Genomic DNA, 204,937 nt, shown 5'->3' on the forward strand with positions numbered 1-204,937 from the left:
TCAACGGGATCACTTCCAACGAGCGCGCGCACATCGGCGCTCTGGTCATGCTCGCCGATCCGGAGAGCGTCGGCGGAGCCTCGTACACGATCTCCGTCACCACCGACGGCCAGCCCGGGCACCAGAGCGGCGGCGGCCTGCTGGGCCGTAGCTGGCTGGCGGCGGACATCTCCAGCCGGTCGACGGAGCTGTGCCTGCAGGGCGACCCGGTCTGTGACTCCCCGGGACTGGACGACCTGTTCGACACCGCGGCGACGCTGGCCTTCAAGACCTACATCCACACCTACTACGGCCAGTGCTGCGGCTCGGGCTCGGGCTACTACAACTTCCCGCAGCTGATCGGCGAGGGCTTCGGGTACCGGCTGATGCAGAACACGATCGGCGGCCCGGGCGGCGGCACGGGCCCCGGCCCCGGCGGCGGCGGACCTCCCGGCGGTGGTGGCGGGGGCGGTGGCGGGCCGCAGCCGGTGACCTCGGTCTACGGGCTCGCCGACGGCACCGTGTTGCAGACCTCTGACACCGGCCGGATCTACAAGATGGTCGGCGGCGCGCCGATCTGGCTGACCACCTGTGCCGGCGGTCTGTGCCCGAACCCGCTGCCCACGACCCAGGCCGTGATCAACGCCGGACCGGCCGTCCCGGCCAACGGCGCGACGGCCAGGGACGAGGCCGGGAACGTCTTCAAGTTCGCCGGCGGCGCCCCGATCCACTTGGCCAGCTGTGCGGTCGGCTGCGGAGGCATGACCCCGATCTCCGCCGGCAGCATCGTCATCAGCGACCACATGCGGCCCGCACCGGCGGACGGGACGACGATCGTCGACGAGCCGGGGGACGTCTTCAAGTTCGTCGGGGGCGCGCCGATCCACCTGACCAGCTGCTCAGTGGGCTGCGGTAGTCCGGTGGGGATCAGCGGCGCGTCCATCGCGGGGCTCGATCACATGCGCGGCCAGCCGGCCGACGGCGCCACGGCCAAGGACGAGGCCGGGAACGTCTTCAAGTTCGCCGGCGGTGCCCCGATCCACCTGGCCAGCTGCGCCGTGGGCTGCGGCAGCCCGGTGCCGATCACCGCCGGCAGCATCGTGATCGTCGACCACATGCGGCCCGCGCCCGCCGACGGGACGACGATCGTCGACGAGCCGGGGGATGTCTTCAAGTTCGTCGGGGGTGCCCCGATCCACCTGGCCAGCTGCGCGGTCGGCTGCGGCAGTCCGGTGGGGATCAGCGGCGCGTCCATCGCAGGGCTCGATCACATGCTGCCGGTGCCGGCGGACGGAGCGACCGTCATCGACGAGCCGGGGGACGTCTTCCGCTTCGCCGGCGGCGCGCCGATCCACCTGAGCGACTGCGGAATCGGCTGCGGCGCCCCGGTGTCGATCAGCGGCGCGGCGATCATCAACAACGACCACATGCGTCCGGTCCCCGCCGACAACACGGTGGTCCGGACCGAGAGCGGCCGGCTCTACAAGTTCGCCGGCGGCGCGCCGTTCTACCTGACCTCCTGCCAGCCCGGCGGCTGCGAGCACTGGGTTCAGGTCAACCAGTGGAGCGTGGACACCCGCGACCACATGAACGCGGCCCCGGCCGACGGCACGAACGTGGTCACGGTCGAGGACGGAACGCACTACCAGGCGGCGGCCGGCGAGGTGGACCTGGCTGACCGGTGCAGTGCCGGCGGCTGCGGCTCGGCGGTCATCGTGAATCAGGGCTCGATCACCCCGTACGCGCAGTCGACGGCGAACCGCGGTCCGGGCTTCGGCGAGCTGGCCCGGTACTGGAACGGATCCGACCACTTCACCGCGGTCGGCGACGTCCCGGCCGGATACCGGTTCGAGGGACCGCTCGGAATGCTGGAGCGTGCCCAGGTCCCCGGCACCGTGCCGCTCCAGGCCTGCATGTTCCACGGGACGGACGAGTTCAGCTCGCTCGACCCGACCTGCGAGGGCCAGACGGTGATCGGCACGCTCGGCTTCATCTACAGCTCGCCGCCGACCGACCAGCCGTCGCTGCCGTTCTACCGGTGCCTGGTCGCCGCGAACGGCGAGCACTTCGACGCCAACGACCCGAACTGCGAGGGCCAGACCACCGAACACCTGCTCGGCTACACCATCGCCTACGCCAACTACACCCGCTACAGCAACAGCACCACCCACTGGTCCAGCACTCGGGGCATCCCCGCGGGCTTCCAGCCGGAGTGGACGTTCGGCATGCTGCCGATGACCCAGCAGCCGGGCACGGTTCCGCTGTTCAGCTGCATGCAGAACGGGACGCTGGAGTTCACCTCGACCGACGCCAACTGCGAGGGGCAGGCTACGGTCGCGCGGATCGGCTTCATCTGGACCACACAACCCTCCGGCCTGCCGACCGTGCCGATCTACCGCTGCCTGCTCACCGCCACCGGGGACCACTTCGACTCGTTCGACTCCGGATGCGAGGGTCAGCACACTGAGTTCCAGCTCGGGTATCTGCTGGCCCGGACCCAGCTGTCGCGTACGGTGAGCGACGACGGACACCACCGCTCGACCAACGGCGGCGCGCTGCCGTCCGGGTTCCGACTGGAAGGTGCCTTCGGCTACCTGTCCTGGACCGACGAGCCGGGTACGCAGCTGCTGTACAGCTGCCAGTACGCCGGCGGCGAGTTCGACTCGCTCGACCCCACGTGCGCCGGCTACACGGTCAACGGGCCGCTCGGGTACATCTGGCAGCAGCCTCCGGCCTCCGTGTCGAGCGCGGAGATCTTCCGGTGCCTCACGACCACCGGGGACCACTTCGACTCGGCCGACCCGAACTGCGAAGGCCAGCACAACGAGGGCCCGTTGGGCTACGTCGAGCAACGAATCTGACCGCGAAGACATCTAGAGCAATGAGACATCTACAGCGATGAGACATCCACGACCATGAGACAAGCTCTCACCCGCAAGGTCCGGCTGCTCGTGGCTGCTGCGGCAGCCACGGCGGCCGTCCTCGTGGCGACCACACCTGCTGCCCAGTCGTCCACCGGACAGAGCGACAACACCGGTAACACCGGCAACACCGGCAATATCGGCTACACCAGCCACGCCGGCCACACCTCCGCGACAGCCCTTCCCTACCCGACCCGCTCCGACTACCGCATCAAGGCCATCCAGCCCGACGCCTGGCCGAACATGGACGAGATCGCCGGCAACAACACCGGCGGCGTGGCGATGAACCTGGTCTGGGCGAGCTGGGAGAACCAGGTCGTCTCGCCGCCCTGCGCCGCCGGCCAGCAGGAGTACGACAACCACTGCTTCACCATCCCCGCCGACGTCGACTCGCAGATCAACGCGTGGACCGCGAAGGGGGTCGTCGTCACCGGCGTCGTCTACGGAACTCCGGCGTGGGCGCGCGCCGGCAAGACGTGCGACACCGCTCCCGGAATGGACGTCTTCTGCACGCCGAACAACGCCGCGGACTACGGCCGCTTCGTCGGCATGCTCGCGCAGCGCTACGACGGTCAGCACGGCAACGGACGCGTCGCGGACTTCGTCGTCGACAACGAGGTCAACAGCAACTCCTGGTTCGACATCGGCTGCGGCTCCGGCACGCCGTGCGACGAGACGTCGTGGCTGGACCAGATCGGGGCGAACTACGACGCCGCCTACGACGCGGTGGCGCGGGAACAGCCGACGGCGAAGGTCCTGATTTCGCTGGACCATTCCTTCGCCGCACCGACCTTCGACCAGCCGGCCTCGGCCAGCCCCACCCTGTCCGGCATGACGGTGCTCCGCGGCCTGGCGGCCAGGGCCGGGAGTCGGCAGTGGCGCGTGGCGTTCCATCCGTACCCGATCGACTTGCGCAGCAACGCTTTCTCGCCGGACGACTACCCGTACGTCACGTACGGCGACATCGGCGTGCTGGCCGGCTGGCTGCGTGCCACGTTCCCGAACACCCCGAGCAGTTGGGACATCGAGCTCACCGAGAGCGGTGTCAACTCGCTGAGTCCGTCCTCGCCGCAGGCCCAATCCCAGGCGGTCTGCGACTCCTTCCACAACGTGCTCGGCACGCCGGGGATCAGCAACTACGTCTACCACCGGATGCTGGACAACCCGACCGAGGTCTCCGCCGGGCTCGGTCTGGGGCTGCACAACGCCGACGGCAGCGCGAAGCCGGCCTGGGCGACGTGGGCCCTGGCCAACCGGAACGACCTCAACCCGCCGCAGCTTTCCTGTGGCTTCGAGGCGCTGCCGTACACGACGCTGGTCCGCGGCTACGACCCGAGCCGGGGGCACTGGGCCTCGAGTCGGCTGCTTCCGCCGGGATTCCGGACCGAGGGGTCGTGGCACCTGTACCGAGAGGAGCAGCCTGGAACGTCAATGCTCTACGAATGCAGCGTCGGCGGGGCGGTCGGGCACAACCTGCTGACGCACGACGCCGGCTGTGAAGGGCTGCAACCGCTCGGACCGGTCGGCTACATCCACACGTCCGCGACGCCGGGCACCATCGCGCTGTACCGCTGCGTTGTCCCGTCGAACGGCGATCACTTCATCTCGCCGCGGTCCGACTGCGAGGGGCAGCGGACCGAACAACTGCTCGGCTACGCAGGGCCCTGACAGGGGAGGGTGCCGTGGAGCTTCTGAGGGCGGTCGCATGGCCTTCTCGCGCCTAGACCTCGGGGACATGACGCGCCTTCGGGTGAGCGTCAAACGCGATCCGGTCCCGATGCTGATCTCCCTGCTGGCCGACATCTACGGCGACCGGCCGCAGGGAGTGCCCGAGCCCTGGCGCCGCCTGGTGCGCGGGGCGATGTCGACCGACGCCGCGGCGGTGCTGCGGCCGATGTTCGCGCCGGGGACGCCGGTGCTGCCGGACTGCATCAGCCCGCTGATCCGCCCGGACGCCGACCGCCCGGATCCCGGCGAGCACCTGGAGCGGATCCGCGAGGCCGATCCCCACGTGCTGCTCGCCGAGCTGCACGCGATCTTCGGCGAGGACGTCCCGACGACGTGGCGGCCGGTCGTGGCCGCGCCGGAGCGCTGGCTGCGCGGCGTCGCCGACGTCATGGCCGACACCTGGGGCGCCTTCACCCCGGTGTGGAACCGCGCGTCGGAGCTGTTCGACCGCGAGGTCGAGCGCGTCGGCGCGGCCGTGGTGCGCGGCGCGCCGGAGGCGGTGCTGCTCGGCCTCGGCTCCCGCCACCACTACCGGGACGGCATCCTGCACATCGAGGACCGCTACCCGGAGGACTTCGCGCTGGCCGAGCGCACGCTCGCCTTCGTGCCGATCATCTCCAGCTCGGCGCCGACGCTGTGCGAACTCGACCGTCCCGACCTGGTCTGGCTCGGCTACGCCATGCCCGGCCAGGGCCGCCTGCACAGCGCCGCCGCGACCCCGGCCCGCACCGACGCCCTCGGCGTGGCGATCGGCTCGGCCCGCGCCCTGATCCTCAGGACCCTGACGGCGCCGGCGACGATGTCCGACATCGCCGGCTGGATCGGTGCCACCGCCCCGGCCGCCACGTACCACTGCCGGCAGTTGGAGGCCGCCGGACTGCTCACCCGACGGCGGCAGGGATCGTGGACGGAGGTGCGGCGGACGGCGCGGGGGGAGGCGTTGGTGGATCTGTTCTCGTGAGGCCGGCCTGGCTCAGCCTTGCTGCATCCACAACTGAATGCAACAATGAATTCGATACACGAGGCACGACAAACGGGGAACCATGAACGATCTGTTCGACCTCACCGGCACCGCCGCCGTCGTCACCGGCTCCAGCCGCGGCATCGGCCTGGCCATCGCCGAAGTACTGCTCGCGCAGGGCGCGCGGGTCTGCGTCAACGGCCACGACGCCGCCGAGACCACCCTGGCGGGCAAGGAGCTCAGCGAGCAGTACCCGCCGACCGCCGACGGCGTGCCGCGGGTCGCGCAGCTGGCCGGGGACGTCACCGACGCCTCCGTCGCGCAGGGGCTCGTGGGCACCGCCCTGGAGGCGTTCGGCGCCGTCCACCACGTCGTCTGCAACGCCGGCATCGACATCATCAAACCGGCCGTCGACTACACCGTCGAGGAGTGGGACCGGATCCTGACCGTCAACCTGCGCGGCGCCTTCCAGCCCGCGCAGGCCGCCGCGCGGCACTGGATCGAGAACGCCGGCGGCGGATCGATCACCATGACCTCCTCCATCGCCGGCTCGGTGGGCATCCCCACCCTTGCGCCCTACGCGGCCAGCAAAGGCGGCATCAACCAACTCGTCCGCACGCTCGCCGCCGAATGGGCCCCACACCGCATCCGCGTCAACGCCGTCGCCCCCGGGTACGCCGCCACCATCATGGACCGCGTCACAGCCCACGACGACCCGGCGTCCGACCGGCGCATCGCGACCTTCACGCCGCTGGGCCGGCGCGCGACGGTCGCCGAGATCGCCGCGCCCTACGCCTTCCTCGCCTCCCCGGCCGCGAGCTACGTCACCGGCTCGATCCTGGCCGTCGACGGGGGATACACAGCCATGTGACCCGCGAAGGGGCGTACTTCCCGGCCGGTGGCCTGGTCTCCTCGGCGCTCGCCGACGCCCTGGCTCAGGTCTACAACCGCTTCACCGCGGTGGCGACGCTGGCGCCGGCCCTCGTCGCGATGGAGCACGGGGTTTTGCGCTGGCTGGCCAAGGAGTTCGGGCTTCCCGAGGGTGCCAGCGGCCTGATCACCACGGGAGGCTCGCTCGCGACGCTGACGGCGCTGGTCGCGGCGCGTGACGACCGGCTCGGTGAGAACTTCGCCGGCGGGACGTTGTACGTCACCGAACACACGCACTTCTGCGTGGCGAAGGCGGCGCGGATCGCTGGGTTTCCGGCCTCTGCGGTGCGGGTCGTGCCGACGCGGCAGCTTCGCATGGATTCGTCGGCGGCGGCTAGCATGATCCGTGAGGATCGCGCGCGCGGCTTCGAGCCCTTCCTGCTGGTCGGGACGGCGGGCACGACGAGCACCGGCAGCGTGGACCCGCTGGCGGAGCTCGCCGAGATCGCGGCGGAGGAGTCGCTGTGGTTCCACGTCGACGGCGCCTACGGCGGCGGCCTGCAACTGACGGACCGGGGACGCAAGCGGCTCGCCGGTATCGAGCGCGCTGATTCCCTCGTGGTCGATCCGCACAAGAGCCTGTTCTTGCCGTACGGGACCGGGGTCCTGCTGGTGCGGGACACCTCGAAGCTGCTGGCCGCGCACGCCGGCGACGGGCACTACCTGCAGGACGTGCACGAGGTCGACGACATGCCCGACTACGGACACCTCGGGCCGGAACTGACGCGGGAGTTCCGCGGCCTGCGGCTGTGGCTGCCGCTGCACCTGCACGGCGTGGCCGCGTTCCGTGCGGCGCTGGACGAAAAGCTCGACCTGGCAGAGCTCATATATCGTGAGTTGTCTGCCGATCCGCATTTCGAAGTGCCCTGGGAACCCGACCTTTCGGTGGTGGTGTTCCGGCTGCGTGGCGATGATGAGGATAGCCAGAGGCTGCTTGACCGAGTCAATGCGACCGAGCGGATATTCTTGTCCAGTACGCGCGTCGAAGGCCGTTTCTTCTTGCGGATGAATCCGACCAGTCATCGCACGCATGTCGATGACGTCCGCGATGCGTTGGCCATTCTCCGGACCTTTGCGAGAGAGCAGTGACAGACAGGATGCTGACGGGAGTGGTCATCGACGCGCTCGACGTCGCGGCGTTGGAGCGTTTCTGGACCGAGGCGATGCTCGGGCGCACCGACGGGCTTCGGCTCCGGTTCGTCGCGACCGACCGGCCGAAGTCCGGCAAGAACCGGCTTCACCTTGATCTCGCAGGCGGCCCGGACTGGCCGGCCGAGGTCGAGCGGCTTCTGGCGCTCGGTGCCACGCGCGCCGACATCGGGCAGGGCGACGTGCCCTGGGACGTGTTGGCCGATCCCGAGGGCAACGAGTTCTGTGTCTTGCGTCCCGGGCATCCTGGCGTGCTCGCCGACGCGGGGCTCGTCGCGATCTGCCTGGATATCGCGGAGGAGGAGCGCGCGGAGCAGTCGGCGTTCTGGATGTCCCGCAGCGGCTGGACGCACATCGAGTCCGGCGTGTGGGGTTTCCGGTTGCGACGTGCGGAGGACAGCCCGGTGTCCCTGGTGATGGGCCCGCCGGCGGCGAAGAAGACGGGCCGCAACCGGCTGCGGCTCGACGTTCTCGCCCTGGACTTGGACAGCGGCGAACTGGTCGATGAACTGCTTGATGAACTGCTCGATCCCGCCGGGAACGAGTTCCATGCGTGGAGCGACGTTACCGCGCGGGGCTAGGTGCGCCGCCGTCCGGCCCCAGCTGCTCGACCTGGTAGCCGTTCGGGTAGCTCGGCGCCGTGCCGAGCGTGAGGTAGGGCTCCGTACGCGGTGCCTTCCACGCCTCAGCCGTGGCGCGCAGCCGAATCAGGCTGTTGACGAGCACGCGGACCGGCAGCGCCGGCGTCGGGGCACCGACGGCCACCCGGAGCGACGGCGTCAGCAGCGTGTCGGCGACCGGTCCGGCCAGGCTCTTGGCCCGGTCGGGAAGGCGGCCGGCGAACAGCCCGCGCGTGGCGGCCATCAGGGCTTCGGCGGCGGCGGTGGGTCCGAAGTGCTTGGCCTCGTAGGTGTCGAGCAGTTGCTCGAACCCGGCGTAGTCGGCGGGGATGTCGCTGACGTTCATCAGCGTGCCGAGCCGCCGGTAGAACTCGACGGTCGCCGTGCGCTCGTGGCAGCACAGCGGGCGCCAGCCGGTGCGGTCGATCCAGCGCGTCGGTACGACGACGAAGGTGGCCAGCACGTAGCGGTAGTCGTCGGCGGAAATCTCGAAGCGGTGGTGGATCTGGTTCAGGCGCTTCACGCCGGCGCGGCCGCGCTCGGACTCCAGGCCGTGCGTGATCATCTCGTACATCAGCAGGCCGGTGTCGTCCGCGCGCTTGCGCGTGCGCTCGGTCATCTCCCCGGTCGAGTAGAGGAGTTCGGCGATGGCCGGGATCCCGAACGTCCGGTAGAACGCCAGGTTCAGGCCGAGCATGGTCTCCCAGCCGAACTCGTACTGCGCGACGGTGCGGTAGATCTCCTCGTGGTCCTTGACCGGATCCAGGGTGCGGAGGTGCTTGAGTCGGGCCCGGTCGCGGTTGCGCATGGGTTCGGATCCTACCGGCCGGCCGGCCGTGCGCCGGGCGCTGGGCGCTGGGCGATCCGGGCGTGCTCGGTATCACAGTGGTCTGATTCGCGCCCTCGCCGCCCCTGCGAGGGAGGCGGTGAGGGCGCGAGTCGTCGGCCGCTGCTCAGTGCCCTCCGGTCCCGGTGCTCCACAGCGTCGCGCCGCTGGAGCTGAAGATGACGGTGTTGCCGTCGTTCTGCACCGTCAGATAGGCGCCGTTGTTGCCGGCCGTGTTGCTGGCCCACAGCGGGGAGCCGTTGCCGTCGTAGATCACGAAGTTGCCGTCGCCCTGCAGGATCGCCCTCGCGCTGGCCTTGCCGACCGTGTTCGAGGCCCACAGCGCCGTGCTGCCTTGGTAGAGCACGAGGTTGCCGTCGCCTTGCAGGATCAGGGAGAAGCGGCCGTCGCACGAGAGCGTGGACTGGTTCACCGTGAGCTGCTGGTTGGCGGTCAGAGTGCCGCAGCCGCCACCGCCCCCGCCGGAGACCTCCGGCGGGGTGGGCCGCGTCGAGGTGAGGGCGAGCTGGCCCTTGAGCATCCTGCCGCCGTCTCCGGTCAGGCGCAGGTAGTAGTCCGCGCTGCACGCCGTGCCGTCCTCGTCCAGGGAGAGCAGGCCGGAGTTGGTGGGGACGGACGCCTGGGTCGCGGCGGTGTTGAGGATCTGGTTGCCCTCGCCGTACTCGTCGAACATGGAGATGTAGATGCCCTGCGCGCCGACGCGCACCATGTTGTAGAACTGCGCCCACATGAAGTCGCCGTGGGCGCGCTGGCGGGCCGAGAGGTCGCCGGGCAGGACGCAGGGCTGGTAGTCGATGCCGTTGGAGTTGCAGTAGGACTGGTCGCCGACGTTGACGTTGGTGTAGAAGTTGTTCGAGTCGTTGGCCGAGCCGATGCGGCCGACCATCCACGGCGAGATCATGTTGAAGGCCGAGTAGACGCTCTGGTAGCCCGCGCGCGAGTCGTTGACGCCGGTGCGCCAGTAGGTCGGCACGCCGCCCATCACGTAGCAGCCCTGGTCCTTGAACCACTGCACGACCGACAGACAGTCGGCGGCGGACCAGGGGTGGTTCGCGTCGTTGAAGCCGAAGCCCCAGATGCCGACCACGGGCTTGCCGTTCTGGTGCGCGTAGGCCGAGGACGAGGCGTACTGCGACATCACGTTCGTCCAGTCGGCGGGCATCTCGGTCTTCATGTTCGTCCAGCCCGAGGCGTCGTACATGATGTAGAACTTGCGGCCGTACTGCTGCGCGGCGGTGTTGACCTTGGCGGTGACGGCGTTGCGGGTCGGGCCCTCGCTGCCGTTCGGGTCGAAGCGCTGGAGGGCGGCGGTGTCGCAGCCGTGCTGCTGCATCAGCGAGAAGTGCGCGTTGACCGTGGACTGGTCGTAGGAGGAGAAGAGGTTCGGCGCGGCGCCGTTGCCGAGATTCGCGTAGCCGGTGCGGTAGCCGTTGCTGTATATGGACATGTCCGGCCACGCTTTGAGGTTCTGGTTGCTCGGCGTCGGAGCCTGCGACTCGTTCTGGCTCCAGTGCCACCAGGCGTTGATCGGCGCCCCGTCGCCGATGCAGGCGAACCAGCCCTGGTAGCCGACCGTGATCTTGCCGACCACGTCCCCGGCCGCCGAGGCAGCGGGGCGCGCGGCTCCGGCGGCGGTTGCGGGGGCGGGTCCGGCGAAGGCCGAGGTCAGCTCGCTGCCGGCGACGGCGGCGAGGGCCGTGCCGGTCAGGGCTGAGGAAAGCAGGGTGCGTCGGGAGAGCGTCATCGACAGCCTCACTCGAATCAGGGGGTTGAGTGGGAGGGGCACGGTCAAAATACCGCTGATTCTGCGGAAGAGAGTCAAGACTTCGCCAAGAAAAGGGCTGGGAAATCTGATTTCCGAGTGCGGGGAATCGGTCTATTAAGTTCTCGAAGCCGCATGTTGTCAATAAAGACGGTTGACGTGTCCGGGAAGTGAATTCCGGGTCGGTGCCGGCCTCACGCGTCACGGGTCGCGCGCCAGGCGCCGGCGCCCACGAACACGACCAGGTAGAGGCCGAGATCGAACAGCGAGAAGGCGAGCGAGGGGATGCGCGCGGCGTGCGCCCCGGTCGGCGGGGTGAGCGTGGCGAGCCGGGTGGCGGCGTTGATCGGGGTGAGGTGGTCGAGCAGGTAGGTGCTGCCCTCGAAGGTGCGCGCCACCGGATAGGTGAGGAAGATCAGCGCGAACATCGCCGACAGCGCCGCGGCGGTGTGGCGCAGCAGCGCGCCGAGGCCGAACCCGGCCATCGCCACGACGGCCATGTAGAGCCCGGCGCACGCGACGGCGCGCAGCACGTGGGGCTCGGTGAGCGAGATGTTCAGGTGCTGCCGGCGCAGCACGAGCTGGCCGAGCAGGAACGTGGCGAAGGCGAGCAGCTGCGAGAGGACCAGTGCGAACGCGCCGAGCGTCAGCGCCTTGGCAAGATAGCCGCGTGACCTGCGCGGCACGGCGGTGAGCGTGGTGCGGATCATGCCGGTGGCGTACTCGTTGGTGACGGCCAGCACCCCGAGGGCACCGAGCGCGAGCTCACCGAACTGAAAGCCGCTGAGCGGATCGCCGACTGGATCGAACGCCGCGCGGTCGGCGGCGGACATGGTGGCCCAGTGGCCGGTGACGGAGAGGACGTCCATCAGGCCGACGCCGAGGCTCAGCACGACGGCGATCGCGACGGTGATGGTGGTGGAGCGGATGGTGCGGAGTTTGATCCACTCGGCGTGGAGGAGGGCTGGGAAGGGTGCTCGGGTGGGGGCAGGGGTTGGGGTGGTGGTGAGGCTGGTCATCGGCGGTCTCCTGGAAGGTGGCTGGAAGTTGGCGGAAGCGCGAGCGGCGAACTGAACGGCGGCGCGCGGTAGAACCGCGGTAAAACAGTGAGCCGGCCGGCGTGGGGACGGCGCTGGCGAGTACCGAGCGGCAGGCGGCGCGAACGAATGGCGTGCGGTGCTGCGTAATAGCTCCTGCCGTGCCTGCCGCGGCCTAAGAAATCGCCCGGTACTCCACCTCCGAGGCGGTCAGCCGCATGTACGCGTCCTCCAGCGAGGCGCCCGGTCCGGCGTCGGCGAGGAAGCGTGCGGCCTCGGTGTCGGCGAGGAGGCGGCCTCGGCCGATGATGACCAGGTGGTCGGCGGTCAGGGCCATCTCGCTGATCAGGTGGCTGGAGACCAGTACTGCGCGGCCTTCGGCGGCCAGGGACTTCATCAGGGTGCGGATCCAGCGGATGCCTTCCGGGTCCAGGCCGTTGACCGGTTCGTCCAGCAGCAGGACCGGGGGGTCGCCGAGGAGTGCGGCGGCGATGCCGAGGCGCTGGCGCATGCCCAGCGAGAACGAGCCGACCCGCTTGCCCGCCACGCCCGACAGGCCCGTCAGCTCCAGTACGTGCTCCACGCGGCCGGCGGGCAGGCGGTTGCTCGTCGCCAGCCACGCCAGGTGGTCGCGGGCTCGGCGGCCGGGGTGGACGGCGCCGGCGTCCAGGAGTGCGCCGACTTCGCGCAGCGGCTGGGGGAGCGTGCGGAAGGGGCGGCCGTGGATCAGGGCGCGGCCGGCGTGCGGGGTGTCCAGGCCCAGGATCATGCGCAGCGTCGTGGACTTGCCGGCGCCGTTCGGGCCGAGGAAGCCGGTGACCTTGCCCGGCGCGATCTGGAAGCTGAGGTCGTCGACCGCCGTCTCATGGCCGAATCGCCTGGTCAGGCCCTGGACTTCGATCGGCGGCGGGGAGCTGGGGAGGTTCATGGGCCAACCGTGCCCGGCCGCCGGATCCGGCACATCTACCGGCGGCCGGGTGGCGTCTATGCCCGCGGGCATACGCCGGGAGAACGATGCCGCGCCCGCCGCGCGTGCCTACGCTGACCGGTATGGATCTTCCCGCGGTCCCGCCGCTGTTGGCGTGGGTGCGTCCCGCGTGGTGGCGGGCTGCGGACGCCGCGGCGGCAGTGCTCTTCGGCGCGGTGTCCGCCCTGATGCTGGCCAAGCACGCCGACGGCACGCTGCCGATCCTCGGCGCGCTGGTCGGCGCCGTGGCGTTGGCCTGGCCGATCGCCGCCCGCTCCCGGCGCCCGGCGACAGCGTTCCTGCTCTCGCTCGTCGCGCTGGGAGCCATCGCCGCCTGGCAGCCGCGCTCGGCCCCGGCCGCGCTGGTCACGGTCGGCGTCACGCTCTACGCGGTGGCCGCACGCGCCAAGTCTCCCGCCGCGATCGCCGCACTCTGCGCCGGGATCGCCGCCGCCACGGCCACAGCACTCCCGGACTTCAAGCACTCCGGCGGCGCGGTCCTGTTCGGCTCGATCTACCTCGTCGTCTGGACGATCGGCTTCGCAACAGCGATGCACCGCCGCTACACCACCCTCACCCTCCGCACCCGACTCGATCGCCAACGCATGGACATCGCCCGCGAACTCCACGACGTCGTCGCGCACCACATGAGCGTGATCACCGTCCAAGCCGGATACGGTGGCCTGCTCCTCGACGGCGGCGGCGGTGATGACGACTGCGACGACGACGCCGCCACGCCCGACGTGGCACGCGCCCGCGAAGCACTGGCCGTCATCGAAACCACCGGCCGCCAAGCCCTGGAAGAGATGCGCCGCCTGGTCGAAGTACTGCAAGCCGAGCAGGGCGCCCCACCAGAAGCGGGCCTTGCCCCAGCCCCGGGCCTGGCCGACCTGCCACGCCTGATCGACCACGCCGCGAACGCCGGCGTCCGCGTGACGCTGACGACCAGCGGCCCCGAGCGCGCCCTCCCACCCGGCGAGGACCTGGCCGCCTACCGCATCGTGCAGGAAGCCCTGACCAACGTGATCAAGCACGCCGGCACCGACGCGGCCACCCTGAACCTCTCCTTCAGCGACGAACACGTCGAGATCCAAGTGAGTAACGGTCCTGCGAAGCCCAAGCGCGGCGGTCCCCACGACGCGCCGCCGTCCCCAGCCCGCGGCACAGCCGGAATGCGCGAGCGCGCGCAGCTCTACGGCGGCGAACTTCACGCCGGTCCCACCACCGGCGGCGGCTACCGTGTCCGGGCACGTCTACCGCTGCCGTCTCCCACGGAAGCGCCGAAGGCCCCATGACCCTCCGCGTCCTGGTCGCCGACGACCAACACCTCCTGCGCGCCGGCATCAGCGGAATCCTCCGCGCCGCCCCGGACATCGAGGTCGTCGGCGAGGCGCGCGACGGCGAGGAGGCCGTCGAGCTCGCGCAGACCCACCACCCCGACGTGACCCTCATGGACATCCGCATGCCCGCCGTCGACGGCATCGAGGCCACCCGCCGCATCGTCGCCGCCGCACCCGATGCCAGGGTCCTGATCCTGACCACCTTCGATCTCGACGCCTACGTCTACGATGCGCTACGCGCCGGCGCCAGCGGCTTCCTCCTCAAGGACACGCCGCCCCGCAAGCTGATCGAAGCCGTCCGCACCGTCGCCGCCGGCGAAACACTCCTCGCCCCGGCGATCACCAAGCGCCTCATCGCCCGCTTCACCGCCCACCCCATCACTCCCGCGCCGACCCCGGAAGACCTCAGGGTCCTGACCGACCGCGAACGCGAAGTCCTCGCGCTCGTCGCCGAAGGCCTGACCAACGACGAGATCGCCCGCCGCCTCTACATCGGCCAGGGCACCGCCAAGACGCACGTCCGCAACCTGCTCGCGAAGCTGGGCGCGCGCGACCGCGTCCACCTGGTGATCCTTGCCTACCAGACCGGGCTCGTCGAGATCGACAGGCGCTGACCGTTACTCCGGCGGCGTGACGAACTCGACGTCGTCGGCGCGCGCGAGCAGCAGCGTCGCGTCGAACATATCGGGCGCTGCTGACCTATGTGTGGGTGCTGGTGGCGGCTGCGATTTGTTTGTGGGTTGATAGTCAAGGGCTTTTTTGACGGCTTCGCAGGGTTTTAAGAAGGATCCGCTGGGTGGCGCAGTTCGGTGGTGTGCCGCTGGTTGTGCTGGCGGCTGGCGGCCGGTCTGGGCACGACCGCGCGCGGGTCTGCGTCACTGCGCATGCGTCGGGTGGGCGGGTGGCGGCCGCGTGTGGTGGGCACCTGAAAGTCAAGAGCAGGCGCCTCCGGCGGGGGCACTCGAGACTCTGAGGGATCCCCAACCCCCCGCGTCGGCGGCGGTTTGTGTGTTGGTCGCCGAGTCCCGGATCCCTCGTCGCTGTCGTCGCCCGGAGGGAACCAGCCCGGCCTGGCGGGGTAAAGCCGCATCACACGCTGCTGTGGTCGGGCTGCGTTCGGCCGGACACCGCCAGTCCGGGATGGTTGTGCAAGCACCGCCGACAGCGACGAGGGATCCGGGACAACCCCACCTGTGGGAAGGATTCCCGCGTCTTGGGCACGGCACGTCACCTCCTGCAGGTGTGCGCGCCCGGGTGGACCGTGTCCACACCACAGGCCGGGGTTGTCCGGGGAACCCGGGACATAGGCGACCACAAGCAGTGTCCGGCAGCAGACAGCGCGGCCCCCCTCCCCGGAGCGAGTGCCGCTCGCGGCGCAGGCGTCGCCGGAGGCCCTGTCTTTGACCTTCGGGGCCCACCACGCTCGACGATTGCCGCCTACGCAACGCATGCGCAGTGACTTGGACCCGCGCGCGGTCGTGCACACGAACAACCGCCAGCCGCCAACGCAACCAGCGGGGCACCACCGAACTGCGCCACCCAGCGGATCCTTCTTAAAACCCTGCGAAGCCGTAAAAAGCCCTTAAAACCACCAACAAACCGCACCCGTCGCACCCACCACACCCCAGCCACCCACACCCACACCCACACATCAAGCAGGGGCGCCACATATCGTCACCGTCCCGGCGTACCCGCTCCAACCCGCACGCCGAGACGGTGACGCCCCATCAGCAGGTCGAACTCGACCCCGTACTGCTGACCTTCACCGCGCCGCCGGCCGTCGTCTTACTGTTCGCGACGCAGTACCCGGACACGTTCTGGAACCCGAAGTCGTAAGGACTCTTACTCCCGCGCTGCACCGTGAACCCGTTGAACCCCACCGTCCCGGCCGCGTTCGCGATGACCGCCGGGCGGGCGTCGTCCGCGGCGAGGCGGACGGAGCTGTCGGTGAACTGGATGCCGTCCACGTTGTGCAGGTACCAGCCGTACGCCGGCCGCGTCCCGATGCTGTTCGGGTTGTAGTCGCCGTTGTCGCTCGGCACGCCGGTGCCGACCGCGCCGCTGCCGCCGGGCAGCGTCAGGTTCACGCCGTCGAACGTGACGCCGGTGATCCGGTGCGCGGCGTCCAGGCCCCACAGCGTCGGGCTGTACTGCGGCGACGCGACGCCGGAGCCGGTGACGTTCGTGAAGGTGACGTTCGAGATGTGCCCCGCGGTCGGTGTGCCGCCGCAGCGCAGTCGGTTCCCGATCTTCTCCATGATCGGGGAGCTGACCCCGGATAGTGTGACGTTCGAGTAGTGCACGTCGGAGATGTCCGCGCCGTCCATGCTCACCATCCCGAGCCCGGACTTGCCGGCGCCGGTGATCGTGATGTGGTTGAACGTGTAGTCCGTGAAGGGGCCGCAGGTCTCCGAGCCGAACATCAGGGCGTTGCAACACTGCGAGGACAGCACCGCGCCGTCCACCGAGACGTGGCCGCTGGGCAGCGTCTTGCCCAGGGCCCAGTCGCTCTTGAAGACCAGCGCGTCGTCGTTGGACGCGATCTTGATGTTCGTGATGGTGACGTTCGTGGTGGAGATGATGTTCCAGCCGTCGCGGTTGCCGGTGGTGGCGATGGTCAGGTGGTCGGAGACCACGTTGGTGCAGCCGTTGACCAGTGCCCCGAAGTGGCCCCCGCGGCGCAGCGTGATGCCGCTGAGCGTGAGCCCGGTGCAGCGGGTCAGGGAGATGATCTTGTCGGCCTGGCCGCTCGCCGGGGTGCCGGGGACCAGGTGGCCGCCGCCGTCGATGGTGCCGGAGCCGGTGAAGCCGATGTTCGAGAGCTTGTCGCCCCAGATCATGGCGTCGTGGAAGTGGCTGTGTCCGTAGTCCTGGTACTTGTCGTACGGGTTGGGCTCGGGCGCGTCGTAGGTCTTGGCGCCCGACCCGACGATCGTCGAGCCCGCGTCCAGCTGGATGGTGACGTTGCTCAGCATGTGGATCGAGTTCGCCGACAGGTACGTGCCCGACGGGACCTCGACGACGCCGCCGCCGCTCGCGGCGTTCGCGGCCACGATGGCCTTGTTGATCGCGGACGTGTCGTTGTGCGTGCCGTTGCCGGCCGCGCCGTAGTTCTTCACGTTGAAGACCGGGAGCGCGGCCTGCGTCGCCGGGTGTGAGGCGGCGGGTGCGGCGAGAGCGGTGGACGAGGCGAACGCGCCTGCCGCGGGAACCGCGACCACCAGCGCCACCAGCGGAAACAGGGACTGTCGCAGAACTCGGACGATGGATCTTCGCATATCAGGACCCTTCCGGAGCATCGACGGAATCGCCATACGATATACGATGTATTATCGAATCCGAGATTTCTTGTCAAGGTTCCTAACAAGTTCGTCTCAGGGGACGGAGGTCTCAGGGGGTGGAGATCAGCGGCCCACCGGAATCGTGACCCGCACCGCCAGCCCACCCTCGGGAAGGGCGCTCGCCGTCACGATCCCACCGTGCGCCTTCGTGATGGACCGCACGATCGCCAGCCCCAGCCCGTGCCCGGACCGATCACTGCCGACCCGCGGCTGGGCCCGCTGGAACGGCTCGAAAAGCCGCTCCACCGCGTCGGCCTCGATCCGCGGACCGGTGTTCCGGACCGTCAGCACCGCGTCGTCGGCGCGCAGATCGACCATCACGCCGACCCGACCGCCCTCGACGTTGTACGCCAGCGCGTTCCCCACCAGGTTGGCGATCAGCTGCCGCAGCAGCGCGGCGTTCCCCGGGACCAGGCACTCCGGTTCGGTGTCGACATCGACCGTGATCCGCCGCGTGGCAACGGTGTCCCGCTGCTCGGCCACGGTCTCTGCCACCGTCTCGGCGACCAGTGCGCTCACGTCGACCGGCTCCTCGTCCGGCAGCATCCGGTCGGCGGCGGCGAGCTGGAGCAGCGCGGTGACCACCGCGATGCTCCGCTCGTTGGTGGCACGTAGCATCGGCGCGAGCTCGGCCAACTCCTCACCGCTGCACTCGCTCTCCGTGACCTGCAGGATCGCGCGCGTCGTCGTCAGCGGCGTCAGCAGCTCGTGCGACGCGGTCGCCGCGAAGCGCTGATGCGCCGCGAACGACTCCTCCAGCCGGGCCAGCATCGTGTCGAACGTGTCGGCCAGCCGCTTCAGCTCGTCCGGCGGACCGGTGGCGTTGATCCGGTCGTGCAGATGCCCGTCGGCCGCCCGGCCCGCGGCCTCGCCGATGGCGTGGATCGGGGCCAGCAGGCGGCGGGAGAGGATCCAGCCGGCCACCAGGCCCGCGGCGGTCACCACCAGGAGCGCGGCGACCGAGACGAACAGCACCGCCGACCACACGTCCTGTTTGCTGCTGATCACGGTCGTGTGCGCCAGCGGCAGCGTCGTGGAGTGCTCCAGCTTCATCGTGGCGATGTCCGCCTGGCTGATGGGGGTGCCGGGCCGCAGGTCGTAGCTCGGCACGAACCGGATGCCCAGGTAGATGATCGCGACCATCAGCGCCGCCGCGACGCCGAGCGTCGCGCCGAAACCGGCGAACAGGCGCGCGTGGATGCTCAGCACCCGAGGGCGCGGCCGCCTCACGCCAGGCCCAGCCGATAGCCGGAGTTGACGACCGTCTGCACGAGCTGCGGCTCGCCGAGCTTCCTCCGCAACGTGTGCACGACCAGCCGCACCGCGTTCGGACCCGGATCGGCGAGGTCGTCCCAGGCCTTGTCCAGCAACTCCTCGGTCGTGACGACGCCCCGGTCGGCGCGCAGCAGCAGCTCCAGCACTACCAACTCCTTCGGCGCCAGCCGGACCTCCGAGCCGGCGCGCGTGACGTGCCGCCGATGCGTGTCGAAGGCGAGGTCCTGGAACGTCAGGACCGGAGCGTGCAGCACCGGCCCGCGCCGATACAGCGCACGCAGCCGGGCGACCAGCTCCGGGAAGTCGAAGGGCTTGGTCAGGTAGTCGTCGGCGCCCAGGCCCAGCCCCTCGACCTTGTCGCCGAGCCGCCCGGCCGCGGTCAGCATCAGGATCCGGCATCCGGGGTCCATGCCGACCAGCCGCCGGCAGACCTCGTCGCCGTGCAGGCCCGGCAGGTCGCGGTCGAGCACGACGGCGTCGTAGTCCTGGACCGCGAGCCGCGCCAGGGCCTGCGCGCCGTCGTGCTCCACGTCGACCGTCATCGCCTCCCGGCGCAGTCCTATCTCCAGGACCCGCGCCAGGTACTCCTCGTCCTCGACCACCAGAATTCGCACGCGATTACCTTTACACCATTGCGTATGTGAGCCGTATGTGAAGCGCGGACAATGCAGGTTCCGGCGGCAAATACGGCTCACATCCCGGCGTCCCTAGCGTAGTTCACCGCGTAGGCAACAGATCCCGAACGAAGGGCCAGAAGCTGTGAACTTCCTAAAACGTGCCTGGTGGCGACTCCGCGGCCATCTGGTCAAGACTATGATGCTGACCGGACTGTTCTTCGTCGTCTGTACTCTCGTGCTGTCCGGATTCCTCATCCAATCCGCCGCCGCGCGCGCCGCAGACGGTGCGAAGAAGTCCGTGGGCGCGGTGGTCACGATGCAGCTGGATCTGAATGCGCTCATGAACTCCGGAAAAGGCGGTTCGGCCTCGAACGGCCAGACCCCCGGCGTCATCGGTCCCAATGGCGACCTGCACATCGACCTCGTGGACAGGATCTGCAAGTCCCAGGTCGTGGTGCAGTGCAACTACACCACCGAGAGCGGTGCCGCTCCGGGCTCGGACAGCAAGCTCTACCGGCCGGTTCCGGCGTCCGCCGGCACCGGTGGCACCGGCACCGGCGGCCTCAACAGCGGCGGTGTGGACTTCTTCAAGGCCGACGGGGTGCGCGATCTCAGCGTCGTGGACGACTTCCGCAACGGCGACTCCAAGCTCGTCGCCGGCACCGGCATCGGTCCGAACTCGCCCGCCGACAGCGTCGTCATCGAGAAGCGGCTGGCCGACGCGGACCACCTGAAGGTCGGCGACAAGGTCCACTTCAAGATCGGCGAGATCGACCCGGCCCTGGACCACAGCAAGGAGTTCGCGTTCACCGTCGCCGGCATCTACACCAGCGACAAGGTCTCCGCCACCGGCCAGAACGCGCCGGCCATGCTGGACCCCGGCAATCAGCTCTACGTCACCGCCGCCGGGGCCTCGACCCTGCTGGGCAAGGGCACTGACAGCGGCGGCGGCGTGGTGAGTCAGGCCACGTTCACGCTGTCCGACCCGGCCGACCTCGGGCGGCTCAAGGCCGACGCCACCGCGGCCGGGGCGGATCTGACGATCTTCCCGCTGTCGGTCAACGACAAGCAGTACCAGACTCTGGTCGGGCCGATCACCAAGACCGCGGGCTTCGCCACGGTCACCGTGTGGCTGGTGTCGGTCGGCGGCACCGTCATCCTCGGCCTGATCGTCGCCTTCTCGCTGCGGGAGCGGCGCAAGGAGATGGGCGTCCTGCTGTCGCTGGGCGAGAACAAGCCGCGGCTGCTGGGCCAGCACCTGGTCGAGGTCTTCGCCTGCGCGCTGCTGGCGATCGGCGGCGCGACCGCGGTCAGCGGCGTGCTGTCCCGTGCGGTCGGCAACCACATGCTGGCCGGCGAGGTGTCCTCGGCGGTGAACGCGCCGAAGGATCAGACCCCTGACTACAGCGGCGTCAACGGCATCCCCTCGCACGACACCCCGGCCGTGGCCCCGATCAGCAAGCTCGACGTCCGGATCGGCTCGGCCGACATCGCGCGGATCGGCGCGGCCGGCCTGGGCATCGCCGCCGCCGCCACGCTCATCCCCGGCATCGCCGTGCTGCGCCTCAACCCCCGCGAAATCCTCACGAAGGGCGACTGACATGACCTCGACGGCTCCGTCGACCACCGACGGCACGGCTTCGACGACTCCGGTGCTGCAACTGGCCGGCGTCTCCCACTCCTACACCTCCGGCGGCCGCAAGCGCCCGATCCTGCGGAACGTGAGCAAGTCCTTCGAGTCCGGGCGGATGTACGCGGTCGTCGGACCCTCGGGCAGCGGCAAGACGACGCTGCTGTCGCTGGCCAGCGGCCTGGACTCGCCGACGTCCGGGACGGTTCGGTTCCGGGGCGGCGACGTGGCCGAGCTGGGTCTGGGACGTTACCGCAACCGGCATGTCGCGACCGTGTTCCAGAGTTTCAACCTGCTGAATTACATGACGGCCGTGCAGAACGTGGTCTCCGCCATGGAGATCACCGGCGCGCGCGGCGGACGCAAGAAACAACGCGCGGCGCAGCTCCTGACCCGGCTCGGGGTCGAGGAGGCCGACCAGCATCGCAGGACGCTGCAACTGTCGGGAGGGCAGCAGCAGCGCGTGGCGATCGCGCGGGCTCTGGCGTGCGAGGTCGACGTGCTGTTCGCCGACGAGCCGACCGGGAGCCTGGACCAGGAGACCGCGGCCGAGATCGTCGCCGTGTTCCAGCGGTTGGCGCACGAGGAGGGCAAGTGCGTCATCGTCGTGACGCACTCGCGCGAAGTGGCCGCGGCGGCCGACGAGGTGCTGCGGCTTCGGTCCGGGGCTCTGGTCAGGGGGTGAGGCGCGCGCAGCGCAGGACGTGCAGGGCGGTGGCGAAGGCCGTGTCCTTCCCGGCGGCGAGCTCGGCCGGCGGGAACACCGGGATCCGGATCTGCGGCGGGATGCCGGTGATGTCGAAGGTGCCGCCGTTGGGCGCGGTCGGGTACTCCTCGTTGGGGAGCTCGAACTCCCAGCCGTTCGGCAACACGCGGTTCAGCGTGTCGGAGAACGAGCCCTGAGTGTTCTCGCCGATGCGGACCGGCGCGGGGGAGCGGTGCATCAGCGCCTGCGCGAACGTCTCCCCCGCGCTGACCGTGGAACCGCCGGCCAGGAGCGCGATGGGGCCGCGGTAGATCGGCTTGGACGAGGGCGTGACGCGGATCGGCTCGGGGGTGCTGAAGGCGGCGGGGTCGGCCGGGTCGTCGCGGTGCTTCTTCCAGTAGGCGGTGTAGGGCTTGGCGGTCAGGCGCGCGACGACGTCCAGGGCCAGGACGTCGGAGCCGCCGCCGTTGACGCGGTCGTCGATGATGAGGCCGCGCAGGGCGTTCGGGCCCTGGGTGCGCTGCGGGGTGAAGATCGCGTCCAGGGCTTTGGTGAGCTCGGCCTCGTCGGAGGCGAAGCCGGCGCTGTCGTCGGGGCTGGTGTAGCCGGCGAAGGAGGACAGGCGGAGGTAGCCGATGCCGTTCGGCAGGTCGGCGTAGGCGATGTGGCCTCGGCCCCACTCTTGGAGCGGGGTGGCGGGGCCGAGGTCGTGGGTCTGGATGAAGGCCTTGATGGTGGTGTCGTAGGCGCGGCTCGGGCCGATCGTGCCGGGGCGTGTGGGGGAGACGGTGGTGGTGCCGTCGCTGAGCGCGGTGTGGGCGTCGTTGAGCGGGGCGAAGGCCTCGGTGAGCAGACGGAAGAGATCGGCGTCGGTGGTGGTCGGCGTGATCTGGGCGCGGAGCCGGTTTCCGGTGGCTTCCCAGTCGATGCCGCGGGCGGCGAAGAAGGGGTAGTTCTCCTCAAAGGTCTGCCAGAAGATGTCGAACACGGTGCGCGGGTCGGTGGGGGTCGGCTGGGTGCAGCGGGTGGGGAGGGCCGCCAGGCGGGTGAGGTGGCGGGTGCCGGCTGATTGCTGGATCGTCATCGATATGGCGCGGGCACGCTGCCCGGGGTGGAGCGTGAACAGCGTCGTGTCGACGGCGAAGGTGGTGTCGCCGTGGGGCCCGGGCGCGCCGGTGGCGGTGGCGGTGAATTCGGGGAGGCAGCTGATGGCGGTGGTTTCGTAGGACGTCAGGGTGCTGCCTTTGACGTCGAGGACGAGGCCGTAGCCGGCCATCTGCCAGACGCCGTCGAGGGATGTGGCGCCGCTCTTTGCTTCGGCGCCGGCTGCGGTTCCGGCCGCGATCAGGGCTGCGGCGGCGGTGATGGCAGCGATGCGTGCGCTGGTTCGGTTCATGGCGTCAGCCTGCTGCGACGGGGCGGGGCGGGGCATCGGCCATCGGTTCTCGGTATGGCTCATCCCTCGGGATGAACAACAGCGACGAAGGTAGGCTTGCGGCCCTCGCGCGCCACCCCTGAGCAAAAACCTTGCGGCGCCTCTCAACTTCCGTGCGGTCCGGAGGCTCTACCCAGTGTGCGCGCCGAGACCACCGGCGCGCGGGCGAGGAAAGGAGAGCGGGGTGCCGCCGAATGGCGCTCACCGAGCATGAGGAGCAGGCGTTCTGGCAGTTCGTGGCCAGCCGCAGGCAGCAGCTGGTGCGGACCGCGTATCTGCTCGCCGGCGACCACGGGCATGCCGAGGACTTCGTTCAGGACGCGTTGATCCGGGTCCATCGCAACTGGCGCCGCATCGAGCGGGTCGACCAGCCCGAGGCCTACGTCCGCAGGATCATCGTCAATCTGGCGAACTCCTGGTGGCGGCGGGCGCTGCGGCACCGGACGCACGTCGAGTGGCAGCCGCCGGACCGCCCCGACGAGTACGACGGCCACGCCGCCGTGGACCGGGAGGACGAGCTGTGGCGCGCGCTGGCCACGCTGCCGCCGGGCATGCGCGCCGTGATCGTCCTGCGCTACTACGAGGAACTCACCGAGGCCGAGACCGCCGCGCTGCTGGGCCGGTCGATCGGCACCGTCAAGAGCCAGGCCTCCCGCGGGCTGGTCCGGATGCGCGAAGCGCTGTCCGAGGCCCGCGCCGAGGTCGCGACCCGATGAGACAGGAGTCATCCATGACGGACCAGGAGCCCGGAGGGCTCGGCGGGTTCGGGGAAGAGGTCTCCCGCATGCTTCACGCGCGGGCGCTGCGGTACCCGGACCACACCGACCCGGTGGGCCTCACCAGGAAGCACCTGAAGGCGGCCGGGCACCGCCGGCGCGCCATGGTCGGCGCCACCACCACGCTGGCGGTGACCGGCGGGGCGGTGTTCGGCATCGTCGCGGCGTACCCGTCCGGCGGCGGCACCGGCGCCGGCAGCGTGGCGCCGGCCCCCGACTACGCGGCGGTGTCCGCGTGTCCGGAGAACACGAAGGTGCCGGTGGACGTCCCGCGCGGCGCGACCGGCACGCAGATCGCCAAGGCGCTGGTCCAGGCCGGCGTGGTCAAGAGCACGCAGGCGTACCTCGAGGCGGCGAACCAGAACCGGGCCTCCAGCGGCATCACCCCAGGGACTTACGCGCTCTGCCGGGAGATCTCCGGCACCAGTGCGGTGTCGGAGCTGTTGAAGAAGTCGAACGTGTCGGACGCCTCGCAGATCATCGTGACGCCGCACGAGTGGGGCAAGGACGTCATCGCGAGCCTGATCGACAAGCGCAAGTGGAAGCAGGCCGATTTCGACACGGCGATCGCCGACAACACGATCGGCCTGCCGGCGTGGTCGGTGAACTCGACGAACCACCAGTTCACGATAGAGGGGATGCTGGAACCGGGGACATACTGGATCACCGCGTCCGACTCGCCGCGGAGCATCCTGACGCAGATGGTGGCGAACCGGATGGCGTTCCTGAAGACCGTCGACTTCGAGGCCAAGGCCGCGACGCTGACCTGCGGCAGTGACAACGGCGGCGGCAGCACCACGTGCACGCCGGAGCAGGTGCTGACGGTCGCCTCGATCGCCGGGAGCCAGGTCACCGACCCGACCGACGGCGCCCGGGTCGCCGAGGGCGTCTACGCGCACCTGAAGTCCAACGACTACCTGGGCATCGACTCCACCGCGCTGTTCGAGATCGGACACCTTCCCGCCGGCAAGCCCCCGACCGCGGCCCAGGTCCGGGATCCGAGCAACCCGTACTCGACCTACGCGCCGCACCACGGCCTGCCGCCGACGCCGATCGACGTCACGTCGGACGACATGATCAAGGCCGTGTTGGCGCCGACGCACGAAGGCGACTACTACTGGTGCGTCACCAGCACCGAAACGAGCTTCTTCACCAGGGGCGAGCAGAAGTCTTTCAACAACTGGTGCAGCACTCACCACTGACCGGAACAGCAAGCGCGGCGGCGTGCCAGGGACTGTCTGGCACGCCGCCGCGGTCTTGGGGGTGACGCCGCCGCGTCAGCGCACGTTCAGCGCGGTGTCGTCGAGCACGAACGAGGTCTGGAGCTCGTAGTCCTCGCTGCCGGTGAACTTCAGCGTGACACTCTGGCCGATGTAGGTGGCCAGGCTGAAGGAGTGCTGGGTGTAGCCGTTGCCGGCGTTGAGGTTGCTGTACGTCGCCAGGGTGCCCAGGACCGTGCCGGAGGCGTTGAGCACCTGGACCTTCAACGTGTCGTACGCCTTGGTGGTGCTGGTCTCGGCGGTGTCGACGTGCAGCCAGAACGAGAAGTTCGCGCTGGTGCACGACGCCGGGATCGTCACCGTCTGGGCCAGGGTGTCGGTGTGGGTGGTGCCGTAGCCGTCGAGCCAGGCGTCGTAGCTGCCGGAGTGGGCCGGCTCGGACGTGGTGTCGCTGTTGATGACGCTGGCGGGGGTGACCCACGGCGAGGCGCTGCCGGTCTCGAAGCCGGGGTTGCCCAGGAGCTGCGCCGCGGCGCAGCCGCCACCGCCGGAGGAGCTGACGGTCCAGGTGAAGGACGTCGAACCCGACGCGGTGCCCGAGGAAGCGGTGACCGTCACAGTGGAGGTGCCGACCGCGCTTGGGGTGCCGGTGATCGCGCCGGAGGAGCTGATCGCCAGGCCCGCCGGGAGTCCGGTGGCCGAGTACGTCAGCGACTTGCCCGCCGAGTCCGAACCCGAGATCTGCAGGGTGCTGATAGCGGTCCCGGCCGTCGAGGTCTGGGTGCCGGGGTCGGTGACCGAGACGGTTTCGGTGCCGCTGCTGCCGGTCTGCAGGCCGGCGATGCCGTTCGGCGTACCGATGCCCGTCGGGCCGTCGTAGCCGGCTCCCGCGGTGCACAGGTAGGACGGCGTGCAGCTGCCGTCGTCGCCCGAGGTGACGTCGTAGAAGTTGGCCGTGTGCTGGTAGATGTCCTGCGCCGGGGTGGCGCCGGCGTTGCCGGCGAGCGCGAACATCGCGGCCACCATCGGCGAGGACGCGGAGGTACCACCGACTTCCTGCCAGCCGCTGTTGCCGTTACTGGTGTCGTAGACGGCGACACCGGTGGCCGGGTCCGCATCCGCCGCGACGTCGTTGTCGATGCGGTTGGAGCAGCCGGACGGCAGGCTCAGCGCGGCCTGCCACGAGGGCTTCGCCTCATAGGCTGAGCAGCCCGATCCGGTGCCTTCAGAGCCCGGGGTGGTGTTCCACACCGACTCGGTCCAGCCCCGCGAGTTCGAAGCGGTGGTCAGGTTCGTGCCACCGACCGACACCACGTTCGGCGAGGTCGCCGGGTACGAAGCCCCGTAGTCCGAGTCACCCGCGGACACCGTCGTCACGATGCCCGAAGCGTGCGTGAAGTACGTGCTGTCTTCCGAGGTCTCCGAGGAGGACTCGGTGCCGCCCCACGAGTTCGATATGTAGCCGGCCACGTTCGCCGCCGCGGCCTGCGCGACGTAGAGACCGTCGCTGGAGTCGTCGTTCGCCTCGACGAGCACGATCTTGCACAGCGGGCAGATCGCGGACGCCATGTCCAGGTCCAGCGACTCCTCGACGGTCCAGTCGTCGCCCGACGGCGGCGCCGCGGGCAGCGGCGAGGTCTGGCCGTTCTGGTTCACCTTGGTGAAGTTCGCGGCGGGCAGGCCGGCGGCCGAGCGGTACGCGGCCAGGTCGGACGCCGCGTTCGCGTCGTCGTACGCGTCGACGATCGCGATGGTCCGGCCCGCGCCGTTCGAGGCCGAGGCGGAGGTGAGGTTGTACGCCGACTGGAGCTGCGAGGGACCGTAGCCGACACCGGACGGGATCGCGTTCGGGGAGGCCGAGGCCGTGGTGGGGTGGATCCCGTTGCGCTTCAAGGCGAAACACGACTGGTGGCCGACCACGATGACGGCCGGGCAGGCGTGCGTGGAGCCCTGGTTCTCCGCCGATGCGGCGGGCTGCGCGGCGTGCGCGGAACCGGCGGCCTCCGCGGCGATCAGGTTCGGGTGTGCGGACGCGGCGGTGGGGGTCGCGGCCGTGGTGGGACTCGTGGTCCCGGACGCCGCGCCGACCGACAGCGCGCCGCTGATGGCGACCGCTGTCGCCAGGCACGCGATCGCGCGCAGGCGTGAACTGATTCTCACTGAGGTGGCTTCCCTCTCGATGTGGGGAGGTGGCAGGAGTGCTGCCGTCAGGGAAGTTAGCCGTGCGAACTAAGTCGGTCAACGGACGCTGATGTAAACACACGGAGAAGAATGATCGTCAGTCACTCAGGGAGCTGACGGAACTCCAGCGCCGTGCGCAGCGCCTCTGCCTCTTCCTGCGAGAGCTGCTCCAGGAAGTGCACGAACGACACCGTCTGGTTGTCGCTGGTGGCCAGCGCGTCGCACATCAGGCGCGCGGTATAGGACTCGCGGGAGGCCGCGGCCTCGTAGGCGTACGCCCGGCCCCGGCGCTGGCGGCTGAGCCAGCCCTTGCGGCGCAGTTTCTCCATGACGGTCAGGACCGTCGTGTAGGCGAGATCCCGGTCCGTGTTCAGGTCGGCGAGGACGTCGCGGACCAGGACCGGACGGTTGTGCCGCCACACGCGATCCATCACTTGGGCTTCCAGTTCCCCGAACTGCCGCAGAGCCACGAGCAAAGCCTAATCGAATCCGCCCTTCAACATCTACTAATTGGAGTAGTAGCGTTACTTCATGGCTGTGCTGGGCGAAGCAGGTGTCGTAGGAGCGCTCTACTGTTGCGTTCCCAGACGTGGCGACGAGGATCAGACGCCGGTCGACGTGCAGGAACGGCAGGGGCGCACCCATGCCGCGGCGATCGGGGTCACGGTGCCGGCGCACCTGGTGTTCGCCGATCAGCGCCGTTCTGTGTGGAATTCGGGCAGTGCGCGGCCCGCGTGGACCAGGCTGCTTACGGCCGTGCGTAGTGGACGCGTGCCGGCGGTCGTGGTGGTCAAACCGGCGATGCTGGTCCGCCATCGCGCGGCCGACGCGGTCGAGTTGTTGATCGCCGCGCAGGAGCACGGGGTGGACCTGTACTCGATGGGCGACTCGCTGGATCTCGCGGATCCGCGCGGCCGGGAGGACGCTCTGTCCCAGGCCCGGCAGCACGCCGGCAAGGCCGCCTCGCTGTCGAAGACCGTGCAGAAGCTGCGTCGTCAGACCGCTGATGACGGCCTGCCGCACGGCGGCGGCCGCCGGGCCTACGGCTACGCCCCCGGCATGCGGTCGCTGATCCCGGAGGAAGCGGAGACGGTCCGGGAGATGTACGCGCGCTACCTGGCCGGGGACAGCCTGCGCGCCATCGCCGGGGATCTGAACGCGCGCGGCATCCCGACGGTGACCGGCGCCAAGTGGACCACCGGCGGCGTCAGTCGGATCCTGGTCGCCCCGCGCTATGCCGGGCTCCGGGTGTTCCAAGGCGGCGTGGAGTCCATCGACGGCCTGCGACAGGCCGTGTGGGAGCCCTGTATCGGGGTCGAGGACTGGCAGCGGGCCCAGACCGAGCGGGCGGCCCGCGCCGCCGTGGCCGATCGCCGGCCGCGCGCGGACTACCTGCTGACCGGTCTGGTGGTGTGCGAGCGGTGCCGGGACCACATGGTGGGCTCCATCGTCGGCGACTACCGGATGTACGCGTGTCCTTCGAAGAACAAGCCGCAGCCCGACCGGTGCAACCGGCACATCGGCGCCAAGTCGCTGGAGGACTACGTCCAGCAGGCCGCCGTCGAGGCGTTGCAGAACAGCAGCAGCACCCTGGCGCCGTCGGACCTGCCGGTCACGGTGCGCCGCGGCCCGGTCGGCGCGCCCGGCCGCACGAACCAGTTCCGGGTCGGGCACGGCCGGGTGGAGACGCAGAGTGCGAACGTCCTGGACGGCGTCGTCACCGGCCCCGAGGCGCCCGGCGCCTGGTCCCGGCTGCCCGAGCAGCGGCGCCGCGCCGTTCTGCGGTTCCTGTTCGCGTCCGTCGAGATAGGGGACAAGACCACGAGCCGCAGTGTCTTCGACACCAGCCGGATCAAGATCCTGCCGGGGCTGTCGCTCGATGAACACGCCGTGGGTGGCGGGCCGGTGTCCGGTCCGCCACCCACGGCTCAGGAGAGCGTCACGAGGGTCAGTTGACGTTCAGGGCGTTGTCGTCGACCACGAAGGACGTCTGCAGGGAGGAGTCCTCGGTGCCGGTGAACTTCAGGGTGATGGTCTGGCCGATGTAGCTGGCCAGGCTGAAGGAGTGCTGGGTGTAGCCGCTGTTGTGGTTGAGGTTGCTGTAGGTGGCCAGGGTGCCGAGCACGGTGCCGGAGGCGTTGAGCACCTGGACCTTGAGGGTGTCGTAGGCCGTGGTGGTGGTCGTCTCGCTGGTGTCGATGTGCAGCCAGAAGGAGAAGTTCGCCGTCTTGCAGGTGGAGGCGATGCTGACCTTCTGCGACAGGGTGTCGGTGTGGGTGGTGCCGTAGCCGTCCAGCCAGGCGTCCCAGTTGCCGGAGTGGGCCGGCTCGTCGATCGTGTCGCTGTTGATGACGCCGGCGGTGGCGGACCACGGGGCCGCGCTGCCGGTCTCGAAGCCGGGGTTGCCGAGCAGCTGGGCCGCGGTGCAGCCGCCGCCGGAGGAGTTGACGGTCCAGGAGAACGTCGTCGAGCCCGAGGCGGTGCCCGAAGACGCTGTCACGGTCACATTGGAGGTGCCGGTGCCGGTCGGGGTGCCGGTGATGGCGCCGGAGCTGCTGATCGACAGGCCGGCCGGGAGTCCGGTGGCGGAGTAGGTCAGCGACTTGCCGGCGGAGTCGGTGGCCTTGATCTGCAGGGTGCTGATGGCAGTGCCCTGCGTCGAGGTCTGGCTGCCGGGGTTGGTGACGCTGACCGTCTCGGTGGACTGCGAGTTGACCGTCCACGTGAACGAGGCGCTGCCGGAGGCGGTGCCCGAGGACGCCGTCACCGTCACGGTCGAGCTGCCGGTGCCGGTCGGGGTGCCGGTGATGGCGCCGGAGCTGCTGATCGACAGGCCGGCCGGGAGTCCGGTGGCCGAGTAGGTCAGCGACTTGCCGGCGGAGTCGGTCGCGGAGATCTGCAGGGTGCTGATCGCAGTGCCCTGTGTCGAGGTCTGGGTGCCGGGGTTGGTGACCGAGACGGTCTCGGTGCCGCCGCCACCGGTTTGCAGGCCGGCGATGCCGTTGGGGGTGCCGATGCCGGTGGGGCCGTCGTAGCCGGTTTCGGCGGTGCACAGGTAGGCCGGGGTGCAGCTGCCGTCGTTGCCGGAGGTGACGTCGTAGAAGTTGCTGGTGTGCTGGTAGATGTCCTGCGCCGGGGTGGCGCCGGCGTTGCCGGCGAGCGCGAACATCGCGGCGACCATGGGGGAGGAGGCCGAGGTGCCGCCGACTTCGTTCCAGCCGGTGTTGCCGTTGGAGGTGTCGTAGACGGCGACGCCGGTGGCCGGGTCGGCGTCGGCGGCGACGTCGTTGTCGATGCGGTTGGAGCAGCCGGACGGCAGGCTCAGTGCGGCCTGCCAGGAGGGCTTCGCCTCATAGGCTGAGCAGCCCGATCCGGTGCCTTCCGAGCCGGTGGAGGTGTTCCAGACCGACTCGGTCCAGCCGCGGCTGTTGGACGACGTGGTCAGGTTCGTGCCACCCACCGACACCACGTTCGGCGAGGTCGCCGGGTAGCTGACGCCGTAGTCGGAGTCACCGGCGGAGACCGTGGTTACGATGCCGGAGGCGTGGGTGAAGTAGCTCGAGTCCTGCGAGGACTCGGTGGAGGACTCGGAGCCGCCCCAGGAGTTGGAGATGTAGCCGGCCAGGCTCGCGGCGGTGTTCTGCGCGACGTACAGGCCGTCGCTGGAGTCGTCGTTGGCTTCGACCAGCACGATCTTGCACAGCGGGCAGATCGCCGAGGCCATGTCCAGGTCCAGGGACTCCTCAAGGGTCCAGTCGTCGCCGGCCGGCGGGGCCGAGGGCAGCGGCGAGGTCTGGCCGTTCTGGTTCACCTTGGAGAAGGTGCCCGCGGGCAGACCCGCGGCCGAACGGTACGCGGCCAGGTCGGACGCGGCGTTGGCGTCGTCATAGGCGTCGACCAACGCGATCGTGCGGCCCGAACCGTTCGAGGCCGAAGTCGACGTCAGGTTGTACGCCGACTGCAACTGCGACGGCCCATATCCGACGCCGGACGGGATGGCGTTCGGCGAGACCGCGTTCGACGAGACGCCGACCCCGTTCCGCTTCAGAGCGAAGCAGGACTGGTGGCCGACCACGATCACCGCCGGGCAGGCGTGGGCCGAACCCTGGTTCGCGGCCGTGACGGCCGGCTGCGAGGCGTGCGCGGACCCGGCCGCCTCGGCCGCGATCATCGCGGCGTTCGCGGAGGCGACGGTCGCCGAGGACTGCGCCGTCGACGCGGTGGCGCCGGTCGCGGAGCCGACGGCGAGAGCGCCGCCCATGGCGACGGCGGTGGCGAGGCACGCGAAAGCGCGCAGGCGTGAGCTGATTCTCACTGGGGTGGTTCCCCTCTCGATGCGTGGGGGAGTGCGTGAACCTGGGCGGCCGCAAAGCTCTGATCTACGCGGTACTACCGTGGGTAGTGATGACCGAACGGTCGGTCGTGAGGCCTCGACTAGGGAAGCTAGCGCCGTGGAGTGGGGAGGTCAACGGCGATTCGGACATACGGTCGAGAAGTCCTGTGCGGGATTTCACCGCTGCATCGGTTTTGTACGGAGCGACCCGTATATCAGACTCCATACAGGCCGCTCCGACGGCTTCACGAAACCACGTTGATGTAGCTCATCATCCCGTTGTCCTCGTGCGCGGCGATGTGGCAGTGGAACATCCAGCGGCCGGGGAAGTCGTTGAACGGCACGCGGATGACCACCTTGCCGGGCACGCCGTTCACCGCGTGCGGCACCGGGACCGTGTCCTGCATGTGCGTGTACGGCTGCGCGACGCCGTTGATCGACATCACCTGGAACGGCGAGACGTGCAGATGGAAGGGGTGGTCCTCGCCGGCCTCGTTGAGGATGGTCCACTCCTCGACGGTGCCCAGCTTGGCCGGGGTGGCGAACACCGACTGGTTCATGTCGAACTGCTTGCCGTTGATGTAGAACGACAGGCCGTCGGCGCTCTCCGACAGGTCGACCGTGCGCTGCTGGGCGATCGGGGCCGCGGCCAGGTCGGCCGGCGCGGTGCGGACCGCGCCGCTGAACTCCGGGAGCCGGGTGAGGCCGGCGCCCTGCACGGACACCTTGACCAGCTCGGTGTCCGGGTACTGATCGCCCTGCGGGCCGTTGCTGTAGGCGGTGGTGCGCAGCCAGGTCTGACCGGCGTTGGCGTTCGCCGTCACCAGCACGTCGTAGCGTTTGCCCGGCGGCAGCAGCAGGGTGTCGGCGGTGCGGGTCCGCGCGACCGGGACGCCGTCCTCGCCGACCACGGTGAAGTGGTAGCCGTCCAGCTGGAGCTGGTAGAAGATGTCCGCCCCGGCGTTGGCCAGGCGCCACAGCTGGGTCTGGTTCGGGCGCAGCGTCAGCGTGGGCCGCAGCTGGCCGTTGACCAGGCGGACGGTCGGGGCGTTGGAGTCGATCGAGGTGGTGGCGGTGTTCTGCACGATGTGGCCGCCGGAGTCGATCTGCGCGTCCTTGAAGACGAACGTGTGCGCCTCCACGCCGTGGTAGGCCGCGGGCAGCAGGGTGCGGTCGTCGCCGACGACCATCGCCCCGGACAGGCCGGCGAAGATCTGGTTCTCGACGTCGCCGGGCATGAAGGGCGCCGGTGTCGGGGTTCCGGTCGTGGTCGGCGTGCTGGTCGTGCCGGACGTGCCGGACGTGCTGCTCGTGCTGCTGGTCTCCGTCATGCCGGGCATGTTCGCCATGCCGGCCATCGAGGTGTCGACGTCGTCCATCGCGGCCGGGCTGCCGGGCGCGGGGCAGGTCGTCCCCATCGCGTGGCTGTGGTACCAGTACGTGCCCTGAGGATGGTCGGCGGGGATCGCCAGCTGGTAGGTGAGCGTGGTGCCCGGGGCGGCGCACAGGAACGCGTCGTCGGAGTGGTCCTCGGGGGAGACGTGCATCCCGTGGAAGTGCAGGTTGGTGGCCACCTTCAGGTCGTTCACCAGGTGGATCGTGAGCTGTGCGCCGGGGTTGAACCGCAGCGTCGGCGCCACGAACCCGCCGTCGTAGGACTCGCCCCACACCTTCTTGCCGGCGAGGCTGAAGTGGGTGTCGGCGGCGTCCAGCGTGATGGTCAGGTCGTGGTTCGCGCCGGCGTCGATGTCGGCGTTCGCCGGATCCTTGAACGGCGCGCCGACCGTCATCCCCTGCTCCTGCTGGGCGGTCGACGGCGGGCCGGAGGAGGACCCCGGGGCCGCGGTCAGCGCGACCGCGCCGCCGGTGGCGGTGAGCAGCGCGGCGACGGTCATGAGAACAGAGGCGCGGCTTGCTAAGAAAGTGCGCAGCACGGATATCACCCATCAACCGGTGTATCGACAGGGGCAAGGCAGAATGCCTCGCCGGCACGGCGGATCGCCGTACTACTAGGCGACACAGTAGCTAGGGTAACCAGTGGTGGGAAGGGGGATTCCCCTGCCGGAGACCCCTATCAGACCCCTACTCGTTTCAGGGTCCGCAACACCGGCGCGCTCTGGATCTCGCGGATGCCGGGCAACGCGCCGACGCGGTCGGTCAGGAACTGGTAGAAGGCGGTGCCGGTGGTCGTCACGACGGACGCCAGCACGTCGGTGGGACCCGTCGTGGCGCCGGCGAAAGCCACCTCGGGGAATTGGGCCAGTGCGTTACCGACCGTTGAGATCCGGGCCGGTTCTACGGACAGCCATAGTAGAGCACTGAATCCGAAGCCGAGTGCCCAGTTGTCGACGTCGAGGTCGAGATACAGCGTCCCGTCGGCCAGCAGCGCGGCCAGACGGCGGCGGACGCTGGACTCGTCCAGGCCGGTCGCGGCGGCCAGGCCGGTGAAGGGCGCGCGGCCGTCGCGGGCCAGCTCGGCGACGAGGACACGGTCGGCGGGGTCGAGGACGGTCGGTTCGAGGACGGTCGCTTTGAAGACGGTCGGCTCGGCGGGGCCGGGTTCGGGCCTTGATTCAGGCCCGTGCTCTGATTCAGGTACGGACCCTGATTCAGGTCCGGATCTGTGTAGCGCGGCGGAAGTCAGCGCGGCGATCTGCTCGTCGCTCAGCGCGGTCGCCACCGGCTGCCAGCCGTCCTCGTTGCCGGTGAAGGTGTGCACCACGCAGTAGGCGCTGATCGCGATGATCGGCTTGGTGGCCGGAAGCCGTTCGAGCAGCAGGGCGTCCCGGTCGTCGTCGGGAGTCAGGATGCTGCACAGCACCTCGGTCCCGCCGGAGGCGATGCGAACCCAGGAGGTGTCGGCGCGTTTGGCGAGGGCTTTGGCGATCGCGGTCGACGAACCCGGCGCGCACTGGAGCCGGAGCACCCAGGTGGTCAGGCCGAGGCGGTCGGCGGACAGGCCGGCGACGACCCTGACCGTGCCGTCTCGGCGGAGCGCCCGATAACGGCGGGCGATCGTCTGGTCGGAGACCCCGAGGACCGCGGCGATGCGGCTGAAGGACGCCCGGCCGTCGAGGCAGAGGGCGTGCACGAGCTGGCGGTCGAGGAGATCCACAAGATCCATTCTATGTCGAGAACCGGCACAGAGGATGGATCGGTATCGGTTTCCGGTGGGATCGCTCGCCTGAATGGTGCATCGCGATTCGGCCGGTTCAAGGTGGATCCGCAAATCCGTACCGCTTCAGGGAGATTCACATGGGCGTTCTGCCCGCCACCAGTCACGAAGTCCGCCTCGTCGCGCGTCCGCACGGGCTGCCGACCGCCGAGAACTTCGCCGTCGTCGAGGTTCCGGTGCCGGTTCCGGCCGAGAACGAGGTTCTGGTCCGGAACCACGCGTTCCGCGTCTCCGCCTCGGTCCGCATGATGATCAGCGAAGGCGCCGAGGCCGTCGAGGGTGTTCCGTTCCCGGCGTTGGGGCCGGGCGACACGGTGGCCGAGCAGGCTGTGGGGGAGGTCGTCGCCGCACCTGGCGACAGCGGCCTGGAACCGGGCGATCTCGTCTCGCATCACCTGGGATACCGGGAGTATGCGGCGGTGCCGCTGGCCGGACTTACCCGCCTGCCGGAGCGTCCGGACGATCCGATCGTGCATCTCGGGCACGGCTGGACCGCGTACGCCGCGCTGACTCGTGGCGTCCCGATCCAGCCGGGCGACACGGTGTTCGTCTCCGGCGCCTCCGGAGCCATCGGCTCGATGGCCGGGCAGATCGCCCGGCTGCTCGGCGCGGGGCGCGTCGTCGGCAGCGCCGGGTCGCAGGCCAAGGCCGATCTGCTGACCGGCGGCCTGGGCTACGACGCCGTCGTGCTTCGCGGCGCCGGGCCGATCGCCGAGCAGCTGCGGCGGGCCGCGCCCGACGGCGTCGACGTGGTCCTGGACAGCGTCGGCGGCGAGCAGCTCGCGGCCTCGATCGCGGTGGCGAATCAGGGTGCTCGGGTGCTCGTGATCGGCGCGCTGTCCGGCCAGCTGGCGACGACCGGCGCGGGTCGGACCGCGCCGGTTGAGCTGGACTCCTTCCAGCTGCTGCTGAAGAAGATCTCGTTGCGTGGCTACAGCGCCGACGACGACCCCGAGGCGCTGCCGGAGTGGAACCGGGCGTTCGCCGACTGGCTCGGGGCCGGGGCGATCGCGTTCCCGCACGAGCGGATCAAGGGCCTGGCGAACGCGCCGCAGGCGATCCTCGACACCATCGGCGGACGGTATCTCGGGACGGTTGTCGTCGAGGTCTGATCCGGCGGCCTGAACGCGGCAGGCCAGTGAGCCGACTTTGAGGTTCGCCAGCGCAATTACGGCAGTGTGCTCTCGCCCGACCTGCGCGTTGGCGCAGAACTCGACTCACGGGGTGTCGGCGAATCTCGAAGTCGGCTCACTAGACGATCAGCGCGAGCCCGAGTCCGAGCGCCGCCGCAGCCGTCCCGGCGAGCAGGCTGACGGCGACGTTCGTGCCGGCCTCGGCGATGGAGCCGTCCTCGACCAGGCGCATGGTCTCGTAGGAGAACGTCGAGAAGGTCGTGTAGGCGCCGCAGAATCCCGTGCCGAGCATCGCGAGCATGCCTTTCGGCATGCCGTGGTGCACGGCGAGGCCGGTCAGCAGGCCGAGCAGGAACGCACCGGTGAGGTTGATGGCCATGGTGCCGAGCGGGAGTCGGGAGGTGCGGCGGCCGGCGATGGTCCGGTCCAGCAGGAAGCGGGCCGGGGCACCGATCGCGGAGGCCGCCGAGACGGCGAGCAGGGTGAGCATCAGGACTGCTCCGTCGACAGGGCCAGCACCGACGCGGGCGCGGGGTGTTCGAGGTGTCTGCGGCGCTTGCCCCGCCAGGCGGCGATGCCGCGGCCCAGGCTCAGCCCCAGGCTGGTCGCCGCGATCCCGGCGGCCAGGCTCAGGAACACGTTCGCGGCGGCGGTGCCGTAGGCCCCGGCGGCCAGCAGGCGGTCGGTGTCGACCATCCACGTGGAGAACGTGGTGTAGGCACCGAGGAAGCCGACGCAGAAGAAGGGGCGTACGTAGGCGTTCGGCGGCCAGACGTCGAGGATGAACACCATCAGCAGCGCCAGCACGAACGATCCGGTGATGTTGATCGCGAAGGTGGTCGCCGGGAAGGTGTGCGGCGCGGTCGGGAAGGCCAGGCCGAGGCCGTAGCGTGCGGGACCGCCGAGGGCTCCGCCGGCGGCGATGGCGGCCACGACGCGGCGCGGGGTGCGGGGTCGGGGCGCTTGCGGCTGGGGGTTCGATTCCGCCGGGTCGGATTCGACCAGGTCCGGATCGGTGGGAAGGTCGTCGGCCGGTGTGAGGTCGGCGTCGCGGGTCACGTCACAAGCTCCTACTCGTCCCAAGATGACGGCAGCACGCGTCATCGCGTTGGAGTAGGGACCGTTGGCCAGGCACTGGCGGTTGTACGGCGGGCCCCACCGCCGGTGATACCGCGCCATGGTAGCGGGACTGTCCGCGATCCGCTAAACGCCGGCCGGGTTACCGATATACTTGCTCGCGCAAGCAGTGTGGCGCAACCTCACGGAGGCCGGGTCTGATGGCAGCGAGCGACAAGGTGCAGCGAGCGCGGAGTGCTCAGAGCGACCCGGTGCAGCCCCCCGCCGCCGAACTCGGCCCGATGGTCTCCGGACTGCTGGAGGAGACCGCGCTGTGGCAGGCATTCCTCGGCACGCACCGCCGCCTGGTCGACCGCCTCGCCGACCAGATGCAGACGGACCACGGCCTGCCGCTGGAGTGGTTCGACGTGCTCATCCACCTCGCCGACGAGCCCGGCGCGCGCCTGCGCCAGCGCGAGCTGCGCGACCGGATGCTGCTCAGCGAGAGCGGCGTGAGCCGGATGCTGGCGCGGATGGCGTCAGCGGGCCTGGTGGAGCGCCGGCCCGCCGACGACGACCGCCGCGGCGTCGAGATCGCCCTCACCGACGCCGGCGCCCAGGCGCTCGCCGCGGCCCTGGAGTCGCACCGCGCGCTGGTCGCGACGTCGTTCACCGACCGGCTGACCGCCACCGATCGCCTCGCGCTGGAACACATTCTGGGCAGGCTCACCGAGCCGGCCGAGGGCTGATGACGAGGCCCGCGGTGGTGAACGCCAGGCCGCCGGCCCAGGCGAGCGGGCCCTGGAGCCCCGGCCACAGCGGCATGTAGTGCGGCACGAGCACGAAGAGGATGAAGCTGACGTCGGTGACGAACGCGATGCCGAGCACCAGCCAGAACGCCGGCTGCCACGCGCGGACGACGGCCAGCACCGCGAACGCCGCGATCAGGCCGGCGGCGAAGTAGAGCGTCCACGCGTCCTGATACAGCCGGGCCTGGACCATCGAGTGGTGTTGGGCCCGGCCGAGGCGTGCGACGGCGTTGCCGGCCTGGACATGGAGAATCGCCCAGAGTAGGTAGAAGGCGTACCCGGCAGTGCTGAGAATTCGGGCGGGCGTTCGTTCGGATATCCGAGCAGGCATGAGCTGCCGCCTCCCTGGTGAAGAGTCAGCGGATGCCGAACGGGCCCAGGACGTCGCCGTCGATGCGCAGCGATTCGAGCATCGTGTAGGCGTTGTCGACCGTGTAGACGTCGGCCGCGCCGAGCACGCCGGTGTACTTGGCGGCCACCGGTGCGGCGGCTGCCTCGGCGACTGCGGACAGGTAGGTCTTGAAGATCGCCCAGGCGTTGCCGGTCGGGCCGTACTTGGCGAAGAACTCGGTCGGGTCGAGTGATGCGATCGCCGCTTGCGTGCTGCTTTTCAGGTCGCTGACATAGGCCAGCTGCGTCTCGGCGTCCGCACGGCTGCCGAGCCGTCCCAGGTGTCCGCCGACCAGGGTCTGCCAGGGGTAGTCCAGGGCTGTCTGGTGCGCGGTGATCCAGCCGGGGACGTCCTGGGAGAAGCCGAGGTTGCCGAAGGGGACCCAGCCCGGGAACAGGACGTCGACGACCATCAGCGTGTCGTGCGCGGGGACGTGGATGAAGATGTTGCCCGGCGCGTGGTTCGGCCCGTGGTACTCCAGCAGCAAGTGTTCCCCGCCGACTTCGACCTCGTGGCGGCGGGTGAACGTCACCGTCGGCGCTGGCCGCCGCGGATCGGCGTCGCGGGCCAGCGCGTGAGCGGTGTCGACGTGCGCGATGCGGACTGTGTCGGGGCCGCCGAGCAGCGCGGCGGCACCTATGTGGTCGGCGTGTGAGTGCGAGTAGATGACGTGCGTGACCTTGGCGGACCGGCCGTTGGCGCGAGTGACGTCGTCGATCGCCCGCAGCAGGTTGTGCCCGATCGTCGGCGGCGCGTCCACGACCACCACGCCGCGCGCCGTCGACAGGAACATCGCTTGGTAGTAGCCATCCGTGACCCAGTACAGGTCCCCGGATATCCGGCCGACGTAGTAGCCGTTGGCATTCAGCGCAGGCCCGAATGCCTCAGCGGGCACCGGCGCGAAGTCCGGCAGGCCGGGAGCGGGAGGCGCGGCGTCTGCGTCTGCGTGCGCTGTGCCGGGGGTGACGGCACCGAGCAGCCCGGATGCGGTCGGCACGGTCAGGGCGGCGGCGGTGGTCATCAGGAACCTGCGACGGTCGGTTGCTTGCGTCGGCAATGAGTTCATGGCGGTTTGGTCGCTTCCATCGAGGGCTGTCAGTGGCTGGCCGCATCAATGTAGCTCTAGGTGCTTGCGCAAGCAAGCTTCTGCCGCGACTACCGTCCCGCCGCCTCCGGCCGGGTGACCTCGAGAAGGTCCAGCCCGAGCCGCTCCATCTGCGCCAGCACCCCGTACAGCGCCGAGAGGTCGAGCAGTCCGGTGAGCACCGTCTGCGCGCCCGGGTCCCGGCACTCGGCGACCAGCGTGGGGAACGCGGACAGGACGGTCTCGCCGAGGTGGCCGCCGACGCGGATCGAGTACAGGGCCGGTTCTGCGTTCATGCCTGCACGGTCCCGCCGGGTCCGGTGACTTGCCATCACCTGGACCCGGTGATCCGTACCCGACACGGCTACCGTGTCGGCCCGGTTCCCAGCAGGTGCAGCTCCCGGGCGCGCTGCACGGCCGAGGAGCGGTCCGTGGCCTGGAGCTTCGCGTAGATCCGGCGCACGTGCGTCGAGACGGTGTTCACCGACACCGACAGCTCGCCGGCGATCTCCGGACGCGACAGGTTCGTCGGCAGGTACCGCAGCACCCGCAGCTCGGTCGCGCTCAGCTCCGGGGCCGGCCCCGCCCACGGGTTCACCGTCGCCGAGGCCGGAACCGCGCCGTGGATCACGTCCAGCACCTCGGTGAGCCACGGGCCGTACGCCGAACGTAGCCGTGGCACGGACTCCAGCAAGGCGCCGGCGTCGGCCATCACGAACGGCAGGATCAAACGCTCGGGCTCCGACGCCGCCAGCGCACGGTCGACAGACTCCCACGCCCGATCCCGCGCCCCGACCGCATCGTGCGCGAGCCCCGCCAGCACATGCGCCTCGACCACCGTCGAGGCATGCGTCGTGTGGATCGTCCCGTCGACGACCGCCGACGTCGCCGCCAGCGCCGCGCCCGGATCGCCGGAGACGAGCGCGATCACGGCCCGCGCGTTCGACACCTGAGCGGAGCCCGCCAGCGCGTCGTCCAGCGTGGCCAGCAGCGCCCGGGCCTCGGCGACCGCGCCGAGACGGGCCCGCGTCGCGGCCAGCCAGCCGACGACGAAGCCGCCCAGCACATGCGGATGCGACATCCCCGCCCGCATCTCGTACCCGGCCGTGAACTCCGCCTCGGCCTCGGCCATCCGGCCGCGCGCCAGATGCAGCAAGCCCCAGCTGAAGCGATGCAACACCCCGATGTCGGGCCCGGCGTCGGTGCGCAGCGCCTCGTCGGCCTGGGTCAGCGTCGCCTCGCAGCGGTCGAACTCGCCGTTGAAGACCTGCGTGCACGCCTGCGCGACCAACGCCGGCGCCAGGATCGGCGCGGTGTCCCAGCCGTGCTGCGCGGCCAGCGCCAGCGCCTGCTCGCTGATCCGGCGCGCGTCGGTGAAACTGTGCAATTTGGTGGCGAACCCCAGCTGCGCCAGCGCGGCCACCTCCAGGTACGGACGCCCGATGAACCGCGCCAGCTCCACGGCCTCGGCCAGGTGCTTGGCCCCGTCGGAGAGCCCGAGGGACCAGGCCTCGACCATGCCCAGGTTCATCAACGCCACCACCCGCAGATCCGCGCCGAGCGCGATGTCCTCGGCGGAGGTGGAGAATGAGCCAGGACCGGAACCCGTGGGCGGCGCGGTGAGCAGTGCGGCGTGCCGCATCACCTCGGCCACGTCGCCACGCCGCCGCGCCAGCTCCAGACTCAGCGCACTGACCGTCGCGTCGGCGCGCGCCGGCCGCTCCGGCGGCGAGTCGGTGATGCACGTCGTGGTGGCCGCCAGGTGTGCGGCGGCCTCGTCGAGCCGGCCGCGCCACAGGTCGAGCATCGCCCGCACGGCGCTCAGCTCCGGCAGGTCGGCCGTCGAGGGGGACGGGAAGGCGTCCAGCAGCGACTGCATGGTCTCCTGCTGGCCGTCCAGCATCAGGCCGAAGGAGTGGTTGCCGAACAGCTTTGCCGCCGCGTCCCAGTCGCCGGCCGCCTGTGTGTGCCGGACGGCCTCGACGACCATCCCGGCCTCCGTGAACCAGGCGGCGGCCCGCCGGTGCAGCCCGCGCACCTCGTCGGGATGGACGCGGCGCAGCTCCAGCTGCAGCAGGTCGGCGAACAGGTGGTGGTACCGGAACCAGGTGCGCTCGGCGTCCAGCGACACCACGAACGCGTTCGCGTCCTCCAGCCCCAGCAGGATCCGCTCCGAGCCCGGCCGGCCGGTGAGCACGTCGGCCAGGTCGCCGCTGATCCGGGTCAGGATCGAGGTGCGCAGCAGCATGTCCTGGACGTCCTGCGGCTGCCGGTCCAGCATCTCGGCGACCAGGTACTCGGCCACGGTGCGGTCGCTGCCGCCGAACTCGGTGACGAAGCGTTCCGGATCCGGGTGCCCCTGCAGCGACAGCACGGCCAGCCGGAGCCCGGCGGCCCAGCCCTCGGTGCGCTCGTGCAGCCGGGCCGTCGCGCCGTCGGACAGCACGATGCCGGAGGCCTTGAGCAGCGCGCGCGTCTCGTCCTCGGTGAAGCGCAGGTCGGCGGCGCGCAGCTCGGCCAGCCGGCCGTCCAGCCGCAGCCGGTGCAGCCGCAGCGGCAGGTCCCGGCGGGCGGCCAGGATCACGTGCGCGTTGTCCGGCAGCTGCGTGAGCATCCGGGTCAGCTGGGTCTGGGCCTCGGGGGATGTCAGCTCATGGACATCGTCGATCAGCAGGCTGACACGGTCCGGGCACGCGGCCAGCTCGTCCAGGATGCGGTCGACGATCGCCTCGCTGCTGAAGTCCGGTGCGGCTACCGCCGGCAATTCCTCTGTGTGGTCGCGGTCCTGCGCCAGGCCCCGGACGGCGTCCCACACCGCGAGCCAGAACAGCTGGCCGTCGAGCTCGTGCTGGACCTGGACGATCGCCGGCCGGTGGCTCTGCTCCTGGCGGTCGGACCAGGAGCGCAGCAGGGAGGACTTTCCGCTGCCGGCCGGTGCGGTAATGATCGTCACTGTGCGGCTCGCGGCCTGTTCCAGCGCCGCCAGCAGCCGCTGCCGGGCGATCAGGTGCGGATGCCCCGGCCCGGTCGGCATGTCACGGTAGGAGGAGTGCAGGGGAGCTGCTGGGATGACCGACACTCTCCACTCGACCATTACGCGCAACACCTGTCAACGCGCCACCTCGATCACCTGATCCGGATGACGCGCGATCACCTGACCGGTGGTCATCCTGAACGTCAGGACGAGGAATCGGCAGACGCCGCACGCGGCGTCGTGAGAGACAAGGTGATGGAGATGACCGAGCGTGTCGCGTTGGTCGTCGGCGCCGGCGGGCCCCTGGGCCGGTCGGTCGTGGACAAGCTGGTAGCGGCCGGGTACCGCGTGGCCGGGGCGGACCGGAACAAGGACGGCCTGGAGGCGCTGCCGCCGCAGGTGCTGCGCGTCCCGGGCGACGCCACCGACCCGGAGGACGCACGGCGTGTCGTGGAGACCGTGGTCTCCGAGCTGGGGACCCCGGCGGTGCTGGTGAACACGATCGGCGCCTACGGCCTGGGCGAGGCGCTGGCCGCGACGCCGGACCAGCTGCGGCTGATGATGGACGTGAACCTGGGGCCGGCGCTGTGGCTGACGCAGGCGGTGGTACCCCACATGCGGGACGCCGGCGGCGGGTCGATCGCGTTCGTGTCCTCGCGCTGGGGCGCCGAGGCGGAGGCGGGGGTGGCGGCGTACAGCCTGAGCAAGGCGGCGCTGAACCACCTGGTGGTGGTGCTGAACCACGAGCTGCGGGAGTCGGGGATCCGGGTGAACGCGGTGGCGCCGCAGCTGATCGACACGCCGCTGAACCGGTCGTTCCTGCCGGCGGACGTGATGGCGCACGCGACGGCGCCGGAGGCGATCGCCGATCAGCTGGTGCATCTGGTGACGGACGCCGGTGGGCCGGTGTCGGGGGCGGTTCTGCCTGCGTACGGGTTCTGATGTAGCTGGTGCTGGTGCTGGTGCTGGTGCTGTGCGGCCGGTCCGGGATCTCGATGAGGTCCCGGACCGGCCGCCTGGTTTCGCTATCAGGCTACGGATGCACCTGCGACCCGACCCCGAGGTCCAGCCGGATCGACTCCAGCAGCACGAAGGCGTGGCTCTGCGTGTAGACGTCCGCCGCGGCCAGCACGCCGGTGTACTTCTTGATGACCGGGTCGGAGGCGTACTTGGTCTGCGCCTCCTGGTAGGTCTTCACCGCGGCCCACGAGTTGTCGCCGTACTTGGCGAAGAACGGAGTGGGGTCGACCGCCGTCAGCGCGGCCTTCACTCCGGCTATGAGGTCGTTGACGTACTGCTGGTAGAGCATCATGTCGTCGCGGGTGCCCAGGCGTCCCATGTGGCCGCCGACGTAGTGCTGCCACGGAAACGCCAGTGCCTTGCCCGGCACTGCCAGCGAGCCGGGCACGTCCTCGTTCAGGTTGAAGCTGTCGAACGGCACCCAGCCGGGCAGGTTGATGTCGACCAGCATCAGGGTGTCGTGGTCGGGGAAGTGGATGTAGATGTTGTCGGGGGTGTGGTTGGTGCCCAGGTGCGCCAGCTCGATGCGCTCTCCGCCGATGTGCAGGGTGCGGCGCTCGGTGAACGTCTCGTCGGGGGCCGGCCGCGCCGGGTCGTTGTCGCGGAGCAGCAGGGTGCGGGTCTCGGCGTGTCCGATGCGGGTCACGTCCCGTCCGAACAACGACGAGGCACCGAGGTGGTCGGCGTGGTGGTGCGAGTAGACGATGTGCGTGACCTTGTTCGAGGTGCCGTTGGCGGCGGCCACCTCGTCGACGGCACGCTGGAGGTTGTGGCCGATCGTCGGCGGCGCGTCGAACAGGACCACGCCGTCCTTCGTGGTCAGGAACGCGGACATGTAGGTGCTGTCGGTGACCCAGTAGAGGTTCCGCTGGATGCGGCCGACGTGGTAGCCCTGCGCGTTGACGGCCGGGCCGAGTGCGGACGGCGGGATCGGGGCGTAATCGGGGAGGTCGGAGCCGGTATCCGCAGATGCGGGTCCGGCGAGGACGCCGCCTGCCACGCCGGCCAGGGCCGGGACCGCGGCGACGGTCGCCGAGCGGGTCAGGAACGAACGGCGGTTGGTGCGGGAGTCGAGCACTGACATGGTGCGCACTGCCTTTCGGCCGAAGGGGTTGATCAGAGCACGGAATCAGAGGTCTGACACAGACGTGGAAAGTGCCGGGAAGCGCGCCAGCATCGCCTCCAGCTCGGTCGCGGCGACGTTCGCGCCGAAGGCCTCGCTGCCGGGCTGGAGGCGTACGCCTTCGGCCAGCGGCCCGGCGATGACCGGGTCGAATCCGAAGGCGTCGACGAGGTGCGCGACGGCGTCCCGGTCGCGCGGGTCGTCGGCGGCTATGGCGATGGCTTTGCGGCCGGGGGTGCCGGTGCGGCGGCCGCCCTCGTCCAGGTCGTGGTAGCCCATGTGATTGAAGGCTTTGACGACGTGCGCGTCGTGGAAGTAGGCCTGCACGAGCTGGCTGGAGGTGGTGCGGGGGTCGGTGAGGTCGGGGCGGATGCCGTCGATCTCCCACCAGTAGTTCATGGCGTCGATGACCAGCTTGTTCTGGAGGAGGTCGGCGGGGATGTCCCGGAACTTCCCCAGCGGCAGGGCCAGGATGACGATGTCGGCCTCGGCTGCGGCGGTCGCCGTGGTGACCGCTGAGGCGCCGGGCGTGAGGATTTCGACGGTCAGCGCGATCTTGGCGGGGTCTCCGGAGCCGGCGACGAGGACGCGGTAACCCGCTGCCAGTGCCAGCCGTGCGAGCACGGTTCCGACCTTGCCGGCGCCGAGGATGCCGATGGTCTGAGCCACGGATCAGCCCGCCAGCAGGTCGCGGACCATCGGCACGACCCGCGTGCCGAACAGTTCCACGGTGCGCAGCCGTGCGCTGATGGGCTGTGCGCCGTTGGTGTAGATGAGGTCGAACCGGCCCACGCCGAGGGCCTTGATGGCGTCGGCCATCTTCCGTGCGACGGTCTCCGGGGAGCCGACGTAGAGCGAGCCGTGCTCGACTTCGGCCTCGTACTCGTGCTTGCGGATCGGCGGCCAGCCGCGCAGCGCGCCGATGCGGTCGCGGATCACCTTGTAGTGCGGCCAGTGCAGCTCCCGGGCCTGCTCGTCGGTGTCGGCGATGAAGCCCGGGGAGTGCATGCCGACCGGGTGCGCGGTGGTCTCGAACTGCTCGGCGGCGCGCTGGTAGAGGTCGACGTAGGGGGCGAAGCGTGCCGGCGAGCCGCCGATGATCGCGATCATCAGGGGGAGGCCGTACTGCGCGGTGCGGACCACCGACTGCGGTGTGCCGCCGACGCCGACCCAGGTGGTGAGGCGGCCGGATTCGGTCTTGGGGTAGACGTCGGCGCCGTCCAGCGCGGGGCGCTTGGTGCCGGTCCAGGTGACCGGCTTCTCCTCCAGGAGCTTGGCGAACAGGTCGAGCTTCTCCTCGAACAGGACGTCGTAGTCGCGCAGGTCGTAGCCGAAGAGCGGGAACGACTCGGTGAAGGATCCGCGTCCGAGGATGATCTCCGCGCGGCCGTTGGAGAGGGCGTCGAGGGTCGAGAAGCGCTGGAAGACGCGGACCGGGTCGTCGGAGCTGAGGACGGTCACGCCGGAGGACAGGTGGATGCGCTCGGTGCGCGTGGCGATGCCGGCCAGGACGGTTTCCGGGCTGGAGATGGCGAACTCGGGGCGGTGGTGCTCGCCGAGGGCGATGACGTCGACGCCGATCTGGTCGGCCAGGACCGCCTCGTCGAGGACCTGGCGGATGGCGCGGGCGTCGGAGACGGGGGCGCCGGTGTCGTCTTCGGGGACGTCGCCGAAGGTGTCGAGGCCGAAGACAAGGTCAGACATGGGGACTCCTGGTCGAGATGTGGTTCTGGTGCGGTTCTTGAAGCGGCGCTGTGCGGCCTGCCTGCACACAGCTTCGGTGTGGACCAGGTGAGTCCCCATCACCCGAAGGCGGTGATATCTGCCCGCATTGGGCGCTGACAACGAACGGAGCCCGCCATGAACGCAGCCGCTGCTACAGGTATCGCCGCCACACCCGCCGAGGCCTTCAGGCGCAGCCTGGACGCCTTCCTCGCCAAGGACATGAGGGCCTGGGCGGACCTGTGTGCCGAGGATGTGCTGGTCGAGTTCCCCTTCTCGCCGGAGGGGCTGCCGTCGCGGCGGCGACGGCATCGCGGCGATGACCGTGGCCCCGGGTCTGACCAGGACACCGGCGACAGCAGTGGTGCCGCCCGAGGAATTCGCCGACGTCGCCGCACACCAGGCGCTCGACCGCCCGCTGACGCCAGAGGACACGGCCGCGGTCGTCGCGATGCTGGCGCGGGACGATGCGGCGGCGCTGACGGGGCAGACGCTGGTCGCGGATGGGGGATTGGTGCTGATGTGAGGTTGTCGGGGGCCGCGATTTCGCGGGCTGAGTCGAGGTGATGCCCCGTCATCGCACCATCGACCTCCACGTGCCCCACAGCGTCGCGTACCGGCCGTCGCGTGCGAGCAGTTCGTCGTGGGTGCCGTTTTCGACGATGGCTCCGTCCTCCATCACCAGGATGCGGTCGCAGGCCCGCGCCTGCGACAGCCGGTGTGCGACGACGAGCGCGGTGCGGCCGCGGGCCAGGGCGGTGGCGGCTTGTTCCAGGTCGCGGGCGTGGGCGCTGCCGGCTTCGGCGCTGGCTTCGTCGAGGACGACGATCGGGGGGTCGGCCAGGACTATGCGCGCCAGGGCGAGTTGCTGCGCTTGGGCGGCGTCGAGGTGGAGGCCGTCGGAGCCGATGGGGGTGTCCAGGCCGGCGGGGAGGGTGGCGGCCCAGCGTGCGCCGACGGTCGCCAGGGCGGCGCGCAGCCGGTCGTCGGTGGCGGCGGGGGCGGCCAGGGTCAGGTCGTCGCGCAGGGTGCCGGTGAAGACGTGCGCGTCCTGGGCGACCATGCCGATCCAGCGGGCCCGGCCGGTTTCGTCGAGGGCCGCGGTGTCGACGGCGTCCCGCGCGTCGCGCAGCGCGGTCGTGCCGGACGTCGGCGGCAGGAGCCCGGCGATGATCGCGGCGAGCGTCGACTTGCCCGCGCCGCTGGCGCCGACGATGGCGATGGACGTGCCCGCCGGGACGGTGAAGTCGGCGGCGTGTACGACCTCTGTCTCGCCGTCGTAGCTGTGGCGCACGCCGCGCACATCGATCGTCACCGGCCCCTCCGGCGCACGCACGGGTTCGTGCTCTGCGAAGGGCATCCGGGCGACGCCCACGATGCGAGTCAGGGCGGCACCGGCACGCTGGACGTCGTCGAACGAGTTCAACAGCGTCCCGAGCGGGTCGAACAGCCGGTGGAACAGCAGCGCGGCGGCAGCCACCGCGCCGACGGCGATGGCGTGGTCGTGCACCAGGAGTGAGCCGGTGAGCAGGATCGCTGACAGGCCGAGCGCTTCGGCGGCGTTCATCGACTTGGTCAGCCAGAGCGACAGACTCAGGGCACTGATGCCCGCCTCGGTGGCGCGCGCGGAGGCTGCGGCGACGCGGGCGGACTGCAACGGCGCCATGTCGTACGCCTCGACCGTCGCGGCTCCATGCAGGGACTCGAGAATCGCCTGCGTACGTTCTGCGGCGGCACGGCGTTCGGCGGCGTACCGTGCGCCGGCCTTCGGAAGGTAGGCACGCAGGCTGACGGCGTAGACCGGCACGACAATGACGAACGCGGCAGCGAGCCGCCAGTCGAGCGAGCCGAAGCCGACAAGCGAAACGGCGACGGTCACCGCAGCGGCGAAGACCTCGGCGAGTAGCGGCGCCGCCTCCGAGAAGATCTCCATGTCCTCCGTCACGCGCGAGGACACATCGCCGCTGCCGGCTTCGTGCACGATCGTCGCGTCCAGCGCCATGATCCGGGCAAGGATGCGTTCGCGCAGTCCGGCGGTGATGCGGGACGCCAGGACAACGATCGCACGCTGAGCCAGCGCGCTCAGGACCGCGCCACCGATCCCGGCCACGGCGAGCAACGCTATGAGCGGCAGGGCCTGGTCACGATGCCTGCTGCCGACCACGTCGACGAGCACGCCGAACAGCAGCGGGCCGCAGACCGTGGCTACGGCGGAGGTGACGGTCCAGACGGCGGTCGCGGCGCAGTCGCGGGGGTGGCGGCGGGCCATGCGGGCGATCGTGGAGAGGGCTTGGCGGCCGGTGGCTATGGGGAGCGTGGCCGTCATCGCAGGACCGCCGCAGCGTATCCGGGCTCGGACATCAGGTCGGCGTGAGTGGCGGTGATGGCGGTTCCTCGCGTGTCGATGTAGAGAACGTGGTCGCAGCGCGAGAGCAGCGGCGGCGATGTCGTGATGAGAAGCGTCGCGCCGCCTTGCGCGCGGCGGATTGTGGTGAGGCGTTCGGCGACCTGGTCTTCGGTGACGGCGTCGAGCGCGGTGAGGGGATCGGTCAGCACCAGGACGGCCGGTTCGGCAGCCAGCGCGCGGGCCAGGGCGACGCGTTGACGTTGGCCGCCGGAGAGGTTGGAACCGGCTTCGGTGAGGTGTTCGGGGAGTCCGTCGGCACTCGCCGCATGTAGCGCTGCCTGGACACGCGCCGCGTCAGTGGCCTTGCCGGTGTCGAGCGCCTCGGTCAGCGTGCGTCCGAAAAGGTGGATCTCGTGCGGGGCCAGCAGCAGCCGGCCGCGCAGGTTATAGCGCTCGCCACTCAGGATGGCCATGAGCGTTGCGGCCACTGCAGGATCCAGGGCTACCAGGCCGACCACGGATCCGGGATCGAGCCATAGCGTCAGGCCACGGAGCGGCCCTGCGAACACCCCCTCCAGGACCACAGTTCCGGTGTCCACCATCTCCCGGTGGTCGACACCATCGCGCGCCACTTCCCCGAGCAGAGGCGCTATCCGCGCCGCACTCGCCCGGGCAGCCGTCAGCTGCTGGATCCCGGACGCGATCCGGCTGACCGGGTCCCCGACGAACGAGGCCATCGCCACGACCGTGACGAACTGGCCGACGTCGATCCGTCCGTCGAACGCCATCCAGCCGGCCGCCGTCGCGAGCGCCACGGTCACCGTCGCCGTCGCGACCAGCCCGACGGCCGCGACGACTGCGTTCGCCGAGGCCGCGGCGATGTCGGCGTCCAGGCAGCGTGCGGTGGCCGCGCGGTAGCGGCGCAGTGCCTCACCGGCCCCGCCGAACGCCCGCAGCGGCGCCAGCGCCCGGACCAGCTCCGCGGCGAGCGCGGCGGCCAGCCCCGCGGCTTGCGCACGCTCGCGCAGCCGCGCCTCCAGGCGGGGGCTGATCGCGTCGATGCCGAGGATGAGCGGCGGCACGGTCAGGAGCGTGCCGAGGCCGAGCCACACATCGATGTTCAGCAGCACCGCGGCCGTGACGGCCAACCCCACGGCCCCGGACAGGACGTTCGAGCCGGCGCGCGCGGCCTGCGCGGTGGCCGTGGCATCGGAGGTGAGGATCGACGACCACTCCCCGGCACTCCGTCCGCCCCCGATGCCGCGATCGCCGAGGATGCGCGCCACCCCCTGGCTGCGCAGAACATGCGCCTCCCGCAACGCACCCCCGGCGTTGAGGTAGAACGCCAGCCCGCCGCCGGCGGACAGCACCACGAACAACGCGAAGACGCAGCCGACGGCCACCAGCGCATCGCCGAGGCGGCCACTGGCCACCGCGTCCTGCACCACCAACCCGATCGCCAGCGGCACCAACGCCTCGCACGCCTGATGCACGCACGACCCGGCGGCCGCGACCGCCAGCGACCACGACCGCCTCCGGACCACCCCGCGCAGGACCTCGCGCGCCGACGGAACACCCGCAGGGACAGCTGGCATACCGGCACCTTTCTTCAGCAGAACGGCGCCACGGTAGGGGTGGGGATTTCGGGGGCTCAAACGATTCGGAGGTGCCGAATCCTGGATCGGCGGGGAGGGGACCGTTGGCCAGAACCGCGGCGAGCGGCATGGATCAGCAGGAGATTGCGGCGCGCCGCCGCCAGCGTGAACAGGTCAATTGGCGACCAGCGCGAGAGATTTGGCGGCCGGGGCACATGGTCCGGCGACGTGAACGGTTTGGCGACTAGCGAGCAGGCGCCTCGGTGACCGCCACGCGCGCTTCATCGCCGTGCGCACCGGTCTCCGTCCCCGCCTGAAACAGCGCCAGCAGCACCTCACCCGCCGGCTCGAGCTCGTAAAACACCCGCCGCCCCGACCGGGTGCGCCGCGCGACCCCCGCCGCGACCAGCGACGTCAGCTGTTCCGACACCGTGCTCGGAGCCGAGGGCCGCCAGCAGTGACTCGGGGCCGAGCGAGGCCAGCGACCGCGCTCGTAGCAGCACCTCCTCGTCCAGTGCGGCGCGCATCTTCGGCCACAGCGGCTCCACCGCCTGATGCCAGAAGTGCTCCAGCGCGTCGGCGAGGGCGTCGATGGCCGTTGCGAAGTCGTCGCGGAACGGCACCAGAAGCTTCGGCAGCTCGTGCGGGAAGTGCCGCGCGAGCTGCGACGCGACCACCTCCGGCGGGGTGCCGCGCAGCGATGCGAGTTCCGTGGCCATCTCGGCGTGCGGCGCCTCGGGGACCGGCTCGAAGAAGTCGGGGGTCGGCCCGTGCTGCTGCCACTCCTGCAGGTGCCCGTAGATCCGCAGCGGCGCCAGCCGCCGCTCGTCCGCACGCAGCACCTTCCACGCACGCTCCGACCACGCCGTGTACGGCCACGGAGCGCGCGGCCCGAACCGCTGCACCAGCTCCAGGGCGCAGACCGACTCGGCCAGCGGGCTGGTGGTGATCCGGGTGCGGGCCAGGGTCGCCGGATCCAGGTGGATGCGGATCATGGAGCCCCTACGTTACGCCTACGGCAGATACCAGATCTGCTGCAGATTCCCCGTCACGCACGGCGAGACCGTCAGCTGCGACCCGAGCCCGGTGTCCGTCAGGCAGTCGCTCGTCATCACGTTGTGGATGTAGTACGCCCCCGACACGGTCGACGAGGCCAGCCACCACAGCTGGTTCGTCCCGGTCAGGCTGTGCCACAGCGCCACGGTCCCGGCCGACACGTTGAGGTCCATCACCGAGCTGGTGGTGAGGTTGCTCTCGAACAGCAACCCGCTGTGCCCGTTGTACGACGTGTTCACCACCGTCCAGTGCTGGTCGGTGATCCCCGGCAGGGTGTGCCACGCGACCATCGTCGCCCCGTCCGCCGTGTTCCCCTGCACCACCCCGGCCGAGCGCTGAGCGAGGTCGGTCAGCATCCCCGCCTGGTGCGAGTACGTGGGGCTCGGGGACGCGCTCGGGTGGCTCGGGGAGGGCGCGCTGGGTGCGGGCGGGTGCGCGGACGACGGCGCCGAGCTGGGCCGGGAGGACGGGGCGCGGGCCGACTGCACTGGGGAGGGGGTCGAGGACGAGGTCGGCGGCTGGGTCGGGCCGGGGCCGGAGCTCGAGCTGCTGCTCGACGACGTGGCGCTGCTCGGCGACGACGAATGCGACGAAGACGACGAAGCAGCCTTCGAAGGCGACGAACTCGACGAAGCGCTCGACGAGCTGTCGCTGAACGCCAGCGACGTCGTAGGTGTCGGCGTCGGGGTCTCCGACGACGCCGCGCCGGCCAGCGTCTGGTGCGCGGGGGTGGTGCCCGGCACCAGGATCAGGCCGATCCCGACGGCCATCAGGCTGACGCCGCTGACGGTCGCGTGGCGCTGGGTCAGGAACTTCACGTCTCCCCCTCGTCTGTCGCACCCGCGCTGCGTCCGGACACCCGGACGCCAGTGCGACACTACGTTCGCCGTTCGGCCGATCTCCGGTCAAGCCGGTGCCTCAGCATCCTTCGTCGCCGACGGAGCGGAGGCCAACGCCGGGTTTCGGTAAGGAAATTTCGCGTGAAATCTGGCTGCCGATCGTCGTCGTGAGCAGAATGTGGGCGCAAGATGATCTGTGGGTTCCTGCACGAGTCCAACGTTGTAAAGCTCAACGCCCGTTGTCGTGAATCGGTTGGATAGTCCTGAATTCGGTTAACGTATGCGGCAATAACAGGCTTCACATGTTGTCAGGGGAGTGGCTGTGCCTGACTCGGGCGTCGAGCTCAATGATCCGGAGGTGCGGGCTCTTGCCGAGGCGACCATCCGCGCTCTGCACCACCAGCACCGGACGCCGTTGCTGCAGTACGTACGACAGCTGATCCCCTATGATCCGCATCGTGCTGAGGACGTCGTGCAGGAGACCTTCCTGCGGGCCTGGTTCCTGGTCCGGACCGGCGCCGACCGGCCCGGTTCGCTGCGGCCGTGGCTGTTCACCGTGGCCCGGAACCTGGTCATCGACATGAGCCGGCGCGACCGGGCCCGGCCGGTGGAGGTCAGCGACGAGGCGAGCGTGGCGAACGTGCCGGACCTGCGCGACCTGGCCGACTCGGTGTCCCAGACCCGGCTGGTCGTCGACGCGCTGGCCGAACTGCACCCGTCCCAGCGCGAAGTACTCGTCCACGTGCACTGCCTCGGACGGACCCGGACGGAGACGGCGCGGGTGCTCGGCATACCGGCGGGCACCGTGAAGTCCCGGAACCACCACGCCGTGCGGGCGCTGCGGCGAGTGCTCACGGACTGCGGCGCGGCACAGTGCGCATGATCGGTATCCCACAGACGGATCGGCAGATGGATCTCTACACGCATCAGTACATTGCCACCGGGTCGCACACCGAGCCCTGGAACATCGCAGGGTACGTGCTCGTCGCGGCCGGCGCGGGCCTGCTCGTGTACGTGGGCTGCTCCCACGTCGCGCGCCGCTACCGGACCTGGCGGGAGAACCTGCCGGAGAAGGGGCTGACGCCGGCGGAGTTCGCCGCCGCGCTCGCCGATCCGGACGGCGCGCGCCTGCTGCGTGTCGCGGCGCCGCTGGAGCCCTACGTGGTCGAGCTCGGCGCCGAGAACGTCGTCGTCCGCCTGGCCGGCATCGACGCCCCGGCGCCGGTCGCGCCCTGGACGGCCGAGGACGACGACCGGGTCCGCTCGGCGGTACGGTCGCGCCTGCGCGACGCGGTCCAGGCCGAGGGCCATCCGTTCATCGCGGTCGGCACGCTCGGCACGGCGCTGGTGTTCATCGATCCCGCGCAGTGTCCGGGCGCGATCTCCATCCACGGGGATCAGAACGCTGCGACGGCGCTCGTGGAGCTGCTGCAGCGGCAGAGCGACCAGGCGGGGCACGACATCCGCTTCGTCTTCGGACCGGCCGACGGGGCCCAGTGGCGGTGGACGCTGGCCGCCGACGGGGAACTGGACACCGATGTGCTCGGGGTCCGCGTGCAGACGGCGCACTTGGCGACGGCCCTGAAGGCGCTGGACACGATGAACACCGCACCCGAGACGGACGCGGCGGACGGGGCCGAAAACGCCAACCAGGCCAATGTCGACAAGGCCGCCAAGCCTCACAAGCCCAACAAGGCCGCCACCAGCACCAGCACCAATCCCGCCGAACCGGTCGAAACAGAGCCCGAACAAACCGAACAAACCCCCGCCCCGAAATCACCCGCCGACCTCCTGGACCGCCTCGGCACCCTGGGCACCCCGCCCCGCCGCGGCGCCGCCCCGGAACAGACGACATCCGCGAAGGCTCTGCTCGTGGCCCGTGCCGACCCGCACGCCGACCTCGACGCGGTCAGCGCCGCCGATTCCGTCCGCGCGCAGTCAGCAGACCTGGAGTAGACCCCTCGATGCGCATAGCCCTCACCGTCCACGGCTCCCGTGACGGTTCCGACACGACGACCGACGTCGTCCTGGAGACCTCCCCGGCTTCCGAGCTGGCGGAGGCGGCGGCCCGGCTCGCGGCGCTGTCCGACGCGGCGGCCGCCGCCGACCACGTCGCCGAGTACGTCCCCACCCTCATCGAGATCGACGGTGTCAAGGCCGACCGGCGGGGCCTGCTCGGCCAGACCGGTCTGCGCGACGGGTCCCGCGTCGTCCTCGACGGCGCGGTCGCCGGGGTGGCGCTGGAGGACTACGGCCTGACCCCGCGTCAGGCGCTGCTGGAGATCCGCGCCGTCGGCGGTGCCGGCGTCGGCCGCACCTGGCGCCTGGGCCTGGGCAGCCACTTCGCCGGTTCGGGCACGGACTGCACCGTGCGCTGGGAGGGGTTCCCCGCCGAACACACCGCCCGGCTCACGGTCCGCCCCGACGGCTCGGTGCTGGTCGCAGAGTTCGACGACGTCGAGACCGGCGCCGGTTCCGGGGCCGACGCCGGCCCCCTGGAACCCGCCGCGCGTCCGATCCGGGTGGTCACGCCGCCCGCCACCGAACCGGACACCGCGAAGCTCACCGACCGGAAGGCACAGCGGCGAGCGGCGAAGGAAGCGGCGAAGATCGCGGCCAAGGAAGCGCGCCTCGAACCGCCGAAGCCGAAGCGGGAGGACTCGCAGCCCGGGCAGTTCACCGTCCGCGTCAACGAGGACTTCGAACTCGCCGGCACCGTCCTGCGCGTGTCGCCCCCGGCCCTGGCCGACGCCGACGTCCGCCGCTCCGAGCGCGGTCTGGGCCTGGACTACAACCGCCCGCCGCGCATCATGCCGCCGCTGGCCGTCAGCCGGTTCCGGATGCCGTCCCTGCCGAACCCCCAGAGCAGGCGCCCCTTCACCGTGATCACCATGCTGGCCCCGATGGTCATGGGCTTCTCCATGGTGTTCCTCTTCCACTCCTACTACTACCTCGCCTTCACTCTGTTCAGCCCGATCTTCGCGATCACGAACCTGATGAGCGACCGCCGCACCGGCCGCAAGTCGCACCGGATCGCCATGATCGAGTTCCGCCGGACCAAGGCCCTGCGCGAAACCGAGATCACCGCGGCCGTCGAGGCCGAACGCGTCCTGCGCAACCAGGCCGCGCCCGATCCGGCGACGCTCGGGCTGATCGCGGTCGGGCCCGGAACCCGGCTGTGGGAGCGGCGCCGGGCCGACGGCGACCACCTGACCGTGCGGGTCGGCACCGCCGACGTGCCGGCCCTGGTCGTGGTCGACGAGCCAGGTACCAGCCACCTCCAGCCGGGCCCGGACTGGCGGGTGCCGGCCGCGCCGGTGTCCTTGGACCTGGCCGGGGTCGGGGTCACCGGCGTGGCCGGACCGCTGACCGCCGTCCGGGACCTGGCCCGCTGGATGGTGATCCAGGCCGGGGTGCTGCAAAGCCCGCGCGACGTCCAGATCCATCTGCTCACCGACGTCGAGACCGAACCGGACTGGGACTGGCTGCGCTGGCTGCCGCACGCGCGCTTCCCGGAGCACCACGGGTCCCTGGTCCGGGTCGGCAACGACCCGGAGACCGTGGCCAACCGGGTCGCCGAGCTCGGCTCCGTGGTCAACGCCCGGATCCAGGCCCGCGGCTCGGCCATCACCTCGGTCATGTTCGCCGAGCCGGACGTGCTGGTGATCGTGGACGGCGCGCGCCGGCTGCGCGAGGTCCCCGGCATGGTGCAGATCCTCAAGGACGGCCCCGCCGTCCGGGTCTTCTTCGTCTGCCTGGACCAGCGCGAGGGGCTGCTGCCCGAGGAGTGCGCCGCCGTCGTGGCGCTGGAGGACGGCGCGCGGCCCGGCGGGTACTACGCGACCGTGCGCCAGCGCGGTTCGGTGCCGGTGCCGGACGTGCGGGTCGACGGGGTCGGCGCCGTGTGGTGCGACACCGTCGCCCGCGCCGTCGCGCCGATCCGGGATGTCACCTCCGAGGACCGCGGCATGCTGCCGGACTCGGTGGCGCTGCTGGACCTGCTCGGGCTGGAGCCGCCGGACGCGGACCGGATCGTCGCCGGCTGGGAGCGCCGGCCGGCCTCGACCGCGTTCATCCTCGGCGCCGGCTACGACGGCCCGGCGGTGTTCGACCTGGTCACCGACGGTCCGCACGCGCTGATCGGCGGTACCACCGGCTCCGGCAAGTCCGAGCTGCTGCAGGCCATGGTGGCCGCGCTGGCCACCGCGAACCGCCCGGACGAGCTGGTCTTCGTGCTCGTCGACTACAAGGGCGGCAGCGCCTTCCGGGACTGCGTCCGGCTGCCGCACACCCTGGGCATGGTCACCGACCTCGACGACCACCTCGTCGACCGGGCCCTGACCTCGCTCGGCGCGGAGCTGCGGCGCCGCGAGCAGGTCCTGGCCGCCGCCGGGGCCAAGGACCACCCGGAGTACCAGGCGATGCGCGCCCGGGACCCGGAGCTGGCGCCGCTGCCGCGCCTGGTCATCGTGGTCGACGAGTTCGCCACCCTGGCCCGCGAGGTCCCGGACTTCGTCCACGGCGTGGTCAGCATCTCCCAGCGCGGCCGGTCGCTCGGCCTGCACCTGGTGCTCGCCACGCAGCGGCCGGCCGGCGCGGTCACCGCGGACATCCGGGCCAACACGAACCTGCGCGTCTCGCTGCGCATGACCGACGCCACCGAGAGCCGCGACGTCATCGACACCACCGACGCGGCCGGCATCTCGGCCGCCACGCCGGGGCGCGCGCTGGCCCGGCTCGGGCACCAGATGGTCGTGCCGTTCCAGACCGGGTACGCCGGCGCGGCGCGGCCGGTCGACTTCGGCGCGGACGCCGCGGACGACGCGCCGCCGCCGCTCTCGGCCGCGGCCGCGATGCCCTGGCAGCGGCTGGGCCGGCGGCTGCCGCCGACCGCGCTGGCCGCCGGCGCCGGTCCGGTCGGGACGGTCGCCGAGGTCGGTCCGACCGACTTGTCAGAGCTCGTCGACGCCATCGGCGAGGCAGCCCGGCTGGCCGGCTGCGAGCCGGGCCCGAGTCCGTGGCTGGCGCCGCTGCCGGCCAAGCTGCTGCTGGAGGACCTGCCGCAGATCCGTCCGCTCGGCGCCGCGCGCCACGGCACCCGCCTGATCCCGGTCTCCTACGCGCTGGACGACCTGCCGGCCCGGCAGGCCCAGGCGCCGCTGGTGTTCAACCCGGACCGCGACGGACACCTCTACTTCGTCGGCTCGGCGCGCTCCGGCCGGACCCAGGCGCTGCGGACGCTGGCCGGCGCGCTGGCCCGGACGGTGTCCACGGCCGACGTGCACATGTACGGGATCGACGCCGGCGGCGGCGCGCTGACCGTCCTGGAATCGCTCCCGCACTGCGGCGCCGTGGTGCAGCGCGCCGACCGGGAGCGGATCGAGCGGCTGCTGGCCCGGCTGGTCGCGGAGCTGACCCGCCGCCAGGACCTGCTGACCGTGCACAACGCGGCGAACCTGGCCGAGCTGCGCGAGACGCTGCCGCCCGGCGAGGTCCGCCCGGCGCACATCGTGGTGTTCGTGGACAGCTGGGAGGCGCTGAACACGGCGATCGGCGAGTTCGACAACGGCCGCCTGGTCGAGATGGTCTCCCAGCTCATCCGGGAGGGTGCGGCGGCCGGCCTGCACATGATCATCTCCGGGGACCGCGCGCTGCTCAACGGCAAGCTCGCCGCGCTGAACGAGGACAAGTTCCTGCTGCGGATGAACGACCGCTCGGACTACATGCTGATCGGCATGAGCCACGCCGACCTGCCCACGGTGGTGCCGCCGGGCCGGGGCTGGCGCTCCGACGAGTGCACCGAGTCGCAGATCGCGCTGCTGGCGCCCGACCCGTCCGGAGCGGCGCAGGCCGAGGCGCTGCGCCGGATCGGCGAGACGGCCCGCGAGCGGGACAAGGACGTGTCCAAGGCGGCGCGCCCGTACCCGATCGCCTCGCTGCCGACGTCACTGACCTTCGCACAGGCCTGGGAGCGGATGCCGGTCGAGCCGCCGCGGCCGCTGTGGGCGCTGCTCGGGCTCAGCGGCGACGACATCGCCCCGCGCGGCGTGGACCTGGCGGCGCGCGGCGCCGTCGTGCTCGGCCCGGCCGGCACCGGGCGCAGCACCGTGCTGGCCACGATGGCGGTCTCGCTGCTGGCCGGCGGCACCGGACTGGTGGTGATCACGCCCCGGGACTCGCCGCTGCGCCGGCTGGCGGGCCAGCCCCGGGTCAAGGTGATCAGCACCCCGCAGCTCAGCGGCCCGGAGATCACCGAGGCGCTGGCCGAGGTCGGCACGCCGGCGGCGATCCTGATCGACGACACCGACCTGCTCCTGCACACCCCGGCCGACAACACCCTGCGCGACCTCATCGCCACCGGCCGGGACCAGGGCATCGGGATGGTCGCGGCCGGATCGCCGGAGACGTTCGTGCAGGCGGTCATCGGCTGGGTGGCGGAGCTGCGCCGTTCGCGCACCGGAGTGCTGCTGGCGCCGCAGAGCCTGGCCGAGGGCGACTGCATCGGGGTGCGGCTGCCGCAGGACCTGGTGCGCCGGCCCGCACGGTTCGGCCGCGGGCTGACCGGAGACGCGGCGACGGGGAACGTGCTGTCGCTGCTGATCCCGCATACCGAGTTGAAATGACGAAGGTGAAGGAGGGGACGGATATGAACGGTCTTGCTCTGACCCGCAAGCAGGCGGGGATCGCCGGCGCCGCCGCGATCGTGGTGGGGGTCGGACTGATCCTGGTTCCCGGCGGGGGACCGTCGTCGCAGCACGTGTCGGCGGCGGACGCGGCGGCGCGGGTGGCGTCGAGCTCGGCGGGCTCGGGGGGTTCGCCGAGTCCTTCGGGGTCGGCGGGGTCGGCGGGGTCCTCGGGTCCTTCGGCATCGGGCTCGTCGGCGGCGGCCGCGCCGTCGTCCAGCGCCGCGGCGCCCTCCTCGGCGGCACATCCCGCGCCGCCCCCGGCCGCGACCACGACCGTGACGCAGGCCGGACCGAACTCCGGCGGCGGGCAGCCGCCGCAGGCGTCGTCGGACCCGGCGTCGGCGCCGCGGACCTCGGCGAAGCCGTCCTCGGCACCGTCTCCGCACGCACCCGCGCCAACGACGCCGAAGCCGGCACCCCCGACGTCCAACCCGCCCGCCCCGCCCGCGGGCTGCGCGGCCGGCTCAGGATCGAGCGGCAACGCCTTCGCCCCCATCGCAGGAGTCGAACACACCTCGTGCTGGGGCCTCACCACCGAGTCGACCGCCGACGACCCCTCCCGCGGCGGCGGCCAGGACCTCGGCAACCTGGCCAACGGCGCCTGGGCCGAGTACCCGAAGGTCAACTTCGGCACCGGAGGCAGCCAGTTCTTCGGCCGCGTCGCCTCCGGCGCGGTGGCCGGCATCAGCGGCCTGGTGAAGGTGCACCTGGACAGCCTGAGCAACGCGCCGGTGTCGGTCTTCGAGATCGCGAACACCGGCGGCTGGCAGAGCTGGCGCACGATCCAGATGAACATGAACCCCACGAGCGGCGTGCACGACGTCTACCTGACCTTCGACAGCGGGCAGCCGCAGCCGTTCGTCAGTCTGCACTGGTTCGACTTCGGGAACTGATCGGGGGGTGGTTGGTGGGTGGTTGGTGGGTGATTGGCGGGTCGGGCGATCGGTGCGCGTGCTGTTGAGCTATGTGTGGGTGGCTGGGGTGTGGTGGGTGCGGTGGGTGCGGTTTGTTGGTGGGTTTTTAAGAGCCTTTTACGGCTTCGCCTAAGGTTTGGTGACCTCGCTGGGTGGCGCAGTTCGGTGGTGTGCCGCTGGTTGCGCTGGCGGCCGGCGGTGTTGCTGGACACGACCGCGCACGGGTCCGAGTCACTGCGCATGCGTTGCGTAGGCGGCGATCGTTGGGCGTGGTGGGTGCGTGAAAGTCAAGAGCAGGCGCCTCCGGCGGGGGCACTCGAGGCTCTGAGGGATCCCCAACCCCCCGCGTCGGCGGCGGTTCGTGTGTTGGTCGCCTCGTCCCGGATCCCTCGTCGCTGTCGTCGCCCTAAAGGGAACCATCCCGGCCTGGCGGGGTAAAGCCGGATCGCACGCTGCTGTGGTCGGGCCGCGTCCGGCTTGACCCCGCCAGTCCGGGCTGGTTGTGCAAGCACCGCCGACAGCGACGAGGGATCCGGGACAACCCCCACTGTGGTGTGGACGGGGTCCACTCGGGTGCGTGCACGTGCGGGTGGTGACGTGGCGTGCCCGAGGCGAGGGAATCCTTCCCACAGGCGGGGTTGTCCCGGGTTCCCCGTCGCGTCGGCGGGCGTAGCCAAGCTGGCCGGGCCGGTGGTGTCAAGTCGCACGGAACCCGACCCAAGCAGCGTGTGATCCGACTTGATACCACCGGACCGGTCTGCTTCCGTCAGGCGACGATGCGACGGGGAACCCGGGACATAGGCGACCACAAGCAACGACCGGCGCCCAACAGCGCGGCCCCCCCCTCCCCGGAGCGAGTGCCGCTCGCCGCGCAGGCGCCGCCGGAGGCCCTGTCTTTGACTGTTGGTGCCCACCACACGCGGCCGCCAGCCGCCCACACGACGTGTGCGCAGTGACTCGAACCCGCGCGCGGTCGTGCACACGAACAACCGCCAGCCGCCAGCGCGTCCCCAGGCACACCACCGAACTGCGCCACCCAGCGGATCCTTCTTAAAGCCCTGCGAAGCCGTAAAAAGCTCCTAAAACCCACCAACAAACCGCACCCGACGCACCCACCACACCCCAGCCACCCACACACCAAGCAGTAGCGCCTCACTTTCAAACTCTCGAACCACCGGTCAGCGCAGCAGCGCTTCGATCAGATCAGTGCCCAGCCGGGCGCTGCGAACGATGTCGATTTCGTAGAGCACATACCGCCCACGCCGCGTGGAAGTGATGAGGCCCGAGTTCTTCAATACCGCCAGGTGCCGCGAGACCTCTGGCGCGCTCACCATCCACGCGTCGGCGAGCTGCGCCGTGGTCTGCGGGGCGCGCAGGATGCTGCGGACGAGTCGGAGCCGGAGTGGGTGGTCCAGAGCGTGCAGCCGGTCCTGAATGTCGGCCACGGACACCGTCGGCTCTTCGAGGCCGGCCAGGATCGGGTAGTTGAGTACCGGGCGGCGGCCGGCTGCGTGGACGACCAGCAGGTGCGGGTGGGAGAACGTGCTGGGCAGGAACGTCAGGCCGCGGCCGCTGGCCGAGGCGGTGCGGTCCTGCAGCTTGTCGACGACGATGCGGTCGCCCGAAGGTGTCAGCGTCAGCGCCGGGGACACGGCGGCGAGCATCGCCTCCAGTCCGTGCCGCTCCAGCAGGTCGTGCTTGTGGCGGGCGTCCGCCGCGAGCCGGCCGACGACCCGGGTCCAGGCGTCGGCGAAGAACCCGCTGTCGCAGTCCTCCAGCAGACGGCGGATCCAGCTGCGGGTGGCGCCCGGGCGGGCGAGGATCTGGTCCACGAAGTCCAGCGCGCGCGGCCCCCGCGCGCCGGCCCGGTCGCGGGCGATCTTGCGCGCGACGTCGTCGACCAGCGGCGAGTCCAGGTCGTCGCGCAGCGGCACGACACCACAGCTGCTGGTCATCAGGGCGTCGCGGACCCACGCCTCGTCGTCGAGGGTGTCGAGGACGTCGAGCTCGGCGGCCAGCGTCGGCTGCGGCACGGCGGGCAGAAGCATGTCCGAGCGGGAGGTGCGCCACAGGTAGTCCGCGACCAGGATGCGGTCCATCAAGTCCGGGGCGATGCCGGCCGTGGCCGCGGTGACCCAGCCGTTCTGCGTCTGGTGGTGCGCGGGCTCCACCAGGAGGTGCAGGGCGGAGCCGAGTTCGGCCAGCGGGGAGGGCGCGAAGAGGTACTGGTCCGCGGACACGCTGGTCACATCGATGCTGACGCTCATAAGGGAATCGTCGCAGTTGGCGGCGGGTTCGCCGCCAGAGTTGACGATTACCGTTAACCGGATGCTGTCGGAGGCGGTACGACTCCCATGGTGGCTCCATGCTCACCGCCGCGAACACCCCGCCTCAGGGAAGACCAGGAACACCTGGCCCGTCGGGCCTGTCTACACCACCGGCCCCGGCCCCGGCCGAGGCCGCCCCAGCCCCGCCGTCGAAGCTCTCCACCGTCCGTCTGCTGCGCGGACTCGGCGGCGGACGCTACGCCTTCGCCGCCGCCGTGTCCGCGCTCGGCGCCGGGCTCATCCGGCCGTTCCTGCTCCTGTACGCGGTCACCATCAGCCACCTCAGCCCGAGCCAAGCCGGCCTGGCCTTGTCGGGCGGGTTCGTGGCCGGACTCCTGCTGGTGCCGGTGGCCGGACGCTGGGTCGACGCCGGCGCGCGCCGCACCGTGGTGGTCACCACCATCGGGCTGCGCGTCGCCGGGTTGATCCTGCTGCTGGTGGTTCCCGGCCCGGCCGGATTCATCGGTGCCTGCCTGTTGCAGGGCATCGGCAACCAGACCGGGCCGATCGCGCAGGGCGCCGTCGTGTCGAGTCTGGCCGTGGGCTACGAGCGGGACGCGGTCCTGGCCGCGCTGCGCTCGCTGGGCAACGCGGGGCTCGGCGCCGGTGCGCTGCTGGCGACCGTCGCGTTGGGGTCGGGGGCGGTGGGGATGCGGTGGCTGGCGCTGGCGACCGCCACGGGCTACCTGATCTCGGGCGTCCTGATCTCGACCGTCCGGCTCCCGGACGAGCAGCCTGGCCAGGCCGGACGCCCGCAGGCACGCCGGGCGGGGAAGCTCCGCCAACCCATCGCGCCGGCCGACCGGCCCGTCATGCGCCGCCTGACCATCATGAACCTCGCGAACCTGCCCTTCGCGTTGTGCTTCGACATCCTGGAGGTCGCCCTCCCGGTCGTCATCGTCACCCAGCTCGCGGCCTCGCCCGCGTGGTCCTCAGGGATCTTCGTGGCGAACACGGTGATGGTGATCCTGATCCAGCTGCCTGTCGTGGTCTGGATGTCGCGGCGCCCGCGCCGTCACGTGTTCGGCATCGCCGGCGGCGTCCTCGCCGCGTCCTACCTCGGATTCCTCGCCGCCGGTGCCGCTCACGGAGCCGCCGGCGCCACGGCCATCGCTGCCGTCTCGGTCCTCTACACGCTCGGCGAGGTCCTCTACACAGGCGTCGGCACCCCTCTGGTGATCGACGCGGCACCATCCCATCTGCGCGGCACCGCGTTGGCACGGTGGCAGCTTTCACTCGGTCTCGGCCGAGCGATCGCCCCGCTGGCGATTACCTTCGCCCTCAGCGTCTCCTCCACCGCACTCTGGCTGCCACTGGCGATCACGACGCTCATCGGCGCCGCCGTGATCGTGCGCCATGCTCCGACCGACTCCAGCCGCCAGGACCGGGGTGGCGGCACTCCGGCTGGCACCCGCGAGCGGTACGGCCAATGGTCCGCCCGGCGTCGGGCGCGAGAGCTGGAACAGGCGGAACTCAAGCGCCGGTTGTACGCCGACGGCTATCGCCCGGACCGGATCAGGAATGGCCCTCCGAGGTGATGAGACGAGCCGCCCCAGACCGGCGCGCACTCCGAGTTCGTGCCCTGCCGTCTGCACGAGCCCGGGGAGCCCCCGGCCCCCGCATCAAGCCGCGCCACAGAAGGCCGCGGCCGGCTCGAGTACCCCGCCCGAACCCCTACTGGACGGAGCGTGGTCGGCGCGCTGTCTCAACGACGAGCGGTCAGAGGGTACGCGGCAGAGCGCCCCCTGCCGGAATGACCGGCGGTGGCAGGGGTGCCGGACCGAGGGTCGTCGTGCCGGGCCGCGCCAGGCGGGTCAGGCCGTGCCGGTAGGCCTCGACGGCTTCGCGGGTGCGGCCTTGGCGGTCCAGGAGGTCGCCGAGGAGCCGGGAGGTGTCGGCCAGGTCGCCGATGACGTCGGCTTCCTGTTGGAGGTGGATGGCGGTGCGGTAGTGCTGCTCGGCTCCGGCCGGGTCGCCGGCGTGCTCGCGGATCTGGCCCAGCAGATGGTGTGCCGCGGCGGCGTGGATCGTTCCGTGTCCGGTCCCGAGGCCGTCGAGCAGGCGGCCGAGCAGGCCTTCGGCTTCGGCCGGGTGGCCGAGGCGCCAGCGGACGTCGGCGAGTTCGACCTCGACCTGTACCGCGTAGAAGGTGGCGCCGGTGGCGCGCAGCATCTCCGCGGCGGCGCGCAGCTCGGCCTCCGCGTCGTCCAGGCGGTTGTGCTGGGCGTGCAGGTACCCGCGCATCCAGTGGCACTGCGCCAGCTCGACGCGGATCTCCCACTGCTGGTACACCTCGGAGGCCTTGACCAGAGCGGCTTCGGCGTCCTCGAACCGGCCGCCGGATGCCAACGTGCGGGCCACGGAACGGTGCAGCGTGGCGATCGCGACCGGGTCGGTGACCTGGGGTGCGAGATCGAGCGCGAGCGAAGCCGCCTTCGTCGCGCGCTCCATCGCGCCGAGTTCGAGATAGGGGCCGATCACCGCGGCGTACAGCAGCATCAGCGATCCCGGATCCGGCAGCCCGCCGCTGTTCAGTTCGTTGATCGTGGACTCGAGCAGGTAGCAGGAGTAGCGGACGTCGCCTTCGAGGTAGTGCGCCGTCGCGCGACCGCGGATGGCGCGCACCCGCGCCGGCAGCGGCTGGTCGGCCAGCAGTGCCTCAGCCTGCTCGAACTGTTCGCGGCCCGCGACCAGCTCGCCCCGCCGCAGCAGGAATGATCCCAGCGTACTGCGCAGCTCGGCGACCAGGTCCGACAAGTCGTTGTCGGTCGCTTGACCGATCAGGTCCGCCATCAGGGTCTCGGCGGGCTCCGTCTGCCCATCGTCCATCAGCCGGCGCGCCTCGGCCTGCCCGTCGTGGATCCGGACTCGAAGCCCGCCGGGTACGCCGGTCGCGAGTTCCTCGTAGCCGACCTCGAGGCGCTCGGCGAAGTACCGCAGCGCCGCCTCGGACGGCTGCGCCTTGCCCGCTTCCACCGTGGAGACGTACGCGGCGGTATATCCGGGTTCTGCCAAGGCCCGCTGGGACATGCGGCGGTCGGTGCGCAGCCGGTGCAAACGAGCGCCGAGCCGCTGCGGACTGTCGTCACCGGCGGCGGAACCGGGCATCGGGGGCGTCCTCCTCGTTCTGTTTCGGGCTGCTCACCGCACTCCTATCACGAATCCCCCGGGGTCTTGTGTCCCACGGCCTCCTGCCCTATGTTAACCCGCACAGTAACTGAAGTTACTACTTCATTTAACGCAGAGGGGTGAGACCGCGTGCGACCCGGAATCCGGCTGACCGACCACGTGTTCACGGTTCCGCTGCGACACGCGAGCCCGGGCGGCGAACTGATCGAGGTCTACGCCCGGGAAGTCACCGCCGACGACGGCCCGGCCGAAACCCGGCCGTGGCTGCTGTACCTGCAAGGCGGACCCGGCCACCGCTCCCCGCGCCCGCTGGACGCCGACCTGTCCGGCGGCTGGCTCGGCCGCGCCGTCCAGGACTACCGCGTGCTGCTGCTCGACCAGCGCGGCACCGGACGCTCCACCCCCGCGACCCGGCAGACCCTGCCGGCCCGGGGAGACACCCGGCGGCAGGCCGAGTACCTCACCCACTTCCGCGCGGACTCGATCGTCCGGGACGCGGAACTCATGCGGCGCCTGACCGGCGGCGCCCCGTGGAGCGTTCTGGGCCAGAGCTTCGGCGGCTTCTGCGCCGTCAGCTATCTGTCGTTCGCGCCGGACGGCCTCGCCGAGGTCTTCATCACCGGCGGGCTGCCCTGCCTGGACGGCGACGCCGACCACATCTACCGCGCCGCGTACCCGCGGATGGAAGACAAGAACGCGCTGTTCTACCACCACTATCCGCAGGACGTCGCGACGGTGCGCAGGATCGCCGCGCATCTGTCCGATCACGAGACAGTGCTGCCGGACGGCACCCTGCTCACCGTCGAGGCGTTCCAGTCCCTGGGCATCATGCTCGGCACCACCGACGGCGCGGACCGGCTGCACTACCTGCTCGAAGACGCCCTGTGCCGGACCCCGCACCGCCAAGAGCTGTCGGACCACTTCCAGCACCAGGTCCAGGTAGCGCTGTCCTTCGGCTCACGTCCGCTGTACGCGCTGATGCACGAAGCCTGCTACGCGCAGGACCTGTCCCCGACGGCGTGGGCCGCCACCCGGGTCAGGAAGCAGTTCCCCCGGTTCGACGCCGAACGGGTCCTGGCCGAGACGGCCGCGCCGATCCTGTTCACCGGGGAGACGATCCACCCCTGGCACTTCCGCACCGATCCGGCCCTGCGCCCGCTGCGCGACCTCGCGGCAGCACTGGCCGGATACGAGGGCTGGGGGCCGCTGTACGACCCGGCGGCCCTGGCCCGGAACGAGGTACCGGTCGTCGCCGCCGTCTACACCGACGACCTGTACGTCGACACCCGGCACTCCCTCGCCACCGCGAACGCCGTCAAAGGACTGACCGTCCACCTCACCGACGAGTACGAACACGACGGTCTGACCGCGAGCGGGGCGACAGTGCTCGATCACCTCGTCCACCTGGCGCGAAACCCGCGCCCACTGCCATCGAAGGCACACCCATGTCCTCAAGACAGTCCCGCGGCGGCCGGAGAAGCCGAATAGCCGCAGCCGTCCTTTCCGCGACGGCGGCGGCCGGCACCGTGATGCTGCCCACCGGCAGCGCACACGCCGCCACCTGCTGGTTCGGCTCCTGCTTCAGCTACGTCAGCGGTCGGCAGTTCGCCACCGCCACCGGCGCCAGCATCACCATGGACCAGGCCGCGCCCGGCGGAGTCACCTCCGACGGCCACTCCCTGCAGGAACTCGCGCTGCAGAGCACGAACTCCACCACCACCGCCAACACCATCGAGATCGGCTGGAACGTCGACCCGGGAACCAACGGCGACTACCAGCCCCACCTGTTCGTCTACCACTGGGTCAACGGCCAGGGCACCTGCTACAACGGCTGCGGCTTCGTCTCGACGTCACCGACGGTCCAGCCCGGAATGGCACTCACCCCCGGCACCACAGGCACGTTCGCCCTGTACAACTACGACGGCGACTGGTGGGCGTACTACAACAACGTCGCCTTCGGATACTTCCCCGGCTCGCTGTGGGGCGGGGACTTCACGACCACGTACTCCATATCCGCCTTCGGCGAAGTCGCCGCGGACAGCCCAACAAGCTGCACCCAGATGGGCGACGGCACCTACGGCAGCGCGGGCGGGTCGTCGTGGATCTCCGGCTACCAGCTGTACGGCAGCCGCAGCCAGCCCCGTCTCACCGTCACCGCGACCGATCCGAGCTACTACGACGCCGGCTCGGTGACGCCGACCTCGTTCCACCTCGGAGGCCCCGGTGCCTGCTAAGTTCCGGGCGGCCATCACCGCCATCACGGCCACAAGCGCCATCGCCGCCATCGCCGCTGCGGCGCTCACCGCCGGCCTGCTGGGCGCGACGCCGGCCGGCGCGCACACCATCGCTCCGGCTCCCCCGCCGCCCGGCCCGCCACCGGCAACCGCACCCGCCGCAACCGGGCCGATCTGCTGGTTCGGAGCCTGCTACGACTACGTCAACGGCCGCCAGTTCACCAACACCACCGGCGTCAGCGCCCTGATGAAGATCGAGGCGCCGGTCGTGAACCCGGCCCAGACCGGCGAACACAGCCTGCAGGAGATCGCGCTGCAGAACACCGCACGGACCTCGACCGTCGAGATCGGCTGGACCGTGGACCCCGAACTCAACGGCGACCGCCGGCCGCACCTGTTCGTCTACCACTGGGTCGACGGCCAGGAGTCCTGCTACAACGGCTGCGGCTTCGTCCAGGTATCCCCGATCATCCGCCCCGGCATGGCACTTCCGCCCCACAGCGCGGCCGAGTTCGCCATCCGCAACATCAACGGCGACTGGTGGCTGTCCCTCGACGACCTGCCAGTGGGCTACTTCCCCGGGACCCTGTGGCAGGGCACGTACACCACCGCACAAGTGGTGTCGGTGTTCGGAGAGGTCGCGGAGAACGCCGCCGACTCCCCCAGCTGCACCCAGATGGGCGACGGCCGCTTCGGCAGCTCCGGCGGCTCCTCCTGGATCCGCGACTACCGCCTCGCCGGCAGCACCGACAAACCCAACCTGACCGTCACCGCCACCAGCCCGGCGCGCTACGACTTCGGAGCGGTGACCCCGACCTCGTTCCGTCTGGGCGGACCCGGAACCGGGCCCTGCGCCACGTCCCCCGGCACCACCGGCACCCCCGGCTGAGGCGGGCCACGGTTCTCCCCTCGGCCCCGTACTGCCGACCGCCGCCGAACCCTCCCGGTACGGCTGCGGTCGGCAGCGAAAAACAACACCTCCGGCGGCGGGTCAAGCATCTAGCCGCACTACGCGACGGCCGTCAGAACAGCGTCGGCGCGTCCTCGATGACGGAGTACTCCTCGTCGACGATCAGAATGCTCCGCCACTTGTCGAAGGTCGTGCAGGGGTGCGACACCGACAAACCGACCCCGTCGCCGACGGCCAGTGGGTGATCGGCGGGGAGCCGGAGGTGGAGGTGCTGGTCGTTGAGGGCCGTCACCGCGAGGGTCCCGAGATCCGGTGTGGCAGCGCCGTGGCCGGGCACGCCCTGATTCTGGAGACCGCGCCGCCGGATCCGGCGTACCGACGGCAGCCCGGCGTCGTAGGACACGTCCCGCCGGCCGATTCCGATGACGGCCAGCTCCGGTTCGGGTCGGGAGAGTACCGTTCCCCAGACCTCCAACGCCTCCCGTAGCCGGTAGGGACCGGTCGCCTGGCTGCCGAACGGGGACAGCCGGTCATAGTAGCCTCCGTCGTGGGTGACGTAGCAGCCGCTGCGCAGCACCAGGCGGGGAGCAAGGCCGGACAGCGCTCGTACCGCCCGGTCGAAGTGGACGCTGCCGCCGAGGGTCACGATGCCGTCGATCCGCTGCGCGAGGGCTGACAGGCGCTCCAGTAGCGCGTCGAGGCTGGCTCCGGGGTCCAGGATGCCCTCGAACGCCGCGATGCCGCCGAGGGTGAGGGGTCCGGCGTCGATCCGGCGGGCGAGGTCCAGGGCGGCCGTGTCGTCCCGGAGTCCGGTGCGGCCGGCGGGGACGCCGATCTCCACCAGGACCCTGAGTCCGGGGAAGGCCACTGATTCCAGGGCTTCCAGCGAGGCTGTCGAGTCCGCGTAGCAGTAGACCTCGCGGTCGCGCAGTTCGTGCAGCTGCCGCAGCGATCCAGGGTCCACGACCTGGTTGGCGATGAGGATCCGGGGCGCGTCCAGGGCCAGGGCCTGGCCCGGGGTGGCCACGGTGACGGCCCACGCGCCGGCCCGGAGCTGGCGGGCGACGATCGCCGGACACATCGTGGTCTTGGCGTGCGGGGCGAGGCGGACGCCGTGGGCGCGGCAGTAGGCCGCCATGGTCGCGATGTTGTGCTCGAGCGCGTCCCGCAGGACGACCGCCCGCGGTAACGCGATCGTGCCGTCGAACAGACCGTCAGCCACGTCGCAGCACCTTCCCCGGACGCTCCGCGCCCACGTTCCCGTCCCGCATCACGACCCGGCCCGCGACGATCGTCAGCGCCACCCCGGCGGGTGCCCGGCGGGGGTCGGTGAAGGTGGCCCGGTCGGCGACGGCCGTCGGATCGAAGGCGACCAGGTCGGCGACCGCGCCGGCGCGGATCCGGCCGCGGTCGGCCAGACCCAGCCGGTCCGCCGGGGCGCTGGTCATCCGGCGGACCGCGTCGGCGAGCGCCAGTTCCCCGCGCTCGCGCACGTACCGTCCCAGCACCCTGGGAAAGGTGCCGAACGACCGCGGGTGCGGCTTGCCCCGGCCGGCGACCGGGACCGCGTTGCCGTCCGAGCCGACCATGGCGAGCGGGTGGGTCAGGAAGGCCCGGACGTCCTCCTCCCGCCGGTAGTGCAGCACCGCCTGGACGGATTCGCCGTCCGGCGCCGCGCACAGGTCCAGCACCACTTCCTCCGGGGGCCGCGCCCACAGGTCGGCGATCTGGCCGAGCGTCAGCCCGACGAGCTCGGGATCGGCGGCATCGGAGATGGCGACGCGGTCCCAGTGCCAGGGGATCCCGCCGTACCAGCCCTCGGCGATGGCGGCCAGGGCCCGGCGCCGGTCGGCGCCGGCCGGGTCCTTCTGGACCCATTCGGGCAGGTACTGGATCAGCGCGGAGGACGAGGCGTCGTAGGGGTAGACGTCGAAGCCGGCGTCCAGCCCTGAGGCCGCGGCGTCCTCGAACCGGCGCAGCGCGTCGGCGTGCCGGCCCCAGTTCCCGGGCTCGTTCAGGGCCAGGTGCGAGTACTGAAGCCGCACGCCGGTCCGTCCGGCCGCGCCGAGCGCTTCGTCGACGGCCGCGAACTCGCCTCCGGCGACGGCCCTGGCGTGGGTGGCGTACAGCGCGCCGTGTCGGGCGCAGACGGCGGTCAGTGCCTCGATCTCGGCCGCCGGGGCGTAGGAGGAGGGGGTGTGGGTCAGGCCGGTGGACATGCCGTGGGCGCCGGCGGTAAGCGCGTCGTCCAGCAGCCGGGCCATGGCGGTGACGTCCCGCGGGGTCGCCGGGCCGTACGGGTCGTCCATCGCGGCGATCCGCAGCGCGCCGTGGCCGACCAGGGTGGCGACGTTGAGGGCGAGCGGGCCCAGGGCCGCGGCGTAGTCGTCGAGCCCGGTCCAGCCGATCCGGGCGGGTGCGTCGCCGAGCCGGCCGAGGTGGGCCGTCAGACCCGCGGTGTGCGCGGGACCGGGGCCGACCGGGAAGGCCGAGAAGCCGCAGTTGCCGACGACTTCGGTGGTCACGCCCTGCAGGACCTTGCTCTCCCCGGCCGAGTCGTGCAGCAGGCTGACGTCGGAGTGGGTGTGGATGTCGATGAAGCCCGGGGCGAGCACCAGACCGCGCAGGTCGATGGTGTGCGCCGCCGCCGACACCGCTCCTGCGGCGATCCGGTCCCCGACGATCGCGACGTCCCGCCGGACCGCGGCATCCCCCGTGCCGTCCAGGACCAGCGCTCCGTGCAGCAGCAGATCGGCGTGCACCGCGAACCCCTCGCCTCAGCCCTTGTGGATTTCGATCAGCGTAACTAGGTTTGCCGATCAGGGCAATGAAAATGGAACGCGAGGTTCATTAATGCGCATCGGCATCGGCGGCATCTGGCACGAGACGAACTCCTTCGTCCCGGAGCCGACCGGGCTGGCGCAGTTCCGCGCCTACCAGTACTTCGCGGGTGCCGACCTGCTCGACGCGCTGCGCGGCACCGGTACCGAGCTCGGCGGCGCGCTGGAGGCGATCCCCCGCGCGATCCCGCTGTTCTTCGGCGCCGCGCTGCCCTCGGGCCCGGTCCGCCGGGACGCGTTCGAGTCGATGCTGCGCGATCTGGCGGTCCGCACCCGCGCCGCGCTGCCGCTGGACGGCCTGGTACTCAGCCTGCACGGGGCGATGATGGCCGACGGACACCCCGATCCCGAAGCGGAGATCGTCGGCACCCTGCGGGAGATCGTCGGCCCGGTGCCGATCGCCGTCACCCTGGACTACCACGCCAACCCGGGGCCGGCCCTGGCCGCGGCCGCGGACTTCCTGGTCGGCTACCGCACCTATCCGCACTCCGACATGGCCGCGCGCGGGGCCGAGGCCGCCGAGCTGGTGCTCGGCAACCCGGCGGTCGAGCACAGTCTGCTGCGGCTGCCGCTGCTCACCCCGCCGGCCACCCAGGAGCACCGGGCCGAGCCGATGCGCTCGATCCTGGCCGCCGCCGACCGGCTCCGCGCCGAGCCGGGGGTCCGGGCGGTCAGCACGCTTCCGGGGTTCGCCTACGCCGACTGCGACCGGCTCGGCTTCGCGGTCTACGTGGCCGCGCGGGCGCGGGCGGCCGAACGGGCCCGCGCCCTGGCCGCAGAGGTCTGGTCCCACCGTGCCGCGTTCACCGCGGAGCTGAGCGATCCCGACGAGGCCGTGCGCGAGGCGCTGCGCGAGCGCTCGACCGACCCGGGCCCGGTGGTCCTGGTGGACGTGGCCGACAACGTCGGCGGCGGAGCGCCCGGCGACGGCACGGCGATCCTGCACGCGCTGGCTCGGCAGGGCGCGACCGGCGCGGTCGCGGTGCTCTGGGATCCCGCCGCCGTCGCCGCCGCCCACGCCGCCTCCGGAGAGCGGCAGGAGCTTCGGATCGGCGGCCACAGCGCCGATCTCATGGGTCCGCCGATGACGGTCCGCGGCCGGGTCGACCCGCGCGGGCCGGTGACCTACGCCAGGACCGGTTCCTACATGCGCGGCCAGCGGGTCGACATGGGACGGGTGGCCGTGGTCGAGACCGGCTTCGGGAAGGCGGTGCTCACCGAGAACCGGGTCGCGCCCTTCGACGACGACCACCTGCGGGCCGTCGGGGTCGTTCCCGAGGAGGCCGCCTTCCTCGTGGCCAAGGGCGCGATCGCCTGGAAATCCGGCTTCGGCGGCTACGCCCGCAAAGCCGTCTACGTCGGCACCCCCGGCTACTGCCCCGCCGATCTCGCTCGACTCCCCTACCGCTTCCGGCCCACGCCGATGCATCCGCTGGAGCACATCGGCCAGGACGGCCTGCCCTTCCACCCGCACGACGAGGACGGACACTGACATGCGGATCCTGATCACCGGCGCGCGCCGCGGAATCGGTGCGGCCCTCGCGCTGGGGCTCGCCGAGGAGGAGCTGGTCCTGCACCACCTGGGGGCGGCGCGGGAGTGCGAAGCCATCGCCGCCGGCTGCCGGAACGCCGAGGTGGTCGAGGCCGATCTCGCCGATCCGGCCCAGGTCCGGGCGCTGGCCGCGGCCGCGGGTCCGGTCGACGTCATCGTGAACAACGCCGCGTTCGCCTCCTACACCACATGGGACGCGGTCCCGTTGGAGGAGTGGAACACAGCGCTCGCGGTCAACGTGACCGCTCCCATGCTCCTGGCCCAGGCGCTCGCGCCGGGCATGCGGGACCGGGGCTGGGGACGCATCGTCAACATCACCTCGGCGACCGTGCGGATGGGCGGTCCGTCGGGTCCGGCCTACGTCGCGGCCAAAGCCGCGCTCACCGGTCTGACCGGCTCGCTGGCCCGGAGCCTGGGCCCGCACGGCATCACGGTGAACGCGGTCTCCCCCGGCGCCGTCCGCACCGAGAGCGAGACCGAGGGCCTGGCCGGACGGACCCAGGAGCAGCTGGACGCGGACGTCCTGGCCCGCCAGGCGGTCCAGCGCCGCCTGGGCCCGGACGACCTCGTCGGGTGCGTCAGGTTCCTGATCTCCGACGGGGCGGCGGCGGTGACCGGTCAGGTCATCGAGGTCGGCGGCGGTCTCATCGCGCTGTAGCCGTTCAGGCGTCCCGGCGGGTGACGCCGCTGATGAGGTAGTGCGTGAACCCGAGGTAGGCCAGCAGGTCGCCGCCGGCCTCGACACTCGGCCGGTCGGCGGAGCGCCACCCGGGCTCGTCCTCGACCCACGGCCGACAGCGCTCGTAGTACTCCGTGAGAGGTTCCCGATAGGCCCGGTGCGCCAGGGCTCGGCTAGTGCCGGAGAGTTCGCGCGCCTCGGCGAGCCGTCCGTCAGGCAGCTCCACCGAGACGTCGAAAGTCGGGTCGAAGAAGGCCCAGCGACCGTCGAGGCCGAGTTCGACCGCGGTGTGTCCGCACCGTAGATTCGCGTGGTAGACGAAGCACAGCCGGCCGGCGGTCCCGCCGACCTCGCACAAGGAGATCAGCACCCTGGCCTGCTCGTTGCACCAGCCGGCCCCGGAGGCGATGATCTCCTCCTCGGACAGCGCCCGGTCCGGCGGCACGCGTTCGTCGAGGTGGTGTGGGTGGACGACGTGCTCGTGGACCCACCGCATCGCGGCTTCGGCCCGGGCCCGCGCCGTGCCGCCGCCGAGCGTGGCCACGATCCGTTCCAAGACCGGACGCGAACCGGGCTCATATCGCAGAGACGGCGGGCCGGCATACAGCGCACTGTCCGTCTCGGGGCAGTACCGCAGCTGGCACTGTGCCTGAACCCGGTCGACGCCGCCGACCCCGACCGCGGCGATCGCCGCGTCCAGATCGCCGGGGAAGCCCCGCGCGATGTAGTCGCTCAGCAGCACGGTCCACCACTCTCCCACCGCGGTGCGCGCGCGGCCATCGCCGAGGGCTGCTCGCCCCTGGTCGGATCGGCCTCAAGCAGCTCACCGATCACCTCGACCACGACAGCCTCCGACTCCGGCGCGACCCGCGACGGCGGTCCGGTCTCGTAGCCGCCCTGGCTGTAGGAGTGCGCCGTGCCGATGTAGCCGGGACCGTAGTCGCCATATGCCGCGAGCGCCACGAACAGGTCGGGACGCAGCGCCTTGGCGAACAGCTGGTACTCGACGAACAACTCCCCCGGCAGGTGCAGCACCCGCGCCGACCCGAGCCGCAGGCAGCTCACCTCGATCGTGCCCCCGGCCGCGCAGCGCCGGCTCCACGCCAGGTCGCGCGCGGCGGTGAAGTCGCGCCGCTCCTCGAAGGCGGCCAGCGCACCGCCGTCGGCCAGGTGCGGGGCCGGCGGCAGCGCGATCGACCGCGTCAGCCAGCCGAGTTCGGTGTCGGAGGCCGGCACGCGGTGCACCGCCGACGCCTCCAGCGCCGCGGCCAAACCGTCTGCCAACCGCCCCGCCAGCACCGGGCGGTTGGCCGGGCTGCCGTCGTTGTACTTGCCGGCGGTGATGTTCCCCGCGGCGCCACAGAAGTGGACGACCACCGCCTGCGGACACGCTGCCTGCACGCGGTCGCGGGCCATCCCGACGAAGTCGTGGGTGACAAGGCGCTCGCTGTAGTGGCTCTGCGGATGGGTCGCGTAGTAGGTCAGCGCCGCGAGCAACGTCTCGCCGTCCCACAGGCTGATCACCTGGGCGTCCGGGTCGATGACGCCTTCGGGGGCGGCCCGGACGTGCGCTTCGGCGGTGCTGCTGTAGCGGACGTGCGCGACCGTGCCGTCGGCGCCGAGCACCCGCCGCGTCGAGGCCACCCGGTGGACGCGCGCCGAGCCGGTCCCGACATGCGTGACCGGAAGCGGGCGGCCGAGTGCGGCCCGCACCGCGGCGCGCACCCGCAGCAGGGCGCTGTCCACGAAATCAGTGTCGTGACCTCGGCCTGGAAGACCGTGCGCGGCCATGATCGCCTCGGCGCCGGGATCCGAGCCGGGAGCGTCGTGCTGGTGCAGCGCGTGGACCGCCACCCGGTCCGGCGTGGTACCGGCCGCCTCGGCGACCACGGTCCGCCAGGCGTCGTGGCCCTCGCCGGCCACCCCGGCCCAGTCCAGCGCGCACAGGACCAGCGGTGGACCGGAGCCGAGCAGGATCACGCCCCGGCAGGTCAGGGCATCCGTGACGGCCACCGCCGGAGGCACCAGCCCCAGACAGAGCGGGCTCCCGGGCGGTGGCGTCACGTCGGCCACGAACGTTGCAACCTGCATAACCGTGATGCGCTCCTTCTCAGGTGATCGAAGTCGTCGCGGCGGCGGGCGAGCCCACGGTGTAGGACGAGTCCGGCTGGATCGTGACGCTCACGGTCCGGGTGTCGGTACCGGCATCGGGACGGCGCGTGCCGAACGACACCGTGACCGAGGACTGCCCGGCCGGGATCACCGCGGCCCCCGGAAGCCCGTCGAAGTCGTACCGCTGCACGGCCGTCCCGCCGACCGCGTAGCTCACCGGCAGCGGCGAGCTGACGTCGGCGCTCGCCCTGGTGAACGTGAGCTGGATCGGCGCCCCGGCCGCGACCGTGGCCGGGGACGCGGCCACCGAGACGGTCGCGGCGGGCAGTGCGGGCATGTGCGTGATGGCGAAGGTGATGTTGCGCGGGCTCGATCCCAGGTCGGTGGAGACGCCGCTCGGGTCGACCACCGTCAGCGTGCCGCTCAGGTTCGCGACGGTCGAGTGCGCCGTGGTGTCGTCGACGGCCTGCATGAACGGCGGCGCCTGGTCGGTGACCATCAGGAAGTTCGAGAACACCACGCCGCCGTACTCGCTGACCGGAGCGGCACCGCTGAATCCGTCCGCCTGCAAGGTGAACGGCTTGAGCGTGCCGGCCGCGTTGCCGAGGTCCAGGCTCGCGGTGTTAGTCAGCTTGAGCTTGGTGCCGGTCGGCGGCTGCACCCCGCCGGCCGGGTCGATACCGCCGGACCAGCTGTGGGCGACCAGGATGCTCCCGGAGTTCGGCACGGTGCGGATCAGGGAGTTGCTGAGCGTCACGGCCCCGCCGGGGTCCTTGCCCTCGTCGCCGGGACCGGCGTAGATGAAGCTCGGCTCGGGCGCCGCCTGCCCGGCGGCCGCCTGCTGCGGGCCGATCAGGATGCGGTCCAGCGTGATGCCGATCGGGCTGGTGGTCGGTGCGCCGGTGAGCCAGGCCGCCTGGACCAGCACCCCGGAGTTGACGTTGCCGACCATGGAGCAGTCGGTCACCGTGATGTTCGCCAGCCGGTTGTAGACCGGCTGGGTGTAGGGCGAGGGCGACTGCAGGGCGGGGAGCGGCTGGTCCGGCTCGAAGTCGATGCCCGCCGACGGTCCGGTGCCGTTGGAGTTGGTGAACGCGCTGCCCGAGACGGTCATGCCGTCGCACGAGTTGACGCTCATGCCGTTGCGCCGGTTGTTGTCGCAGTGCACGTTGACGACCGTGACGTTGCCGCAGTAGCCGTTCACGGCGTAGTTGCCCTTGGTCGCGGTGACGGCGATCCCGTCGCCGCCGGAGTCCCGCAGCGTGAGCCCCTCGATCCAGATGTCGCCGGCACTCACGAGCTTGATGACGTGCCGCTGCTCCCCGGTCGTGTACTCGCTCTTGTTCATCGCGAGGGTCGCCCCGTAGCCGCTGAGGGTGACGCCGACGATCCCGAAGCCGCGGTTCGCCGTCGTCGGCCGCGCGGCGTTCCCGCCGTCGATGGTGAGCAGGCACTGCGCGTCGGGGTACGACCCCGGCCGGGCCTGCACCGTCACGCCGGGCTGGAACAGGACCGTGAGGTGGAGCAGGCCCTTGCTGATCGGCGTGTGGTTGATGAGCAGCGGGTCGGTGACCCAGTTCTGGCCGACGTCGGGGACGACCACGGTGGCCGCGGTCCCGCCGGAGGCCGCCGCGGCGTCCAGGGCGGCCTGGATCCCGCTGGTCGGGTCGGAGGGGGTGAAGACCGCCGTGAACGTCGGGCCGCCGTCGGCGTACGCCCGGCTGCCGGCCATGCCGGTCGCGACGGGCAGTCCCGTGGCGACGACGGCCGCCGCGGAGAGTTGGAGAATGCTTCGTCGCTTGGGGCCGAGACTACGGTCCTGGGAGTGTGCCGACATCGGATCGTCCTCCGGTTCGGTCAGGCGGCTTGGATGATGATCGGGTTCGAGGTCACGTGCCCGCCCGCGGCGAGGAACGCGCGGGCCAGCAGGGTGTGCGGGCCGGGGTCGGCGTAGATGGCGGCGATGTTCGGCGGCGTCGTGGAGTAGTCGATCCGTTCACCGTTGTGGTAGAACTCCACCCGCTCGACCGAAGCCGGGTCCGAGGCGACGGCGGTGACGACGACCGCGCTGCCCGCCGCGACCTGCGCCCCGTTGGCCGGTCCGCTCAACACCAGCGAAGGCGACGTCGTAAAGGTTGCCGCGGTACTGCGGTGGTCGGGGTAGCTCAGGTACTTCGACATGTCGTAGCCCAGCGCCTCGCCCTGCTGGAGCTTGGCCTGTACGGCACGGACCCCGTCCGCGGCGCCGGCGAAGGCGGTGCCGGACCACCAGCTCATCTTCTCGCTGTAGAGCCACACGTACTCGCTGCTCTTGAGCGCGGCGTGGTAGAGGTTGTGCTCGTACCACTGCTGGAAGTCGCTCTGTGCGTAGGTCTTGTAGCAGCCGTAGACGGCGGCGATGTTCGACGACGCGTGGCCGAGCGTGAGGTCGAGGTAGACCGTGGAGGCCAGCACGTTCTCCGACCACTTGCACCGGTTCTCCGGCGACACCGCGAACCAGCCGCCGCGCTGGTACTGCGCGTCGTAGATCCACAGCGTGCTCTCGTCGAACCAGTAGTCGGTCTCGCTGCCGTCGTGGATCGTCGCCTGGGGGCCGCGCGCGTCGAGCATCCCGTCGACGAAGGACAGGAACAGGGCGTACGGGTTGCTCGCCAGCTGGCCGCCGAGGAACGCCTGGTACTCCGGCGTCAGGTACCGGAGCAGGACCGACATGTGCAGGATCAGCACCTTGATGTCCGGCCGGGCGGCCTGGAGGGCGGACATGAACTGCGCGCCCCGCATGCGGACCTGGGCCTGCGCCTGCTCGAAAGTGTTGTTGGGAAAGAGCGTGGCGTTGTACTGCCAGGCGACGTTGCCGGCCGAGTTCTCCGGATCCAGGAAGACCCCGACCGCGCCGGAGGCCTGCAGGGCCTGGCCCAGCAGTCCCAGGTTGGCCTGGATCGTCGTCCACTGGGTGTCGTCGAACCAGTTCATCGGGGTCGCCGGCGGTCGGCCGGCGGTGAGGACCAGGAAGTTGTCGGTGAAGGTCTGCCAGCCGATCGCCGACAGCACGTCGAGGTGGACGTCGGCGGCGGTCAGCGGAGTGGGATCGAGCGGGTTGACCAGCTTGGTCGCCCCGGTGCCGCCGGACAGCGACGGGTTCTCGTTGAGGTTGAAGGCGACGCCGTCCAGCGGCTGCTGCTCCATCGCCTGGATGTGGTCGCGCAGGTAGACCGGGCCGGGCACGTCCCAGCCGTACTCCACGAACTTGCGGCGTGCGGTGCCGGCGGTTCCGGCGGCGCCGGCCGCGGACTTCGGGGCCGGCCTCGGTTTCGCCGAGGCCGGGCCGAGCAGCATCGCGCCGGGCGCCGCAGCCCCGCCGATCTTGATGAACGACCGCCTGTCCAGACCGCTCACGATGGCCTCCGGCTGGGAGTGATGGGAGTTTTGCTGAATGAAACACAGTTTTCACGAGTGGCTTGAAGCGAAGGTAAGAGCTGGCGACCGGGGTGTCAACAGTCGGCGCTTCACCCGTTCCTCGTGAAATTGAAATGGATGTTGCATTGAGTGAATCGATTCGGTCATACTCCCGGACATGGCCCTCCCTGGCGGCACCCCCGTCCGCACCGCGCCCCTGCCCACCTCCCTGGACTCCTCCGGACGCATCCTCGGCCGGGCCGAGCAGGAGGCGGTCGAACGCGTCATCGCCTCCGGCGTCCTGTGGCGGGTGACCGGAACCGAGGTCGCGGCGCTGGAAACCGAGTTCGCCGCCCTCATCGGCACCGCGCACGCCGTGGCCAGCACCTCCGGCACCTCCGCGCTGCACCTGGCGGTGGCGGCCGTGAACCCGGAGCCGGGTGACGAGGTCATCGTCCCGCCGGTCACCGACTTCGGGACCGTCATCGCCGTGCTGGCCTGCAACGCGGTTCCGGTCTTCGCCGACGTCGACCCGGTCACCGGCTGCCTGACACCGCAGAGCGTCGCGGCGAAGATCACCAGCCGGACCCGGGCGGTGATCGCCGTGCACCTGTTCGGCGGCCCCGCGCCGGTCGGAGAGCTGGTCGAACTGTGCCGGCCACAGGGGATCACCGTCATCGAGGACTGCGCACAGGCCTACCTGACGGTCCCGCACGGCGGTACCGACTACGCCGGCACCCGCGGCGACATCGGTTGTTTCAGCCTTCAGCAGACCAAGCACATCACCGCAGGCGACGGCGGGCTCACCGTCACTGACGATCCGGAGCTGGCGCGCCGGATGCGGCTGTTCGCGGACAAGGGCTGGCCGCGCGACACCGGCGAGCGCACGCACCTGTTCCTCGGGCTCAACTACCGGATGACCGAGCTGGTCGGCGCCGTGGCCCGGGTCCAGCTCACCCGGCTGGAGGGGATCGTCGCGGCGCGCCGCGCGGTGGCCGCGCGGCTGACGAAGGAACTCGACGGCCTGGCCGGGCTCCGGCTGCCATCGCCGGAGGAGATCGGCCGACACTCGTTCTGGCTGTACCCGATCCTGCTCGACCCGGCGCTCGTCGGCACGACGAACGCGGACTTCGGCGCCGCACTTCTCGCCGAGGGCATCCCGGCCTCTGCGGGCTACCTCGACCGCCCCGTCTACCTCACCCCGGCGATGGCCGAGCAGCACACGTACGGCACCTCGGGGTTCCCGATCCGCGGACGCCGCTACGCCAAGGGAGACTGCCCGGTGGCGGAGGACATGATCGACCGCACGCTCGTCGTCCTCCAGTGCAACGAGCGCTACTCCGACCAGGACGTGGACGACATCGTCACCGCGGTCCGCCGGGTCCATGCGCACTTCGCGGGCTGAGGCCCGGTGAAGCCGACCGACGTCCGGATCGTCGCGGCGGTCCCGAGCTTCCGGCCCGTGCCGTTCGCCGTGCCGCTGACCCTCAGCTCGGGCCCCATCACCGGACTCACCGAAGCAACGGTCACCGTGTCGGTGGAAGCGCGGAACGGCCGCACCGCCAACGGAGTCGGCAGCGTCCTGCTGTCCCACCCCTGGGCCGGCGGCACCGACGACGCCATGCGCGCCACCGTGCGCGGGCTGGCCGCCGCGCTGCCCGCGTTCGGCACCGCCGACCCGCTCCAGCACGGCGCGGGGCTGCTCGACCTGGTCGCGCGGTCCGCCGGACCGCGCCTGGCCGCCGAGGTCGCGGCGGCCCCGGTCGACCAGGCCGTGCACGACGCCTGGGCCAGAGCCGCCGGGCTCAGCGCCTACCGCATGTACGACGAGCGGTTCCTGAACGCCGATCTCGGGTCGTATCTCGGCCCGGACTTCGCCGGCTGCTGGCCGGGCGATCAGCTCTCTGCGACCCCCGCGACCACGCTTCCGGTCCAGCACGTCTTGGGCGTGGACGCACCGGCCGCCGACGCGGCCGGCCGGCGCTGGGTCAAGCTGAAGCTGAGCGGCCAGGTCGACGTCGACATCGAGCGGGTACGCGCGATCGGCGCCCACGGGGCGCGCGTCTCGCTCGACCCGAACGAGGCCTACACCGATGCCGCGGATCTGGCCCGGCTGCTCGGCTCGGTGCACGCCGACTACGTCGAGCAGCCGGTACCGCGCGGCGCAGCCGGCCCCGGCGCAACCGGTCCCCTGCCGGTCCTGGCCGACGAAGGGCTGCCGGACCCGCGCGAGCTGGACACCCTGACCGGCTGGGACGGCATCGTCGTGAAGACCTGCCGCGGCCAGACCTCGGCTTTGCTCGCGTACTGCTGGGCCCGGAAGCGCCGGCGGTTCGTGGTGCAGCAGGACCTCACCCACGTGGGCCCGGCACTCGCCCACGCGGCAGTGTTCGCCGCGCACTGCTCCTACGCGGTGCCCGCGTTCGAGTGCAACAGCCTGCAATACGCCCCGGCGGGGAACGCCGAGCTCGCCGTCGAGCGGCCCGGGCTGGTCACCGAACGGGACGGTTGCGTCGAGGTGTCGGCGTCAGGCGTCGGCATCCGGTAGCGGAAGTCGGCCGTCCCACCACCGATCGTGCAGCGCGGGAACGAACTGCAGCGCGGCCGCGACGACGTGATCGGCCACGCCGCTGGCCGAGACCGGATTGCCGGCACCGGCTTTCCAGAACAGGTCGTGGCTTTCGCGCCACGCCCGCAGATAAGCCGGATCCCCGGTGCTCGCCGAGCAGTAGGCCAGCAGTCGCGCCAGCGTGTCGTGGTGCCAGTACGGCGGCGGGGTCGGCAGTGGCAGAACCTTGCCGGTCCGCAGATCCTCGTGGGACCGGCGACCGTCGTAGTCGTGCTGGTAGGACCAGCCTCCCTCGCCGCGTTCGGCCAGCAGCCAGGCGCCGAACCGGAGCACGGCGTCATGGCACGGCCCGAGGCCCGCCTCGTCCGGCCGCACGCCGTCCGGCAGGAGTTCGAGTCGGTCCAACACGCCTCCGAGGGCCAGCAACCCCATCCACGGCTTGGTGATGTACCCCATCCAGGCGTGCATGCCCGCGCCGCCGCCCTGGTCGCCGAAGGTGCCGTTGGCGCGCTGGCTCGCCACCACGGTCTGCGCGCCCTCGTCGGCCAGCGCGAGGAAGTGCTCGTCGCCGAAGTAGCGGTGGAGCAGGATCGCGGAGCGCAGGTAGCACGCGTCACGGCCGACGGCGAGCCGCGGCCAGGAGTTCAGGTGCGTCGCGTGCGCACTGTCCACGACGGCTCGTGCCGTCCGCAGCAGGAACGGGTCACCGGTCTCCAGATAGGCGGCGATCGTGCCCTGCATCCGGCTCATCGGCAGCGACAGCGCGTTCGGCGGGTGGCCGTGCATCCGCATGAGTTTCGCGGCGTGGTCGACCGCGATGTCGGTGATCGCGTACGCGGCGCGCAGCGCGTCCTGGTACCCGTCGCCGGTCCGCCACGCGTCGAGCAGCAGCGCGTACGGAAGCTCGCCCTCCCAGCCGGGTTCGTAGCGCGGGCCGTCGGGCAGGTCCCATCGCTGGAGGTCGTTGCGCGGGACGGTTCCGTCCTCGAACCCGCCGCGCACCATGTGATCGCGGACCCAGCGCCGTGCGGCCCGCAGGCTCCGGTCGTCGTCCGCGCTCGTGACCGGTAGTACGGGTCGGGGGGTGAGCTCTTCGCAGAGGCCGTACCACCAGTCCGGCGCGAGATAGCGGACCACGACCGGTGAGCGGTCCAACAGGCTCAGTGAGAAACGCAGCGCCCGCGCCATTCCGCGCGGGAAGACCCGGTCTTCGGCCCGGAAGAGGAACGGGTCACCGGTCTGCTCGTCGGGGCAGGATCCGCCGAACACCTCGACGCCCGCGTACGGCTGGAGGACCACCCAGCCGTCTTCCCTCCTGATGTCGCCGGGCCGCGCAGGCGTCGCCAGCCGGGCGACCTCGGCGAAATCGAAGCGCGCGGAGCCGACCGTGAGCAGGCGGGACGAGCCGTCCCAGCGCTCGGGCAGGTCAGGCGGATCAGCCGGCCCCTCCATCCGGATGCCCAGCACCGGGACGACGTCTTCGAGCGCCAGCCCGTCGTCCACGAACCGCGCGTTGACGTGCCGGGCAAAGACCTCGCACACGCCGTTGCGGTGCAGCCGCACGTGGATGCTCGCGTTGAGCCAGTTGTGGCGATGGACGAAGGTGTTGGTGTAGCCGGGCTGCTCCCGGTGGTCCGCGCCGGTGAGGTGCCGGTGCGCGATCACGCCGGCCATCTCGACGGTGCGGCGTTCCTCGGTCTCCTCGATCACGACCAGGCGGCAGGCCTCCCACCAATGCACCGTCCCGCCGGTCCGCAATCCCATCGCGAGGCCGACCGACCGGTCGCCGAACCCCAGTCGCAGCAGACTGCGTTCCCAGACGTAGCCGGGCTCGGTGCTCCGGGCGAAGACCTCCATCGCCGCCCACGGAGTGGAGCCGTCGCCGCCGGCGGCCTCCCCTCGAACAACCGGGAGCATCGCCGGCACAGCCCCGGCCTCCCCGGCATCCGCCGCGAGAATCAGCCGGCGCGGGAACCCGGTGCCGGGCCACCGCCCGAGCCGCAGCGCGTCGGTGGGCTGCCCGCCGAGCGAGACCGGGACCGGTTCGGCCCGCGGCCACGGCAGCGAGGTGAGCAGCAGCCCTGCTTCCTGCTCGTCGCCCACGCGGGTCAGGGGCAGCTGGTCGACCAGCCCCAGCAGATCGCTCATCAGAGCTTGACGGTGTCGCCGGTACGCGCGGACTCGTACAGCCCCAGCACCGTGGCCAGCACCCGCCGTCCGTCGGCCGTGCCGATCGCCGGCGGCCGGCCGTCGCGGACGGCCGCCACGAAGTCCCGGTACTGGGCCTTCGCCGCGCCGTAGATGTCGATGGCGTCGCCGCCGGACAGCGCGGAGTGCTCGGGGTAGGCGGCCGACGCGGCGACCCGCTCGGCACCCGGCCGGTCGGCGGTCGTGCGCATATACCCGAGCTCCCGCTCGCCGACCTGGGCGCTGCCGAGGTCGCCGTACACCGCGACCCGCGAGTCGCGTCCCGGGTAGGCCGCGGTGGTCGCGCTGACCCCGGCGACGGCGCCGGAGGCGAACCGGACGGTCCCGACCAGCGTGTCCTCGACCTCGATCCGCTCGTGGGCGAGCTGTCCGGCCTGCGCCTGCACCGCGACCGGCTCCCCCAGGAACCACAGCAGCAGGTCCAGGGAGTGCACGCCCAGCGTCATCAGGGCTCCGCCACCCTCGACAGCCGCCGTGCCGCGCCAGGCCGTCGAGTCGTAGTAGGACTGCGGCCGCCAGCTCGTCGTCTCGGCGCAGCCGGACGTGAGCCGTCCCAGATCGCCCGCGTCGATCGCCGCCTTGACCCGGACCGCCGCGGGCTCGAAGCGGCGCTGGCTCATCACGCCGACGGTGAGCCCGGTCCGGCGCTCGGCCTCGATCACCCGGTCGGCGGCGGCCAGGCTGATGTCCAGCGGCTTCTCGACCAGCACGTGCTTGCCCGCTTCGAGGGCGGCCACGACCGCGTCGGCGTGCAGGCCGTGCGGGATGCTGACCGTGACGGCGTCGATGTCCGTGCGCCGGCACAGGTCTTCCAGTCCCTCGACCGCTTCGCAGCCGAGCTCCCCGGCGACCGCGCCGGCCCGGCCGGGGGCGGCGTCGGCCACCGCGACCAGCCGGGCCCGGTCGGGCATCGAGGAAATCACCTTGGCGTGGACGACGCCGTACGAGCCACAGCCGAGCACTCCGAATCGCATGTCCTCATCAGACTATCCGGGACAGCGTTTCGTCAAGCAAAATACGAGTTTCATTCTTCGCCGGCAGTGCCGATGCCAGCGGGGAGAACCGGAGCCTCCGGGGCCGCGGTCAGCGTCGAGGCCGCGAGCTTCAGCGCGGCGGCGACCTCCTCGACCTGCCGCAGCGGGAACCGCGCCGAGGGCGCGCTCAGGCTCAGCGCCGCCGGGAACGGCATCCCCTCGATCGGCACGGCCAGGCAGCGGCCGTCGATCTCGTTCTCGCCGTCGTCGAAGGCGTACCCCAGCCGGCGCACCCGGCCCAGCTCGTTGAGGTAGTCGTCGGGCGTGGTGATGGTGTTGGCGGTGCGCGCCGGCATCCCGGAGCCCGCCAGTATCGCCCGCACCTGGGCCTCGGGCAGGCGGGCCGCGATGGCCTTGCCGAGCGCCGTGGAGTGGATCGGATCGCGGTCGCCGCGCTTGGCGGCCAGCCGGACCCCTCGGCGGCTCTCCACGATGTCGAGGTAGATCGTGGCGTCGCCGTCCAGGACGCCGAGGTTCAGCGTCTCGCCGAGGTCGTCGCGCAGCCGCTCCAGCACCGGGCGCGCGCGCTGCCGCAGCACCTCCAGGTGCCGGGACTGCATCCCGACGAATCCCAGGCCGAGCCGGAACAGGCCGGAGGCGGCGTCGCGCTCCACGTAGCGCCGCGACTCCAGCGTCCACAGATAGCGGAACGCCGAGGACTTGGGCAGTCCGGTGGCCTCCGCGACCTCGATGAGCGACACCCCGTCGACCGACTCCTGCAGCAGGTTCAGGATCGCGCAGACCCGCGCGACGGCCCGCACCGAGTAGTCGCGCTCCTCCGGGCCGTCCGTGCCGTCCGGACTGTCCGGACTGTCCGAACCGCCCGGCTCCGGAACCGCCGGCTCCTCGACCTCGTCCGCCTGTCGTTTGGCCGACCTGGTTCCTGCCACCGCATGCCTCGCGTCTCGATCAGTGAATGATGCGTTTCATCTTATCGGCCGAACGTCGGCAGCTCCAACCATGACAGCGCGTCAGGAGCGTGGACGACGGTCAGCGTATAGCGGTCCGGCAGGGCCGCGAGGCGAGGCCACGAAGCCGGCGCGACCGTCAGCCGGATCCGGTGGCCGGGCCGGACCCGCCACGCCGTCGAGCCGACGTCGAGGACGAGGTCCTGATCGCGGCCGGGCGGCCCGAACAGCCGGTGGCCGTGTTCGGCGACCGGATAGGACCGGCCGTCCGGATACACGTCACACAGCCGGAGCACCACGTCGGCGACGGCGCTCGAGGCCCGCAGGCGAAGGCCCGCCCGGATCGCGCCGACCACGTGCAGGTCGGCCGCCATCGGCTCGGAGGTGTACGTGAGGACGTCGGGCCGGCGCTCGACCTCGGCCTGCTCCGCGGGTCCCGGACGCGGCCACACCCCGAACAGCCGTCCGCCCAGGGACGGCGCCGGATCGTACGGATCATGCTCGACGGTCCGCGGACCCGACGTCGCTGTCCCCTGCGACGCCTCGCTCAGGATGCCGTCCGCGCCCAGCCGCACCGTGCGTCGCCCGGCCTCCGTCTCCGTCTCCGGCGGCGGCCAGTCCGGCAGCTCCAGCCACCGGTCGGCACCCATCTCGAAGACCGACACCGTCACTCCCAGGTCGGCCGCCTCCGGCCGGAGCGCCGCGCCCAGCCAGCGCAGGCGCTCGTCCGGGAGCCCCGCGCGCGCGGCGTTCACCCCCTGGTCCACCTCCCCCGCGACGCGTCCGCCGACATCGCCGTGCGTCCACGGCCCGACGACGAGCCGTTGCGGCTTCCCGCTCTGGCGGGCGGCGCGGAAGGCGGCCAGCGCGCCTTCGCAGAACACGTCGTGCCAGCCGGCGACGTGGAATCCGGCCACCGGCGGCGCGGGCCCGCCGCCGGCGACGGCCGTCCAGTACTTCTGTTTTGGCGAAGTCCCCCAGTTCCCGGCGGGCGGGAAGATCTCGTCCCACGGCTCCCGCGCGGTGGGCTCCGGCGCGAGGTCCCGCAGCTCCGCCGCGCGCCGGGCCGCCTTCTCGTCCGGCGCGGACCCGCTCGCGGCCAGCCCCAGCGCCCACGCGCGGGTGAACCCGAGAACCGGCACGCCGCCCTCGAACGTCCAGCCCTCGGCGAACCCGGCGGAGCTGACGTACGGCGCGATCGCGACGAGGCCGGGCGGCCCGGCCCGGGCCGCGAGCCACTGCGTGGCGGCCCGGTACGAGGCGCCGAACATCGCGACCCTCCCGTCGGACCACGGCTGTCGGGCGCACCATCGGACCGTGTCCGCGCCGTCCGCGATCTCCTGGTGGAAGGGCTCGAAGACCCCGCCGCTCGCGCCCCGGCCGCGCACGTCCTGGACCACGACGGCCCATCCGGCCCGGGCCATCCCGACGACGTCCTCGACCTGCCGGGAATGGGCCCGGCCGTACGGCGTGCGCGAGAGCAGCACCGGCAGCGGCCCGCCGCGGTCCGGACGCAGGACGTCGGCGGTGAGGACCGTGCCGTCCCGCATCGGGACCCGGGCCGTCTCGACGATCAGGCCCATGCGGTCGGGGACGTCCGGGACTCCGCCGCGAGGACGGCGTCGACCCGGTGCAGCGTGTCGGAGAGTTCTGCTTCTCCGTGCACGGCCGAGACGTACCAGATGCCGCGGCCCGCCACCCACACCCCGTGCTCGGCCAGCACCCGGGCGAACTCGGCGTACCGGACCAGGTCCAGCTCCCGCAGCCCGCCCAGATCGCGGACCGGCTCGGTCCCGGCGGCGGGTCCGGACCCTGACCCTGACCCGGGTCCGGACCCGGGTCGGGCGAAGGAGACATGGAACGCCGCAGGCAGACCCTGGATCCGCAACGGCACCTGGTGCTCGTCTCCGAGCGCCGCCAGTCCGGCGCGCAGCCTGGTGCCGTGATCTGCCACGCGCTCGTAGGGCGGATCCTCGGTGAGCACCTCCAGCGTCGCCACGACCGCGGCGGCGGCCATGACCGAGGCGTTGAAGGTCCCCGAGTGGTTGACCTCGCCGGTGCCGAACCGGCCCATCAGCTCCGCGCGCCCGGCCAGCGCGCTGACCGGCCAGCCGCCGGCCAGCGCCTTGCCATACACGGCGAGGTCCGGCACGACGCCGTAGTGCTCGGCCGCGCCGCCGAGCGCGAGCCGGAACCCGGTGATCACCTCGTCGAAGATCAGCACCGTCCCGTGGGCCCGGGTCAGCGAGCGGAGCGTTGCCAGAAAGTCCGGGTCGGCGACGATCGCGCCCTGGTTGCACATCATCGGCTCGACGATGACGGCCGCGAGCTCCGCACCGTGCGCCGCGAACACCTCGGCGAGCGCGTCGGCGTCGTTGAACGGCGCCACCAGCCAGTCGGCCAGCGCGTCGGCGGGCTGGCCGAGAGTGGCCGGACCCCCGCCGCCGGGCCCGAAATCCATCAGCACGTTGTCCACCCAGCCGTGGTAGTGCCCGGCGAACCGCAGGAGGCGGCGCCGTCCGGTGGCCGCCCGGGCCAGGCGCAGGGCGCCCTGCACCGACTCGGTCCCGGAGACCCCGAACCGGACCAGGTCCGGCCATCGGACGGCCTCGAGGAACCGCTCGGCCGCCTCCACTTCCAGGACGTGCTGGGCGCCGTAAACCATGCCGGAGCGCACCGCGCGGGCGACCGCCTCGGTGACCCGCGGGTGGGCGTGGCCGAGGAACGCCGGTCCCTGGCCGAGCAGGTAATCGACGTAGTCGTTGCCCTCGACGTCCCACAGCCTGGGCCCGGCACCGCGGTCGAAGAACACCCGCGGCGCCAGGAGCCTGACGTTCGAGCTGACGCCGCCGGGGATCACGCGCTCGGCGCGGTCGCGCAACGCCGTGGTCCGGGTGGCCGCCCGCGACGCGGTCACGCGCGGTCCTCCGGCTTCGGGATCCAGAACACGGCGTCGGCCTCGATGTCGAAGCCCGGCAGCGCGACCGGCACCGTCGTCCGCGCCGGAAAGGGCGCGCTGAGCCGCGCCGCGCAGACCTGGTTCCACTCGCCGAAATGCGCGTGGTCGCTGAGGTACGCGCCAACCCGGACCGCCCGGTCCAGACCGGTGCCGGCCGCGGCCGCGAGCGCCGCGAGGTTGTCGAAGACCGCGTGCGCCTGGTCGGCGAAGGTCTGCCCGCACCGCTGTCCGGCCGCGTCGAAGGGTCCTTGGCCGGACACGAACAGCAGGTCGCCGACCCGGACAGCCGGGGAGTAGGGACCGGCCGGGGGTGCTCCGGACGGGCTCGCGACAGCTTCGATCACGACGACGCTCCTCTTCAGAAATGAAATACACGTTCTTCTCACTGAACTAGAGCTCAGATTGAAGGAAGCGTCAACCCTCGTCCGCCGCCGCCCCCGCGCCCGGCTCCAGCCACCGCTGAGCGGCCACACAAGGCATGGCAGCCCTTGACAACACGAGGCGGGAGGGTCGAACCTCTGCACAGCAGAGTTTCAGCAACCGATACGGCGAGTTCACTAATGGAAGCGAGTGCGCCATGCGGCGACGACAACCTCCCCTCCTGGCGGGTGCGGCTCTGGTGGCGGTCGCGCTGTGCGCGAGCGCGTGTGGCGGCAGCGGCGCCGGGGCCGGCCCGGCGGGTTCGGCCGGCGGCGAGGACCACCTGACGATCTGGAGCCAGTGGCTCAAGGGCCAGCCGGGACAACAGTTCCTCCAGGCCGCCGTCGACGACTTCCAGAAGCAGACCGGCATCAAGGTGACGGTGCAGTGGAAGGGCAACGCCGTCGTCAAGTCCCTGCTGCCGGCGCTGAACTCCCCGGATGTGCCGACCGACGCCGTGGAGACCAGCGCCAGCCAGATCCAGAACGTGCTCTACCCGGCGGGCGGCATGGCGGATCTGACCGCCGCCTACCAGCAGCAGGTGCCCGGCACCTCCTCGACGGTGGCCCAGGTCGTCGGTCCGGCCGCGACCTCGCTGGCCACGCCGGTGGACGCCTCCGGACAGCCCGCGGGCGGACCGGTCGTGGTCCCGTACTGGGCCTCGGCGACCGGCGTCGTGTTCTACAACGGCCAGAACTTCCCCGCGCTGGCGAACGCCGCGCCCAAGGACTGGGACGCGTTCTTCGCGATCCTGGACGCCCAGAAGGCCAAGAACCGCCGGCCGCTGGCCCAGGACGGCAGCGTCACCTCCTACAACGCCGTGTTCTACAACGACTTCCTCGCCTCGGTCCTCGGTCCGGACGCCCTGAACAAGGCCGAGACCGACAAGACCGGCCAGACCTGGAAGCAGCCCGGCTATCTGCAAGCCGCGCAACTCGTGGAGCGGCTCGCCAAAGGCGGGTACTTCACCGAGGGCTACGACGCCTCGAAGTTCCCCGAGATGGAGGACAAGTGGGCGAACAACGAGGCGGACTTCAACGTCAACGGCAGCTGGCTGCCCAGTGAGGTCGGCCCGGTCGCGGCTCCGGGGTTCGACTACCGGTCCTTCGTCTTCCCGGCGGTCGCCGGGCACCCGGCTCCCCCGCTGAACGTGACCGTCAGCGGGATCGGCGTCCTGAAGTCGTCCAAGCACCAGGCCGCCGCTGAGAAGTTCGCCGCCTTCCTGCTCCAACGCGGCTACCAGACCCAGGTCGCGACCAAGATGCAGAACATCCCGATCGCCGCCGGCACCCCGGCCCCGGCGGCTGTCGAGGCGGTGAAGCAGGCCATCGACGCCGGGCAGATCAACACCGTCCGCTCCCCCGCCGCGCTGGCCGACTACAACGCGAAGATCTACTTCGGCCTCGACGACAAGCTCGTCTTCGGCAAGCTGACCGCCGCGCAGTTCATCGACGCCATGAGCTCGGACAGCGCCGACTACTGGAAGACGAAGGGCTGAGGATGGCCTCGGCAATCGCGGTCAGTCCCACAGCGGAAGCCGGCGGCGCGCGGCCGGCCGGGCCGGGCCCCGGCCGGCGGCACTCGCCGTTCCACCGGGCGCGCCGGCGGATGTTCGTGCCCTTCGTCTACCCGGCCCTGGCCGTCTATGTGCTGATCATGGTCGCGCCGACGCTTTTCACGCTCTGGCTCAGCCTGAACCGGTGGGCCGGCGCCGGCCCCATGCAGTGGGCCGGGCTCCACAACTACACGGCGATGTTCCGGGATCCGGTGTTCCGGACCTCCTTCGTGAACACCTTCTGGATCGTGGTCGGCGTGGGGGCCGCCGTCTTCACCATCGCCTTCGGCATGACCATCCTGCTGCAGGACATGGCCGGCCGGAAGTGGGCGCGCGCCGTGGTGTTCTTCCCCTCGCTGGTGCCGGGGATCGCGATCTCGATCATGTGGGGCTACCTGTTCGACCCGGACGGCCTGGTAAACACGCTGCTCGCGGACGTCGGGGTGCACAGCCACCCGGCGTGGCTGGCGCAGGACAACATGTTCAAGGTCATCCTGGTCGGCATGACGTGGCTGTCCTCCGGCGTCTACACGGTGATCTTCATGGCGGCCGTGGACCGGATCCCGCCGGAGCTCTACCAGGCCGCCGAGATCGAGGGGGCGAGTGCGTTCCAGCGGTTCCGCTACGTCACCTTCCCGCTGATGAAGGACGTCGTCAGCGTGTGCTCGGTGCTGTGGTGTGTCGGCGCGCTGAAGACGTTCGAATTCCTCCTGGTGTTCTCGGCCGAGTCCGGAGCGCTGCCGCCGACGAACATCTGGAACTTCGCCATGTACTCCTACGCCGAGGCGTTCAACCCCGACGGCACCGCGGACTACGGGATCGCCGCGGCGTGCGGCGTCATCGTCCTGCTCCTGACCGGCCTGCTGATCGTCCTCGCGCGCCGCGTGCTGCGCCGGGACGCCGACACCTACTGACCGCCGGGGAGCACTGATGACGAAGATCAAACGGCACCGCGGCTGGGCACACGTGGTGACGGTGCCCGCGGCGTGGGCGATCGTGGCGGTCAATGTCCTGATGATCGTGTGGATCGTGCTGTCCTCGCTCAAGTCCACCCGGGAGATGGCGCTGCACCCCTGGTCGCTGCCGAAGCACTTGCTGTGGAGCAACTACCGGACCGCGTGGGTCTCGGCGCAGTTCGGCGCGGGCGTGGGCAACTCGCTGCTGCTGATCGTCGGCTCGGGACTGGCGTGCATCCTGCTCGCCGCCCCGGCCGCCTACGCACTGTCCCGGTTCCGCGTGCGCAGCAGCGGTCTGCACACGGCGTTGTTCGTGCTGGGCCTCGGAATTCCGGCGCAGACCATGTTCATCCCCCTGTACGTGGCGTTCGACCGCATCGGCCTCGTCGACTCCGTCTGGGGTCTGATGCTGATCTACACCGGGGCCGGGATCCCCTATGCCTTGTTCCTGCTGACAGCGTTCTTCCGCTCGCTTCCCGCGGAGCTCGAGGAGGCCGCGGCGCTGGACGGAGCGGGGCCGGGCTACACGTTCTGGCGAATCATGCTTCCGCTCGCGCGCTCCGGCCTGATCACGATCTTCGTGCTCCAGGCGATCGGGCACTGGGGCGAGACGTTCTTCGCGCTCGTCATGCTGCACACCAAGACCACGCTGTCGCTGTCGCTCTACAACTTCACGCAGACGATGCAGTACACCGGATCGCGCTACTCGGTGCTGTTCGCCGGTCTGGTCATCCTGATCGCGCCGCTGCTCGTGCTCTACATCGTCCTCGGGCGCCGGATCATCGAGGGCATCTCCGCCGGGTACGGCAAATGACCGGAACCGGAGGTTCCCCGACCATGAGAATCGGCCTCGTCGGCACCGAGAGCACGCACGTCGACCACATGATCCGCTACTGCAACGTCGAAGGGCGCGGCGGGGACGCCCGGATCGTGGCGGTCGCCTCGCAGGCCGGCTCGGCCGGCGAGCGCGACGTCGGGCTGCCCGTGGTGCCCGCCGCCGAAGACCTGATCGGGCTGGTGGACGCGGTCGTCGTCACCGACCGGCACGGCGCGCGGCACGCGGCGCACGCGCTGCCGCTGCTGGCGGCCGGACTGCCGGTCCTGGTCGACAAACCGCTGGCGGTCAGCGTGAGCGACGCCGAGGCGATGATCCGCACGGCCGAACGCCACGGCGCGCCGCTCACCTCGTACTCGGCGCTGCGGTGGCTGCCGGAGGTCCGGGCGCTGATCCGGGACGCGGTGCCGACCGCGGTCGCGGCCACCGGCCCGGTCGATCCGGACAGTCCGGACGGAGGCATCCACTTCTACGGAGTCCATCCCGTCGAAATGGCGCTGACGCTGTGTCGTGGAGAGCTCGGCGCGGTCCAGGTCACTCGGACCCGGGACGCGATCGTCGCCTGTGCGGCGGTCGGCAGGACCGCGGTCACCGTCACCATGGTCCGCCCGGCTCCCGAACGGGTGCCGTTCCATCTCGCTGTGGTCGCCGAGGACTGCTCTCTGGCCACCGCCGAGCCCGTGCTGGACGACCACTACCTCTACCCCGGACTCGACGCGTTCTTCGCGATGGTGCGCACCGGCGTGCCGCCTGTTCCGTACGACGAACTACTCCGCTCTGTCCGTTTCCTCGCTGCCGCAGCCGAACCAGGAGCCCACCTTTCATGACCGTGACCTTGGCGGAAATCGCCCGGCGGGTCCACGAGCCCGACGACCGACTGATCCTGGAACTGGCCAAAACCGAGGGCGACCTGGTGGTGCTCGGCGCGGCCGGGAAGATGGGCGTCAGCCTGGCCCGCATGGCCGCCGAGGCCTTCGCCCGGCTGCCCGGCGGCCGCACCGTCCACGCGGTGTCCCGGTTCTCCGACGCCTCGGCCCGCGCCGAACTGGAGGAGGCGGGGGTGCGGACGGTCAGCGCCGACCTCGGCGACGAGGCGGTGATCGCGGGCCTGCCGGACGCGCCGAACGTCGTCTACATGGTCGGCCGCAAGTTCGGCACCGCCGGGGACGCCGGGCCCACATGGGCGACCAACGTCTTCCTGCCGGGCCGCGTGGCCCAGCGCTACGCGGGCGCCAGGATCAGCGCCTTCTCCAGCGGGAACGTCTACCCGCTGCTGCCGCCGACCTCCGGCGGCGCCGACGAGGACGTCCCGCCGAACCCGGTCGGCGAATACGCCCAGTCCTGCCTGGGCCGGGAACGGATCCTGACCTACCAGGCGGCGGCGACCGGCAGCCCGCTGGCCGTCATCCGCCTGAACTACGCGATCGACTGCCGATACGGAGTGCTCACCGACATCGCCCGCGCGGTGCTCGCGGGCACCCCGGTGGACCTCGGCAACGGCGCGGTCAACGTGATCTGGCAGGGAGACGCGAACCGCTACGCGCTCAGCGCCCTGGCGCACGCGCGCGCCGCCGGCGAGGACCCGCTGGTCCTCAACGTGACCGGCCCGGAGACCGCCTCCGTCCGCTGGCTGGCCACCGAGCTCGGCCGCCGCCTGAACCGCGAACCGGTCTTCACCGGCACCGAGGCGCCGACCGCCCTGCTGTCCAACGCGGCCCGCTGCTTCGGCATGTTCGGCTATCCGACCGTGTCGCTGCACCAGATGCTCGACTGGACCGTCGTCTGGCTCCGGGAAGGCGGGGCGCTGCTCGACAAGCCCACCCACTTCACCGAGCGCGCGGGACGGTTCTGATGCTCACCGACGCCAAGCGGCGGCGCCTGCGCGAGGGAATGGTCATCCCCGCCCACCCGCTCGCCCTGCACGAAGACCGCACCCTGGACCCGGAGCGCCAGCGCGCGCTGACCCGGCACTACCTCGACTGCGGCGCCGGCGGTGTGGCCGTCGGCGTCCACACGACCCAGTTCGAGATCCGCGACCACGGCCTGTACGAGCCGGTCCTGCGCCTGGCCGCCGAAGCGGCCGGCCCGGACCCGGTCCTGGTCGCCGGAGTCCTGGGACCCACCCCGCGCGCCCTCGCCGAAGCCCGCGCCGCCGCCGACCTCGGCTACGACCTGGCGTTGGTCGCCACCCCGGGCTGGGGCGACGCGCCGGACGCAGAGATCCTCGAAGGCGTGGCCCGGATCGCCGAGATCCTGCCCGTCTTCGGCTTCTACATCCAGCCGGCCCTGGGCAAGCGCCGCTTCGGCTACGCCTTCTGGCGCGAGTACGCACAGATCCCCGGCGTCGAGGCCATCAAGATCGCCCCCTTCGACCGCTACGCGACCCTCGACGTCGTCCGGGCCGTGGCGGACACCGGCCACGCCGACGACATCGCGCTCTACACGGGCAACGACGACAACATCGTCGTCGACCTCCTGACGCCCTACCGCGTCAACGGAACGACCCTGCACATCGTCGGCGGCCTCCTGGGCCAATGGGCCGTCTGGACCCGCGCAGCCGTCGCGCTCCACAGCGAAGCCCGCACCATCTCCCGCACCGGCGCCCCGATCCCCGCCGATCTCCTCACCCGAGCCGCCGAACTCACGGACGCCAACGCCGCAGCCTTCGACGCCGCCAACACCTTCGCCGGCAGCATCGCGGGCGTCAACGAGATCCTGGCCCGCCAAGCTCTCCTGGCCGGCAACTGGTGCCTGTCCGACCACGAACGCCTCTCCCCCGGACAGGCCGCCGAGATCGACCGGGTGACCGCGGCGTATCCCGCGATCACCGGATCGGCCGGCGCTGCCTGACCGCCGACCACGTCGACCACGGCATTCGCCGTCGCAGGCGAAGAGCGGAGCGGGGCCGGTGACGCAGGCACGATGGGAACTCACGACGCCGGCCGAGAAGATCGACACCCTGTTCCAGGTACCCGCAACCGAACCGCACAGGCCGTTTCAGCGAACGCGAGAAGGACCGTCGCCGCCCTGCGCCAGCTCGCGCAGCACCGGCCCGTATTCGGGGTCCGCGAGCGCGGAGGCGAACTGGGCTACGAGGTAGTCCGTGGGATTGCCGGTGTCGTACCAGTGGCCGTCGATGACCTGGCCGTAGACGGCTTTGGTGGCGGCGTAGGCGTTGATCGCGTCGGTGAGGTAGACCTCGCCTGTCTGGTGCTGCTCCCAGCGGTCGGTGATCGCCTGGAGCTCCTTGATGATCCCCGGCGTGACGATGTATCCGCCGATCGCCGCGAACCCGGAGGGCGCGACTTCGGGCTCGGGCTTCTCCAGCAGTGTGCTGATCCGCAGCAGGCCGTCGCCGAGGTCTTCCTTCACCTCGGGTACTCCGTAGCGCCGAGCGTCCTCGCGGTCCATCGGCATCAGTGCCAGTACGGGACAGCCGGTCTTCTCGTACGCGGAGATCAGCTGCTGGGCCCTGGGGACCTGGGCCACGAAAACGTCGTCGGGCCACAGGACGAGCATCGGCTCGTCGCCGGAGCCGCGGGCGGCGTTCAGGACGGGAGTGCCGTTGCCGTATGGACCGTACTGTTCCAGGTAGGTGATGTGCCCTTCGTGCGCCAACTCCGCGACCTCTTCCACGGCCTTGGCGTACGCGTGCTTGTTCTGTGCGTGGAGTTGGTCGACCAGAGCGGGGTTCGGCCGGAAGTGCTGCTGGATGAGGTCCTTGCCCGCGGAGACCACGATCGTGATGTCGGTGATGCCGGAGGCGACCAGCTCCCGCACCGTGTGCTCGATCACCGGCCGGTCGCCGACCGGCAGCATCTCCTTGGGGATCGCCTTGGTGAGCGGCAGCAGGCGTGAACCGATGCCGGCGGCGGGAATGACAGCTCTTCGGATCGCGGTTGTCACGGACTACCTCCGGAAGCATGGCGGGTACGGACCGGTCCGCCGCATGTCCGGGCATGATGCGGTTCAAACAGGCCGCTACACGATCCGGACGCGGCGCTACGGCAAGCGGTGACCCCTTCGGGCCGCCGGCCGACGGTTGAGGGCCAAGAGACGCCGGATCAGGGCGCTCATGAGCTCCTCCCGACGTCGGCGCTCGTACTCGGCCCGGACGGCGACCCAGAAACAGAAGACGCCCAAGGGCACCTCAACGCACAGCGCCAACACGAGGGCCACGACGAATTCCCTCGTAGTGGGCGCGGACAACACGTCGAACCAGGCGTCCATGAACAACATCACCGCCGTCATCGCCGCCGTGACCTCCACGTAGGCCCGTCGGCGCAGCAAGGACCAGCCGGTGCGTATCAGCAGTGCGCACAGCAGGAGGTCGAACCCGACCCATGAAGCGTTGTAGTGCGCGGCCTCGGATTTGTCCGGCAGGTAGACGGCCAGGTTCGCGGTCCAGGGCAGCGTGAAGACGCCCAGGGCGAGAAGAAGCCACCCGGTCCAATGCGGGACGTTCCGCGGCGGAGAGACGTCACTCTTCCCGTCGGTCACAGGACGGTTCCCGCCCTGCTCCTCGGACACCGGATCAGCACTCACGACCCCCTCCGAATCCTGCTGTCGACCGCGAACGTCACCACCGGGTGCCCCCGCGCCGTGAAGACAAACGACATCGGGCACACGGATGTGCGAAGCCACGTTTGAAGCGCCTCGGTCCGGAAACCCGGAGCCGGACAAAGGTCGAGGAGGCGAGGCCATGAGAAAACTGGCGTACGTGGCAGGGCTGATCACGGGATACGTTCTGGGCTCCCGGGCCGGCCGGGACAGATACGAGCAGCTCGCCAAGAGTGCCCGCGGCGTCATCGGCCATCCGGCCGCCGTCCGGGCGCGGACCAAAGTCAAGGGCACGATCCGCTCAGGCATCGACGCCGCCGCCGCGAAGGTCGGCTTCGGGCCCGGCACCGCGGACGACGCCGGCATCGAGGACAGCGCGGTCGTCGACGGCACGGCTTGACAGCCGGCAGGGATGTCGGCGTCAGCGAATCAGTATCAGTCGCCCTGAGCCCTGGACCACGAGCTCAGGGCGAAAATTGCGCAACTCCACCAACGTCACGACCCGACCCGACCCCAGGAGCCACACCATGACCACGATCGCCGATCAACTCGTCACCACCCTGGCCGACCTGGGCGTGCGGACCCTGTGGGGTGTGGTCGGCGACGCGCTGAACCCGGTCACCGACGCTGTGCGCCGCGAGGACCGCCTGGAGTGGATCGGCACCCGCCACGAGGAGGCCGCGGCGTTCGCCGCCGGCGCCCAGGCGCAGCTGACCGGAACGCTCGGGGTGTGCCTGGGCACCGTCGGGCCCGGGTCGATCCACCTGCTCAACGGCCTGTACGACGCCAAGAAGTCCGGCGTGCCGGTCCTGGCGATCTGCGGCCAGGTGCCGCTGGCCGAGATCGGCAGCGACTACTTCCAGGAGGTCGACAACGACGCCCTGTTCCGCGATGTCGCAGAGTTCTGCCAGACCGTCACCTCCCCCGCCCAGTGGCCGCGGCTGCTGCAGCAGGCCGTGCAGGCCGCCTACGCCGGACCGGGCGTGGCCGTGCTGACGCTGCCCGGCGACGTCGGCGGGCAGGACGTCCCGGACGGCGCGCGGCCGCACATCACCGTCCAGCAGTCGGTCCTGATGCCCGCCGACGCCGACCTGGCTCGCGCCGCCACCCTGATCAACGGGGCCGACTCGGTGACCATGCTGGTGGGCGTCGGCGCCCGCGACGCCCGCGAGGAGGTGCTGGCACTCGCCAAGCACCTGGCCGCACCGATGGTGCTGACGTTGAAGGCCAAGGAGGGCCTTGAACGCGACAACCCCTATCAGATCGGCCAGAGCGGGCTGATCGGCAACCCCGCCACGCGCAAGGCCTTCGACGACGCCGGCGTGCTGCTGATGGTCGGCACCGACTTCCCGTACCCGCAATGGCTGCCGGCGGGCACCCCGACCGTGCAGATCGACCGCCGGCCGGGGAACATCGGACGGCGCACTCCCGTCCAGGCCGGCGTCGTCGGCGACGCGGGCCCGAGCCTGGCCGCGCTGCTGCCCCGCCTGGACGCCAAGAAGGACCGCGACCACCTCGACGGGGCGCGTTCGGCTTACGGCGGCTGGCAGGAGCGGCAACAGCGGCTCGTCGACCCGACGCACGACAAGACCCTGATCGGCAAGATCCGCTCCCGTCTGGACAACACCGACAACCGGATCCGGCCCGAAGCCCTCGCCGCGGTCGTCGACCGACTCGCCGCCGACGACGCCGTCTTCCTCTCCGACACCGGCATGTCGACCGTCTGGTTGTCCCGCTTCGTCCAGATGCGGGGAACCAGACGGCTCATCGGCTCCTACAACCTGGGGTCGATGGCGAACGCCATGCCGCAGGCGCTGGGTGTCTCGGCGTTCGACCGGGGCCGACAGACCATCGCGTTCTGCGGCGACGGCGGGCTCACGATGCTGCTGGGCGACCTGCTGACCGCCGTCGCCCACAAACTGCCGGTCAAACTGATCGTGTTCGACAACGGCCGACTCGGCATGGTCAAACTGGAGCAGGAACAAGGCGGTCTCCCGGAGTTCGGCACGCTGCTCGCCAACCCCGACCTCGCCGCGGTCGCGCGCGCGATGGGCCTGACCGGACTGCGCGTCACCGAACCCGAACAGCTCTCCGCGGCGGTCGCCGAGGCGCTGGCCGCTCCCGGACCGGTTCTGCTGGACGTGCTGACCAACCCCGAGGAGATCTCGCTGCCGCCCAAGGTCGGCGTCCACGACGCCTGGGGCTTCGCCATCGCCAAGGTGAAGGAGACCCTCACAAGCACCGACGACAAAGGCTGAGCGCACTGGCGTGTCCAACCCCTGTTTGTATCGCGCATCCGGGGTACCCGGCGGGGGACTCCGGACTACCGGAGACAAGCGAAGGGATGGGACATGGACGCCTCACAATTGGCCGACCGGGTTTTCCAGGTCGTGGGACCCGCGATCGGCGCCTACGGGACGGCGGCCCTGACCCGGGACGAGGAAGCCGGCGCGGCCAAGAAGGTCGAACTCGGCCGCGCGATTCTGCAGGAGATCTACTGGCGGGACAAGAACGTGCCGCCGCTGGAGACCGCCGTGAACGACTTCGCCGCCGGTCCGAAGGACGAGGACGCCGCCGCCGGGCTGCGGTTGCAGATGAAGAAGGTGCTCGAGTCCGACCAGACCCTGGCCGACGAGGTGGAGAAGATGCTGCGCGGGCAGTCGCCCGGGAACAACGCGGAAGCCGACGCGGAGACGGCCGCTCGCGACAAGTCCTGACCCGGACGCCGCGGCGGCACGATGGGAAGCCATCGTGCCGCCGCAGTTGCGCGTCCGCGGCATCACTCGCTGGCGGGTACGTGCCGTCAGCGGTTCAGCCCGGCCTTCAGCCTTTCGAAGACTTCAGCCTTTCCAAGAAAAGGTGTCCGGGTCCGCGGCGGCCCAGTCCGCAGCCCAGTCCTGCGGCACGTCGGCCAGCAGCTCGCCCGGTTCGAGCCAGTCGAACAGCTCGGCGTAGGTCAGCACAGTGTTCTGGTCGATGCGGCGAAGCAGATGCCCCGGACGCAGCTCACGCGGCTCCCGCAGCCCCATGGCGGCGATGATCTGCTGCGCCTGGGCCACGGTGTTCTGCTGGTAGCGGCGGACCCGCTCGGTCTTGTCGGCGACGTCGAGCGCCCGCGCGCGCCTGGGGTCCTGGGTGGCCACGCCGACGGGGCAGCGGTTGGTGTGGCACAGGCGCGACTGGATGCAGCCGGCGGCCATCATCATCGCCCGGGCCGAGTTGGTGTAGTCCGCGCCCTGGGCGACGCGCTTGACGATGTCCATGCCGGTGGCGACCTTGCCGCTGGCGCCGATCCGGATCCGGTCCCGCAGCCCGGTGCCGACCAGGGCGTTGTGGACGGTCATGAGTCCTTCGGTGAGGGGCTTGCCGACGCTGTCCTGGAACTCCAGCGGCGCCGCGCCGGTTCCGCCTTCGGAGCCGTCGACGGTGATGAAGTCCGGGGTGACGCCCTCGGCGAGCATGGCCTTGCAGATCGCCAGGAACTCGCTGCGGCGGCCGAGGCACAGCTTGAAGCCGATCGGTTTGCCGTCGGCCAGCTCGCGCATCGTGGCCAGGAACAACACCAGCTCGCGCGGGGTGCGGAACACCTTGTGCGCCGGCGGACTGATGCACTTCTCGCCCTGCGGCACCTCGCGGAAGCGAGCGATCTCCGCGCTCACCTTGCCGGCCGGCAGCACGCCGCCGAGCCCGGGCTTGGCGCCCTGACTCAGTTTCAGCTCGGCGCACTTGACGTGCGGATGCGCGACCTTGTCCCGGAACTGCTCCGGATCGAAGTCGCCGTCGGGTGTACGGACACTGAAATAGCCGCTGCCGATCTCCCAGATCAGATCGCCGCCGCCTTCCAGGTGGTACGGCGTCAGGCCGCCCTCGCCGGTGTCCTGCGCGAAACCGCCGCCTTTCGCGCCGGCGTTCATGGCCCGGATGGCGTTCGCGCTCAACGAGCCGAAGCTCATCGCCGACACGTTCAGCAGCGCCATCTCATACGGCTGAGTGCAGTCCGGGCCGCCTATGCGGACCCGCGGCGGGTCGTCATCGGGGGTGAGAGGGGCGGTGGCGTGTTCGACGAACTCGTACCCGGGCTGCGTCACGTCCAGCTCGGTGCCGAACGACGTCTCCTCATGGATGCCCTTGGCCTGCTCGTACACGACGGTTCGGGTGTCGCGGTCGAAAGGCCGGCCGTCGTAGTCCCGCTCGACGAAGTACTGCTGCATCTCAGGCCGGATCGCCTCCAGCAGATACCGCAGATGCCCCAGCACCGGATAGTTCCGCAGCACCGCGTGGCGCCGCTGGAAGACGTCGTACACAGCCACCGAGGCGAACGTGCCGAACAGCACCACCGCGAACAGCCACCACAGCGAAACCGCGGCGGCGGCCCAGACGCTCGCAGCCGTCGCGAGCAAGAAGAAAACGAGGACGCTGCCGACTAAGGGCAAGGCCGGTTTGCGGATCGGACGGTGTTGGCTGCTCATGGTTGTCCCCTCTGATAAGGGGGTCCGTGTGCCCGCAGACCGCGGGACCAAACGAGGGTCGGCTACGGCCCGGCCTCGACTTGCTCTCGCAATTGTCCGAGGATCTGCGCCAGCAGCCGGGAGACTTGCATCTGCGAGACCCCGAGCTCCTCGGCGATCTGGGTCTGGGACATGTTGCGGAAGAAGCGCATCAGCAGAATCCGCTTGTCGCGCGGGCTTAACTTGGCGAGCAGCGGCTTGAGTGCTTCCCGCTTGACGACCAGCTCGAAGCCGGGGTCCTCGCCGCCGAGCAGGTCGCCCAGGCTCGCGCCGTCGCCGTCGGACATGGACGTCTGCACGTCCAGCGACGCGGCGTTGTGCGCGGCGCCGGCTTCGTAGGCCTCCGCGACCTCGTCGGCCGACAGCTCCAGCCGATGCGCGATCTCGGCGGCGCTCGGCGGGTGGCCGAGCTCCTGGGTCAGCTCACGCTCCGCAGCCCGGACCGCCAGGGCGTTCTCCTGCACCCTGCGGGGCACGTGCACGTCCCAGGTGGTGTCCCGGAAATGCCGCTTCACCTCGCCGGCGATCATCGGCGTGGCGTAGGTGAGGAACGCCGCGCCGTAGTCGGGGTCGAAGTTGTCGACGGCCTTGACCAGGCCGAGATAGGCCACCTGCTCCAAGTCCGACTGCGCTTCGCCGCGCTGGCGGAACTTGCCCGCTATATAGCGCGCGTAGGACATGTACTCGCCGATGACGTACTCCCGCAGCCCCATGTACTCCGGATCATCCGACGGCATCTTCCTCAGACGGACCAGCGCAGCCCTGGCCGCGGCCCGTTCCCGAGCCCGGTCCTCCGTCACGGCCGGCGCGTTCATCGCCTCACCGCTCGGCCGCACGGCGCTTCAGAATCTCCACCTGCACCGTCGAGCCCTCGGTACGCCAGACGATGTCGTCCACCAGCGCGGACAGGATCGCCCATCCGAACTCGTCATTCTGCGGTGGCGCCGAGTCCCGGGCCCGGCGGCCGAGTACGACCCGCAGCGTCGAGGGGGCGAGGACGAAGCGGCACTCCAGATCCCCGATCCCCGCGTCGTCGGCGGCGTGCCCGTCCCGGACCGTGTGGCGCAGCAGCAGGCCGGAAGCCTCGTCGACCGCCAGCCGCAGGTCGGCGACCTCCGGGAGCGTGCAGCCGAACCGGGTCGCGACGTGCGCGGCGGCCGACCGGATGACGGCCAGGTAGTCGGGGTCGGCGGGCACCTGGATCAAAACGGTCTCCACCGCAGCCTCGACAGCGGAGGATGTTCTCTCGGAATGTGCTTCAGGATGCATATGCATGTGTCTGCTCTCCGGCGGTGTCGCGTTCGCAGGCGGTCGTCGATCACCAGTCCGGCGGCCACCTGCCGCTGTGTCCGATTACCGGCCGGGTAAACCGTGCCGCGGGGACGGCGCGGCTCACTGCCCGTCGGGCTGTGACCGCGACCGGTCCCGGTGGCTGGCGTCGCACCAGGGATAGATGCGGCTGCGACGGCATGTGCACAACGCGACGACCACGCGCCCCGAGGACACCGTCCGCCCATCGGGCAGCTCGACGTCCACGGGGCCGTCGATCAGGACCGGGCCCTCCGTGCTCACTGTGACCCGGGTAGCCGGCTCGGGCGATGCATCCGCCATCGCGATCACCTCCCCAGCCCGGATGACCGTGATCCAGAACCGCAAACACACCGGCTGAACGAAGTCGGCGCTCCGCCAGTGTGGCGGCCCGGCCCGATCGGTGCTCGATGCCGCAGCGCCAGCCGCAGCAACTCGCTGCGTGGAACGCCGCAGCGTGCCGGTGCCGCCTGGATCCATGTGGCGCGACGTGCCGCGAATCGGTGGCACGATGGTCGGGTGATGGACATCCGCTCGCGCAACAACGTCACGGTCATCGGGCGCGTGGACGCCCCGGTGGTCGTCCTGTCGCACGGGTTCGGATGCGACCAGAACATGTGGCGGCTGGTGGCGCCGGCGCTGGCCGAACGCTTCCGGGTGGTGCTGTTCGACCACGTCGGGGCCGGCGGCTCGGACCTGTCCGCGTGGAGTCCGGAGCGGCACGCGACGCTCGCGGGGTACGCCGACGACGTCCTGGACGTGCTGCGCGACCTGGGGCTGGGGCCGGTGACCTTCGTCGGGCACTCGGTCAGCTCGATGATCGGGGTGCTGGCCGCGGCGCGCGCGCCGGAGCTGTTCGCGCAGCTGGTGCTGCTGACGCCGTCCCCGTGCTACATCGACGACGACTCCTACCGCGGCGGCTTCAGCGCGACGGACATCGAGGAGCTGCTGGCGTCGCTGGACAGCAACTACCTGGGCTGGTCGCAGGCCATGGCACCGGTGATCATGGGCAATCCGGAGCGTCCCGAGCTGGGGGCGGAGCTGACCAACAGCTTCTGCCGCACCGATCCGGTGATCGCCGGCTCCTTCGCCCGCGCCACGTTCCTGTCCGATCACCGCGCCGACCTGGCCGGGGTGACCGTACCGACGCTGGTGCTGCAGTGCTCCCGGGACGCGATCGCACCACTGGAGGTCGGCGCCTTCGTCCACGCGGAGGTCCCCGGCAGCACCCTGGTCACGCTGGACGCGACCGGGCACTGCCCACAGCTCAGCGCGCCGGAGGCCACCGCCGAGGTGATCATCGAGTTCACCGAGAGCGGTCGCTGATGGCTTCGCCGGGACCGGCATCGGGGTCCGGCGCAGCGGATCGCGGCCGCGACGACGATGAGCGGGCCGAGTTCTCCGCTCTGCTGGAGGACAGCACCGACGACCTGTACGAGCACGCCCCGTGCGGCTACCTGTCCACCATGCTGGACGGCTCCATCGCCAAGATCAACGCCACGCTGCTGGACTGGCTGGGCTACCGCCGGGAGGACGTCGTCGGCCGCAAACGCTTCGCCGACCTGCTGACCGTCGGCGGCCGGCTCTACCACGAGACCCACTTCGCCCCGCTGCTCCAGCTGCAGGGCCAGGTCAACGGGATCGCCCTGGAGCTCAGGACGGCTGCCGGCGAGCGCATGCCGGTCCTGGTCAGCTCGGTCGTCAAGAGCGGGGCCGGCGGCGACCCGCTGCTGATCCGCACCACGGTCTTCGACGCCCGGGACCGCCGCGCCTACGAGACCGAGCTGCTCCGGGCCCGTCAGGAGGCCGAGACGGCCCAGGCCGGGGCGGAGACGGCCCACGCCGAGGCGGACAAGGCCCGGCTGCTGGCCGAGGACCGGAGCGAGCGCTACCAGCGCCTGGCCGCCACGCTGCAACGCACCCTGCTCCCGCCGGTGCTGGCCGCCCCGGCCGGGACCCAGGTCGCCGCGCACTACCACATCGCCTCCATCGAAGAGGTCGGCGGCGACTTCTACGACCTGTTCCCGCTGCCCGCGGGCAGGTGGGGGCTCTTCCTGGGCGACGTGTGCGGCAAGGGCGCGGCCGCAGCAGCGGTGACTTCGCTGGCGCGGTACGCACTGCGTTCGGCGGCGGTGTTCGACTCCGAACCCGCCGAAGTGCTTGCCAACGTGAACTCCGTGTTCAACCAGGAGTTCCGCGGACCGAACGTGAGGTACTGCACTGTCGTGTTCGGGCTGCTCACCCCGCACGGCGACGGCTACACCGCGGCCCTGGCCAGCGGCGGCCACCCGCCGGCCCTGCTGCTGGCCGCCGACGGCACCGCCACCTACCTGCCCACCCCCGGCGGCCAGCTCATCGGGGTCCTGGAGCATGTCGACATCGCCACCACCACGGTGCACCTGGGCCCCGGGGACACACTGCTGCTGTACACCGACGGACTCACCGAGGCGCACAACACGCAGGCCCCGACCGACCCCGCCGCGCACGACGACCGGTACGGCGAGACAGCGCTGCTGGCCCTCGCGGCCCGGCTGGCACCCACGACCGCACCAGACCTCATCCACGCACTGACCGACCTGCTGGACTCCTTCGGCCACGGCCTGGACGACGACACCGCGCTGCTGGCGCTGAGCGTGTCGGCGGCAACGTCGCGGCCGGCAGATGGAGCATCGCAGTGAGGGAACTGACCATCGCCACACGCACCGACGGCGCCCGGCACGTCCTCGCGCTGGCGGGAGACCTGGACTTCCGCACCGCACCGCAGCTGCACGCCGCGGTACAGGCGCTGGCACTCGGCCCGGACCACGGCCTGGTCATCGACCTGAGCGGCCTGACGTTCTGCGACTCCAGCGGCATCACCGCCATGCTGGTCGCCCAAAGACTCGCCGCCGCCGCCGAAGCCCCGATGGCTCTGGCCGCGGTGCCCGGCCGCGTCACCCGGACCTTCAAGCTCGCCGGACTGGACCAGGTCTTCACGGTCCATGCGACCGCGGCCGAGGCCACCGCGGCGGACCTGACCTGAACCGCCACCGCGCCGAATCGGTCTGCGTCACCGCAGAGTCACCAGCGGCCGTACCACCGGCGCCGGCCGCCGGACCCGGCCGCGGCACCGCCGCGGATACCGAAGCCGATCAGCCAGAGGACGAACACGATCAGGGCCAGAATCACACCCATCGCCTGGCCTCCTTCTCCACAGGGCTCCGACAACGAACCGGAATTCTGGCGGCCCTGGAACCCGCGGAACCGTCCGATGGGCCTTGTGAGCAGTCGCGGCGGTTCGAAACAGGTGAAATGAGACCGGCGTTTGTTTGGCCTGTCGGTAGTCGGACACGCGGCACGGGCAGAGCGGCGTCACGCCGTGCACCAGCCGGTGCACCCGTCTGGCCCCCGACCCCGGCCGGGAGCGGGTTCACGAAGCCAAGAACCGCGATGGAGGCTCCATGAGTGACGTGACCCAATCGGTCGACGTGAACGTGCCTGTCAGCACCGCCTACAACCAAGGAACTGCGCGCCGTGCAGAACACCCCGATCCCGAACTAGCACCGATATTCCTTCACTCAGGTTCCGTTTGGCCGCAACGAATTGGGTACCCGGCGCGGGCAAGACCAATTCCCGAGAATCCGTCCGGAAAAGCGTCTCGCCATACCGGCTTGCAAAAGACCGATACCGCGCACGTGTTGAATTCCGGCCTTTGGGCATGCGGAGCAAATGACTGAGAAATCCGACCGTCCGACCGGCGCTGCGATACAGCTGGCGCCGGTGCCGGGCGCGCCGGGTAGGGCACGAGAATTCCTGACGCGATTCGTCGGCGCCGAAGGTGCCGAACAATACGGTGAGGACGGCCGGCTCGTCATCAGCGAGCTGGTCACCAACGCGGTGCAGCACGGCGCCGGCACGGAGATGTCCGTCGATCTGGAGCTGACCGGAGCGGGGCTGGAAGTCGGGGTGTACGACGACGGGCCCGGCGAACCCCGCATCACCCCCGCCGCGCGGCGGGAGACCGGCGGTCGCGGCCTGGTGGTGGTCGCGCGGATCGCCCAGGAATGGGGAGTCCAGTTCGCCGAGCGTGGCGGCAAACGTGTCTGGTGCCTGTTGGCGGTACCGCTCAGCCAGGTCTGCGCCACGGCGCCATCGATGTGATCCCGCGAGAGACGTTCTGGAGGCTCTGATGGCTGTGCCGCTTCGCATCGAGCAGGTACTGACGTTCGGCGTGGAGGAGGAGTTCGTCCTCGCGGACGCCTCCTCGCGCATCACGGTCCCCCGGGCGCCGGAAGTGCTGGAGAAGATGACGCGCCAGCTCGGGCCGCGAGCGCAGCAGGAGTTCTACGCCACGCAGGTGGAGATCAACAGCAAACCGCATCTGTCGGCGGCGAAGTTGCGAACAGACCTCGCCGAGGCGCGCCGGATCGCGGCCGACGCCGCCGCCGACGCCAGCTGCCTGCTGGTGGCCTCGGGCACCGCGGTTCTCACACCCGGTTCACTGGCCGTCATGGACGAGCCGCGCTACCACCGGATGGCGACACGGTTCGCCTCGCTGGTGGCGAGTTCGGACAGCGAGCTCAGCGGCTGTCACGTCCATGTGGGAACGGTAGATCCGGGCGAGGCGCTGGCGGTGTCGGCGGGGCTGCGTCCGTGGCTGCCGGTGGTCCAGGCGCTGGCAGCGAACTCGCCGTTCTCCGCGGGGCGCGACCGGGGCTGCGCCAGCTGGCGCGGGATGGACTACCGGCGGTGGCCGACCGTGGGGCCGGCACCGGCGCTGGACGAGGCCGGATACGAGGCGGCCGTGGCCGGGTTGGTCGCCTCCGGGACGATCCTGGATCGCAAGATGCTGCTGTGGTACGCGCGGCCGTCGGATCGGTGGCCGACACTGGAGGTGCGGGTCACCGACGTCAACGCCGACCTGGACGTCACGATGCTGGTCGCGGTCCTGGTGCGGGCCCTGGCCACCACGGTGCTGGCCGAAGTCCGCGCCGGCGTGAAGCCGGAGCAGATCGCCGACGCGCAGCTCGTCGACGCCCACGACCAGGCGGCACGGCACGGGATGGACGCGTTCGCCGCGAACCCGGCCGGCGAACGCGTCCCGATGACCACCCGACTGGCCGAGCTGACCGATCGCGCCCTGCCGGGCCTTCGGGCCGCCGGAGACGTCGACCTCGCCTACCGGCTCATGGATGCCGTGTACGCGCACCGAACGGGTGCGGAACGGCAGCGGGCCTGGTTCGCCGCGCGGTCGTCGCTGGCGGACGTCGTGGACAACCTGGCCCGCACCGCGGTGACGCCCTGATCGACGGTGCGGATGACGGTGCGGATGACGGTGCGGACGACGGGTCGGAGTCCGGCCGGCCCGACCGACCCAGCCGGTCCGACCGACCCAGCCGGCCCGACCCGGCTCCATCACGGTTTGAGCGATCACACGGCGCGATTCCGGTTTGGAACCCGGTGGCGCGGTCACCCGGTGATCAACAATCGATCCTCGGGGCGTGTTCACCGGGAGACGGACGAGACTGGTGATCAACATGCTTCTGACTTCGACGAGACCCCGGCTTCCCGCGCATCGCGGTGACCTGTCGGCCGGTGTGGTGCGGGCTTACCAGGGAGGCGGGAAGCTCCCGGACCCGGCGGCGGCCGACCGGGCCGATCCCTATGGCGAGGACCTCCAGCTCGCTCTCCACCTGTGCTACGAGCTGCACTACCGCGGCTTCGAAGACGTCGATGACGGATGGGAGTGGGACCCGGCCCTGCTTCGGCTGCGAGCGGCGTTGGAGCAGCGGTTCCTGGCCGCCTTGCGCGCCGACGCACCGCGGGCCGACGATCTCGAGACGGCGCTGGCCGGGATGCTGGTCGACCCCGTCGACGGCTACGGAGTCTCCTACTTCCTCAAGGACCACGGAGAGCTGTGGCATCTGCGCGAATACGCGGCGCAGCGTTCCCTCTACCACCTCAAGGAGGCCGACCCGCACCTGTGGGTGATCCCCCGGCTGACCGGCCGCGCCAAGGCCTCGATGATGGCGGTGGAGTTCGACGAGTTCGGTGGCGGACGCCCCGAGCGGATGCACGCGACCCTGTTCGCCAACCTCATGACCGACCTGGGGCTGGATCCGCACTACGGCCGCTACCTGAACGCCGGCTCGGCCGAGGTCCTGGCGACCGCGAACGTCATGTCGCTGTTCGCCCTGCACCGCAGCCTGCGCGGCGCCCTCGTAGGCCACTTCGCGGCGCTGGAGGTCACCTCTTCACCGGCGTCCAGACGCATCGTCCAAGCGATGGAGCGCCTCGGCGCCGGACCGGCCGCGGTGCTGTTCTACGCCGAGCACATCGAGGCCGACGCCGTACACGAGCAGATCGCCCGCCACGACATCGCCGGCGGCCTGCTCGCCGACGAGCCCGAACTCGCGGCCGACCTGGCATTCGGGGCCGCAGCCACCGGGTTCCTGGAGGAACGCCTCGCCGACCAGCTGATCGGTGCGTGGCGAGCCGGCCGGAGCTCACTGCGCGACGCGCTCTGACCGAAGGAGTTCGGCGGCCCCGGCTCAGAATCCTTCGCACCGTGCGTTCCACAGCGCCCGGCGCGAGTGGCGCCACGTCCGCGACGAACAACGCGTGCTCGCCGCGGGATCCCGGCGCCGCCACCACCTCGGGCAGCGAGCAGAGCGTGGTGACAGCCGGTCGTTTGTGCTCAAGGACGCTGGGCACTGTGAGTCCCGCGAACCACCGCGTTCGCAAGATGCCCCGACCGAACGACACCTGGAGCGACGATGACAACCCGACAACCGATGCAGCTCGGCATGGTGGGGCTCGGCAGGATGGGGGCGAACATCGCCCGCCGCCTGATGCGCGACGGCCACTCCTGCGTGGTGTTCGACCGCGACCCGGACGCGGTCGCGGCGCTGGAGAAGGAGGGCGCGACCGCGGCCTCGTCGCTGGCCGACCTGGCCGGCAAGCTGTCCCCGCCGCGGGCGGTCTGGGTGATGCTGCCCGCCGGCGAGATCACCGGCACCGCCGTCGACGAGTTGGCCTCGCACCTGACCGCGCAGGACACGGTCATCGACGGCGGCAACTCCTACTACCGCGACGACATCGCGCGCGCCGCCGAGCTGGCGAAGCGCGGCGTCCACCTCATCGACTGCGGCACCAGCGGCGGCGTGTGGGGACTGGAGCGCGGCTACAGCCTCATGATCGGAGGCGCCGCGGACGCTGTGGACCGGCTGCGCCCGATCTTCCTGTCAATCTCCCCCGGCATCGACAGCAAGCCCCGTACCCAGGGACGCACCGGACAGCCCGAACCCGCCGAACACGGGTTCCTGCACTGCGGCCCTTCCGGCGCGGGGCACTTCGTGAAGATGGTCCACAACGGCATCGAGTACGGGATGATGGCCTCCCTGGCCGAGGGACTCAACATCCTGCGTCACGCCGACGCGGGCAAAGACACGGCCGGCGGCGACGCCGAGACCGCGCCGATGGAGCAGCCGGAGTTCTACCGGTACGACCTGGACATCGCCGCCATCGCCGAGGTGTGGCGCCGGGGCAGCGTCGTCGAGTCCTGGCTCCTGGACCTCACCGCGGCGGCCCTGGCCCAGTCCCCGAATCTGGAGGAGTTCGCCGGACACGTGTCCGATTCCGGCGAGGGCCGGTGGACATCGATCGCAGCCATCGACGAAGGCGTCCCCGCACCGGTGCTCACCACCGCGCTGTACTCGCGATTCGCCTCACGCGGCCTGGACGACTTCGCCGACAAGGCCCTGTCCGCGATGCGCAAGGGCTTCGGCGGCCACGACGAGAAGAAGCAGTGACGGCGTCGACGCCGGTATCCGCCGCCCGGCCGGCACCCTGATCCCCGCCAGATCCGGAAGTGGTTCGCCGATCCCGGGTTGCCGAACCGGCGCATCAGAACCCCTGCCCGGGTTGTTTTTCGGCCAGTTCTCTTTCAGACGTTCCCGCCACCGGGCTCCACCTCGGTTGGCCTGCTAACTGTCAGGCGCCACTGGAGTCCAGAGCGGCGTGAGCCCCGTCGGAGAGCGACGAGGAGCGACCGGAGTCGGATTCGTGACCCGCGAGGACGCTCAGGTGGTGCCGGGCCGAGCGGAGTGTTCGATCGCCCGCACGCGGTCCGGCACCACCGATCTCACGTCGTCGCAGAGCCTCGTTCGGCCGGCACCATCGGCGTTCGCCCGCCCGACCTCACTTCGCCGCCGGCTTCGCCTTCTTCTTCGTACCGGCGGCGGCGCGCTTGGCAACATCCTGCGTCGCCGCGCCGGCCTTGCCGGCGGTCTTCTTGACCTTGCCGATGACCTGGCCTGCCGTGCCCTCCGCCGGCGTGCGCGTATCGCCCGCGGCCGCGCCGTCGCTCGTCTTGAACCGGCCCTTGGCGTCCCGGCCGGCACCCCCGGCCTTGGCCTTGACCTTCTTGGCGGCGTCCTTGACCTTGCTGGCTGCACTCATGGCGGCCGTCCTTCCATCGAGTCCCGGATAGCGGGACGCCCTCATCGCTGCCCACAACCGCCAGGAACATGCGCCCGCCGAGCGCCTTGTCCTCGCGGCCTGTTTCCCCAGCACGGCGACGGACTTGTTTGTGGTTGTGCGGCACGGGCAGCAGGAGGCTTCGCACGAACGAGGCAAGGGGCTCGCCAAATGAGTGACGTGACCGAATCGGTCGACGTGAACGTGCCGATCAACACCGCCTACCACCAGTGGACGCAGTTCGAGTCGTTCCCGGAGTTCATGAACGGCGTCGAGTCCATCAGCCGGATCGACGACCGGCACAGCCACTGGGTGACGAACGTCGGCGGGGCACGGCGCGAGTTCGACGCCGAGATCACCGAACAGCACCCGGACGAGCGCATCGCCTGGAAGAGCACCGACGGGGACACTAGCCATGCCGGAGTCGTGACGTTCCACCGGCTCGGCGACACCGAGACCAGGGTCACCGTGCACCTCGCCTGGGAGCCTCAGGGCCTGGTGGAGAAGGTCGGCAGCGCCCTCGGGATGGACGGCCACCAGATCAAGGCTGACACGGCACGGTTCAAGAAGTTCATCGAGCAGCGCGGCGCCGAGACCGGCGCCAAGACCGACACTCAGACCGGCACCCAGACCGGCCGGCCGGGTGGTGCCGACATCGTCGAGGTCCTCCTCGCCCAGCATGAGCACATCAAGGAGACGTTCGCCCGGGTGCAGGCGGCCTCCGGCGATACCAAGGAACAGCTGTTCGGCGAGCTCGCCGCCCTACTTCACGCCCACGAAAGCGGCGAGCAGCAGGTGGTGCACCCCGTGACGCGCGCCGCCAAGCACGACGGCGGCGACCTGGTCGCCATGGCCTGCATCGCGGAGGAACGGCAAGCCGATCAGCGGATCGCCGAACTCAAGAAGCTCGGCACCGGCCACTCGCAGTTCGACGCCAAGCTCGAGGCGTTCCACCAAGCCGTCCTCGCGCACGCCGCCCACGAGGAGCGGGACGAGTTCCCGCGCCTCAGCCAGCTCCCCGCCGAACGCCGACAGGCGATGGCCAACGAGCTCCGGAGCGTGGACGCCATCTAGCACCTGAGGCGGGCCCGCGCACCTCGGCGAGCCCGGCCCCAAGGACGGGACGCGCCCAGGGCGGCGCTTCCGCCATGGTGGTGATCATGGTTACCGCTCTGGACGTCCCACGCTTGGTCGCGGGCGACGACTTCCTGCTCCGCGCCTGGGAGCTCGGCGATCTCCCGCTGGTCCAGGAGGCGTCGGACGACGATCTCATCCCGCTGATCACGACTGTTCCCTCGGCGTACACGCAGGAGGCAGGCGAGGCCTTCGTCCGGCGGCAGTGGAAGAAGGCGTCTTCCGGCGGCGGGTACCCGTTCGTCATCGAGCGGGTCGAAGACGGCAGGCCGGTCGGGAACGTCGGCCTGTGGCTGAAGGACGTGAACGAGGGCCGCGCCTCGTTGGGCTACTGGGTGGTCGCTTCGGCACGCGGGCAGCGAGCCGGCGCGGCAGCCCTCCGGGCGGTCGCCGCCTGGGCCCTCGGCGACCTGCAGATTCCCCGTCTCCAGCTCTACGTCGAGCCGTGGAACGTGGCCTCGCAGCGGACGGCGGAGCGTGTGGGGTTCCAGCGCGAAGGCCTGCTCCGCAGCTGGCAGCGGGTGGGTACGGAGCGTCGGGACATGATCATGTACTCGATGCTCAGCGGCGATCCGACCTGACCCTGTTCAGGCACATTCGGCGCGCCCGATAATCACCGCTCGCTCAGAGCTTCCCGCCGGCGAAGGCCCGGGCCTCGTCGATCAGCTCGGCCCAGCGGGTCTCGTCGCGGTCGTCGATCAGAACCCATTCACGGAAGGTCCTGCCCGCAGGAGCGAACGGCTTCCCCGCACCGGCGGCAATGAGCTCCTCGACGCGGTCGCGGGGAAGCTTGACGATGAGATCGCCCGTGCGGTGGTCGCAGGAGGCGAAGAACGCGCCCGCGCGGCGGAGGCAGGGGAAGCCCATCATCGTGCCGGTCGTCACGTCCGCGTTGGCGAGCGCGGCGGCACTGGCCTCCCGGAAGAAGTGGGTGGGCTGCTCAGTCATGTCTGCCTTCTTCCATCACGAGGCCGTCGCCGGGGTCCGGCTCGACCCGTAGGAGGTAGCCGGTGGCGGCCAGCCAACGCGGCCACGCCGCAGCGGGGCCTTCGACGCTCACTTCGCCGGAGGCGCGGCCCTCGTCCCAGCCCGCCTCGCCCGCAGCCCAGCGGTCCAGGAATTCCGCATCCGTCCGCACGATCAGCTCCGCCCCGGGCGCGGCTCCGGGTTCCTGGCGCAGCCGCCCCGCGGTGAAGTACAGGGTCGCCGGCCGGTCGTCGACGACAAGCTGGAACTGGCCGTCGGCCAGCGTCTCGATGCCCTGGACGTAGGTGACGTCGAAGTTCTGGCGGTCCGAGCCGTCGGCTGTCGGATCGGCCAGGAATCCCACGCCCCATCGGCGCAGAGCGCCGAGGGCCTGCTCCAGCTCCCGGCCGCGGGCGGTGAGCGTGTACATCACGCCGGCGCCGACAACACCGGATTCCCGTGCCACCACGCCGGCTCGCTCCAGGCGGCGCAGCCGGTCGGCCAGGACGCTGGTGCTGATCCCGGGCAGCCGGTCCAGCAGGGCGCCGTAGCGGTACGGCTGTTTGAGCAGCTCCTGGACGATCACGAGCGTCCAGCGCTCGCCGATCACGTCCAGCCCGCGGGCCAGCGGACAGAACCGCCCGTAGCCGGTCCAGGGCTTGCTTGGCATCGCGGCGTCCCTGTCTAGGCGGTCGGCATCAGTGCGGCCATGGCCGCGGTGTCGAAGATGAGGCGCGCGGAGGCGAGTTTGCCGTCGCGGACGGTGTTCCATTCGGCCATCGGGATCGACCCGGCCCCGGCCGGAGTCTCGATCTTGAAGTCGTAGAAGGAGCAGACCTGGTCGCCGTCCTGCCACTGCTGGTGGATCTGGACGCCGCGCATGATCGGGCCCAGCTGTGCCGAGCCGGCCAGGAAGGCTGCTTTGCCCTCGGATCGCAGGATCGGCCCGTGGAATCGGAAGTCGTCGGTGAGCAGCTCGGCGGCGCCGGCCGTGTCGCCGGAGGTGAAGCGGTCGAGGTAGGTGCGGAAGAGCTCGCTGGCGTCCATGGCGACGGTTCCTTTCTTAACGGGATAGTACTTCTATAATGAGAGTATCGCGTGGCGATCGAAACCCGCCAGTCCACTGCGAGCGGTTCTCCCCGCAGAGTGTCAATCTGGGCAGGGCCCGTTCGTAGCAGAGGTGAGAGGCGGGAAGAGCCCGCTCAGCGCGAGGAGGTCCACCATGGCGAAGTACCTGTTGTCGGTCCGACGGCCCGTTCGCCGAATCCCCGGAACACCTCGGCGGCTTCTACATCATCGAGGCCCAGGACCTGGACGCCGCGCTGGGCTGGGCGACCAGGACCAGCGACCTCATCGGCCGGCCGATCGAGGTCCGCCCGTTCTGGGACGAGCCCGGAGCCTGACGGCATGGGCGAACGCGACGCCGCACCCGCACCCGGGCCCGACCAGACCGACGTCGGCCGGATCTTCCGCCAGGAGTCCGGCCGCTCGGTGGCCGCGTTGATCCGCCTGTTCGGCGACATCGACATCGCCGAGGACGCAGTCCAGGAGGCGTTCACGGTCGCCCTGGCCAAATGGCCCGGCGACGGACTGCCGCCCAACCCCGGCGGCTGGATCACCACGACCGCCCGCAACCGCGCCATCGACCGCCTGCGCCGCGAGACCCGCGGACGGGAACTACTCAGGGAGGCCGCGGTGCTCTCACCCTGCGACGAAGACCCCGGCGGCCCCGAGGTGACAGGGTCCGTGCCCGATGACCGGCTGCGGCTCATCTTCACCTGCTGCCACCCGGCGCTTTCCGTCGAGGCGCAGGTCGCCCTCACCCTCCGACTGCTATGCGGTCTATCGACCAAGGAGATCGCCAGGTCCTTCCTGGTCGCCGAGCAGACGATGGCGGTACGCCTGGTACGCGCCAAACGCAAGATCAAGGCCGCACGGATCCCCTACCGCGTACCGGCCGACCACGAACTGCCCGACCGCCTGCGCCCGGTACTGGCCGTGGTCTACCTCGTCTACACCACCGGGCTGGACGCACCGGCCGAACCTGGTCTGTGCCCCGAGGCGATCCGCCTCGCACGAATCCTGGCCACCCTCATGCCCGACGAACCCGAAGTGGCCAGCCTGCTCACGCTACTACTGCTGACCGAATCCCGTCGCGCTTCGCGAACGCGGCCCGACGGCACCCTGGTTCTCCTGGCCGACCAAGACCGCGCCCGATGGGATCGAGCCCTGATCACCGAAGGCCAGGGAATCATCCGCAGCTGCATCAACCGCAACGAACCCGGCCCGTACCAGCTGCAGGCAGCCATCAACGCCGTGCACGCCGACGCCCCCACCGCCGAACAGACCGACTGGCCGCAGATCCTCACGCTGTACAACCAGCTGCTGGCAATGGCTCCCACACCTGTCGTAGCCCTCAACCGCGCCATCGCCGTCGCAGAGGTACACGGTCCCGCCGCCGGACTTGCCCTGGTGGAGGAGTTGGACATCGACAACTACCACCGGTTCCACGCCACCCGCGCCGATCTGCTGCGCCGGCTGGGCCGGAGCACCGAGGCCGCCGCCGCATATCAGCAAGCCGCCGAACTGGCGCCGACCGACGCCGAGCGCGACTTCCTCAAGCACGGAGGCCGGGGCGCCCGCGGATCGTTTGATGCACCCTGACACTTCGAGCACTGCTCAGGCCCGCCACGGGACACACCTACGGGGACGCGCTCCCGCGACGAATGACGTCCGCCGACTGATCGAATATTGAAGTATCAAACAAATACCGGGGGAAGGGTAGGGTTAGTTCGGCCCGGATTTGTTCGATGGTCACGGAATCGCAACAACGTTGACGGCACTTTTCTCCGTCTATTACGTTTCCAGGCAGTAACTCAATGCCCTGGCACGCTGTGGGGCAGGTAGCACGGCCGCAGGGGTCCGTGGTTAACGGAACGTGAACTTTCACGCATGCCTGTGGCGATAGGAAAACCCTGATCGCACGTTCCGAAGGCCCGCTGTCATGCTAAACAGCTGACATCGGAGCCCGCCGCAAACGAATCACCATCACTCGGAAGTATCGCGCGTTCGCTTTGGGAGGTTAGCGTGGTGACCCGGTTCCCACGATCCGGCAGGATCTCAACGGCCTCCGGCTGGCCGTCGAAGTCAATCGACACCTCCGCGGCCCGTCCGGCTCGCCGCAAGCACCTGCGCCGTCTGCGGCAGCGCTGCGAACAGCACATCGTGGATCTCGCGCTGCCCAAGCCGTCCGACCTGACCACCTTGCGCAGAACGCTCGAGGAGCACCGGAGCCGCTCGATCGTGCTGGTCCCGATGCCCATGCCCGCCTGGTATCCGTGCGGGATATGGGTCGCCGCCGAAACAGAAGAGCTCATCTTCTACGACACCAACACCACCAGCGCCCAGCAGGAACACATCATCCTGCACGAACTCGGCCACATCGTCTGCGGCCACCACGGCGCCGGGCTGCTGGACGACACGAGCGCCAAGTCGCTCTTCCCCAACCTCGATCCGGAGATCGTGCGCGACATGCTCATGCGCACCACCTACGACGACGTCCAGGAGCAGGAGGCCGAAATCGCCGCGCACCTGCTCGCCGAACGCCTCGTCCGCTCCTCGTGCCACGTCGACCAGAAGTCCGCCATCGAGGAAAGCACGATCGAACGCGTCGAACGCGCACTGCTGTAGACCGGTCGGCCGCTGTCGCACTGAGGAGTGCCGCCGCCGTCGTCGTCGCTGAGTTCCCCTGGGCCGCCGATGTGTCGGTGCCGGCCGCCGAAACCTTCGCCTCATGGGAGATCGCCGAAGTCAGAACGAAGGTCGCCGCCAGACCCACTTGCACGGTCCGCCAGGTCGGCGTCGAGAACCGATGCAGCTGCGAGTCACGGAGTGCTTCACGGTCGCCGGACGAGTTCATGGCCGCCAGTACCGCCGCCGGAATGCTAAGGCCCGGCTAAGGGCCGTTCAAGAGTCCTTCCAGATCCGCCGAGGCCGCCGGTGATATAGCGTCCTGGCGATATCGGATCCCGCGATCGGCTGGTAGAGGCAGGGAACAGACTTGAGCGGCGGAGCAGAAGCGACACCGCGTCGCCCGAGCGACCCCGGCCTGGCCACCATCGCTCGCGAGTGGGGCCGGATCGGCTGCGTCGGCTTCGGCGGGCCGCCCGCGCACATCGCCCTGCTGCGCGAGCTGTGCGTCAAGCGGCGCGGGTGGCTGAGCGAGACCGACTTCGAGGACGGGGTCGCCGCGACCAACCTGCTGCCGGGGCCCGCCTCCACGCAGCTGGCGATCTACACCGCGTGGCGGCTGCGGGGTGTCGCCGGGGCGGTCGTCGGCGGCGTGTGTTTCATCGTGCCGGGCCTGGTGCTGATCCTCGTGCTGGCGGCGCTGTTCCTGGCCGGGCATCCGCCGTTGGCGGTGCGCGGCGCCGCGGCCGGAGCCGGGGCGGCGGTCGCCGCGGTGGCAGTGCACGCGGCCTGGGGCTTGGTCCCAGGCAGCTGGAAGCGTGCCGGGACGAGTCGATCCGCGCGGGCCCGCTGGATCTGTTACTCCGTCCTCGGCGCCACAGCGGCGGTGTTGGTCGGCCCGTGGCTGGTGGTGGTGATGATCGGCACCGGCCTGGTGGAGGTCGCGGTGCGCACCGGAGATCGGCGTCCCCGCAGCGGCCGGGGCGTCGCGCCTTTGCCGCTGGCGGCCGTCGCCCCCGCGACCGGCGGGCTGCTCGCGCTGGCGTGGGTGGCGTTCAAGGTCGGCGCGTTGTCCTACGGCGGCGGGTTCGTCATCATCCCGCTGATGCAGCACGACGCCGTCCACACCTACCACTGGATGAGCGACGCCCAGTTCCTGAACGCGGTGGCGCTGGGCCAGGTCACCCCGGGGCCCGTGGTGCAGACCGTCGCCGTCGTGGGCTACGCCGCCGCCGGTGTCGGCGGCGGGCTGCTGGCCGCGCTGGTCGCGTTCGGGCCGTCGTTCCTGTTCGTCGTCGGCGGCGCCTCGCACTTCGACCGGCTGCGCGCCGATGCCAGGGTTCAGGCGTTCCTCACCGGGGCCGGCCCGACCGTCGTCGGCGCCATCGCCGGGTCGGCAATCCCGCTGGCGGCGGCGCTCCAGCACCTGTGGCAGTTCGGGATCCTGGCCGCGGCAGCCGGGTGGCTGCTGGTGGCGCGGCGCGGCGTCGTCAGCGCCCTGATCGCCGCTGGTGTGCTGGGCGCCGGGGCGGCGGTGATCGGGTGGCCGGTCGGGTGACCAGCCACGTGACCAGCACCGTTACGACACCGGCACCACCGCGATCGGGCACGCGGCGTGGTGCAACAGCGTCTGCGTGACCGGCCCGATCTGCATCCCGTGCCGGCCCTCGCCGTGGCGCCTGGCACCAGTCACGATCAGATCCGCGCGCTCTGCGGCCTCGACCAGCAGGCGGCCGGCCGAGCCGGTGGCGACCTGGTGGAACGGCTGCATTCCCGGGTAGCGGTGCTGGACGGACTGGATCAGCGCCGCCAAGCGGTCTTCGCGTTCGCGCTCGATGAGGGCGATGTCGTCGGCGATTCCAGGGTCCTGCTGACCGTAGGACACGATCCAGGGCTCGTCCCAGACGTGGATCACCGTGATCCGGACGCCACGCCGGGAGGCCTCGGCGAAAGCGAAGTCGAGAACGGGCTCGCAGTACTCGTCGATGTCCACCGCCGCCACGATGCGCTCGTGGGTGACGTCGGGCTCACCGCGCACCACCAGGACCGGGCAGCAAGCGTCGGCCAGCGCGCGCATCGAGGTGGAGCCCACCTGCAGGCCGGTGAAGCCGCCCTGGCCCCGGCTGCCGAGCACCAGCAGGTCCGCGCTGTGGGCGGCCTGCGCGATGATCTTGCCGGCGGGGCCGACGAGCGCGTACGGCGTCGCCTGTACCTGCGGGCGGCGTTCGTGGACCCGGTCGACGCCGTGCTGCGCGACGGCCTCGGCCGTCTTGCGCGCGGTGTCCTGCGGATCCGCGTCCTGGGCCGACTGCGCCGAGCCGGAGGAGTCCGGCCGGCGGAAGGCGGTGACGACGTTCAGCGTCGCGCCGCGCATCGCCGCCTCGCGGGCGGCTTGTTCGAGGGCGACCTCGCTGTGCGGGGTCTGGTCGTAGCCGACCACGACGGTGGACTTCATCATTCCTCCAGAGCGTTCAAGCGTGCGCGTTGTTCGCGCTGCTTCCACACTCGCCGCCCCGGCAGACCCGTCCCAGGGCCCGAAGTCCCGGTTCAGGCGGGCCGGTCGGCACCTGGCTCGGGCTCCGGCTCTGGCTCGGGCTCGGGCTCGGGCTCTGGCTCTGGCTCCGGCTCCGGCTCCGGCTCCGGCTCCGGGCCACCGTGTACGGCACCCGACCCCGTATCCCCACGCTTCGCACCACGCTCGGCGATCGCCGCGGCCCCGGCCGTCACCGCGAGGCCCACCAGGGCGGCCGTCAGGATCGCGCCGCCTTCCCCGGTCCGCAGCAGACCGGCCCGCTCCCCGATGGTGACCGCCGCGACCGGCACCCCGAGCTGCGCGCCGGCCAGCACGGCGAGCGGCAGCGGCTGGCCCAGCAGGCGAGCGGCTGCGTGCACCGCGACAGTCGCCACCACCAGAGCCCCTGCCAAGCCGATCAGCCGGGGATGCTTGATCAGGTCGTCGAGCTGGAGTGAAGCGCCCAACCAGACGAAGAACACCGGCCCCAGGAAACCGTCGGCCACGGCGAACAGCTGACGGGCCAGCCGACGCGGCTCGCCCTGAGCCGCCAGTATCAACCCGGCCGCGAACCCCGCGAGCATCACCGACACCCCGACCGCCTCGGCCAGGCCGGCCAACCCGAACACGATGATCAGCTGCTCGCGCAACTCCAGCCCGAGATTCCGGCGCCGGCTGAGCTGGTGCAGCCGACGCTGCCAGCCCCGCCTCCGGAGTTCGCGCAGGATCAGGAACACCGCCAGGCCGGCGCCCGCCACCGCCAGCGCCCCGAGCAGCGCGTGCCCGGCCCGCGACGGCTGCTCGGCCAGCGGCAGCAGCACGATCGCGGCGGTATCCGCCATCGCGACATGAGCCGTCATCACCAGCACCGGCGGCGAGGACAGCCCGGCGTCCTGGACCACCGGCAGCACCAGCGCGGCCGAGCTCGACGCCAGCAGCACCGCGTAAAGCCAACCGTGCCCGGTCCCGAACACGGCCGCCACGCCGAGCCCAGCCGGCACCGCCAACACCCCGGTGAACACCGCCAGGACCGCGCCGCGCCCCAACGCCGGCCGCAGCCGCGGCGCACCGACCGGAACATGGCTGCCCGCGACCAGCATGATCAGGGCGAACCCGGCCTGGGCCAGGAAGGCCAGCACCGGCCCGTTCGGGTCCACCCACCCGAACCCGGTCCGGCCGACGACCACCCCGGCCACGATCTCGCCGACCGCCACCGGGACGGCACCTCGGGGCGAGGCGGCCAGCAGCGGGCCGACCAGGCCGACGGCCAGCACCAACGCGAGGACCGCCAGGCTCACGCGTTCCTCCTTCGATCAGGCATCTCGTTCTTCATTGAACACCCCTGATCGCCCGCCATAGCGACAGAGGGCTGAGGCGGGCGCGCGATTCGCGCTAACCCCGACCGGCGGCGTCTCCCCGCTCCAAGCACGGGTCGTTCGGCCCGGACCTCTGGGGATCAAAGCCTCTGAGGGGTCCGGGCCGGCGGCACGATTCTTGAGGGAAAGAAGGAACCCACAGAGAGATCACGGCCATGACCATCACCAGCAACGACCAAGCACCCCCGGCCCCGGAGGCCGCCCTGCAAAGTCACGATGCCTACCGTGACGTCCTACTCGCCGTCCAACGCGCCCTGGCTGCGAACTGGGACGACGACCAGCCGCGCATCGCCGTGATCGAGCGCGACGGGATCGCGACCGCCTACGTGAGCACCGCCACGGCCCTGCAGCCCACGGTCCGGGCCGACATCCGTGGCGCGGTCCGGTCCGCGCTCGCGCCGCACATACCGCTCGCGCCGTACACCAAGGTCGTCTTCCTCCGGCGCGGGGCTCCCTGAGCGGGACGAGAACAAGGGACTTTCGGCCCGTCCCGTCGAACCCGCGGCACCCTATTGTTCGAAACAGGACGAGCGACCGGTTCACAGGAGGCGGCACCATGGACGGCGACAGCGGCGGCAAGATCGGCGTGTTCCTGCTGGACGACCACCAGGTCGTCCGGCGCGGGCTGAAGGACATGCTGGAGGACGAGCCGGACTTCACCGTCGTCGGCGAGGGCTCCACGGCCGCCGAAGCCCTGGCCCGGGTGCCGGCGCTGCGGCCGCGGGTGGCGGTGCTGGACGTGCGGCTGCCCGACGGGAACGGCGTGATGGTCTGCCGTGAACTGCGCTCGAAGCTGCCGGAGCTGTCCTGCCTGATGCTGACCTCGTTCCCCGACGAGGAGGCGCTATTCGACGCCATCATGGCCGGCGCCTCCGGCTACCTGCTCAAGCAGACCCTCGGAGCCGACCTGGTCGCCGCCGTCCGGACCGTCGCCGGCGGCGAATCGCTGCTCGATCCGAGGCTCGCGGCCAAGGTGATGGCCAAACTTCGCGCCGCCGACGAGAAAAAGGACCCCCTCTCGCAGCTGACCGCCCAGGAGCACAAGGTGCTGGACCTGATCGGCGAGGGGCTGACCAACCGGCAGATCGCCGAGCGGATGTTCCTGGCCGAGAAGACCGTGAAAAACTACGTCTCCGCGCTGCTGGCCAAGCTCGGCCTCACGCGCCGGGTGCAGGCCGCGGTGCTGGTCTCCGAGATCAAGTCCGAGCAGGCGCGACACCACTGAGACACCACTGAGACACCGCTGAGACACCGCTGAGGGCCTGCGGGACGCGGTTCGACACCGGCGTCAGTCGTCCAGCGGTACCCGCCACACCAGGACGGTGCCGCCTTCCTCGCCGGGACCGGTCGTGAACTCCCCACCCAGCGCGGCGGCCCGCTCCGCGAGGTTGCCCAACCCGCTGCGCCGCCCGCCCTCCGGCAACCCGACGCCGTCGTCGGCGACCCGCAGCGCCAGGAAGCCGTCGGCGGTCGCCACGTCCACCTCGACCTTCGTGGCCTTCGCGTGCCGCGCCACGTTGGACAGCGCTTCGCGGGTGACCGCCAAGGCATGCTCGGCCACCGCGTCGGAGACCTCGTAGTCGACGGGTCCGGTGAACCGGACCGCGGGGCTGAAGCCGAGAAGGTCCGCAACGTCCTGACACAACCGCAGCACCTGCGACCGCAGCCCCGGCACCTCGTCGGTCGTGGCGTGCTCGGACAGCGCGAAGATGGTCGAGCGGATCACCTTGATGGTGTCGTCGAGCTCGGACACGGCCTTGTTGACCCGGTCCCGCACCGCCTGCTTCTCAGTGATCTTCAGCACCGACTGCAACGTCATGCCGGTGGCGAACAGCCGCTGAATGGCCAGGTCGTGCAGGTCGCGGCCGATACGGTCGCGGTCGGAGTACAGGTTCAGCAGGTCAACGTCGGCACGGCGGTCGGCCAGTTCCAGCGCCACCGCGGCCTGCCCGCCGACCTCGGTCAGCATGTGGGTGTCGACGGCGTCGAACGGCAGGGCCCCGAACCGTTTGCCGGCGACCAGGACACCCCGGACCTTGCCGGCCGCGCCCAACGGTGCGATGTAGGCCGGCCCCAGGCCGAGATTCTTCCACACCGGCTGGGGCTCCCGCTCGCCGTCGACCACGGCGTGCCCCGCGCCCGCGACGAACACCGAGCCCACCTCGGAGTCCGCGATCGGCAGGGACGTGCCTCGGACCCGGTCCGCGCCGAGGCCCGCGGCGACGTGGACCGTCAGGTTCTCCGACGCGGCGTCCGGAAGCATCACCAGCACCAGCTCGGCGCCGGCCATGTCCCGCACCCGCTCGACCAGCACGGCCAGCACGTCGCGGCTGTCGGCACCGGAGAGCAGACCACGGGTCAGCTCCGCGGTGACCTCCATCCGCCGCTGGCGCCGCTGCGCCTCGTCGTACAGGCGGGCGTTGTCGATCGCCACGCCGGCCGCGGCGGCCAGCGTGGTCAGCAGGGTCTCGTCGTCGGCGTCGAACTGCGCGCCGCCGTGTTTCTCGGTCAGGTACAGGTTGCCGTAGACCTTGTCCCGGACCCGGATCGGGACACCGAGGAAAGTCCGCATCGGCGGATGGTTGTCGGGGAACCCGAACGACGCCTCGTGCCCGGCGATGTCCGGCAGCCGCAGCGGCGCCGGATGCCGGATGAGCTGGCCGAGCAGCCCCATGCCGGTGGGATACGGCCCGATCGCGTCGATCTCCTGCTGGGACAGGCCCACGGTGACGAACCGCTCCAGGCGGTCGCCGCGGCCGTCGATCACGCCGAGCGCCCCGTACCGGGCGTCCACCAGCTCGGTGGCGGTGGCGATGATGGTGGACAGCACCTGGTCCAGCTCCAGGCCGCCGGAAACCGCCAGCACGCCCTGCAGCAGCTGCTGGACCCGGTCCCGGGTCGCCCGGATCTGGGTCACGCGGGAGATGAGCTCGTCCAACAGCTCGTCGAAGCGCAACTGCGGCAGCAGTGCGTTCCTCGGCTCGTCCGGCTCTCGATCGGCCATCCCCGAGCCGCCTTTCCAGGACGGTGCGCGAGCCGACGGCCCGCATCGGCATCCCTGTCACGGCCAGACTAGTCGGCGGGCAGTCGCCGGGAAACAGGCCGTATGGCTGGCGAACAGGGTCCAAAGACCCTTACCGCGGACTCCCGGCCATGGCGACCATCGAACCATGACCGTGGAACAGAGCATGGAGCACTTCAGCGAGGCCGAGGCGCTGGCCCTCGCTGAGACGGTGCCGGTCGGGCGGATCGTCTACAGCCGCTACGCCCTGCCGGCCGTCTTCATCGTCAACTTCAAGCTCGACGGCCGCGACATCATCTTCCGCACCCGCAAGGGCGCGATGTTCGGCGCCGGGGTCGCCGGCTCCGTGGTCGCCTTCGAAGTCGACCGGATCGACGAGCAGGCGCACGACGGATGGATGGTGACCTTCCTCGGCCGCGCCAAGCTCATCACCGACCCGGCCGAGCAGACCCGGCTGGGCCGGCTCGGCGTCGAGCCATGGGCCCCCGGCGAACGGAACTACTTCATCAAGGTCATCACAGAACGCATCGTCGGTCGCCGCATCCCGCACGGCGACGACGACGAGGCCGAATGACGGAAGGGCCGGGTGGCCCGGGTTCCCGTCACGCCGACTGGTGAGCGGGCGCAGCCCCGGCAAGGGGCAGGTACCCGTCCCGCACCAGCCGCTGGGCGCCGGCGGCATAGCCTGCCGGGTCGTCGGGCGTGAAGGTGGCCATGCCGTCGACGTACCGGTTGAACATGCAGAAGGCCGCCGCGATCAACACCGTGTCGTGAATCTCCGGATCCGTCGCCCCGGCCGCGCGCGCACGCTCGACCAGCTCGGTAGTGACGCTCCGACCACCCCGCTGCACCGCCGACGCGATCTCAAGCAACGCCTTGAGCTTGTCGCTGATCGGGGCGGATCCGAGATCGGCGCGGATGACGTTCAGATCGAGGCCCTCCGGCAGCTGGGCCGTGGTGAACGCGGCGTGGCTGGCGGTGCAGAACCGGCACTCGTTCAGCCCGGAGACGTGGGTGCCGATCAGCTCACGCTCCCATCGCTCCAACGTGCTCGGCCCCCGGAGCAGGATCTCCGCCAACTCACTCATCGGCCTCGCGGTCTCGGGCCGGTAGGAGAACAGGGATCGGATTCCGGGCAGCTCGTTGCCCAAGTCGATGTGCGGCACAGCAGTCCTCCAAGGTCAGGGCGCTGATGTCCGAAGGTCTGGCCAGGCCCAGCACGGTTTCGCACCCGGATTCCAGGAAGCACAGTAGGAACGGCTCCCGGCGCGTGCTTCTTCGAACGTGCCGAAGTTCGTCAGCTTCGGGCCCTGCCGTGCGCGAAGGACTCCTAGTCCCGATGACACCGGCGTGCCAGGCCCTTCGGCCCTGACCGAACAGCCCGATCCGCACGAGCCTGGAAGGAGCCTGATTCCCTGACCCGAAGGAGCACGATCATGACCGGACCCGTGGTCGTCGGCATCGACGACTTCGAACACTGCGACCACCTGGTCGCCGCGGCCGTCCGCGAGGCGCAGCTGCGCGAGACCGCACTGTGGCTGGCGCACGCCTACTACGGCTACGCCCCGATAGCGCAGGGCCTCCCGCCGGGCTACACGCCGAATCAGGTCCTGCGCGACGCCGCCGAGGAACAGCTGCGGCGCCTGGCCACCAAGCTCCAGACCGACCAGCCCGAACTGCACCTCCAGATCGCGGCCGTAGCCGGGCCCGCCGCCCCGGCGCTGGCCGAGGTGGCGAACCTCGCCTCGCTGCTCGTCGTCGGCGGCCGGGGCCGCGGCGGCCTGGCCGGACAGCTGCTCGGCTCGGTGTCGCTGCGGGTGCTGGCGCACGCCGACTGCCCCGTACTGGTCGTCCGCGGCGACCGCGACCCGGCCACGAACCGCGTGCTGCTCGCCCTCGACGCGGACGGCGACCCGGCCACCGGCCCGGAGGTCCTGGAGTTCGCCTTCGTCGAGGCGGCGCGCCGCAACGCCGACCTCTACGCCTTCACCGTGTGGGAGGACCCGCTGCTGCTGTACGCCTACGGCACCGGACTGTTCGCCCACGACCAGCGCAACACGGCACTGCGCGACGGCCGCGAACGCCTCGCCGCGACGCTGGCGCCGTGGAAGGAGATGCACCCGCAGCTGAAGGTGTCCAGCGACGTGCTCGCCGGACTGCCGGCCAAGCTCCTGGTGGAGGCCACCGAGCTGGCCGACCTCGTGGTCATCGGCGGCAGGGCCCACCGCGACGGCGAAGGCGGGATGCGGGTCGGCGCGATCGCGCACACGGTGCTGCACCACGCGCAGTGTCCGGTCGCGATCGTGCCCGAGCACTGACTTTCACAGCGTCTCGTGGCGGGAAACCATCACGAGACGCCGCCTACCGGGCATACGCTGTCGCTCCGACATGGACACGGGGCAGGTCACAACTCCCCGGCAGGAGCGCGACGCGCTCGTCCAGGCCGGACAGGCCATCCAAGCAGCTCACGCCCCGAACCCGTGGAGCTTCAGCCGGCACGGGCTCAAACTCGGAGACACCGCGGCCGCTCTGCATGACATCGTCGTCCGCCCAGACACCAAGGGCGCTTTCCAGGCGGTTGCCACGACCACCGGATCGGCGGTCATCGAAAGCGACGTCAGCATCGGAGCACTCTGGGCCTCACTGCCGGACTTGGGAAGCACTGCGGTCCCCCTTGCGACCATCGTGGTCGGCGGACGTACCGTCCCCCGCACTCCGCCGGATCCGCCTCCCGCACCGCGGGGCAGCGCGTACCTCGACACTGAGCTTCCCGACGATGCGGCACGTCACCGAGCTGTCCGAAACGGAGCTGGCGGAGTTCTTCCGTCAGCGTGCGATCCGGTGCTGTTTCAGAAGCCCATGCGGTACTGGTCCTGAAAAGGACCCGGCCGCCACGACAGTTCTCTGTCGTGGCGGCCGGGCCGCTTAGGGGCCACTCACCCCAGCACCGCTCACATAAGCGGCGTCCTGGTGCTGGGGTTCTCGGCGAGCTCGGCGATCGTGTTCGGGACGTGGATCTTGCGCCGGGAGAGCTCGGTCAGGCCGGTGACGGCCAGGGTGGCCGCGCCGATGCCGAGGAAGGCCAGGCCCAGGCCGGTGACCAGGTAGGTGACCTCCCACGCCTGGTAGGCGCCCATCAGGGAGCCGCGCAGCGACTCGCCCATGAAGGCGGTCTGCTTCTCGCCGGCGAGCTTGGTGTCGGTGGGGGCGGCCATGGCCGCGGTGGAGACCTGGGAGTAGGTCCTGCCGCCGGTGGCCTCCTTGATGTGCGTCTCGATCATGTCGGCGTAGGCCTTGGCCTGCGGGCCGGTGGTGACCTGCCGGCCGGCGTAGGCGGCCTGGGCGGCCGGCAGGCCCGAGGAGCCCTTGGCCGGGAAGCTGATCAGCTGCTCCGAGAGCTGGCTGGTGACCTCGTGTTGGCCGTGCACGCCCTCGTAGATCATGACCGGGCCGGCGACGATCAGTGCGACACCGGTGAGGGAGGCGACGCCGGTGGCCAGGGTGCGCGGGGTGATGTTCATGGTGTCCTCCGTGGACTTCGTCAGGTGTCTGATGCGGTGACACCGAAAGCCTCCTACCTGCGCGACCGCGCCGAACCGGCCATGCGGCGCCTTTCCACCGGGCCGAAAGTCCCCTCTGGACCGGGCCTTGCGCCGCTGCCGGGTCAGGCGCGGTCGATCGACGATGGCCGTGTGGCCACCGACGGCCCGTCCGGAAAGAAAGGTCCTGTTGCCATGACCATCCACGACCACGCCGTCCACCTCGACTCCGTGCGCCTCGACACGGTCGACCGCTACTGGCGCGCGGCCAACTACCTGGCCGCCGGCCAGATCTACCTGCGCGACAACGCCCTGCTGCACCGCGGCCTGGAGCCGGCGGACATCAAGCCGAGGCTGCTCGGGCACTGGGGCACCAGCCCCGGCCTGAACTTCGTCCACGCGCATCTCAACCGCCTGATCAAGGAGCACGACCTGGACCTGATCACCGTCCTGGGCCCGGGCCACGGCGGCCCGGCCGCGCTGGCCTGCTCCTGGCTGGACGGCACCTACCCCGACCACTACCCGGACGTCACCCGCGACGAAGCCGGCATGACCAAGCTGTTCGCCGCGTTCTCCGCGCCCGGCGGCGTGCCCAGCCACATCGCCGCGAACGTGCCCGGCTCCATCCACGAGGGCGGCGAGCTCGGCTACAGCCTGGCGCACGCCTTCGGCGCCGCCTTCGACAACCCGGACCTGATCGTGGCCTGTGTCGTCGGCGACGGCGAGGCCGAGACCGGGCCGCTGGCCACCTCCTGGCAGAGCATCAGGTTCCTGAATCCGGCCTCTGACGGCGCGGTCCTGCCGATCCTGCACCTGAACGGCTACAAGATCGCCAACCCGACCGTGTTGGACCGCATCCCGCGCGAACAGCTCGACGGCCTGCTGGCCGCCCAAGGCTGGGATCCACGCTGGGTGTTCGGCGACGACCCGCACCTGATGCACAACAAGATGGCCGAGGCCCTGGACGGCGCCCTGGCCACGATCCGGCTCATCCAGGACGTCAAGCGGAACCCGAAGGCCGCCCAGAACGGCGTCCCGCCGTGGCCGGTGATCATCCTGCGCACGCCGAAGGGCTGGACCGGCCCGCAGACCGTGGACGGCGTGCAGATCGAGGGCACGTTCCGGTCGCATCAGGTCCCGCTGGCCGGCGTCCGCGAAAACCCCCAACACCGGCACATGCTGGTCGACTGGATGAAGTCCTACCGCCCCGACGACCTCTTCGACCACTTCGGCCGGCCCAAGCCCGAGATCCTGACCTGCGTCCCCGACGGCGACGCGCGCATCGGCGCCAACCGCCACGCCAACGGCGGTGTCCTCACCCGCTCCCTGGAACTGCCTCCGACCGCCGACTACGCCGTCCCGGTCGCCAAGCACGGCGAGACGCTCCACGAGCCGACGCGGGTCCTGGGCACCTGGCTTCGCGACATCATCGCCGCCGACGCCCCGCACAACACCTTCCGGCTGTTCGGCCCCGACGAGACCGCCTCCAACCACCTGGACGACGTCTTCGAGGTCACCAACCGGGTCTGGACCCTGCCCACCAAGCCGACCGACGACCACCTGGCCCCCGACGGCCGGGTCATGGAAGTGCTCTCCGAGCACCTGTGCCAGGGCTGGCTGGAGGGCTACCTGCTCACCGGCCGACACGGGATGTTCTCCTGCTACGAGGCCTTCATCCACATCATCGACTCGATGCTGAACCAGCACGTAAAGTGGCTCAAAACCGCGCGGGCGCTGCCCTGGCGGGCCCCGGTGCCGTCGTTGAACTACCTGCTCACCTCACATGTGTGGCGCCAGGACCACAACGGCTTCTCGCACCAGGACCCCGGGTTCCTGGACCACGTCGCCAACAAGACCGCCGACGTGGTGCGGCTGTACCTGCCGCCGGACGCCAACACCCTGCTGTCCGTCGCAGAGCACTGCCTGAACAGCCGCGACCTGGTCAACGTGATCGTCGCCGGCAAGAACCCCAGCCAGGACTGGCTCTCCCCCGAGGACGCGCTGCTGCACTGCGAGCGCGGCCTGGGCATCTGGGACTGGGCCGGCACCGAGGACGACTTCGCCACCGAACCGGACGTGGTGCTGGCCTGCGCCGGCGACGTCCCCACCCTGGAGGTCCTGGCAGCCTCCCAGCTGCTGCGCCAGCACCTGCCCGGACTGCGCGTGCGCGTGGTCAACGTCGTGGACCTGATGCGCCTGCAACCCGAATCCGAACATCCGCACGGCCTGCCCGACGCCCAGTTCGACGCGATCTTCACCGTCGACAAGCCGGTCATCTTCGCCTTCCACGGCTACGCCTCCCTCATCCACCGCCTGGCCTACCGCCGGCACGGCCACGCCAACCTGCACGTGCGCGGCTACAAGGAGCAGGGCACCACGACCACGCCGTTCGACATGCTGGTCCGCAACGACATGGACCGCTTCCAGCTGGTCTGCGACGTCATCGACCGGGTCCCGCGCCTGGCGCCGAAGGCCGCCACGGTGCGGCAGGTGATGACCGACGCCCGCGCCCGGCACCGCGACTGGATCGTCGAACACGGCGAGGACCTGCCGGAAATCCGCGAATGGACGTGGACGGCATGACCGGAACCGCACCCGTCACCAGGCCTGCGGCCCCGGCCGGCGAAATCGTCCACGCGCTGCTCACCGACGGCGCCACCGTGTCGATCCGGCCGACCACGCCGCAGGACCTCGACGGCCTGAACGCGATGTTCGCCGGGCTGTCCCCGGAGAGCCTGCGCATGCGGTTCTTCGCCTCCGGCAGCGCCGCCGGCCGCAGCGCCGCCCAGCGGTTGTGCGAGCCACACCCGGACCGCATCGCCATGGTGGCGTCGGTCCGCCGCGGTGAGGGCGAGGAGATCGTCGGCGAAGGCGAGGCCTGGCGTCTGCGCGCTCACGCCGACGCCGCCGAGGTCGGCTTCACCGTCGCCGACGGCTGGCGCGGCCGCGGCATCGGTACCCTGCTGCTGGAACACCTCGCCGACGCCGCCCGCGCCATCGGGATCCGGACCTTCGTCGCCGAGACGCTGTCGGAGAACCTGGCCATGAAGCAGGTCATCGCCTCGGCCGGACTGCACCACAGCGCCACCTTCGAACACGGCGGCACCGTCTTCCACGAGATCGACCTCGCCGAGGACGACGCCTACCTGGACGTGGTCGCCGACCGCGAGTTCGCCGCCAGCGCGGCCTCCCTGCAGCCGCTGTTCCGGCCACGCGGCGTCGCCGTGGTCGGCGTCGGGCGCCGGCCCGGCGGCGTGGGCCGGGCGATCCTGGACCACCTGGTCACCGGCGAGTTCGACCGGCCGCTGTTCGCGGTGAACCCGCACGCGGACGAGATCGCCGGCGTGCCATGCGCACACTCGATCGAGCTGCTGCCGGATCAGGTGGACCTGGCAGTCCTGGCGGTGCCGCCGGACGCGTTGGTCGAGGCGGCGATCGCGTGCGGGCGGCACGGAATAAGAGCCCTGACCGTGGTCACCTCCTCGGTGCTGAAGTCGGTGGGCACGACGCTGAGAACGGTGTGCCGCCGGTACGGCATGCGCCTGGTCGGCCCCAACGGCCTGGGCGTCGCCTCCTTCGGAACCGATATCTCGATGGACGCCACGTTCGGGCCGCACACGCCACTCGGCGGCACGGCCGGCGTGGGCGTGCAATCCGGCGGCGTGGGCATCGCCATCCTGGACCACCTGTCCCGGCTGGGCATCGGCGCCGGCTCCTTCGCCTCGCTCGGCGACAAGGCCGACGTCTCCGGCAACGACCTGCTCGCCTGGTGGTCCGCCGATCCGGCCATAAAGCTGGTGCTGCTGCACCTGGAATCCTTCGGCAATCCGCGCAAGTTCGCCCGCTACGCGCGCCGCGTGGCCCGCACCAAGCCGGTGCTGGCCGTCATGGCCGGACGCTCGGCGGCCGGATCCCGAGCCGCCGCCTCGCACACCGCCGCGGCCGTCACCCCCGGCATCACGCGGGAGGCCCTGTATCGGCAGGCCGGCGTCATCGCCACACGCTCGGTCGCCGAGCTCGTCGAGGCCGCCGCGTTAGTCCGGACCGGGCTGCTGCCGGCTGGACGCCGCATCGCGGTGGTGTCCAACGCCGGCGGCACCGGGGTCCTGGCCGCAGACGCCTGCGCCGAGGCCGGCCTCGCCGTCCCCGAGTTCAGCGACGCGCTGCGGGAGCGTCTCAGTGCCCTGCTGGGCCCGGCCGCCGCCTGTGCCAATCCGGTCGATGCCGGGGCGGGGGCGAGCGGGACGGCGCTGCGTGACGCGGTGGAGACGGTCGCCTTGTCCGGCGAGGTAGACGCCGTGCTCCTGCTGCTGGTCCCGACGGCGCTGGCCGACTTGTCGCCGACGCTCGCGGTGGACGCCCGGACCGGGGCGATGCCGGTGGTCGCGGTGCTGGTGGACCAGGCCGCCGGAGTCGAGACCGTAATGGGCGCCGACGGGCGGTTCCTGCCGTGTTACGGCGACGCCGAGACTGCGGTCAGAGCCCTGAGTCACGCCTGCGACTACGCGGAATGGCTGCGCCGCCCCGGCGGCGAGGTCCCGCAGCTGCCAGGCGTCCGCTCGCAGGATGCGGCACGCCTGGTCTCGCTGTTCCTGGCCGCACACCCCGAAGGCGGATGGCTGCCCCCGGACCGCGCCGCCGATCTGCTGGCCTGCTACGGCATCCACTGCGCGCGCCTGGTGCTGGCCACCGACGAACAGACCGCCGTCACCGCCGCGGCGGTCTGGGACGGCCCGATCGCGATGAAGGCGTACTGGCCGGAGCTGGTGCACAAGAGCGACGTCGGCGGCGTGCTGCTCGGCCTGTCCGGGCCCGACGAGGTCCGCGACGGCTGGCGGCGGCTGCACGAGCGCTTCGGCGAGCAACTAGCCGGCGTGGTGGTGCAGGAAATGGCGCCGGACGGGGTCGAACTGCTGGCCGGCGTCGACAGCGACGCGGTCTTCGGACCGCTGGTCGCCTTCGGTATCGGCGGTACGGTCACCGACCTGGTCGCCGACCGCGCCTACCGGCTGGCCCCGCTGACCGGCGCGGACGCCGACGAGCTCGTCCGTTCCACGCGTGCGGCCCGGATGCTGGCCGGCTTCCGGGGCCGCCCCGGCGGGGACGTGGCGGCGGTGCGCGATGTGCTGTCGCGACTGGCGCTGCTGGCCGCCGAGCAGACCTGCGTGGCCGAAGCCGAGATCAACCCCCTGATCGCCACCCCGGACGGGGCCATGGCCGCCGACTTCCGGATCCGGGTGGAACCCCGCACACCGACCGATCCCTACCTGCGCCGCCTCCGCTGAGTCGGCACAGATTCCGGTTACGAGCTAAGGAGTCATCATGAATCGCACCGTCATCGTCGGCTACGACCAGAGCCCGTCCGGCGACCGCGCGCTGGCTCAGGCTGGACGCGAAGCCGCCTGGCGCGACACAGCCGTCACCGTGGTCACCGGTTACCACACGGTCGCCGTCGCCTCGCCGATGGGCTACCTGCCGACGGACTTCCAGACCGCGGTGAAGGACGCCGCCGACAAGATCGCCGGCGACGGCGTGCAGTGGCTGCGGAACCGCTACCCGGGGATGCCGGTCGACGCGAAAATCATCGCCGGGCCCACCGCCGACGCCATCGCCGAGGCCGCGCGCGACGCCGACCTGCTGGTACTCGGCAACCGCGGCCGGGGCGGCTTCGCCGGCCTGCTGCTCGGCTCGGTGTCGATGCGCACCCTGACGCTGGCCTCGTGCCCGACTTTGGTGGTGCGCGGCACGCCCCGAGAGCCCGCCGACACGGTCGTCCTCGCACTCGACATCGAGGACGTCGGCGACCCGGTCGTCGAGTTCGCCTTCGCCGAGGCGGCACTGCGCGAGGCCAGGCTGAGGGTGGTCAACGTCTGGGACCTGGGCTGGGCAGGCTCCGCCGACCCAGACTCCCCCGACGACCTGGACACGGCCAAAGCCCAGGCGGTCGCAGACATCCGCAAGGCGATGGAGACCCAGCTGAACCACTGGCAGGCGAAGTACCCCGACGTCCGCCTGGCCGTCGAGGTCGCGGACGGCACGCCGAGCGCGGTGCTGACCCGCGCCACCGTGGACGCCGACCTGATCGTCGCCGGCGCGCACCGGCGCGACGACGGCCGTCTCGGGATGCGGCCCGGCCCGATCGTGCACACGCTGCTGCACCACGCGGACTGCCCGGTCGTCGTGGTCCCGCGCGGGTGAAGGAGGAGAGATCTGCCGACGTCGAGATCCACAGGTCTCTGCTGTAATGGCCCCGGCGCAACGGATCCGCAGCGCACTGACACCACCAGCGATCGGGGCCCCGATGACGGTGAACAGCAGCCAGACACACCCGGTGCACAGCGCCGCCGCCCTCAGCGGCCTGCTGCTGCGCGCCCTCGACCTGGCGCAGGACGTCGTCGCCGCCCGATACGCACGCGTAGAGGGCCGCGACGACGTCGTTCTCGCCCGGGAACTGGCGGTCCGCCTCGCGCAGACCGAGGAGGCCGCCGCGCGCCTTGGCAAGGACGTCACCGCCGCCTGCGACCGCGAGCACCTGCCAGACCTGGCCGCCGCACTCGGCGGTACGAGGACCGGCGTGCTGGCCGACGTCCACCGGCGGTTGACCAACGCCGCTCACAATGCCGACAGGCTGGCGGACTGGCCGGGCATGGACTACCTGCGCGGCTTCCAGGCCGCCCGGTGCAATGCCTACGCCGCCCTGCTCCGTCTGGCCGCGCCACTCGAACTCGCGCTGACCCACGCCGTGCAGCTCGCGGCCGACTCCCCGCCGCCGAACGCCGGCCCGGACTACACCCGGGACTTCGCCGTGGCTGCCGGATGCTCGGCGGAGTTGTCCATGCGGCTGCGGCAAACCTCCGACCACGCAGGGCTGGAGCAGGCACGGCCCAAGCTGGTCGTGGTCGACCTCCGCGCGGAACGCGAGCTGGCCGCCACGTGCGCCGAAGCGCTTACCCGCGCGCTCGCGGCAACCGCGGCGACCGCGTTGTGATCCTCACGTTGTGATTGTTCGAGCCGACGTCCCTCACGGCTCCGGGAACAGCCCGTGCCAGGGGAACACCGCACGCCGCGTCAGCATGACCGCCCCATCCACCGCGTCGGCCGGGTCGTAACCGGACTCCCAGGCGCGCGGATCCGGGTCGTGGCCGTCGGTCATGACGCCGATCACCTCCGCGCGGCCGGTGGTCTGCCGGGCGAGTGCCAGCCACTCCTGCGGAATCACAGCGACCGGCGAGATCGGATGTCCGGCTGCCTCGGCGAGCAGATGGGTCCAGGTGCGCGGAACGACGTCCGTCGTCTCGTAGCCGCCTCCGCCGACCGCGACCCAGCGGCCGGGGAGACCGCGATACTCCCGATCTTTCGGAACGCCACGCCCGCAGAGCGTTCCGCGAACTGGCTCCAGACCGCACATCGCCAGGCCCGCGCCAGCCCCCACCAGCGCCGCGACACGTGCCGAAAGTCCCGGGTGCCCATGGCTAAGGACCCTGAAAAAGCAGGTGCCTCCGAAGGTTGACTGGACTTCGGGTTCGGAAACCACCACTTCTCGGTCGGAGGCAAGCCGATGACGATCCAGACACATCCCCGTCCCACCGCGGCAGACGCGACAGACGCGGCGCACGCCCAGCACAGCCGCGGGCGCCTGCGCATCTACCTCGGTGCCGCGCCGGGTGTCGGGAAGACCTACGCGATGCTGGCCGAAGGGCAGCGGCGTCGGGCGCGGGGCGCCGACGTGGTGATCGGGCTGGTCGAGCCGCACGGCCGCAGGCTGGCCGCGGCGATGGCCGAGGGCCTGGAGACGGTGCCCCGGCGCACGGCGGTCCACGCCGGCGCCACGTTCACCGAACTGGACGTGGAAGCCGTGCTGGCCCGCGCACCGCAGGTGGCGCTGGTCGACGAACTCGCGCACAGCAACGTGCCCGGCAGCCGGAACGCCAAGCGCCGGCAGGACGTCGAGGAACTGCTCGCAGCCGGGATCGACGTGGTGGCCACCGTGAACATCCAGCACCTGGAGTCGCTGGCCGACGTCGTGGAGCAGATCACCGGCGTGGTGCAGTACGAGCGGCTGCCCGACGCCGTCGCGCGCGCCGCCGAACAGGTCGAGCTGGTCGACATGGCCCCCGAGGCGCTGCGGCGGCGCATGGTCCACGGCGACGTCTACCCGCCGGATCGCGTCGAGGCGGAGCTCACCCACTTCTTCCGGCCGGGGAACCTGACGGCGCTGCGCGAGCTGGCGCTGCTGTGGGTCTCCGACCGCGTCGAGGAGGGCCTGGAGCGGTACCGGGCGGACCACGCCATCGCCAAGCCCTGGGAGACCCGCGAGCGGATCGCCGTGGCGCTGGCCGGCGGGCCGGAGGGCGTTGCGCTCATTCGGCGGGCCGCACGGATCGTGACCCGTACCCCGGGTGCGGAGCTGCTGGCCGTGCACGTCGTCGTCGACGACGGCCCGGCGTCCCGGGAATCCGCGGACCTGGCGGAGCAGCGGCAGCTGGTCGAGGCCGCCGGCGGCATGTGGCACGAGGTCGTCGGGGAGGACGTGGCCGCCAGGTTGGCCGCGTTCACCCGGGCCTATCAGGTGACGCAGCTGGTCGTCGGTGGCAGCGGCGCCGGCAGGCTGTCACGGGTGATCGCCGGGCCGGGAGTGGGCTCTCAGGTGCTCCGGCTGGCAGACCACGTCGATGTGCACTTGGTCGCACGCGATCAGGCCTCCGGTCAGCCGCCCCGGCAGCGGACACCGAACGGCCGGCGCGCAACGCGGGCCGAGGCCGACGCGGTGAAGGAGCTGGCACTCACCGCGGTGCGCGGAGGCGGGGTGACCGAGCTGTTGGAGGTCGTCCGCGACCTGCTCGCGCTCGACGCGATCAGCCTGCTGGAACCAGGCCGGTCGATATGGGCCGGCGAGGGCCTGGAGTCTTCAGCCGACAACACGCCGGCGTGGTACGTCATGGCCGGCGCCGGAGACAACCCCCCGGAGCAGCCGACGGCTTTCACGGTGTCGCTGGGCTCGGAGGGCCTGCTGCTCGCCGCCCAGTGCGCGAACCTGAACCCGGCCGGCCTTCGGGTACTGACCTCGTGTTCGGATCTGATCGCCGCGGCGCTCAACGGCATCCTGCGCCCGGGCCCGCTCGCGGAGCAGCCCGGCTCGCCGATCGGACTCGAGTCGGAGGTGTACCTCCGGCCCGTCGACCTGGACGAAGTCGTCGCCGCGGTCCTGGGCGACCTGGAACCGGGCCACGGGCTCGGCGTAACCCTCGTCGGCGACGTGCCGGACGCGGTCGCCGATGCCGCGCTGCTCACCCGCGCCCTCACCGGGCTCGCCGCCCTGGCGCTCCGCCGCAGCCCGAAAGACCAGGCTGCTCGGATCAGCATCCACGCATTGGATGAAACGGTCGAGATCACGATCTGCGACGACGGCGAGCGGATGAGCCAGCCGGACGCCGAACCGTCGGTGCGGCTGGCGCGCTCCCTGCTCGACTCCATGCACTGCACCCTCCGGGTACTCTGCGACGATGCCGGACTCACCGCCACCGCGATCCTGCCGGCGGCGGCACGGACGGCGCTGAAGGTCGGCAGCGGAATCAGCCGCTGACTGAGCGTCCCGCTCCCGCTCGCTCGCGGACGGCGCCGCGGCACCGCGGCGCCATCCGGCCCGGCAGATCCAGGACGTTCGGCCCTGGGACGCGCGCACCGACTCCGACATCGGCCTGGTGGTCGACGCACGTTCGTCGGACACTCGGCCGGACCGACCGCGCGGGAGCTCGGCACCTACTGGGCGCTGCGCTCGACCGGGCGCCGCCGTACGCCGTGCCGCCCGCACCCCGATTCGGCGCCGCAGCCGTCCCCGCCAGGTCCGCCGTCGAAGCGATCCTGGAGCACGAAACCGTCGGCGCGTACCCGACGCACAGCGCGGCCGAGCATGCCGTCGACCGGAGCCGGTCAGCGCGCCCGAGTGCCCGACATCAGTCCCGGTGCGAAGATGACAACCATGGACACCGCCCAATTCGCCGTGATCCGCTCAACTCCGGGCTTCTTCGCGGCACTCGACCAAAGCGGCGGCAGCACGCCGAAAGCCCTGGCCGAGTACGGCGTGGCCCCCGACAGGTACACGAACGACGCGGAGATGTACGACCTGGTCCACGCGATGCGGACACGTATCGTAACCAACCCCGCCTTCGACGGGACGCGCGTCCTGGCCGCCATCCTCTTCGAGCAGACCATGACCCGTGCGGTCGACGGTCTCCCCACCGGGCAGTACCTGTGGGAGAAGAAGCACGTCGTGCCGTTCCTGAAGGTCGACAAGGGGCTGTCGGACTCCGAGCACGGTGTGCGGCTGATGAAGCCGATCGACGGCGTCGACGACACGCTCGCCGAGGCGAACCGGCATGGGATGTTCGGCACCAAGATGCGTTCCGTGATCGACGACGCGAACCCCGCCGGGATCCAGTCGATCGTCGACCAGCAGTTCGACCTCGCCGCACGAATCGCCGCCGCCGGGCTCGTCCCGATCATCGAGCCTGAGGTGAGCATCGCCAGCCCGCGCAAGGCGGAGGCTGAGGAGCTGCTGCGCGAGGCGCTGGAGCGGGGCGTCGCCGCGTGGCGGGCCGACACGCCGGTCATGCTGAAGCTGACCATCCCGACCAGGGTGGCTCTGTACGCGGACCTGGCCGCCGATCCCCGCGTGCTCCGGGTGTTGGCGCTGTCCGGCGGCTACTCGCGCACCGAGGCGTGCGAACTGCTCGCCCGGGACCCGAGCATGATCGCGAGCTTTTCGCGCGCGCTTCTGGAAGGACTCCGCGAGGATCAGAGCGAGCGGGACTTCACGGCTCGGCTGGACGCCTCGATCGCCGAGATCTACCGGGCCTCCACGGTGAAGCAGCCGGCCACCTAGGACGGCCGTGCACTCGTCCGGCCGGCGCAGCACGGCGTGCGCGACGCCGCCCTGAGGGCTTGGGTGGTCGCATGGACTACACCAGCGGCAACTACGAGGCGTTCGCCCGGCCCCGCAAGCCGGCCGGCGTCGACGACAAGACCGCCTGGTTCGTCGGGGCCGGTCTGGCCTCCATGGCCGGCGCGGCGTTCCTGATCCGGGACGGGCAGATGCCCGGCGGCCGGATCACGATCCTGGAGCGGCTCAAGCTGCCCGGCGGGGCCCTGGACGGCATCAAGGAGCCGAAGAAGGGCTTCGTGATCCGCGGCGGCCGGGAGATGGAGAACCACTTCGAGTGCCTGTGGGACCTGTACCGGTCCATCCCCTCGCTCGAGATCGACGGCGCCAGCGTGCTGGACGAGTTCTACTGGCTCAACAAGGACGACCCGAACTCCTCCCTGCAACGCGCGACCGTCGAGCAGGGCCAGGACGCGCACACCGACGGCCTGTTCACCTTGAGCGATCGCGCGCAGAAGGAGATCGTCAAGGTCTTCCTGGCGTCCCGGGAGCAGATGGAGGGCAAGCGCATCGACGAGGTCTTCGGCGAGGACTTCCTGCGCAGCAACTTCTGGCTGTACTGGCGCACCATGTTCGCGTTCGAGGAATGGCACTCGGCGCTGGAGATGAAGCTCTATCTGCACCGCTTCATCCACCACATCGGCGGCCTGCCCGACTTCTCCGCGCTGAAATTCACCAAGTACAACCAGTACGAGTCACTTGTCCTGCCGCTCTACCGATGGCTGCTGGACCAGGGTGTGTCGTTCAAGTTCGACACCGAGGTCACCGACGTCGACTTCGCGTTCGACGCCACGACCGCGCGCAAGCAGGCCTCGCGCATCCGCTGGATCGCCGCCGGCGCCGAGGGCGGAGCCGACCTGGGCGAGAACGACCTGCTGTTCACCACCATCGGCTCGCTCACCGAGAACTCCGACGAAGGCGACCAGCACACCCCGGCCCGCCTGAACACCGGCCCCGCCCCGGCATGGGATCTGTGGCGCAGGATCGCGGCCAAGGACCCGGCGTTCGGCCGCCCGGACGTGTTCGGCGCGCACATCCCCGAGACGAAGTGGGAGTCGGCCACCGTCACCACGCTCGACGCCCGGATCCCGGAGTACATCCAGAAGATCTGCAAGCGCGATCCGTTCAGCGGCAAGGTCGTCACCGGCGGCATCGTCACCGTGAAGGACTCCGCGTGGCTGCTGAGCTGGACGGTGAACCGGCAGCCGCACTTCAAGCAGCAGCCGAAGGACCAGATCGTCGTGTGGGTGTACTCGCTGTTCGTGGACACGCCCGGCGACTACGTGAAGAAGCCGATGCAGGACTGCACCGGCGCGGAGATCACGCAGGAATGGCTGTACCACCTGGGAGTCCCGACGGCGGACATCCCCGAACTCGCCGCGAACGCCGCGACCTGCGTCCCGGTGATGATGCCGTACGTGACCGCGTTCTTCATGCCACGCCAGGCCGGCGACCGGCCCGACGTCGTCCCGGAAGGCGCGGTGAACTTCGCTTTCATCGGGCAGTTCGCTGAGACGACCCGGGACTGCATCTTCACCACCGAGTACTCCGTCCGCACCGGCATGGAAGCCGTCTACCGACTGCTCGGCATCGAACGCGGGGTACCGGAGGTGTTCAACTCGACCTACGACATCCGCACGCTGCTGGCGGCCACCAGCCTGCTGCGCGATCGGGCGGTGGTGAACCTTCCGGGGCCCGCGCCGCTGCGCAACCGGTTGCTGAAGAAGCTGGACAGCACGGAGATCGGGGAGCTGCTCAGAGAGTCCGGACTGATCAGCGAGGATTGAATGTATATGCCATTCGTCGGGGCCGCGTTTGGACTTCGTCTCGACCCTTCTGCGGCGGCATGCGGCTCGACCAGACTCGTCGATGATCTGTTGTTCCGACGAAGAGGTGTCCATGCCGCCCACCGATGCCCTGGATGACGCTTACGAGCGCCTGCGCCGCGTCGAGCAGGAAGCGCTCAGAGCGCGGGAGGCGTTGGCCTCCGTCCACGGCACGGCACGCTCGCGCGACCGCACGCTCGTCGTCGAGGTCGGTCCGACCGGCGAGATCGAGACGCTGGACTTCCGGAGCACGGGGTACCGGGACATGGCACCGAAGGAGCTGGCCGCGTTGGTGCTCGGCACGGTGCGGGCGGCGTGGGCGGATGCGCAGGCTCAGGTCGAGGAGCAGACCAGGGTCCTGCGCGAGGAACAGGCCAGGCTGCTGGGCTCGCTCGATCGGGGCTGAGCGCGATGGCCGAGAACACCGCGGACACCACCAAGGCCCCGGATCCGACCGGTGGCTACCGCAACGCGCCGACCAGCGCGCCCGGCGGACCGGACACCATCGCGCCGGTCCCCACGCACATCGACACCGTCGGCCTGGTCGCCGTGGACCTGGACGCGCTCCGGGCCGCGGTCCAGGACTTCGAAGACCTCAAAGCGCAGGCCGACGCGCCCTACAAAGCCTCCAGCTCCTACAGCGCCGGCGCGCATCCGTGGGGCGAGGACCCGATGGGCGCCTCGTTCGAACAGAACTACCTGCCCAGCGCGCAAGCCGCGCAGCAGGCGCTGGAGTCGCTGGTCGACCTGTTCTCCGGGCTCGCCGACGCCCTGAGGGACACGCACCAGGGCTACCAGAACACTGATGACCACTCAAAGGCCGTGGTCACCAACCTCGCCAAGACCTCGGGGCTGTGACCGTGGCCGAACACGTGGTCCCGCCCGGCGTCCAGGTGCTGCTGGAGATCGTCGTCGGCAACCAGTGGCCGGAGGGCAACGAAGGCGACCTGCGCGTCCTGGGGGCGAACTGGCGGAACGCCGGAACCCTGGTCAACGGCCTGGTCGACGGCACCCGCGCGGGCACCGCGCAGGTCGACGCCGCCATCCAGGCCGGCACGGCGCGCGGCGCGATCGACGCCGTCCTGCACGGCCTGACCGAAGGCGACCAGGCGTACCTGCCGAAACTGGCCACGGTCTGCACCTCGCTCGGCGACGCGCTGGAGAACATGGCGCTGGAGATCGAGACCCTGCGGATCGAGATCATCACCCAGCTGGTGATCCTGGCCGCGGAGATCGCGATCGACCTGGCGCTGGCCCCGTTCACGTTCGGGGCGAGCGAGGGCGCGGCGGTCGCCGAGACCGCGGCCACCCGGGTGGCGGTCACCGTCCTGATCCGCAAGACCATCATCAAACTGATCGCGCACCTGGCGGAGTCCGAGTTCAACCAGGTCGGCCTGGACTTCTTCGCGCAGTTCATCGAGATCTGCCAGCACCGCCGCTCCGGCTTCGACACCAACGAGCTCAAGACCGCGGCGATCAACGGGGCGGTCGGCGGCGCCGTCGGCTTCGGGATGGGAGGCCTGGGGTCGCTGTTCAAGAACAGCCTGGGCAAGGGCCTCGGCGATCACCTGCCCGGCTTCGGGGAAGACCGGCCGACCAGCTGGAAGGAGGCCGGCGGCTTCGGCGCCGGCGTGCTGTTCGACGGCGGCTGGGGCGCGGCCTCCGGCGCGGCCGAGGCCTCCGCTCAGGACGCGGCCCTCGGCGGCTCCGGCGACACCACCGCCGGCGCGATGAACGGCGCCTTCTCCGGCTTCAAGGGCGCCGGGCACACCGCGCTCAACCCCGACGACAAGCTCTCCCTTTCAGCGGGACACTACCTCGACACCGGTCTGAACCACGCATGGGACAAGGCGTTCCCAACACCGCAGGACGACCACAGCAGCACCCACACGCCGGATGAGAACTTCACCTCCCCGCCACCGGATCAGGCCCACAGCTTCGGCATGCCGGACGGCTCCACGGTGACGGCATTCCCCGACGGCTCCCACACCATCACCTACGCCGACGGCTCAAGCGTCCACACCCAGCCCGACGGCCCGAACGTCTCCTCACACCCCGACGGCTCCCACGTGGTCCACAACCCCGACGGCTCCACCGTCACCACACTGCCCGACGGCAACAGCGTGGTGACCCTGCCCGACGGCTCGACCAGGATCTTCGGGCCCGACGAGCCCAACCCGCTCACCGCGCCGGGGGCATGGGCCGCGTCGATCCTGGACGGGACGGGCTGACAGACCGCGGTGTCCGGCCCTGGCGGACCGGATCACCGGTCCGATGCCGCCGCGCCGGCGGCGAAGCGGCGCGCCCGAGCGACGACAAGCCCGCCGCCCGCCGGCCCCGCCGACCTCGCCGACCTCGCCCACCTCCTCGTCTCAGGCGGCCAACCCCACCAGCCGCGCGCTGAGCTTCCACAGCCGATCGACCGAGCTCTTGTCGTTCATCAGCAGGTTCGGCGACGACGCCGCGATCCCCTCGTAGTAGCCGCCGTCCTCGACCGGCGCGCTGGCCAGGTGCAGCACGGCGGTCGCGCCCTCGGCCACCGGACGTCCCACCTCGCGCGTGTAGTTGCGCACCATGTCGGTGGCCAGGATGCCGGGGTGCACGCTGGCCGCGACCAGATCGGTACCGCCGCGCACGGCCACGGCCTTGGTGAACAGGTTCAGCGCCAGCTTGGACTGCGCGTACGCGGCGACCGCCGAGTAGCGCTTGGCCGAGTCCACGTCGCCCCAGTGCAGCCGCCCGCCGCGGTGCAGCGCGGAGGAGACGTTGACCACGCGGCTGCCGGGGCTGAACGTCAGCAGCGGCCACAGCAGACGGGTCAGCAGGTACGGCGCGAGGTAGTTCACCTGGAAGGTGAGCTCGTGGTCGTCGGCGGTGAGGGTGCGGGTCTGCGATCCGAAGACCGCCGCGTTGTTGACCAGCAGGTCGAGGTTCCGGTGTTCGGCGGCGACCTGCCGGGCCAGGGCGCCAACCTGGCCGAGGTCGGCGAAGTCGGCCGTCACGACGGACAGCCGGCGGGCCTGCGCACCACCGCCGACGAGGGCGCGCACCGCCTGCTCGCCGAGCTCGGCGGTGCGTGCGTGCAGGATGACGTGCGCGTGCTGGACGGTGAGCTGCCGCGCGATCTCCAGACCCAGGCCGCCGTCGGCGCCGGTGACCAGGGCGGTGCGGGACGAAACAGGCTTGTGCGACATGATGATGAGTACTTTCCGGTGTTCGAGAGAAATCCGGCGCGAGGAATGGCGCCGGAGGAGAAGCCCGACACGAGAGCGTCCGCTGACGGCCGATCCGGCCCGAAACACCGGGCCGTCAGATCCAGATCGTCAGTGCTCTGTCAGTGCTCTGTCAGCGCTGCGGCCGACTCGGCGGCCGGTCGTCATGCCGGGCGCCAGGACCACCGGCTGCGCGGACTGCGGCGCAGGCCGCCCCGCCGTTCGCAGGGCGCTGCTCCACGCCTCCGGTGATCACGGGACAAGCCAAGCAGGCCGCGGACAACCCGGACAAGGACTCCCGCACCGATCAAACACGGCGCACACGAGCCCCGCACGACCGCCATCCGAACGGCGGCACAGGTGCGAGGAGCCCGTATGGGGCCTGCTTGACCGGTATGGGAACCGCAGTCGGCCAGCACGGCGCTGAAGCACGCCCCTGAGACACAAAGGGGACCGGCACCCGCGGCGGGTACCGGTCCTCTTTGCTTTCCCAGGCCTCAGCGCGGCGCGGGGACGCGCTCCAAGCCGTCAGCTCACCAGACCCACCCGGTCGGCCGGCCCGGCTGCGGCGGCCACCGCCTGGATGAGGGCGTCCGGCGAAGTCCAGCCGTCGCGGTGCCACACCAGCAGCAGCCGATCCTCCACGCGCAGGTTCGGACGCTCCGGGAGGCGCAGCAGCGCGTTGAGGCCGTCCACGCTGAATACGCCGTCGGTCTTCCCGCCCCGGTCCGGCAGGTACAGTTCGAACGCTGCGTCGATGTCCGGCGCGCCGGTGCGCGCCCGCCCCTCCGGCGGGGTGTCCAGGGCCCACGCGCTCTGGAAGACCGGCTCGGACCGGATCTCCAGTCGCTCCGACACCCCGGGGCCCGGCAGCGTGACGGCCACGACACCGTACAGATGCGGCGACCCGTTGTACCGGCAGGTGTACGTCGCCGACGTCGCCGGCAGACCGCCGATCTCGCCGGTGACGACGTCCTCGAACCGATGGTCGGAGCCGTAGTGGAAAGGCGGTGCGGTGGTGCCCCGCAGAACATGGTCCACGTCCGGCGCCGACACGAAGCCGTGCGCGTCGCAGAGCCCTTCCGCGACCGCCGTCGCGTGCCGGCTCGTTCGACGGGGACCGACCCGCGGGCTCACCACGATCAGCGTGGCCAGACACAGCCAGGCGAATACTGGGAGAACGACTTCCATGGCGCCTCCTTAGAGTTTCTCAGAGATCGAAACTAACTCCTTCTTTACATCGGGGCAATATTCGTATGCACCGTGTATGCGGACAATGAGGAGACTGTATTGCTCGCGCCTGGAAGGTGCATGCAAGCCGCCGTGTGGCGAGAGGCGATGAACTCTCGCCGCACGACGGTCCTTGCGTCAGTGCATTCCGTGGCTCAGTGCAGTCCGTCGGCCAGCGGCCCCAGGGAGAGCGCGGGCAGGAAATTGAGCAGCGCCAACAGCATCGCCGCGCCCGTAGCCAGCGCGACGAAGTTGAGCCCGGAGGCCCGAAGCGTCCCGGTGGTCACCGCGACCGGCTTCTGCTCGGCCAACCGCCCGGCCAGCGCCAGCACGAACGCCATCGGCAGGTAGCGGCCGACGAACATCGTCACGCACATCCCCAGGTTGTAGAACGGCGTGTCGCCGGACAGGCCGCCGAACGAACTGCCGTTGCTCTGCGTCGTGCTGGTGGCCGCGTACACGATCTCCGACAGACCGTGCGCGCCGGGGTTGCCCATCGGGGCCCGGCCGGCCGGCAGCGCGATCGCCACGGCCGAGGCCGCGAGGATCAGCGTCGGGGCGACCAGCGCGTAGCACACGACGTACCGCATCTCGCTGATGCCGATCCGCTTGCCCAGGTACTCCGGCGTGCGGCCGATCATCAGGCCGCCGACGAACACCGCTATCAGCACGATCATGATCAGGCCGTACAGCCCCGATCCGGTGCCGCCGGGTGCGATCTCGCCGAGCATCATCGCCGCCATCAGCGTCCCGCCGCCGAGGGAGGAGAAGCTGTCGTAGGAGGCGTTCGCCGCGCCGTCGGCCGATCCGGTGGCCGCGACGCCGAACAGCGTCGAGCCCGGTGTGCCGAAGCGGACCTCGGTTCCCTCGACGTTGCCGCCGACGGCCTGGGCCACGGTGCCGCTGTGGGCGCTCTGTGCCAGGTTGGCGCCGAGCACCAGCAGGCCGAACAGGATCCCGACCACGGTCAGCAGGGTCCAGCTGTGCTTCACCGAGCCGATCAGGCGGCCGAAGGTGCGGATGAACGCGACCGGGATCAGCAGCATCAGCAGGATCTCGATCGTGTTGCTCCACGCGTTCGGGTTCTCGAAGGGGTGCGCGGAGTTGGCGTTGAAGAACCCGCCGCCGTCCCCGGACATCAGCTTGATCGGCTCCCAGGAACCGATCGGGCCGCCGATGAGCTTCTGCGAGCCCGCGCCGCCGGTCAGGGTGTTCGACAGCTGCGTCCCGTTGAGGTTCTGCTCGACGCCGAGCGCGATCAGGACCAGGCCCGCGACGATCGACAGCGGAAGCAGGATCCTGACGATCGAGCGGACCAGGTCCACCCAGAAGTTGCCGAGGTCCCGGGTGCTGTGCCTGGTCAGGCCCCGGATCAGCGCCAGCCCGACACACAGTCCGACCGCCGCCGAGGCGAACGCCTGCACGCCCAGGCCGGCCATCACCGACAGGTGGCCCATCGTGGACTCGCCGGCGTAGTTCTGCCAGCTGGTGTTGGTGGTGAAGCTGACCGAGGTGTTCAGCGCGAGCTGCCAGGGCAGTCCGGGGTGCCCGTGGTCCCAGGGCAACCGGTTCTGCAGCATGAACAACGCGAACAGCGCCGCGATCCCGATGAGGGTGAAGGCCATCAGGGCACTGAGGTACCGGCGTCCGTCCTGCTCGCCGTCGGGGTTGACGCCGCAGGTCCGGTAGATCGCCTTCTCAATGCGCCAGTGCTTGCCGCTGGTGTAGGCGCGGGCCATGTAGTCGCCGAGCGGGACGTGGACCGCCACCAACACCGCGATCAGGAAGACGATCTGGAGCCAGCCGTAGACGCTCATGTCAGCTCGCCTTCACCGGGTGGAGACGGTCCAGGTCGATGTTCAGCTCGAGGACGTTGACCGCCGGGTCGCCCAAGAAGCCCAGCGCCCGGCCCGTTGTGTGCTTGGCCACCAGGCCGAGGACCGTGGACAGCGGGACGTGCCGCGCGTTCGCGACCCGAGGCGCCTGCAACCGCGCGTAGGCGGGGCTGATGTCGGGGTCCAGTCCGCTGCCGCTGCCGGTCACGGCGTCGGCGGGGACGACAGGGTCGGCCGGCGCGGTGCCGCGGATCGGTGTCACCACCGCCGCGCTGTAGTCCTCGCCGGGCTTGGCGCACTCGACCTTGACGCCTTCGTACGTCGCCAGGAACGGCGTGGTCGGGCACGCCTGGTTCAGGCTGACGACCCTGGTCGCGGTGCCGGTGTTGCCGCCGGTGAAGAAGACGCCGAGCACGGCGCCGACGCCGTCCGGCGTACAGTAGGCCCGGGCCCCGGAGACGCCTTCCAGCTTCCCGACGTTGAGGCTGCGGGTGCACACCGTTGTCAGCAGACTCGCCTTGCCGGAGGTCGGCTGGCCGGGCGTCGGCAGGGTGTCGACGATGTTCTCCGGGCCCAGGTTGCCGGCACCGGAGGCCGTCGGATCCTCGGCGTCCGGGCGGGTCTGGAAGTACTGTCGCAGAGCATTGCCCTGCGCGTCGGTGAAGTTCTGACCGATCAGTGAACTCCCGGCGCTGGTGCCCTTCGAGTCCGAAATCCTTGAGCCCTCGGCCGCGCGGTGCAGGACCGGAGTGTGTGCGAACGCTGTCATACCCAGCGGGTAGAGCAGCCCGACCGCAAGCGTGAGTACTGCGACCATGCGCAGCGCTGCAAAATATGTACGCACCGTTCTCACATCCCGGGAAGGAACTGGACGAGGCCGAGATCGATCAGTTTGATCGCCAGGAACGGAGCCACCAGGCCGCCGAGGCCGTAGACCCACAGGTTCCGGGACAGCAGGGCCGAAGGGGACGAGGGCCGGTAGCGCACGCCGCGCAGCGCGAGCGGGATCAGTGCCACGATGATCAGGGCATTGAACACGACGGCTGACATGATCGCCGACAGCGGCGAGTGCAGCCCCATGATGTTCAGGGCCTTGAGACCCGGATACACGCCGCCGAACATGGCCGGCAGGATCGCGAAGTACTTCGCGACGTCGTTGGCGATGGAGAAAGCCGTCAACGCTCCCCGCGTGATCAGCAGTTGCTTGCCGATCTCCACGATCTCGATGATCTTCGTGGGGTCGGAGTCCAGGTCCACCATGTTCCCGGCCTCTTTGGCCGCGGAAGTGCCGGTGTTCATGGCCACGCCGACGTCGGCCTGCGCGAGCGCCGGGGCGTCGTTGGTGCCGTCGCCGGTCATCGCCACCAGCTTGCCGCCGGCCTGCTCGGCCTTGATCAGCGCGAGCTTGTCCTCGGGCGTGGCCTCGGCCAGGAAGTCGTCGACCCCGGCTTCGGCGGCGATGGCCTTGGCGGTCACCGGGTTGTCCCCGGTGATCATGACCGTCCTGATGCCCATCTTGCGCAGCTCGGCGAACCTGGCGGCCAGGCCCGGTTTCACCACGTCCTTGAGCTCGATGACGCCGAGGACGCGCGCCGTGCCGTCCGCCGCCTCGGCCACCGCCAGCGGGGTGGATCCGTTGGCCGCGACCGCGTCGACGACCTCCTCCAGGTTCCTCGGAACCTCGCCGCCGCTCTCGCGGACCCAGGCCGCGATCGAGCGGGCCGCTCCCTTGCGCAGTCTGCGCTGCGTCGGGTGGTCGAGATCGACCCCTGACATCCGGGTCGTCGCGGTGAACGGGACCAGGACGCCGCCGCCGCGATCGGACCCGGTTCCCGCCAGGCCGTGATGTTCGCGGGCGAATTCCACGATGGAGCGGCCTTCGGGCGTCTCGTCGGCCAGCGACGCCAACAGCGCGGCCGCGGCGAGTTCGTGCTCTGCGGTGTCGCCCAGGGGGTGCAACGCCGAGGCGCGGCGGTTGCCGAAGGTGATCGTGCCGGTCTTGTCCAGGAGCAGCGTGTGCACGTCGCCGGCGGCCTCGACCGCGCGCCCGGACATCGCGAGCACGTTGCGCTGCACCATGCGGTCCATGCCGGCGATGCCGATCGCGGACAGCAGCGCACCGATCGTCGTCGGGATCAGGCAGACCAACAGACCGACCAGCACGACGCCGGTCACGCCGTTCGCGGTGAGCGCGGCAGAGTTCGGGGTGGAGCCGACGGCGTGCTTGGAGAAGATCGCCAGCGGCTGCAGAGTGATGACGGCGACCAGGAAGACGAAGGTCAGCGCGACCAGCAGCAGGTTCAGCGCCAGCTCGTTCGGGGTCTTCTGCCGTTTGGCGCCCTCGACCAGGGCGATCATGCGGTCCAGGAAGCTGTGGCCGGGGTCGGAGGTGATCCGCACGACGATCCGGTCGGACAGGACCCTGGTCCCGCCGGTGACCGCCGAGCGGTCGCCGCCGGACTCCCGGATCACCGGGGCCGACTCGCCGGTGATCGCCGACTCGTCGACCGAGGCCACGCCCTCGACGACGTCACCGTCGCCGGGGATCACGTGCCCGACGTCGCAGACCACGTAGTCGCCGCGCCGCAGTCGTTCGGCGGAGATCTCCTCGGCGACCGCGACCGCGTCGGCGCCGGGCTTCCAGCCCGCGTCCAGCCGGTGTGCGGTGGTCTGGGTGCGAGTACGGCGCAGGCTGTCGGCCTGGGCCCGGCCGCGGCTCTCGGCCACCGCCTCGGCCAGGTTGGCGAACAGCACGGTCAGCCACAGCCACCCGGTGATCAGCACGGCGAACCACGACGGGTGCCAGACGGCCAAACCCGTGGTCAGCGCCGCACCGACTTCGGTGACGAACATGACGGGGTTGCGGAACTGGACCCTCGGATCCAGCTTGCGCAACGCCTCGGGAAGCGCGGTGACGAGCTGTTCGGGACGCAGCGTCCCGGCTCCCACCCGGTGCGGCCGCCCGGTATCAGGGGGCGCGACCACAGCCGTGACCCCGGGCTTGTCAGTGGTCTGGAGGGTCATCAGAACTTCCCCGGATATCGGACCGCCAGGACGAGATAGGCGATCAGGCCGACTCCGACGATCAGCCCCACGACATTGCCGGCGCTCACCGCACGGCCCGCCGGAACATGTGTCCGCTCATGCGCACAGCACAGCACCGCACGGGGGTTTACACGGGTGTCCCCAACACGATCCAAGCGCGCGCGGGGCAATCGCCAACAGGTCACAAACGCGTATCGACAGCGCTCTGACCTGCATCGTGATTGCCTTCACAAGGATGCTTGCAAGTCGTGCGCATCCTGTCATCGCCGCCGGCGCGCCAGCACCAGGGCGACGGCGACGCCGGCAAACAGCCCGAAAAAGATGATCACGCCGGTCGTAGAGGCGCCGCGGCCGTAGTGCGGCAGGGCGGAGGCGGTCACGAAGGCTGCGGCGAGCATGTGTCCCTCCTCCGGCTGGGTTTCAGATCCCGCACAGGGATCTCTACCGCTGCTTCAGCGTAGAGCGCACCACTCATGCATCGGCTCGTTTCAGCCCGGTATCGGGCAAATGCTCGCGAAGCGCAAACGCCGACCTCGCTCCGGAGCGATCACCGGTGAGCGTGTCGTATGCCGGCCGCTTGTGTTCCCCGCGTCCGCCCTCGACGTCGGCCGCGTACTCAGCGCTGGCTGCGCGAAACGGGACCCGGTCGAGGTCGAGTCGGTGCGCTTCGGCTCCCGACCCGGCTGTGCAGCAGGCTGACCAGGGACACCACGCACCAGACGCCTTCGAGCATCGTGAATCCCCACTGGCGCTGCGCGACCGCGATCTCGCACAGCACCCCGGACCCCACGGCGTTGAGCACCAGATAGCCGAGGGACTTCTGGTCGACCTTTCCCAGCTGGCTCAAGGTGAACGCCACCAGGATGCACAGCGCGGCGCCGATCTGTATCAGCTCTCCCACGAGGCGTCCCCTACCGAAGGCGCTGCCTGCGGGAAGAAGTTCGGGCACACCAGCGTCGGCTCGTAGCGGCGTTCCCAAACCGGAGTGGCGGATCCGCCGATCGGCGGGACGATGAGCTCCCAATGCGCCGCGGTGTCGCGGCCGGCGGCGTGCTCGCGCTGCTCGTGCCGGACGAACTGCCGGGTCGCGAAGTGGTGATCGATGACTGACACGCCGGCCTGCTCGAAGGAGTGGATGACGGCGGCGGTCAGCTCGACCAGGGCGCGGTCCTTCCACAGCGTGCGGTCTGTCCTGGTGTCCAGGCCCATCCCCCGGGCCACTTCCGGCAGCATGTCGTAGCGACCGGTGTCGGAGAGGTTGCGTGCGCCGATCTCGGCGGCGGTGTACCAGGCGCTGAACGGCGCCGCGGTGTAGTCGACGCCGCCGATGCGCAGGCACTGGTCGCTGATGCTGGGGAAGGCGTGCCAGCGCAGGCCCAGGTCGGCGAACCAGTCCAGGACGGGGTGGGTCAGAGGTATCTCGTGGACGACGTCGGCCGGCAGGTCGAACAGCCTCGGGGGCTCGCCGGGCATCTGGACGACGATCGGCAGGATGTCGAAGCGCCCCGGCTTGCCGGGTTCCCAGCCCATCGCGGTGAGGCGCTCGGTGAGGTCGGCGGTCTCCGGATCGCCGAGCACCGAGCCGTCGGCCTGCCGGTACCCGGCGTAGCGGATCAGCTGGGAGTTCCAGATCCGGATGCCCTCGCGGCCGGGTTCGCGGGGCGCGAAGACGGTCATCAGCAGGCGCACCCGGCCGCCGTCGAAGGCTTCGCGCAGCTGCTGGACCAGCGCGGCGAAGACCTCCTCGGCGGTGGTCAGATGCCGCATGTCGCAGATCGCCAGCGCCTTCCAGTAGAACTTGCCGATGCAGCGCGGGGTGTTGCGCCAGGCGATGCGGGCTCCCCAGCGCAGCTCCTCGACCGTGTGCGAGTAGGTGCCGGTGGCCTGGATCTCGGCCCGAACCTCGTCGACGCGATCAGGGGAGAGGCCGATGCCCTCGTCGCGCAGTTGCCGCAGGAAGTCCTCGGCCTCCCCGGTGATGTCGGGCATGGAACCGCGCTCGGGCTCGTGGCCGGCGACGGGGCAGGACGGCGAAAGAACGTTGCCAGCACTCACGTCAACCTTGCCTTCTCACGATGAGAACATTCAGTAACCCGGAAGTTACAAGGGGTTCCACGCTCGTGGGAAGATCGCTCATGGCGATCGCATAGGTCGCATATGACAATCAAAACCCGCCGACGGTGACCACGTCCGTCGTGTAGCCCTCGACGATCTCCGGAATCGGGTCCAGCCCCAGACCCGGCCCCTCCGGAACCGCGATCCGGCCTTCGTCCATGGTGATCGGCGCCGTGACGTCGGTGCTGAAGTAGCGCTCGGACGGCACGATGTCCGCGGGCAGCGTGAAGCCCGGCAGCGCCGCGAGCGCCACGTTGGCCGCCTGGCCCAGCCCGGTCTCCAGCATCCCGCCGCACCAGACCGGCACGCTGTTCGCGGCGCAGACGTCGTGGATGCGCCGCGCCTCCAGGTAGCCGCCGACCCGGCCGGCCTTGATGTTGACGATCGCGCACGCCCCCAGGCCGATGGCGTCGGCGGCGCTGCGCGCGGAGGTGATGGACTCGTCCAGGCAGATCGGGGTGCGCAGCATGCGGGCCAGCGCGGCGTGGTCGCGCAGGCCCTCGGCGGCCAGCGGCTGCTCGAGCATCACCAGGTCGAAGGCGTCGAGGGCGGCCAGGTGGCGGGCGTCGCCGAGGGTGTAGGCGGCATTGGCGTCGGCTTGGAGCGCAATGTCCGGGAAGCGCTCGCGGACCGCCCGGACCGGCGCGAGGTCCCAGCCCGGCTCGATCTTCAGCTTGACCCGGCGGTAGCCCTGGTCCACGTAGCCCGAGACCTCGGCGACGAGGAGATCGAGCGTGTCCGCGATGCCCACCGACACCCCGCAGTCCACGACGTCGCGCATCCCGCCGAGGTGGTCGGCGTACGAGGTCCCCCGCGCCCGGAGCCACGCGTCCGTGACCGCCATCTCGACCGTCGCCTTGGCCATCGGATGGCCGGGAAACGCCGCCATCGCCGCGGCCACCCGCGCCGGGGTGAGATCGTCGAGCGCCGCCACCGCCGGCAGCAGAAAGCGCCGGATCATCTCCGCGGCACCGTCCAGGTACTCCTCCGAGTAGCCGGGCTCGGGCATGGCAACGCACTCGCCCCAGCCGGAGCCCTCGGACGTGTCGGCGCGCAACAGCAGGATGTCACGGTTCAGCTCAAGTCCCAGCGAGGTCCGGAACGGCGTGCGTAACGGGATGTCGATCCGACGGATTTCGACGCGCTCGAGCTTCATGGCGATATTCTGCCGCGAACCAGCACCGCGGCCGGCTCCACGTCACCCCCGGCGAGCCCACCAGGGCAATGCCTCGGTCGCGAGCGGACCGGGCACCGTCCGGGCCGGAAACTCTCGATCCCAGGGCTCGATCAGCCGCGTCAGCGAACGCGCAGCCGGTCCGCTGAGCACGACGCCGGGCTACGGCCGGGCGGCGGCGCGCCCTGCCAGCGGCGGGATCCCCCCACGTGTCTTCACAGCTGTGATCGCTCCCCGACGCCTCAGCCGTGAACCGTCAGGCGGCCGGCCGACGTCATCATCATCGGGCTCCGGTACTCCATGGCGACGGACTGACCGTCGACGACGTCGACCTTCGCCCACGCTTCGCAGCAGCGCTCCTTGGTGATGTACTTGAAGTAGACCTTCACCTCATGCCGCCCGGGCGCGACCGAAATGGTGCGCTCTCCCCAGGAACCCGTTTGCGGCGTGCCGTCGATTTCGATGGTGAGCTTGGTCAGGTAGAGCAGCCACGCCATCGGGCTGTGTCGTCCATTGACTCGGATCGTGCCTGGTTTCATGGGAACTTCTTTCCGTGACGCGGGATCGTCGTGGGTGTTGAGACGTCCCACGAGTTTCGCGTCCCCGCAGGTCTCCCTACATCGGCGAAACCACGTAGCCGGCCACGCAATCGGGACTCGCCGCGCGCTGCCGCCGGGTCAGCCGGCTGCTCCGGCGGGTTCCGTGACGAGGAGCCCGGCCAGCGCGGACATCTTCTCGCGCACGGCGGTGTAGTAGACCCAGGTTCCGCGGCGTTCGCCTTCGATGAGGCCGGCCTCGCGAAGCACTTTGAGGTGGTGGCTGATGGTGGGGCCGGAGACGTCGAAGCCGACGTTCAGGTCGCACACGCAGGTCTCGCCTTCGGGGGCGGAGGCGATCTGGGAGAGCAGTTGCAGGCGGATCGGGTCGCCGAGTGCCTTGAAGGCCGGGGCCAGGGCGATCGCGTCGGCGGTGGAGATGGAGTGCTCGGCAAGGGGCTCGCAGCACGGGGCGGAGGTGTCGGCCTCCAGCAGCGGCAGCTCCTTCTGTTTCGACATGTCTCTAGATTGACAGATCTCAAAACAGGGGGCAAGCTGAGGCTGCTTCGAAAAACTTCGAGATAAGGGGAACCCCATGTTCCGCCGTTCCGGCACCACCAGCAAGCAGGCCCGTGACCTGGGCGTGAAGTTCTGCGACGGCTCCGGCATCTCCACCAGCGTCGAGCGCTCGGCTCGTCGGCTGGAGGCGGCCCGCACTGCGGCCGTGCTGAGCCTGCCGCGCGTCTGAACCGCCGATCGTTCATCGCACCACCACCTGCGTGCCACCACCTGCGTGAGGAGTAGGGACATGAGCGAGCAGACCGTGACGGGCCCCGTCGGCGGGTTCCAAGGCGATCTGGCGGAGGCCTTCAATCCGGCGGCCGGCACCGGCTGTTGTGGCAGCCCGGCCGCGAATACCGGGCCCGGCGCGCCGACGGAGACCGGCGGACCGTGCTGCGGCACCATGGCCGAGGCGACAGCCGAGGAAGCCTGCTGCGGCACCGCTGCCAAGGCCGATGCGGTGGCCACCGGCGCCTGCGGTTGCGGCTGATGAGTGCCCCGATCGCGCCGGAGCCGTCCGCTGAGCGCATGAAGGCCACGGTCACGACGCTGGCCGCGCGCGAGCTGGCCGGGCGACGTGTGGCCAGCCCGGGCGGGACCGCTGCCCGCGCCCGGCTTGAGGACGAGCTGACCGCACTCGACGCGGTCAGCGAGGTCGACGCCTTCGACACGCCGGTCGGCGGCGCCGCCAACCTGTACGCCGCCATCGTCCCCGCGGAGTCCGGCGAGCCGGATATCTGGCTGACCGCGCACTACGACGGTGTCGGGGACATCGACGGGGTCCATCGGCCCGGCGCCTCGGACAATGCCTCCGGTGTCGCGGTGGTCCTGGAGGCCGCGCGGCTGCTGAAGAAGCACGTCCTGAAGGGCGCCGGCCTGTCGATCGCGCTGCTCGACGGCGAGGAGATCGGCACGCTCGGCTCGGCCCACCACGCCGCCCGGCTGGTCGCCGAGGGTCACAGCCCGCTGATCATCAACGTCGACGGCGCCGGCGAGTTGCACGAGTCGGTCGCTGTGGAGGCCGGCGGGGCCGCCATGCCGATCCTGACCGCACTCGACGCGGCCGGGAGGGCGACCGACGTCCCGCTGGCCGCTGGACAGGTCGCCTCGGACAACCGCCGGTACGCCGTTGCCGGCCTGGCCGTTGTCGGCCTCGGGGCCGGGATGCCCGGCTATCACTCGGAAGACGACACGGCGGAGCGGGTCCAGCCCGAAACCCTGACGGCGATGGCCGGACTGGTCGTCCGAACAGTCATCGAACTCGCATCGCAGAACACGCGTATAGAACAGGACGGAGTCGGAACGATGAATCAGGCCCAGGAGGAACTGCCCGTCGTGGTGATCGGCGCGGGACCGGTCGGCCTGGCCGCCGCCGCGCACCTGGCGGAGCGCGGCATCACCTTCCAGGTGCTGGAGGCCGGCGACACCGTCGGTGCGGCGATCCGCCAGTGGGGCCACGTGCGGCTGTTCAGCCCGTGGCGCTACGACATCGACGCCGCTGCCCGTGCGCTGTTGGAGCCGACCGGCTGGACCGCGCCGGATGAGGACGCCTCGCCGACCGGCGCGGAGCTGGTCGAACAGTACCTGGTGCCGCTGGCCGCCACGCCACAGATCGCGAAGCACATTCGTCTGCGGCATCAGGTGACCGCGATCAGCCGGGTCGGGGTGGACCGGGTCCGCTCGCGCAGCCGCGAGTTCGCGCCGTTCCTGGTGCGGGTCGAGACCGAGGGCGTCACCACCGATCTGCACGCCCGGGCGGTCATCGACGCCTCCGGCACCTGGGGCACTCCGAACGTCCTGGGCGCTTCCGGCCTGCCGGCCCACGGCGAAGCCGAGGCAGCGGCGTTCATCGACCACGCACTCCCGGATGTCCTCGGCCCGGCCCGCGCCACCTACGCCGGCAAGCACACGCTGGTGGTCGGCGCCGGGCACTCGGCGGCGAACACGCTGCTGGTGCTGGCCGACCTCGCCGAGCAGGAGCCGGGGACCCGTATCTCCTGGGCGATCCGGACCGGTTCGGCGGCCCGCAGTTACGGCGGCGGAGAGGCTGACGCCCTCCCGGCACGTGGTGCCCTCGGGACCCGAGTGAAGAAGCTGGTCGAGCAGGGGCAGATCGAGTTGATCAACCAGTTCTCGGCGCAGGCGATCAGGGTCCTCAGTAACGGCAACGTCGAGGTCGAAAGCACCGATGCCCGTGGAGCGAAGAAGGTCGTGACCGTGGATCGGATCGTGGCCGCGACCGGGTTCCGTCCCGATCACTCCATCACCAGCGAGCTGCGTCTGGACCTGGACCCGATCCTGGGTTCGACGCGTGCCCTGGCCCCGCTGATCGACCCGAACGAGCACTCCTGCGGCACCGTTCCCCCGCACGGCGTGGACGAGTTGGCGCACCCGGAACCCAACTTCTACGCGATCGGCATGAAGTCCTACGGCCGCGCCCCGACGTTCCTTCTCGCTACCGGCTACGAGCAAGCCCGCTCCGTGGTCGCCGCCTTGGACGGGGACTGGGACGCCGCCCGCGACCTCCGCCTGGAACTACCGGAGACCGGGGTCTGCAACACCACCCTCCCCGGCGACGAGGGCGAAGCCGGCGGCTGCGGCAGCTCCTGCGGGACGCCGGAGCCGGTGAGCATCGGGCTGGCGACCGGGATTTCGGGCGGGCTGCCGGCCCGGCCGCTGGCGATCGTCGAGGCGGACGGCGGGTCCAGCTGCTGTAGCTGACAAGCTCGGCTGGCGGATGGTCGGCCTCTTGGCCGAGCTGTACGCGGTGTGGATGCTCGCGCGGCCCGGACGCGGCTCGCATCGGCAGCGAAACAGGCTGCGGTGTTCTGAACGTGCTTGAAACGCGCAGGACAGTTAAGGCAGAGACACTTTACTTAGATCCACACAACCCACTTAGATCAGTACATCGACATCTCCCGGGAGTCCTGATGTCCGCTAAGCATGTGGTCGCGATCGGTGGCAGCGATGCCGGTATCAGTGCGGCGCTGCGAGCCCGCGAACTTGATCCCAGCAGCGACGTGACCGTGCTGCTCGCCGACGGCTATCCGAACTTCTCCATCTGCGGCATCCCGTACTTCCTCTCCGGCGAGGTGGCGGACTGGGGTGATTTGGCGCACCGCACCATGGCCGATCTGGAGGCGTCCGGGATGCACGTCGTGCCGTGGTCCACCGCGGTGTCGATCGACGCCGAGCAGCGCCGCGTCGGCGTGTGCGGGCGTGACGGCCGGCTCTCGGAGGTGGCGTACGACGAGTTGATCGTCGCCACCGGTGCCGACAGTGTGCGGCCGCCGATCGCCGGGCTGCGTGAGCTGGGGCCGGATCGGGGTGTGTTCCTTCTGCGCTCGATCGGCGACGCGCGGGCGTTGATGGACGACCTGTCGGCGCGGCAGCCGGGCAGTGCCGTGATCGTCGGCGGCGGGTACACCGGGCTGGAGATGGCCGAGGCGCTGATGACCCGTGGAGTGCAGGTGACGCAGATCGAGGCGCTGCCCCAAGTGCTGCCCACGGTCGACGCCGATCTCGGAGCGCTCATCCGTGCCGAACTCGCGCTCCACGGTGTGGAGGTTCTGACCGGGACCACCGTCGCCGAGGTCACGACCGACGCGGCGGGGCTGACGGTGCGCGCCAAGGGCCCGGACGGCCAGAATCTGGTCCGCACGGCCGATGTGGTCCTCGTGGTGGCCGGCGTGCGGCCGAACACCGCTCTGGCTGAAGGCGCCGGCGTCCGTCTAGGTGCGCGCGGGGCGATCGCGGTGGACCGGCAGATGCGTACCAGCATTCCGCACATGTTCGCCGCCGGGGACTGCGCGACCACCCATCACCGGCTGCTCGGCGAGACGTGGCTGCCACTGGGCACCACCGCTCACAAGCAAGGTCGCATCGCCGGGGAGAACGCCTTGGGCGGCAGCCGCAAGTTCGCCGGGAGCCTGGGCACCCAGGTGGTCAAGGTGTTCGACCTGGTCGCGGCCCGCACCGGCTTGCACACCGCCGGGGCCGCAGCCGCAGGCCGGGGCTGGAGTCCGGTCGACTCGCTGAGCGTCCAGGACGACCACAGGCGCTACTACCCGGGTGTCTCTCCGATCACGATCAAGGTCACCGGGGACCGCGACACCGGCCTGCTTCTGGGCGCCCAGCTGGTCGGGCACGTCGGCGCCGAGATCGCCAAGCGCGTGGACATCTACGCCACGGCGCTGTTCCACGGCATGCGGATCGAGGAGATCAGCGACCTGGACTTGTCCTACGCCCCTCCGCTGGCCTCGACCTGGGACGCGGTGCAGGCGGCGGCACAGGTCTGGGACCGCGAGCACCAGCGGCTTGCATAAGCCGTTGCAGGGTCCGGCAGTTCACACGTGCCGGCCCCGACACTCCTTCCAGAGTGTCGGGGCCGGCGTGTTCCTTGGAGCGCTCGATCAGGAAGTCGTCAGCGCGGTGTCGTCGATGACGAAGTTGGTGGTGCCGCCGCTGGTGTCGGTTTCGGCACCGCTGAACTTCAGCGTGACCGTCTGCCCGGCGTACGCCGACAGGTCGGCGGTGCGCTGGGTGTAACCGGTGCCGTTGTCCAGGTTCGAGAACGACCCGACGGTACCCAGCACCGTCCCAGCCGAGTTCAACACCTGCACAGTGAAGGTATCGGGCTTGGCGCTGGTTGTGTTCTCCGTGGAATCGACATGCAGCCAGTAACTCAGGGACGCCGTGCAACCGGCCGGTATGGTCACCGACTGGCTAGCGGTGTCAGTGTCCTTGGACCCGTTGCCGTTGAAGTCCGCGATCCACGACCCGGAGTGCGCCGGCTCAGCAGACGTGGCCTTGGTGATCGGAGTGAAACCCAACGTCGAACTCTGAGACCAAGACGTGGCCCCCGACTCGAAACCAGGGTTCGCCAACAACTGCGCCGACGTGCAACCACCGCTGGGCGCGGTCACCGTCAGCGTGAGCGTGGCGGTGTGCGAGCCCGAAGCGGCCGCGCCGGTCACGGTCACCGGGTAGGTCCCGGCCGGGGTGGTCGAGGCCGTCGCGATGGTCAGGCTACTGGCACCGCCCGCGGTGACCGACGCCGGGTTGAAACTCGCCGTGGCCCCGGCGGGCAGGCCGGACGCCGACAGGGCCACCGACTGTGCCGACCCGGATGTCACCGCGGTCGTGACCGTTGACGTCACCGAGCCGCCGGCCGTGACCGAACCCGATGCCGGAGCATCGGAGACGGAGAAGTCGTTCGTCGGCGGCGGCGAGGTGCTGCCGGAGACGTTCAGCGCGGTGTCGTCGAGGACGAAGTTGGTGGTGCCGCCGCTGGTGTCGGTTTCGGCACCGGTGAACTTCAGCGTGACCGTCTGCCCGGCATACGCGGACAGGTCGGCAGTGCGCTGCGTGTAGCCGGTGGCATTGTCCAGGTTCGAGAACGACCCGACGGTGCCCAGCACCGTCCCAGCCGAGTTCAACACCTGCGCAGTAAACGTGTCGGGCTTGGCCGTAGTCGTGCTTTCTGTGGAATCGACATGCAGCCAGTAACTCAGGGACGCCGTGCAACCGGCCGGTATGGTCACCGACTGGCTAGCGGTGTCAGTGTCCTTGGACCCGTTGCCGTTGAAGTCCGCGATCCACGACCCGGAGTGCGCCGGCTCAGCAGACGTGGCCTTGGTGATCGGAGTGAAACCCAACGTCGAACTCTGAGACCAAGACGTGGCCCCCGACTCGAAACCAGGGTTCGCCAACAACTGCGCCGACGTGCAACCACCGCTACCGGCCGAGGTGACGGTGAGTGTGTACGAGGCCGTGTGGGTACCACTGGACGCCGTTCCGGTCACGGTGATCGGATACGTACCCGCCGGGGTCGCCGCCGAGGTGGCGACGGTCAGTGTCGAGGACGCCCCGGAGTTCACGCTGGCCGGGCTGAACGAGGCCGTGGCCCCGCTCGGCAGGCCGGACGCGGACAGCGCCACCGACTCGGCGGACCCGGACGTCACGGAGGTGCCGACCGACACCGACGCCGAAGAACCGGCCGTCACCGACCCCGAGGCCGGAGACACCGCCACCGAGAAGTCGTTCGCCGGCGGCGGAGGCGTGCCGCCCATGCTCGAGCCGAGGGTGTTCAGGGCGTTCTGCACCATGCCCTGGGCATTGGCGTTGAGGTTGGCGTTGGTGCCGTTGACGACCCAGGACGCGCCGGAGATGATCGCGACGGTCACGCCGTTGTCCACGCCGCCGGTGGTGCCGCTGCTCGGGATGCCGAGCAGCGAGGCCGCCTTCACCGACGCCTCGCCCAGCTCGCGCGAGTCGTTGGACGAGGTGGTCTGACTGTTCCCGGTCTGGGTGTCACCGAAGATCGCGCCGATGACGTTGCCGTTGTAGAAGACCAGCGCGAACTGCCGGCCGGAGATGCCGTGCTCCTTGTAGAAGAAGTGCGGGCAGGGGCTCGTCTTGTCCCAGCAGTCGTCGCCCAGGACGTAGAACGGCACGTGGTGCGCGGCCAGTTGCGCGCCGTTGCTGTCCTGGAAGGTGGTCTGGTCCTGGTGGTCCGGATCCGGATCGGGGTCGCTGCCGTCGTCGTCGATGGCCATGCTGGAGGTGTAGACGAAGACGCCGGCCGTGGGCTGGTACACGTTCACGTTCATGGCCCGCGTCATGGTGTTGATGTGGGGCTTGGTGTTGACCTGGGTGGCGGAGGTCGAGTTCTGCTTGATGTCGGCCAACACCTGGGCGGCCGTGTACGTGGTGCCGCTCGACGCGGCAGCGGAGTGCGTGGCGGCAGCGGACCGCGTGGCGGCGGCGCTGTGCGTAGCGGCCGCGCGGGCGTTCGCGGTGGCCGCCGGGGTGGCGAGTGCAAGGGCTGCGACGAGTGCCACAGCCAGGCGGGTACGGATCGATGACATGGTGGTGTGGGCCTCCCACAAGCGATTCGTAAGGGTGTTTTACCAATGAAGCACGCGGGTGGCCGACCCGCAATGACTCTCGTCAATAAAGTTAACAAGAGTTGTGGTTTACTCAACACCCGTATACGCAGGCCTGGGCCGTCGCCGAGGAGGATCACAAAGCTCTGGCATAGCTCCGCCGGCGCGCGCGGCGAAGCGTCACACTCAGCTCAGCAGCCGCAATCGCAGCCGCACAGCTCCGGAGAACAGTCCGGGTCGTCGCAGCAGCACGCCGCGTTCACCTCGATCTCGGTCATGGAACGTCACCTCCTCTCGGTCGGCGGGCACCACACGCCGGGGGTCGGCGGTGGACAAGTCGCGGACGGCAGCGCATCGGCCATCGCCGCCATCTCCGCTCGAAGCGCCGCCAGGCGGGCCATTTCGGCGTCCACCTCGGCAATGCGGCGGCGCAGCAGATCCTCGGCGGGCTCGCACGGGCACGTCCCGGTGTCGCGTACCGCCAACAGGTCAGCGATGTCGCGCAGCCGCAGCCCCAGGCGCTGACAGCCCTGCACGAACTGCAGCCGCTCCACGGCTTCGGGGCCGTAGGACCGGTAGCCGGACGCGGTGCGCTCCGGCGCCGGCAGCAGGCCCTCGCGTTCGTAGAACCGGACCGCGTCCGGGCTGATGCCCACGGCGGCGGCCAACTCCGCGACCCGCAGGCCCTTCACCATCACGTCCGTGCCGCTCATGGCCTCCACGCTAAACCTTGGATCCGACTCCAAGGTCAAGCCCTGGGCGGCCTGGCGATCCTGATCGACGACGGGGCCGTTGCCTCGGAATATCCATTTCTGTCAACATAGACATATGTCGATGCAGGACCACGCCTCGCTGGTCAGCGAGCCGCTGAGATCGCATCCCATGCCGGTGCCGACCGCCTGACCGACCTGCTCACCTACCTGCCGGAAGCCGCGGACGGCGAACCGGACGACCGGAAAGGCACCCCCTGATGTCCGACACCAAGCCGTCCGTGCTGTTCGTCTGCATCCACAACGCCGGCCGCTCCCAGATGGCCGCCGGATTCCTCACCCACTACGCCGGGGACCGCGTCACCGTCCGCTCCGCCGGCTCCGCACCGGCGGACGCCGTGAACCCCGCGGTGCTGGATGCCATGAACGAGGTCGGCATCGACCTGTCGGCTGAGACCCCGAAGATCCTCACCGACGAAGCCGCCCTGGCCTCGGACTACATCATCACCATGGGCTGCGGCGACACCTGCCCCGTCTACCCCGGCAAGAAGTACCTCGACTGGGTCCTCACCGACCCCGCCGGCCAGGGTGTCGAAGCCGTGCGCCCCATCCGCGACGAGATCGAACGCCTCATCAAGGGCCTGATCGACGAGATCGGCACCAAGAACGCGGCGGTCTGAAGGCCGGCGAATCCGGCCGGGCCGGGTTCCGGCTTGCGCGTGCCCAGCTCAGCTCAGGTCAGCTCAGGTCAGCTCACGCCGTCGCCGCCTCCACCGCCGCCCGAGTCCCCGGCACGAAGCGGTAGCCCGTCCCGAACTCGGTGAGCAGATGCACCGGGTGCTGCGGGTCGGCTTCGAGCTTGCGGCGCAGGCGCGCCATGTGGAAGCGCAGGTGGCCGCTGTCGCCGGCGGCCTGGCCCCAGACGTCGCGCAGTAGGCGGGCGATGCTGACGAGTTGGTTCGGGTGCCGCAGGAGTGGTTCGAGCACTGCCCACTCGGTGCGGGTGAGGCGGATGCCGGCGCCGTCGCGGGTCACCGTGCGCGCCGCGAGGTCCACGGTGCTGGGGCCGATGACGAACCGCACCGCGGCCGAGGCGGCTGCTTCGCCCGCGAACTCCCGGCGTCGCAGCACGGCGCGGAGGCGGGCGATGAGCTCGTCCATGGAGAACGGTTTGCTGACGAAGTCATCCGCCCCGGCATCGAGCACCCGCACCTTCTCCGCCTGGTCGGTACGCCCGGAGAGCACCACGATCGGGACCTCCGTCCAACCGCGCAGGCGCAGGATGACGTCGGCGCCGTCCATATCGGGCAGGCCGAGGTCCAGCAGCACGAGATCGGGACGATGCCGCGCGGCGGACGCGAGCGCGTCCACACCGCCGCCGGCCGTCTCGACCTCGTACGAGCGGGCTTTCAAGGTGATGCGGAGAGCTCGCAGCAGCTGCGGCTCGTCGTCCACGACAAGGATCTTCGTCACTTGCGCCGTTGCCTTTCGGTGGCGGGGCTACGTGATAACAGTGAACGCCCGGTATATACGGATGCTCCGTACCACTCGCATGACGCAAACGCCGTCACCACGAACGCAAACGCCCCACCTCCGAGATGCACGCCCCGCTCGCGCCGACGCGCCTCAGAACAGCGCCTCCCCCGGCTCCACCTCGCGCCTGGCGACCCGGCCGCCCTCGACCCCCACGATCGGCGCCGGATACCCGCGCTCGCTCAGCGCGGCCGGGCCGAGGCGCCAGGGCTGGTGCACCTGCGCCGGGTCCGCCAAGTCCGCGAGTTCGGGGACGTACCTGCGTACGTACTCCCCCGCCGGGTCGTAGCGCGCGGCCTGGCGCAGCGGGTTCAGCACGCGGTTGGGGCGGGTGTCCATGCCGGTGCCGGCGACCCACTGCCAGTTCAGGATGTTGTTGGCGACGTCGGCGTCGAGGAGGTGGTGCGCGAAGTGCGCGGCGCCGTGGCGCCAGTCGATGCCGAGGGTCTTGGTCAGGAAGCCCGCGGTGATCAGGCGCGCGCGGTTGTGCATCCAGCCTTCGGCGGCGAGCTGACGGATGCCGGCGTCGACGACGGGGATGCCGGTGGCGCCCGACGTCCATGCCGCCAGGCCCTCGGCGTCGTCGGCCCAGGTACCGCGCGAGCGCAGGTCGGTATGGGCGGCGTCCGGGCGCGCGGCGAGGACCTGGTGGTGGAAGTCGCGCCAGCACAGCTGACGCAGGAACGCCTCCGTGCCCGCGCCGGGGTGGTCGCGGGTCGCGCGCGCCGCGAGTTCGGTGGCCGACACGCAGCCGAAGTGCAGGTACGGCGACAGTTTCGAGGTGACGTCGGCGGCGAGGTCGTCGTGGATGTCCTCGTACTCGTCGACGGTGTTGGCCAGCCACTTGCGCGCCCGGAGCCGACCGGCGCTCTCGCCACCGGGTAGGTCGGCACCCGGAACAGGGCCGGGGTCGGGCACGGTCAGCCCGGCGATGTCGGGCACGGTCAGCCGTGGCGCCTTGGCCGGAACCCGCAACGGCAGCTCGGCCCACCGCCGCCAGTACGGCGTGAACACCGAGAAGTAGTCCCGATCCGTCGGCCGCAACTCCCCCGGCACCTGGATGGTGTGGACCTGGTCGTGCAGCTGGAGCACCGCACCCTGCGCACGCAACGCCGACGCGAGCGAACGCTCCCGCTCCCGCGCGTAAGCAGTGACATCGGCGGCCAGATGCACCTCCGTCGCCCCCACCTCGGCCGCGACCCGGCAGACCTCTGCGACGACCTCCCCCGACCGCAGCACCAGCCGCCCGCCGAGCTTGCGAAGCCCCGCATCCAGGTCGGCCAGGCACTCCTCCAGGAACCGCCGCCGCGTCGGGCTGATCAGCGGCAGGATCCCGTCGTCGAGCACGAACAGCGGTACCACCCGGCCGTCCGAGCCCCCGGCCCCGCCACCGGACGCCGCCGCGGCGGCCAACACCGGGTTGTCGTGAACACGCAGGTCACGGGTGAACAGCGCGATCGCGGTCGGCGGCCCGGACGGCAACGAAGAAGATGTAGGCAACGGCTTACTCACCAATCCATTCCAGCAGCTCTCCTTGCCGATTCGGAGCGGCACGCCGCACGGATTGCCCGCTCCCCGAATCCGCCAATCCGGATCCCCGCCGGCACCGAATACCTCCTGTCGAGACATCGTCAAGGGAGGTACCGGTGACCGCATCGGCGTCAGCACGGGACAACAACCGCGAGCAGGTAGCGGTCATCGGCTCCGGCATCGCCGGGCTGACAGCCGCCTACGTCCTGCAACGGCGCTACGACGTCCTGCTGTTCGAAGCGGACGACCGCCTCGGCGGCCACGCCCACACCCACGAGGTCGCCGACGCCGGCCGCATACTCTCCGTCGACAGCGGCTTCATCGTCCACAACCGCCGCACCTACCCGCACCTCATCCGCCTGTTCGCCGAGCTCGGCGTCGCCACCCAGCCGACCGAGATGTCGATGAGCGTGCGCTGCGAGGGCTGCGGCCTGGAGTACGCCGGCGCGAAGGGCCCGCGCGGCCTGTTCGCCACCCCCGGCCAGGCGTTACGTCCGGCGTTCCTCCGGATGCTCCTGGAGGTGCGCAGGTTCCACCGCGACGCACGTCAGCTGCTGGAAACCACGCCTGACCCGGCCGCCTCCGCCACCACGCTGCGCGAGTTCCTGGCCGCCGGCGGCTACTCCCGCTTCTTCACCGACCACTTCATCCTCCCGCTGGTCTCCGCTGTGTGGTCCTCCGGACGCGAGACCGCGGAACGCTACCCGGCCGCGTACCTGTTCCAGTTCCTCAACCACCACGGCATGCTCGCCGTCACCGGCTCGCCCAGCTGGCGCACCGTCACCGGCGGCTCGAAGACCTACGTGGAGCGCGCGGTGAAGAACCTGCACGCCGTCCACCTGAGCACCCCGGTCCGGACCCTGCGCCGTACCGCAGACGGAGTCGAGATCCGTGACGACGCCGACGACCTCCACACCGTCGCCAAAGTCGTCGTCGCCACCCACTCCGACCAGGCATTACGCCTCCTCGCCGACCCCACCCCGGAGGAATCCGCGGTCCTCGGCGCCATCCCCTACTCGGTCAACGAGACCGTGCTCCACACCGACACCGCACTGCTCCCGTCGACGCGCGCCGCCTACAGCTCGTGGAACTACCTGCTGCCCTCCTGCACCCGCAGCTCCAAGCGGCCGCAGCCGCAGTCGCGACCCCGGCCCCAGCCTCACCCCGACGGATCCGCGGACCGCGCCGTCGTGACCTACGCGATGAACCACCTCCACCACCTCACCACGCCGGTCGAGTACCTGGTCACGATGAACGCCGCCGACCGGATCGACCCGGCGGCCGTCATCGACCGCATGCGCTACGAACACCCCGTCTACACCCCCGAATCCGTCGCGGCACGCTCCCGCCTCGCGGCGCTGACCACCGCCCGCACCGCCTTCGCCGGCGCCTACCACGGCTGGGGCTTCCACGAGGACGGCTGCGCCTCCGGCGTCGCGGCCGCCGCGGCGTTCGGGGTGACCTGGTGAGCAGCGTGGCGAGTACCCCAGCGGAAACATCAGCGCTCTACGAATGCCACATCCGCCACGTGCGCCGAGGCCGCGTGGCGAACGACTTCACGTACTCCTCCTACCTCTGGCTGGTCGACCTCGACCACCTCCCCCACCTGCCCGGCCCGCTGCGTCCGCTCGCCGGTTTCACCCCCGCCGACCACTTCACCGGCACCGACATCAGCATCCGCGCCGGCTTGGAGGACTTCCTCGCCGACCACGGGATCTACCTCACCGGCGGCAGGGTCCTGATGCTCACCGCGGCCCGCGTGCTCGGCTACGTGTTCAACCCGCTGACGGTCTACTGGGTCCGCGACGCCGACGACCGCCTCCTGTGCGCCGTCGCCGAAGTCCACAACACTTACGGTGGACGCCACGCCTATCTCCTGTTCCCCGACGAGGAAGGCCGCGCGAACGTCGCCAAGGAGTTCTACGTCTCGCCCTTCCTGCCGATCGAAGGCGGCGTCTACCGCATGCGTCTGCCCGAGCCCGACGACCAGCTCAGCCTCGCGATCCAGCTGGACGTGCCGGACGCGGCGCCGTTCGTGGCCAGCGTCCACGGCCGGCGCCGCGCCGCGACCCCCCGCGAGCTGCTGCGCCTGGCCGCCCGGCACCCGCTGGCGCCGCTGGCGGTCGCGGCCCGCATCCGAAGGCAGGGTGTTGCGTTGTTCCTGCGCGGGCTGCCGGTCGTCCCACGACCTGGAACCCGCCGAAGCGCCAGGCGCGACCGCAAAATCAAAGACCTGACAAAGACCGGAGGACAGTAAGTATGCGGGCTGAGTCAGTGTCGGCGTTCGCCGCCGTGTCGGCCATCGACGCGGCGGTTCTTCTGATCGTGTTCAGCGCCGTGTTCGTCGTCGCCCTACCTCGGAACCGTCACCGATACGTCGACGCCGTATGGGGATCGGCGTTCGCGCTGGTCGCCGTCGTGACCACCGCGCTGACCACCGGGCACGGCGACGGATGGCGCCGCTGGCTGCTGACCGCCTGCACCGTCGCGTGGGGGCTGCGGCTCTCGCTGCACATCGCCCGACGCGGACGCGGCGCCCCGGAGGATCCCCGCTACGCCGCGATGCTGGCCAAGGCCGGCGGGAATCCGGCGTGGGCCGCGTTCACCCGCGTCTACCTGCTGCAAGGGGCGCTGGTCTGGTTCATTTCGCTGCCGGTGCAGGTCGGCCTGGTCGCGATCGGCACTTCGGCCGTGGCCGTCGCGTGCGCCGTGATCGGCGTGCTGCTGTGGCTGGTCGGCATCGGTTTCGAGGCGGTCGGCGACTGGCAGCTGGCGCGCTTCAAATCCGATCCGGCCAACCGCGGCCGTCTCATGACCGAGGGCTTGTGGCGCTATACCCGCCACCCCAACTACTTCGGCGACGCCTGTGTGTGGTGGGGGCTGTTCCTGATCGCCGTGGGCGCCTGGCCGGTGCTGCTGACCGTCCTGTCGCCGGCGCTGATGACCTGGCTGCTGACCTCCGGGAGCGGTAAGCCCCTGGTGGAGGCCCATTTGTCGGCGACGCGTCCCGGCTACGCCGACTACGCCGCACGGACCAGCGCGTTTCTCCCCCGCTTCCCGAAGCGGAGCTGAGGCTGCTGACCGGCATCAACGCGGAGCCGACGATGTAGACACGTCCGGACCAATCCGGGACGGCTTGGGCACCGAATAGCAGTCGTGAGGCCAGAATTGGGACAGGCAGAGCGCCGCCGTGCCCCCGACGACTTCGACAGCTGGAGACGACAGCCCATGCTCGGACGTGCCGGCTCCAAGTCTGCCGGCTCCAAGACCGCGCCTGAGGAACAGGCGACGCTCGAATCGCAGCTGCACCGCGTGGCCCTCGGCGACCGGCAGGCCTTCGACACGGTCTACGAACAGCTCGCCCCGCCGATCCTGGGTGTGGCGCGCCGCGTGCTGCGCGATCCGGCGCAGGCCGAGGAGGTGGCACAGGAGGTGCTGGTCGAGATCTGGCGCACCGCCAGCCGCTTCGATCCGGAGCGCGGCTCGGTCCGGGCCTGGGCGCTGACCATGGCGCACGCGCGCGCCGTGGACCGCGTGCGCTCCGCCGATGCCGCCGCCCGCCGCGACGCGCGCGCCGCCGAGCTGATGGTCGAGCCGCCGTTCGACCAGGTGGTGGAGGCGGTGGAGGCGCGGCTGGACCGGGAGCGCGTCCGGCGATGTATGGAGGGGCTCACAGAACTACAACGCCAGTCGGTGACGTTGGCGTATTACGGCGGCTACACGTACTCGCAGGTGGCGCATCTGTTGAACAGCCCGCTCGGCACTGTGAAAACCCGTCTGCGCGACGGCCTGGCCCGGCTCCGCGACTGCCTGGGGGTGGGAGGATGAACGCCATGGACCCGGAAGTCCACTCGCTCACCGGAGCGTATGTGTGCCACGCGCTGGAGCCGGCCGAGCGTGAGGCTTTCGAACGTCATCTGGCCCAGTGCCCCACCTGCGTGCAGGAGGTGGCTGAGCTGCAGGAGACCGCGGCGCTGCTGGCCTCGGCCGCCGCCGAGACGCCGCCGGCGCGGCTGAAGGCGGCGGTGGACGCGCAGATCGCGGTGACGCGGCAGATCCCGCCGCTGGTCGCGCACGGCCCGGCGGCCGACCTGGCCGCGGCGCGGCAGGCCGCGGCCCGGCCCCGGCGGCGGTGGTTCACGGCCCTGGGGTGGGGCGTGGCGACCGGGCTGGCGGTGGCGGTCGCGGTGCTGGGGGTGCGGGTCGGCGACCAGCAGAGCCAGATCGACCAGGCGAACCAGCGCAGTGCGGCGATCTCGACGCTGCTGTCGGCGCCGGACGCGCACGCCGACAGCGTGAACGTCAGCAGCGGCGGGACCGGGATCGTACTGGTCTCGCGGTCGCGGGACGAGGCGGCGATCACGATCAGCGGGCTGGCGCGCCTGGAGCCGGGGAAGGCTTACCAGCTGTGGATGATGGGGCCGTCCGGGACGCGGTCCGGTGGGGTGCTGCCCGCCGGGACGCAGGCTTCGGACTCGGTGCTGGCGCACGGGTTGGGTGACGCGCAGACGATCGGGCTGACGGTGGAGCCGGCCGGGGGGTCGGCGCAGCCGACGACCGCACCGATCATGTTGCTGCCTATGCCTGCTTGATGCGTCGACTCATCGACTTGAAGCGTTGACCCATTGTCAGGCGTCGGCCAGCCAGGCGCGGGCCGCGTCGAGGATGGCCTGTTCCTGGTCGCTGAAGCGGGTCGGGAACGGGCCGGCCACTGACGCGCCGGTGCTTTCGAGCAGGTAGGCCAGAGCGGCGTACTCGCGGGGATGCCGGCTGCGCAGGTCGTCGGAGTCGATGTCCTCGGCGGCACGCGTGCCGAACGGGAACGTGAAGCCGCCCATGTCGTAGACGGAGTCGCGGTGCTCGATGCGCCAGACGCCGTCGCGGCGGCTGACGCGGTCGAGGAAGCGGTTGTGGACCGTGGCGCCGATGCCCAGTTCCGTGTGGTCGGCGAGGAGGATCGCGTTGGTCTCGACGAAGGCCCGGTCGCCGGCGAACTCGACGGTCGGGGCGCCGATGAAGTGCTTGCTGCGCAGGGGGCCGTGGGACATGCGGCGGGAGCCTTCGACGAAGTCGAGGGCTTTGCCGTCGAACCACAGGATTCTGAGGGTCGCGTCCGGGTGGAAGAGGGTGGCCAGCGCTTCCCAGTCCTGGCGGTCGCGGTGGATCCAGCCGGTCATCAGGTCGCTGATGGCTTGACGGTCTTGTGTGCGGTCGTCGGACATGGGGCCTCCTGCGTGGATTGAGGGAACCGATTGAGGGAACCGTGGGCAGGACCGGTGCGTCGAAGTGGCACCAGTTCTTCGGGTTTCGGGTTTTCCGGTTTCCGGTTTTCGGGCTTCTTAGGGGCGGCGATGAGGCGGACAGTTCTGACCGGTGTCGGTGTTGTCGTGTCAACGTTGATCGTAAGTGGGTGCGCCAGCAAGCCGGTCGCCTCGGACGGCGGTCCGGGCCAGGCGGTGACCACGTCCAACACGTTCGCGCCGGTGAAGACGAAGAACGACTGCACCGACTACGTGGCGCAGATCACGTCCGCCGCCAACGGACCCAGCCCGAAGATCGGCTTGCTTCCGGCGTCCGCGCATCCGGTCGCGCTGCTGGAGTGTGTGCAGGACTTTCAGGACGTTCCGGGCCAGGGGCAGTTCTCAGTCGTCAACACTGTGCGGTCGACGGGCTCGGTGGACGCGTTCGTCAGCGCTTTGCGAGCCGCGTATGTCAGGCCCCCGGAGCCGACTCCGCAGGGTGGGAACTACAGCTGCGCCGCCATCGGCTACGCCCAGCAGTGGCTCGTCCTGATCGACGCCGACGGCACGGCCTACCGCATCGAGATCCCGTTCTGGGGCGTGTGCCCCGCGCCGGACCGCACCGTGACGAGCGCCTTGGCGGCCGTGAAGACCAAGGTCACGTCGACCGTGCGGCTGCGCCAGACGATCTCGCAGGGCGCCCAGGCCAGTGGCTGCGAGCAGCAGTTCGCCGAGATGGCGTTCGTCGGCGCGCAGACGAACGGACCGGCGTCGACCAGGCCGTTCTTCGCGGGACAGAACGCCGGCAAGCCCTTCCGCGTCTGCTACTACAAGCTCACGGGCACCGCCGACAAGCAGAAGCCGGCGGGCGACTTCGAATCCGCCGCGACGATCACCGGCGCCCCGGCCGCCACCATCTACGACGGCCTGACGAACGCCGCCACGGCCGCCAACACTGACAGCTGCACCAGTCCGGCGACGGAGTACGCGGTCCTGTTCACGAACGGAGGCGCAGGCGACTGGAGCGTGGTGGAACTCGGCGGATGCAAGCTCGCCGCGTCGAGTTCCGGGCCGGACCGGGAGGTGCCGGCAGCGGTGATGCAGGTGCTGGTCGCGGCGAAGGGCACCTGAGGGTCGACCGCCAACCGGCTCGCCGCAACGCAAACCGCCCGCACCACCGCGAACGATGAACCGCGAACCGCGGCACGTGCACCCAGCCCGCGCCGCCGACCACTCACCCGGCCGCGATCAGTCCCCGTGCGCCGCGTCATAAGCCGCCTGCGCGGCCGCGAACCGCGGCATGTTCACCTCGGCCCAGTTCCCGATCACCGCGATCGGGCCGGCCAGGGAGTGGCCCAGGTCGGTGAGGGTGTACTCCACGCGGGGCGGGACCTCGGCGAAGACCTCGCGGGTGACCAGGCCGTCGCGCTCCATGCGGCGCAGGGATTGGGTGAGGACCTTCGGAGCGACGCGGCCGAGATTGGCGCGCAGTTCGGTGAAGCGCATCGGGCCGTCGGACAGGAGCAGGACGACCAGGACCGTCCACTTGTCGCCGATGCGGTCCAGGATCTGGCGCGTCGGGCAGTCGGCGTCGAACAGGTCGCCGCGGTCCGCGGCGGCCCCGGGCTCGCCGGACGCCTCCGGCCGGAGCTCGTCGACCAGGCGTGGTCGCGCTGGTCCGGCAATAGTAACCATGAGGTACTTATAGCACGTTGAAGTAATCAGTTACCAATGGTTACTGTCTTCCGTGTCATCAGAATCGACACCGACTTTGAGGGAGACACGACCATGAAGATCGCCGTCTACGGAGCCACCGGCATGATCGGCAGCCGGGTGGTGGCCGAGGCGCTGGCCCGCGGCCACGAGGTCACCGGCATCACGCGCACCGGCGGCGAGCTGCCCGAGGGCGTGCGCGCGGTGCGGGGGAACGCCGGCGACGCCGAGTCCGCCAAGCGCGTCGCGGCCGACGCCGACGTCGTCGTCTCCGCGATCGGGCCGAGCCGCACCGGCGGCGACCGGCGCGAGTTCCTGGCCGACCTGCGGACCCTGGCCGAGACGCTGGGCAGCGCGCGCCTGCTCGTCGTCGGCGGCGCGGGCTCGCTGCTGGTGAACGGCCGGCGGCTGGTCGACGACCCCGCGTTCCCCGAGATCTACAAGGCCGAGGCGCTCATCGCGGCCGAGGCCCTGGAGTACGTCCGCGGCCTCGGCGACACCGCCGACTGGACGTTCTTCAGCCCGGCCCCGGTGATCCAGCCCGGCGAGCGCACCGGCGCCTACCAGACCGGCACGGACTCCCCCGCCGGCGACCAGATCTCCGCCGAGGACTTCGCGGTCGCGATGCTGGACGAGATCGAGAAGCCGGCCTTCCGGCACCGCCGGTTCACCGCCGCGAACTGAACGCCGACTCACTGCCGGGGTCACCGTGACCCCGGCGGTTCGGAACCGTCACCCCGAAGTCACCGACGGCGAGAAGGCGTCCGGCGCCACCAACACCGGCTGCCCCGACCCGTCCGCCGGCGTCGACCACACGTCATACCCGGTCCCCGCCTTCTGCGGCACCGCGTACATCACCGTGTGGTCGTCCAGCCAAGCGGCCTGATCGTCGACACTCCGCTGCTCCGCCAGCGGCGTCTCCTTCAACGTCGCCAGATCCAGCACCTCCAGGTGCCACATCTTCCACGCGTCGCTCGAAACCCGCTTCTTGAACACGATCCGGGTCCCGTCCGGAGACAGCGACGGGCACTCGACGTTGTCGATCACCGTCGTCAGCGTGTGCGCCGCGGCGTTCCCCCGCACCAGCCATGTCTTGCCGCCGGTACCGAGCGTCGCATAGAACGTGTTGTCATCCGCCGCGAACGTCACGCCCCACAGGTTCTCGTCGACGTTGCTGTACGGCTTGCCCTGCAACGTGACCGCGAAGGACTCCAACGAGTCGGTCAGCACCCCGGTCTTCAGGTCCAGCATGGACGTCCGGGTCGAGAAAGCGGGCCCGTTGTAGGCGTCCCCGGCGACGAACGTGGTCCACGCGGCCATCCGGCCGTCGGCCGACAACCGCGCCCGGTTCGGAATCCCGGCCGCCTGCACCTTCTTGATCAGCTTCAGCGACTTGTCGTACACCTCGACCGACGCGACGCGCACCAGGTTGTCGTCAGCCCGCAGACACAGCAGCACCCCGGCCGCGGTGTATGACCGATCGCACTGGATGCTGGACAGCGTCGGGACGCCCGAGACAGTGCTCGGATTCCCCGACACCTTGCGCTCGGCCAGCGTCCCGAAATCAGGACCCGCGACCGTGGTTTTGTAGAGCAGGTATCCCGAACCGGTGTCCAAGCTGCTGGACTGGTCGAGAATGACAGCCCCCTTCACCCCGGCACGCGCCGTGGGCCGACCCTGATACGCCACGACCACCGCGCCCACGGCGACCGCGAGCAATACCGCGACAGTGGCGATGAAGATCTTCGTGCGATGCGGTGACTCGGTTATCGACACCGGCAGACGGTATCGCGGGGGATGTCCCCGCTGGGCAAGATCTGGCGTGAAGCCGAAATATCCCTGTACGGATGAAACGAAAACGCCTCCCTGACGCGAGACGGCCACCCGGGCCGCGGATTCCCGCACGCCACCCCCTTGCGCGACGATATTAGGTATGCCTTACCTTGGTTCGCATGACTTGGGCTGACGCTGCACCGAACCTGCTGATCGGGTTGCGGGAAGGACTGGAAGCGGGGCTGGTGGTCAGCATCCTGCTCGCCGCGCTCCACAAAGCCGGCGCGGGTGCCGGAGCCGGGACCGCGGCCGGATCGGAGACGACGGCCGGGTCCGAGGACGCCACCGGATCCGGGACGGCCACGGCCACCGCGACCGCAACCGCCGACGTCACCGTCGCGACCCCATCCGGAACGGCCGCCGCATCGGGCACGTCGGCAGGATCCGGCACGTCAGCAGGATCCGGCCCCGCCACCTCCGCCGCCGACGTCACCGTCGCGACCGCGTCTGGAACGGCCGCCGCATCCGGCACGTCGGCAGGATCCAGCCCGGCCACCGGCCCCGCCACCTCCACCGCGACTGCCACGCTCCCCGCCCCCGCGCCCCGACCGCGCGCGATCTCCACAGCCCCAGTCTGGCTCGGCGTCCTCGGTGCGGTGATGGTCTCCGGCGCGTTCGCCGCCGTCCTCAGCTACTCGACCTCGGTCCTGTCCTCCCGCGCGCAGCAGGGCGTCGGCGGTGTGCTCAGTGTCCTGGCCGTGGGCCTGGTCACCGGCATGGTCTTCTGGATGCGGCGCACCGCGGCGACCCTGGCCACGCAGCTACGCGGCGAGGTGCAGCGCGCGGCGATCCTCGGCGCCGGCGCGCTGACGCTCACCGCGTTCCTGGCCGTCGGCCGCGAGGGTCTGGAGACCACGCTGTTCATGTGGACGGCGGTGAAGGCCTCCGGCTCCACGGTCTCCCCGCTGATCGGCGCGGGCCTGGGACTGGCCGCCGCTATCGTGCTGTGCTGGCTGCTCTACCGCCGCGCCGTGAAGATCAACATCGGCGTGTTCTTCAACCGCACCGCCATCGCGCTCATCGTCATCGCGGCCGGCGTGCTCTGCTACGGCCTCGGCGACCTGCAGGAGGCCGGGATGCTGCCGGGCCAGCAGTGGATCGCCTTCGACCTGACCGCGCACCTCGACCCGAACTCCTGGTGGGTCTCGGTCATCACCGGCGTCACCGACCTCGCGCCGAAGCTGACCGTGCTGCAGGTGGTCGCGTGGATCGCCTACCTGGTCGTGGTCATCCCAGCGTTCGTCTACGCGGGCCGCGTCGCCTCCGCCGCCATGGCCGCCGCGAAGGCCGGGAAGGCCGAAGCCGCCGCCAGCGAGTCGGCTACGGAAGCAGCCGCCGCGCCTGCCACAGTGCGCGAGCCCCAGCCCGAGCACCAGACCCACCCCGAGCTCGAACCGGCCCGAGGCTGGGAGCGCCTGGCGGGCAAGCGTCCGTGGAGCGTGGCCGGAGTACTCATCGTGGTCCCGGCCGTCGCCGCGGGCATCACCATCGCCGCACTCCCCTCCGCCGCGGCCGCGACCACCGTCTCGGTCAAGGTCACCGGCTCGGCCTGCGCCCCCGGCTGGACCTCGGCGACGACCGGCACGCAGACCTTCGAGGTCGACAACAAGTCCAGCAAAGCCGGGGAGATCAACCTGCTCGACTCCTCCGGCTCGATCGTCGGCGAGATCGAGACCCTCGGCCCGGCCACCACCGCGGCGATGACCGCGACGCTGAGCCCCGGCTCGTACACCTTCCGCTGCCTGATGTCCGGAGGCGGCGCGATGACCTCCAGCGCCGTGCAGGTCTCCGGCCACTCCGGCCAGGACGCGCCGCTGGCGTTCAAGCCGGTGTCCCTGGACGACCTGACCGCGCCGAACAAGCAGTACCAGCAGTACGCGGCCGGCGATCTGAACACCCTGCAGACCCAGATCATCGCGCTGCGCACGGCCATCACTGCCAACAACATCCCGGCCGCGCAGAGCGCCTGGCTCGCCGCGCAGCTCACCTGGGAGCGCGTCGGCGCCTCCTACGACAGCTTCGGCGACGCCGGCGTCGCGGCGGACGGCCTGCCGGACGGGCTCCCCGACGGCGTCAACGACTCCGGCTTCACCGGCCTGCACCGCGTCGAGTACGGGCTCTACCACGGTCAGGGTTCCGCGCAGCTGCTGCCGGTGGTGAACGGCCTGGCCGACGAGATCGCCACCGTGCAGAAGAACCTCACCACGGACGACATCGCCGGCGACCCGACCCAGCTGCCGCTGCGCGCGCACGAGATCATCGAGGACGCGATCCGCGACCACCTGTCAGGGATCGACGACGAAGGCGCGGGCGCCGCGTACGCGATGACGTACGCGGACACCGACGTGGACAAGGTCGTGCTCGGCGAGCTCGGATCGCTGATCGACGCCCGCTCCCCCGGCCTGGTGGCGAAGGCCGACGCCCAGCTGGCCACCCTCGACCAGGCGCTGGACGCGGCGAAGGTGAACGGCGCGTGGCAGCCGTTGAGCGCGACGCCGCTGGCCGCGAAGCAGAAGGTGGACGCCGCGACCGGCGCGCTGCTGGAAACCCTTTCCTCCGTGCCCGACCTGCTCGAGGTCCCGCCGTCCCAGCAGTGAGCGCTCCCCAGCCTGCATCCGCGTCCCAGACCACCGCACACCGAAGGCTTCCAGACATGAGCAAGAACGACAGCGCTTCGACGACACCGGCCGACGTCAGCCGTCGGAAGTTCCTGTGGGGCACCGCGGCCGGCGCCGCCGGGACCGCCGTGACCGGCAGCGTCCTGATCGGCGGCGCCCGCGCGGACGCCGACGCCTCGGACACCGGGCACGTCACGACCGCCGACTCCTACCCCTTCCACGGCGCGCACCAGTCGGGGATCCTCACCCCGACCCCGGGCGCGAAGCAGCCCTTCTCCTGCTTCGCCGCCTTCGACTCCACCGCCGCGTCCAAGGCTGACCTGACAGCGCTGATGAAGACGCTGACCGAGCGGGCCCGTTTCCTCACCGCGGGCGGTGCCCCGGCGAACCTGGGCATCAGCCAGCCGCCCTCGGACAGCGACGTGCTCGGCCCGGACGTCCCGGCCGACGGCCTGACGTTCACCGTCGGCCTCGGCGCGAGCCTGTTCGACGACCGCTACGGCCTGGCCGCGCACAAGCCGGCCAAGCTCAAGCCGATGACGATCTTCCCGAACGACTCACCGGACCCGGCGTGGATGCACGGCGACCTGTCGCTGCAGCTGTGCGCGAACCACCCGGACATTATCCACCACGCCATCCGCGACATCGCCAAGCACACCCGCGGTGCGATGCAGCTGCGCTGGAAGATCGAGGGCTACAACTCCCCGCCGCGCCCCTCCGGCACCCCGCGCAACCTGCTGGGCTTCAAGGACGGCACCGCCAACCCGACCGGCGGCCTGGCCTCGGACCTGGTCTGGTCGGGCGCCGGCGAGCCGGCCTGGGCCCAGGGCGGCACGTACCAGGTCATCCGGCTGATCAGGATGCTGGTGGAGTTCTGGGACCGGGTGTCCATCAACGAGCAGGAGACCATGTTCGGCCGCCGCCGGGACTCCGGCGCGCCGCTGGACGGCAACAACGAGAACGACGCGCCGAACTACGCGGCCGACCCCAACGGCAACGTCATACCGCTGACCTCGCACATCCGGCTGGCCAACCCGCGCGACGCGAAGACCGCGGACCAGCGGCTGATCCGGCGCTCGTACAACTACGACCTCGGGCTGGACCAGAATGGCGACATCCAGGCCGGGCACATCTTCGTGGCGTACAACCAGGATCTGGAGCGGCAGTTCGAGACGGTGCAGAAGCGGTTGGTCGGCGAGCCGCTGATCGACTACGTGCAGCCGTTCGGCGGCGGGTACTTCTACGCGCTGCCGGGGGTTGCGGACGACCAGGACTGGTTCGCCAGCAAGCTGCTCGCTTGATCCTGTCCAGTAGCCGCCTCAAATGCCCAGCTCCACCGCCCGACGCAGGTCCCTGACATACGCCTCGGGCTGCTCCCAGGCCGCGAAGTGGCCGCCGGCGGGGTGTTCCACGTACTCGCGCACGTTCAGGAACACCTCGGCGTAGCTTCGCGGCTCGGGCTTGATGTCGTGGGCGAAGACCGAGAGCACAGTAGGCGTCTCGATGCGGCCCGGCGGCAGCGTAGTCGGTTCGGTGTAGGCGGCGAAGGAGGTGCCGATAGTGCCGGTCTCCCAGTAGGCGCTGATCCAGGTGAGCAATTCGTCGATGGTGAAGGCCGGCGCGTCGGCCGTGTCGGACGCATCAGACCAGGCATCCAGCTTCTCGACGAGCCACGCGGCCAGGCCGGCCGGTGAGTCGCCGAGTGCGACGGCGAGCGTGTTCGGACGCGTGGACTGCTCGGCGATGTAGCCGCCCTCGCTGCGGAACCACTGCGCGGCGCGGGCCAGGTAGGCGGCCGCGTCGGGAGCGAGCTTCGCGGGATCGGCGGTGAGTGCGCGCTGCGGGGCGACGTTGGTGAGGTGCAGGGATGCGACGCTGTCGGGGTGTTCGGCCGCGATGATCTCGGCGACGGCACCGCCGATGTCGCCGCCGGAGAGGGTGTAGCGGGAGTAGCCGAAGCTGGAAAGGGCCTGCGCGACGATGTCGGCCATGCGCGCCGCCGACATACCGGGCTCGGTGAGCGGCGCGGCGAAGGGGAAGCCGGGGAGCGCGGGGATGACCACATGCATGTCGGTCAGCAGCGGCAGGACGCGCTCGAAGCGCAGGACCGAGTCTGGCCAACCGTGCAGGAGGACCACGACTGGTGCCTCCGTCTCAGTCTCCGTCTCAGCAGCACGCCGGTGGATCACTCGCAGGTCGATGCCGCCGGCGTGGACGGTGGTCCAGGGAAGCTCCGCGATGCGCCGCTCGTGCACGGCCCACTCGTAGCCGTCGGACCAGCGCTCCAGCAGCTCATCCAGCCGGCCGGCGGTGACGCCGCGGGTCTTGTCGTCGTTCCAAGGCGTGGTCACGCGCCGGGTGCCGTGGATCCGGGCGCGCAGTTCGGTGCTCATGTGTACGAGCATACACACCCTTGTGTATGCTCGTACACATGACTTCCCGCGACGCCGCCGCCACCAAGCAGCGGATTCTGGAGCAGGCCCGGCGGCAGTTCGCGCAGCACGGATTCACGGCGGTCACGGTCAAGGGCGTGGCCGACGCGGCCGGCGTCTCGCCGAACCTGATCACGCGCTACTTCGGCGGCAAGGACGGCCTGTTCCTGGCCGCGACGCAGGTGACGATCCCGGTCGCGAACTCCTTCGACGGCGACCGCTCCGCCCTCGGCGCGCGCCTGGCCGCGAGCATCGTGCAGCGCTGGTTCGGCGCCCCCGGCGAGGACCCGCTGCTGGTGCTGCAACGCGCGTCGGGCGAGCGCCCGGAGGCGGCCGAGGCGCTGGCGGCCTTCCTGGACGCGAACTCGCTGGAGCCGCTGTACGCCTACCTGCGCGACAGCGGCCTGGACGAGGAGGAGGCACGGAACCGGGCCGCGGCGATCGACGCGTTCGTGCTCGGCGTCTCGACGCGCCGCCGGGTGCTGCGCTCGGAGCTCGCGGAGGCGGGGCCGGAGGCGCTGGAAGCGTGGCTGGGCCGGACCATCCAGCGGCTCGCCGACGGGTGACGCAGGCCGGGAACTTAGCGTCCTGAGCTGTCGCTGGTCGCCGGTCGCTGATCGCAGGTCGCCGGTCGCCGGTCGCTGAACCCGGTCGCGCCAGCCGCCTCGCCCCGCCGCGTTCGGCTCTACTCGACGATCCGCGCCAGCGCCTCGGCGACCGCGACCGGCTTCTCCACACCCTCGGCCTCGAACACCTGCAGGCTCCGCACCTGGATCCCGCCCGGAACCCGGTCGGCCGCCTGCAACGTCATCCGCATCCGCACCCGTGTCCCGGACGGCAGCGGCGCCGGGAAGCGCACCTTGTCGTAGCCGTAGTTCAGGCCGTGCGCGAAGCCCTCGAAGGACAGCAGCCGGTAGGAGAACGCCGGTCCCAGCGCGAGCGAGAACAGCCCGTGCGCGATGGTCGTGCCCAGCGGACTGGCCGCGGCCCGCACCGGATCGACGTGGATCCACTGGTCGTCGCCGGTCGCGGCGGCGAAGGCGTCGATGCGCTCCTGCGAGACCAGGTACCAGTCGGTGGGCCCGATCTCCTTGCCGATGAGCTCCTGCAGGTCCTCGAACGAGCTCGGGCGGACGGGCAGCTCGGTGGTGTCAGTCATGAGGCGAGCGTACTTGAGTCTGACGTCAAGTTCATCAGGGGATCGAGCGCGGACCCCGCCTGCTGATACACAGCCAACTGTGCAGTTAGCTGTGTATCTGGTAGCGTCGCGGTCATGGAAGAAGCCGATCCGGCGCGCGCCGCCGAGGTCGCCCGCGACCTGCGGGTGACGTTGGGGCAGCTGCTGCGGCGGCTGCGGGCGCAGTCGGAGGGCGGCGACCTGACCAAGTCGCAGTCCTCGGCGCTCGGGCGGTTGGAGCGCGACGGGCCGACCACGGCGACGGAGCTGGCCCGCGCCGAGGGCATCCGGCAGCAGTCGATGGCGGCGATCGTGGCCGCACTGGTGGACGCCGGGCTCGTGGCCGGCGCGCCCGATCCGGCCGACGGCCGCAAGACGATCCTGGGCCTGACCGAGGAGGCCCGCGAGCGGTACCGCAGCGGGCGGCTGGCCAAGGAGGACTGGCTCACCACGGCGATCACCGCCACCCTCGACCCGGCCGAGCTGGAGCAGCTCGCCGCGAGCATCGAGCTGCTCCGGCGGCTGGCCGGGTCCTGATTCACGACCTCTGAACCGGTACCTGAACCTGCGCCCGAGCTTGTGCCTGAACCGGTGCCCGAAAGGAAAACACCATGTTCTCCACCCTCGACCCGACCACCGCGCTGGTGGTGATCGACCTGCAGAAGGGCCTCACCGGCCTGGACCTGACGCACCCGATCTCGGACGTCATCTCCCGCAGCGCCGCGCTGGCCGCCGCGTTCCGCAAGCACGGCCTGCCGGTCGTCCTGGTCAACGTCGCCGGCTCGCCGCCCGGACGCACCGAGTCCACCTCCGGCGCACCGCGCACGTTCACCGAGGACTGGACCGAACTGGTCCCCGAGCTCGACCGCCGACCCGAGGACCACGTCGTCACCAAGTACGCGCGCAGCGCCTTCGCCGGCACCGGCCTGGCCGAGCTCCTGCTGGGACTCGGCGTCACGCAGGTCGTGGTGACCGGCATCTCCACCAGCGGCGGCGTGGAGTCCACGGCCCGCAGCGCGCACGAGGAGGGCTTCCACGTCAGCCTGCCGATCGACGCGATGACCGACCGGACGCCGGAGTCGCACGAGTACAGCGTCAAGAAGATCTTCCCGAGGATCGCCGAGACCGGGACCACCGAGGAGCTGATCAGGCTGCTGGACAGCACGCGGCCCTGACCGGCCGCACGATCACCGCGACAGAAAGCTCAGAATCGCCTCTGTCGCCGCCTGCGGCTGATCCTGCACCAGGAAGTGCTTCGCATCGGCGATGGTCTGCCGCTCCACGTGCTCGGCGACCTGCGTGATCGAGGCATGGGAGAGGTCGCCGAACCCCTTCTCGGCCGCGAGGGAGAGCACCGGGAGGGCAAGCGGTTGCCCGGCGAGCTTCTCGCGATTGACTTTCGCGTCGTCGAACAGCGTCCGGTAGTACTTGAAACTCGCCGCGAGACCACCCGCCTCGTAGCTGCGCGCGTATTCGTCGATGTCGGCCGGTGTCAGCGCGTCGGGGTGCAGCGTGCCGCGCCGGTAGAAGTACTCGACGAAGGCTCGCTCTCGGCCGGCGACCAGCAGCTCGCTGATGCCTTCCGCCATGTTGAACCCCACGTGCCAACTGCCGCCGTGCGCCACGTCCATCGACGCTTCGAGTCCGAAGCCCGGAACCGCGCTCTCGATGAAGGTGAAGTCGCGCACATCCGCCGGAAAGCTCGCCGCATAGGCAAAGCCCACGGGGCCGCCCATGTCCTGGGCGACGAGGTGGACGCGGCCGAACCCCAGCGATCGCATCAGCTCGTGCAGGTCGGTGGCGACCGTCACCTTGTCGTACCCGCCGACGGGACGCTCCGAATCGCCGTAGCCGCGCATGTCAGGCGCGACCACGGTGAACCGGCCCGCCAGCACCGGAATGACCTTGCGCCACGCGTACCAGGTCTCGGGCCAGCCGTGCAGGAGGAGCACCGGATCGCCGCTGCCGGCGATCACGTAGTGGAGCCGCACGCCGTTGACCGTCGCAAAGCGCGACGCCGCTCCATCCGGTAGCGGCGCGCGCGTCCCGGGCCCGCCGCTACCGGGCTGCACGAGTGCTCCCGGACGGCATCACCATCATGTCGAAAATCATCGTCGCCGAGCATAGTCGGCCGAAGACGGCTGTGCCGTGCGCTCAGGCGCTAAGGCTTCCCGAGCGAGATGACCTCGCACGCGATGTCCACCGTCTCCACGACCACGCCGTTCCCGGCCCCGGCACCCGCGATGGCGATCTTCGCGCACCAGGCGCTCGCCAGGTTCCAGGAGGTGACCGGCGGCTTGCCGGCCGCGTAGTCGGCAGCGGTGTACGCCCCGATGACGACGTCCTGCCGAGCGCTCGGGGACCCTTCCAGCGCGAGCTGGTGCCACCGCCACAGCGTGCCGTCCCCGTCCAAGCCGCGCTTGAGCGTCACCACCGGGGGCAGCGTCGGCCCCATCTCCTGCTTCGTGTGCGTGCCGCCGGGCCCCGGGGCGGGCGCCGGCGCACCGGTCGTCGCCGCGGGCTGCACGACCTCGATCTCGCTGACGATGCCGACGATCTCCTGGAACGCGATCTTCGCCGAGCCGCCCGGCAGCGCGGGAATCGTGAGCACGAACACGGACACGTCCGGAGCCGGAGCTTGGGCGCCGGCTCCCCCGGGCTGAACCGTCATGGTCCTCATACCCCCTGCCTCGGGCCCGCTCGCCGGGCACCGGGAGTCAGAGTACTGCGACCATGACGCGGGCGACGAGGCCTGCGGCGTTTCCCCTTAGTCGGCGTCCTGGGCGTCCTGGGCGTCCAAACGCTTGACGAGCTCGGCCGCGTCCAGTTCGACGTCGGCCATCACCGCCTTGGTCACGTACCCCAGAGTGTGGTTGACGCGGATCATGTGGGTGTTGTCGGCGGCGTTGGAGGAGAACACGGTCCCGATCCCCGGATGCTCCGCGGTCAGCCAGCGCATCATCGCGCCCTTGACGGCCAGCCCCAGGCCGTGGCCCCGGAACTCGGCCGCGACGGCGGTGTCGAGCTGGAAGGCGGCGTCGGTCCGGGTCGCCACCAGTTCGAGCTCGGTGAAGCCCGCGACCCGGCCGTCGGCTTCGTGGACGGCCGCGATCACGTGAACCTCGGAGCGCCGGGCCAGCATGTCCGCCTCTTCGGCGCGGACCCGTTCCGGCGTCCATTCCGGGAACGCGAGCGTCGAATCCCCCTGCGGTGCGTCCTGGATGGCGGTGCGAGCGCGCGCGTACTCCGCCAGCAGCGCCTCGGGCACGGCGCCGGTCCAGTGCTCCAGACGGAAACCGTCGGCGACGGGACGCTCCCACAATGCCGGGTCGACGTCGGCGATCGTCAGAACCTGACGTGCGTTCGCCTGAGTACGCACGAAGCCCAGCTCCCGGGCCCACAACTCGCCGGCGGCGTCGGCTTTGAGGCCGTAGCCGATGACGACGGTGCGTCCGTCGATGCGCAAGTCCGGCAGCATCGCCCGCAGAAGAGCGGTTCCTATGCCCCGTCGACGCCGGTCCGGCCGAACGGCGACTCCGGTGATCGTCCCGTGCCGGTTCTCATGCTCCGGATACGTCGCCGACCCCGTGGCGACGATGTGGCCGTCCTCCCGCGCCACCCAGCGCCGGACCGGGCCCCAGAAGCCCGCGGGCCTGCGGGCCATCTGTGCATACTGGTCGAGCGTCGGCCTCGGTTCGCCGGGATAGTCGTCGTTCGCGACGGTCATCGTCACGTCGTAGCTCTCGGCCAGATCGGTGTCCGTGGCGGACGCGTAGTCGAACAGGCTGATCTCGACCGATGTCATCGGGCCTCCAACCGCTTGGCGAGTTCGTCCGCGCCGACTTCGACGTGCGCCACCACCGCCGTGGTGACGAAGCCGAGCGCGTGGTTGATGCGGATCATGTAGGTGTTGTCGTCGGCCGTGTGCGTCCAGACCTGTTCGATCGCGGGCCGGTCGGCGGTCAGCCAGCGCAGCATGGCACCCTTGACGGCCAGGCCGAGGCCGCGTCCCCGGAAGTCGGCGGCGACGACGGTGTCCCGTTGGGCGGCCTCGCCGGGCTGGCTGGCCCACAGTTCGACCTCGGTCACGGCCGCCACCCGGCCGCTTGCCTCGTGCACAGCCACCGCGACGCGGTTCTCGATGTCCCGGGCCCGATAGTCCGCTTCGTGTTCGCGGACACGCTCAGGCGTCCAGTCCTTGAACCCCGCCGCCGACTCACCGCGCGGGGCATCGAGCATGGCGGTGCGAGCGCGCGCGTATTCCTCAAGCAACGCCTCGGGCGCCGCGCCCGTCCAGCGCTCCAACCGGAAGCCCTCGGCGACGGGACGCTCCCACAGCGCCGGGTCCACATCGGCGATCGTCAAGAACTGGCGGACGTAAGCTTCGGTGCGTACGAAACCGAGCTCCAGGGCCCACAACTCGCCGGAGGCGTCAGCCTTGACGCCGTTCCCCATGACGACGGTGCGGCCGTCGGCGAGCGCCGCCGGGAGCACCGCCCGCAGCAGGGCCGTGCCGAGGCCCTGGCGGCGCCGCCCCGGTGGGACGATGACCCGCACGATCGTCAGGTGGCGGTTCTCGTTCTCCGGCAGGCTCACCGAGGCCGCGGCGATGATGTGGCCGGCCTCCCGCGCCACCCAGCGGCTCATCGGCCCCAACGCCGTCCGGGGCCGACGGATCAGCGCGACGTACTCCTCCAGCGGCGGCAGAAGCTGCCCGGGATGGTCCTCCGTCATGACCGCCGACATCACCGCGTAGCTCTCGGCCAATTCGGTGTCGGAGGCGGACGACGGATCGAACGGGCCGATCTCCGTCGACATCAGGGCACTGTTTTTGTCTCGGGACATTCCAGCGATGCTAGAGCATCACGCCCGTCAAGATCCGGTCGGCCACTTGACCTGCGTCGACTTGTAGTAGTCGATGCCCATGGCGTGCCAGCGCGGCCCCTGTGCGCCGAGCCGCGCGTCGAAGGCCGACTGGTTGTGCGTCGACTCCGGCGACCAGCCGAGCTCCATCAGCGCGGGCAGCCGCGGGAAGGCCATGTAGTCGATGTTCGCCGAGGTGACGAGGGTCTCCGACCACAGCGGCGCCTCCACGCCGGCGATCGCCGAGGAGCTGATGCCCGTCAGGTAGTTCCCGGGGTCCCAGCCGTAGGCCTTGTTCACGTCGACGTAGCCGGCCCAGTTCTGGCCCAGCGGCGTCTTGCTGGTGTACTTCATGTCCAGGTAGGCGTGATTGGCCGGGGACATGATGATCTTCGTGCCGGTGGCGGCCGCGGCGGCCAGCGCGCTGTTGGAGTTGTTCGTGTCCCAGAACTGCGCGACCGTGGACGGCGCCAGCGTGGCGGCGGCGATGTTGTGCCAGCCCATCACGGCCTTGCCGTGGTTGGCGACGATCTGCTGCACCTGGTTGATGAAGGACACGTAGTCGCTCTGCGTCGTGGAGCTGGCCTCGTCGCCGCCGATGTGGATGTACGGGCCCGGGGTCAGGGCCGCGATCTCGCCGATGACCTGGTCCAGGAAGGTGTAGGTCAGCGGCAGCGAGGTGCACAGCGAGCTGAAGCCGACGTCGGTGCCGGTGTAGAGCGGCGGCGCGACGCCGTTGCAGTTCAGCGAGGCGTACGAGGCGAGCGCCGCGTTGGTGTGGCCCGGCGTGTCGATCTCCGGGACGACCGTCATGTAGCGCGAGGCCGCGTAGTTGACGATCGCCGTGTAGTCGGCCTGCGTGTAGTACCCGCCGGCGCCGCCGCCGACCTCGGTCGAGCCGCCGTAGGTCGCCAGGTTCGGCCAGGAGTTGATCGCGATGCGCCAGCCCTGGTCGTCCGACAGGTGCAGATGCAGGTAGTTCACCTTGTACAGCGCCAGCTCGTCGATGTAGTGCTCGACCTGCGCGACGGTGAAGAAGTGTCGCGCCACGTCCAGCATCGCGCCGCGGTGCTCGTAGCGCGGGTAGTCGACGATCGTGCCGCCGGTCGCCTTCCACGCCACCGAGGTCACGGCGGTCGGGCTCATCACCTTGGCCGGCAGCAGCTGCAGGAAGGTCTGCACGCCGTGGAACAGGCCGGACGCTGTGTTCGCCTGGATCCGCACCGAGGACGCGGTGATCGTGAGCTGATATCCCTCGGCCCCGACCGTCGCGGGCGCGCCGGACAGCGACAGCGCGACCGTGCCGGGCGTCGTGGCGCCGACGGTCAGCGGCAGCGCGTATCCGGTCGAGGTACGCAGGATCCCGGCGAGGTAGCCGCCGACTCCTGCGTCGTCGGCGGTCAGCGTCGCGGCCGAGCCGAGCGTGAACGTCGACCCGTTCGCCGACTCCGACACCGGAACCGGCACCACGACGTTGGGGAACGAGGCGGCGGCCGCCGGGGACGAGGCCCCGGCGGCGCCGAACACTGTCATACCGAGCGCGACGACGGCGGCGAGCAGAGCCAGCCGTGTTCGGCGGAACATCAGGACTCTCATGCGGCCACCAAAAGTAAAGTTGCTTAACTCGCCTCCGTCGTCCGTGACCGTACTGCGGGTCGGGCACGGGGTCAACGCTCTGTCAGGCCCGATCTACCGTGGGCGACCGGTCGCCGTGCTCAGGACCAGGAACGCGATCAGGACCAGGAAACCGTCGGCTGGTACATCTCCAGCCACAGCGCGATGTCCAGCGTCCGCTCCAGCCCCCGGCGCGAGGCCTGCATGATCCCCGCCCCGGTGTCGTCGACGAGCCGGCGCACCGTGGCCGGGTCGACGAAGTCGAAGACCGCGTGCGAGGGCTGGGACAGCAGGTCGGCGACGCGCGAGCGCAGCGCGATGACGTAGCGCGGGTCCTGCGTGGACGGGTAGGGGCTCTTGACCCGGTCGTACACCGAGCGTGGCAGCACGTCGGCGGCCGCCTCGCGCAGCAGCGACTTCTCGCGGCCGTCGAACGACTTGATGGCCCAGGGTGCGTTGTAGACGTACTCCACCAGGCGGTGGTCGCAGAACGGCACGCGCACCTCCAGACCGACGGCCATGCTGAGCCGGTCCTTGCGGTCGAGCAGGAAGCGCACGAACCGCGTCAGGTACAGGTGGCAGACCCGCCGCATCCGGTACTCGAAATCGCTTTCGCCGGGCAGCCGCTCGATCGTCGAGACGGCCGTGTCGTAGCACTCCTGCACATAGTTCTGCAGATCCATGGCCTGACGCAGCTCAGGACGCAGCAACCCCATGTCGTCGCCGAAGTTCTCGGTGTACTTCACCAGCCACGGGAACGTCCCGCCGCGCCGGGCGTCCTCGTTGAAGAAGTCCTGGTACCCGCCGAACACCTCGTCGGCGGACTCCCCGGACAGCGCGACCGTCGAATGGTCGCGGATCTCCTTGAACAGCAGGTACAGCGAGGTGTCCATGTCGCCGAGGCCGGCGGGCATGTCGCGGGCCCGGATCACGGTGCGCCGCGCGTCCAGATCGGTCAGCGACTCGGCGTCCAGCACGATGTCCTGGTGGACCGTGTTCGAGTGCTCGGCGACCGCGTGTACGAACGGCGTGTCCGGATCGGCGCGGATCGGGTCCGGGACGAAGTTCTTGGCCTGGCCGACGAAGTCGACGGCGAAGCTGCGGATCTTCTCGCCGGTCACGGCCAGCTGCTGCGCGGACAGCGCGGTGAGCGTCGAGGAGTCCAGGCCGCCGGAGAGCAGCACGCAGCGCGGGACGTCGGCGACGAGCTGCCGGCGCACGATGTCGTCCAGCAGCTCCCTGACATGCGCGACGCTCTCCTCGCGGGAGTCGTCGTGCTGCTGGGTCGCCAGCGTCCAGTACACGTCGGTGCGGATGCCCTCGGGCCCGATCGTGACCACGGTGCCCGGCTCGACCTCGCGCATGCCGGACCAGAACGCGTGCCCCGGCGTCTTGACCATGACGAACAGCTCGCGCAGGCCCTCCAGCCCGACGGTCGGCTCGGCCAGCGGATTGGCCAGGATCGCCTTGGGCTCGGAGCCGAACAGGACGCCGTCGGGGGTCGGCGAGTAATACAGGGGCTTGATTCCCATGCGGTCGCGGATCAGGCGCAGCTTGCGGTCGCGGCCGTCCCAGATCGCGAAGGCGTACATGCCGTTGAGGCGTTCGGCGACGGCCGAGCCCCACTCGAGGTAGCCGCGCAGCACGACCTCGGTGTCCGAGTCGGTGGTGAAGCGGTGCCCGCGCGAGGTCAGTTCTGCGCGCAGCTCGGTGAAGTTGTACGTTTCGCCGGAGTAAACAATCACCACGCTCTGCCCGCCGGCCTCCGCGGTCATCGGCTGCCGGCCGCCGGGCAGGTCGATGATGGCCAGACGGCGGTGTCCGAGCGCGGCCGGGCCGTCGATCCAGGTCCCGCGGTCGTCAGGGCCGCGGCATTCCATGGTGGCGGTCATCGCGTCCAGGGTGGGCGCGTCGTTGCGCAGGTCGCGTTCGTAGGAGATCCAGCCGGTGATGCCACACATGTGTTTCTTCCTTTCGACCGGTGACCCTTAGATATTTACCCTTGCTAACTATCTCCGCCACCGGTGCGGGGTGGGATCGGCGGACCTTTGGCCGGAAGACGTTACGGCGCGGTTACAGCCTTTATATTCGGACATCGACGCATGGCTCGGGCGACCACGGATTTCACCAGCTTGGTCACGGTGTGTATACATGGCCTGATTTGCTTCTGGGGTACCCAGTGGGAGGTGTTGACGACGGCAGGCCGGAAGGAATGCGGCGGCTTGATTGTTCAACCCACCGTGAACGAGGACACGCGGACGACGGACGTCGTGGTGATCGGTGCCGGGCAGGCGGGCTTGTCGAGTGCCTACTTCCTGCGCAGAGCCGGTTTCGAGCCCGACGCCGGCTCCGTGGTCCTGGACGGCGACCGGGCACCCGGCGGCGCGTGGCAGCACCGGTGGCCCTCGCTGCGGATGGAGACCGTCAACGGCATCTTCGACCTGCCCGGGATGGCTTTCGAGCCGCCGTCGCCGCAGGAGCAGGCATCGGTCGCGGTCCCCCGGTACTTCGCCGAGTACGAGGACCACTTCCAGCTCGCCGTGCACCGGCCGGTCGCGGTGCGGGCGGTGCGCTACGGGCCCGATGAGCGGCTGCTGGTCGAGACCGACTCCGCGACGTGGGCCGCGCGCACCGTGATCAACGCCACCGGCACGTGGAACAAGCCGTTCTGGCCGTACTACCCGGGCCGGGAGACGTTCCGGGGGCAGCAGTTGCACGCCGCGGCCTACCCCGGGCCGCGGGAGTTCGCCGGCCGGCGCGTGGTCGTGGTCGGCGGCGGGATCACCGCGATCCAGCTGCTCGCCGAGCTCGCCGCGGCCGGCGCCGCGACGACCTGGGTGACGCGCCGGGAGCCGGCGTTCCGCGACGAGCCGTTCACGCGGGAGTACGGTCGTGAGGTGGTCGCGATGGTGGAGCGCAGGGTGCGCGCCGGGCTGGTGCCGGAGAGCGTGGTCAGCGTCACCGGGCTTCCGGTCACCGACGCGATCCGCGAGGCGCAGCGCTCCGGGGTGCTCCGGCGGCTGCCGATGTTCGACCGGATCACGCCCGAGGGCGTCGCCTGGGACACTCCGACCGACGGTGCGCCGAGCTCCGTCGAGGCGGACGTGATCCTGTGGTGCACCGGCTGGCGCGCGGCGCTGGACCACTTGGCGCCGCTGCGTCTGCGCGCCCCGGGCGGCGGCATCGCGATGGACGGCACGCGCGTCGTGCTCGAACCGCGGCTGCATCTGGTGGGCTACGGTCCGTCAGCCAGCACTGTCGGCGCCAACCGCGCCGGCCGCGAGGCGGTGCGCGACATCCGGCGGCTTTTGTCGGGGCGGGGCGTCGAAGCGCTCGCCGCTTAGCGTGTTCGGACGTTTCCGTCCGGTAACCGACGGCCGTCAGCGCCGGGAGAATCAGGGTCCTGACATGCAGGCACGACCGCACCCGGCAACTTCGAAATAAATTGCGAATAATAGTCACCAGAAAATCACCGAACACGCGGCCACGCACTATCGCGTATTCACGGGACACCAGGTCGGCGCGGTCGTAGCCGCAGGTGAGAATCTAGTGAGAAGCCAACGATTATTTCGCTCCACGGCATTTTCGGAGACAGTATCGGTTGGCTAGGCTGAGCGTCACTGCGCGGGGGCGGAACGTGATCGGCGATGCGGTCCGGTGTGCCGGGGAAGGACCGCCGATGCTGTGGACTGGGGGCAACGTTGATCGACATCGCGCTGGCGCAAAGGGCCGTGCTGTGGCGAGAAGGGCTGGCCGCGCTGCTCGGCCGGGAGGGGGACTTCCGGGTGGTGGTACGGCCCACGCGGCTGGAGGACGTGTGGCCGGCCGTACGGCGGCGCCGGCTGGACGTCATCCTGCTGGACGCCGAGCTGCCCGGCGACCCGGCCATGGACGCGGTGTGCGCCCAGCTGTGCGAACGCCGCCCTGACATCAAGGTCCTGATTCTGGTGGAGCGCTGGGCCGCGACCCTGGCCGTACTGACCCGGCTGGCCCCGCAGACCGGCTTCCTGACCGTCGACGCCTCCCCCGCGCAGCTGGTCGACGGGCTGCGCCGGATCGTCGACGGCAAACCGGTGCTGGACCTGGAGCTGGCGGTCGCGGCCCTGTCGGCCGGCGACAACCCCCTCACCGACCGCGAGCGCGAGGTACTGCTGAAGTCGGTGGACGGCGCGCCGACGAAGGCGATCGCGGCGGAGTTGTTTCTAAGTAACGGCACTGTTCGCAACTATCTGTCGCGCGCCATCGCCAAGACCGGCGCGCGCAGCCGGATCGAGGCGGTGCGGATCGCCCGGGACGAGGGCTGGATCTGAGACCGGCCGCGGCCCGGATTCAGGCCCCGCCGACCAGTGCGCCAGCAGCTCGCGGTAGAGCGCCGAGCGCGCGGTGAGCTCGTCGTGGCTGCCCGCGTCGGCGCGGACGCCGTCCAGGACCAGGACGCGCTCGGCGCGCAGCGCGGAGCTGAGCCGGTGCGCGATGACGATCAGCGTGCCGCCCCGGTCGGCGAAGGCCTGCTCGGCGTGGCGTTCGGCAATGGGGTCGAGGTGACAGGTCGCCTCGTCGAGAACCGCCAGCGGCGCCGGCGACAGGTGGGCGCGCGCGAGGGCGAGCAGCTGGCGCTCTCCGGCGGACAGCTCGTTCGGGGCGACGATCGCGTCCAGCCCGCCGAGCCGCGCGACCAGGGGCGCGGCGCCGACGGCGGCGACGGAGGCGGCGATCCGTTCGTCGGGGGCGTCCGGCGCGAGGTAGGACAGATTCTGGCGAAGCGTGCCGGCGAAGACGTAGGCCTCCTGCGGAATCAGGACCCGAAGACGCGCGAGATGGCCGGGCGCGAGGTCTGCGGCGTCGGCGCCGCCGAGAAGGACGGCGCCGGCGTCCGGGCGGCGCAGGCCGCAGATCAAAGCGGCCATGGTCGACTTGCCGATGCCGCTGGGGCCGACGACGGCGAGGTGCTCGCCGGGTGCGACGGTGAGGTCGAGGTCGCGCAGGACCGGTTCGGAGGCGGGGCCGTAGGCGAAGGTGACGGCGCGGAGGGTCAGGCCGTTGGTCGCGAAGTCGGTGGGGGTCGGGGCGCTCTTTTCGGCGGCCGAGGTCTCCGAAGCTTCCGGCAGCGCAGCGATCGGCACGGCGGCATCCAGCAGCCGCGCCATCGTGATCGAGAACCGCAGACCACTGTCACCGAGCCCCGAGATGACGCCGCGCAGCGCGGGCTGCAGACCCGTCACCACGAACGTCAGGCCCCCGACCAGCGCACCGGCGGTCAGGCCGCGTCGCAGCAGCGCCGGACTCGCCGCCAGCAGCAACAGCGCGGGCAGCCAGCCGCCCACCGCGAAGCAGAGCTGGCGCAACGCGGCGGTGCGCGCGAGCCGGCGATCGATGCGTGCCTGCGCGAGGACCGGCCCGCGCACCAGATCCGCCGCGTACTCCTCAGCACCGGCAGCCGCCACATCGCGCACCGCCGCCAACACCGGACCGGCCGCCGCCGCGACCTTCTCCTCGCCCAAGACGCTGGCCCGCTGCCGCGCGGCAGCGACTCGCAGCACGCCGAGGAACAACGCAAACCCGGCCACGAACGGCGGCAGCACGATGGCCGCGATCAGCGGATCCAGCGCATAGGCACCGACCGCCGTCCCCAGCGCCGCAACAACGAACGCACGCACCGCGACGATGATGCCGGCGAACGAATCGCGCACGGTCTCGACCTGCCGAGTCAGCCGCGCCGTCGCGCCGCCATCACGCTCCCCGGCCACGCCACGCGTAACGGCCGCATCCACGACGCGCCGAACAAGCACATCCCGAAGCGGCTCAACGAAGTTGCCGAGCAGCGCGAAGACCCGGCGCGCACCAAGCGCCGCCAAGGTCGCGGCGGCCAGGAGCACACCGATCCAGGCCAGGCCGACGCCGGTGCGGTGGCGGAGGAAGCCGTCGTCGAGCGCGTGCGCGACGGCGATGCCGGAGAGTGCGGAGGAGGGGACTTCGAGCAAGGACCAGGAGCACAGGGCGACGATGGAGGATCGGCGCACGGTTCCGAAAGCGAACCGCAGCTCGCGGCCACGACCCGCGGCGACCACCGCACCAGACCGACCTGAGCCGCCCACGCCACCGGACCCGACCGAATGCCCCGCGCCGCCGGACCGCTCGGATCGCCCGGGCCGAGCTGAGTCACTTGCGCCAGCAGGCTCGCCGGAGCGCTCGGACCGAGCTGAGCCATTAGCGCTGCCGGACCGCTCGGGCTGAGCCGAGTCGCGCGCGCCGCCGGACCCGCCGCTTCGCTCAGACCGAGCTGAGCCATTCGCGCCGCCGGACCACTCGGACCGAACTGAGTCACGCGCGCTGCCGGACTGGTCTGAGTCACCCGCGCCAGCATGCTCGCCGGATCGCTCGAGCCGAGCGGATTCGCCCGCGCCGCCAGACCGATCTGCCCCGCTGCTGCGCCCCAAGCCCATCCCCCGCCTCATGCCGCGAACACCTCCCGGTAAGCCGCGTCCTGCCACAGCCGGTCGTGGCCGCCGACCCGGCGCACGCGCCCCTCGTCGAGCCACACCACCAGGTCGGCGCGGGCCGCGGTGGCGGCGCGGTGCGTCACGATCAGGCGGGTGCGGCCGCGGGCGCCGCCGAGGAGGGCGTCGCTGATCAGTGCCTCGGTGGCGGTGTCGAGGCTGGAGGTGGCGTCGTCGAGGACCAGCAGGCGGTGCGCCGCCCAGGCTCGCGCCAGGCCGATCCGCTGTGCCTCTCCCCCGGACATCGGTGCGTCCGCGAGCGGGGTGTCGTAGCCCTGCGGCAGCAGGCGGACGAAGGCGTCCGCGCGCGCCGCCTTCGCCGAGTCCTCGACGCGCGAGCGCGGCAGGTTCGGGCCGATCGCGTCCGCGACCGTGGCGCCGACCAGCGTCGGGCGTTCGAAGGCGCAGCCGACCGCCGCGCGGAGTTCGTCGTGGGCGATCTCGGGCAGGCGCACGCCGTCGAGCAGCACCTGGCCCTGGTCGGGGTCGCGCAGCCGGGCCGCGAGGGTGGCCAGTACCGACTTGCCCGAGCCGGAGGGTCCGACCACCGCGACCGCCGCGCCGCCGGGCACCGTCAGGTCCACGTCGCGGAGCATGCCGCAGGACACGCCGAGGAACGTCAGCTCGCCGGTGCCTTCCGGGACGGCCCGGTCGCCGTATTCGACCTCGGACAGCTCCAGCAGTTCGGCGGCGCGCGCCGCTCCGGAGCGGGAGCGGGCGACGGCGGCGAACACCGAGGTCAGGCCGCCGAGGCCGGTGCCGATGGAGGCGTAGCGGCTGGCGGCGAACAGTTCGCCGGGGGTCATGCGGCCCCTGACCAGCTCCAGGCCGCCGACCGCGAGGACCGCGGCGAGGGTCGCCGGGCCGAGGACCGAGCCCTGGAACGTCGAGCGGGCCAGGACCCGCCACGTGGCGCGCCCGGCGGCGTGCAGCTCCGGCAGGTCGGCCAGGATCCGGTCGCGCTCGGCGGCGGCGGTGCCGGCGGCGGCGATGGTGCGGATGCCGCCGAGCGATTCCACCAGCCGTCCGACGATGCGGCCCTGGATCTCCAGGTACGTCCGCAGCACGCGCGTGGTGCCGCGGGTGAAGGAGCGCAGGACCAGGATGACGCCGACCGTCCCGGCCAGGAACGCCACGGCGAGCCAGGGGTCGATGACGGCGAGCAGCACCAGGCTGCCGACCGGCGGCGCGATCGCGGTCAGCGCGCCGACCGCGCCCGGGCCCGCGCGCCCGGCGTCGGCGGCGTTGCCGCAGACCCGCCCGAGCAGGTCGCCGGAGGTGAAGCCGCCGCTGTTCGCGGGCCCGGCGTCCAGGACGCGGCGCGTCATCCACAGCCGCAGCCACGCCGTGGTCCCGGCGGTACACGCGGCGGAGGCGTACCCGGCGGTCATGTCGCAGAGCACGCCGAAGGCCATCAGCGCCCCGGCCAGCAGCAGCTGCCCGCCCACCCCGTGTCCGGCCGCGGCGGTGTCCACGGCGGCGCCGAGCACGTCGGGCACCGCGAGGGTGACCGCCGTCGAGCCCAGCGCGGCCAAGCCGATCGCGGGCAACCAAGCACCACCGTGGCGCACGGCGCTTGAGTAGGCGCTCATATCTGGACGCGGCCTCCGAGGTCGGGTGTGATGGATAGCGACGGATACAGATGGTCGGCGGTCCCAGACCGCCTCCGTGCCGGCGGCCCCGGGCGAATGTCAGTCGTCCGGGGCCGCCGCGCTCATCGGTGGGCCGGCGTGCGAGCCGGTCCGGTCACCCCTGCGGGGTGCTGGATCAGAGCTCGCAGAGCAGGCTGATGCCGCTGTGGCCGTTGCAGCCGGTCAGGCTCAGCTCCGACTCGCCGCCGCCGCCGTGGCCGCTGCCGCCCCAGCTGTCCGTCTCGACCTGCTCCATGCCCTGCAGGTCCATGAGGGTCATCTCTTCGGTCATGTCCGTCACCTTTCTGTTTCGGCTTCCCCGCGCCGGTCGGCACGGGAGACTCGGGGGGCGAGCAGCGGTGCGTACACCGGCTCGTCGTGCAGCACCGCGCCCAGGGCCAGCAGCACGCCGGCGGTCCCGGTGGCCAGGTCCATCGACAGCCGCATCAGCATGCCGCCGGGGAACGCGGTGCCGCCGCCGTACGGCAGCGTGTGCCAGGTCAGGCTCCGCACCTGCGCGGCGAGCACCGGATCGCGGTGCCGCTCGGGGGTACGGCCGGCCAGGTAGAGGATCATTCCGGCGCGTCCGGAGAACAGGCCCGGCAGCGCGTAGAGCGGAGATCGTGCAGCCGAGGGAATCGTCTCGACGGCCTCGCGGAACTGCGGGTCGGCGTCGGCCTCGTCGGGTCGCAGCGCGAGGTACGCGTCCAGCGCCAGGCCGATGCCGACGCTGCCCACGTCCAGATACGGCAGCGTCCGCCAGCCCTCGTCGACATGCATGGCGCCCTTGTCACGCACCACGCAGCGCCGCAGGTCCCGACGCAACGCCTCACCCGCGGAGTCCAGAAAGCGCGTGTCGCCGACGGTGTCGAAGGCCCGCAGCAGCAGCATCGCCTGCCCGGAGTACCCCCGGGTGAGGCCGGCGTGGAAGCCCTCGCGCCCGGAGACGGCCGGCGCGGTGTCCGGGGCGGCGAGCCGCTCGGCGACGATCTCCGCCGCGCGCAGCCCGGCCTCGCCCAACGCGGCATCGCCGGTCCGTTCGGCGAAATGCAGCAGGTTGAGCCCGATTCCCGACAGGCCACCGGCGAGATCGGAGGGGTAGGCCTCCCATTTGTCGCGAAGACAGGACTCGACGATGTCCAGCGCCTCGCTGCGATAGCCGAGATGGTCCAGGGCGAAAGCCGCGCCGTGCAGGCCGTCCCACAGGCCGGGCCGCGCACCGCTGCCCGGATCCTTGGCGTGCCGCACAAGCCAGTCCTCGTACTGCGGGAACCGCCCGGCGCCGGTGACGTCCAGCGCGTACAGCACGCCGGCCGCGCCATAGGCCAGCCCGAGCCCGCCGACGGCGAACTGCCTGATGTCGCCGGGGAACAAGCGGTCGTCGCGTTCCGGCGTGGCACTGGCCGCGATGGCACGCACCAGCTCGTCGCGTATCGCAGGCCACTGTGAAGGCTCCGCCTCGATCCGCACCGGCTCGTTCGGCGCGAGCGGCCGGGCCCGGTCCTCGACGCCGGTGATCACCGCCACCGCGTCGGCGAGGTCGTCGGCCGGCACCGGGAAGTTCTCGGCGATGACCGCGGCGAGCTCCCGGGCCTTGGGACGGTGCAGCCACACCATGTTCGCCAGCGGCAGGAACAGCGCCAGCCGCAAGCAGGCCAGCGCGTAGCGGTCCCGGTCGACACCGGTGACCGTCGCCGGCGCGCTGAACCCGGGGTTGCCCAGCCCCGGCCGCACCGTCTCGTCGGCTTCGCAGGACACTTCGAAGTCCAGCAGCGCGATGCTGTCGTCGTCGCGGACCAGGATGTTGAACATGTGCAGGTCGCCGTAGACGACGCCGCGCTCGTGGATGGCGTCCAGGGCCTCGCTGACCTGCCGGTGGATGTCCAGGGCCCAGTCGGCGTAACGCCGGCGGTCCTCGTCCGTGGCGCCGGGATCGGTCAGCGGATAGCGGACCCCCATCACCCGGCTGAGCGGAACGCCGTCCTTGACGTAGTCCATGACCAGGAACCGGTGCTCGCCGACCCACAGCAGGTCACGCGCACGCGGCAAGCCCGGTATGCCCTCCAGCCGCTGCAACATCGCGTACTCGTGCTCGACCCGCTGCACGGCGTCGGCCCCGCGCGCGTCCAGCCCGGAGTGCGGCCGTCCCTCCTTCAGCACGACCTCGTCGCCGGTCCGCGAGTCGCGGCCCACGTAGATCCCGCCGCCGTTGGAGAAATGCAGAACCTTCTCCACGCTGTACGGCATATCCGTGAGCTTCACCGCGTTCCGCGCGGCCAGGTGCGGCGCCAGGAACTCCGGCAGCTCCACCCACGGCGGCACCCGGAACACCGGCGTGCGCCGGTCCGGGACCAGGGTCCCGTCGGGAGCGGCCATCGCCGGTACCACCGACCCGTTCTCCGAGACGGTGTACTGGTTCGCGAAGGCGCCGTAGCGGACGTGCAGGGGGCCGGCGCCCCATCGCAGATCGCTGAGAATGTACGGGTTCGGCAGCCCGTCGAGGAGTTCGCCGAGCTCGGTGAGGATCCGCTCGCAGGCCGCGTCGTCCGTCGGGTAGATCGTGACGAACTTGCCCGAGTAGCCGCGCGGGGCGTACTTCGACACCCGCGCCAGCAGCGCCGCCGGCGAACGCAGGAACTTGAACGGTATGCCGCGGGGAACGCAGTACTCGAAGATCCTGTCGAGCACTTCCTCGGCGCCGGTGACGGTGGCCGAGGCGTGGATCTTCCACCCCTGCCCCGGCAGCTCCAGCGGCACCGGCTCCACGACCGTCCAGTCGTCCTGCCCGCGCCGCCGCCAGCCCGCCGGCAGCTCCCGGCCGGCCGCGGCGAAACCGTGCGCGGCGGGCACGACAGCCCGAGCGGCATCGAAAAAATGCCGGTCGAGCATCGTGTACGCCTCGTAACGGTCATCCATGCGGCGGCCTCATCTTCGAGTTCTGCGAACGTCTTGGACGAAGACCACTTTGGTCACCGGACAGCTGGCGTGAAAGTGCGTGGCGTCACGATTAGCCGATGCGAAGCGCATCGCTACGATATGACTTAGTAGTGACGTGTGCCCTGTTTCCATTCTGGAAACGCGGGGTATCCAGGCGGCCGCGCGGTGTAACCGGTATCAGTCTTCTGATTCGCCCTGCTCAGCGCCGGGTCCGGATACCGCCGGCCCAAGATCGTTCGTAGGATGGTCCTGGATCCCCGACAAGCACCACCCGGCCCACGCGGTCCACACCCGCCAGTGAGGAAGCGATGTCGCAGGACACAAGGCACCAGTTGCTCGGCCGCGCGCGGGAGCTGGAGACGCTGGACCGCCTGCTGCGCGACGTGCGCGAGGGGCAGAGCCGGGTCCTGGTGCTGCGGGGCGAGGCCGGCATCGGCAAGTCCGCGCTGCTGGACCACGTGGCGACGCGGGCCGCGCAGGACAGCCGCCTGCAAATCGCCCGCACATCCGGGGTCGAAGCCGAGTCCGACTTCGCCTACTCGGCGCTGCAGCAGCTCTGCGCGCCACTGCTGTCCCATCTGGACCGGCTCCCGCAGGTGCACCAGGACGCCTTGCGCGTGGCCTTCGGCCTGAGCTCGGGCCAGGCGCCGGAGATGATGCTGGTCGGGATGGCGGTCCTGGGCCTGTTCGCCGAGGCCGCGGCCGGGGCCCCGCTGGTCTGCCTGGTCGACGACACGCAGTGGGGGGACCTGATGTCCCGGCTGATCCTGGCCTTCGTCGGACGCCGGCTGGACGCCGAGGCGGTCGCGCTGATCTTCGCCGAGCGCGTCGCCGACGACCGGAGCGAGGTCTCCTCCGGCATGTCCGGCCTGCCGGAGCTGGCGGTGCCCGGGCTCGGCGACGCCGACGCCCGCGCACTGCTGACCGAGGCGCTGCCCGGCCCGGTCGACGACCGCGTCCGGGACCGGATCGTCGCCGAGACCGGCGGCAACCCGCTGGCGCTGCTCGAACTGCCGCGCAGCCGCTCCTCGGCGGAGCTGGCGTTCGGCTTCGGCGGCTTCGGCGGCCACGGCGGACCGGGCGGCTTCGGCAGCCACGGCACCGCCGGCGTGGCTGCCCGCGTCGAGGACGGCTTCCGCCGCCGTGTCGACGCGCTCCCCCCGGACACCCGCACCCTGCTGCTGGTCGCGGCCGTCGAACCGGTCGGCGACGCGCCGCTGCTGTGGCGGGCCCTGCACCTGCTGGACGTCGGACCCGGCGCCGCGGCACCGGCCGAAGCAGCGGACCTGATCACCGTGGGTGCCCCGGTCCGCTTCCGGCACCCACTGGTCCGCTCGGCCGTCTGGCGCGGAGCCGACGCCACGGCCCTGCGTGCGGCGCACCGCGCGCTGGCCGAAGCCACGGACGCCGAACGCGACCCCGACCGGCGGGCCTGGCACCAGGCGCACGCCGCCGCCGAACCCGACGAAGACGTCGCGGCGGCCCTGGAACGCTCCGCCGATCGGGCCCTGGCCCGAGGCGGACGCGCGGCCGCGGGCACCTTCCTGGAACGCGCCGCCGCCCTCACCCCCGACGCCCAGGGCCGCGGACGCCGAGCCCTGGCCGCGGCCCAGGCCTACCTCGACGCCGGGCTGCCGGCCCGGGTCCCCGACCTGCTCGCCGCCGCCGAACTCGGCCACCTGAACCCGCTGCGACGCGCCACCGCGGCCCGGCTGCGGGCCATGGCCACGCACGTCGTCAACCCCGGCCTCGGCGCCGTCGGTCCCTTGCTGGCCGCGGCGAGCGAGCTGCGCGAGCTCGACCCGGCCGCCGCGCGCCGCACCTCCCTGGCCGCCCTCGGCTCGGCCCTGAACACCGGCCGCAACGACGCCGACGGACTGCGCCGGGCCGCCGAAACCGTCGGCGCGAACCTGCCGCCCGGCGACGACGCCACCGCCAAGATCCTGCGCGGCCTCAGCACCTGGGCCGTCCAAGGACCGGTGGCCGCGTTCGCACCGCTGCAGGACGCACTGGCCTCCTTCACCGAGCCCGAAGACCTGCCCTGGCTGTGGTTCGCGGCGAACGTCGCCGTGGAGCTGGGCGACCTGCAGGCGTTGCTGCAGATCACGGACCGCGCGGTGCGCTTCGCCCGGACGACCGGCACGCTGTCGATCCTGCCCTCGGCGCTGACCTATCGCGCCACAGCCGTGGGGTACGCGGGAAGCTTCACCCAGGCCGAGGATCTGCTGGCCGAGGCCGCAGCGGCCGAGCGGGCCATGGGCCTGGCGACGTCGACGTCGACGTACCGAGCCGGCAAGGCCACGGTCGCGGCATATAGAGGCAACAAGCAGTCGGCGCTGGAACTTGCCGAATCCATGGAACGCGACGGCGAGCAGCACGGCTTGGGACGGCTGATCGGCCAGGCCGCGTACGCACGCGCCGTGCTGCACAACGGCTCGGGCGACTACCCGGCCGCGATGCAGGCGGCGAACCGGGGCCTGGAGCATCAGGACTTTGCCACGCACTACTGCACGCTCGGCGAACTGGTCGAGGCCGCGACCCGCGCCGGCGAACCGGCGGTGGCGGCCGAAGCCGGCGAGAGGCTGTCGGACTGGGCCAAGGCCGGGACGCCGTGGGCGCTCGGCACCCATGCCCTGGCCGACGCGCTCACCAGCGCGCCCAAGCTGGCCGAGGACCGGTACCGCGAGGCCGTCGAGCACTTCACGCACGGCGGACTGGAGTCCTTCGCGACCCGGACCCGGCTGCTGTTCGGCGAGTGGCTGCGTCGGCAGAACCGGCGTACGCAGGCCCGCGACGAGCTCCGCACCGCGCACACGGCCGCCGTCGAGATCGGCATGGAGGCGTTCGCCGAACGCGCCCGCCGCGAACTGCTCGCCACCGGCGAGACCGTCCGCAAGCGCACGGTCGGCGCCCCGGTCCTGACGCCGCAGGAAGCGCAGATCGCCCGGCTCGCCGCCGCCGGGCATTCGAACGCTGAGATCGGCGCGCAGCTGTTCCTGAGCCCGCGCACGGTCGAATGGCATCTGCGCAACGTCTTCGCCAAGGAGGGGATCACCTCCCGGCGTGAACTCGGCGGGGCCCTTGGTCAGCGGTGAGCTCCGCGGCGCCTGGTGAAGCGCGGTCGCCGTAACGTGGTGCGGTCGGTGACGGCGGCTTTGGTGGAGGCCGCGGGCGGCGCCTACTGAGCTTCCTGAGCCTTCGGACCCAACAACGACGCAGCAGCCTGCTCCGCCAACCACGCGGCGCTGTCGGCCCAGCTCCAGCCGAAGCCGCGCACCGTCTTCCACGCCGACTGCCCGAAGTAGAACCACAGCACCTGCTCGGTGCGGGCCACGTCCGTCTCGACCGCACCCAGGGACACGAGGTGCTCGGCGATGACCCGCAGGCGGTCGCGGTAGCGCTTCACCGCCTGGTCGGCCGCCGCCGCCACCGCGGGGTCGGCGGTCGCGTTGTCGAACAGGACCGTCAGAATCGCGTCGTGGCGGCGGGTGATGGCACCGGTGCTCTCGGCCGTCCGGCGCAAGACTTCCGCCGGGTCGTTCGTGTCGTGGACGGCGGCGAGGGCGGCCTGGACCTCCTCGTCCTCCGTGCCCTCGACGGCCAGCGCCTCCACGATGGCCGGCTTGCCGCCGACACTGGTGTAGACCGTGTTCAGGGCCACTCCGGCGCGCTCGGCGATGCCAGCAACGGTGGTGCGCACGTAACCCCGCTCCACGAACAGGCTCTCCGCGGCTTTCAGGATCGCGGCGTGGGTCTCCTGTGCCGCCGCGGCCCGGACGGTCGAGGTGTAGGTGCGCTTGGCCATGTCCCCACTATGGCAGGCATCGGCTTTGGCCGCTTGTTACGCATATTGAAAGTAGGGATATTACTGTCGAATAGCGGAAAGCGGCGGCTGCCGCGGCCGGTTCCACACAACCGGCCCCGAAGGTCCTGCGCGGCCTGCGGCACCGACTGCCGCGACACCGACGCCTGTACCTCGCTCACAGGTGATCCGCATCGACAACAGCCTGCGCGAACGCGGTCGGCGCTTCCTGCGGAGCGTCGAGCCCGGCTGCTCGAACGACCAGGTGGCCTTCCTGCTCGGCCAGGTCGGCGGCCAGGCCCAGCAGCGCGCTCTTGCCGACGCCGGTCTCGCCGCGCAGGACCAGCGCCTGGCCCGCGGCGGCCTTGACGAACGCCGCGAGCTCGGCCTGCTCGGCCTGCCGGCCCACCATCGCCATGCCGATGGAATCCACGGACCTCAGGCCTCGAGGTCGGCGGTCGAGCTGTAGACGACGTAGTCGCCCCGGCCGGGGCGGCGCACGGTGACCTCCTGCAGGACGAAGACGTTGCCGTCCGGGTCGGTGAAGGAGGCGAAGGACGCGTACGACTGCCGCTCCGGGTGCGGGCCCGCGACCCGGTCGGCGGTGCCGGCGTGGTGGAAGACGCCGCCGGCGTCGTGGAACACCTCGCTGACCTCGACGCCGTGCGCGACCAGCTCGGCGCGCGCCGCGACCACGTCGGCCACGACCAGGTGCACCCCGCGCTCTGACCCCGGCGCCGCGTCGGTGACGCCGGTGCCGATGATGAACGAGGCCGCCGACCCGGGCGGGGTCAGGTGCACGACCCGGAAGCCGCCGGGCCCGGAGTGGTCGACGTCCTCGCGGAAGCCGATCTTCGTGTAGAAATCCTTGGCTCGGTCCACGTCGGAAACCGGAAGTACCACGACCTCCAGCTTGAAATCCACCATCGTCTTGTCCGCTCCCTCGCGCCAGCGGCATGCCGGTCGGCATCCGCCGACAACCATTCCGCCGAACGCGGGCCGATCACCCCAGGGGTGAACCCTGGTGGATACCCGGGCCCGGAAGCCAGGGGGCCGGGGGCCGGGAGACGAGCGGCCCCGGGGTGTCGGAGGTGGAGGACACCATGGTGCGGAATGCCACGTGGTGCAGAGAACCCCGTGGCCGAGGAAAGGATTCCGATGGCCGTCCGCTACCAGCTGGTGATCGACTGTACCGACGCCGACCGCATGGCGCGCTTCTGGGCCGCCGCGCTCGGCTACGAACTCGCGCCGCCGCCGGCCGGGTTCGCGACCTGGAGTGACTTCTACCGCGAGCTCGGGGTGCCGGAGGAGGAACTCCTCGGCGGTGCGGACCGGATCAGCGATCCGCAGGGCGGCGGGCCCGCGATCTGGTTCCAGGTGGTGACCGAGCCCAAGGCGGTGAAGAACCGGCTGCACCTCGACATCCACGCCAGCGGCGGGCGGTCGAACCCTATCGAGAGGCGGAGGCAGCTGGTGGACGCCGAGGCCGAGCGGCTGGTGGCTCTGGGCGCCAGGATCACCGTCGTCCTGGAGCAGGACGGCCTGGACCACTACGCGGTCGGGATGAAGGACCCGGAGGGCAACGAGTTCGACATCAACTGACCGCCTGACACGTCGCCGTCGAGGCGTCGGGATATCGCTGGGCCCTACTACTTGACTATGCCTAGTAGTTGGCGCAGTCTAGTAGTCGTGACCACCAGCCATGACCCTCAGCTCCTCAAGGGCGTGCTGTCGATGGTGCTGCTCCACCTGCTGGCCGAGAAGGAGTCCTACGGCTACGAGGTGGCGCAGCGCCTGCAGGCGGCGGGCTTCGCCGACGTGCTCGAGGGCACGGTCTACCCGGCGCTCACGCGCCTGGAGCGGGAAGGACGCCTGGCCACCCGGCTGGTGCCCTCCCCCAGCGGCCCGGCCCGCAAGTACTACCGGCTCACCTCGACCGGCCTCGACTCCCTGCACGCCGCGAGCGCCGCCTGGGCGCGGCACGTGGCCGGGGTCGAGGCCGTCCTGGCTCGTCCGCTTCCCGACCCGCCCGAGAAAGGCACCTCCTGATGCCGCACAAGCTGACGCCGCTCGACCGGATCCGCATCGAACGCCTGGTCTGGACCCTCGACCAGCGCCTCTACGACCTCCCACGCGCCTCGCGCATCGCCAAGCGCCGCGAGGTCCGCGCCAATCTCCTGGAAGCCGCGGCCGACCAGGGCACCCGCGAAGCCCTGCGCCGCATCGGCAGCAGCGGCGCCCTGGCCCGCGAGTACCTCGGCGCCGAGTACGGCGACCGCCCGCACCACTCCTGGGTCGCCGCCGCCTACTTCGCCGCCCTGGTGCCGCTGCTGCTGAACTACGTCCTCAGCGAAGCCGCCAACGCCTACGGCAACGGCCTTGCCGCGGCGCACGGAACCTCGGGCATCTTCACGTGGACCGGCGTCAGCTACCTGCAAAGCCCGCTGACGTTCACCGTCGACGCGAGCGGCGTCTCGCACTCCGGCGGCGCGTGGACGCCGGTGGTGTACGTGCTCTGGCTGGCCGGGACCATCGCGTGCGGGCGGCTTTGGCGGCTGCTGCCCCGGCCGACGCGGGGACGGCAGACTGCGGCCGTCTGACGAGGCGCTGTCTCTGTATTTGGGGCGCTCCGGCTTGTGGGTGTGGGTGGCTGGGGTGGCGTGGGGGCGTGCAGTGCGGTTTGTTCGTGGGTTGACAGTCAAAGGCGTTTTTTGACGGCTTCGCCTAAGGTTTGGTGACCTGGCTGGGGGACGCAGTTCGGTGGTGTGCCGCAGGTTTCGCTGGCGGCTGGCGGAGTAGGTGTCCACGACCGCGCACGGGTCCGAGTCACTGCGCACGCGTTGCGTAGGCGGCAATCGTCGGGCGTGGTGGGTGCCTGAAGTCAAAGGCAGGCGCCTCCGGCGGGGGCACTCGAGACTCTGAGGGATCCCCAACCCCCCGCCTCGGCGGCGGTCCGAGTGTTGGTCGCCTCGTCCCGGATCCCTCGTCGCTGTCGTCGCCCTAAAGGGAACCATCCCGGCCTGGCGGGGTAAAGCCGCATCGCTGCTGCTGTGGTGCGGTTTCGTTCGGCTTGACCCCGCCAGTCCGGGCCAATGCCGCGTAGTTAAGGTTTTGGTGGTGTTGTCAAGTGGGGCTGTGAGCTGTGGGTTTATAGAGTGAACGAGACCTCTGATATGCCGGTTCTTGTCTAGGGAACCTGGGATCGGAGGTCTCGTCGTGTCTGAGTCTGCCATGGTGCGCCTGGATCGGTCGATCGAGGTGGCGGCGGGGGTGTTCGCGCCGGGGCATTTGGGGGAGCTGACGCAGTTCCTGCCGTTGGAGTTGGTGGATGCGGTGTTGGCCGATACCGGGTGTGTGCAGCAGCGGGTGCGGGTCCTGCCGTCGCGGGTGGGGGTGTATTTCGTGTTGGCGCTGTGTCTGTTTCGGCCGCTGGGCTATGTGAAGGTGTTCGGCAAGCTGTGCGCGGGCCTGCCTGCCGGGTTGCGGGTGCGGACCTCGGAGAAGGCGTTGCGGGATCTGCGGCGTCGGCTGGGGGCGGCGCCGTTCAAGGCGCTGTTCGAGGCTGTGGCCGGGCCGTTGGCGACCCCGAACACGCCCGGGGTGTCCTACCGGCGCTGGCGCACGGTGGCCTTCGACGGTTGTTTGTCGCTGCAGACCCCTGATTCGGTGCGCAACCGCGGCTGGCTGGGGAAGATCAGGTATTGGCAGGGCTGGTCCGGATACCCGCATCTGGTGCTGATGGTGTTGTGTGAGACTGGGACCCGGGGGCTGTTGGGCGCGGTGTTCGGGCCGGTCGGCACTGATGAGCGTGACTGGGCGGTGCGGCTGCTGCCGCTGCTGAACGACAAGATGCTGGTGTTGTGCGATCGCGGGTTCGACTCCGATGACTTCGCAGCCGAGCTGGCAGGCACCGGCGCGCAGTTCCTCTACCGGGCCACCGCTGCCCGCAACCCGCCGGTGCTGGCCCGGTTGTCCGATGGCTCGTTTCTGTCCCGGCTGGGTGCCCTGCCAGTGCGGATCATCGATGTCGATGTGGTGGTGACCTTGGCCGACGGCACCCGTAACGCCGACCG

179 protein-coding genes and 3 pseudogenes (1 of these 182 cut by a window edge) are annotated in these 204,937 nt (G+C 70.8%); 92 read left to right on the top strand and 90 right to left on the bottom strand.

From position 1 onward, the window contains the following. The 6 genes from ABH920_RS21205 to ABH920_RS21230 all read left to right on the top strand — a co-directional run. Positions 1-2,840, top strand: partial view of a cutinase family protein gene (locus ABH920_RS21205; protein ID WP_370350787.1) — the 3' portion only. The gene continues 466 nt to the left of window position 1, outside the view; only the last 2,840 of its 3,306 coding nucleotides appear in the window; the start codon falls outside the window, past its left edge; the stop codon is at positions 2,838-2,840. 54 nt (positions 2,841-2,894) lie between these two features. Beyond that, positions 2,895-4,568: a DUF5722 domain-containing protein gene (locus ABH920_RS21210; protein WP_370350788.1), complete on the top strand. Its 1,674-nt coding sequence runs from the start codon at positions 2,895-2,897 to the stop codon at positions 4,566-4,568. A 67-nt stretch (positions 4,569-4,635) separates the two neighbouring features. Then, positions 4,636-5,589: a winged helix-turn-helix domain-containing protein gene (locus ABH920_RS21215; protein WP_370350789.1), complete on the top strand. Its 954-nt coding sequence runs from the start codon at positions 4,636-4,638 to the stop codon at positions 5,587-5,589. Between the two features lie 82 nt (positions 5,590-5,671). Next, positions 5,672-6,460, top strand: a complete 789-nt coding sequence (locus ABH920_RS21220; RefSeq protein WP_370350790.1) for an SDR family NAD(P)-dependent oxidoreductase — start codon at positions 5,672-5,674, stop codon at positions 6,458-6,460. Continuing rightward, positions 6,457-7,608 (top strand): aspartate aminotransferase family protein, encoded by a 1,152-nt coding sequence (locus tag ABH920_RS21225; RefSeq protein ID WP_370350791.1) that lies wholly within the window; start codon positions 6,457-6,459, stop codon positions 7,606-7,608. Before ABH920_RS21220 ends, ABH920_RS21225 begins: the two co-directional genes overlap by 4 nt. A 20-nt stretch (positions 7,609-7,628) precedes the next feature. After that, the gene (locus tag ABH920_RS21230) at positions 7,629-8,249 is read left to right on the top strand and encodes a VOC family protein (RefSeq protein ID WP_370350792.1); all 621 of its coding nucleotides are present in this window, start codon (positions 7,629-7,631) and stop codon (positions 8,247-8,249) included. Here the strand turns inward: ABH920_RS21230 and ABH920_RS21235 are convergent. From ABH920_RS21235 to ABH920_RS21250, 4 genes are all read right to left on the bottom strand, one after another. Next, on the bottom strand, positions 8,233-9,096 hold the full coding sequence (locus tag ABH920_RS21235) for an oxygenase MpaB family protein (RefSeq protein WP_370350793.1): 864 nt from the start codon (positions 9,094-9,096) through the stop codon (positions 8,233-8,235). The genes ABH920_RS21230 and ABH920_RS21235 overlap by 17 nt on opposite strands. A 145-nt stretch (positions 9,097-9,241) precedes the next feature. Next, positions 9,242-10,879, bottom strand: a complete 1,638-nt coding sequence (locus ABH920_RS21240; protein ID WP_370350794.1) for a lectin — start codon at positions 10,877-10,879, stop codon at positions 9,242-9,244. A gap of 212 nt (positions 10,880-11,091) precedes the next feature. After that, positions 11,092-11,916, bottom strand: coding sequence for an ABC transporter permease (locus ABH920_RS21245; RefSeq protein WP_370350795.1), 825 nt, complete (start codon positions 11,914-11,916; stop codon positions 11,092-11,094). A 193-nt stretch (positions 11,917-12,109) separates the two neighbouring features. Then, positions 12,110-12,862 carry an ABC transporter ATP-binding protein gene (locus tag ABH920_RS21250; RefSeq protein ID WP_370350796.1) on the bottom strand — a complete coding sequence of 251 codons (753 nt, stop codon included), beginning with the start codon at positions 12,860-12,862 and terminating at the stop codon, positions 12,110-12,112. A gap of 122 nt (positions 12,863-12,984) precedes the next feature. Here ABH920_RS21250 and ABH920_RS21255 point away from each other — a divergent pair, with 122 nt between their 5' ends. Next, a complete protein-coding gene (locus ABH920_RS21255) occupies positions 12,985-14,196 on the top strand; it encodes a sensor histidine kinase (RefSeq protein ID WP_370350797.1) in 1,212 nt (403 codons plus the stop codon). Next, positions 14,193-14,855, top strand: a complete 663-nt coding sequence (locus ABH920_RS21260; protein ID WP_370350798.1) for a response regulator — start codon at positions 14,193-14,195, stop codon at positions 14,853-14,855. The genes ABH920_RS21255 and ABH920_RS21260 overlap by 4 nt, the downstream gene beginning before the upstream one ends. Before the next feature lie 1,113 nt (positions 14,856-15,968). Here ABH920_RS21260 and ABH920_RS21265 read toward each other — a convergent pair. The 3 genes from ABH920_RS21265 to ABH920_RS21275 form a co-directional block, all read right to left on the bottom strand. Further along, positions 15,969-17,519, bottom strand: coding sequence for a glycoside hydrolase family 28 protein (locus ABH920_RS21265; RefSeq protein ID WP_370350799.1), 1,551 nt, complete (start codon positions 17,517-17,519; stop codon positions 15,969-15,971). Positions 17,520-17,645: 126 nt separating this feature from the next. Beyond that, on the bottom strand, positions 17,646-18,791 hold the full coding sequence (locus tag ABH920_RS21270; RefSeq protein ID WP_370350800.1) for a sensor histidine kinase: 1,146 nt from the start codon (positions 18,789-18,791) through the stop codon (positions 17,646-17,648). A gap of 17 nt (positions 18,792-18,808) precedes the next feature. Then, on the bottom strand, positions 18,809-19,471 hold the full coding sequence (locus tag ABH920_RS21275; protein WP_370350801.1) for a response regulator transcription factor: 663 nt from the start codon (positions 19,469-19,471) through the stop codon (positions 18,809-18,811). Between the two features lie 199 nt (positions 19,472-19,670). Here ABH920_RS21275 and ABH920_RS21280 point away from each other — a divergent pair, with 199 nt between their 5' ends. Together ABH920_RS21280 and ABH920_RS21285 are read left to right on the top strand one after the other, a co-directional pair. Then, entirely contained in the window at positions 19,671-21,074 is a 1,404-nt protein-coding gene (locus ABH920_RS21280; protein WP_370350802.1) for an ABC transporter permease, read from the top strand. Position 21,075: 1 nt separating this feature from the next. Further along, complete coding sequence (locus tag ABH920_RS21285) at positions 21,076-21,789, top strand: ABC transporter ATP-binding protein (RefSeq protein WP_370350803.1); 714 nt, start codon at positions 21,076-21,078, stop codon at positions 21,787-21,789. Here the strand turns inward: ABH920_RS21285 and ABH920_RS21290 are convergent. Then, positions 21,779-23,206: a S41 family peptidase gene (locus ABH920_RS21290; RefSeq protein ID WP_370350804.1), complete on the bottom strand. Its 1,428-nt coding sequence runs from the start codon at positions 23,204-23,206 to the stop codon at positions 21,779-21,781. The two genes, ABH920_RS21285 and ABH920_RS21290, sit on opposite strands and share 11 nt — an antisense overlap. A gap of 233 nt (positions 23,207-23,439) precedes the next feature. Here ABH920_RS21290 and ABH920_RS21295 point away from each other — a divergent pair, with 233 nt between their 5' ends. Both ABH920_RS21295 and mltG read left to right on the top strand, forming a co-directional pair. Next, entirely contained in the window at positions 23,440-23,961 is a 522-nt protein-coding gene (locus ABH920_RS21295; RefSeq protein WP_370350805.1) for a SigE family RNA polymerase sigma factor, read from the top strand. A 14-nt stretch (positions 23,962-23,975) separates the two neighbouring features. Beyond that, positions 23,976-25,223 (top strand): endolytic transglycosylase MltG, encoded by a 1,248-nt coding sequence (mltG, locus tag ABH920_RS21300; protein WP_370350806.1) that lies wholly within the window; start codon positions 23,976-23,978, stop codon positions 25,221-25,223. A 75-nt stretch (positions 25,224-25,298) separates the two neighbouring features. Here the strand turns inward: mltG and ABH920_RS21305 are convergent, their stop codons facing one another. Both ABH920_RS21305 and ABH920_RS21310 read right to left on the bottom strand, forming a co-directional pair. Next, on the bottom strand, positions 25,299-27,401 hold the full coding sequence (locus tag ABH920_RS21305) for a hypothetical protein (protein WP_370350807.1): 2,103 nt from the start codon (positions 27,399-27,401) through the stop codon (positions 25,299-25,301). Positions 27,402-27,523: 122 nt separating this feature from the next. Continuing rightward, positions 27,524-27,892, bottom strand: a complete 369-nt coding sequence (locus ABH920_RS21310) for a BlaI/MecI/CopY family transcriptional regulator (protein ID WP_370350808.1) — start codon at positions 27,890-27,892, stop codon at positions 27,524-27,526. A gap of 61 nt (positions 27,893-27,953) precedes the next feature. Between ABH920_RS21310 and ABH920_RS21315 the strand changes: the two genes are divergently transcribed. Next, entirely contained in the window at positions 27,954-29,378 is a 1,425-nt protein-coding gene (locus ABH920_RS21315) for a recombinase family protein (RefSeq protein ID WP_370350809.1), read from the top strand. Here ABH920_RS21315 and ABH920_RS21320 read toward each other — a convergent pair. The 3 genes from ABH920_RS21320 to ABH920_RS21330 all read right to left on the bottom strand — a co-directional run bounded on the left by ABH920_RS21320 (position 29,371) and on the right by ABH920_RS21330 (position 34,879). Further along, a complete protein-coding gene (locus tag ABH920_RS21320; RefSeq protein WP_370350810.1) occupies positions 29,371-31,737 on the bottom strand; it encodes a putative Ig domain-containing protein in 2,367 nt (788 codons plus the stop codon). The genes ABH920_RS21315 and ABH920_RS21320 overlap by 8 nt on opposite strands. 263 nt (positions 31,738-32,000) lie before the next feature. Then, on the bottom strand, positions 32,001-33,650 hold the full coding sequence (locus tag ABH920_RS21325) for a multicopper oxidase family protein (RefSeq protein ID WP_370350811.1): 1,650 nt from the start codon (positions 33,648-33,650) through the stop codon (positions 32,001-32,003). Between the two features lie 179 nt (positions 33,651-33,829). Beyond that, positions 33,830-34,879 (bottom strand): Lrp/AsnC family transcriptional regulator, encoded by a 1,050-nt coding sequence (locus ABH920_RS21330; RefSeq protein ID WP_370350812.1) that lies wholly within the window; start codon positions 34,877-34,879, stop codon positions 33,830-33,832. 131 nt (positions 34,880-35,010) lie between these two features. Between ABH920_RS21330 and ABH920_RS21335 the strand changes: the two genes are divergently transcribed. Continuing rightward, entirely contained in the window at positions 35,011-36,042 is a 1,032-nt protein-coding gene (locus ABH920_RS21335; protein WP_370350813.1) for an NADP-dependent oxidoreductase, read from the top strand. Positions 36,043-36,181: 139 nt separating this feature from the next. Here ABH920_RS21335 and crcB read toward each other — a convergent pair whose 3' ends face one another. Then, entirely contained in the window at positions 36,182-36,553 is a 372-nt protein-coding gene (gene crcB, locus ABH920_RS21340) for a fluoride efflux transporter CrcB (protein ID WP_370350814.1), read from the bottom strand. Continuing rightward, complete coding sequence (locus ABH920_RS21345) at positions 36,553-37,122, bottom strand: CrcB family protein (RefSeq protein WP_370350815.1); 570 nt, start codon at positions 37,120-37,122, stop codon at positions 36,553-36,555. The genes crcB and ABH920_RS21345 overlap by 1 nt, the downstream gene beginning before the upstream one ends. Positions 37,123-37,340: 218 nt before the next feature. On the opposite strand from ABH920_RS21345, the gene ABH920_RS21350 reads away from it, so the two are divergent. Beyond that, positions 37,341-37,868, top strand: a complete 528-nt coding sequence (locus ABH920_RS21350) for a MarR family winged helix-turn-helix transcriptional regulator (protein WP_370350816.1) — start codon at positions 37,341-37,343, stop codon at positions 37,866-37,868. On the opposite strand, the gene ABH920_RS21355 is transcribed toward ABH920_RS21350, so the two are convergent. The 4 genes from ABH920_RS21355 to ABH920_RS21370 all read right to left on the bottom strand — a co-directional run bounded on the left by ABH920_RS21355 (position 37,846) and on the right by ABH920_RS21370 (position 42,497). Continuing rightward, on the bottom strand, positions 37,846-38,259 hold the full coding sequence (locus tag ABH920_RS21355; RefSeq protein ID WP_370350817.1) for a hypothetical protein: 414 nt from the start codon (positions 38,257-38,259) through the stop codon (positions 37,846-37,848). The two genes, ABH920_RS21350 and ABH920_RS21355, sit on opposite strands and share 23 nt — an antisense overlap. 25 nt (positions 38,260-38,284) lie before the next feature. Beyond that, positions 38,285-39,340, bottom strand: a complete 1,056-nt coding sequence (locus ABH920_RS21360; RefSeq protein WP_370350818.1) for an MBL fold metallo-hydrolase — start codon at positions 39,338-39,340, stop codon at positions 38,285-38,287. 134 nt (positions 39,341-39,474) lie between these two features. After that, positions 39,475-39,699, bottom strand: a complete 225-nt coding sequence (locus ABH920_RS21365) for a hypothetical protein (RefSeq protein ID WP_370350819.1) — start codon at positions 39,697-39,699, stop codon at positions 39,475-39,477. 68 nt (positions 39,700-39,767) lie between these two features. Continuing rightward, positions 39,768-42,497 carry a LuxR C-terminal-related transcriptional regulator gene (locus ABH920_RS21370; RefSeq protein ID WP_370350820.1) on the bottom strand — a complete coding sequence of 910 codons (2,730 nt, stop codon included), beginning with the start codon at positions 42,495-42,497 and terminating at the stop codon, positions 39,768-39,770. 141 nt (positions 42,498-42,638) lie between these two features. On the opposite strand from ABH920_RS21370, the gene ABH920_RS21375 reads away from it, so the two are divergent. Beyond that, entirely contained in the window at positions 42,639-43,319 is a 681-nt protein-coding gene (locus tag ABH920_RS21375; protein WP_370350821.1) for an SDR family NAD(P)-dependent oxidoreductase, read from the top strand. 91 nt (positions 43,320-43,410) lie between these two features. On the opposite strand, the gene ABH920_RS21380 is transcribed toward ABH920_RS21375, so the two are convergent. From ABH920_RS21380 to ABH920_RS21390, 3 genes are read right to left on the bottom strand one after another with little or no spacing between them, the layout of a single operon-like run. After that, positions 43,411-44,481 (bottom strand): MBL fold metallo-hydrolase, encoded by a 1,071-nt coding sequence (locus tag ABH920_RS21380; protein ID WP_370350822.1) that lies wholly within the window; start codon positions 44,479-44,481, stop codon positions 43,411-43,413. Positions 44,482-44,526: 45 nt separating this feature from the next. After that, a complete protein-coding gene (locus tag ABH920_RS21385; protein WP_370350823.1) occupies positions 44,527-45,189 on the bottom strand; it encodes an NADPH-dependent F420 reductase in 663 nt (220 codons plus the stop codon). A 3-nt stretch (positions 45,190-45,192) separates the two neighbouring features. Then, on the bottom strand, positions 45,193-46,224 hold the full coding sequence (locus ABH920_RS21390) for an LLM class flavin-dependent oxidoreductase (protein WP_370350824.1): 1,032 nt from the start codon (positions 46,222-46,224) through the stop codon (positions 45,193-45,195). 337 nt (positions 46,225-46,561) lie between these two features. On the opposite strand from ABH920_RS21390, the gene ABH920_RS21395 reads away from it, so the two are divergent. Then, positions 46,562-46,768 carry an SDR family oxidoreductase gene (locus ABH920_RS21395; RefSeq protein ID WP_370350825.1) on the top strand — a complete coding sequence of 69 codons (207 nt, stop codon included), beginning with the start codon at positions 46,562-46,564 and terminating at the stop codon, positions 46,766-46,768. Between the two features lie 48 nt (positions 46,769-46,816). On the opposite strand, the gene ABH920_RS21400 is transcribed toward ABH920_RS21395, so the two are convergent. From ABH920_RS21400 to ABH920_RS21415, 4 genes are all read right to left on the bottom strand, one after another. Then, positions 46,817-48,568 (bottom strand): ABC transporter ATP-binding protein, encoded by a 1,752-nt coding sequence (locus ABH920_RS21400; protein WP_370350826.1) that lies wholly within the window; start codon positions 48,566-48,568, stop codon positions 46,817-46,819. Beyond that, positions 48,565-50,184 carry an ABC transporter transmembrane domain-containing protein gene (locus ABH920_RS21405; protein ID WP_370350827.1) on the bottom strand — a complete coding sequence of 540 codons (1,620 nt, stop codon included), beginning with the start codon at positions 50,182-50,184 and terminating at the stop codon, positions 48,565-48,567. The genes ABH920_RS21400 and ABH920_RS21405 overlap by 4 nt, the downstream gene beginning before the upstream one ends. 335 nt (positions 50,185-50,519) lie before the next feature. Then, complete coding sequence (locus tag ABH920_RS21410; protein WP_370350828.1) at positions 50,520-51,179, bottom strand: hypothetical protein; 660 nt, start codon at positions 51,177-51,179, stop codon at positions 50,520-50,522. A gap of 18 nt (positions 51,180-51,197) precedes the next feature. Then, positions 51,198-51,596 (bottom strand): hypothetical protein, encoded by a 399-nt coding sequence (locus tag ABH920_RS21415; protein ID WP_370350829.1) that lies wholly within the window; start codon positions 51,594-51,596, stop codon positions 51,198-51,200. Positions 51,597-51,615: 19 nt separating this feature from the next. Here ABH920_RS21415 and ABH920_RS21420 point away from each other — a divergent pair, with 19 nt between their 5' ends. The 5 genes from ABH920_RS21420 (at position 51,616) to ABH920_RS21440 (ending at position 59,658) form a co-directional block, all read left to right on the top strand. After that, complete coding sequence (locus ABH920_RS21420) at positions 51,616-52,209, top strand: hypothetical protein (RefSeq protein ID WP_370350830.1); 594 nt, start codon at positions 51,616-51,618, stop codon at positions 52,207-52,209. Between the two features lie 192 nt (positions 52,210-52,401). Further along, positions 52,402-52,962, top strand: a complete 561-nt coding sequence (locus ABH920_RS21425; RefSeq protein WP_323747707.1) for a sigma-70 family RNA polymerase sigma factor — start codon at positions 52,402-52,404, stop codon at positions 52,960-52,962. Between the two features lie 26 nt (positions 52,963-52,988). After that, positions 52,989-54,035, top strand: a complete 1,047-nt coding sequence (locus ABH920_RS21430) for a hypothetical protein (RefSeq protein WP_370350831.1) — start codon at positions 52,989-52,991, stop codon at positions 54,033-54,035. A gap of 8 nt (positions 54,036-54,043) precedes the next feature. Continuing rightward, positions 54,044-58,702, top strand: a complete 4,659-nt coding sequence (locus tag ABH920_RS21435; protein WP_370350832.1) for an FtsK/SpoIIIE domain-containing protein — start codon at positions 54,044-54,046, stop codon at positions 58,700-58,702. A gap of 23 nt (positions 58,703-58,725) precedes the next feature. Then, complete coding sequence (locus tag ABH920_RS21440) at positions 58,726-59,658, top strand: carbohydrate-binding protein (protein WP_370350833.1); 933 nt, start codon at positions 58,726-58,728, stop codon at positions 59,656-59,658. Between the two features lie 1,199 nt (positions 59,659-60,857). Here the strand turns inward: ABH920_RS21440 and ABH920_RS21445 are convergent. Continuing rightward, positions 60,858-61,946 carry a DUF5937 family protein gene (locus ABH920_RS21445; protein ID WP_370350834.1) on the bottom strand — a complete coding sequence of 363 codons (1,089 nt, stop codon included), beginning with the start codon at positions 61,944-61,946 and terminating at the stop codon, positions 60,858-60,860. A 98-nt stretch (positions 61,947-62,044) separates the two neighbouring features. Here ABH920_RS21445 and ABH920_RS21450 point away from each other — a divergent pair, with 98 nt between their 5' ends. Then, positions 62,045-63,544 carry an MFS transporter gene (locus ABH920_RS21450; RefSeq protein ID WP_370350835.1) on the top strand — a complete coding sequence of 500 codons (1,500 nt, stop codon included), beginning with the start codon at positions 62,045-62,047 and terminating at the stop codon, positions 63,542-63,544. A gap of 181 nt (positions 63,545-63,725) precedes the next feature. On the opposite strand, the gene ABH920_RS21455 is transcribed toward ABH920_RS21450, so the two are convergent. Then, positions 63,726-65,114, bottom strand: coding sequence for a tetratricopeptide repeat protein (locus tag ABH920_RS21455; protein ID WP_370350836.1), 1,389 nt, complete (start codon positions 65,112-65,114; stop codon positions 63,726-63,728). Between the two features lie 150 nt (positions 65,115-65,264). On the opposite strand from ABH920_RS21455, the gene ABH920_RS21460 reads away from it, so the two are divergent. From ABH920_RS21460 to ABH920_RS21470, 3 genes are read left to right on the top strand one after another with little or no spacing between them, the layout of a single operon-like run. Further along, positions 65,265-66,623 (top strand): alpha/beta fold hydrolase, encoded by a 1,359-nt coding sequence (locus tag ABH920_RS21460; protein ID WP_370350837.1) that lies wholly within the window; start codon positions 65,265-65,267, stop codon positions 66,621-66,623. Next, positions 66,581-67,369, top strand: a complete 789-nt coding sequence (locus ABH920_RS21465) for a neprosin family prolyl endopeptidase (RefSeq protein ID WP_370350838.1) — start codon at positions 66,581-66,583, stop codon at positions 67,367-67,369. Before ABH920_RS21460 ends, ABH920_RS21465 begins: the two co-directional genes overlap by 43 nt. Continuing rightward, positions 67,359-68,258 carry a neprosin family prolyl endopeptidase gene (locus ABH920_RS21470; protein ID WP_370350839.1) on the top strand — a complete coding sequence of 300 codons (900 nt, stop codon included), beginning with the start codon at positions 67,359-67,361 and terminating at the stop codon, positions 68,256-68,258. The genes ABH920_RS21465 and ABH920_RS21470 overlap by 11 nt, the downstream gene beginning before the upstream one ends. 133 nt (positions 68,259-68,391) lie before the next feature. On the opposite strand, the gene ABH920_RS21475 is transcribed toward ABH920_RS21470, so the two are convergent. Continuing rightward, complete coding sequence (locus ABH920_RS21475; protein WP_370350840.1) at positions 68,392-69,501, bottom strand: alanine racemase; 1,110 nt, start codon at positions 69,499-69,501, stop codon at positions 68,392-68,394. Beyond that, a complete protein-coding gene (locus ABH920_RS21480; protein WP_370350841.1) occupies positions 69,494-71,041 on the bottom strand; it encodes an amidohydrolase family protein in 1,548 nt (515 codons plus the stop codon). The genes ABH920_RS21475 and ABH920_RS21480 overlap by 8 nt, the downstream gene beginning before the upstream one ends. A gap of 91 nt (positions 71,042-71,132) precedes the next feature. On the opposite strand from ABH920_RS21480, the gene ABH920_RS21485 reads away from it, so the two are divergent. Together ABH920_RS21485 and ABH920_RS21490 are read left to right on the top strand one after the other, a co-directional pair. Continuing rightward, on the top strand, positions 71,133-72,611 hold the full coding sequence (locus ABH920_RS21485; protein WP_370350842.1) for a M81 family metallopeptidase: 1,479 nt from the start codon (positions 71,133-71,135) through the stop codon (positions 72,609-72,611). A 1-nt stretch (position 72,612) separates the two neighbouring features. Beyond that, positions 72,613-73,329 carry an SDR family NAD(P)-dependent oxidoreductase gene (locus ABH920_RS21490; protein ID WP_370350843.1) on the top strand — a complete coding sequence of 239 codons (717 nt, stop codon included), beginning with the start codon at positions 72,613-72,615 and terminating at the stop codon, positions 73,327-73,329. Between the two features lie 4 nt (positions 73,330-73,333). Here the strand turns inward: ABH920_RS21490 and ABH920_RS21495 are convergent, their stop codons facing one another. The 4 genes from ABH920_RS21495 to ABH920_RS21510 are packed head-to-tail and all read right to left on the bottom strand — an operon-like array spanning position 73,334 to position 78,858. Beyond that, complete coding sequence (locus ABH920_RS21495) at positions 73,334-74,092, bottom strand: hypothetical protein (protein WP_370350844.1); 759 nt, start codon at positions 74,090-74,092, stop codon at positions 73,334-73,336. Beyond that, positions 74,083-75,441: a hypothetical protein gene (locus ABH920_RS21500; RefSeq protein WP_370350845.1), complete on the bottom strand. Its 1,359-nt coding sequence runs from the start codon at positions 75,439-75,441 to the stop codon at positions 74,083-74,085. The genes ABH920_RS21495 and ABH920_RS21500 overlap by 10 nt, the downstream gene beginning before the upstream one ends. A 19-nt stretch (positions 75,442-75,460) precedes the next feature. Further along, positions 75,461-77,299 carry a right-handed parallel beta-helix repeat-containing protein gene (locus tag ABH920_RS21505; protein WP_370350846.1) on the bottom strand — a complete coding sequence of 613 codons (1,839 nt, stop codon included), beginning with the start codon at positions 77,297-77,299 and terminating at the stop codon, positions 75,461-75,463. A gap of 20 nt (positions 77,300-77,319) precedes the next feature. Beyond that, positions 77,320-78,858 (bottom strand): Ig-like domain-containing protein, encoded by a 1,539-nt coding sequence (locus ABH920_RS21510; RefSeq protein ID WP_370350847.1) that lies wholly within the window; start codon positions 78,856-78,858, stop codon positions 77,320-77,322. 178 nt (positions 78,859-79,036) lie between these two features. On the opposite strand from ABH920_RS21510, the gene ABH920_RS21515 reads away from it, so the two are divergent. After that, entirely contained in the window at positions 79,037-80,263 is a 1,227-nt protein-coding gene (locus ABH920_RS21515; protein ID WP_370350848.1) for a DegT/DnrJ/EryC1/StrS family aminotransferase, read from the top strand. Positions 80,264-80,269: 6 nt separating this feature from the next. Then, positions 80,270-81,406 (top strand): enolase C-terminal domain-like protein, encoded by a 1,137-nt coding sequence (locus ABH920_RS21520; protein ID WP_370350849.1) that lies wholly within the window; start codon positions 80,270-80,272, stop codon positions 81,404-81,406. On the opposite strand, the gene ABH920_RS21525 is transcribed toward ABH920_RS21520, so the two are convergent. From ABH920_RS21525 to ABH920_RS21550, 6 genes are read right to left on the bottom strand one after another with little or no spacing between them, the layout of a single operon-like run. Beyond that, positions 81,386-83,575, bottom strand: coding sequence for a hypothetical protein (locus ABH920_RS21525; RefSeq protein WP_370350850.1), 2,190 nt, complete (start codon positions 83,573-83,575; stop codon positions 81,386-81,388). The genes ABH920_RS21520 and ABH920_RS21525 overlap by 21 nt on opposite strands. Continuing rightward, the gene (locus tag ABH920_RS21530; protein WP_370350851.1) at positions 83,575-84,609 is read right to left on the bottom strand and encodes a Gfo/Idh/MocA family protein; all 1,035 of its coding nucleotides are present in this window, start codon (positions 84,607-84,609) and stop codon (positions 83,575-83,577) included. The genes ABH920_RS21525 and ABH920_RS21530 overlap by 1 nt, the downstream gene beginning before the upstream one ends. 50 nt (positions 84,610-84,659) lie before the next feature. Continuing rightward, positions 84,660-85,559, bottom strand: coding sequence for an IclR family transcriptional regulator (locus ABH920_RS21535; RefSeq protein WP_370350852.1), 900 nt, complete (start codon positions 85,557-85,559; stop codon positions 84,660-84,662). Positions 85,560-85,600: 41 nt separating this feature from the next. Continuing rightward, positions 85,601-87,160, bottom strand: coding sequence for a CocE/NonD family hydrolase (locus ABH920_RS21540; RefSeq protein ID WP_370350853.1), 1,560 nt, complete (start codon positions 87,158-87,160; stop codon positions 85,601-85,603). Then, the gene (locus ABH920_RS21545) at positions 87,151-88,494 is read right to left on the bottom strand and encodes an aspartate aminotransferase family protein (protein WP_370350854.1); all 1,344 of its coding nucleotides are present in this window, start codon (positions 88,492-88,494) and stop codon (positions 87,151-87,153) included. The genes ABH920_RS21540 and ABH920_RS21545 overlap by 10 nt, the downstream gene beginning before the upstream one ends. Next, entirely contained in the window at positions 88,491-88,880 is a 390-nt protein-coding gene (locus ABH920_RS21550) for a RidA family protein (RefSeq protein ID WP_370350855.1), read from the bottom strand. The genes ABH920_RS21545 and ABH920_RS21550 overlap by 4 nt, the downstream gene beginning before the upstream one ends. Before the next feature lie 233 nt (positions 88,881-89,113). Here ABH920_RS21550 and ABH920_RS21555 point away from each other — a divergent pair, with 233 nt between their 5' ends. Genes ABH920_RS21555 through ABH920_RS21580 form a run of 6 tightly spaced genes read left to right on the top strand, consistent with a single transcriptional unit; the run spans position 89,114 to position 95,152 of the window. Continuing rightward, positions 89,114-90,454, top strand: coding sequence for an ABC transporter substrate-binding protein (locus ABH920_RS21555; RefSeq protein WP_370350856.1), 1,341 nt, complete (start codon positions 89,114-89,116; stop codon positions 90,452-90,454). A gap of 2 nt (positions 90,455-90,456) precedes the next feature. Beyond that, positions 90,457-91,425: a carbohydrate ABC transporter permease gene (locus ABH920_RS21560; protein ID WP_370350857.1), complete on the top strand. Its 969-nt coding sequence runs from the start codon at positions 90,457-90,459 to the stop codon at positions 91,423-91,425. 16 nt (positions 91,426-91,441) lie between these two features. Continuing rightward, positions 91,442-92,281 carry a carbohydrate ABC transporter permease gene (locus ABH920_RS21565; protein ID WP_370350858.1) on the top strand — a complete coding sequence of 280 codons (840 nt, stop codon included), beginning with the start codon at positions 91,442-91,444 and terminating at the stop codon, positions 92,279-92,281. A 23-nt stretch (positions 92,282-92,304) separates the two neighbouring features. Then, positions 92,305-93,129 carry a Gfo/Idh/MocA family oxidoreductase gene (locus ABH920_RS21570; RefSeq protein ID WP_370350859.1) on the top strand — a complete coding sequence of 275 codons (825 nt, stop codon included), beginning with the start codon at positions 92,305-92,307 and terminating at the stop codon, positions 93,127-93,129. After that, positions 93,126-94,154 carry an NAD-dependent epimerase/dehydratase family protein gene (locus tag ABH920_RS21575; protein ID WP_370350860.1) on the top strand — a complete coding sequence of 343 codons (1,029 nt, stop codon included), beginning with the start codon at positions 93,126-93,128 and terminating at the stop codon, positions 94,152-94,154. Before ABH920_RS21570 ends, ABH920_RS21575 begins: the two co-directional genes overlap by 4 nt. Continuing rightward, positions 94,154-95,152, top strand: a complete 999-nt coding sequence (locus tag ABH920_RS21580) for a dihydrodipicolinate synthase family protein (RefSeq protein WP_370350861.1) — start codon at positions 94,154-94,156, stop codon at positions 95,150-95,152. Before ABH920_RS21575 ends, ABH920_RS21580 begins: the two co-directional genes overlap by 1 nt. 147 nt (positions 95,153-95,299) lie before the next feature. Here ABH920_RS21580 and ABH920_RS21585 read toward each other — a convergent pair whose 3' ends face one another. Together ABH920_RS21585 and ABH920_RS21590 are read right to left on the bottom strand one after the other, a co-directional pair. After that, positions 95,300-96,208: a UTP--glucose-1-phosphate uridylyltransferase gene (locus ABH920_RS21585; RefSeq protein ID WP_370350862.1), complete on the bottom strand. Its 909-nt coding sequence runs from the start codon at positions 96,206-96,208 to the stop codon at positions 95,300-95,302. A gap of 96 nt (positions 96,209-96,304) precedes the next feature. Further along, positions 96,305-96,847 (bottom strand): hypothetical protein, encoded by a 543-nt coding sequence (locus tag ABH920_RS21590; protein WP_370350863.1) that lies wholly within the window; start codon positions 96,845-96,847, stop codon positions 96,305-96,307. 157 nt (positions 96,848-97,004) lie between these two features. On the opposite strand from ABH920_RS21590, the gene ABH920_RS21595 reads away from it, so the two are divergent. From ABH920_RS21595 to ABH920_RS21605, 3 genes are all read left to right on the top strand, one after another. Then, complete coding sequence (locus ABH920_RS21595; RefSeq protein WP_370350864.1) at positions 97,005-97,262, top strand: YtxH domain-containing protein; 258 nt, start codon at positions 97,005-97,007, stop codon at positions 97,260-97,262. A 127-nt stretch (positions 97,263-97,389) separates the two neighbouring features. Further along, complete coding sequence (locus tag ABH920_RS21600; RefSeq protein ID WP_370350865.1) at positions 97,390-99,120, top strand: thiamine pyrophosphate-dependent enzyme; 1,731 nt, start codon at positions 97,390-97,392, stop codon at positions 99,118-99,120. Positions 99,121-99,213: 93 nt separating this feature from the next. Continuing rightward, on the top strand, positions 99,214-99,579 hold the full coding sequence (locus tag ABH920_RS21605; RefSeq protein ID WP_370350866.1) for a hypothetical protein: 366 nt from the start codon (positions 99,214-99,216) through the stop codon (positions 99,577-99,579). Positions 99,580-99,702: 123 nt separating this feature from the next. On the opposite strand, the gene ABH920_RS21610 is transcribed toward ABH920_RS21605, so the two are convergent. From ABH920_RS21610 to ABH920_RS21625, 4 genes are all read right to left on the bottom strand, one after another. Continuing rightward, positions 99,703-101,331 carry an FMN-binding glutamate synthase family protein gene (locus tag ABH920_RS21610; RefSeq protein WP_370350867.1) on the bottom strand — a complete coding sequence of 543 codons (1,629 nt, stop codon included), beginning with the start codon at positions 101,329-101,331 and terminating at the stop codon, positions 99,703-99,705. A gap of 62 nt (positions 101,332-101,393) precedes the next feature. Beyond that, positions 101,394-102,185: a SigB/SigF/SigG family RNA polymerase sigma factor gene (locus ABH920_RS21615; RefSeq protein ID WP_370350868.1), complete on the bottom strand. Its 792-nt coding sequence runs from the start codon at positions 102,183-102,185 to the stop codon at positions 101,394-101,396. Positions 102,186-102,189: 4 nt separating this feature from the next. Further along, positions 102,190-102,588 (bottom strand): ATP-binding protein, encoded by a 399-nt coding sequence (locus ABH920_RS21620; RefSeq protein WP_370350869.1) that lies wholly within the window; start codon positions 102,586-102,588, stop codon positions 102,190-102,192. A 174-nt stretch (positions 102,589-102,762) separates the two neighbouring features. Further along, complete coding sequence (locus ABH920_RS21625) at positions 102,763-102,981, bottom strand: CDGSH iron-sulfur domain-containing protein (RefSeq protein ID WP_370350870.1); 219 nt, start codon at positions 102,979-102,981, stop codon at positions 102,763-102,765. 219 nt (positions 102,982-103,200) lie between these two features. On the opposite strand from ABH920_RS21625, the gene ABH920_RS21630 reads away from it, so the two are divergent. The 8 genes from ABH920_RS21630 (at position 103,201) to gnd (ending at position 110,468) form a co-directional block, all read left to right on the top strand. Further along, entirely contained in the window at positions 103,201-104,004 is an 804-nt protein-coding gene (locus tag ABH920_RS21630) for an alpha/beta fold hydrolase (RefSeq protein WP_370350871.1), read from the top strand. Continuing rightward, on the top strand, positions 104,004-105,356 hold the full coding sequence (locus tag ABH920_RS21635) for a PP2C family protein-serine/threonine phosphatase (RefSeq protein ID WP_370350872.1): 1,353 nt from the start codon (positions 104,004-104,006) through the stop codon (positions 105,354-105,356). The genes ABH920_RS21630 and ABH920_RS21635 overlap by 1 nt, the downstream gene beginning before the upstream one ends. After that, complete coding sequence (locus ABH920_RS21640) at positions 105,353-105,700, top strand: STAS domain-containing protein (protein WP_370350873.1); 348 nt, start codon at positions 105,353-105,355, stop codon at positions 105,698-105,700. The genes ABH920_RS21635 and ABH920_RS21640 overlap by 4 nt, the downstream gene beginning before the upstream one ends. Before the next feature lie 418 nt (positions 105,701-106,118). Further along, on the top strand, positions 106,119-106,394 hold the full coding sequence (locus ABH920_RS21645) for a hypothetical protein (protein WP_370350874.1): 276 nt from the start codon (positions 106,119-106,121) through the stop codon (positions 106,392-106,394). Then, positions 106,387-106,818, top strand: a complete 432-nt coding sequence (locus ABH920_RS21650; protein WP_370350875.1) for an ATP-binding protein — start codon at positions 106,387-106,389, stop codon at positions 106,816-106,818. The genes ABH920_RS21645 and ABH920_RS21650 overlap by 8 nt, the downstream gene beginning before the upstream one ends. Before the next feature lie 28 nt (positions 106,819-106,846). Next, the gene (locus ABH920_RS21655) at positions 106,847-107,962 is read left to right on the top strand and encodes a YbdK family carboxylate-amine ligase (protein WP_370350876.1); all 1,116 of its coding nucleotides are present in this window, start codon (positions 106,847-106,849) and stop codon (positions 107,960-107,962) included. A gap of 232 nt (positions 107,963-108,194) precedes the next feature. After that, positions 108,195-109,184, top strand: a complete 990-nt coding sequence (locus tag ABH920_RS21660; RefSeq protein ID WP_370350877.1) for an iron-containing redox enzyme family protein — start codon at positions 108,195-108,197, stop codon at positions 109,182-109,184. Positions 109,185-109,451: 267 nt separating this feature from the next. Continuing rightward, entirely contained in the window at positions 109,452-110,468 is a 1,017-nt protein-coding gene (gene gnd / locus ABH920_RS21665; protein WP_370350976.1) for a phosphogluconate dehydrogenase (NAD(+)-dependent, decarboxylating), read from the top strand. Positions 110,469-110,856: 388 nt separating this feature from the next. Here the strand turns inward: gnd and ABH920_RS21670 are convergent, their stop codons facing one another. Beyond that, a complete protein-coding gene (locus tag ABH920_RS21670) occupies positions 110,857-111,117 on the bottom strand; it encodes a hypothetical protein (RefSeq protein ID WP_370350878.1) in 261 nt (86 codons plus the stop codon). Positions 111,118-111,306: 189 nt separating this feature from the next. Here ABH920_RS21670 and ABH920_RS21675 point away from each other — a divergent pair, with 189 nt between their 5' ends. Next, a complete protein-coding gene (locus tag ABH920_RS21675; RefSeq protein WP_370350879.1) occupies positions 111,307-112,209 on the top strand; it encodes an SRPBCC family protein in 903 nt (300 codons plus the stop codon). Positions 112,210-112,295: 86 nt separating this feature from the next. Then, positions 112,296-112,850, top strand: a complete 555-nt coding sequence (locus tag ABH920_RS21680) for a GNAT family N-acetyltransferase (protein WP_370350880.1) — start codon at positions 112,296-112,298, stop codon at positions 112,848-112,850. A 43-nt stretch (positions 112,851-112,893) separates the two neighbouring features. Here the strand turns inward: ABH920_RS21680 and ABH920_RS21685 are convergent, their stop codons facing one another. From ABH920_RS21685 to ABH920_RS21695, 3 genes are read right to left on the bottom strand one after another with little or no spacing between them, the layout of a single operon-like run. After that, positions 112,894-113,217, bottom strand: a complete 324-nt coding sequence (locus ABH920_RS21685) for a hypothetical protein (RefSeq protein WP_370350881.1) — start codon at positions 113,215-113,217, stop codon at positions 112,894-112,896. Next, positions 113,210-113,905 carry a winged helix-turn-helix transcriptional regulator gene (locus tag ABH920_RS21690; protein WP_370350882.1) on the bottom strand — a complete coding sequence of 232 codons (696 nt, stop codon included), beginning with the start codon at positions 113,903-113,905 and terminating at the stop codon, positions 113,210-113,212. Before ABH920_RS21690 ends, ABH920_RS21685 begins: the two co-directional genes overlap by 8 nt. Before the next feature lie 14 nt (positions 113,906-113,919). After that, positions 113,920-114,282, bottom strand: a complete 363-nt coding sequence (locus ABH920_RS21695; protein WP_370350883.1) for a nuclear transport factor 2 family protein — start codon at positions 114,280-114,282, stop codon at positions 113,920-113,922. Between the two features lie 242 nt (positions 114,283-114,524). Here ABH920_RS21695 and ABH920_RS21700 point away from each other — a divergent pair. From ABH920_RS21700 to chrA, 4 genes and pseudogenes are all read left to right on the top strand, one after another. Next, positions 114,525-114,638: pseudogene (locus ABH920_RS21700) on the top strand (hypothetical protein); the annotation flags it as partial. 4 nt (positions 114,639-114,642) lie between these two features. Continuing rightward, on the top strand, positions 114,643-115,899 hold the full coding sequence (locus ABH920_RS21705; protein WP_370350884.1) for an RNA polymerase sigma factor: 1,257 nt from the start codon (positions 114,643-114,645) through the stop codon (positions 115,897-115,899). Positions 115,900-116,385: 486 nt separating this feature from the next. Beyond that, entirely contained in the window at positions 116,386-116,925 is a 540-nt protein-coding gene (locus ABH920_RS21710; RefSeq protein ID WP_370350977.1) for an ImmA/IrrE family metallo-endopeptidase, read from the top strand. 370 nt (positions 116,926-117,295) lie between these two features. Beyond that, positions 117,296-118,483: a chromate efflux transporter gene (gene chrA / locus ABH920_RS21715; protein ID WP_370350885.1), complete on the top strand. Its 1,188-nt coding sequence runs from the start codon at positions 117,296-117,298 to the stop codon at positions 118,481-118,483. A 21-nt stretch (positions 118,484-118,504) separates the two neighbouring features. Here chrA and ABH920_RS21720 read toward each other — a convergent pair whose 3' ends face one another. After that, positions 118,505-119,380: a universal stress protein gene (locus ABH920_RS21720; RefSeq protein WP_370350886.1), complete on the bottom strand. Its 876-nt coding sequence runs from the start codon at positions 119,378-119,380 to the stop codon at positions 118,505-118,507. 92 nt (positions 119,381-119,472) lie between these two features. Beyond that, positions 119,473-120,735: a cation:proton antiporter gene (locus ABH920_RS21725; RefSeq protein WP_370350887.1), complete on the bottom strand. Its 1,263-nt coding sequence runs from the start codon at positions 120,733-120,735 to the stop codon at positions 119,473-119,475. 233 nt (positions 120,736-120,968) lie between these two features. Between ABH920_RS21725 and ABH920_RS21730 the strand changes: the two genes are divergently transcribed. Continuing rightward, a complete protein-coding gene (locus tag ABH920_RS21730) occupies positions 120,969-121,271 on the top strand; it encodes a hypothetical protein (protein WP_370350888.1) in 303 nt (100 codons plus the stop codon). Positions 121,272-121,369: 98 nt separating this feature from the next. Beyond that, entirely contained in the window at positions 121,370-122,038 is a 669-nt protein-coding gene (locus ABH920_RS21735; protein WP_370350889.1) for a response regulator, read from the top strand. 63 nt (positions 122,039-122,101) lie between these two features. Here ABH920_RS21735 and ABH920_RS21740 read toward each other — a convergent pair whose 3' ends face one another. Beyond that, positions 122,102-123,817: a GAF domain-containing protein gene (locus ABH920_RS21740; protein WP_370350890.1), complete on the bottom strand. Its 1,716-nt coding sequence runs from the start codon at positions 123,815-123,817 to the stop codon at positions 122,102-122,104. A gap of 166 nt (positions 123,818-123,983) precedes the next feature. Between ABH920_RS21740 and ABH920_RS21745 the strand changes: the two genes are divergently transcribed. Further along, positions 123,984-124,409 carry a pyridoxamine 5'-phosphate oxidase family protein gene (locus tag ABH920_RS21745; protein ID WP_370350891.1) on the top strand — a complete coding sequence of 142 codons (426 nt, stop codon included), beginning with the start codon at positions 123,984-123,986 and terminating at the stop codon, positions 124,407-124,409. Between the two features lie 28 nt (positions 124,410-124,437). On the opposite strand, the gene ABH920_RS21750 is transcribed toward ABH920_RS21745, so the two are convergent. Further along, positions 124,438-125,001, bottom strand: a complete 564-nt coding sequence (locus ABH920_RS21750) for a carboxymuconolactone decarboxylase family protein (RefSeq protein WP_370350892.1) — start codon at positions 124,999-125,001, stop codon at positions 124,438-124,440. Positions 125,002-125,271: 270 nt separating this feature from the next. Between ABH920_RS21750 and ABH920_RS21755 the strand changes: the two genes are divergently transcribed. After that, positions 125,272-126,153 (top strand): universal stress protein, encoded by an 882-nt coding sequence (locus ABH920_RS21755; protein ID WP_370350893.1) that lies wholly within the window; start codon positions 125,272-125,274, stop codon positions 126,151-126,153. A gap of 633 nt (positions 126,154-126,786) precedes the next feature. Here the strand turns inward: ABH920_RS21755 and ABH920_RS21760 are convergent. Beyond that, entirely contained in the window at positions 126,787-127,356 is a 570-nt protein-coding gene (locus ABH920_RS21760) for a hypothetical protein (protein ID WP_370350894.1), read from the bottom strand. A gap of 213 nt (positions 127,357-127,569) precedes the next feature. Between ABH920_RS21760 and ABH920_RS21765 the strand changes: the two genes are divergently transcribed. The 4 genes from ABH920_RS21765 (at position 127,570) to ABH920_RS21780 (ending at position 134,362) form a co-directional block, all read left to right on the top strand. Then, positions 127,570-129,957: a phosphoketolase gene (locus ABH920_RS21765; RefSeq protein ID WP_370350895.1), complete on the top strand. Its 2,388-nt coding sequence runs from the start codon at positions 127,570-127,572 to the stop codon at positions 129,955-129,957. After that, complete coding sequence (locus ABH920_RS21770; protein ID WP_370350896.1) at positions 129,954-132,659, top strand: GNAT family N-acetyltransferase; 2,706 nt, start codon at positions 129,954-129,956, stop codon at positions 132,657-132,659. Before ABH920_RS21765 ends, ABH920_RS21770 begins: the two co-directional genes overlap by 4 nt. Before the next feature lie 37 nt (positions 132,660-132,696). After that, positions 132,697-133,572 carry a universal stress protein gene (locus ABH920_RS21775; protein WP_370350897.1) on the top strand — a complete coding sequence of 292 codons (876 nt, stop codon included), beginning with the start codon at positions 132,697-132,699 and terminating at the stop codon, positions 133,570-133,572. Positions 133,573-133,675: 103 nt separating this feature from the next. After that, the gene (locus tag ABH920_RS21780) at positions 133,676-134,362 is read left to right on the top strand and encodes a hypothetical protein (protein WP_370350898.1); all 687 of its coding nucleotides are present in this window, start codon (positions 133,676-133,678) and stop codon (positions 134,360-134,362) included. Between the two features lie 33 nt (positions 134,363-134,395). Here the strand turns inward: ABH920_RS21780 and ABH920_RS21785 are convergent, their stop codons facing one another. Further along, positions 134,396-134,908, bottom strand: a complete 513-nt coding sequence (locus tag ABH920_RS21785) for a hypothetical protein (protein WP_370350899.1) — start codon at positions 134,906-134,908, stop codon at positions 134,396-134,398. A 24-nt stretch (positions 134,909-134,932) separates the two neighbouring features. On the opposite strand from ABH920_RS21785, the gene ABH920_RS21790 reads away from it, so the two are divergent. From ABH920_RS21790 to ABH920_RS21815, 6 genes are all read left to right on the top strand, one after another. Further along, entirely contained in the window at positions 134,933-136,957 is a 2,025-nt protein-coding gene (locus ABH920_RS21790) for a universal stress protein (RefSeq protein WP_370350900.1), read from the top strand. Positions 136,958-137,353: 396 nt separating this feature from the next. Further along, complete coding sequence (locus ABH920_RS21795) at positions 137,354-138,256, top strand: fructose bisphosphate aldolase (RefSeq protein ID WP_370350901.1); 903 nt, start codon at positions 137,354-137,356, stop codon at positions 138,254-138,256. A 71-nt stretch (positions 138,257-138,327) separates the two neighbouring features. Then, positions 138,328-140,100 carry an oleate hydratase gene (locus ABH920_RS21800; protein WP_370350902.1) on the top strand — a complete coding sequence of 591 codons (1,773 nt, stop codon included), beginning with the start codon at positions 138,328-138,330 and terminating at the stop codon, positions 140,098-140,100. Positions 140,101-140,212: 112 nt separating this feature from the next. Continuing rightward, complete coding sequence (locus tag ABH920_RS21805) at positions 140,213-140,545, top strand: YbaB/EbfC family nucleoid-associated protein (protein WP_370350903.1); 333 nt, start codon at positions 140,213-140,215, stop codon at positions 140,543-140,545. Between the two features lie 5 nt (positions 140,546-140,550). Continuing rightward, positions 140,551-140,997, top strand: a complete 447-nt coding sequence (locus tag ABH920_RS21810; protein WP_370350904.1) for a hypothetical protein — start codon at positions 140,551-140,553, stop codon at positions 140,995-140,997. A gap of 2 nt (positions 140,998-140,999) precedes the next feature. After that, positions 141,000-142,370 (top strand): T-complex 10 C-terminal domain-containing protein, encoded by a 1,371-nt coding sequence (locus tag ABH920_RS21815; RefSeq protein ID WP_370350905.1) that lies wholly within the window; start codon positions 141,000-141,002, stop codon positions 142,368-142,370. Positions 142,371-142,511: 141 nt separating this feature from the next. On the opposite strand, the gene ABH920_RS21820 is transcribed toward ABH920_RS21815, so the two are convergent. The 12 genes from ABH920_RS21820 to ABH920_RS21875 all read right to left on the bottom strand — a co-directional run bounded on the left by ABH920_RS21820 (position 142,512) and on the right by ABH920_RS21875 (position 153,805). After that, positions 142,512-143,333 (bottom strand): SDR family NAD(P)-dependent oxidoreductase, encoded by an 822-nt coding sequence (locus ABH920_RS21820; RefSeq protein ID WP_370350906.1) that lies wholly within the window; start codon positions 143,331-143,333, stop codon positions 142,512-142,514. A 546-nt stretch (positions 143,334-143,879) separates the two neighbouring features. Beyond that, positions 143,880-144,542 (bottom strand): hypothetical protein, encoded by a 663-nt coding sequence (locus ABH920_RS21825; protein WP_370350907.1) that lies wholly within the window; start codon positions 144,540-144,542, stop codon positions 143,880-143,882. 194 nt (positions 144,543-144,736) lie between these two features. Then, the gene (kdpA, locus tag ABH920_RS21830; RefSeq protein ID WP_370350908.1) at positions 144,737-146,398 is read right to left on the bottom strand and encodes a potassium-transporting ATPase subunit KdpA; all 1,662 of its coding nucleotides are present in this window, start codon (positions 146,396-146,398) and stop codon (positions 144,737-144,739) included. Position 146,399: 1 nt separating this feature from the next. After that, the gene (locus ABH920_RS21835; protein WP_370350909.1) at positions 146,400-147,233 is read right to left on the bottom strand and encodes a potassium-transporting ATPase subunit C; all 834 of its coding nucleotides are present in this window, start codon (positions 147,231-147,233) and stop codon (positions 146,400-146,402) included. A gap of 32 nt (positions 147,234-147,265) precedes the next feature. Continuing rightward, a complete protein-coding gene (gene kdpB / locus ABH920_RS21840) occupies positions 147,266-149,440 on the bottom strand; it encodes a potassium-transporting ATPase subunit KdpB (protein ID WP_370350910.1) in 2,175 nt (724 codons plus the stop codon). After that, complete coding sequence (locus tag ABH920_RS21845; protein WP_370350911.1) at positions 149,440-149,529, bottom strand: K(+)-transporting ATPase subunit F; 90 nt, start codon at positions 149,527-149,529, stop codon at positions 149,440-149,442. The genes kdpB and ABH920_RS21845 overlap by 1 nt, the downstream gene beginning before the upstream one ends. Positions 149,530-149,721: 192 nt before the next feature. Next, on the bottom strand, positions 149,722-149,859 hold the full coding sequence (locus tag ABH920_RS21850) for a hypothetical protein (protein ID WP_370350912.1): 138 nt from the start codon (positions 149,857-149,859) through the stop codon (positions 149,722-149,724). 218 nt (positions 149,860-150,077) lie between these two features. Then, positions 150,078-150,362, bottom strand: coding sequence for a hypothetical protein (locus tag ABH920_RS21855; RefSeq protein ID WP_370350913.1), 285 nt, complete (start codon positions 150,360-150,362; stop codon positions 150,078-150,080). Next, positions 150,350-151,450, bottom strand: coding sequence for a nitric oxide synthase oxygenase (locus ABH920_RS21860; RefSeq protein WP_370350914.1), 1,101 nt, complete (start codon positions 151,448-151,450; stop codon positions 150,350-150,352). The genes ABH920_RS21855 and ABH920_RS21860 overlap by 13 nt, the downstream gene beginning before the upstream one ends. 175 nt (positions 151,451-151,625) lie before the next feature. After that, positions 151,626-152,732 (bottom strand): o-succinylbenzoate synthase, encoded by a 1,107-nt coding sequence (menC, locus tag ABH920_RS21865; RefSeq protein ID WP_370350915.1) that lies wholly within the window; start codon positions 152,730-152,732, stop codon positions 151,626-151,628. Between the two features lie 260 nt (positions 152,733-152,992). Then, positions 152,993-153,289, bottom strand: coding sequence for a hypothetical protein (locus ABH920_RS21870; RefSeq protein WP_370350916.1), 297 nt, complete (start codon positions 153,287-153,289; stop codon positions 152,993-152,995). Positions 153,290-153,427: 138 nt separating this feature from the next. Beyond that, the gene (locus tag ABH920_RS21875) at positions 153,428-153,805 is read right to left on the bottom strand and encodes an ArsR/SmtB family transcription factor (protein ID WP_370350917.1); all 378 of its coding nucleotides are present in this window, start codon (positions 153,803-153,805) and stop codon (positions 153,428-153,430) included. Positions 153,806-153,881: 76 nt separating this feature from the next. Here ABH920_RS21875 and ABH920_RS21880 point away from each other — a divergent pair, with 76 nt between their 5' ends. From ABH920_RS21880 to ABH920_RS21900, 5 genes and pseudogenes are all read left to right on the top strand, one after another. Further along, complete coding sequence (locus ABH920_RS21880; RefSeq protein WP_370350918.1) at positions 153,882-154,034, top strand: hypothetical protein; 153 nt, start codon at positions 153,882-153,884, stop codon at positions 154,032-154,034. Between the two features lie 60 nt (positions 154,035-154,094). Further along, positions 154,095-154,337, top strand: a complete 243-nt coding sequence (locus ABH920_RS21885; protein WP_370350919.1) for a hypothetical protein — start codon at positions 154,095-154,097, stop codon at positions 154,335-154,337. A gap of 38 nt (positions 154,338-154,375) precedes the next feature. After that, positions 154,376-155,083, top strand: a pseudogene (locus tag ABH920_RS21890) (M28 family metallopeptidase); the annotation flags it as partial. A gap of 69 nt (positions 155,084-155,152) precedes the next feature. Next, on the top strand, positions 155,153-156,568 hold the full coding sequence (locus tag ABH920_RS21895; protein ID WP_370350978.1) for an FAD-dependent oxidoreductase: 1,416 nt from the start codon (positions 155,153-155,155) through the stop codon (positions 156,566-156,568). Positions 156,569-156,777: 209 nt separating this feature from the next. After that, positions 156,778-158,172 (top strand): FAD-dependent oxidoreductase, encoded by a 1,395-nt coding sequence (locus tag ABH920_RS21900; protein ID WP_370350920.1) that lies wholly within the window; start codon positions 156,778-156,780, stop codon positions 158,170-158,172. 87 nt (positions 158,173-158,259) lie between these two features. Here ABH920_RS21900 and ABH920_RS21905 read toward each other — a convergent pair whose 3' ends face one another. After that, the gene (locus tag ABH920_RS21905; RefSeq protein ID WP_370350921.1) at positions 158,260-160,716 is read right to left on the bottom strand and encodes a glycoside hydrolase family 75 protein; all 2,457 of its coding nucleotides are present in this window, start codon (positions 160,714-160,716) and stop codon (positions 158,260-158,262) included. A gap of 302 nt (positions 160,717-161,018) precedes the next feature. Continuing rightward, entirely contained in the window at positions 161,019-161,447 is a 429-nt protein-coding gene (locus ABH920_RS21910; RefSeq protein WP_370350922.1) for a heavy metal-responsive transcriptional regulator, read from the bottom strand. 257 nt (positions 161,448-161,704) lie between these two features. On the opposite strand from ABH920_RS21910, the gene ABH920_RS21915 reads away from it, so the two are divergent. Beyond that, positions 161,705-162,124: an arsenate reductase ArsC gene (locus ABH920_RS21915; protein WP_370350923.1), complete on the top strand. Its 420-nt coding sequence runs from the start codon at positions 161,705-161,707 to the stop codon at positions 162,122-162,124. Between the two features lie 73 nt (positions 162,125-162,197). Here ABH920_RS21915 and ABH920_RS21920 read toward each other — a convergent pair whose 3' ends face one another. Together ABH920_RS21920 and ABH920_RS21925 are read right to left on the bottom strand one after the other, a co-directional pair. Next, positions 162,198-162,917 (bottom strand): response regulator transcription factor, encoded by a 720-nt coding sequence (locus tag ABH920_RS21920; RefSeq protein ID WP_370350924.1) that lies wholly within the window; start codon positions 162,915-162,917, stop codon positions 162,198-162,200. Positions 162,918-163,070: 153 nt separating this feature from the next. Continuing rightward, on the bottom strand, positions 163,071-164,489 hold the full coding sequence (locus tag ABH920_RS21925; protein ID WP_370350925.1) for a deoxyribodipyrimidine photo-lyase: 1,419 nt from the start codon (positions 164,487-164,489) through the stop codon (positions 163,071-163,073). 134 nt (positions 164,490-164,623) lie between these two features. On the opposite strand from ABH920_RS21925, the gene ABH920_RS21930 reads away from it, so the two are divergent. The 5 genes from ABH920_RS21930 (at position 164,624) to ABH920_RS21950 (ending at position 169,099) form a co-directional block, all read left to right on the top strand. Continuing rightward, positions 164,624-165,976, top strand: a complete 1,353-nt coding sequence (locus ABH920_RS21930) for an NAD(P)/FAD-dependent oxidoreductase (RefSeq protein WP_370350926.1) — start codon at positions 164,624-164,626, stop codon at positions 165,974-165,976. Positions 165,977-165,981: 5 nt separating this feature from the next. Further along, entirely contained in the window at positions 165,982-166,764 is a 783-nt protein-coding gene (locus tag ABH920_RS21935; protein ID WP_370350927.1) for a DUF1365 domain-containing protein, read from the top strand. Positions 166,765-166,766: 2 nt separating this feature from the next. Then, the gene (locus ABH920_RS21940; protein ID WP_370350928.1) at positions 166,767-167,579 is read left to right on the top strand and encodes a DUF1295 domain-containing protein; all 813 of its coding nucleotides are present in this window, start codon (positions 166,767-166,769) and stop codon (positions 167,577-167,579) included. A 156-nt stretch (positions 167,580-167,735) separates the two neighbouring features. Next, positions 167,736-168,335 (top strand): ECF RNA polymerase sigma factor SigK, encoded by a 600-nt coding sequence (gene sigK, locus ABH920_RS21945; protein ID WP_370350929.1) that lies wholly within the window; start codon positions 167,736-167,738, stop codon positions 168,333-168,335. 5 nt (positions 168,336-168,340) lie between these two features. After that, complete coding sequence (locus ABH920_RS21950; RefSeq protein WP_370350930.1) at positions 168,341-169,099, top strand: anti-sigma factor domain-containing protein; 759 nt, start codon at positions 168,341-168,343, stop codon at positions 169,097-169,099. A 36-nt stretch (positions 169,100-169,135) separates the two neighbouring features. On the opposite strand, the gene ABH920_RS21955 is transcribed toward ABH920_RS21950, so the two are convergent. Beyond that, positions 169,136-169,729 (bottom strand): nuclear transport factor 2 family protein, encoded by a 594-nt coding sequence (locus tag ABH920_RS21955; protein WP_370350931.1) that lies wholly within the window; start codon positions 169,727-169,729, stop codon positions 169,136-169,138. Positions 169,730-169,894: 165 nt separating this feature from the next. On the opposite strand from ABH920_RS21955, the gene ABH920_RS21960 reads away from it, so the two are divergent. Beyond that, positions 169,895-170,878 carry a hypothetical protein gene (locus ABH920_RS21960; protein WP_370350932.1) on the top strand — a complete coding sequence of 328 codons (984 nt, stop codon included), beginning with the start codon at positions 169,895-169,897 and terminating at the stop codon, positions 170,876-170,878. A 117-nt stretch (positions 170,879-170,995) separates the two neighbouring features. Here the strand turns inward: ABH920_RS21960 and ABH920_RS21965 are convergent, their stop codons facing one another. Beyond that, positions 170,996-171,442: a winged helix-turn-helix transcriptional regulator gene (locus tag ABH920_RS21965; protein ID WP_370350933.1), complete on the bottom strand. Its 447-nt coding sequence runs from the start codon at positions 171,440-171,442 to the stop codon at positions 170,996-170,998. Positions 171,443-171,535: 93 nt separating this feature from the next. Between ABH920_RS21965 and ABH920_RS21970 the strand changes: the two genes are divergently transcribed. Beyond that, entirely contained in the window at positions 171,536-172,144 is a 609-nt protein-coding gene (locus ABH920_RS21970) for an NAD(P)-dependent oxidoreductase (RefSeq protein WP_370350934.1), read from the top strand. Between the two features lie 48 nt (positions 172,145-172,192). Here the strand turns inward: ABH920_RS21970 and ABH920_RS21975 are convergent, their stop codons facing one another. Further along, on the bottom strand, positions 172,193-173,236 hold the full coding sequence (locus ABH920_RS21975; RefSeq protein ID WP_370350935.1) for a TolB family protein: 1,044 nt from the start codon (positions 173,234-173,236) through the stop codon (positions 172,193-172,195). Positions 173,237-173,412: 176 nt separating this feature from the next. Between ABH920_RS21975 and ABH920_RS21980 the strand changes: the two are divergent. Further along, positions 173,413-175,890, top strand: a pseudogene (locus ABH920_RS21980) (FTR1 family protein); the annotation flags it as partial. A gap of 56 nt (positions 175,891-175,946) precedes the next feature. Beyond that, on the top strand, positions 175,947-177,212 hold the full coding sequence (efeB, locus tag ABH920_RS21985; protein ID WP_370350936.1) for an iron uptake transporter deferrochelatase/peroxidase subunit: 1,266 nt from the start codon (positions 175,947-175,949) through the stop codon (positions 177,210-177,212). An 18-nt stretch (positions 177,213-177,230) separates the two neighbouring features. Here efeB and ABH920_RS21990 read toward each other — a convergent pair whose 3' ends face one another. After that, positions 177,231-178,304 (bottom strand): epoxide hydrolase, encoded by a 1,074-nt coding sequence (locus ABH920_RS21990; protein WP_370350937.1) that lies wholly within the window; start codon positions 178,302-178,304, stop codon positions 177,231-177,233. 38 nt (positions 178,305-178,342) lie between these two features. Here ABH920_RS21990 and ABH920_RS21995 point away from each other — a divergent pair, with 38 nt between their 5' ends. After that, positions 178,343-178,909: a TetR family transcriptional regulator gene (locus tag ABH920_RS21995; RefSeq protein WP_370350938.1), complete on the top strand. Its 567-nt coding sequence runs from the start codon at positions 178,343-178,345 to the stop codon at positions 178,907-178,909. Positions 178,910-179,028: 119 nt separating this feature from the next. Here the strand turns inward: ABH920_RS21995 and ABH920_RS22000 are convergent, their stop codons facing one another. Then, positions 179,029-179,502 carry a MaoC family dehydratase gene (locus tag ABH920_RS22000; protein ID WP_370350939.1) on the bottom strand — a complete coding sequence of 158 codons (474 nt, stop codon included), beginning with the start codon at positions 179,500-179,502 and terminating at the stop codon, positions 179,029-179,031. Positions 179,503-179,616: 114 nt separating this feature from the next. Here ABH920_RS22000 and ABH920_RS22005 point away from each other — a divergent pair, with 114 nt between their 5' ends. Then, a complete protein-coding gene (locus tag ABH920_RS22005; protein ID WP_370350940.1) occupies positions 179,617-180,057 on the top strand; it encodes a MarR family winged helix-turn-helix transcriptional regulator in 441 nt (146 codons plus the stop codon). 74 nt (positions 180,058-180,131) lie between these two features. After that, on the top strand, positions 180,132-180,695 hold the full coding sequence (locus ABH920_RS22010) for an isochorismatase family cysteine hydrolase (protein WP_370350941.1): 564 nt from the start codon (positions 180,132-180,134) through the stop codon (positions 180,693-180,695). Positions 180,696-180,707: 12 nt separating this feature from the next. Here ABH920_RS22010 and ABH920_RS22015 read toward each other — a convergent pair whose 3' ends face one another. From ABH920_RS22015 to asnB, 6 genes are all read right to left on the bottom strand, one after another. After that, positions 180,708-181,592: an alpha/beta fold hydrolase gene (locus tag ABH920_RS22015; RefSeq protein ID WP_370350942.1), complete on the bottom strand. Its 885-nt coding sequence runs from the start codon at positions 181,590-181,592 to the stop codon at positions 180,708-180,710. Between the two features lie 89 nt (positions 181,593-181,681). Beyond that, positions 181,682-182,191 (bottom strand): phage tail protein, encoded by a 510-nt coding sequence (locus tag ABH920_RS22020; protein WP_370350943.1) that lies wholly within the window; start codon positions 182,189-182,191, stop codon positions 181,682-181,684. Between the two features lie 96 nt (positions 182,192-182,287). After that, positions 182,288-183,325, bottom strand: a complete 1,038-nt coding sequence (locus ABH920_RS22025) for a GNAT family N-acetyltransferase (protein ID WP_370350944.1) — start codon at positions 183,323-183,325, stop codon at positions 182,288-182,290. Then, positions 183,322-184,365, bottom strand: coding sequence for a GNAT family N-acetyltransferase (locus ABH920_RS22030; protein ID WP_370350946.1), 1,044 nt, complete (start codon positions 184,363-184,365; stop codon positions 183,322-183,324). Before ABH920_RS22030 ends, ABH920_RS22025 begins: the two co-directional genes overlap by 4 nt. Before the next feature lie 27 nt (positions 184,366-184,392). Continuing rightward, positions 184,393-185,979 (bottom strand): beta-N-acetylhexosaminidase, encoded by a 1,587-nt coding sequence (locus ABH920_RS22035; RefSeq protein ID WP_370350947.1) that lies wholly within the window; start codon positions 185,977-185,979, stop codon positions 184,393-184,395. Positions 185,980-186,116: 137 nt separating this feature from the next. Beyond that, on the bottom strand, positions 186,117-187,958 hold the full coding sequence (asnB, locus tag ABH920_RS22040) for an asparagine synthase (glutamine-hydrolyzing) (protein WP_370350948.1): 1,842 nt from the start codon (positions 187,956-187,958) through the stop codon (positions 186,117-186,119). Positions 187,959-188,219: 261 nt separating this feature from the next. Between asnB and ABH920_RS22045 the strand changes: the two genes are divergently transcribed. Beyond that, on the top strand, positions 188,220-189,341 hold the full coding sequence (locus ABH920_RS22045) for an NAD(P)-binding domain-containing protein (RefSeq protein ID WP_370350949.1): 1,122 nt from the start codon (positions 188,220-188,222) through the stop codon (positions 189,339-189,341). A 357-nt stretch (positions 189,342-189,698) separates the two neighbouring features. Further along, entirely contained in the window at positions 189,699-190,307 is a 609-nt protein-coding gene (locus tag ABH920_RS22050) for a response regulator transcription factor (RefSeq protein ID WP_370350950.1), read from the top strand. Here the strand turns inward: ABH920_RS22050 and ABH920_RS22055 are convergent. The 4 genes from ABH920_RS22055 to lanKC form a co-directional block, all read right to left on the bottom strand. After that, entirely contained in the window at positions 190,200-192,017 is a 1,818-nt protein-coding gene (locus ABH920_RS22055) for an ATP-binding cassette domain-containing protein (protein ID WP_370350951.1), read from the bottom strand. The genes ABH920_RS22050 and ABH920_RS22055 overlap by 108 nt on opposite strands. A 431-nt stretch (positions 192,018-192,448) precedes the next feature. After that, positions 192,449-194,086 (bottom strand): ABC transporter ATP-binding protein, encoded by a 1,638-nt coding sequence (locus ABH920_RS22060; protein WP_370350952.1) that lies wholly within the window; start codon positions 194,084-194,086, stop codon positions 192,449-192,451. A gap of 175 nt (positions 194,087-194,261) precedes the next feature. Beyond that, on the bottom strand, positions 194,262-194,417 hold the full coding sequence (locus ABH920_RS22065) for a SapB/AmfS family lanthipeptide (RefSeq protein ID WP_370350953.1): 156 nt from the start codon (positions 194,415-194,417) through the stop codon (positions 194,262-194,264). A gap of 5 nt (positions 194,418-194,422) precedes the next feature. After that, on the bottom strand, positions 194,423-197,041 hold the full coding sequence (gene lanKC, locus ABH920_RS22070; protein ID WP_370350954.1) for a class III lanthionine synthetase LanKC: 2,619 nt from the start codon (positions 197,039-197,041) through the stop codon (positions 194,423-194,425). Between the two features lie 329 nt (positions 197,042-197,370). Here lanKC and ABH920_RS22075 point away from each other — a divergent pair, with 329 nt between their 5' ends. Continuing rightward, positions 197,371-200,157, top strand: a complete 2,787-nt coding sequence (locus ABH920_RS22075) for an AAA family ATPase (protein WP_370350955.1) — start codon at positions 197,371-197,373, stop codon at positions 200,155-200,157. 83 nt (positions 200,158-200,240) lie between these two features. On the opposite strand, the gene ABH920_RS22080 is transcribed toward ABH920_RS22075, so the two are convergent. The 3 genes from ABH920_RS22080 to ABH920_RS22090 all read right to left on the bottom strand — a co-directional run bounded on the left by ABH920_RS22080 (position 200,241) and on the right by ABH920_RS22090 (position 201,791). Beyond that, positions 200,241-200,867 carry a TetR/AcrR family transcriptional regulator gene (locus tag ABH920_RS22080; protein ID WP_370350956.1) on the bottom strand — a complete coding sequence of 209 codons (627 nt, stop codon included), beginning with the start codon at positions 200,865-200,867 and terminating at the stop codon, positions 200,241-200,243. Between the two features lie 175 nt (positions 200,868-201,042). Further along, positions 201,043-201,297: an AAA family ATPase gene (locus ABH920_RS22085; RefSeq protein WP_370350957.1), complete on the bottom strand. Its 255-nt coding sequence runs from the start codon at positions 201,295-201,297 to the stop codon at positions 201,043-201,045. A 5-nt stretch (positions 201,298-201,302) separates the two neighbouring features. Beyond that, the gene (locus ABH920_RS22090) at positions 201,303-201,791 is read right to left on the bottom strand and encodes a VOC family protein (RefSeq protein WP_370350958.1); all 489 of its coding nucleotides are present in this window, start codon (positions 201,789-201,791) and stop codon (positions 201,303-201,305) included. Between the two features lie 231 nt (positions 201,792-202,022). Here ABH920_RS22090 and ABH920_RS22095 point away from each other — a divergent pair, with 231 nt between their 5' ends. From ABH920_RS22095 to ABH920_RS22110, 4 genes are all read left to right on the top strand, one after another. Beyond that, the gene (locus ABH920_RS22095; protein ID WP_370350959.1) at positions 202,023-202,466 is read left to right on the top strand and encodes a VOC family protein; all 444 of its coding nucleotides are present in this window, start codon (positions 202,023-202,025) and stop codon (positions 202,464-202,466) included. An 87-nt stretch (positions 202,467-202,553) separates the two neighbouring features. Further along, a complete protein-coding gene (locus ABH920_RS22100) occupies positions 202,554-202,913 on the top strand; it encodes a PadR family transcriptional regulator (RefSeq protein WP_370350960.1) in 360 nt (119 codons plus the stop codon). Next, positions 202,913-203,464 carry a hypothetical protein gene (locus ABH920_RS22105; RefSeq protein ID WP_370350961.1) on the top strand — a complete coding sequence of 184 codons (552 nt, stop codon included), beginning with the start codon at positions 202,913-202,915 and terminating at the stop codon, positions 203,462-203,464. Before ABH920_RS22100 ends, ABH920_RS22105 begins: the two co-directional genes overlap by 1 nt. Positions 203,465-204,095: 631 nt before the next feature. Beyond that, positions 204,096-204,937, top strand: an 842-nt coding sequence (locus ABH920_RS22110) for a transposase domain-containing protein (protein WP_370350979.1), incomplete at its 3' end; no start/stop codon positions are given.

Origin of the sequence: Catenulispora sp. EB89, assembly GCF_041261445.1 — a bacterium.
Classification (GTDB): domain Bacteria; phylum Actinomycetota; class Actinomycetes; order Streptomycetales; family Catenulisporaceae; genus Catenulispora.

Excerpts from the sequence above, each read along its gene's own strand:
- ABH920_RS21955 (WP_370350931.1), bottom strand. The coding sequence starts at position 169,729 with ATGTCCGACGACCGCACACAAGACCGTCAAGCCATCAGCGACCTGATG.
- ABH920_RS21965 (WP_370350933.1), bottom strand. The coding sequence starts at position 171,442 with ATGGTTACTATTGCCGGACCAGCGCGACCACGCCTGGTCGACGAGCTC.
- asnB (WP_370350948.1), bottom strand. The coding sequence starts at position 187,958 with ATGTGTGGCATCACCGGCTGGATCTCCTACGAACGCGACCTGCGCAAC.
- ABH920_RS21810 (WP_370350904.1), top strand. The coding sequence starts at position 140,551 with ATGGCCGAGAACACCGCGGACACCACCAAGGCCCCGGATCCGACCGGT.
- ABH920_RS21705 (WP_370350884.1), top strand. The coding sequence starts at position 114,643 with ATGGGCGAACGCGACGCCGCACCCGCACCCGGGCCCGACCAGACCGAC.
- ABH920_RS21350 (WP_370350816.1), top strand. The coding sequence starts at position 37,341 with ATGGCAGCGAGCGACAAGGTGCAGCGAGCGCGGAGTGCTCAGAGCGAC.
- sigK (WP_370350929.1), top strand. The coding sequence starts at position 167,736 with ATGCTCGGACGTGCCGGCTCCAAGTCTGCCGGCTCCAAGACCGCGCCT.
- mltG (WP_370350806.1), top strand. The coding sequence starts at position 23,976 with ATGACGGACCAGGAGCCCGGAGGGCTCGGCGGGTTCGGGGAAGAGGTC.
- ABH920_RS21250 (WP_370350796.1), bottom strand. The coding sequence starts at position 12,862 with ATGAACCTCCCCAGCTCCCCGCCGCCGATCGAAGTCCAGGGCCTGACC.
- ABH920_RS22035 (WP_370350947.1), bottom strand. The coding sequence starts at position 185,979 with ATGAGAGTCCTGATGTTCCGCCGAACACGGCTGGCTCTGCTCGCCGCC.
- menC (WP_370350915.1), bottom strand. The coding sequence starts at position 152,732 with ATGAAGCTCGAGCGCGTCGAAATCCGTCGGATCGACATCCCGTTACGC.
- ABH920_RS21490 (WP_370350843.1), top strand. The coding sequence starts at position 72,613 with ATGCGGATCCTGATCACCGGCGCGCGCCGCGGAATCGGTGCGGCCCTC.
- ABH920_RS21970 (WP_370350934.1), top strand. The coding sequence starts at position 171,536 with ATGAAGATCGCCGTCTACGGAGCCACCGGCATGATCGGCAGCCGGGTG.
- ABH920_RS21525 (WP_370350850.1), bottom strand. The coding sequence starts at position 83,575 with ATGAGCGATCTGCTGGGGCTGGTCGACCAGCTGCCCCTGACCCGCGTG.
- ABH920_RS21500 (WP_370350845.1), bottom strand. The coding sequence starts at position 75,441 with ATGCAGGTTGCAACGTTCGTGGCCGACGTGACGCCACCGCCCGGGAGC.
- ABH920_RS21580 (WP_370350861.1), top strand. The coding sequence starts at position 94,154 with ATGCTCACCGACGCCAAGCGGCGGCGCCTGCGCGAGGGAATGGTCATC.
- ABH920_RS21805 (WP_370350903.1), top strand. The coding sequence starts at position 140,213 with ATGCCGCCCACCGATGCCCTGGATGACGCTTACGAGCGCCTGCGCCGC.
- ABH920_RS21735 (WP_370350889.1), top strand. The coding sequence starts at position 121,370 with ATGGACGGCGACAGCGGCGGCAAGATCGGCGTGTTCCTGCTGGACGAC.
- ABH920_RS21635 (WP_370350872.1), top strand. The coding sequence starts at position 104,004 with ATGGCTTCGCCGGGACCGGCATCGGGGTCCGGCGCAGCGGATCGCGGC.
- ABH920_RS21255 (WP_370350797.1), top strand. The coding sequence starts at position 12,985 with ATGGATCTTCCCGCGGTCCCGCCGCTGTTGGCGTGGGTGCGTCCCGCG.
- efeB (WP_370350936.1), top strand. The coding sequence starts at position 175,947 with ATGAGCAAGAACGACAGCGCTTCGACGACACCGGCCGACGTCAGCCGT.
- ABH920_RS21295 (WP_370350805.1), top strand. The coding sequence starts at position 23,440 with ATGGCGCTCACCGAGCATGAGGAGCAGGCGTTCTGGCAGTTCGTGGCC.
- ABH920_RS21860 (WP_370350914.1), bottom strand. The coding sequence starts at position 151,450 with ATGCCCGACATCACCGGGGAGGCCGAGGACTTCCTGCGGCAACTGCGC.
- ABH920_RS21690 (WP_370350882.1), bottom strand. The coding sequence starts at position 113,905 with ATGCCAAGCAAGCCCTGGACCGGCTACGGGCGGTTCTGTCCGCTGGCC.
- ABH920_RS22030 (WP_370350946.1), bottom strand. The coding sequence starts at position 184,365 with ATGTCCCGAGACAAAAACAGTGCCCTGATGTCGACGGAGATCGGCCCG.
- crcB (WP_370350814.1), bottom strand. The coding sequence starts at position 36,553 with ATGCTCACCCTGCTCGCCGTCTCGGCGGCCTCCGCGATCGGTGCCCCG.
- ABH920_RS21325 (WP_370350811.1), bottom strand. The coding sequence starts at position 33,650 with ATGACCGTCGCCGCGCTGCTCACCGCCACCGGCGGCGCGGTCGCGCTG.
- ABH920_RS21560 (WP_370350857.1), top strand. The coding sequence starts at position 90,457 with ATGGCCTCGGCAATCGCGGTCAGTCCCACAGCGGAAGCCGGCGGCGCG.
- ABH920_RS22105 (WP_370350961.1), top strand. The coding sequence starts at position 202,913 with ATGCCGCACAAGCTGACGCCGCTCGACCGGATCCGCATCGAACGCCTG.
- ABH920_RS21940 (WP_370350928.1), top strand. The coding sequence starts at position 166,767 with ATGCGGGCTGAGTCAGTGTCGGCGTTCGCCGCCGTGTCGGCCATCGAC.
- ABH920_RS22010 (WP_370350941.1), top strand. The coding sequence starts at position 180,132 with ATGTTCTCCACCCTCGACCCGACCACCGCGCTGGTGGTGATCGACCTG.
- ABH920_RS22075 (WP_370350955.1), top strand. The coding sequence starts at position 197,371 with ATGTCGCAGGACACAAGGCACCAGTTGCTCGGCCGCGCGCGGGAGCTG.
- ABH920_RS21760 (WP_370350894.1), bottom strand. The coding sequence starts at position 127,356 with ATGAACATCACCCCGCGCACCCTGGCCACCGGCGTCGCCTCCCTCACC.
- ABH920_RS22065 (WP_370350953.1), bottom strand. The coding sequence starts at position 194,417 with ATGACCGAAGAGATGACCCTCATGGACCTGCAGGGCATGGAGCAGGTC.
- ABH920_RS21360 (WP_370350818.1), bottom strand. The coding sequence starts at position 39,340 with ATGACCACCGCCGCCGCCCTGACCGTGCCGACCGCATCCGGGCTGCTC.
- ABH920_RS21900 (WP_370350920.1), top strand. The coding sequence starts at position 156,778 with ATGTCCGCTAAGCATGTGGTCGCGATCGGTGGCAGCGATGCCGGTATC.
- ABH920_RS21610 (WP_370350867.1), bottom strand. The coding sequence starts at position 101,331 with ATGAGCAGCCAACACCGTCCGATCCGCAAACCGGCCTTGCCCTTAGTC.
- ABH920_RS21990 (WP_370350937.1), bottom strand. The coding sequence starts at position 178,304 with ATGAGCACCGAACTGCGCGCCCGGATCCACGGCACCCGGCGCGTGACC.
- lanKC (WP_370350954.1), bottom strand. The coding sequence starts at position 197,041 with ATGGATGACCGTTACGAGGCGTACACGATGCTCGACCGGCATTTTTTC.
- ABH920_RS21465 (WP_370350838.1), top strand. The coding sequence starts at position 66,581 with ATGTCCTCAAGACAGTCCCGCGGCGGCCGGAGAAGCCGAATAGCCGCA.
- ABH920_RS21485 (WP_370350842.1), top strand. The coding sequence starts at position 71,133 with ATGCGCATCGGCATCGGCGGCATCTGGCACGAGACGAACTCCTTCGTC.
- ABH920_RS21285 (WP_370350803.1), top strand. The coding sequence starts at position 21,076 with ATGACCTCGACGGCTCCGTCGACCACCGACGGCACGGCTTCGACGACT.
- ABH920_RS21415 (WP_370350829.1), bottom strand. The coding sequence starts at position 51,596 with ATGCTGACCGACCTCGCTCAGCGCTCGGCCGGGGTGGTGCAGGGGAAC.
- ABH920_RS21245 (WP_370350795.1), bottom strand. The coding sequence starts at position 11,916 with ATGACCAGCCTCACCACCACCCCAACCCCTGCCCCCACCCGAGCACCC.
- ABH920_RS21850 (WP_370350912.1), bottom strand. The coding sequence starts at position 149,859 with ATGCTCGCCGCAGCCTTCGTGACCGCCTCCGCCCTGCCGCACTACGGC.
- ABH920_RS21375 (WP_370350821.1), top strand. The coding sequence starts at position 42,639 with ATGACCGAGCGTGTCGCGTTGGTCGTCGGCGCCGGCGGGCCCCTGGGC.
- ABH920_RS21905 (WP_370350921.1), bottom strand. The coding sequence starts at position 160,716 with ATGTCATCGATCCGTACCCGCCTGGCTGTGGCACTCGTCGCAGCCCTT.
- ABH920_RS21605 (WP_370350866.1), top strand. The coding sequence starts at position 99,214 with ATGGACGCCTCACAATTGGCCGACCGGGTTTTCCAGGTCGTGGGACCC.
- ABH920_RS21355 (WP_370350817.1), bottom strand. The coding sequence starts at position 38,259 with ATGCCTGCTCGGATATCCGAACGAACGCCCGCCCGAATTCTCAGCACT.
- ABH920_RS21670 (WP_370350878.1), bottom strand. The coding sequence starts at position 111,117 with ATGAGTGCAGCCAGCAAGGTCAAGGACGCCGCCAAGAAGGTCAAGGCC.
- ABH920_RS21775 (WP_370350897.1), top strand. The coding sequence starts at position 132,697 with ATGAATCGCACCGTCATCGTCGGCTACGACCAGAGCCCGTCCGGCGAC.
- ABH920_RS21915 (WP_370350923.1), top strand. The coding sequence starts at position 161,705 with ATGTCCGACACCAAGCCGTCCGTGCTGTTCGTCTGCATCCACAACGCC.
- ABH920_RS21380 (WP_370350822.1), bottom strand. The coding sequence starts at position 44,481 with ATGTCAGTGCTCGACTCCCGCACCAACCGCCGTTCGTTCCTGACCCGC.
- kdpB (WP_370350910.1), bottom strand. The coding sequence starts at position 149,440 with ATGACCCTCCAGACCACTGACAAGCCCGGGGTCACGGCTGTGGTCGCG.
- ABH920_RS21695 (WP_370350883.1), bottom strand. The coding sequence starts at position 114,282 with ATGGACGCCAGCGAGCTCTTCCGCACCTACCTCGACCGCTTCACCTCC.
- ABH920_RS21435 (WP_370350832.1), top strand. The coding sequence starts at position 54,044 with ATGCGCATAGCCCTCACCGTCCACGGCTCCCGTGACGGTTCCGACACG.
- ABH920_RS21615 (WP_370350868.1), bottom strand. The coding sequence starts at position 102,185 with ATGAACGCGCCGGCCGTGACGGAGGACCGGGCTCGGGAACGGGCCGCG.
- ABH920_RS21265 (WP_370350799.1), bottom strand. The coding sequence starts at position 17,519 with ATGCGAAGATCCATCGTCCGAGTTCTGCGACAGTCCCTGTTTCCGCTG.
- ABH920_RS21875 (WP_370350917.1), bottom strand. The coding sequence starts at position 153,805 with ATGTCGAAACAGAAGGAGCTGCCGCTGCTGGAGGCCGACACCTCCGCC.
- ABH920_RS21720 (WP_370350886.1), bottom strand. The coding sequence starts at position 119,380 with ATGAAGTCCACCGTCGTGGTCGGCTACGACCAGACCCCGCACAGCGAG.
- ABH920_RS21790 (WP_370350900.1), top strand. The coding sequence starts at position 134,933 with ATGACGATCCAGACACATCCCCGTCCCACCGCGGCAGACGCGACAGAC.
- ABH920_RS21450 (WP_370350835.1), top strand. The coding sequence starts at position 62,045 with ATGCTCACCGCCGCGAACACCCCGCCTCAGGGAAGACCAGGAACACCT.
- ABH920_RS21770 (WP_370350896.1), top strand. The coding sequence starts at position 129,954 with ATGACCGGAACCGCACCCGTCACCAGGCCTGCGGCCCCGGCCGGCGAA.
- ABH920_RS22025 (WP_370350944.1), bottom strand. The coding sequence starts at position 183,325 with ATGACATCGGTCGAGATCAGCCTGTTCGACTACGCGTCCGCCACGGAC.
- ABH920_RS21505 (WP_370350846.1), bottom strand. The coding sequence starts at position 77,299 with ATGTCGGCACACTCCCAGGACCGTAGTCTCGGCCCCAAGCGACGAAGC.
- ABH920_RS21910 (WP_370350922.1), bottom strand. The coding sequence starts at position 161,447 with ATGAGCGGCACGGACGTGATGGTGAAGGGCCTGCGGGTCGCGGAGTTG.
- ABH920_RS21210 (WP_370350788.1), top strand. The coding sequence starts at position 2,895 with ATGAGACAAGCTCTCACCCGCAAGGTCCGGCTGCTCGTGGCTGCTGCG.
- ABH920_RS21235 (WP_370350793.1), bottom strand. The coding sequence starts at position 9,096 with ATGCGCAACCGCGACCGGGCCCGACTCAAGCACCTCCGCACCCTGGAT.
- ABH920_RS21570 (WP_370350859.1), top strand. The coding sequence starts at position 92,305 with ATGAGAATCGGCCTCGTCGGCACCGAGAGCACGCACGTCGACCACATG.
- ABH920_RS21800 (WP_370350902.1), top strand. The coding sequence starts at position 138,328 with ATGGACTACACCAGCGGCAACTACGAGGCGTTCGCCCGGCCCCGCAAG.
- ABH920_RS21430 (WP_370350831.1), top strand. The coding sequence starts at position 52,989 with ATGGATCTCTACACGCATCAGTACATTGCCACCGGGTCGCACACCGAG.
- ABH920_RS22060 (WP_370350952.1), bottom strand. The coding sequence starts at position 194,086 with ATGAGCGCCTACTCAAGCGCCGTGCGCCACGGTGGTGCTTGGTTGCCC.
- ABH920_RS22080 (WP_370350956.1), bottom strand. The coding sequence starts at position 200,867 with ATGGCCAAGCGCACCTACACCTCGACCGTCCGGGCCGCGGCGGCACAG.
- ABH920_RS21220 (WP_370350790.1), top strand. The coding sequence starts at position 5,672 with ATGAACGATCTGTTCGACCTCACCGGCACCGCCGCCGTCGTCACCGGC.
- ABH920_RS21370 (WP_370350820.1), bottom strand. The coding sequence starts at position 42,497 with ATGGTCGAGTGGAGAGTGTCGGTCATCCCAGCAGCTCCCCTGCACTCC.
- ABH920_RS21600 (WP_370350865.1), top strand. The coding sequence starts at position 97,390 with ATGACCACGATCGCCGATCAACTCGTCACCACCCTGGCCGACCTGGGC.
- ABH920_RS22090 (WP_370350958.1), bottom strand. The coding sequence starts at position 201,791 with ATGGTGGATTTCAAGCTGGAGGTCGTGGTACTTCCGGTTTCCGACGTG.
- ABH920_RS21565 (WP_370350858.1), top strand. The coding sequence starts at position 91,442 with ATGACGAAGATCAAACGGCACCGCGGCTGGGCACACGTGGTGACGGTG.
- ABH920_RS21765 (WP_370350895.1), top strand. The coding sequence starts at position 127,570 with ATGACCATCCACGACCACGCCGTCCACCTCGACTCCGTGCGCCTCGAC.
- ABH920_RS21740 (WP_370350890.1), bottom strand. The coding sequence starts at position 123,817 with ATGGCCGATCGAGAGCCGGACGAGCCGAGGAACGCACTGCTGCCGCAG.
- ABH920_RS21260 (WP_370350798.1), top strand. The coding sequence starts at position 14,193 with ATGACCCTCCGCGTCCTGGTCGCCGACGACCAACACCTCCTGCGCGCC.
- ABH920_RS21880 (WP_370350918.1), top strand. The coding sequence starts at position 153,882 with ATGTTCCGCCGTTCCGGCACCACCAGCAAGCAGGCCCGTGACCTGGGC.
- ABH920_RS21630 (WP_370350871.1), top strand. The coding sequence starts at position 103,201 with ATGGACATCCGCTCGCGCAACAACGTCACGGTCATCGGGCGCGTGGAC.
- ABH920_RS21575 (WP_370350860.1), top strand. The coding sequence starts at position 93,126 with ATGACCGTGACCTTGGCGGAAATCGCCCGGCGGGTCCACGAGCCCGAC.
- ABH920_RS21595 (WP_370350864.1), top strand. The coding sequence starts at position 97,005 with ATGAGAAAACTGGCGTACGTGGCAGGGCTGATCACGGGATACGTTCTG.
- ABH920_RS21315 (WP_370350809.1), top strand. The coding sequence starts at position 27,954 with ATGGCTGTGCTGGGCGAAGCAGGTGTCGTAGGAGCGCTCTACTGTTGC.
- ABH920_RS21650 (WP_370350875.1), top strand. The coding sequence starts at position 106,387 with ATGACTGAGAAATCCGACCGTCCGACCGGCGCTGCGATACAGCTGGCG.
- ABH920_RS22005 (WP_370350940.1), top strand. The coding sequence starts at position 179,617 with ATGGAAGAAGCCGATCCGGCGCGCGCCGCCGAGGTCGCCCGCGACCTG.
- ABH920_RS21625 (WP_370350870.1), bottom strand. The coding sequence starts at position 102,981 with ATGGCGGATGCATCGCCCGAGCCGGCTACCCGGGTCACAGTGAGCACG.
- ABH920_RS21455 (WP_370350836.1), bottom strand. The coding sequence starts at position 65,114 with ATGCCCGGTTCCGCCGCCGGTGACGACAGTCCGCAGCGGCTCGGCGCT.
- ABH920_RS21215 (WP_370350789.1), top strand. The coding sequence starts at position 4,636 with ATGACGCGCCTTCGGGTGAGCGTCAAACGCGATCCGGTCCCGATGCTG.
- ABH920_RS21280 (WP_370350802.1), top strand. The coding sequence starts at position 19,671 with ATGATGCTGACCGGACTGTTCTTCGTCGTCTGTACTCTCGTGCTGTCC.
- ABH920_RS21825 (WP_370350907.1), bottom strand. The coding sequence starts at position 144,542 with ATGGAAGTCGTTCTCCCAGTATTCGCCTGGCTGTGTCTGGCCACGCTG.
- ABH920_RS21675 (WP_370350879.1), top strand. The coding sequence starts at position 111,307 with ATGAGTGACGTGACCGAATCGGTCGACGTGAACGTGCCGATCAACACC.
- ABH920_RS21745 (WP_370350891.1), top strand. The coding sequence starts at position 123,984 with ATGACCGTGGAACAGAGCATGGAGCACTTCAGCGAGGCCGAGGCGCTG.
- ABH920_RS21795 (WP_370350901.1), top strand. The coding sequence starts at position 137,354 with ATGGACACCGCCCAATTCGCCGTGATCCGCTCAACTCCGGGCTTCTTC.
- ABH920_RS21655 (WP_370350876.1), top strand. The coding sequence starts at position 106,847 with ATGGCTGTGCCGCTTCGCATCGAGCAGGTACTGACGTTCGGCGTGGAG.
- ABH920_RS21290 (WP_370350804.1), bottom strand. The coding sequence starts at position 23,206 with ATGAACCGAACCAGCGCACGCATCGCTGCCATCACCGCCGCCGCAGCC.
- ABH920_RS21240 (WP_370350794.1), bottom strand. The coding sequence starts at position 10,879 with ATGACGCTCTCCCGACGCACCCTGCTTTCCTCAGCCCTGACCGGCACG.
- ABH920_RS21995 (WP_370350938.1), top strand. The coding sequence starts at position 178,343 with ATGACTTCCCGCGACGCCGCCGCCACCAAGCAGCGGATTCTGGAGCAG.
- ABH920_RS21755 (WP_370350893.1), top strand. The coding sequence starts at position 125,272 with ATGACCGGACCCGTGGTCGTCGGCATCGACGACTTCGAACACTGCGAC.
- ABH920_RS22020 (WP_370350943.1), bottom strand. The coding sequence starts at position 182,191 with ATGACGGTTCAGCCCGGGGGAGCCGGCGCCCAAGCTCCGGCTCCGGAC.
- ABH920_RS21400 (WP_370350826.1), bottom strand. The coding sequence starts at position 48,568 with ATGACGGCCACGCTCCCCATAGCCACCGGCCGCCAAGCCCTCTCCACG.
- ABH920_RS21540 (WP_370350853.1), bottom strand. The coding sequence starts at position 87,160 with ATGGGCCTGATCGTCGAGACGGCCCGGGTCCCGATGCGGGACGGCACG.
- ABH920_RS21335 (WP_370350813.1), top strand. The coding sequence starts at position 35,011 with ATGGGCGTTCTGCCCGCCACCAGTCACGAAGTCCGCCTCGTCGCGCGT.
- ABH920_RS21405 (WP_370350827.1), bottom strand. The coding sequence starts at position 50,184 with ATGCCAGCTGTCCCTGCGGGTGTTCCGTCGGCGCGCGAGGTCCTGCGC.
- ABH920_RS21660 (WP_370350877.1), top strand. The coding sequence starts at position 108,195 with ATGCTTCTGACTTCGACGAGACCCCGGCTTCCCGCGCATCGCGGTGAC.
- ABH920_RS21390 (WP_370350824.1), bottom strand. The coding sequence starts at position 46,224 with ATGTCTGACCTTGTCTTCGGCCTCGACACCTTCGGCGACGTCCCCGAA.
- ABH920_RS21820 (WP_370350906.1), bottom strand. The coding sequence starts at position 143,333 with ATGTCGCACAAGCCTGTTTCGTCCCGCACCGCCCTGGTCACCGGCGCC.
- ABH920_RS21885 (WP_370350919.1), top strand. The coding sequence starts at position 154,095 with ATGAGCGAGCAGACCGTGACGGGCCCCGTCGGCGGGTTCCAAGGCGAT.
- ABH920_RS21780 (WP_370350898.1), top strand. The coding sequence starts at position 133,676 with ATGACGGTGAACAGCAGCCAGACACACCCGGTGCACAGCGCCGCCGCC.
- ABH920_RS21870 (WP_370350916.1), bottom strand. The coding sequence starts at position 153,289 with ATGAAACCAGGCACGATCCGAGTCAATGGACGACACAGCCCGATGGCG.
- ABH920_RS22000 (WP_370350939.1), bottom strand. The coding sequence starts at position 179,502 with ATGACTGACACCACCGAGCTGCCCGTCCGCCCGAGCTCGTTCGAGGAC.
- gnd (WP_370350976.1), top strand. The coding sequence starts at position 109,452 with ATGCAGCTCGGCATGGTGGGGCTCGGCAGGATGGGGGCGAACATCGCC.
- ABH920_RS21410 (WP_370350828.1), bottom strand. The coding sequence starts at position 51,179 with ATGATCCGCATCCACCTGGATCCGGCGACCCTGGCCCGCACCCGGATC.
- ABH920_RS21645 (WP_370350874.1), top strand. The coding sequence starts at position 106,119 with ATGAGTGACGTGACCCAATCGGTCGACGTGAACGTGCCTGTCAGCACC.
- ABH920_RS21895 (WP_370350978.1), top strand. The coding sequence starts at position 155,153 with ATGAATCAGGCCCAGGAGGAACTGCCCGTCGTGGTGATCGGCGCGGGA.
- ABH920_RS21330 (WP_370350812.1), bottom strand. The coding sequence starts at position 34,879 with ATGGATCTTGTGGATCTCCTCGACCGCCAGCTCGTGCACGCCCTCTGC.
- ABH920_RS21835 (WP_370350909.1), bottom strand. The coding sequence starts at position 147,233 with ATGGTCGCAGTACTCACGCTTGCGGTCGGGCTGCTCTACCCGCTGGGT.
- ABH920_RS21730 (WP_370350888.1), top strand. The coding sequence starts at position 120,969 with ATGACCATCACCAGCAACGACCAAGCACCCCCGGCCCCGGAGGCCGCC.
- ABH920_RS21555 (WP_370350856.1), top strand. The coding sequence starts at position 89,114 with ATGCGGCGACGACAACCTCCCCTCCTGGCGGGTGCGGCTCTGGTGGCG.
- ABH920_RS21395 (WP_370350825.1), top strand. The coding sequence starts at position 46,562 with ATGACCGTGGCCCCGGGTCTGACCAGGACACCGGCGACAGCAGTGGTG.
- ABH920_RS21950 (WP_370350930.1), top strand. The coding sequence starts at position 168,341 with ATGGACCCGGAAGTCCACTCGCTCACCGGAGCGTATGTGTGCCACGCG.
- kdpA (WP_370350908.1), bottom strand. The coding sequence starts at position 146,398 with ATGAGCGTCTACGGCTGGCTCCAGATCGTCTTCCTGATCGCGGTGTTG.
- ABH920_RS21685 (WP_370350881.1), bottom strand. The coding sequence starts at position 113,217 with ATGACTGAGCAGCCCACCCACTTCTTCCGGGAGGCCAGTGCCGCCGCG.
- ABH920_RS22095 (WP_370350959.1), top strand. The coding sequence starts at position 202,023 with ATGGCCGTCCGCTACCAGCTGGTGATCGACTGTACCGACGCCGACCGC.
- ABH920_RS21445 (WP_370350834.1), bottom strand. The coding sequence starts at position 61,946 with ATGAGCGTCAGCATCGATGTGACCAGCGTGTCCGCGGACCAGTACCTC.
- ABH920_RS21530 (WP_370350851.1), bottom strand. The coding sequence starts at position 84,609 with ATGCGATTCGGAGTGCTCGGCTGTGGCTCGTACGGCGTCGTCCACGCC.
- ABH920_RS21515 (WP_370350848.1), top strand. The coding sequence starts at position 79,037 with ATGGCCCTCCCTGGCGGCACCCCCGTCCGCACCGCGCCCCTGCCCACC.
- ABH920_RS21440 (WP_370350833.1), top strand. The coding sequence starts at position 58,726 with ATGAACGGTCTTGCTCTGACCCGCAAGCAGGCGGGGATCGCCGGCGCC.
- ABH920_RS21365 (WP_370350819.1), bottom strand. The coding sequence starts at position 39,699 with ATGAACGCAGAACCGGCCCTGTACTCGATCCGCGTCGGCGGCCACCTC.
- ABH920_RS21680 (WP_370350880.1), top strand. The coding sequence starts at position 112,296 with ATGGTTACCGCTCTGGACGTCCCACGCTTGGTCGCGGGCGACGACTTC.